The sequence below is a fragment of the Paenibacillus terrigena DSM 21567 genome, assembly GCF_000374845.1.
In the GTDB taxonomy this organism is placed as follows: domain Bacteria; phylum Bacillota; class Bacilli; order Paenibacillales; family Paenibacillaceae; genus Paenibacillus_K; species Paenibacillus_K terrigena.
Genome location: NZ_KB895413.1, coordinates 1 through 230,686 on the forward strand (window position 1 = coordinate 1; position 230,686 = coordinate 230,686).

The 230,686-nt window shown below is 46.2% G+C and carries 208 protein-coding genes and 5 pseudogenes; 173 read left to right on the top strand and 40 right to left on the bottom strand.

The window, feature by feature from the left end:
• Positions 1-433 precede the first annotated feature (433 nt).
• Complete coding sequence (locus C558_RS0104000) at positions 434-949, top strand: DUF4188 domain-containing protein (protein ID WP_018754941.1); 516 nt, start codon at positions 434-436, stop codon at positions 947-949.
• Positions 950-2,030: 1,081 nt separating this feature from the next.
• On the opposite strand, the gene C558_RS0104005 is transcribed toward C558_RS0104000, so the two are convergent.
• Complete coding sequence (locus C558_RS0104005) at positions 2,031-2,990, bottom strand: tetratricopeptide repeat protein (protein WP_018754942.1); 960 nt, start codon at positions 2,988-2,990, stop codon at positions 2,031-2,033.
• A gap of 176 nt (positions 2,991-3,166) precedes the next feature.
• Here C558_RS0104005 and C558_RS32360 point away from each other — a divergent pair, with 176 nt between their 5' ends.
• Both C558_RS32360 and C558_RS0104015 read left to right on the top strand, forming a co-directional pair.
• Entirely contained in the window at positions 3,167-3,745 is a 579-nt protein-coding gene (locus C558_RS32360) for a TetR/AcrR family transcriptional regulator (protein WP_018754943.1), read from the top strand.
• 195 nt (positions 3,746-3,940) lie between these two features.
• Entirely contained in the window at positions 3,941-4,165 is a 225-nt protein-coding gene (locus tag C558_RS0104015) for a hypothetical protein (protein ID WP_018754944.1), read from the top strand.
• 351 nt (positions 4,166-4,516) lie between these two features.
• Here the strand turns inward: C558_RS0104015 and C558_RS0104020 are convergent, their stop codons facing one another.
• From C558_RS0104020 to C558_RS0104035, 4 genes and pseudogenes are all read right to left on the bottom strand, one after another.
• Positions 4,517-5,449 carry an aldo/keto reductase gene (locus C558_RS0104020; RefSeq protein WP_018754945.1) on the bottom strand — a complete coding sequence of 311 codons (933 nt, stop codon included), beginning with the start codon at positions 5,447-5,449 and terminating at the stop codon, positions 4,517-4,519.
• Between the two features lie 119 nt (positions 5,450-5,568).
• A pseudogene (locus C558_RS33595) lies at positions 5,569-5,694 on the bottom strand (polyketide cyclase); the annotation flags it as partial.
• A gap of 78 nt (positions 5,695-5,772) precedes the next feature.
• Positions 5,773-6,003: pseudogene (locus C558_RS0104030) on the bottom strand (MerR family transcriptional regulator); the annotation flags it as partial.
• 1,048 nt (positions 6,004-7,051) lie between these two features.
• Entirely contained in the window at positions 7,052-7,558 is a 507-nt protein-coding gene (locus C558_RS0104035; protein ID WP_018754948.1) for an RrF2 family transcriptional regulator, read from the bottom strand.
• Between the two features lie 226 nt (positions 7,559-7,784).
• On the opposite strand from C558_RS0104035, the gene C558_RS0104040 reads away from it, so the two are divergent.
• Complete coding sequence (locus C558_RS0104040; RefSeq protein ID WP_018754949.1) at positions 7,785-8,426, top strand: FMN-dependent NADH-azoreductase; 642 nt, start codon at positions 7,785-7,787, stop codon at positions 8,424-8,426.
• 151 nt (positions 8,427-8,577) lie between these two features.
• Complete coding sequence (locus C558_RS0104045; RefSeq protein ID WP_018754950.1) at positions 8,578-9,108, top strand: GNAT family N-acetyltransferase; 531 nt, start codon at positions 8,578-8,580, stop codon at positions 9,106-9,108.
• 272 nt (positions 9,109-9,380) lie between these two features.
• Here C558_RS0104045 and C558_RS0104050 read toward each other — a convergent pair whose 3' ends face one another.
• Complete coding sequence (locus C558_RS0104050; RefSeq protein ID WP_018754951.1) at positions 9,381-10,097, bottom strand: glycosyltransferase family 2 protein; 717 nt, start codon at positions 10,095-10,097, stop codon at positions 9,381-9,383.
• A gap of 286 nt (positions 10,098-10,383) precedes the next feature.
• On the opposite strand from C558_RS0104050, the gene C558_RS0104055 reads away from it, so the two are divergent.
• From C558_RS0104055 to C558_RS0104085, 6 genes are all read left to right on the top strand, one after another.
• On the top strand, positions 10,384-13,005 hold the full coding sequence (locus C558_RS0104055; RefSeq protein WP_018754952.1) for a glycoside hydrolase family 3 protein: 2,622 nt from the start codon (positions 10,384-10,386) through the stop codon (positions 13,003-13,005).
• A 230-nt stretch (positions 13,006-13,235) separates the two neighbouring features.
• Positions 13,236-13,790, top strand: a complete 555-nt coding sequence (locus C558_RS0104060) for a cupin domain-containing protein (RefSeq protein ID WP_018754953.1) — start codon at positions 13,236-13,238, stop codon at positions 13,788-13,790.
• A 282-nt stretch (positions 13,791-14,072) separates the two neighbouring features.
• On the top strand, positions 14,073-14,447 hold the full coding sequence (locus C558_RS0104065; protein ID WP_018754954.1) for a RidA family protein: 375 nt from the start codon (positions 14,073-14,075) through the stop codon (positions 14,445-14,447).
• Positions 14,448-14,501: 54 nt separating this feature from the next.
• Positions 14,502-15,854: a D-serine ammonia-lyase gene (locus C558_RS0104070; protein ID WP_018754955.1), complete on the top strand. Its 1,353-nt coding sequence runs from the start codon at positions 14,502-14,504 to the stop codon at positions 15,852-15,854.
• Positions 15,855-15,886: 32 nt separating this feature from the next.
• The gene (locus C558_RS0104075; protein WP_018754956.1) at positions 15,887-17,224 is read left to right on the top strand and encodes a GntT/GntP/DsdX family permease; all 1,338 of its coding nucleotides are present in this window, start codon (positions 15,887-15,889) and stop codon (positions 17,222-17,224) included.
• 319 nt (positions 17,225-17,543) lie between these two features.
• Complete coding sequence (locus C558_RS0104085) at positions 17,544-17,690, top strand: hypothetical protein (RefSeq protein ID WP_245583725.1); 147 nt, start codon at positions 17,544-17,546, stop codon at positions 17,688-17,690.
• Between the two features lie 210 nt (positions 17,691-17,900).
• Here C558_RS0104085 and C558_RS34175 read toward each other — a convergent pair whose 3' ends face one another.
• Positions 17,901-18,122: a hypothetical protein gene (locus tag C558_RS34175; protein WP_169445296.1), complete on the bottom strand. Its 222-nt coding sequence runs from the start codon at positions 18,120-18,122 to the stop codon at positions 17,901-17,903.
• 232 nt (positions 18,123-18,354) lie between these two features.
• Between C558_RS34175 and adh the strand changes: the two genes are divergently transcribed.
• The 13 genes and pseudogenes from adh (at position 18,355) to C558_RS0104150 (ending at position 35,024) form a co-directional block, all read left to right on the top strand.
• A complete protein-coding gene (adh, locus tag C558_RS0104090) occupies positions 18,355-19,875 on the top strand; it encodes an aldehyde dehydrogenase (RefSeq protein WP_018754959.1) in 1,521 nt (506 codons plus the stop codon).
• A 15-nt stretch (positions 19,876-19,890) separates the two neighbouring features.
• Positions 19,891-20,262: a DUF779 domain-containing protein gene (locus tag C558_RS0104095; RefSeq protein WP_018754960.1), complete on the top strand. Its 372-nt coding sequence runs from the start codon at positions 19,891-19,893 to the stop codon at positions 20,260-20,262.
• A 481-nt stretch (positions 20,263-20,743) separates the two neighbouring features.
• A complete protein-coding gene (locus tag C558_RS32365) occupies positions 20,744-24,931 on the top strand; it encodes a discoidin domain-containing protein (protein ID WP_169445298.1) in 4,188 nt (1,395 codons plus the stop codon).
• A 241-nt stretch (positions 24,932-25,172) separates the two neighbouring features.
• The gene (locus C558_RS0104110) at positions 25,173-25,880 is read left to right on the top strand and encodes a response regulator transcription factor (protein WP_018754963.1); all 708 of its coding nucleotides are present in this window, start codon (positions 25,173-25,175) and stop codon (positions 25,878-25,880) included.
• A gap of 22 nt (positions 25,881-25,902) precedes the next feature.
• Positions 25,903-27,279 (top strand): sensor histidine kinase, encoded by a 1,377-nt coding sequence (locus C558_RS0104115; RefSeq protein ID WP_245583749.1) that lies wholly within the window; start codon positions 25,903-25,905, stop codon positions 27,277-27,279.
• A gap of 64 nt (positions 27,280-27,343) precedes the next feature.
• Positions 27,344-27,877 (top strand): hypothetical protein, encoded by a 534-nt coding sequence (locus tag C558_RS0104120; protein ID WP_018754965.1) that lies wholly within the window; start codon positions 27,344-27,346, stop codon positions 27,875-27,877.
• A 45-nt stretch (positions 27,878-27,922) separates the two neighbouring features.
• Positions 27,923-29,056 carry a putative lipid II flippase FtsW gene (ftsW, locus tag C558_RS0104125; RefSeq protein ID WP_425413913.1) on the top strand — a complete coding sequence of 378 codons (1,134 nt, stop codon included), beginning with the start codon at positions 27,923-27,925 and terminating at the stop codon, positions 29,054-29,056.
• A 14-nt stretch (positions 29,057-29,070) separates the two neighbouring features.
• Positions 29,071-30,195 carry an FtsW/RodA/SpoVE family cell cycle protein gene (locus tag C558_RS0104130; protein ID WP_018754967.1) on the top strand — a complete coding sequence of 375 codons (1,125 nt, stop codon included), beginning with the start codon at positions 29,071-29,073 and terminating at the stop codon, positions 30,193-30,195.
• Positions 30,191-30,349, top strand: a pseudogene (locus C558_RS34590) (DUF779 domain-containing protein); the annotation flags it as partial. The gene C558_RS0104130 and the pseudogene C558_RS34590, both read left to right, overlap by 5 nt.
• Positions 30,350-30,677: 328 nt before the next feature.
• Positions 30,678-32,006, top strand: a complete 1,329-nt coding sequence (locus C558_RS0104135; protein ID WP_018754968.1) for an ABC transporter substrate-binding protein — start codon at positions 30,678-30,680, stop codon at positions 32,004-32,006.
• A 71-nt stretch (positions 32,007-32,077) separates the two neighbouring features.
• Positions 32,078-32,989 carry a carbohydrate ABC transporter permease gene (locus tag C558_RS0104140; protein ID WP_018754969.1) on the top strand — a complete coding sequence of 304 codons (912 nt, stop codon included), beginning with the start codon at positions 32,078-32,080 and terminating at the stop codon, positions 32,987-32,989.
• Complete coding sequence (locus tag C558_RS0104145; protein ID WP_018754970.1) at positions 32,989-33,825, top strand: carbohydrate ABC transporter permease; 837 nt, start codon at positions 32,989-32,991, stop codon at positions 33,823-33,825. Before C558_RS0104140 ends, C558_RS0104145 begins: the two co-directional genes overlap by 1 nt.
• A 41-nt stretch (positions 33,826-33,866) precedes the next feature.
• Positions 33,867-35,024 carry a trans-sulfuration enzyme family protein gene (locus tag C558_RS0104150; RefSeq protein ID WP_018754971.1) on the top strand — a complete coding sequence of 386 codons (1,158 nt, stop codon included), beginning with the start codon at positions 33,867-33,869 and terminating at the stop codon, positions 35,022-35,024.
• Positions 35,025-35,082: 58 nt separating this feature from the next.
• Here C558_RS0104150 and C558_RS0104155 read toward each other — a convergent pair whose 3' ends face one another.
• Positions 35,083-35,775 carry a FadR/GntR family transcriptional regulator gene (locus tag C558_RS0104155; protein WP_018754972.1) on the bottom strand — a complete coding sequence of 231 codons (693 nt, stop codon included), beginning with the start codon at positions 35,773-35,775 and terminating at the stop codon, positions 35,083-35,085.
• 184 nt (positions 35,776-35,959) lie between these two features.
• Here C558_RS0104155 and C558_RS0104160 point away from each other — a divergent pair, with 184 nt between their 5' ends.
• The 20 genes from C558_RS0104160 (at position 35,960) to C558_RS0104255 (ending at position 67,652) form a co-directional block, all read left to right on the top strand.
• Positions 35,960-36,892, top strand: coding sequence for an aldo/keto reductase (locus C558_RS0104160; RefSeq protein ID WP_018754973.1), 933 nt, complete (start codon positions 35,960-35,962; stop codon positions 36,890-36,892).
• A 291-nt stretch (positions 36,893-37,183) separates the two neighbouring features.
• Entirely contained in the window at positions 37,184-38,272 is a 1,089-nt protein-coding gene (locus C558_RS0104165; protein WP_211220738.1) for a LacI family DNA-binding transcriptional regulator, read from the top strand.
• 203 nt (positions 38,273-38,475) lie between these two features.
• A complete protein-coding gene (locus tag C558_RS0104170; RefSeq protein ID WP_051106839.1) occupies positions 38,476-39,408 on the top strand; it encodes an ABC transporter permease in 933 nt (310 codons plus the stop codon).
• Between the two features lie 16 nt (positions 39,409-39,424).
• A complete protein-coding gene (locus C558_RS0104175; protein WP_018754976.1) occupies positions 39,425-40,309 on the top strand; it encodes a carbohydrate ABC transporter permease in 885 nt (294 codons plus the stop codon).
• Positions 40,310-40,352: 43 nt separating this feature from the next.
• Positions 40,353-42,005, top strand: coding sequence for a type 2 periplasmic-binding domain-containing protein (locus C558_RS0104180; RefSeq protein WP_018754977.1), 1,653 nt, complete (start codon positions 40,353-40,355; stop codon positions 42,003-42,005).
• Positions 42,006-42,042: 37 nt separating this feature from the next.
• Entirely contained in the window at positions 42,043-44,376 is a 2,334-nt protein-coding gene (locus C558_RS30325) for a M60 family metallopeptidase (RefSeq protein WP_018754978.1), read from the top strand.
• A 583-nt stretch (positions 44,377-44,959) separates the two neighbouring features.
• Positions 44,960-45,145, top strand: a complete 186-nt coding sequence (locus tag C558_RS0104190) for a CAT RNA binding domain-containing protein (RefSeq protein WP_018754979.1) — start codon at positions 44,960-44,962, stop codon at positions 45,143-45,145.
• 185 nt (positions 45,146-45,330) lie between these two features.
• Positions 45,331-47,949 carry a transglutaminase domain-containing protein gene (locus C558_RS0104195; RefSeq protein ID WP_018754980.1) on the top strand — a complete coding sequence of 873 codons (2,619 nt, stop codon included), beginning with the start codon at positions 45,331-45,333 and terminating at the stop codon, positions 47,947-47,949.
• A 161-nt stretch (positions 47,950-48,110) separates the two neighbouring features.
• A complete protein-coding gene (locus C558_RS0104200; RefSeq protein ID WP_018754981.1) occupies positions 48,111-49,265 on the top strand; it encodes a GntR family transcriptional regulator in 1,155 nt (384 codons plus the stop codon).
• A 304-nt stretch (positions 49,266-49,569) separates the two neighbouring features.
• Positions 49,570-50,970: an ABC transporter substrate-binding protein gene (locus tag C558_RS0104205; RefSeq protein ID WP_018754982.1), complete on the top strand. Its 1,401-nt coding sequence runs from the start codon at positions 49,570-49,572 to the stop codon at positions 50,968-50,970.
• A 122-nt stretch (positions 50,971-51,092) separates the two neighbouring features.
• The gene (locus tag C558_RS0104210) at positions 51,093-54,041 is read left to right on the top strand and encodes an extracellular solute-binding protein (RefSeq protein ID WP_018754983.1); all 2,949 of its coding nucleotides are present in this window, start codon (positions 51,093-51,095) and stop codon (positions 54,039-54,041) included.
• Positions 54,042-54,066: 25 nt separating this feature from the next.
• On the top strand, positions 54,067-55,038 hold the full coding sequence (locus C558_RS0104215) for a carbohydrate ABC transporter permease (RefSeq protein ID WP_018754984.1): 972 nt from the start codon (positions 54,067-54,069) through the stop codon (positions 55,036-55,038).
• 4 nt (positions 55,039-55,042) lie between these two features.
• Positions 55,043-55,915, top strand: coding sequence for a carbohydrate ABC transporter permease (locus tag C558_RS0104220; RefSeq protein ID WP_018754985.1), 873 nt, complete (start codon positions 55,043-55,045; stop codon positions 55,913-55,915).
• A 15-nt stretch (positions 55,916-55,930) separates the two neighbouring features.
• Positions 55,931-57,994: a YIP1 family protein gene (locus C558_RS30330; protein ID WP_018754986.1), complete on the top strand. Its 2,064-nt coding sequence runs from the start codon at positions 55,931-55,933 to the stop codon at positions 57,992-57,994.
• A gap of 36 nt (positions 57,995-58,030) precedes the next feature.
• Positions 58,031-60,637, top strand: a complete 2,607-nt coding sequence (locus tag C558_RS0104230) for a DUF5696 domain-containing protein (protein ID WP_018754987.1) — start codon at positions 58,031-58,033, stop codon at positions 60,635-60,637.
• Position 60,638: 1 nt separating this feature from the next.
• The gene (locus tag C558_RS0104235) at positions 60,639-61,532 is read left to right on the top strand and encodes a carbohydrate ABC transporter permease (protein ID WP_018754988.1); all 894 of its coding nucleotides are present in this window, start codon (positions 60,639-60,641) and stop codon (positions 61,530-61,532) included.
• Positions 61,533-61,547: 15 nt separating this feature from the next.
• Positions 61,548-62,501 (top strand): carbohydrate ABC transporter permease, encoded by a 954-nt coding sequence (locus tag C558_RS0104240; protein WP_018754989.1) that lies wholly within the window; start codon positions 61,548-61,550, stop codon positions 62,499-62,501.
• A 70-nt stretch (positions 62,502-62,571) separates the two neighbouring features.
• Entirely contained in the window at positions 62,572-65,352 is a 2,781-nt protein-coding gene (locus C558_RS0104245; protein WP_018754990.1) for an alpha-mannosidase, read from the top strand.
• Between the two features lie 507 nt (positions 65,353-65,859).
• Positions 65,860-66,618, top strand: a complete 759-nt coding sequence (locus tag C558_RS0104250) for a DUF4184 family protein (RefSeq protein ID WP_018754991.1) — start codon at positions 65,860-65,862, stop codon at positions 66,616-66,618.
• A gap of 20 nt (positions 66,619-66,638) precedes the next feature.
• A complete protein-coding gene (locus tag C558_RS0104255) occupies positions 66,639-67,652 on the top strand; it encodes an aminoglycoside phosphotransferase family protein (RefSeq protein ID WP_018754992.1) in 1,014 nt (337 codons plus the stop codon).
• 157 nt (positions 67,653-67,809) lie between these two features.
• Here the strand turns inward: C558_RS0104255 and C558_RS0104260 are convergent, their stop codons facing one another.
• Positions 67,810-68,523 (bottom strand): Crp/Fnr family transcriptional regulator, encoded by a 714-nt coding sequence (locus C558_RS0104260; protein ID WP_018754993.1) that lies wholly within the window; start codon positions 68,521-68,523, stop codon positions 67,810-67,812.
• Positions 68,524-68,749: 226 nt separating this feature from the next.
• Between C558_RS0104260 and C558_RS0104265 the strand changes: the two genes are divergently transcribed.
• The 10 genes from C558_RS0104265 (at position 68,750) to C558_RS0104310 (ending at position 81,710) form a co-directional block, all read left to right on the top strand.
• Entirely contained in the window at positions 68,750-70,612 is a 1,863-nt protein-coding gene (locus C558_RS0104265; protein WP_026263714.1) for a bifunctional metallophosphatase/5'-nucleotidase, read from the top strand.
• Positions 70,613-70,737: 125 nt separating this feature from the next.
• Entirely contained in the window at positions 70,738-71,496 is a 759-nt protein-coding gene (locus C558_RS0104270; RefSeq protein WP_018754995.1) for a TrmB family transcriptional regulator, read from the top strand.
• A gap of 156 nt (positions 71,497-71,652) precedes the next feature.
• A complete protein-coding gene (locus C558_RS0104275) occupies positions 71,653-72,834 on the top strand; it encodes an MFS transporter (protein WP_018754996.1) in 1,182 nt (393 codons plus the stop codon).
• Positions 72,835-72,995: 161 nt separating this feature from the next.
• The gene (locus C558_RS0104280) at positions 72,996-74,000 is read left to right on the top strand and encodes a DNA-binding transcriptional repressor DeoR (RefSeq protein ID WP_018754997.1); all 1,005 of its coding nucleotides are present in this window, start codon (positions 72,996-72,998) and stop codon (positions 73,998-74,000) included.
• Between the two features lie 40 nt (positions 74,001-74,040).
• A complete protein-coding gene (gene deoD, locus C558_RS0104285; RefSeq protein ID WP_018754998.1) occupies positions 74,041-74,751 on the top strand; it encodes a purine-nucleoside phosphorylase in 711 nt (236 codons plus the stop codon).
• Positions 74,752-75,015: 264 nt separating this feature from the next.
• Complete coding sequence (locus C558_RS30335; protein WP_018754999.1) at positions 75,016-77,253, top strand: bifunctional 2',3'-cyclic-nucleotide 2'-phosphodiesterase/3'-nucleotidase; 2,238 nt, start codon at positions 75,016-75,018, stop codon at positions 77,251-77,253.
• Between the two features lie 188 nt (positions 77,254-77,441).
• Positions 77,442-78,998: an ABC-F family ATP-binding cassette domain-containing protein gene (locus C558_RS0104295; protein WP_018755000.1), complete on the top strand. Its 1,557-nt coding sequence runs from the start codon at positions 77,442-77,444 to the stop codon at positions 78,996-78,998.
• Positions 78,999-79,157: 159 nt separating this feature from the next.
• Positions 79,158-79,964 carry an AraC family transcriptional regulator gene (locus tag C558_RS30340; RefSeq protein WP_018755001.1) on the top strand — a complete coding sequence of 269 codons (807 nt, stop codon included), beginning with the start codon at positions 79,158-79,160 and terminating at the stop codon, positions 79,962-79,964.
• A 102-nt stretch (positions 79,965-80,066) separates the two neighbouring features.
• Positions 80,067-80,891, top strand: a complete 825-nt coding sequence (locus C558_RS0104305; protein WP_018755002.1) for a phytanoyl-CoA dioxygenase family protein — start codon at positions 80,067-80,069, stop codon at positions 80,889-80,891.
• Between the two features lie 21 nt (positions 80,892-80,912).
• A complete protein-coding gene (locus tag C558_RS0104310; RefSeq protein WP_018755003.1) occupies positions 80,913-81,710 on the top strand; it encodes a sugar phosphate isomerase/epimerase family protein in 798 nt (265 codons plus the stop codon).
• Between the two features lie 78 nt (positions 81,711-81,788).
• On the opposite strand, the gene C558_RS0104315 is transcribed toward C558_RS0104310, so the two are convergent.
• Positions 81,789-82,562, bottom strand: a complete 774-nt coding sequence (locus C558_RS0104315) for a phytanoyl-CoA dioxygenase family protein (protein WP_018755004.1) — start codon at positions 82,560-82,562, stop codon at positions 81,789-81,791.
• A gap of 139 nt (positions 82,563-82,701) precedes the next feature.
• Here C558_RS0104315 and C558_RS0104320 point away from each other — a divergent pair, with 139 nt between their 5' ends.
• The 6 genes from C558_RS0104320 to C558_RS0104340 all read left to right on the top strand — a co-directional run bounded on the left by C558_RS0104320 (position 82,702) and on the right by C558_RS0104340 (position 88,135).
• The gene (locus tag C558_RS0104320) at positions 82,702-83,598 is read left to right on the top strand and encodes an AraC family transcriptional regulator (protein ID WP_018755005.1); all 897 of its coding nucleotides are present in this window, start codon (positions 82,702-82,704) and stop codon (positions 83,596-83,598) included.
• Positions 83,599-83,606: 8 nt separating this feature from the next.
• Positions 83,607-84,122 carry a helix-turn-helix domain-containing protein gene (locus tag C558_RS30345; RefSeq protein WP_040674399.1) on the top strand — a complete coding sequence of 172 codons (516 nt, stop codon included), beginning with the start codon at positions 83,607-83,609 and terminating at the stop codon, positions 84,120-84,122.
• A gap of 353 nt (positions 84,123-84,475) precedes the next feature.
• Entirely contained in the window at positions 84,476-85,039 is a 564-nt protein-coding gene (locus C558_RS30350; protein WP_211220739.1) for a PTS sugar transporter subunit IIB, read from the top strand.
• Positions 85,040-85,161: 122 nt separating this feature from the next.
• Complete coding sequence (gene deoD, locus C558_RS0104330; protein WP_018755006.1) at positions 85,162-85,872, top strand: purine-nucleoside phosphorylase; 711 nt, start codon at positions 85,162-85,164, stop codon at positions 85,870-85,872.
• Between the two features lie 63 nt (positions 85,873-85,935).
• Positions 85,936-87,117: a NupC/NupG family nucleoside CNT transporter gene (locus C558_RS0104335; RefSeq protein WP_018755007.1), complete on the top strand. Its 1,182-nt coding sequence runs from the start codon at positions 85,936-85,938 to the stop codon at positions 87,115-87,117.
• 172 nt (positions 87,118-87,289) lie between these two features.
• Positions 87,290-88,135, top strand: coding sequence for a sugar phosphate isomerase/epimerase family protein (locus C558_RS0104340; RefSeq protein WP_018755008.1), 846 nt, complete (start codon positions 87,290-87,292; stop codon positions 88,133-88,135).
• Positions 88,136-88,179: 44 nt separating this feature from the next.
• On the opposite strand, the gene C558_RS0104345 is transcribed toward C558_RS0104340, so the two are convergent.
• Entirely contained in the window at positions 88,180-89,373 is a 1,194-nt protein-coding gene (locus C558_RS0104345) for an ROK family protein (protein ID WP_018755009.1), read from the bottom strand.
• A 267-nt stretch (positions 89,374-89,640) separates the two neighbouring features.
• Here C558_RS0104345 and C558_RS0104350 point away from each other — a divergent pair, with 267 nt between their 5' ends.
• The 13 genes from C558_RS0104350 (at position 89,641) to C558_RS0104410 (ending at position 101,252) form a co-directional block, all read left to right on the top strand.
• Positions 89,641-90,279 carry a chromate transporter gene (locus C558_RS0104350; protein WP_026263715.1) on the top strand — a complete coding sequence of 213 codons (639 nt, stop codon included), beginning with the start codon at positions 89,641-89,643 and terminating at the stop codon, positions 90,277-90,279.
• A gap of 14 nt (positions 90,280-90,293) precedes the next feature.
• Entirely contained in the window at positions 90,294-90,827 is a 534-nt protein-coding gene (locus C558_RS0104355; protein WP_018755011.1) for a chromate transporter, read from the top strand.
• Between the two features lie 135 nt (positions 90,828-90,962).
• Entirely contained in the window at positions 90,963-91,505 is a 543-nt protein-coding gene (locus tag C558_RS0104360; protein ID WP_018755012.1) for a DUF1697 domain-containing protein, read from the top strand.
• Positions 91,506-91,534: 29 nt separating this feature from the next.
• On the top strand, positions 91,535-92,119 hold the full coding sequence (locus C558_RS0104365; RefSeq protein WP_018755013.1) for a YdeI/OmpD-associated family protein: 585 nt from the start codon (positions 91,535-91,537) through the stop codon (positions 92,117-92,119).
• Between the two features lie 148 nt (positions 92,120-92,267).
• Complete coding sequence (locus C558_RS0104370) at positions 92,268-93,479, top strand: GTP-binding protein (RefSeq protein WP_018755014.1); 1,212 nt, start codon at positions 92,268-92,270, stop codon at positions 93,477-93,479.
• Positions 93,480-93,665: 186 nt separating this feature from the next.
• Complete coding sequence (locus tag C558_RS30355; protein WP_018755015.1) at positions 93,666-94,181, top strand: AAA family ATPase; 516 nt, start codon at positions 93,666-93,668, stop codon at positions 94,179-94,181.
• 93 nt (positions 94,182-94,274) lie between these two features.
• The gene (locus C558_RS0104380) at positions 94,275-94,583 is read left to right on the top strand and encodes a DUF2500 domain-containing protein (RefSeq protein WP_018755016.1); all 309 of its coding nucleotides are present in this window, start codon (positions 94,275-94,277) and stop codon (positions 94,581-94,583) included.
• A 535-nt stretch (positions 94,584-95,118) separates the two neighbouring features.
• Positions 95,119-97,050: a heavy metal translocating P-type ATPase gene (locus tag C558_RS0104385; RefSeq protein ID WP_018755017.1), complete on the top strand. Its 1,932-nt coding sequence runs from the start codon at positions 95,119-95,121 to the stop codon at positions 97,048-97,050.
• 142 nt (positions 97,051-97,192) lie between these two features.
• Positions 97,193-98,251 carry an ATP synthase beta subunit C-terminal domain-containing protein gene (locus tag C558_RS0104390; RefSeq protein ID WP_018755018.1) on the top strand — a complete coding sequence of 353 codons (1,059 nt, stop codon included), beginning with the start codon at positions 97,193-97,195 and terminating at the stop codon, positions 98,249-98,251.
• 176 nt (positions 98,252-98,427) lie between these two features.
• Positions 98,428-99,333, top strand: coding sequence for an SDR family oxidoreductase (locus C558_RS0104395; protein WP_018755019.1), 906 nt, complete (start codon positions 98,428-98,430; stop codon positions 99,331-99,333).
• Positions 99,334-99,369: 36 nt separating this feature from the next.
• Positions 99,370-99,969 carry a TetR/AcrR family transcriptional regulator gene (locus C558_RS0104400; protein WP_018755020.1) on the top strand — a complete coding sequence of 200 codons (600 nt, stop codon included), beginning with the start codon at positions 99,370-99,372 and terminating at the stop codon, positions 99,967-99,969.
• A gap of 41 nt (positions 99,970-100,010) precedes the next feature.
• Positions 100,011-100,823 carry a helix-turn-helix domain-containing protein gene (locus C558_RS0104405; protein ID WP_018755021.1) on the top strand — a complete coding sequence of 271 codons (813 nt, stop codon included), beginning with the start codon at positions 100,011-100,013 and terminating at the stop codon, positions 100,821-100,823.
• Between the two features lie 45 nt (positions 100,824-100,868).
• Positions 100,869-101,252: a VOC family protein gene (locus C558_RS0104410; protein WP_026263716.1), complete on the top strand. Its 384-nt coding sequence runs from the start codon at positions 100,869-100,871 to the stop codon at positions 101,250-101,252.
• Between the two features lie 106 nt (positions 101,253-101,358).
• Here the strand turns inward: C558_RS0104410 and C558_RS0104415 are convergent, their stop codons facing one another.
• From C558_RS0104415 to C558_RS0104445, 7 genes are all read right to left on the bottom strand, one after another.
• Positions 101,359-103,434, bottom strand: a complete 2,076-nt coding sequence (locus tag C558_RS0104415; protein WP_018755023.1) for a DUF5054 domain-containing protein — start codon at positions 103,432-103,434, stop codon at positions 101,359-101,361.
• 24 nt (positions 103,435-103,458) lie between these two features.
• On the bottom strand, positions 103,459-104,352 hold the full coding sequence (locus C558_RS0104420; protein WP_018755024.1) for a carbohydrate ABC transporter permease: 894 nt from the start codon (positions 104,350-104,352) through the stop codon (positions 103,459-103,461).
• Between the two features lie 19 nt (positions 104,353-104,371).
• Entirely contained in the window at positions 104,372-105,262 is an 891-nt protein-coding gene (locus C558_RS0104425; protein ID WP_018755025.1) for an ABC transporter permease, read from the bottom strand.
• A gap of 85 nt (positions 105,263-105,347) precedes the next feature.
• Positions 105,348-107,012, bottom strand: a complete 1,665-nt coding sequence (locus C558_RS0104430) for an extracellular solute-binding protein (protein ID WP_018755026.1) — start codon at positions 107,010-107,012, stop codon at positions 105,348-105,350.
• Positions 107,013-107,183: 171 nt separating this feature from the next.
• Complete coding sequence (locus C558_RS0104435) at positions 107,184-108,842, bottom strand: cache domain-containing sensor histidine kinase (protein WP_169445300.1); 1,659 nt, start codon at positions 108,840-108,842, stop codon at positions 107,184-107,186.
• 41 nt (positions 108,843-108,883) lie between these two features.
• Positions 108,884-110,257: a response regulator transcription factor gene (locus C558_RS0104440; protein ID WP_018755028.1), complete on the bottom strand. Its 1,374-nt coding sequence runs from the start codon at positions 110,255-110,257 to the stop codon at positions 108,884-108,886.
• A 272-nt stretch (positions 110,258-110,529) separates the two neighbouring features.
• Positions 110,530-111,708, bottom strand: coding sequence for a winged helix-turn-helix domain-containing protein (locus C558_RS0104445; protein ID WP_245583727.1), 1,179 nt, complete (start codon positions 111,706-111,708; stop codon positions 110,530-110,532).
• A 253-nt stretch (positions 111,709-111,961) separates the two neighbouring features.
• Here C558_RS0104445 and C558_RS0104450 point away from each other — a divergent pair, with 253 nt between their 5' ends.
• Together C558_RS0104450 and C558_RS0104455 are read left to right on the top strand one after the other, a co-directional pair.
• Positions 111,962-117,088 (top strand): AAA family ATPase, encoded by a 5,127-nt coding sequence (locus C558_RS0104450; protein WP_245583728.1) that lies wholly within the window; start codon positions 111,962-111,964, stop codon positions 117,086-117,088.
• Positions 117,079-117,732 (top strand): response regulator transcription factor, encoded by a 654-nt coding sequence (locus C558_RS0104455; protein WP_018755032.1) that lies wholly within the window; start codon positions 117,079-117,081, stop codon positions 117,730-117,732. The genes C558_RS0104450 and C558_RS0104455 overlap by 10 nt, the downstream gene beginning before the upstream one ends.
• Positions 117,733-117,804: 72 nt before the next feature.
• Here the strand turns inward: C558_RS0104455 and phnE (C558_RS0104460) are convergent, their stop codons facing one another.
• From phnE (C558_RS0104460) to C558_RS0104475, 4 genes are all read right to left on the bottom strand, one after another.
• Positions 117,805-118,608 carry a phosphonate ABC transporter, permease protein PhnE gene (gene phnE / locus C558_RS0104460; protein ID WP_018755033.1) on the bottom strand — a complete coding sequence of 268 codons (804 nt, stop codon included), beginning with the start codon at positions 118,606-118,608 and terminating at the stop codon, positions 117,805-117,807.
• Positions 118,605-119,417, bottom strand: coding sequence for a phosphonate ABC transporter, permease protein PhnE (gene phnE, locus C558_RS0104465; protein ID WP_018755034.1), 813 nt, complete (start codon positions 119,415-119,417; stop codon positions 118,605-118,607). The genes phnE (C558_RS0104460) and phnE (C558_RS0104465) overlap by 4 nt, the downstream gene beginning before the upstream one ends.
• Positions 119,414-120,190, bottom strand: a complete 777-nt coding sequence (gene phnC, locus C558_RS0104470) for a phosphonate ABC transporter ATP-binding protein (protein ID WP_018755035.1) — start codon at positions 120,188-120,190, stop codon at positions 119,414-119,416. Before phnC ends, phnE (C558_RS0104465) begins: the two co-directional genes overlap by 4 nt.
• 87 nt (positions 120,191-120,277) lie before the next feature.
• Positions 120,278-121,243, bottom strand: a complete 966-nt coding sequence (locus tag C558_RS0104475; protein WP_018755036.1) for a phosphate/phosphite/phosphonate ABC transporter substrate-binding protein — start codon at positions 121,241-121,243, stop codon at positions 120,278-120,280.
• Positions 121,244-121,507: 264 nt separating this feature from the next.
• On the opposite strand from C558_RS0104475, the gene C558_RS0104480 reads away from it, so the two are divergent.
• Complete coding sequence (locus C558_RS0104480) at positions 121,508-123,436, top strand: bifunctional 2',3'-cyclic-nucleotide 2'-phosphodiesterase/3'-nucleotidase (RefSeq protein WP_018755037.1); 1,929 nt, start codon at positions 121,508-121,510, stop codon at positions 123,434-123,436.
• Positions 123,437-123,481: 45 nt separating this feature from the next.
• Here the strand turns inward: C558_RS0104480 and C558_RS0104485 are convergent, their stop codons facing one another.
• On the bottom strand, positions 123,482-123,691 hold the full coding sequence (locus tag C558_RS0104485) for a DUF6199 family natural product biosynthesis protein (RefSeq protein ID WP_018755038.1): 210 nt from the start codon (positions 123,689-123,691) through the stop codon (positions 123,482-123,484).
• A gap of 160 nt (positions 123,692-123,851) precedes the next feature.
• Between C558_RS0104485 and C558_RS0104490 the strand changes: the two genes are divergently transcribed.
• The 13 genes from C558_RS0104490 (at position 123,852) to C558_RS0104550 (ending at position 132,335) form a co-directional block, all read left to right on the top strand.
• Positions 123,852-124,319 carry a GNAT family N-acetyltransferase gene (locus tag C558_RS0104490; protein ID WP_018755039.1) on the top strand — a complete coding sequence of 156 codons (468 nt, stop codon included), beginning with the start codon at positions 123,852-123,854 and terminating at the stop codon, positions 124,317-124,319.
• A gap of 83 nt (positions 124,320-124,402) precedes the next feature.
• A complete protein-coding gene (locus C558_RS0104495) occupies positions 124,403-124,753 on the top strand; it encodes a zinc ribbon domain-containing protein (RefSeq protein WP_018755040.1) in 351 nt (116 codons plus the stop codon).
• Between the two features lie 52 nt (positions 124,754-124,805).
• A complete protein-coding gene (locus C558_RS33605; protein ID WP_156825992.1) occupies positions 124,806-125,360 on the top strand; it encodes a hypothetical protein in 555 nt (184 codons plus the stop codon).
• Between the two features lie 25 nt (positions 125,361-125,385).
• Positions 125,386-125,766, top strand: a complete 381-nt coding sequence (locus C558_RS30365) for a hypothetical protein (RefSeq protein WP_018755042.1) — start codon at positions 125,386-125,388, stop codon at positions 125,764-125,766.
• A gap of 41 nt (positions 125,767-125,807) precedes the next feature.
• Positions 125,808-125,969, top strand: a complete 162-nt coding sequence (locus C558_RS33610) for a hypothetical protein (protein ID WP_018755043.1) — start codon at positions 125,808-125,810, stop codon at positions 125,967-125,969.
• Positions 125,970-126,018: 49 nt separating this feature from the next.
• Complete coding sequence (locus tag C558_RS0104515; protein ID WP_018755044.1) at positions 126,019-126,600, top strand: DJ-1/PfpI family protein; 582 nt, start codon at positions 126,019-126,021, stop codon at positions 126,598-126,600.
• Between the two features lie 5 nt (positions 126,601-126,605).
• Positions 126,606-127,286 carry a GNAT family N-acetyltransferase gene (locus C558_RS0104520; protein WP_245583750.1) on the top strand — a complete coding sequence of 227 codons (681 nt, stop codon included), beginning with the start codon at positions 126,606-126,608 and terminating at the stop codon, positions 127,284-127,286.
• A 107-nt stretch (positions 127,287-127,393) separates the two neighbouring features.
• The gene (locus C558_RS0104525) at positions 127,394-128,272 is read left to right on the top strand and encodes a radical SAM/SPASM domain-containing protein (protein ID WP_018755046.1); all 879 of its coding nucleotides are present in this window, start codon (positions 127,394-127,396) and stop codon (positions 128,270-128,272) included.
• Positions 128,273-128,308: 36 nt separating this feature from the next.
• Entirely contained in the window at positions 128,309-129,028 is a 720-nt protein-coding gene (locus tag C558_RS0104530; protein ID WP_018755047.1) for a DNA alkylation repair protein, read from the top strand.
• Positions 129,029-129,453: 425 nt separating this feature from the next.
• Positions 129,454-130,053, top strand: a complete 600-nt coding sequence (locus C558_RS0104535; RefSeq protein WP_018755048.1) for a class I SAM-dependent methyltransferase — start codon at positions 129,454-129,456, stop codon at positions 130,051-130,053.
• Positions 130,043-130,537, top strand: a complete 495-nt coding sequence (locus tag C558_RS30370; RefSeq protein ID WP_018755049.1) for a DedA family protein — start codon at positions 130,043-130,045, stop codon at positions 130,535-130,537. Before C558_RS0104535 ends, C558_RS30370 begins: the two co-directional genes overlap by 11 nt.
• Before the next feature lie 15 nt (positions 130,538-130,552).
• Positions 130,553-131,239, top strand: a complete 687-nt coding sequence (locus C558_RS0104545) for a response regulator transcription factor (RefSeq protein WP_018755050.1) — start codon at positions 130,553-130,555, stop codon at positions 131,237-131,239.
• Positions 131,229-132,335 carry a HAMP domain-containing sensor histidine kinase gene (locus C558_RS0104550; RefSeq protein ID WP_018755051.1) on the top strand — a complete coding sequence of 369 codons (1,107 nt, stop codon included), beginning with the start codon at positions 131,229-131,231 and terminating at the stop codon, positions 132,333-132,335. The genes C558_RS0104545 and C558_RS0104550 overlap by 11 nt, the downstream gene beginning before the upstream one ends.
• Here C558_RS0104550 and C558_RS0104555 read toward each other — a convergent pair.
• Positions 132,280-133,143 (bottom strand): helix-turn-helix transcriptional regulator, encoded by an 864-nt coding sequence (locus tag C558_RS0104555; protein WP_018755052.1) that lies wholly within the window; start codon positions 133,141-133,143, stop codon positions 132,280-132,282. The genes C558_RS0104550 and C558_RS0104555 overlap by 56 nt on opposite strands.
• Positions 133,144-133,281: 138 nt before the next feature.
• On the opposite strand from C558_RS0104555, the gene fabF reads away from it, so the two are divergent.
• A complete protein-coding gene (gene fabF / locus C558_RS0104560) occupies positions 133,282-134,529 on the top strand; it encodes a beta-ketoacyl-ACP synthase II (protein WP_018755053.1) in 1,248 nt (415 codons plus the stop codon).
• Between the two features lie 84 nt (positions 134,530-134,613).
• The gene (locus C558_RS0104565; RefSeq protein WP_018755054.1) at positions 134,614-135,576 is read left to right on the top strand and encodes an acetylxylan esterase; all 963 of its coding nucleotides are present in this window, start codon (positions 134,614-134,616) and stop codon (positions 135,574-135,576) included.
• A gap of 61 nt (positions 135,577-135,637) precedes the next feature.
• Here C558_RS0104565 and C558_RS0104570 read toward each other — a convergent pair whose 3' ends face one another.
• The 3 genes from C558_RS0104570 to C558_RS0104580 all read right to left on the bottom strand — a co-directional run bounded on the left by C558_RS0104570 (position 135,638) and on the right by C558_RS0104580 (position 138,459).
• Positions 135,638-136,432 (bottom strand): ABC transporter ATP-binding protein, encoded by a 795-nt coding sequence (locus C558_RS0104570; protein ID WP_018755055.1) that lies wholly within the window; start codon positions 136,430-136,432, stop codon positions 135,638-135,640.
• Positions 136,416-137,342 carry an ABC transporter permease gene (locus C558_RS0104575; RefSeq protein ID WP_018755056.1) on the bottom strand — a complete coding sequence of 309 codons (927 nt, stop codon included), beginning with the start codon at positions 137,340-137,342 and terminating at the stop codon, positions 136,416-136,418. The genes C558_RS0104570 and C558_RS0104575 overlap by 17 nt, the downstream gene beginning before the upstream one ends.
• Before the next feature lie 70 nt (positions 137,343-137,412).
• Positions 137,413-138,459 carry an ABC transporter substrate-binding protein gene (locus C558_RS0104580; RefSeq protein ID WP_018755057.1) on the bottom strand — a complete coding sequence of 349 codons (1,047 nt, stop codon included), beginning with the start codon at positions 138,457-138,459 and terminating at the stop codon, positions 137,413-137,415.
• A gap of 280 nt (positions 138,460-138,739) precedes the next feature.
• Here C558_RS0104580 and C558_RS0104585 point away from each other — a divergent pair, with 280 nt between their 5' ends.
• From C558_RS0104585 to aspA, 5 genes are all read left to right on the top strand, one after another.
• Positions 138,740-140,434 carry a M3 family oligoendopeptidase gene (locus C558_RS0104585; protein ID WP_018755058.1) on the top strand — a complete coding sequence of 565 codons (1,695 nt, stop codon included), beginning with the start codon at positions 138,740-138,742 and terminating at the stop codon, positions 140,432-140,434.
• A gap of 289 nt (positions 140,435-140,723) precedes the next feature.
• Positions 140,724-141,557 carry a bifunctional hydroxymethylpyrimidine kinase/phosphomethylpyrimidine kinase gene (thiD, locus tag C558_RS0104590; protein ID WP_018755059.1) on the top strand — a complete coding sequence of 278 codons (834 nt, stop codon included), beginning with the start codon at positions 140,724-140,726 and terminating at the stop codon, positions 141,555-141,557.
• Positions 141,554-142,243: a thiamine phosphate synthase gene (gene thiE / locus C558_RS0104595; protein WP_018755060.1), complete on the top strand. Its 690-nt coding sequence runs from the start codon at positions 141,554-141,556 to the stop codon at positions 142,241-142,243. Before thiD ends, thiE begins: the two co-directional genes overlap by 4 nt.
• 34 nt (positions 142,244-142,277) lie before the next feature.
• On the top strand, positions 142,278-143,501 hold the full coding sequence (locus tag C558_RS0104600; RefSeq protein WP_281167095.1) for an MFS transporter: 1,224 nt from the start codon (positions 142,278-142,280) through the stop codon (positions 143,499-143,501).
• A 169-nt stretch (positions 143,502-143,670) separates the two neighbouring features.
• Positions 143,671-145,095, top strand: a complete 1,425-nt coding sequence (gene aspA, locus C558_RS0104605) for an aspartate ammonia-lyase (protein ID WP_018755062.1) — start codon at positions 143,671-143,673, stop codon at positions 145,093-145,095.
• 212 nt (positions 145,096-145,307) lie between these two features.
• Here aspA and C558_RS34930 read toward each other — a convergent pair whose 3' ends face one another.
• Positions 145,308-145,442 carry a hypothetical protein gene (locus C558_RS34930; protein WP_281167096.1) on the bottom strand — a complete coding sequence of 45 codons (135 nt, stop codon included), beginning with the start codon at positions 145,440-145,442 and terminating at the stop codon, positions 145,308-145,310.
• Between the two features lie 106 nt (positions 145,443-145,548).
• Complete coding sequence (locus C558_RS0104610; protein WP_018755063.1) at positions 145,549-146,409, bottom strand: AraC family transcriptional regulator; 861 nt, start codon at positions 146,407-146,409, stop codon at positions 145,549-145,551.
• 135 nt (positions 146,410-146,544) lie between these two features.
• On the opposite strand from C558_RS0104610, the gene C558_RS0104615 reads away from it, so the two are divergent.
• The 3 genes from C558_RS0104615 to melA all read left to right on the top strand — a co-directional run bounded on the left by C558_RS0104615 (position 146,545) and on the right by melA (position 150,756).
• A complete protein-coding gene (locus C558_RS0104615; RefSeq protein WP_018755064.1) occupies positions 146,545-149,040 on the top strand; it encodes a CoA-disulfide reductase in 2,496 nt (831 codons plus the stop codon).
• 19 nt (positions 149,041-149,059) lie between these two features.
• The gene (locus C558_RS0104620; protein WP_018755065.1) at positions 149,060-149,320 is read left to right on the top strand and encodes a metal-sensitive transcriptional regulator; all 261 of its coding nucleotides are present in this window, start codon (positions 149,060-149,062) and stop codon (positions 149,318-149,320) included.
• Between the two features lie 137 nt (positions 149,321-149,457).
• Positions 149,458-150,756, top strand: a complete 1,299-nt coding sequence (gene melA / locus C558_RS0104625) for an alpha-glucosidase/alpha-galactosidase (RefSeq protein WP_018755066.1) — start codon at positions 149,458-149,460, stop codon at positions 150,754-150,756.
• Here the strand turns inward: melA and C558_RS0104630 are convergent.
• The gene (locus C558_RS0104630; RefSeq protein WP_018755067.1) at positions 150,749-151,699 is read right to left on the bottom strand and encodes an L-lactate dehydrogenase; all 951 of its coding nucleotides are present in this window, start codon (positions 151,697-151,699) and stop codon (positions 150,749-150,751) included. The genes melA and C558_RS0104630 overlap by 8 nt on opposite strands.
• 193 nt (positions 151,700-151,892) lie before the next feature.
• Here C558_RS0104630 and C558_RS0104635 point away from each other — a divergent pair, with 193 nt between their 5' ends.
• Positions 151,893-152,177, top strand: a complete 285-nt coding sequence (locus C558_RS0104635) for a HesB/YadR/YfhF family protein (protein WP_018755068.1) — start codon at positions 151,893-151,895, stop codon at positions 152,175-152,177.
• 77 nt (positions 152,178-152,254) lie between these two features.
• Here C558_RS0104635 and msrB read toward each other — a convergent pair whose 3' ends face one another.
• On the bottom strand, positions 152,255-153,220 hold the full coding sequence (gene msrB / locus C558_RS0104640) for a peptide-methionine (R)-S-oxide reductase MsrB (RefSeq protein ID WP_018755069.1): 966 nt from the start codon (positions 153,218-153,220) through the stop codon (positions 152,255-152,257).
• Positions 153,221-153,429: 209 nt separating this feature from the next.
• Here msrB and C558_RS0104645 point away from each other — a divergent pair, with 209 nt between their 5' ends.
• The 16 genes and pseudogenes from C558_RS0104645 to C558_RS0104720 all read left to right on the top strand — a co-directional run bounded on the left by C558_RS0104645 (position 153,430) and on the right by C558_RS0104720 (position 166,899).
• On the top strand, positions 153,430-154,620 hold the full coding sequence (locus tag C558_RS0104645) for a peptidylprolyl isomerase (RefSeq protein ID WP_018755070.1): 1,191 nt from the start codon (positions 153,430-153,432) through the stop codon (positions 154,618-154,620).
• A gap of 94 nt (positions 154,621-154,714) precedes the next feature.
• A pseudogene (locus tag C558_RS30375) lies at positions 154,715-154,870 on the top strand (antibiotic biosynthesis monooxygenase family protein); the annotation flags it as partial.
• A 186-nt stretch (positions 154,871-155,056) separates the two neighbouring features.
• Positions 155,057-155,848 carry a lipid II flippase Amj family protein gene (locus C558_RS0104655; RefSeq protein WP_018755072.1) on the top strand — a complete coding sequence of 264 codons (792 nt, stop codon included), beginning with the start codon at positions 155,057-155,059 and terminating at the stop codon, positions 155,846-155,848.
• A 33-nt stretch (positions 155,849-155,881) separates the two neighbouring features.
• Positions 155,882-156,349 (top strand): GNAT family N-acetyltransferase, encoded by a 468-nt coding sequence (locus tag C558_RS0104660; RefSeq protein WP_018755073.1) that lies wholly within the window; start codon positions 155,882-155,884, stop codon positions 156,347-156,349.
• Between the two features lie 133 nt (positions 156,350-156,482).
• Entirely contained in the window at positions 156,483-156,908 is a 426-nt protein-coding gene (locus tag C558_RS0104665) for a GNAT family N-acetyltransferase (protein ID WP_018755074.1), read from the top strand.
• Between the two features lie 37 nt (positions 156,909-156,945).
• Positions 156,946-157,073: pseudogene (locus C558_RS35165) on the top strand (metal-dependent hydrolase); the annotation flags it as partial.
• 448 nt (positions 157,074-157,521) lie between these two features.
• Positions 157,522-158,604 carry a nucleotidyltransferase family protein gene (locus C558_RS34180; RefSeq protein ID WP_018755076.1) on the top strand — a complete coding sequence of 361 codons (1,083 nt, stop codon included), beginning with the start codon at positions 157,522-157,524 and terminating at the stop codon, positions 158,602-158,604.
• Positions 158,605-158,636: 32 nt separating this feature from the next.
• Positions 158,637-159,362, top strand: coding sequence for an HAD family hydrolase (locus C558_RS30385; protein ID WP_018755077.1), 726 nt, complete (start codon positions 158,637-158,639; stop codon positions 159,360-159,362).
• Entirely contained in the window at positions 159,337-159,918 is a 582-nt protein-coding gene (locus C558_RS0104685; RefSeq protein WP_018755078.1) for a GNAT family N-acetyltransferase, read from the top strand. Before C558_RS30385 ends, C558_RS0104685 begins: the two co-directional genes overlap by 26 nt.
• Before the next feature lie 68 nt (positions 159,919-159,986).
• Complete coding sequence (locus tag C558_RS0104690; protein ID WP_018755079.1) at positions 159,987-160,550, top strand: FAD-dependent oxidoreductase; 564 nt, start codon at positions 159,987-159,989, stop codon at positions 160,548-160,550.
• Between the two features lie 115 nt (positions 160,551-160,665).
• Positions 160,666-161,508 carry a DegV family protein gene (locus C558_RS0104695; RefSeq protein ID WP_018755080.1) on the top strand — a complete coding sequence of 281 codons (843 nt, stop codon included), beginning with the start codon at positions 160,666-160,668 and terminating at the stop codon, positions 161,506-161,508.
• A 160-nt stretch (positions 161,509-161,668) separates the two neighbouring features.
• Positions 161,669-163,771 carry a copper-translocating P-type ATPase gene (locus C558_RS0104700; RefSeq protein WP_156825994.1) on the top strand — a complete coding sequence of 701 codons (2,103 nt, stop codon included), beginning with the start codon at positions 161,669-161,671 and terminating at the stop codon, positions 163,769-163,771.
• Between the two features lie 123 nt (positions 163,772-163,894).
• The gene (locus C558_RS0104705) at positions 163,895-164,320 is read left to right on the top strand and encodes a hypothetical protein (protein ID WP_018755082.1); all 426 of its coding nucleotides are present in this window, start codon (positions 163,895-163,897) and stop codon (positions 164,318-164,320) included.
• Positions 164,321-164,421: 101 nt separating this feature from the next.
• The gene (locus C558_RS30390; protein WP_018755083.1) at positions 164,422-164,793 is read left to right on the top strand and encodes a hypothetical protein; all 372 of its coding nucleotides are present in this window, start codon (positions 164,422-164,424) and stop codon (positions 164,791-164,793) included.
• Positions 164,794-164,887: 94 nt separating this feature from the next.
• Complete coding sequence (locus C558_RS0104715; RefSeq protein ID WP_018755084.1) at positions 164,888-165,589, top strand: response regulator transcription factor; 702 nt, start codon at positions 164,888-164,890, stop codon at positions 165,587-165,589.
• Positions 165,589-166,899: a HAMP domain-containing sensor histidine kinase gene (locus C558_RS0104720; RefSeq protein WP_018755085.1), complete on the top strand. Its 1,311-nt coding sequence runs from the start codon at positions 165,589-165,591 to the stop codon at positions 166,897-166,899. The genes C558_RS0104715 and C558_RS0104720 overlap by 1 nt, the downstream gene beginning before the upstream one ends.
• A gap of 37 nt (positions 166,900-166,936) precedes the next feature.
• Here the strand turns inward: C558_RS0104720 and C558_RS0104725 are convergent, their stop codons facing one another.
• The gene (locus tag C558_RS0104725; RefSeq protein WP_018755086.1) at positions 166,937-167,656 is read right to left on the bottom strand and encodes a Crp/Fnr family transcriptional regulator; all 720 of its coding nucleotides are present in this window, start codon (positions 167,654-167,656) and stop codon (positions 166,937-166,939) included.
• Positions 167,657-167,977: 321 nt separating this feature from the next.
• On the opposite strand from C558_RS0104725, the gene adhE reads away from it, so the two are divergent.
• The 20 genes from adhE to C558_RS0104825 all read left to right on the top strand — a co-directional run bounded on the left by adhE (position 167,978) and on the right by C558_RS0104825 (position 194,813).
• Positions 167,978-170,590, top strand: a complete 2,613-nt coding sequence (adhE, locus tag C558_RS0104730; RefSeq protein WP_018755087.1) for a bifunctional acetaldehyde-CoA/alcohol dehydrogenase — start codon at positions 167,978-167,980, stop codon at positions 170,588-170,590.
• Between the two features lie 173 nt (positions 170,591-170,763).
• Complete coding sequence (gene pflB, locus C558_RS0104735) at positions 170,764-173,028, top strand: formate C-acetyltransferase (protein ID WP_018755088.1); 2,265 nt, start codon at positions 170,764-170,766, stop codon at positions 173,026-173,028.
• 58 nt (positions 173,029-173,086) lie between these two features.
• The gene (gene pflA / locus C558_RS0104740; RefSeq protein WP_018755089.1) at positions 173,087-173,833 is read left to right on the top strand and encodes a pyruvate formate-lyase-activating protein; all 747 of its coding nucleotides are present in this window, start codon (positions 173,087-173,089) and stop codon (positions 173,831-173,833) included.
• A gap of 194 nt (positions 173,834-174,027) precedes the next feature.
• Positions 174,028-175,413, top strand: coding sequence for an extracellular solute-binding protein (locus C558_RS0104745; RefSeq protein ID WP_018755090.1), 1,386 nt, complete (start codon positions 174,028-174,030; stop codon positions 175,411-175,413).
• Between the two features lie 113 nt (positions 175,414-175,526).
• Positions 175,527-176,411: a carbohydrate ABC transporter permease gene (locus tag C558_RS0104750; RefSeq protein ID WP_018755091.1), complete on the top strand. Its 885-nt coding sequence runs from the start codon at positions 175,527-175,529 to the stop codon at positions 176,409-176,411.
• Positions 176,412-176,413: 2 nt separating this feature from the next.
• On the top strand, positions 176,414-177,241 hold the full coding sequence (locus tag C558_RS0104755; protein WP_040674470.1) for a carbohydrate ABC transporter permease: 828 nt from the start codon (positions 176,414-176,416) through the stop codon (positions 177,239-177,241).
• Between the two features lie 21 nt (positions 177,242-177,262).
• Positions 177,263-179,101, top strand: coding sequence for a histidine kinase (locus tag C558_RS0104760; RefSeq protein WP_018755093.1), 1,839 nt, complete (start codon positions 177,263-177,265; stop codon positions 179,099-179,101).
• Complete coding sequence (locus C558_RS0104765) at positions 179,076-180,671, top strand: response regulator transcription factor (RefSeq protein WP_018755094.1); 1,596 nt, start codon at positions 179,076-179,078, stop codon at positions 180,669-180,671. The genes C558_RS0104760 and C558_RS0104765 overlap by 26 nt, the downstream gene beginning before the upstream one ends.
• Positions 180,671-182,296 carry a glycoside hydrolase family 3 protein gene (locus tag C558_RS0104770; protein WP_018755095.1) on the top strand — a complete coding sequence of 542 codons (1,626 nt, stop codon included), beginning with the start codon at positions 180,671-180,673 and terminating at the stop codon, positions 182,294-182,296. Before C558_RS0104765 ends, C558_RS0104770 begins: the two co-directional genes overlap by 1 nt.
• Positions 182,297-182,460: 164 nt before the next feature.
• Complete coding sequence (locus C558_RS0104775) at positions 182,461-184,662, top strand: stalk domain-containing protein (RefSeq protein WP_018755096.1); 2,202 nt, start codon at positions 182,461-182,463, stop codon at positions 184,660-184,662.
• A gap of 164 nt (positions 184,663-184,826) precedes the next feature.
• Positions 184,827-185,294, top strand: coding sequence for a Fur family transcriptional regulator (locus C558_RS0104780; protein ID WP_018755097.1), 468 nt, complete (start codon positions 184,827-184,829; stop codon positions 185,292-185,294).
• A 5-nt stretch (positions 185,295-185,299) separates the two neighbouring features.
• Positions 185,300-185,551, top strand: coding sequence for a membrane protein insertion efficiency factor YidD (yidD, locus tag C558_RS0104785; protein ID WP_018755098.1), 252 nt, complete (start codon positions 185,300-185,302; stop codon positions 185,549-185,551).
• Positions 185,552-185,921: 370 nt separating this feature from the next.
• On the top strand, positions 185,922-187,904 hold the full coding sequence (gene metG, locus C558_RS0104790; RefSeq protein ID WP_018755099.1) for a methionine--tRNA ligase: 1,983 nt from the start codon (positions 185,922-185,924) through the stop codon (positions 187,902-187,904).
• A 242-nt stretch (positions 187,905-188,146) separates the two neighbouring features.
• Positions 188,147-189,136 (top strand): metal ABC transporter solute-binding protein, Zn/Mn family, encoded by a 990-nt coding sequence (locus tag C558_RS0104795; RefSeq protein WP_018755100.1) that lies wholly within the window; start codon positions 188,147-188,149, stop codon positions 189,134-189,136.
• A 29-nt stretch (positions 189,137-189,165) separates the two neighbouring features.
• Positions 189,166-189,945, top strand: a complete 780-nt coding sequence (locus C558_RS0104800; protein ID WP_018755101.1) for a metal ABC transporter ATP-binding protein — start codon at positions 189,166-189,168, stop codon at positions 189,943-189,945.
• A gap of 21 nt (positions 189,946-189,966) precedes the next feature.
• A complete protein-coding gene (locus tag C558_RS0104805) occupies positions 189,967-190,776 on the top strand; it encodes a metal ABC transporter permease (RefSeq protein ID WP_425413916.1) in 810 nt (269 codons plus the stop codon).
• A 14-nt stretch (positions 190,777-190,790) separates the two neighbouring features.
• Entirely contained in the window at positions 190,791-191,495 is a 705-nt protein-coding gene (locus C558_RS0104810; protein WP_018755103.1) for a cytochrome c biogenesis CcdA family protein, read from the top strand.
• Between the two features lie 92 nt (positions 191,496-191,587).
• Positions 191,588-192,013 (top strand): transcriptional regulator MntR, encoded by a 426-nt coding sequence (mntR, locus tag C558_RS0104815; RefSeq protein WP_018755104.1) that lies wholly within the window; start codon positions 191,588-191,590, stop codon positions 192,011-192,013.
• Between the two features lie 183 nt (positions 192,014-192,196).
• Positions 192,197-193,765 carry a family 10 glycosylhydrolase gene (locus C558_RS0104820; RefSeq protein ID WP_018755105.1) on the top strand — a complete coding sequence of 523 codons (1,569 nt, stop codon included), beginning with the start codon at positions 192,197-192,199 and terminating at the stop codon, positions 193,763-193,765.
• 73 nt (positions 193,766-193,838) lie between these two features.
• On the top strand, positions 193,839-194,813 hold the full coding sequence (locus C558_RS0104825) for a patatin-like phospholipase family protein (RefSeq protein ID WP_018755106.1): 975 nt from the start codon (positions 193,839-193,841) through the stop codon (positions 194,811-194,813).
• 51 nt (positions 194,814-194,864) lie between these two features.
• Here the strand turns inward: C558_RS0104825 and C558_RS0104830 are convergent, their stop codons facing one another.
• Positions 194,865-195,170: a hypothetical protein gene (locus tag C558_RS0104830; RefSeq protein ID WP_018755107.1), complete on the bottom strand. Its 306-nt coding sequence runs from the start codon at positions 195,168-195,170 to the stop codon at positions 194,865-194,867.
• Positions 195,171-195,194: 24 nt separating this feature from the next.
• Positions 195,195-196,142, bottom strand: coding sequence for a DUF1385 domain-containing protein (locus C558_RS0104835; protein WP_018755108.1), 948 nt, complete (start codon positions 196,140-196,142; stop codon positions 195,195-195,197).
• Between the two features lie 173 nt (positions 196,143-196,315).
• Between C558_RS0104835 and C558_RS0104840 the strand changes: the two genes are divergently transcribed.
• The 4 genes from C558_RS0104840 (at position 196,316) to efp (ending at position 199,299) form a co-directional block, all read left to right on the top strand.
• Positions 196,316-196,870 carry a YqhR family membrane protein gene (locus C558_RS0104840; protein ID WP_156826022.1) on the top strand — a complete coding sequence of 185 codons (555 nt, stop codon included), beginning with the start codon at positions 196,316-196,318 and terminating at the stop codon, positions 196,868-196,870.
• A gap of 88 nt (positions 196,871-196,958) precedes the next feature.
• Complete coding sequence (aroQ, locus tag C558_RS0104845; protein ID WP_018755110.1) at positions 196,959-197,396, top strand: type II 3-dehydroquinate dehydratase; 438 nt, start codon at positions 196,959-196,961, stop codon at positions 197,394-197,396.
• 230 nt (positions 197,397-197,626) lie between these two features.
• Positions 197,627-198,700: a M24 family metallopeptidase gene (locus C558_RS0104850; protein WP_026263727.1), complete on the top strand. Its 1,074-nt coding sequence runs from the start codon at positions 197,627-197,629 to the stop codon at positions 198,698-198,700.
• Positions 198,701-198,741: 41 nt separating this feature from the next.
• Positions 198,742-199,299 carry an elongation factor P gene (gene efp / locus C558_RS0104855; RefSeq protein WP_018755112.1) on the top strand — a complete coding sequence of 186 codons (558 nt, stop codon included), beginning with the start codon at positions 198,742-198,744 and terminating at the stop codon, positions 199,297-199,299.
• A 116-nt stretch (positions 199,300-199,415) separates the two neighbouring features.
• Here the strand turns inward: efp and C558_RS0104860 are convergent, their stop codons facing one another.
• Positions 199,416-199,646, bottom strand: coding sequence for a hypothetical protein (locus C558_RS0104860; protein ID WP_018755113.1), 231 nt, complete (start codon positions 199,644-199,646; stop codon positions 199,416-199,418).
• A 205-nt stretch (positions 199,647-199,851) separates the two neighbouring features.
• On the opposite strand from C558_RS0104860, the gene C558_RS0104865 reads away from it, so the two are divergent.
• Positions 199,852-201,105, top strand: coding sequence for an aspartate kinase (locus tag C558_RS0104865; RefSeq protein WP_018755114.1), 1,254 nt, complete (start codon positions 199,852-199,854; stop codon positions 201,103-201,105).
• A gap of 179 nt (positions 201,106-201,284) precedes the next feature.
• Here C558_RS0104865 and C558_RS0104870 read toward each other — a convergent pair whose 3' ends face one another.
• The 3 genes from C558_RS0104870 to comA form a co-directional block, all read right to left on the bottom strand.
• Complete coding sequence (locus C558_RS0104870; RefSeq protein ID WP_018755115.1) at positions 201,285-201,749, bottom strand: DUF441 domain-containing protein; 465 nt, start codon at positions 201,747-201,749, stop codon at positions 201,285-201,287.
• Between the two features lie 84 nt (positions 201,750-201,833).
• Positions 201,834-202,583, bottom strand: coding sequence for a 2-phosphosulfolactate phosphatase (locus tag C558_RS0104875; protein ID WP_018755116.1), 750 nt, complete (start codon positions 202,581-202,583; stop codon positions 201,834-201,836).
• Between the two features lie 21 nt (positions 202,584-202,604).
• Positions 202,605-203,423 (bottom strand): phosphosulfolactate synthase, encoded by an 819-nt coding sequence (gene comA / locus C558_RS0104880; protein WP_018755117.1) that lies wholly within the window; start codon positions 203,421-203,423, stop codon positions 202,605-202,607.
• A 164-nt stretch (positions 203,424-203,587) separates the two neighbouring features.
• Between comA and C558_RS0104885 the strand changes: the two genes are divergently transcribed.
• The 28 genes from C558_RS0104885 to C558_RS0105020 all read left to right on the top strand — a co-directional run bounded on the left by C558_RS0104885 (position 203,588) and on the right by C558_RS0105020 (position 227,507).
• A complete protein-coding gene (locus C558_RS0104885) occupies positions 203,588-203,854 on the top strand; it encodes a YqhV family protein (RefSeq protein WP_018755118.1) in 267 nt (88 codons plus the stop codon).
• Positions 203,855-203,930: 76 nt separating this feature from the next.
• A complete protein-coding gene (gene spoIIIAA, locus C558_RS0104890; protein WP_018755119.1) occupies positions 203,931-204,932 on the top strand; it encodes a stage III sporulation protein AA in 1,002 nt (333 codons plus the stop codon).
• On the top strand, positions 204,925-205,446 hold the full coding sequence (gene spoIIIAB / locus C558_RS0104895) for a stage III sporulation protein SpoIIIAB (RefSeq protein WP_018755120.1): 522 nt from the start codon (positions 204,925-204,927) through the stop codon (positions 205,444-205,446). The genes spoIIIAA and spoIIIAB overlap by 8 nt, the downstream gene beginning before the upstream one ends.
• Before the next feature lie 54 nt (positions 205,447-205,500).
• Positions 205,501-205,704, top strand: coding sequence for a stage III sporulation protein AC (gene spoIIIAC, locus C558_RS0104900; protein WP_018755121.1), 204 nt, complete (start codon positions 205,501-205,503; stop codon positions 205,702-205,704).
• Between the two features lie 8 nt (positions 205,705-205,712).
• On the top strand, positions 205,713-206,102 hold the full coding sequence (gene spoIIIAD, locus C558_RS0104905) for a stage III sporulation protein AD (RefSeq protein WP_026263728.1): 390 nt from the start codon (positions 205,713-205,715) through the stop codon (positions 206,100-206,102).
• A 19-nt stretch (positions 206,103-206,121) separates the two neighbouring features.
• Positions 206,122-207,315, top strand: a complete 1,194-nt coding sequence (gene spoIIIAE, locus C558_RS0104910) for a stage III sporulation protein AE (RefSeq protein WP_018755123.1) — start codon at positions 206,122-206,124, stop codon at positions 207,313-207,315.
• Positions 207,316-207,349: 34 nt separating this feature from the next.
• The gene (gene spoIIIAF, locus C558_RS32370) at positions 207,350-208,120 is read left to right on the top strand and encodes a stage III sporulation protein AF (RefSeq protein WP_018755124.1); all 771 of its coding nucleotides are present in this window, start codon (positions 207,350-207,352) and stop codon (positions 208,118-208,120) included.
• A 37-nt stretch (positions 208,121-208,157) separates the two neighbouring features.
• Positions 208,158-208,799: a stage III sporulation protein AG gene (gene spoIIIAG, locus C558_RS0104920; protein WP_018755125.1), complete on the top strand. Its 642-nt coding sequence runs from the start codon at positions 208,158-208,160 to the stop codon at positions 208,797-208,799.
• 30 nt (positions 208,800-208,829) lie between these two features.
• Complete coding sequence (locus tag C558_RS0104925; RefSeq protein ID WP_018755126.1) at positions 208,830-209,603, top strand: SpoIIIAH-like family protein; 774 nt, start codon at positions 208,830-208,832, stop codon at positions 209,601-209,603.
• Positions 209,604-209,745: 142 nt separating this feature from the next.
• On the top strand, positions 209,746-210,234 hold the full coding sequence (gene accB / locus C558_RS0104930; protein WP_018755127.1) for an acetyl-CoA carboxylase biotin carboxyl carrier protein: 489 nt from the start codon (positions 209,746-209,748) through the stop codon (positions 210,232-210,234).
• 18 nt (positions 210,235-210,252) lie between these two features.
• Positions 210,253-211,596, top strand: coding sequence for an acetyl-CoA carboxylase biotin carboxylase subunit (accC, locus tag C558_RS0104935; RefSeq protein WP_018755128.1), 1,344 nt, complete (start codon positions 210,253-210,255; stop codon positions 211,594-211,596).
• 140 nt (positions 211,597-211,736) lie between these two features.
• Complete coding sequence (locus C558_RS0104940; protein ID WP_018755129.1) at positions 211,737-212,144, top strand: Asp23/Gls24 family envelope stress response protein; 408 nt, start codon at positions 211,737-211,739, stop codon at positions 212,142-212,144.
• Positions 212,145-212,254: 110 nt separating this feature from the next.
• A complete protein-coding gene (gene amaP, locus C558_RS0104945) occupies positions 212,255-212,794 on the top strand; it encodes an alkaline shock response membrane anchor protein AmaP (protein ID WP_018755130.1) in 540 nt (179 codons plus the stop codon).
• A gap of 13 nt (positions 212,795-212,807) precedes the next feature.
• The gene (locus C558_RS0104950) at positions 212,808-213,038 is read left to right on the top strand and encodes a DUF2273 domain-containing protein (protein ID WP_018755131.1); all 231 of its coding nucleotides are present in this window, start codon (positions 212,808-212,810) and stop codon (positions 213,036-213,038) included.
• A 152-nt stretch (positions 213,039-213,190) separates the two neighbouring features.
• Complete coding sequence (gene nusB, locus C558_RS0104955) at positions 213,191-213,637, top strand: transcription antitermination factor NusB (protein WP_018755132.1); 447 nt, start codon at positions 213,191-213,193, stop codon at positions 213,635-213,637.
• Between the two features lie 111 nt (positions 213,638-213,748).
• Positions 213,749-214,606 carry a bifunctional methylenetetrahydrofolate dehydrogenase/methenyltetrahydrofolate cyclohydrolase FolD gene (gene folD / locus C558_RS0104960; RefSeq protein WP_018755133.1) on the top strand — a complete coding sequence of 286 codons (858 nt, stop codon included), beginning with the start codon at positions 213,749-213,751 and terminating at the stop codon, positions 214,604-214,606.
• A gap of 11 nt (positions 214,607-214,617) precedes the next feature.
• Entirely contained in the window at positions 214,618-215,976 is a 1,359-nt protein-coding gene (gene xseA, locus C558_RS0104965) for an exodeoxyribonuclease VII large subunit (protein WP_018755134.1), read from the top strand.
• On the top strand, positions 215,969-216,238 hold the full coding sequence (xseB, locus tag C558_RS0104970; protein ID WP_018755135.1) for an exodeoxyribonuclease VII small subunit: 270 nt from the start codon (positions 215,969-215,971) through the stop codon (positions 216,236-216,238). The genes xseA and xseB overlap by 8 nt, the downstream gene beginning before the upstream one ends.
• Positions 216,216-217,151, top strand: a complete 936-nt coding sequence (locus C558_RS0104975) for a polyprenyl synthetase family protein (protein ID WP_083927092.1) — start codon at positions 216,216-216,218, stop codon at positions 217,149-217,151. Before xseB ends, C558_RS0104975 begins: the two co-directional genes overlap by 23 nt.
• 716 nt (positions 217,152-217,867) lie before the next feature.
• Positions 217,868-218,473: a hypothetical protein gene (locus C558_RS0104980; protein ID WP_018755137.1), complete on the top strand. Its 606-nt coding sequence runs from the start codon at positions 217,868-217,870 to the stop codon at positions 218,471-218,473.
• A gap of 1 nt (position 218,474) precedes the next feature.
• On the top strand, positions 218,475-220,364 hold the full coding sequence (gene dxs, locus C558_RS0104985) for a 1-deoxy-D-xylulose-5-phosphate synthase (RefSeq protein WP_040674477.1): 1,890 nt from the start codon (positions 218,475-218,477) through the stop codon (positions 220,362-220,364).
• 14 nt (positions 220,365-220,378) lie between these two features.
• Positions 220,379-221,233 carry a TlyA family RNA methyltransferase gene (locus tag C558_RS0104990; RefSeq protein ID WP_018755139.1) on the top strand — a complete coding sequence of 285 codons (855 nt, stop codon included), beginning with the start codon at positions 220,379-220,381 and terminating at the stop codon, positions 221,231-221,233.
• An 86-nt stretch (positions 221,234-221,319) separates the two neighbouring features.
• Positions 221,320-221,778 carry a hypothetical protein gene (locus C558_RS0104995; protein ID WP_018755140.1) on the top strand — a complete coding sequence of 153 codons (459 nt, stop codon included), beginning with the start codon at positions 221,320-221,322 and terminating at the stop codon, positions 221,776-221,778.
• Between the two features lie 8 nt (positions 221,779-221,786).
• Positions 221,787-222,236 (top strand): transcriptional regulator AhrC/ArgR, encoded by a 450-nt coding sequence (gene ahrC, locus C558_RS0105000; protein WP_018755141.1) that lies wholly within the window; start codon positions 221,787-221,789, stop codon positions 222,234-222,236.
• A gap of 24 nt (positions 222,237-222,260) precedes the next feature.
• On the top strand, positions 222,261-223,982 hold the full coding sequence (gene recN, locus C558_RS0105005) for a DNA repair protein RecN (protein WP_018755142.1): 1,722 nt from the start codon (positions 222,261-222,263) through the stop codon (positions 223,980-223,982).
• A gap of 107 nt (positions 223,983-224,089) precedes the next feature.
• Positions 224,090-225,418: a SpoIVB peptidase gene (spoIVB, locus tag C558_RS0105010; protein ID WP_018755143.1), complete on the top strand. Its 1,329-nt coding sequence runs from the start codon at positions 224,090-224,092 to the stop codon at positions 225,416-225,418.
• Between the two features lie 194 nt (positions 225,419-225,612).
• Positions 225,613-226,434 carry a sporulation transcription factor Spo0A gene (gene spo0A / locus C558_RS0105015; RefSeq protein WP_018755144.1) on the top strand — a complete coding sequence of 274 codons (822 nt, stop codon included), beginning with the start codon at positions 225,613-225,615 and terminating at the stop codon, positions 226,432-226,434.
• 659 nt (positions 226,435-227,093) lie between these two features.
• Positions 227,094-227,507 carry a helix-turn-helix domain-containing protein gene (locus tag C558_RS0105020; protein WP_018755145.1) on the top strand — a complete coding sequence of 138 codons (414 nt, stop codon included), beginning with the start codon at positions 227,094-227,096 and terminating at the stop codon, positions 227,505-227,507.
• 273 nt (positions 227,508-227,780) lie between these two features.
• Here C558_RS0105020 and C558_RS0105025 read toward each other — a convergent pair whose 3' ends face one another.
• Entirely contained in the window at positions 227,781-228,203 is a 423-nt protein-coding gene (locus C558_RS0105025; protein ID WP_018755146.1) for an ImmA/IrrE family metallo-endopeptidase, read from the bottom strand.
• Positions 228,204-228,216: 13 nt separating this feature from the next.
• Positions 228,217-228,663: a helix-turn-helix domain-containing protein gene (locus tag C558_RS0105030; protein ID WP_018755147.1), complete on the bottom strand. Its 447-nt coding sequence runs from the start codon at positions 228,661-228,663 to the stop codon at positions 228,217-228,219.
• 215 nt (positions 228,664-228,878) lie between these two features.
• Between C558_RS0105030 and C558_RS32375 the strand changes: the two genes are divergently transcribed.
• From C558_RS32375 to C558_RS0105050, 4 genes are all read left to right on the top strand, one after another.
• Positions 228,879-229,256, top strand: coding sequence for a hypothetical protein (locus C558_RS32375; protein WP_018755148.1), 378 nt, complete (start codon positions 228,879-228,881; stop codon positions 229,254-229,256).
• Between the two features lie 92 nt (positions 229,257-229,348).
• Complete coding sequence (locus tag C558_RS0105040; protein ID WP_018755149.1) at positions 229,349-229,537, top strand: hypothetical protein; 189 nt, start codon at positions 229,349-229,351, stop codon at positions 229,535-229,537.
• Positions 229,538-229,848: 311 nt separating this feature from the next.
• Complete coding sequence (locus tag C558_RS0105045) at positions 229,849-230,190, top strand: hypothetical protein (RefSeq protein ID WP_018755150.1); 342 nt, start codon at positions 229,849-229,851, stop codon at positions 230,188-230,190.
• Positions 230,190-230,594: a hypothetical protein gene (locus C558_RS0105050; protein ID WP_018755151.1), complete on the top strand. Its 405-nt coding sequence runs from the start codon at positions 230,190-230,192 to the stop codon at positions 230,592-230,594. Before C558_RS0105045 ends, C558_RS0105050 begins: the two co-directional genes overlap by 1 nt.
• Positions 230,595-230,686 lie beyond the last annotated feature (92 nt).

Here is a 230,686-nt window from a genome sequence, read left to right on the forward strand (position 1 = left end):
CATGGGAGAGGGAGGTCCGGATGAAGAGTCATCTTATCAGGATCGGAGGAGATAGCATGAGCTTTCTGGAGATCCTTGCATTGCTCACGCTCCTAATAAAGATCATTGAGTTGACTCAAAAAAAGGACTAATTATTTTGTTCAGTAAATGGAGGGGCTTTTAAATGCTTCCTCCATTTTAATTTGTAATGGCTTTAGACGTAAAGGATCAAAATCTGCGGTATACGGAAAAATGATTAAGCTAATGGGAAACGATAGTTCAACAATAATTAACAATGACAAGGCTGCCAGCTCAAATGGCAGCCTTGTTGCGCTACCGGGCAGTATAATATGGTATTATAAGGAAATAAATGCCGTTTGAAGGTTGCGAAATATAAAAAAGAATTAATCCTTTTTATTAATTAATAACGAAATGTTGAGGGAGATGAATCACAATGGCGAAAGTAATACCGGGAAGATACACAGCTCGTAAGGAGGGGGATTTCGTCGTTTTCCTAATCGGCATGCGCGTCAATCGGCTCTGGGCTGTACATAAATGGCTCCCGGTATTTCTTGCAATGGGACCCATGCTGCGGGAACTTTACACCAATCGCAAGCTCGGCTTCCGTGGCACGGAGTTCATGCTGGGCTGGCGCAGCGTCCATCTGCTCCAATATTGGGATTCGTATGAGCAACTGGAGGCGTATGCCCGCGGAGGGCAGCATCTTACCGCTTGGCGAAATTTCAATCGCAAGGTCGGAACGGATGGAACAGTCGGAATCTACCATGAAACCTATAAGATACGAGCAGACGAGTATGAGTGCGTATACGGCAATATGCCGATGTTTGGGCTTGCGAAGGTGTCGGATCACATTCCGGCTGTTGGCAAAATGGAGACGTCGCGCCGCCGTATGGGAGGGGAAAATGAGCCCGCCGTGCCGACTCCGGAAAATCCTCAAAAATCGTCGTAGATCATTGCGCTAACGGGCAGGATTACGTAACTATTACATATTTTTTACGTCTTTATTATTGGAACGATTTGTATATAAAGAGGATAAAGCCTGAAGTCTTTAAAGAAACAGTTTATCACATGAATAAAGGACAATTATTCAGTTTCAAAAGATATTAAAAGTATACTATTGAATAACAATGCTCAACGGTTCATGAAGGGGGAATTCACAATAGTCACAAAAGTTTGGATTGGCAGGAAGTTGATATCCAGTATACTCATGGCAGCAATTCTTTCGATTATTCTCGTTAGAATTCATGGTTATGCCCCGTTTTCCATCTATTTTTTGTACACTGCGATCGGTTTCTCAATAATTGGCTTACCTTGCTCTGTTATTTCAGACATTATTGTCTTGAAAGTGAAAGGGAAAATACTCGGAATGTTAGTCGGGTTAAGTTTACATCTTTTGTGAGCGGAAATTATTGTATTTTTGTATTCTCTTAGCGAACCCGAATTTAAGTATGCCAGTGTTCTGGGTTACTCGGTTTTTATTGCCTCAGCAGGCTTATGGGTGGTTGATACTATTTTCAAACAAATTCAGTTTCCAGCTAAAACAAAACAATGATGTGCCCTACATATTGTTAAGCTAACGGGACACGATAGTTCAGTACCAAAAGGGCTGCCGAGTGGCAGCCCTTTATTCCGCTAACGGGCAGTCATGTTCAATGGAATGGATTGTGCTAAAATGGAATATAAAGTTAATTTATACTTTGGTAAATTGGACAAAGGAGTGGTTGTATATGAAAAGAGCGTCATTTCTTATCTCTCTGTTAGTTGGAGTTACCTTCATTGTTTATTCTGCTATTCCATCTGTATATGCCTATCCGTATAGCGATGGCCCTAATTCAGGCCCGACAAATATGTAGGAATTAGTATTAGTAATTACTTACGACGCATGGTTATTGTTCTTATTCCTTGGTCTTGTCATATCAATTTTTTCGATTTTAAAACTCCGAAAAAACTAAGGCTAATTATCTTGTTCAACGATTTAATTTCTAACGGGAAGGATAGTTGGATGGATCAGGGAGCCTATGCTTCTTCCTCTATGATTCTCCCAATCCGAGACGCTCCATGGCTCTTGTAACGAGCAGAGGGATTTGAAGATCTTGCGCCAAACGAAGCGCTTCTTCATAAGCACTAACCGCTTCTACCGTTTCTTGTCGAGATGCCATGATATCCCCGAGAGTCAGCAGGGAAGAGGAGACATATCTTTGATATCCCATTTTATTAGCAAGCGCAAGCGCCTTATCTGCATGAAGTTGGGCATTTTCTAAGTCTACCCTCTTAAGATAAATATCGCTTAACAATAAATGGTCAAGTGGCTGATAGGGCATGAACCCAGACTGTTGGCGTAACTCCAGTGCTAGCTGGGCCTGGTACAAAGCTTGGTCCAAGTCGCCTTTGATCAAGGCATTGTAGGCAAAGTGTCGGACGGGTTCCGATTTCTCGAATATATGACCGGAAAGGTCGGCAATTTCGAAAGCTTGGGTATAGAAATGCAATGCTTTTTCAATCTCTTGCCACCGCTCGAACACCGTTCCAATATGAAAAAGGGATTCACTGATCCCCCTCGAATCCCCTAATTCATCCCGAATCTGTAACGCCTGTTGCTGATAGTCCAGTGCTTCCTTATACTTCTCCTGTGTACCTACTACGGACGCACTCGCGTTCAAATCGGCAAAATAATGAGCGATTCCAAGCAAACTTAAGGAATCCGCAGCCCGCTTGCGGTCTTGGACCTCCTCGGTAAGCTGCCTGGTCTTTCGCAAAGTAGCAAACATAAGCTCAGGGTTGTGGTTTGTAGATAAATATTCGAAAACACGAATCTTACCCTCCATAAGCAGTAACTTGAGCAGATGAGTATCGCTTAGCTCGGGCAACTGGATCGAAGCGTGCAGTACTTTTAATGCGAGTGATGAATTTCCGGCATAATGATAACTTCGTGCGATATCGCTAAGTGAATCCACAGCGACGTCAAATGGCTTTTCCATTGGCTGCTTCATTACACATTCTCCTTTTAAATAACATTGAATCGAACTACTATTCATAGTAAGAACAGTGGACCCGTCGGGCAATAATCAAACGATCTTGCGTGTCTTTTAGTGAACAAAAACGAGAAATTGTTGAAAAAAGGACTCAGTAGAAAAGTGTGAACCGGAATGGAAAAAAGGAGGCCTCCATGGTGGATGTAACAAGGAAAGAGGATCGGCGAATACAGCGTACGCGCGAGTTGCTAAGGAGGGGCTTCATTGAAGTAATAAGGGAAAAGGGCTTCGATTCCATGAACATTCAGGACATAGCTGATCGGGCAAACGTGAATCGCGGCACCTTCTATCTTCATTACAATGATAAATACATGCTGCTGGATGAAATCGTCCGTGATACTTTCAAAAAAATGCTGCGAGATGCGGTTCCGCACCAGCCGCGGTGGGAGAGGGGAACTTTACGGCTCATTGTCTTGACGGTGTTGAACTGCTTTGAAGAGAAGTACCGCCATCGGCAACCCTCGTCACGGATTCCGTCAGCGCTACTTGAAAATGCCATTCGTGATGAGTTAACCTTCTATCTTGCCTGTTTGATAGGATCGGAAAGCTCAGATTCCTCCAAGGAGTCGCACGCGAAGGCACATATAGTCGGCTGGGCAATTTTTGGAGCTGCTACCCAGTGGAGTCGTGAAATCATTACCATGTCAGCGGAGCAGATGGCGGATGTCATATGTTCTGTTATAGTAACTGCAGGTTATAATAATGAATTGTAAGGTGTAAGGAATGGAATATACTCAACCAATAGGACGAAATATCCGTCACTTGCTTGATAACGGTGCAACGTTACTGAAAAAAGATTGATTTACAGTAATTTATTCGTCGAAGCTGGAAAAGCAATATACCATGTATAAAATTGGTTTTATAGGGAATTGTAATTCAATCCGTATACGAAGGAGCTGAAGTAAAATATGACCCATCCCAAAGACGACTATGGGGTATTAGGTAATAAAGTCGAAGTTGATTCGGATGTGAACGAGGATCGTAATCGAGAGGAGCAGTTGGATGACTCCTTTGAGGCCTGGTATGGGAATATCAATGACCAGGTGAAGCAAAAGCTAGATCTAACGAGCGTTCCGCAGGATAGTGTATTTGATACAGCCGTCGGCATGGATGAGGATCCATCCCAGGATTAAGAGCTCAACAACCATAACATTGTGGCTGCCGCTGAATGAAGTTCCCCTGCTTAAGATTCTGACTTTTCACGGATATTTATTACTCAACGGAAACGATAGTTCAATTTCCAACAGGCTGCCATAATAATGGCAGCCTATTAAGCTAACGGGCAGTCTCAGGATTTAATTACGGGGTGTCTATAGTCTAATCATTTAAGGAATTGATTGGTATTGGACAGTGTAAAGCTCTGATTTAATATTGTTCGTTGAAAGAGAGGAAATGATTTTGGTGAGAGCTTGGATGTCCAAGCCAAATTGCTACGGAAACCCAAGCAATTTGGGGATCGGCATGAATGTGTTCGCCACAGGAACCTATTTAAAAATACGATCAATTTCGTTGATTTCTTCTTCTGTCAGGTGGACGTCTAATGTTTTTAAATTATCCAGCACTTGCTCTGCTCTTTTTGCTCCGGGAATGACAACACCAATTGAATCATGCCTTAAATACCAAGCAAGGACTACATGAGCAACTTCGGCATTTTTTTCATTTGCAATTTTACGGAGCTGCTCTACCTTTTCTAGATTTTTTTTAAATACATCGCCCTGGAATAGAGGCATATCTTTGCGTAGATCATTGAATGTCATATCTTTATTGTATTTACCAGCCAGTATGCCTGATGCTAGCGGAAAGTATGGAATAAACGAGATATTATTCTCTGTCGTATATGGAAAGAATTCTTGTTCCGCTTCACGCTGCAGCAAATTGTAGTTTCCCTGTAATACATCGACATAACCATCTTTATTTGCTTCTTTCAATTGTTCAAGTGAGAAGTTGGAAACGCCAATTGCTCTAATTTTACCTTCGTCCTTCAGCTGTTTTAAGACTCCAACCGCCTCATCTTTTGGTGTATCCTGATCTGGAACATGAATATAAAATAAATCTATGTAATCTGTTTGCAGCCTTTTCAAACTACCTTCAACGGCTTGTTTCAAAAAAGCAGGCGAATTATCCATGGCAATATCATTGCCGGCAAGTGTAAGGCCGCCTTTTGTTGCAAGGATGAATTCATGACGTTTCCCTGATTCTTTTATCGCTTCACCTACTAGCTCCTCTGAACGTCCTGTTCCATAAAAAAACGCTGTATCAAAAAAATTCACTCCATGGTTGATCGCAGCCCATAGACAATCTTTTCCTACTTCTTCATTTAAATTAGGAAAAATATTGTGCCCACCTACAGCGCTTGTTCCAAGTCCGATTGGATTGACAACTAAATCTGTTTTGCCAATTCGTGTTTGTTTCGTCATTCGCTTCAACTCCCTCTCATTTTTAAGCTTAGCGTACGTTTAGCGCCACTGGCTGCCGCAACGGCGTGCATCCCGCTGGTAAAGGCTTCACGTGTGCCGGTGATCATGCAAGACTTTCTTCATTCGTTCTGCAGCTCCAAGCCCAACTTATCTAACATAAATTTTGTGCCGTGCTCTCGCTGTCCTGGTGTATCGTGACCATCGAAAAAGGCTCCTTGTTCGGTATAGATGAGTTGAGTGCCGTCGCCTGACTGCAAGGTAGAGTACTTTACAGATCGTTCTTTCATGGTTTATTTTGTCCTCCACTGGGATGGTCTGAACAGAGTGAAATGATTGCCGTCAATAACGGATTTGACCTGATCCAACGACAAGCCGAGCTCCTTCAATGACAGAACTTGCTGCAGCTGCGCAATATCGGATCCTGTATAGATCCTGTGTCCGGAGTCAGTATGACCGGATGGAAAGAACAAACCGATCTGGTCGTAGTATCGCAATGTTCGAACCGTTAATCTTGCTAATTTTGCAAGTTCTCCAACTTTCCACTCCCGTTTCATGATCATCCCCTTTCTTTCGCGCGAGGTTTTTACCGGTATCCATAGCGTAAACCATTACGTTACGATAGTTTCAAGTAGAAAATAGAAAATTTTAAACTTTTGCATGATAATAGGGTGAGGTAAGAGAATTCTTTATTCCGATGCAGAATGCTCGTCCTCATGCATGTATGGTGGATGAACTGTCCGCAAATAATAAAGTTTTGTGATAATAATGTTGTGGACTGAAATATAAAGTCTTAGACTGAACAGCCTCGTTCCGAAGCATTTATAACAATGTATACGGTAGATTCCGGTCTGAGGAGGAGCTAAAGGCACCTTAGCTTCTTAAAGCTGAAATATCCCGCATTGCTGTACCAGAGCGAGATGCCAAGGAATTTACGATATTCAGACAGGTTATAACCCTCATTGATCGGCTGCTTTTTTAAACTAACGGGCAGGATAGTGGAACAAATCGAACTTATTTTCGATTAAGAAATGGTAGAAGATAACTAGATATGTCTAGAGGTTCGATCAGTGACTGTGGACATATTCAATGCCTCATTGCATCATTGCATCACTAAATTTCCAGAGTGTCAGGCTGCGAGTCGGTATTGACAATAGGATTAAACCATCATGTGCATAAAACGAAGAAACCCTCATAATAGAGGATTTCTTCGTTTTATGCGATTCGATGCCGTATTTTGAATCAGTTATTCAAATTGGATGGGAAACGTTGAGAGGGATATCAATATATTAAGATCTACAACAAGAAAATATCGGTTCCTGTAGATATCAGAAAATAAAACTATGCTCGTATCACCCGGAAGATAGACACTTTTGAAAAGGAGGTCGGCGCTTTCAAGATTTTACTAATGCTTTGTAATCTACTGATTGTGGATGCTTCTCCAGCCACCCTTTTCAATCATAAAATTATTCATGTTTCCTATCCGATAATCCGAAAATTTCGGATGTCGAGGTTGGTAACTGATAATAAATATATAAAGCCCTGAAAATTTGCAGAAGATTTTCAGGGCTTTGTTTATATTAATAATTACGTTTTTAAAATGAGTTAGTTTGAGTTTTTACTTATAAAGTATTCTCGGCTATCTGTCCGCAATTTTTCAGGTAAAACGTGATTAAGTTCATCATTTAACCATGCAAGGGTCTTATTACGAAGAAACTCACGCATATATTCTTCTGCCTCAAGCATAGTTAAGTTAATCGTACAAGAAGAATTGGCGGAAGCACAGGAAGAGTATTCTTTATCTAAATGCATAAGATTATTTTTCAAAACATTTTTACATTGAAAAATAGGTTTTACTCCTTCAACTGCTTCTATTACATCCCAAAAAGAAATTTCATCGGGGGACTTAGCTAATTTATAACCACCTTTTACACCAGGTGTCGAACTCACGATACCAGCCTTTGATAATTTACCAAAAACTTTTGAGAGATATGTTTCTGAAAGCCCTTGAAATTCTGAAAGGTCTTTTATTCCAATACTATCCTCTTCGGGTACGTCTATTAAATAAACAAGGCTATGCAACGCATATTCAACCATAACACTATACTGCATATAGACTCACCTGCTTTCATTGTAAAAGGCTATCAAAACAATTATTATAAGCCCTAAATGTTTTTGTGTAAATTAGCAAAAACTAACTTTAGAATCTATAGAGTTTGACAAAAGGCTATGAAACCTTTATATTGTCTATTGTATTAATCGTCGATTTAATTTATCGACGATTAATAGTATCGATAATTAAGATTAAGTAAATTAAATTTAAAGGAGAAAACATCCAATGAGCAAACTGCTTGTCATTAATGCACATCCAGAAGTCGATTCCACCTCTTCATTTAGTCTAAATGTATTTAATTACTTTATGAAAATTTATAAGGAGAAGCATTCTAATGATGAAGTTATTGAACAAATTAACTTGTACAAGGACGTAGTACCAATGATAGATCAAACTGTTTTAAGTGCATGGGGAAAATTAAAAACAGGTCAAGAACTAACAAGTCGAGAACAAGAAGTAACAGAGCGTATGAATGATGTATTAAAACAATTTAAAAGTGCAAACAAGTATGTAATTGTTTATCCAGTGCATAACTTTAATGTGCCATCAAAGTTAAAGGATTATATGGATAATATTATGATCGCAAGGGAGACCTTCAAATATACAGAAACGGGATCAGTTGGTCTTCTTAAAGATGGAAGAAGTATGTTTGTGATACAAGGAAGTGGGGCAATCTATACCAATAATGACTGGTATACAGAAGTTGAATATTCGCATAAATACTTGAAGTCGATGTTCAATTTTTTTGGTATTGAAGATTATCAAATTCTTCGAGTGCAAGGTACTGATAAACTGGATAGAGATGAAGTATTAAAAAAAGCTTATAAAGAAGCTGAAGAAGCCGCTTCAAAATTAGCAGTGAATTAAGGCTAATGGAAAAGTTTAACAACAAAAGCCGATCGTAGATAAATCCTATAAGCTCTCGTATAATGAAACTAACTTCAAAAATGAAGGGACTGAACTATGCGCAGATGTCAATATCCTAACCTGACATTAAAAGATAATGGAGGTAAAAGTATTGATTACAGAGTTACACACAGAACGTTTACATTTGAGAAAAATGAAGGTATCGGATTCGTCTAGTTTGTTTAAAATTTGGTCTGATCCAGATGTTACTAAATTTATGAATGTTAGTCGTTTCACTGATGAAAATCAAGCAAAAGAGATGATTAATCTTCTTGATGATCTTTCTCGAGACAGTAAGGCTATTCGTTTCTCCATAATAAAAAAAGAGTCCAATGAAATTATAGGTTCTTGTGGTTATAATTCCTTTGATTTTGAAAATGAAAAAGCAGAAATTGGATATGACATTGCTAAATCATTTTGGGGAAGAGGATACGCTTCAGAAGCTATCTGTGCTTTGTTAGATCACGCATTCTCATCTTTAAAGCTGAATCGAATCGAAGCAAAGGTTGACCCCGAAAACGTGAATTCTATAAAGCTTTTACAAAAACTCAACTTTACGTTTGAAGGAACACTTAGACAATATGAAAGAGTAGAAGAAAAGTTTAATGATCTCAATATCTATTCCAAATTAATATCAGATTGATTTGATTTTCTGCCTATTTTGATTGTAAGTAGCATAGCTTGGAACGTTTATACTTTACCATAGCGGCAGTTTTGGGTTATTACAAAAGATAATTTCATTGAACTAACGGGACACTATAGCTTAATAAAAGACTAAAATGCGGCTGCCGGCATGATCGGCAGCCGCGTTGTGCGAACGGGCAGAATAACATAGCTCATTTATAAAATAGCGTGCGCCGCCGCCGCGCTTGAACCTGTCCATCGAACAGCGGTTATCGACTTGCTACTCACTTTTTAATCCCGTCGTGTAGCAATTTTCCTGAATTGATCTGTTTTCGCAATAATGTGCCCCCCCTTTTGTAAATAGTTATCACTCCCTTTCCATGTATGAGATTCTTTATTTTTTCTTCGAATTTGCACATAATTATACGGATTAGGCGCATATATTCTATACCCTTTAGCCCGACATCTACTTAAAAATGAGACGTCTTCTCCTAATGACACATGGGGATATCGTACGTGGTCAAAAACACTTCTTCTAAATAAGATGGTCCCTCCCGCAACGAAACGAACGAACTTATTCTGTTGCTTGGGAAAGCGAAGGATGAGCACCTTTCTTGCTTCAAGATACGCTAAATATGCCCGTTTTCCCACAACATCAGCGTTTGATTGGTGTAAAGCCTTCATTTGTCCGGTTAAATAAAAAGGTGAATAGAAATCGTCATCATCAAATTTTGAGATAAACGGGTATTTCGTTTTACTTACAGCATAATTAAGGCAACGACCTAAAGATTCTTTTTCGGCAATCTTATAGACGGAGACATTTTTATATTGCTGAGTCATTTTTCGGTATTCCGCTAATTTCATGCTATCTTTATTCAAGATAATAATCAGTTCTTTTACCGGGTAAAGCTGAGCCTTGTAATTTTTAAGAATATTACTGAAGAAATGTGGGCGATTAGTGCTTGTTATAATAGATACCCCTTGTAACCCGTTAGAAGCCTGGTGCATCTCCCTCACCTCCAAGTCCATCCATAACGGTATATGACCAACCACATAAAGATGCCTGTTTGTTTGTTCCTGTATATAAAAAGTATTCTAACGAACGCGACGGCACATTTTTCTACTTCATAAAATGAGACAAATGTCCGGCGCCCGACTATTGAGTTTGAGTAGAAAAAATAAATTCTATTAACTTTGTTCATTCGATAGACAAAGTGGTTCTCATGAAAGTATAATGTTACCGAAATCATGAAAATAAAGTGTCAAGCACTTAGAAAGATAAAAGGAGATAACGATGAGCACAAGAAAAGACTTACAACACTACCCTTATATGAATGCAAGCTTGCCTATTGAAGAGAGAGTTGCGGACCTTATATCGAGAATGTCACTTGAAGAGAAGGTAAGACAGCTTGATATTTATTCGGGAAATGAAATTTCCGATTCCGTAGAAGGCTTAAATGCAGATGCGCTTAACTACGAAAAAATGGAAAAGGTATCTGCCGGCATTGGAATCGGATGCATCCAAAACCGAAATTCCAAAGCAGAGACAGCCAATAAAATTCAGGAGTATATCATCCAAAATACAAGATGGGGGATTCCGGTACTCTTCAGCGAAGAGGGACTTCACGGTTTTGGATGGAGAGGCTGTACTGTGCTCCCTCAACAGGTTGCACTTGCATCAACATTTGAGCCTGAACTCGGCTATAAACAAGCGAGAGTCATCGCTTCCGAGGCGCGCAGCTTTGGTATCCATGAGGTTTGGGCACCGGTTCTCGACCTTGCCAGGGAAATCCGATGGGGACGAGTGGAAGAAGGATACGGAGAGGATCCCTATCTAGGGTCTCTGTTCGCGGAGAACATGGTAAGAGGGCTTCAAACAGATGACCTCACAAGACCCGATGCCGTGGTTTCGGAACCAAAACACTTTACAGGATACGGTGCACCTAGGGGAGGACACAATTGTGCTCCGGCCATGATGGGGCATCATGATAATGCAGCTTTCTGTCTGCCTGTATTTGAGGCTGCTTTCCAAGCGGGTGCCATGAATACGATGTGTTCCTATAACTCCATTGACGGCACGCCTGTGGCTAGCGACCATTCGCTGCTTACCGGTGTACTCCGCGACCAGTGGGGCATGAAGGGCTTCGTAAGAGCGGACATGACGGCTGTCTCCATGCTGCATACTTGTCACTATGTTGCCGAGAGCAAACGGGAAGCGATCAAAATGGGCCTTGAAGCCGGCGTTGATATGCAGCTTTACGACTTTCCGCATGATATATACCAGGACAGCATCATTGACCTTGTAAAATCAGGTGAGGTGGACGAGAAGGTTGTAGACACAGCCGCAGGACGGGTCCTTACCGTTAAATTTGCAGTAGGGCTCTTTGAAAATTCATATACGGATATCGAACTTTCTTCGAAAGTTGTCCACTGTGAGGAGCACGTGCAGACGGCACTCGAAGTTGCAAGAAAGTCGATCAGCCTGTTGAAAAACAGCAAAAATACGCTCCCCCTCAAAAAAGACATCGGCAAGATTGCAGTGATCGGACCAAGCGCCGATGTTCCCCGTTACGGAGATTACAGCAGTCCTGTGGTGCCTGAGCATGCTGTTACACTTTTGCAGGGTATCAAAAACATCGTTTCGGACAAGTCCGAAGTGATCTATGCCAAAGGATGCGAGATTCTGGAGTCCGACCTTATGCCGTTACCTGACAAATGGCTCAAGGACCATGCCGGCAACGATGGGCTGTTGGGTGAATACTACAACTCTCTTTCGTTCGAGGGAGAACCTGCTTGCGTGCGGAATGACCGGCTGATCAACTTCAACTGGATTTACACCAAACCTGCTGACGGCGTCAACGCGGACAACTTTACCGTTCGCTGGACAGGCAAAATTAAACCGGACGCTACCGTGGATGGTTACATTGGACTCAGCAGCATGGACAGCATGCGTCTGTGGGTAGATGGCAAGTTGATTGTTGACGGTTGGGGAGAGCATGACGCCAATCAAATGGTGGCGTTCCAATTCGTCCAAGGCGAGGAGTACGACGTTAAGGTTGAGTATCTCAACGATTCACGTGGCGTAAGGGTCATCCTCGGTTACAGCCTTGGCAACAACGATATGGACGCAGCGGTGAGAGCGGCGCAAGAGGCGGATGTTGCCATCGTTGCGGTGGGTGACAATGAGCAGACTAGTGGAGAAAACCTAGACCGAGCGGACCTGAATCTTCCGGGAAGACAACTTGAACTCGTCAAGAAAATTTATGAGACAGGAACGCCTGTTGTTCTCGTCCTCCAAAATGGACGTCCGATGTCGATCACATGGGAGGCAGAGCATCTGCACGCGATTGTAGAGGCATGGTTTGTTGGGGAGCAGGGCGGAAATGCCATGGCAGAGGTAATTTTCGGAGATGTCAATCCTGCTGGCCGCATTCCGATGTCTTTCCCGAGATCAGTAGGCCAGCTGCCTGTATTCTATAATCGGAGACCGTTCTACGGACATAAATATGTTGAAATGGACTGGCTACCGTTGTACCCATTCGGGTATGGCCTGAGTTACACGACATTTGCGTATTCAGATATTGATATTTCCGCACAGGAGATTGCTCCGGATGGGGAAGTAAACGTATCGTTTAGCGTAACCAATACGGGAACCGTCGCAGGGGAGGAAGTTGCCCAGCTCTATATCCGGGATGAATTCAGCAGCACGGTCAGACCGTGCAAGGAGCTCGCGGGCTTTAAGCGAATTCATCTTGAACCAGGCGAAACCAAGCGCATCACGCTGACGCTGGGTTATCGACAACTCCGGACACTGACCAGAAACTATGAATGGGTTGTGGAACCGGGTAAATTTGAGGTGATGGTCGGACCTAACTCGGACGACGCTCCACTGACAGGAGAGTTTTTCGTTCGGTAATAAATTTGTAAGAGTTATTACTGCCGGTCTGATCCGAAATTAGGGAGGGAGTTCATTTGCCGCATATGCTTTTCATGCGTTGGCAGGGAACGATCTCCCCATAAGCTGACATAAGAGTAGCCAAACTTTAATATTTCTAAGATTTATGATATCTTTATATTTATAGGCTATTTAGCTCAGGAACGGCATATAAATTAAATTTGAGGTATTTTTAAGAGGTATGATGAATTATGGATAATCTAGAATTAGGTATAACAATCGCAAAAATTCGCAAAAGCAAGAATTATACGATTAAACAGGTATCAGAATTAACGAATGTAACGTCATCCATGTTAAGCCAAATTGAAAGAGGACTTTCTAGTCCGTCACTGAACACGCTGCGTGTAATTGCCGATGCGTTAGAAATTCCTTTATTTAGTTTGTTTACCGAATTTGTGCCAACCAAAAATTTAATTACTCGAGCAAATTCCCGAAAAAAAGTCATTATTCCATCATCGAACAATTGGGAATATTCATTATTGTCTCCGGATTTAAGCGGCTCAATCGAGATGGTTCTCATGAAATTACCGCCTGAATCCCAGTCTGCCGAAAAACCTATGAGACATATTGGTGAAGAAGTTGCCTATGTATTGGCGGGTGAGGTCGTATTATTTATTGGGGACGATGTGGAGACTTTATATCATGGGGACAGTGTAAAAATACCACCTGGAATGCAACATAAGTGGGAAAATAAATCGGATCAAGAAGCAACCGTTATTTTTGCTATTACGCCTCCGACATTTTAGATTACAAACATAAACCGTTTCTGTATTTACAAGTGTATTTCACACTGGTAAATACGGAAGCGGTTTTTTTTACCAAAAAAATCGATAAATATTACGCTTGAATAAATAAACGTGAAGTGCTAATATTCAACTATAGTTAATTTATTAAATCTGATTTAACTTTTAGACTTCCGATGAAAATATCATTAACAATGGAGGTGCCCATATATTAATACACTGCAATTAGAACTGCAATTAGATATTAATGGGAATGTTGCCTCAAAACAAGGAGATGGAATTTTTATGAAACAAACAATTATGACTGATAAAGCACCCGCTGCAATTGGACCTTATTCGCAAGCAATTGTAAGCGCTTCACGTTTGTATGCATCTGGTCAACTTGGAATTGATCCCCAGACAGGTGAAATGAATAATGATTTTGCAATACAGGCAAAACAAGTGATGGAGAACATCGCTGCAATTTTGAACGAAGCAGGATACGATTTCGAGGACATTGTAAAAACGACTATTTTTGTGACCGATCTTGCCAACTTTACTTGTCTGAATGAAATTTACGGCTCTTATTTCAAGTCTAGCAAACCCGCACGTTCTTGCTTCCAGGTTGCAGGTCTTCCTAAGGGAGCCAAAGTTGAAATCGAATTCATCGCAGAAAAATAAAATTAAAATAACCTATTGGATTTAAAATATATCCAGTTTAGTACGGAGGTAACCATGACTAACTTAATTGCTGGAAAAACGATCGAAGAATGGAAAAATGAATTACCGGAACTGCAGAAAATCATTGATACTGAGGAAGTTTTCTGGGGAAACCCGCAGCTTGAGAGCTGCAACAACCGAATTATTAACACGGAAATAGGCATCGCTGATATCGAAGATGCGGAAGAACGACTGCTTCGCTTCGCTCCTTATTTAGCAACAGTATTCCCGGAGACCAAAGAAAAAAACGGAATCATCGAATCTGAATTAGTCAACATCCCTAAAATGCAGCAGCAGTTATCAGAAATGTTCAATCAGGAAATAGCGGGAAATGTATATCTTAAATGTGACAGTCACCTGCCTATCTCCGGTTCTGTAAAGGCTCGCGGAGGAATTTACGAAATATTAAAAGTGGCCGAAGAGATCGCCTTTAAACACGGCATGCTGTCAATAAATGATGACTACTCCGTTCTGGCAGATGAAAAATTCCGGACGCTATTCTCGAATTATTCGATTGTAGTCGGATCAACCGGTAATCTAGGTCTTAGTATTGGTATTATGAGTGCCCAATTAGGCTTCAAAGTTGTTGTGCATATGTCTACTGACGCGAAAGAATGGAAAAAAGATTTATTACGGCAAAAAGGCGCAATCGTCGTCGAACACAATAGCGACTATGGGAAAGCAGTAGAAGCAGGCAGAGAACAATCACAGGAAGATCCCAATAGCCACTTCGTTGATGATGAAAATTCTAAAACGTTATTCCTTGGTTATGCCGTAGCAGCTAAACGGCTTCAAAAGCAACTCAACGACATGTTGATTCCAGTCGATCAGGATCATCCTCTATTCGTATATCTACCTTGCGGTGTAGGCGGCGCTCCTGGCGGAATTACTTTCGGATTGCGGACCGTATTTGGAGACAATGTTCATTGCTTCTATGCAGAGCCAACCCATTCACCGGCCATGTTGCTAGGTTTAATGACACGTAAGCATAGCGAGGTATCCGCTCAGGAATTTGGCGTTGATAATATTACTGCTGCAGATGGGCTTGCCGTAGGGAGACCGTCAGGTTTTGTGGGCAAAGCACTAGAGAAAGATATTAGCGGTGTCTTTACGGTTCAAGACGATTGCCTCTATCGGATCCTTAGAAAGCTGGCCGATTCAGAAGGAATATTCTTAGAACCATCGGCAGTTGCAGGATTTATCGGACCCGTTCAACTGAACGCTTCTTCCATGGGACAAGATTATTTGAACAATAATCACCTTGAACAGAAGATGCAAAATGCCACGCACATTCTTTGGGCTACTGGCGGCGGCATGGTTCCGAAAGATGTTATGGATGATTTCTACCGTAAAGGCGCAATCAGCTAATTTACTCTATCGTATAGGGAGAGGTTAAGACAATGGACACTGCAACAATGATGATGCTAGTATTAGCCGCATCTATAGCAATTCTCATCTTTCTCATTCTTAAAGTTAAAATACATCCCTTTCTATCCTTAATTATAGTGTGTATATTTGTGGGAATTGCTACAGGTATGCCTCTTCCTAAGATTGCTACTTCCATTGAAAACGGTATGGCTGGAACGTTAGGTTTTCTGGCCACCGTTATCGGTTTTGGTACAATTTTAGGTAAAATGTTGGAAGTATCCGGCGGCGCGGAGCGCCTTGCACGAACCTTACTAGAAACAATGGGAGAAAAAAGAGCTCCTTGGGCGATGACAATTGTCGGGTTAATTTGCGGCATCCCCGTATTTTTTGAAGTAGGATTTGTTTTACTGTTTCCCTTGGTTTTCATCGTTGCCAAACAAGCTAAGATGTCGTTACTCCGTGTAGGAATTCCTTTGGCCGTATCGCTGATGGTCGTTCACTCGATGGTGCCTCCACATCCGGCAGCGTTTGCAATTACTACAACTTTGGGGGCTGATGTAGGGAAGGTCATTCTGTATGCCCTTCTTGTAGGAACGCCTACGGCCATTTTAGCGGGTCCAATCTGGGCCAAGTTTATTAGTAAGAAGTGCAAGACTGGGGTAATAAAAGAATCAGAGCCGAGTGCTGCAACACCATCTGAGAATCTTCCAGGCTTCGGTATTACCCTATTTACGATCCTATTGCCTCTAATCATTATGGTAGGAAAAACGGTTGGTACAATGTTTCTCGCAAAAGATTCTGCGTTATTGCCTATTGTTAATTTCTTAGGCAATCCAATTATCGCACTTCTCATTTCGGTATTTGTAGCTTATTATACGTTAGGTCTTTCTCGTGGTTTAAAAATGAAAAACCTGTTAACGCTTACAGAACAATGTTTTGGACCGATTGCCGGCATCTTGCTGATTATTGGTGGCGGTGGAGCATTTAATCAGATATTAGTCGATAGTGGGTTAGGTAATGAATTGTCTAAGGTTTTGATGTCGCTAAATATGAACATCGTTATTCTTGCTTGGCTCATAGCTTGGCTCATGCACCTTGCGATCGGTTCCGCTACGGTGGCCATGATTAGTACTGCAGGTATGGTGGCACCTATGCTGGCTGCTTATCCTGGTGTGAGTCCGGAAATTATCGTTCTCGCCATTGGTTCCGGAGCGATTGGCTGGTGCCATGTCAACGATTCGAGCTTCTGGTTCGTCAAAGAATATTTAGGATTATCGTTACCGGATATGTTTAAGAGCTTCACTGCAGCCTGCCTAATTGCATCATTTGTTTCTCTAGGCGGTATACTACTTTTAAATCTAGTCATTTAATAAATATCACCATCCTGGCCATTCGTCACGGTGAGATACAGAAGTAAAAAGGTACTTAGATTACATGTTTCCAACGGCATGTAATTAAAGTACCTTTTTCATGCCTAGTTACTTGCGATCCACAAATAAACATAATGGGACATCTGTTGTTCATACGCTTTCTTAGGGTATTTAACCGTGTGGAGGTCCTGACGCATATGCCAGTAAAAATAAAACTGCAAAAATTCGTTGATAAACTACCGATTCCTAAAACAATTTCCCCGAGGCTACGGATATTACCGATGAGATGAAGCTTGCAGCTGCAGAAGCCATTTCTTCCGTGATTGATCCAGCAGATTTGAATGAAAATTATATTATTCCGGATGCGTTTGATACACGTGTGGTAGAAAGAATCCGTAAGGCCGTTGCTAAGGCTGCGCTAAATAGCGGAGTAGCACGTAAAATCTTGGTACCTAGCATTAGCTAGGCGGTTAGTGGTGATAGAGAAGACACCTAAAAAAGTGGTCAAGACCCCATTTAGTGGGCATCATAAAAACACCTAGTCTATAAGCTGATTCCTGTACTCGACAGGAGTCAGCTTGTTTAATTTTGTGCTTCACCAATTTATCGAATTCATAGGGAGCTTGGACTTTCAAAAGAAGCTCTAAAATCATAAAAAAAGCCTTGCCAGCAAGCGCTAACAAGGCTCTTCAGATATTTTGGAAAATGATGGATATAGGCGTGTCGGAGTGTGATAGTTACTACATTTTATTGATTGTAAATTTTTAGAAACAACGACGTTTTCTGTTGTGTTTTCTAATAAATTCAACTCTAACAGTAATTCTTTTGACAACGCGGTGTTTTCTGTGGTGGCGGCGTCTTTTGTGGTGGTGTTCACACTCTTCGTGATGTCTTTCATGTTTGCAATGACAGAATCTATGCATTATTGTTTCCTCCCTTCTGTGATGATATATACTATTCAGATCTGTTCTTCGCAGTCAGGTACAACGAACCACGTTTCAAAATTGGACGATTCACACCTCAGCTCAAGGGTTGAGAAGAGTATTGCTTAGCAATAAATTCGTACTACATTCGGGTCTTGTCCTATATACATCAGTAATGTGAAAAGGATATTGAGGAGGCTGAATAGGATGATTTATGCACAACCAGGACAACAAGGAGCAAAGATAACTTTTGCGAAGAGGTATGAGAATTTTATTGGAGGCCAGTGGGTGGCGCCTGTGAAGGGTGAATACTTCGAGAATGTATCGCCGGTCAATCATCGCGTATTCTGCGAGATTCCACGTTCTACCTCTGAGGATATCGAGTTGGCTCTGGATGCTGCGCATGCTGCGAAGGATGCATGGGGCCGTACGTCCGTTCAGGAGCGATCCGTGATCCTGAATAAAATTGCCGATCGGATCGAAGCCAATTTAGAAATGTTAGCGGTTGCAGAGACGTGGGACAACGGCAAACCGATTCGAGAGACGCTCAATGCCGATCTGCCGCTCGCGATTGATCATTTTCGTTATTTTGCAGGATGTATTCGCGCGCAAGAGGGTTCACTTAGTCAATTGGATGACAATACGGTGGCCTATCATTTCAATGAGCCGCTAGGGGTTGTCGGGCAGATTATTCCTTGGAACTTCCCACTGCTCATGGCGACTTGGAAGCTTGCCCCTGCACTTGCTGCGGGCAATACGGTCGTCTTGAAGCCAGCAGAGCAGACGCCTGCATCGATCTTGGTGCTGATGGAACTGATTGAGGATTTACTGCCCCCAGGTGTCGTCAATATCGTCAACGGCTTTGGACTTGAAGCAGGCAAGCCGCTCGCGTCGAGCAGTCGAATTTCGAAAATTGCCTTTACCGGTGAGACGACAACAGGGCGCCTAATTATGCAGTATGCATCGCAAAATATCATTCCGGTGACCTTGGAGCTGGGTGGGAAGTCTCCGAACATTTTCTTCGAGGATGTGTTCGCGCGGGACGATGCATTCTTCAATAAAGCACTCGAAGGGTTTACGATGTTCGCCTTGAATCAAGGTGAGGTGTGTACATGCCCGTCTCGAGCATTAATTCAGGAATCGTTCTATGATCAATTTATGGAGAGAGCGCTCCAGCGGGTCGCTGCCATCAAGCAGGGGAATCCACTCGATACGGATACGATGATTGGGGCCCAGGCCTCAACTGAGCAGCTCGAGAAGATTCTTAGCTATATCGATATCGGGCGGCAGGAAGGTGCTACGTGTCTTATCGGCGGTAACCGGGCTGCGCTGGATGGGGAACTGTCTGACGGTTATTATGTCGAGCCTACGGTACTTCAAGGTCATAATAAGATGCGAATCTTCCAAGAGGAAATCTTCGGACCGGTTGTCTCCGTTACGACGTTCAAGGATCAGGAAGAGGCACTGGCCATCGCGAATGATACGCTCTACGGACTTGGCGCAGGCGTATGGACGCGCGACATGAACACAGCATACCGCTTCGGCCGCAGCATTCAAGCTGGCCGGGTCTGGACGAATTGCTATCATGCGTACCCTGCTCATGCAGCATTCGGAGGCTACAAACACTCGGGGATCGGGCGCGAGAATCACAAAATGATGCTCTCCCATTACCAGCAGACCAAGAACCTGCTCGTAAGCTATAGTCCTGACGCACTCGGATTCTTCTAAGAGCGGCGGTTCTCGATGATAGAAGTGAACAAGGTTATTGCTACCAATGCTGCATTAGAACTGATCGAGACGGTGAAAGCCAAGTATGGTCCCGTCATGTTCCACCAGTCTGGCGGCTGCTGTGACGGCAGTTCTCCCATGTGCTATGCACAAGGGGAGTTTCTCATCGGGGATAGCGATGTATGTCTGGGGGACATTGGCGGAGCGCCTTTCTATATGAGTAGAGCACAATATGACTATTGGAAAAATACGCAGCTGATCATCGACGTTGTGCCTGGCAGAGGGGGGATGTTCTCCCTTGAAGGACCGGAAGGCAAGCGATTTCTGACGCGGTCAAGGTTATTCACGGAGGAAGAACGGCGAATGTTGGGTTTGATTGATTCTTAGTGAACATGTGCTGAAACAAACGATATCCAAATCGTAAATGAACGCCACCGCTCAGATCCCAATAGGAATGAGCGGCTTTTTTATGTGAAGAAGACGTATTTTTAGAGAAAATGTATTTTTTTCATGTATGTTTTCTATCATATTTATAGTTTTTATTAATTTTCGAGTTTTGCATTGCATGGTTCAATAACTATGATCAGAATACCGGAACCTCATCAACGACATATGAAACATCTGAATTTTCATAGAACTGATGAGGATCTTATATTATCTCTATAAATTGAGATCGATATAATATAGGGAAGGTTGGAGTATGAGAGGGGGATAGGAGGAATCGCCAAATTATTAATGCATGATCTGGAGAAAACGCTTTCAACGTTTAAACGAAATAAAGATGATGTGAAAGGTGGTATTATTATTGTTGAAATGGTTGCTTTGTAGTTGTAGAGTTTCCGCTTTCAAGCTTTCCTCCTTAACAATCTTGATTGCTGCATTTGCGTTCACGTTCCAGTCACATCCGGCGCACGCCGCAACAAATTATACTCAGAGCATGGAGACGATCAATGGTATGAATTATACAGTCATTACGGTTCAATATAGAGGAGACGACGCCGGCCCTGTAGTCGCAGAAGCAATCGCTGCCGCCAAAAACGCTCCGAAGCCGGTTATCTTGGATTTTCCAACAGGCACATATCACTTCAAAGATGCATCTGCGATCACAGCGGATTACTATGTGTCCAATACGGCAAGTCAGAGCAGTAATCCGGATGGTGCTTCTAAGAAGGTCGCCATCTTGTTTAAAGACATCCAGGACATGACGATTCGGGGAAACCACTCCACGTTCATGTTCCATGGCGTCGTTACGCCGATCGTATTTGATCATGTCACGAATGTAAATATGCAAAATATAAGCTTTGATTTTAAGCGGCCGGTTGTGTCCGAATTGACGGTACACGCTGTGTCTGGCACTTCGATCGAAGCAGATATTCATGAGGATTCGTTGTATAGTATATCGAACAACCAATTAAAATGGACCGGTGAAGTAGATCACAGCGGCAATCCGCTGGATAACTGGACCGCACGCGGATATTCAAACATTACACAAGTTCAGGAGTATGATCCGGTTACGAAGGAGACTTGGAGAAGATCGAATCCTTTATCGGGCGTGACGAGCGCTCAGGATTTGGGGAACAGGCGAGTGCGGTTCAATTATAATAGCGCTCCAAGCCTAACCGTCGGGCACACCTTTCAGTTCCGCAACGACATTCGCAAGGAGCAAGGCGCCTTCATCTATCGAAGCAAGGATATCACATGGACTGGGGTCAATTTCTATACTGCTCCCGGGCTGGGTATCGTCGCGCAATATAGTGAAAATCTATCCTTCGAGCAATTTAACTTTGCGCCGAGATTGGGAAGCGGACGTACCAACGCATCCATGGCGGATTTCATGCAGTTCTCCGGGTGTAAGGGCGAAATTAAGGTTAACGATTCGAACTTTTTCGGAGCGCATGATGATCCGATTAATGTGCACGGCACGCATCTTCAGATCGTCGACAAACCGGCTCCCAATCAGATTAAAGTACAATTTAAGCATGATCAAAGCTGGGGCTTCGACGCCTTTGCCGTGAACGACGCTATTGAGTACATTAATGCTTCAAGTCTGCTTGCAGTTGATCATGCGGTAGTTACCGCAGTTACACGCGTTGATAATTATAATATCCTTCTGACATTAGATCGAAATGTCCCCAGCTCGGTCACCGTCAATCAATATATGGTCGAGAACGCAACCTGGACCCCGAATGTGACGATCACAGGCTCTACGTTCGAATCCGTTCCGACGCGAGGCATTCTCGTGACAACGCGGGGGAAAGTGCTTATCGATCATAATTCCTTCCATCGAACCAAAATGAGCGCCATTTTAATCGCTGACGATGCGAGCAGCTGGTATGAGTCGGGGATGGTAAGAGACGTAACCATCAGCAATAATACGTTTAATTATACGGGAAATGCAGTTATCGACATTGATCCAAGCACGTCTTCCACGGACCCAGCTAAAACCGTACATAGTAATATTCGAGTTGATGGGAATATCTTCAAAATGAACGGTACGGCAAATATACAAGGCAAGGGCGTTCATGGATTCAGCTTTACGAATAATGTGGTGCAGGAAGGCGGGCTCAGCCTTGATTTTAGAGGCTCGAAATCCGTCGCTGTTGCCGGCAACACCTTCTCGCAGAGCGGCGTAACCAAGAAGATAAATTTCTACAACATGTATCCAAATTACGATGCTGTTGATCCTGAACAAGGATTTGTCGTGACGAGAAGCAACAATCAAGCACTGGTTTCGAACGATATTCCTTGGTATCAAATCTCCGCAACCGCAACCAGTCAACAAGACGGTCATGTGGCGAATCAAGCCGTCGACGGGGAAGGCGCATCCTTCTGGCAGTCGGCATCGTCGCCATCAGCCAACCTGCCTCAATCGATCACGCTAGAATTTGGTGGAAGCTATACGATTTCGAAACTAAGATATTTACCAAGATTAGACGGACAAAGCAATGGAATGATTACCTCGTACAGCATAGAAACAAGTAAGGACGGAGGTCATTTCACAGAAGTCGCAAGAGGAAATTGGGCCGATGATATAACGGAGAAAACGGCGGCTTTTACGCCGGTCTCAGCCAAGTATGTAAGACTTACGGCGATTACAGCTTCGGGGAATCTAGCTGCTGCCGCAGCGATCCATGTAGAGCGCTATGATCTCAGCATGGAGGGGGAGAGCGGCACGATCAGCGGAAATGCGAAGATCGGGAATCTTTCGGCAGCTTCCGGCGGCCAATATGTTGGAAATATTGGCAATGATTCGAATAGCTTTGTGACATTAAAAGCCGATGTGCCTGCAGCAGGCACGTACAAGATGACGATCTATAGCATTTTGTCGGGCACGAGATCTTTCTTTGTTAGCGTGAATGGCGGAGCCGCTCAGGAAGTTAAAGTGACGGGAAGCTCCTGGAGCCAAACTGCGTCCCCTGTATCGCTCACGATTCAACTCAATAGCGGTAATAACGCGATTAAATTCTATAATGATGCTGCATACACGCCGGATCTCGATCGAATCGTTCTCTCTGAAGTGGTTCCCGTGGATAATAAACTAAAAAGCATCCAAACACCTGCAGTGATAATGGGCTTGGCGATCGGAACAGCAAAGACAGCGGCAGCTCTTGGCTTGCCCGATAAAGTATCACTTCTAACTTATGGGGGAGTGGTGGATGCTAATGTATCATGGGATATGAACGGCACAAACTACGATCCAACGGCAATAACGGGGCAGACTTTTACTGTAACAGGAATTGTAACTCTGCCTTCTGAAATAGTAAACCCGGATAACGTTCCATTGACCACAAGCGTTCGTGTCACGGTCAATAAAATTCCACAGTCACAAATGAAGGTAGCGGCAACAAGCGAGGAAACGAGCAGCGGAAATGATCGGGCTTCCAATGCCATTGATGGAAACCCGCAGACGATGTGGCATACGAAGTGGGATAAATCCGATGTTCTCCCGCAATCCATTACATTAAACCTTGGCGGAACATATCAAATCAATCAAGTCGCGTATATGCCAAGACAATCCGGCTCGAATGGTATCATTACGGGCTACAATGTCTATGTAAGCACAGATGGGGTGACCTTTACGAAGGCGGCGAGCGGGAGTTGGGCGGATGACAGCACACTGAAATACGCGGTATTTGCGCCTATTGATGCAGCCTACGTGAAGCTGGAAGCAACGGCGGGCGTCAATGGATGGGCTTCAGCTGCGGAAATCAATGTACTACTAGATACAACGGGCGGGCCGCAGACGGTGATAACCGGGACTGATAAGGTTAGCCCTGGCCAAACGTTCCATCTGACGATGGGACTGAGCGGCGTGACACAAAGCGTATATCAGCGCATGTATGCGCAAGATCTGACGTTTCATTATGACCCGGCGTACATGCAGTTCGAATCAGTCACATCGCTGAAAGACGGATTTCAGGTCATCGATCAGAAGGAGGCCGTGCCAGGACACATCCGGATTGTAGCTGCCAGCGTGGGTGCGAACCAAGGCGTGCAAGTACAAGGCGATTTACTAACCTTTAAATTTACCGTAAGAGCTGCACAAGGAACCGAAACGACTGTTGCAGTAGACCAAGTTGCTATTGCGAGTGGTGAGGGGAACGAGCTGGAGGTTAACGGAACCTCCCATAAACTGCATATGAATATCTCTGTAGATAAGTCACAATTGAATGCTGCTATCACTGGCGCTCAGGCTAAGCACGATGCTGCCGTGGAAGGAAACGGGCACGGTCTGTATGCGGTTGGATCCAAAGCGCAATTGCAGTCGGCGATCAATGCTGCGCGTGCGACAGAGAGCGATCCGAATGTTACGCAACAGCAGGTGGATGGCGCGAAAACCGCATTGGAAGCGGCCGTTCAAGTGTTCGAAAGCAAGAAAATCTCCGCCGATGTCAATGGAAAAGGCGGGATCACGGTCGGAGACTTGGCGATCGTGGCAGCGGCTTACGGCAAGCAAGAGGGGCAGCCGGGCTGGAATGCGAAAGCCGATGTCAATCATGATGGTAAAGTGGATATTGAAGACCTTGCCATCGTTGCCAAAGCGATCTTGCAATAGAAGAACACCGTGCAGTCTTGAATCTAATTAGCTTAAAAAGGGCCATTGATTCCATATTAAATGGGATCAATGGCGATTTAAGAGCTTTTGACTTTCTGAACCATTTGAAGTAATATCCATGTGGGATGAATTCCATTACGAAGTCATGGAACGAATCTAGGATCTACGACTACGGCTCTCTCTTTACGGGGAGAGCATTTTTGTTTTTTTTGGCTAATAATAGCGTATTGGGAGGTAACTTATGGATACATCGAACTTTAATCAAGTGCTTGTCGTTGAAGATGATGCGAACATCAGACGATTTGTCACGATAAACTTGATAAATAACGGATTTGTTGTGCATGAGGCCGCATCGGGTGATGTGGCGGTACAGAACTTCATAGCCAATAGACCGAATATCGTCGTTCTGGACATAATGCTGCCAGATATTGACGGTTTTGAAGTCTGCAGAAGACTTCGGGAGATCGATCCAGCGATCGTGGTTGTTTTCCTGACGGCCCGAGGCCAAGATTTGGATAAGATCAAAGGGTTGGAAATGGGTGCGGATGATTACATTGTCAAACCGTTCAACCCATTGGAATTGGTCGCGCGAATCCATGCGATACTGCGCCGGATGCAATTAGCCTCGCAGCCCCAGAGGCAGGTGCTTCAATCTGGGCCGATTCGGATCGATCTCAGTGCGAATAAGCTGTACAAGCATGACATCTCCATTGAATTGACGCCGAAGGAATTCCAGATGATCAGAGCCTTCCTCGAACATCCCGATACAGCATTATCGCGCGATGAATTGTTGAACCTCGTTTGGGGAGATGACTACGTTGGTGATCCCAAGACGGTTGATGTACATGTCCGCAAGTTAAGGGAAAAGATTGAAGATGATTGCTCCAAGCCGTATTGGATTGAGACCGTGTGGGGACTCGGATATCGCTTTAGAAAGGAAGGTCCGTGAATTGGGTATTCAGCGAAGATTGGTGGGTAGTTACCTTCTGGTTACATGTATTACGGTACTCATTCTGGAAATTTTCCTATTGGTCTCGGTGAAATATTACTATGATCACAATGTCGAGCGGTTTCTCATGAATCAAGGGGAATTATCCGCTTCTTTTTTTCAGCAATATTTCGCCGATGAGGACGTAGAGAAGCAATCAGAGCGTTTATTAAAAGGGTTCGCACACAATTCGGATGCACAAGTACAGATCCTAACTGCATCGGGGAACCTTCTTCAAGACTCCACAGGACTTCAAAGCACGAAACTCCTGATTCAATTTCAAGATGTACTAACTGCTTCTCAAGGTGTCGTCGGCCGCTGGAAGGGGACAGAGCCTGTCACCCAGGAGCCTATTCTAGCCGTGTCGTTCCCCCTTATTGCTAAAGACAAAACCGTAGGTATCGTTCGATTTGTGACCTCCTTGACCGAGACGAATCGTACCGTGAACCAAATTTCAATGATCCTCATTGTTGCTGGCATGATCGTGATTGTGATGGTAACGTCGCTTAGTGTGTTCTTGTCTCGAACGATTACGAAGTCGATCAAAGATCTCAAACGGGCTGCTGACCGAATGAACGAAGGAGACTTCTCTGTAAGGGCTCATATTCGATATCGAGATGAACTCGGATCTCTTGCAGAGACATTGAATATGATGGCATCCAAAGTTGTCCAAAATGAAAAGCTTAAAAATGAATTCATATCCTCCGTTTCTCATGAACTCCGCACGCCTCTTACATCGATCAAAGGTTGGGTCATTACCTTGAAATCGAATGGAGGGGAGAACAAGCCTCTTCTTCTTGAAGGTCTTGATATTATGGAGTCAGAGAGCGAACGGTTAACGGACATGGTCGATGAATTGTTGGATTTCTCGAAATTAGATAACGGAAGAATCACATTACAACTTGGCCCGATCCATGTATCCGAATTCTTGCATCAAATCGGCAAACAGCTTGCTCCACGAGCTGCACGGCAGGGGGTTAAGTTCGAAATCGAAGCTGAAGAAACATTGCCAGTCATTCAAGCTGATTCGAATCGGTTGAAGCAGGTCATGCTGAATCTGATCGATAATGCCTTGAAATTTACAGATCCTTATGAGCGTATTCTTATACAGGCAAGTTCTGTACAAGGAGGAGTTGTCATTTCCGTTCAAGATACTGGTTCAGGCATCGGGGAAGAGGATCTGGAAAATGTAAGGAATAAGTTCTATAAAGTGGATAAGCATGCGCCCGGCAGCGGCCTGGGTCTCTCTATTTCGGAACAGATCGTTAAGTTGCATCATGGTGAATTGAGAATTACGAGTCAGATCGGCGTGGGAACGACGGTGCAAATCTTTCTGCCGTCAAATTTAACTATTTCATAACCTCTTTATTCGCTTTCGTAGATAGAATAGGAGATAACAGTAACAAGAGGAGTAGGATATCATCATGCTCAATAGATTCATACGGCAAGGTATCATGTTCACTGGATTATTGATGATTGGAGGATGCGGGGTTCCTTCGATGCCTGCGGATTTGATTAAACCCCCATTAACGGGAGAAAGCATGCAGCACGACAAAACCACGCAAGAATTGTTCAGTCTATTACCGGTTGAAGCACAAGTGCAATCCCCGATCCAAGGGAAACAAGGGAATGATATCTCTTATGGAGATATGGATGGAGACGGCGTTAATGAAGCAGTAGTGGTGTATGAGGAGCCGGGAACCAAAGGAAAAATGCTAAAAGCCGCGGTGTTCAAGCAGCATAATGAAGAGTGGCGCATTATTTCGGAAATGAAAGGGTTTGGCTATGGCTTGGAATATGCCGGGTTTCCAGACCTCAATCATGATGGTCGATCCGAGCTCGTATTAAGCTGGTCTCTAGGAGCTGCTGGCAATGGCATGGATATATATGAATGGAGCGACAATGCACTGAAGCTGCTGTCTAAGCAGGAGTATCATGGCAAACTGGAATTCGAATAATCGTCGTCACGTCGGACAGAGCATGGCGTAAGAGTAAGGGGTGTTGTGATATTGAGCGGTAAATCCAGAGGCCGCCCAGATTTTCTGCTTCTATTCGTAACGATTGCGCTTGTAGGATTCGGTTTACTGATGATTTTTAGCGCGAGCACGCCGATAGCAATGATCAAACACGATAGTCCGTGGCACTATGTTATGAAACAAGGCATATTTGCGCTCATCGGATTATTTGTGATGCTCTTTTTTATGAATATTCCTTATCGATGGTGGAAAAAAACAGCGCCTTTCTTGCTGCTGTTCGCCTTAATCGCGCTTATTCTGGTATTAATTTTCGGTGTAAATATAAATGGTGCGAGACGCTGGTTCGTGCTCGGCGGGTTCAATCTGCAGCCGGCAGAGTTCACAAAGCTATCCATGATTGTCTACTTGTCAGCGATTATTAGCAGAAAAGGTGAGCATATACGGAAGTTCCGAAAAGGCCTGCTCCCGATTTTCATCATGATTGGTATCCTGTTGCTGCTTGTCATGAAGCAACCCGATTTTGGTACCGTGTTAATTCTACTCTGTATAGCCGCGACGATTATCGTAATTGGCGGCGTTGATCTTCGTCACATCTTTCTGTTAAGTCTTGGACTAATCCCGGTCTTTATCTATCTTGCTGTAAGTAAGAGCTACCGTCTTCAGCGAATCACCTCTTTTCTAAATCCAATTGATAACCCGCAAGGATCGGGATATCAACTTATTCAGTCTCTTTATGCGCTGGGTCATGGAAGTATGACGGGGACGGGACTCGGGAAGAGTGTGCAAAAGTTATTTTATTTGCCTGAAGCACATACCGACTTTATTTTTGCAGTGGTTGGGGAGGAATTCGGTTTCGTAGGCTCATTCGCATTCATCATGGTCTTCTTCCTATTTATCTGGCGAGGGATCAATGCGGCCCTGAAGAGCGACGATCCCTTTGGGATTATGCTGGGAATGGGTATCGTTATGATGATATGTATTCAATTTCTGTTAAATATCGGTGCTGTTACAGGGAGTCTGCCGATTACGGGAGTGCCGCTACCCTTCATCAGTTATGGCGGTTCTTCATTGATATTGTGCCTGGCGAGTACGGGAATCCTACTAAGTATATCTAGGGACAATCATCGGAGACGTCAAGCGAGTGAATTCAATACGAGATAAATAGAGGTTATCAGATGAGTGTTATGCAAAAAATTAGAAATCTAGATTCAATCACAATCATCGTTATGGTGTGTCTTGTTACTATTGGGACGATAGCCATTTATGGAGCAACGACACAGACGAATTTAGAAGGGTTGGAAATGAGTAATGTAGTGCTGTTCGCGGCTTTCTGCGTTCCGATGCTAGCAATGGCGTTGCTAGATTACAAGCTATTGGTCGGCAAACTATCCTATATTTTCTATGGATTTGGCATCGGAATGCTCGTTCTTGTGAAATTTACCGGAGAGAATATTAACGGTGCGGTGCGATGGTTAAGTATCGGTCATTTCCAGCTTCAACCCTCGGAACCTGCTAAAATATTTACGATTTTGTTGATTGCGCATTTATTGAGCAAGAGGGAAGGCGAGAAGCTTCGATTGATTCAAGATTTATTGCCCATCGGCATAGTTTTCGCCATCCCAACGATTCTCATTATGCAGCAGCCTGATCTAGGGACATCGCTTGTTTTTGTTGGCGTTCTCCTCAGTATGCTGTGGATGGGGAACATTCGAGCAACCTATATGATACTGTTCTTGAGTCTTGTGGCTATTGTAGTCGGTACGATTTTATGGCTTTATTATGCGAATTTCGAATTATTGTCCAAGATTGTTGAGCCGCATCAAATGTCGAGAATACAGACTTTTCTAGACCCCACTTCGGATCCAGATAAATCTTGGCATGTGAAGAATGCGATGAATGCGATCGGTTCAGGCGGATTGAGCGGCAGTGACGGAGCATATTTACGGAAAGGGTTCATTCCTTATGCCTATTCCGATTCGATCTATGTTGTAATCGGCGAAGTGTATGGGTTCGTAGGTTCGGCTGTGCTGCTGCTGTTATACTTTTTATTGATATATCGTTTAGTGCATATTGTGATGGAGAGTAGAGATTTAGCAGGCTCCTACCTCGTCATTGGGCTGATCGGCATGTTTGTATTTCAGATTTTCGTTAACATTGGCATGCATATCGGTCTGGTGCCCTTAACGGGGATATCGTTGCCATTTATAAGTTACGGAGGCAGCTCCCTCCTCAGTAACATGATTGCTATCGGGCTCGCGCTCAGTGTCAAAGTCCATCGCAATGTGATCGATCTCGCGTAATACGCAGCTGATCATCGACGTCGTGCCTGGCAGAGGGGGGATGTTCTCCCTTGAAGGGCAGAAGGTCGTACTGAAAATTGAAAGTTGTCGAGATCCCTGTGGGTGCCTTTTATGGCCCGACAGGGATTTTTTGTATTTTTATTCGAATTTTTGATAGTAAAATATACAATATTTTAGTAAAAATAAATTGACAACAAACATATTAAGAGTATATTTTTAAGTAATATTATTCCAAAAAACATATTAAATTGAATTTATAGAGTCTGAATTGATCGTTTTCAATCGATGAAAACCAAAACAATCGAAATATTCAGTAAAAATTTATTAAAAACATAAAATTTGAAGAGATATTGACAGCGTATATTTATTATACTATATTTACCTGTAATACAGGTATACAGTTATATAGTTTGATTGCATTCGTCATAGATCGTATAACTTCAACTGTACTAATTCTAAAAAAATTGGGGAGGTTTTCTAGAATGGTTCGTACAAAGAGAATGGCTTTATTCGTTTTAACATGTGTTATGCTGACCTCGATGGTGATGTCAGGTTGTGGTTCATCTTCTAAGGACAGCAATGACAGCGCTTCCAAAGGCGGAGGTACCGTCACGCTCAAGATGATTGAAAGCTTGACTAGTCCGGAAAGGACGGAAGTACTAAAGAAAATGCTGGGTGAGTTCGAACAGCAGAATCCTGGTATTAAAGTCGAACTGATCTCCCCACCGCTGCAAAACGCAGATACGAAGATTGCAACGATGCTCGCCGCAAAAGAAGATCTAGATGTGCTTGAGGTACGCGATATTACGGCAAAGCAGTTTGTAACCAATAAATTCATTGAAGATTTGAAAGCGTATACAAGCAAATGGGAAAACTATAAGACGTTGAATGACAGTGCGAAGATGTCGGCGAATTACATCGACAATACACCATATTACATCCCATATGGTCTGTATCAGAAGATCTTATTCTACCGTAAAGATTTTTTCGATGCGAAAGGGTTGACCCCGCCGGCAACATGGCAGGAAGTGTATGAGAAAGGGAAGGCCCTAACAGATCCTGCTCAAAACCGTTATGGCTATGCTTATCGTGGCGGTGCAGGTGGCGATAACTTTACGCTGATGATAACTCAAGCGTTCAACGCAGATCAGATCAATCCGGATGATTCGATGTTCCTCAAAGACGGGAAAACGATATTCTCAACGCCAGAATCCAAGCAAGCCATGGATTTATTCACAAAAATTTATCAAGAGGCTTCTCCGAAGGATTCAACGAACTGGGCATTCTCGGAAACTGTGGAGAGCTTTGTTTCGGGTGTAACAGCGATGTTGATCAATGATCCGGACGTCATCGCCGTAACCAAAGAGAAGATGAAAGAAGGCACATGGGCTACGGCACCTATCCCGCTCGGTCCAACAGGGAAAGCACCAAGGTTTGTAGGCGCGGCGGGCTGGGGAATGACTTCCTACAGCAAACATAAAGAAGAGGCTTGGAAGCTGATTGAATTCTTGTCGAATCCAGATCAGAATTTGGTCTTCGCGAAAGCCGTCGGATTGATTCCAATCCATACGACAGCTGCCGAAGATGAGTTCTTCAAGAAAGGCGCGTATCAACCATTCATTGATATGAATAGCAAATCGGATCAGTATTTTATGATGCGTGATGCAACAGATTATAAGGGCTATGGCGAGTCTAAGAAAATCGCAGTGGAAGATAATCAAGCATTGATTCTGAATCAACGTTCGGTCGACGATGTCTTGAAAAACTGGGATAAATATTGGACGGATCAAAAAGCAAATCAGAAGAAATAAATGGAGCATTAAATAGGGGAGATTGGAGCATTGTCTCCAATCTCCGTCTTGGCATCGAGAGGAGGAAAGAAATGAAGAACACCGTAAAAGCGAGAAAACCTGTATCTAGTCAAAGTAAATTCATCTTCTTCTGTTTGCTTCCGGCTATTCTCATGGTTGGGATGTTTACGTTTTATCCGTTTTTTCGGGGCATTGGGATGGCTTTTCAGAACTATACCTTATTCGACTTAACGGACATCCACTTCATTGGGCTGGACAATTTCAAGACGATTTTCGAACAGCCGCAATTTCTGCAAGCATTATCCAATAGCTTCTATTGGGTGTTCGTATCTTTGATCTTTCAATTTGTCATTGGGTTTATTCTAGCGCTCCTGCTGAAAAAGCCGTTTAAGGGCAGAGGCGTATACCAAGGCTTTATATTCTACTCTTGGGCCATGTCTGGATTCCTGATCGGCATCATCTGGAGATGGATGTTGAATGGACAAATTGGTGTTATTAACGATTTGCTGTTAAAAGTGGGTCTAATCGAGGAACGCATCGGATTCTTGTCCGATCCGAAATGGTCGCTTGCTTCCGTCATCGTAGCGAATGTATGGTACGGTATTGCATTCTTTGCGATCATGCTGCTCGCAGCACTTCAATCGATTCCAGACGATCTGTATGAATCTGCAGGAATCGATGGGGCGAATTGGTTCCACAAGCTGTTCTACGTAACCATTCCGTACATTATGCCGACGATTATTGCGTCGACATTGCTGCGGGTGATATGGATATTCAACTTCCCGGATATCATCTATGCGATGACGAATGGGGGACCGGCAGGATCGACACATATTCTGGCGACATACATGATGGACAAAATCATGTTCGGCGGGGATTACGGTCAAGCCGGAGCGGCAGGTGTCATCATGATTATTCTCTTAGCAATGTATACCATATTCTACCTGACGGCGACGAAGTCTGGGAAAGGGGCTGACTTCTAATGAAACATCGGCTTCAGTCTCTAGGAATCTCTTTGAAGGTTCTTTTCTTGAGTTTGTTTTTGATCGTCATGGTCTTTCCACTCTACTGGATTACGATAACTTCGTTAAAGCCATCAGACGAGATTTTCTCTATCCCGCTGCAATATTGGCCGGCGCATATTACCTTTGACAATTTTATTAATATTTTCAATATATCTAATTTTCACATTTACATTATGAACAGCTTGATTGTCTCGCTGACGGCTTCACTGGTTGTGCTGATGATCGCGGTACTCAGTGCTTATGTACTGGCCCGATACCATTTTAAAGGAAATAAACAGATTATGTATGCCTTTTTCTTGACGCAAATGATCCCTGCATTTATCGGTTTCGCTCCACTGTATATCATGATGTCTCATTTCGGGCTGCTCAATAAGCTATATTCCTTGATGATCGTCTATACAGCGGGGTTAATTCCGTTCTGTACCATTATGCTGCGAGGTTTCTTCCAGCGGATTCCGTCAAGTCTGGAAGAAGCTGCGATGATCGATGGCTGCTCTCGCTTGTCGGCTCTACTTCGCGTGATCCTACCGGTGATGCTTCCGGGTATTGCAGCTACGTTTATTTTTGCCTTCGTTCAGAATTGGAATGAATTGTTCCTGTCCATTATGTTTATCGATCAGGAAAGCTCGAAGACGATTCCGGTGGCGATTAACGGGTTCATTACGAAGTTTAATATTGATTGGGGTCCGATGTCTGCAGGCGCTGTCTTATCCGTTATTCCGACGATCATTATTTTTGCGTTCTGTCAGAAAATGATCGTGGGTGGATTAACGCAAGGCGCAGAGAAGGGATAGTTCGGTTACAAGTGATATGTACTAGGGAAGGATGGAAGAACATGCGGGAACCCGTAAACCTGAACAAAGAGACGATCGTCGTGCATGATCCGCATGACGAAAGGCATTATGGAGCTGTATCGTTTCCAGTGTATCAGAATAGCCTATTTACCTTTAAAACACATGAAGAGTTAGAGACGGCACTCGCTCTTGAAGTCAGTTCAATGATTTATACGAGAGGGAACAATCCGACTGTGGCAATGCTAGAAGATAAGCTTGCGAAGCTGGAAGGCGGGGAACTGGCTCGTTGTTTCGCCTCGGGTATGGCCGCTATTTCCACAGCTATTCTATCCGTTATACGATCGGGCGATCACATTGTCTGCGTGGATGGTGCCTACGGGCCAGCGAAGAAATTTATGGAGCAGTATCTAAGCAAATTTAACATTGAGACGAGCTTTGTCGATGGGAAAGATATCGCGCAGATCGAAGCGGCCGTTCAAGAAAATACCCGTCTCATTTATTTAGAAAGTCCGACCAGTTTAACGTTTGAATTGCAGGATTTACGTGAGTGCGCTGTGCTTGCTGCAAGGATCGGGGCAACAACGATTATCGATAATACCTGGGCCACACCTATGTTTCAGAATCCGCTTCAATACGGGATCGATCTGGTCGTTCATTCGATGACGAAATACATCTCCGGTCATAGCGATCTGGTCGGTGGTGTTATTATTGGGTCGCAGAAGCATATGGATGAATTGTTCGCTAGCGAATTTCAGCTCTTGGGAGGGATTCTTCATCCGCAGAGTGCTGCTATTTTTATGCGAGGATTACGGACGCTGCCGCTGCGGATGCAGAAGCATGAGCAGAATGGGCTGCTAATTGCGGGTTACCTGAATACAAGGCCGCATATTATCCGTGTCAATCATCCCGGGCTTCCCGATCATCCGCAGCATGATTTATTCAAGACACAGATGCTCGGAAGCAACAGTCTGTTGTCTTTTGAAACAGATATCTCCATGGATAACATGAGACAATGGGCGAATTCCCTGCAGTTATTCCGTAAAGGGATCAGCTGGGGCGGTTACGAAAGTCTGATCTATATGAAGGAACTATCCGACGGTAAGTTTATCGTTCGCTTGTATATCGGCTTGGAGGAGCCTGATGATCTTATTCGCGATATGGAACAAGCGTTTGACAGCATCGGTTGTGGAATAAAGTAAAGAAGCATCAAAAAAAGTCCGGATGACAGCACGAGTTGCGTTGTCATCAGGACTTTTCTCATTTGTTCTCCGTGGGTACTTTTTGAATATTGCCCTCGATCGCATCCATTAGTAAGTTGAATTGTACAACAGCTTGTTTCTTATCACGGTTAGCTATGGCTTCAGCGATACATGGATGGAATGGGAATGTATCTGTGAACAATCTATTTTGACCGAGTGGAGCGGTCTCCCAGAATGTGTCGAACAACGTGGACATTGAAGTGATGATGCTTTGTAGAACTTTATTTCTGGATGCTTCATATATCGTTTGGTGAAAATTTTTGTCAGCCAGACGTGTAATCGGACCATCTGGATTGCTCCTAATCTCGTTCAAATAATGCAACATTCGTTCGATTTGTTCTTCTGTAGCATGTTCTGTTGCGAGTTCAACGGCGAGTCCTTCAAGAGCCCTGCGAACTTGGCAAGCTTGCAACAGTAGCGTTTTCTCATTGCTGACATCGATTTTGGTCGAGAAGCGGTAGGAAGAAGTATCATCGACGAAGACGCCCTTTCCGTTGACCATCTTGACAAACTCCATTGCTTCGAGAGATCGGAGGGCTTCGCGAATTGAAGTGCGACTAACATCGAGCAATTTGCTCATCTCTTCGAGTGAGGGAAGTTTGTCCCCTTTCTGCAGGCCATTCTCTTGAATGTAATGCACAATTTCTTGTGCTGCGATCTCATGCAGCTGCATCTTTTTAATTTTTTGCAACGTAAGGGTCCTCCTTATTTCTATACCTATCATACTGTATTATAGCTTAGTGTTAAAGATTAAGAAAGATCGAGTCTATTATATCTCCACTATGATTCAAGTTTTATTGCCCTACGATATGAATAAAAAAGGTGCGTCTAGGATAAAATTTCGTTCATATGAATCGCCAAAGGGAGATGACAGAATGAAGCATATTTCTTTCGAAGGACTTCGAAAGAACGTATCCATGCTGATTATGGGTTCCGACTTCTTCGAACCGGAGAACTTCGAAGAAGTTTGCAGGGTGCTCGACAGTTATGTTGCCATTGGCGGCAATACGATTGACACGGCCTATCATTATGGAGCTGGCAAGAGTGAGCGAGCGATCGGCATGTGGCTTGAAGCGAGAAAGAATAGGGGAGAGATCAATCTTCTATTGAAAGGCGCACATCCGAACAAAGACGGTCCCCGTGTATATAAAGCGGCCATTCGCGAGGAACTGCTGATTAGCTTAGATCGTGTTCAGACGGAACGTACTGAACTTTATGCTCTGCATCGTGATGATCCGAATCAACCGGTCGGTGCGATTCTAGAAACGTTGAATGAGCACCTCGAAGAGGGGCGGATTGGTGTGATCGGTGCGTCGAACTGGAGTGCAGCGCGCCTTGCCGAAGCGAATCAATATGCGGCAGACCATGGGTTGAAGGGCTTCTCATTTAGTAGTCCGAATCTATGCCTTGCGAAGGCGATGGAGCCATTCTGGCCGGGATGTGTGAGTGTCAATGAGGATATGCTAGCATGGCACGAACGCAGTCAATTGCCTATTTTGTCTTGGTCTGCATTAGGGCGGGGGTTCTTCTCGGGACGGTACACCCCGGAAGATCGCTCGAATGCTGATCTCGTGCGGATTTTCTACAATGATGCGAACTGGGAACGGTACCGTCGTGCGAAGGAACTAGGTGTGAAGAGAGGCGTATCAACGACGCAGATTGCATTGGCGTATGTGCTTAATCAGTCCTTCCCAACAGGCGCTATCATTGGCCCTCGCAACGATGCGGAATTGAAGTCATGTCTTATCGCGACGGAATTGGAGCTCACCAGGGAGGAGATCCGATGGCTGGATCTGCGTACAGAATAGGTGGTTTAGTTACGACACGGATTTGAGAGCACACTCTGAAATTCGTGTTTTTTGCTGATTATTCCCAAATATTTTGAACAAAAGTGATTGACGTGTAAGCGTATTCATAATAGAATGATCCTTGTAAACATTTGGGTGAAAAATCAATGACATTTTATACATTTTTGCCCGAATTTTTGGGCAAATGTTGGGGCGGTGATTGCGGATAATCAGGTGTTTGTGCCAGAACATTTGGGTATGATTTGATATTGCGCTTCCAGTACAATGGAAGGGTGCAGTTTGAAATCATTAATGAATGGCAAAAAAGGAGCATTGCAAGTGACAACTTTAAAAGATATAGCAGAAGCTGTCGGCGTGTCGATATCCACCGTATCCCGCGTCATCAACAGCGATGTGACCAAACATGTCAGTGAGGAGACAAGAAGCAAAATATGGCGTGCCGTTCAAGAGCTTGGCTATGCGCCGAATGAATCTGCGCGCAAGCTGGTTATGAAGAAAAATTCGGCTACGAAGCAGCCATCGATGCAAATCGGGTTCATCTCCTCTTGGACGCTATATTCAGCAGAGCAGGATCCGTTCTTCAACACGATTTTTGCCGGCATGCGAAAAATGCTCGAGGACTACGGATATACGTTCGCTTACGTGCTCACGTTCAAGGAACTTCGTAATGAAGTGACGCTACATAAGATGCTCAATGAGCATCGGGTCGACGGGGTGATCTTGTTTGGGGATGTCAACGAGGAGGATGACATTGTCCGCTTGATCCAGAAGCATATTCCGGCTGTCGTTGGTGTCATGTCGGATAGCCCAGACATTCAGAATATTAATTTCGACCATATCGCCGCTGCGGAAACGGCTGTTAACCATTTGATCGGGCAAGGCCATCGGGAGATTGGCTATATCGGCGGGCATGGCTGCGACGGGGATCTCGAGAGCGATGAGCGTTATATTGGATATAAGCTATCGATGCAGAAAGCCGGTCTGGAGATCCGTAAAGAGTGGCTCGTCAATACGAAGTGGGTCGTTGATCGGAGCTACAGCTGGATGCTGGAAATGTTGGAGCGAAGCCAAGGAAGGCAGCTGCCTACAGCCATATTCGGGGCCAGCGATCGATTGGCGCTTCCAGCCATGAGAGCGGCCATTGAACGGGGATTCCGCGTCCCGCAAGATATTGCGTTTATCGGCATCGATAATATTGAACTGTCGCAATATACTTCGCCGCCATTATCGACGATTCATGTGCCGAAATTCGAGCTTGGCATGACGGCGGTCAAAACGCTGATCGACTATATGCAGAGCGATTTCAAGCCATCCTTTCAGTTATTAATGCCGTATGAGCTTATTGTACGCCAGTCTTCAGACTATAAGAGGAATGAGTAAAGGCAGTCACGGGTCATAAGATCAGTCAACCAAGATGCCCGTCATTTCCTGTGACTATAGGGCAAACGTTATCATATTTTGTGCCCAAATATATGCGCCGCCACCGAATCGTTCAGGCGGTCGTGTCGTAGAGGTCGCACCAATACCCTATTTTATGAAAGAGGGTCGATGAATTCTTGGAACAAGTTACGCCTGATGTCCCAATCCACAAAGACCGAACCCGCACAGCATCCTCTCCGCTATTAAAAACGGTCAAACGAAATTGGGATTTATACTTAATGATTATTCCTGTAATCGCTTTCTTTGTGATATTTGCTTACCTTCCGTTATATGGCATACAAATCGCTTTCAAAGATTTTTCCGCATTCAAAGGCATCTGGGACAGTCCATGGGTAGGCTTCAAACATTTCGAACGCTTTTTTGACAGCTATTATTTTTGGCGGTTAATTCGCAATTCCTTCCTACTAGGTGTCTACTCCCTAGCGATCGGCTTTCCAATTCCAATTATCCTTGCACTTATGCTGAACGAGGTCAAATCGAACCGGTTCAAGAAATTCGTTCAGACGATTACTTATGCACCCTATTTTCTCTCCACTGTTGTGATCGTTGGGATGCTCTTCATCTTCCTCTCACCTAGAACCGGCCTAATTAATCATATCATTCAAGCTTTTGGTGGTGACCCGATCGCATTCATGACAAGTGCGGGATGGTTCAAGACCTTATATGTATTCTCAGATGTGTGGCAGACAGCGGGGTGGAGCTCCATCATTTATCTGGCTTCCTTGGCAGGCATCGATACGCAGCTGCATGAGGCAGCCAAAGTCGACGGCGCGACGAAGCTGCAGCGTATCTGGCACATCAATATTCCAGGCATTATGCCGACTATCGTCATTTTGTTGATCTTGAATCTCGGCTCGGTCTTAAGCATCGGCTTCGAGAAAGTGCTCCTTATGCAGAACAACTTGAACATGTCAGGCTCGGATATTATATCAACGTATGTCTATCGCAGCGGGATATTGGATGCGCAATACAGCTTTTCGACTGCTGTGGATCTATTCAACTCAATCATTAATTTCGTCTTGCTCGTCACGGTCAATTATGTGGCTCGTCGAGTGAATGATACCAGCTTGTGGTAAGGAGTGAAATAATGCTATGGGATTGCAAAGCCGTGGAGACCGTCTGGTCGAGATTATCATTTATATCCTGCTCGCGCTGATCGCCGCCGTTGTCATTTATCCGTTGGTGTTTGTACTAAGCGCCTCTTTTTCCAAACCGGATTTTGTACTGCGCGGCGAAATGTGGCTGTTGCCGAAAGGCATTAACTTGGATGCGTACTCGAAAATTTTTCAGAACAAAGATTTGTGGATTGGCTACAGAAATACGATTGTATATACGCTCGTCGGAACATCGATCAATCTGTTGATGACCATCCTTGCTGCTTATCCGATGTCTCGCAAAGATTTTGCAGGCCGGAATTTCGTAATGGCGATGATGGTGGTCACACTGTTCTTCAGTGGCGGTCTCATTCCGACGTATCTGCTGATCAAAAAACTGCATATGCTCGACACGTTCTGGGTGATGGTGATTCCGAATGCTGTATCGGTCTGGAACATTATCATCATGCGTACGTTCTTCCAATCCAGCATTCCGCATGAAATCCAGGAGTCGGCGATGATCGACGGCTGCGCCAACTGGCAGATTTTGATTCGGATCGTGCTCCCGTTATCAATGCCTGTCATTGCGGTTATGATTCTGTTCTATGCTGTCGGCCACTGGAACGCGTTCTTTAATGCCTTGATCTATTTGAATGACAAGGATAAGTTCCCGCTGCAGCTTATATTGAGGGAAATGCTCATTCAGAACTCGATGAAGGATATGGTGAAGCTGACGCAGGAAGCGGTCGCGAAGCAGGCGATGAGTGTGGAAGGGATCAAATATGCCATTATCGTAGTGGCCAATTTGCCGGTATTGCTGCTGTACCCGTTCTTGCAGAAGTATTTCGTGAAAGGCGTAATGATCGGGGCGTTGAAGGGTTAGTCATCGTAAGACCATATGAAAATATTGATGGAGGGGTATCGACATGAAAGGAAGAAAGTTCAGTCTACTACTGCTCGTACTTACACTAATGGTTTCGTTATTTGCAGGCTGCAGCGGAGGAGACAATACGGCCGCGGAGAAGGGCAAAGATACAGCAAAAGGGACGACCGATACGGCATCGGATAATGCGACAAAGGAAGGTTTCCCGATCGTCAAAGATAAAATTACGATCAAAGGGTTTGGTTCCAAGCTGTATGACTTTGCTGACTGGAATACGCTAAAGCTGTGGCAGGAATACGAGAAGATGACGAATATCCATATTGACTGGACTGTTGCATCGCAATCGAACTTGAAGGAGAAACGCAATATCGTGCTGGGCGGTGGTGATTTGCCTGATATGTTCTTCGCCGCAGCGATTCCACGAGCGGACTTGATTAAATATGGTCAAGAAGGCGCGTTCCTGAAGCTGAACGATTACATTGACCAGTATGCGCCGAACTTTAAGGCCATTATGGAGAAATATCCGCTTGTGCGAAAAGCAATTACGATGCCGGATGGCAGCATCTATGGGATGCCGACGATTTACGATCCGGAATTTAAGTCACTGTTCTACGGCACGCCGTGGATGAAGAAGGAATGGCTTGACAATCTCGGCTTACAGGAGCCGACAACGCTTGACGATTTCTATAATGTATTGAAAGCGATCAAGGAGAAAGATCCGAACAAGAACGGCAAAGCTGATGAAATCGGTTGGGGCAGCGGATATGGCGCAGACGGACTCATCAGTTTCCTAAAGGGCTCGTTCGGCCTTGGGACCCACGGTTCTACACATCCTTATGTGGATACGGATCCAAGCAGCGGCAGCTTGCGCTTTATTCCGACGGATACGCGTTACAAGGAATTGCTCGAATATGCGCACAAGCTCTATAAAGACGGATTGCTCGACAGCGAGTTGTTCACGTTGAACGGTAAAGATACGGAATTTACGTCCAAAGCTTCGACCGGCGTGTACGCGTTCCTTGATAGTGTAGATCCATCGGCGGTATTTAACCAAGAGGGGTACATTGGATCACCGGTGCTCGAAGGTCCGCATGGCGACCGGATCAATACGATGCTTGGTTCTCCAGTAGGTGGGCTTGGTATGTTCGTATTGACGGCTAACAACAAGTATCCAGCTGAAATGGTCAGATGGATGGACCATTTCTACAGCGATGAAGGGGCCAAGATGTTCTTCCTCGGTTGGAAAGACTTGACGTACAAAGAAATGCCGAACGGCGAGTTCGAATATACGGATGAAATTACGAAAAATCCGAAAGGCCTGACCCTTGATCAAGCAATCAGCCAATACTTGATGTGGCCGGGCGGTTATTATCCGGGCATCGTGAAGCAGAAATTTTTCAAAGGTGCGGAAGGGCGTCCAACCTCAGTCGACAATGCGAAGAAAGCTGAGCCGTTCACGATCAAGATCGACGACGTGTGGCCATCGTTCAACTATACGGCTGAAGAGACCGAAGAGCTGACGACGATTGCCAACGACATTACGACGTATGTAGGCGAAATGAGAGACAAGTTCATAATCGGCGACGAATCATTAGACAAGTGGGATGAATACGTTTCGACGATCAAAAAAATGAATCTGGATCGCTACATGGAAATTTATAAGCAAGCGTACGACCGTTATATGAGCGATAAATAATGAATAAGGACGGAAGCCGACGCGGGAGGGTGTTGAAATGGGTATCGAAGTGGCACAAAAAAACGCAGCAAGATTGAAAGATGATTTAAATCTGATCTACCGGGATATCGAATCGCTTCCTGTGTTTGTAAAAAGCGGCGGGGTCGCCGCGATCGGCAGCGAGGCGTTCTCCGTGCTCGTCGCACCGGAGTCGAATCCAATCATCGCAGCAGCGCGATATGGTCAAGGCCGTGTCGTTGCGCTCGGCAACGAGTCCTATTTCGATCTTGCCAGCTCCGATGCTGTATGTGGTACGCTTGCTCGAAATCTATTGCTATGGCTTACGGAGGATACAGGCGTATATCGCCATGCATTGGAAGGCAGAGGAAGCTTGATGCTCGCAACAGCATTGGACACACTCGCGGTAGACATGGCACTTCCGATCGGGCCGATTCAGCTCGACAATGGAGCATTGGCCGATCTTGATCCGATTCGGTATCCTGTCGCGTATGTGGATGCTTCCATCAATGACGCAGATGTGCCTGTGCTTGCTACCTATGTACGCAATGGTGGAGCACTCATCGTTGCTCAAAAAGGTTGGAAGCTCTGTGCATCTCCTGCAGAAGCGTTCAGTTCACGCGCTGTTGGACGGCCTAAGAAGCTGGGCGATTATCCGCTGCAAAAGCTGTTGTATGAATTTGGCTTAGTTCTACTCGACAGCGTCGCACAGTGGTACGTGCGGCCCACTGATAAGCTGCCGAGGCTAAGCGGTGATCAAGCGATCCATACGCATGTGATGCAGCTGTGGGAGCAGATGGCGGCGATCGAAAGCGGCGTATTGTCGTTCGAGCAGCTCGGGATCGGCAAGCCGGATGCAAGCGTCGAAGACAAAGTGCGGGTCATGACAGCGATTGTCGATGGCGTCGTTCGCGCACTACCCGGCGATGCGCCGCTGCTGCGGACCATTCGCGAGGAAGCGGCCGTCATCGAGCCGGTCGCACTGCCGCTGGATCGAGCGAAGCTGCCCTATACCGCGACGATTTTGTCCTATGCGTTCCAAGACGTTACGCTGGATCCGGACAACGTCAAATCGCCGTATGCCGACGTCTTTCCACGGGCTATCCGCGAAGATGCAGAAATCGTAAACGATCAAGTCGTAGAGATTAATTTCGATTACTTGGATTTAAGCTATATGCGCATGCTGAGCGCGCCGGAGAATTGGCACAGCACCGGCCTATACGCACCGGCTGGCAGCATAATAAGCATCGTCGTTCCAGAAGATGCGGGCCACCTGCAACTTGACGCGCAAATCGGCATCCATACCGACAATCTGTGTGATAACCCCAAATGGGACCGCGCTCCGATCGTTGCGTTGAAGGAAAGACTTCATCCGGGCGTCAATCGCTTGAATAGCCCGTACGGAGGGCTCATTTACCTCATCCCGAGGAAGTCCGAGGAGGGCGTTAGGTTAAGCGTTACGATCCATGGTGCAGTGCGCGCCCTGTATTTCGTACTGGGTCAGACGACCGATCAGGAATGGAATGATGCAATCAAGCATTATCCTGCTCCTTGGGCCGAGTTGCAAGGGAAACGGATCATCGTAACCGTTCCGGCTGCTGATGCACTGACGCTTACGCATCCGGAGCAATTGATGGCCAAGTGGGATGAAATCGCCGAACGTTACGATCAGTTGGTTGGTGTTGCGCAAGACCGGGACATTCCGCACCGAAGCCCGGATAATCCGCAGCGGCTCGTGGCGGACATTCAGATTAGCGCAGGTTGGATGCATTCCGGTTATCCCATTATGTTCTTCGAGGGTGTTACATCCAAGGAAGCGGTAGACGTGGATGTTATCCAGACAAATGCATGGGGTTTCTGGCATGAGCTCGGCCATAACTACCAGCAAATTCCGTGGTTCTGGGAGCCAATCGTCGAAGTGTCCGTTAACTTGCATTCACTTCATATTCAGCTCGCTTATGGCAACCGATCCAGGTTGTTCGAGACGGATAAGAGCGGGAAAACGTACTACGACAAAGCGATCGAGTTCGTGAACAGCGATTATACCGGTAAAAACTTCGAGCATACCGGCTTTTTCGAGCGACTCGTCATGATCAAGCAGCTGCAAATGGCCTTTGGCTGGCAGTTCTACACGAACCTACATGTTGCTTATCGCGAGCTGTCGAGGGAGCAGGTATCGATGGACGAAGATGAGGATGAGCAGCAGAAGATCGATCTGTTTGTGCTAATGGCTTCCAAAGTAAGCGGCTGCGATCTTGTAGCGTTCTTCGATCGTTGGGGATTCCCGATGACAGAGGAGGCGAGACAGAGGGTCGCCACGCTCCACTTGAATCCGCCTGCTTCTCCGCTTTGGACGCTGACCGAGCAAGCATAGGATTGGAATCCTGGGTGGGAGATCGGTATTGCAAGCCTTGGACTGCATCGGCTGATGTGAACGTATACGTGGATAGCGTTTTGTAACCTAGCGTGTAAAAGTGGTCCCGCCAAGACTTGAGCTTGGCGGGATTATTGATATGAGGGGCGTCAGAGGGAGGAGTAACCGATGCATGCTGCGAATCCTCGAACAGCTTTGGCGCGTCATTTCTAACGAATCGTAGCAGCCTTATTTGTGAGAAAAAGCGCTTAAATTCGGGCTAACGAACTCTAGTGACGCTATTGAACTCTTTTTGAAGGAAAAAGGGTGTTTTGACATCAAATAGAGCTTATGAGATTCGTTAGAATAAAAAACTATATGCTTTTGATGGAATAGGCATTCTTGAGTTCGTTAGCCGCTTCCGCACGCAGCTCAATTTACATTGGACGCCGCCGTACCCTAAAAAAGTAATTTTTTCAATCAAAATAAAGAAATTTTCAATCATTTATAAGTTCAAAATGAAAGCGAATTCAATTACAATTAGATGGAGATGATGTTAGAGGCTCGTAGGAGTAACTTTTTATAGGAATGGAGAGATGACAGGATGCATCGTGAGATCGTTCAAATTATTTCCCATAATGCTGTTATTGTGAAAGGCTCGAGCAACACGCAATTCATCGCATTCGGTAAAGGGATCGGATTTAAGAAAAAAGAAGGCATGATGATCCAGCAAGCGGATATTATCCAAGAGTATATGATGCAGCCGATTTCCGGTACAAAATCGATGTAAGCATTCGTAAAGAGACTGAAGCCAGCTACCTTGGGTTTAGTCTCTTTTTTGTTGGATTTTGGAAAAAGAGACGATTCAAGGGGCTTGAATTAGGTATATCAAATTGATTAGAATAGAATAAAAGGTATATTCTTTTAATATAATTTGATATTCATATTTAATCATGGGTGAGGGAGTGGATTGAAATGAAGAATCCGTTTTCATTAGACGAGAGTCAAATTCAGAACATCGAACAAAAGTTTGAAATCAAAAAGAAATTGGCGCAAGCGAAAGAAAAGGAACTTTTTGATGTTTTAGAGCAGCCAATGAGTGAGGAAGAACGGTTCGCGCTTAAGTTTTTATATGCTTATATGCCATTAAATGATTTGGCGGATTATGACGCAGAGCTCTTCTTGAGCCATGTACGAACTTCCATTGAAATTCGGAATAAGGTACCTTGGGGGCATCAAATTTCGGATCACCTGTTCCTTCACTTTGTCCTGCCGTATCGAGTCAACAATGAGAATATTGAAGATTGCCGCGGTTGGTTCTTCGATCAAATCTTTGATCGCGTGAAAAATCTATCGATGGAGCAAGCGATTCTGGAGATTAATCATTGGTGTCATGAAAAGGCGACGTATATCGGAAATGACCCAAGAACCGTATCGCCACTTACCTTGATTCGCACGACACTCGGTAGATGTGGGGAACAGTCCACGCTAGCAGTGGCAGCGCTTCGCAGCTTAGGTATTCCGGCACGTCAATGTTATACACCGCGCTGGGCGCATTGTGATTCCAACCATGCATGGGTCGAAGCTTATGCGGATGGAACATGGTATTTCCTAGGGGCTTGCGAGCCTGAAGCAAGACTGAATGAAGGGTGGTTCCGTGCGCCTGCACTGCGTGCGATGTTAGTGAACACACGTGTTCCAGCGAACTACCCAGGTCCAGAGGAAGCGACTTTATCCGAGATGTGGTACACCGAAATCAATGTTCTTCCGACATATGCGGAGAGCAAGAAAGTTACGATTACGGTGAAGGATGAGCAAGGGGCAGCCGTTCAAGGCGCGAAGGTTCAATTCCAGCTCTATAACACGGCAGAATTCTTCCCCATCGCGACAATTACGACTGATGAGCAGGGACAGGCGTCACTTACAACAGGTTATGGGGATTTGTGGATTCATGCAGTGAACGGCAATCGATGGGGAACGAAGAAGCTTCGTGTCGCGGATGCGAGTGAGATGGAAATCTGTATCGTGGAGCAGTCTCCTGAGAGCGGTTTCTTGGAGTTCGATATGGTGCCTCCGATGGAACAACCGGACTCAGCCAATACGGGGATTACCGAAGAAGAGAAGCAAGAGAATACGCGTCGGGTGCAAGAGGGTGCCGCCATTCGTGCTTCCTATGAGCATACCTTTGTGAACCAAGAGCAGGCAGAAGCACTCGCAGCAGAGCTAGATTTACCGTCGGCAAGGGTCTGGGACATGCTGAGCAGAGCGCGCGGGAATAGCCATGAAATTGCAGCATATTTGAAGGAGTTTACACCACAATTCGGCGAATGGTCCCTTAAGCTGCTCGAGAGTCTGAATGTCAAAGATTTAACGGATACGTTCCGCAATGCTCTGGAAGATCACTTGGTGAATGCATCCGCATTCGCTTCTACGCATGAGGATGAGACGTTTATGCGGTACATTCTGTGTCCGCGAATCAACACGGAGATGATTGTACCATTCAGAGCATTCTTCCTATCGCAATTTACAGCGGAGGAGCAGGAGCAATTCCGTCAGAAGCCGGTTGCACTTGCACAGTGGATTGCAGATCATGTGGAAGTACTTGAGAACTATAACTACTACCAAGGATCTGCGACACCGCGCGGCAGCTTTGAACTGCGTAAGGCTGATCGTCTGTCTGTCTATCTATTATTCGTTGCGATGGCGCGCAGCTTCGGTATTCCTGCGAGACTTGATCCAAGTGAGCGGTTGCCTCAATTTATGGAAGCGGGTGTATGGAAAGAAGTGACTTCGATTCTCGTAGGTGACATGGATCCGGTCGAAGTGCTCAGTGAGAACGACGGAGGATACATTAAGCTACACCAAGCTGAAGGCACAACAATGGAGTATTTCCGCAACTTCTCGATTGCTAGATTTGATAACGCTGTCTATAAGACGCTGCAATATCCTTACGGCAAATCGGATTGGAACGGCGAAACGCTAGAGGTGAAATCCGGGTCTTACCGCCTGACAACGGGTACACGGTTAAGCAGTGGTACTGTGCTCATTCGGATGCATATGTTTACGGTTGAGCCAGGCCAGACGATCGAGATTACGCCTGTCTTCCGTGAAGAAACCATCGAGCTTCCTGTACTCGGTGAAATAGATCCGCAATTGTCACTTAGCTTCCTCTCAGGAGCTGCAAGTGCAGCGAAATCGCTGGCTAAAGATGGTGGCATGCTGCTCGCATGGATCGAGCCGGATCGGGAACCATCGAAGCATCTTATTCGTGAATTGCGTGAGCTTACCGCAGAATTCGAAGCATGGGGCGGCCCGATTAGTCTTGTCATTAGCGAGAATAACCGGACAGCAGCGTTTGATCCAAGCGCGTATGCAGATCTTCCAACCAAGACACAATTCGCAATCGATGCGGAGGATGCTGGTTTGATTCAGGTAACGGGGGATGCCGAAGCCGCACAGTCGCAAAGTCTGCCGCTTGTATTCGTCATTGACCAAGAGGGACAGATTCGTTACAAATCTGCCGGATATAAATTAGGTATTGGTAGAGAGGCGCTGCAAGTGATTAAGGGGATTAGCGCGAGCGTTGTGCATTAATAGATGGTGACATAAGACGACTTTTTGACCACATAGGAAAAGATAATACCTTTCCTATTGGCGATAAAACCACCCTCTAATCGCGGTCGTTCTGCACTGAAATGACTTCGATAGAGGTTTTATCACTTCCTCTAAGTGTGATAAAATGGTTATATTTGTAGATGGACGAACGACTGGACGTGATGATTTTGGAATCGGAAAATAAACCACTCTATATGCGAATTTTGGGCGATTTGCAAGAGAAGATTCGTACGGGGCAATATGTGCCGGAGCAGCAGCTTCCAACCGAGGTGGACCTTGCGGAACAATACGGCGTGAGCCGGATTACGTCCAAACGTGCCTTGATCGAATTAGAGCGGGAAGGTCTGATCTACCGCAAACGCGGCAGCGGAAGCTATGTGAAGCATCCGGAAGACGCGAACCTAGCTGGGGAGACGGGAAGTCCGGTAGCGCATCGGATTATTTCGATGGTCCTACCCTACATGGCGACGAGTGAACTCGATTACATCAAGGGAGCGCATGATTATCTGGATTCCAAAGGATATTTTCTTACGATTCACAATAGCAATTGGAAGAAAGATAAGGAACGTGAAATTATAACGAAAATCCCGAAGAGCGGCCCAAGCGGGATCATTCTCTATCCGATCAGCACGATTAGTAATATCGACGTGGTGCATGCGATCTATTCGAACGATTTTCCGATCGTGACGATTGACCAATATTTCGATAGTCTACCGATCAGCAGTGTTGTATCGGACAACTTCGAGGGAGGATACCAGACAGCGAAACGGTTAATTGAGCTGGGACACGAACGTATTGCGTTCGTCTCAAGCGTCAGTGTCGAATACCGAAGTTCGGTAAGGGATCGATACTTGGGTTATTGCAGAGCGCTGAAAGACCATCGTATTGTCATTGATACTGAGCTGTTGGTCACGGATTTCCATACGGAGATGTATTCGCCGCATGCGAGTACATTCTATAACACGCTGATCGATCGACTGCTGGATTTGGATGTGACCGCGATTCAGACGGAGCATGACCATCTTGCTGTGGATCTGGTTCGGTGTTGTCTAGAGAAGGGTATTCAAGTGCCGGAGCAGCTCGCCATTGCTGGATTCGATGATCATGATGTATCCCGGCAAGCCGAAGTACCTGTGAGCTCCGTTGCCCAGAATTACTATGCGATCGGATACGAGGCTGCTCGGACGATTGTTCAGCGTATTGAACAGCCGGAGCTAGAACCTCAACAGGTGAAAGTGCCTATTCGCTTGATTGAGCGTGAATCGACAGGGCAGCCTTCGAATTTATCGGTGTAATGGTATGATATAGGGTGTTAACGACCAAGGGTAAGCCTTCTCCAAGGTGCGATATGCATCAAGGAGAAGGCTTATTTTATGCGTAATTAACGAAATTAAATATACTTAATATTTATTTTTTTAAAAAAGGTATATCTAATGTATTTACAAAATTTGTACTCCTCCGTATAATACAGATTATGGAACACAGTTGATATAACCCGTTGTTCCAATTTCTTTAACTGGATATGTAAGCGTTTTTATTAAGGACGCTAATTATCGGTTAGGGAGGAAGTCCAAATTTATCAGATCGTGGGGGATTCAGATGAAAGCGCTTAAATTTACTTCGTATTTCTTAACGCTCATGTTGATCGTGAGTGTGATCGGCTGCTCTAAGGGCACCGACACGAAACCGGCTGCAGAGCCAGCAGCACAGCAGGAAGACACAACGAAGACTGAGCCTGCGCAAGAAGAACCAGCTGCAACAGAGAAGAAATTCGATTTGAATGGTCAGACCGTGAAGATTGGTGTGTGGTGGGACGATGCTGATCCTCGCACGATGAAAGAAAAAGGCCCTGCAGAAGAAGCACAGATCAAACTGATCGAAGAAGCAGAGAAGAAGTATAACGCGAAGATCGAATTTGTGAAATTCGGCGACTATGGTAAATACGTGGAGAACTTCACGGTGACTTCCCTATCTGGTGAACCGTTCGCGGATATCGTGAGATTGGAATTGTTCTGGGCATTCCCTCAGCTAGTAAACAAAGAATTCATTCAACCGCTTGATGAGTGGATCGATGTGAAGGATGCGAAGTATATCGATTGGATGAGAGTGGGCGGCAGCTACAAAGGCAAGCAATACGGCATCGTCGATTCCGCGCCATCCCCATACGGTATTTTCTACAATAAGACACTTGTTCAGAAGCTTGGTCTAGAAGATCCATATGAGCTTCAACAAAAAGGTGAATGGACTTGGGATAAGTTCCGTGAGTTCGCGAAGAAAGCAACACAAGATACGAACGGCGACGGCAAAACAGATGTATGGGGTCTATCCGGTGCTTACGGCAAGCTCAAAGCTTTCACAGAGCAAGTGGTATATACCAATAAAGGTTCTGTAGACAAGGATGAGAACGGCGAAATCAAGTTCTCGTTGAATGGTCCTAACGCAGTTGAAGCATTGCAATACGTATCGGATCTATTCAATGTCGACAAATCGATTCAACAACCGATTCCAGACGATGCAAGCAAAGAGTTCATTGCAGGTAAAGGCGTTATGTATTCCGGCTTCAGCTGGGAGCTTGGCGGATTCGTTGAGAACATGAAAGGTCAAGATTTAGGCTACGTGTTCTTCCCGAAAGGTCCGAAAGCAGATAAATATGTATCTTACACACCGTTCGGCAACATGTGGATGGTATCGAAATATTCCAAGAATGCAGAAGCAGCACTTCATATCATTGACGAAATTAGCTTGAACGAAGCGGGAAGAAAGCTGTCTGAAGAATCCTGGCAGACTTCTTATCCGAACAAAGAGTCAATGGATACGCGTAAGCAAATGGCAGGTAACATTGACTACATTTCCTACTATGCGATTCCAGACGGTGAGAAATTGTTCGAAGGCGTTGTGAAGGAGATTACGGAAGGTAAAGTATCTCCAGCAACAGCAATTGATAAAGCGAAACCACAATTCGAAGCGAACATCAAGAAATTGTTGGATTCAAGCAAATAACATCAAATTTGAACGACCTCTAAATTAAATTCCGCTCTTGATATGATCCCCTAATCCTGTCCCAGCTCGCTGGTTCTACGGTGATTAGGGGAATTGCTTAAGAGGAGGGGGAAAATAAACGTATGCGTCGATCTAGCAAGAAAACAGTATTCATCCTTGTAACTTGTATAGCTATAGCATGCACACCTCTTTGGTGGGTAGGCGGGGAGGCGCAGCAAGTCGCATCTGCGGAAGGCAGCGGTGGCCTGGATAAGGCGCTTTTATCAACCTTAACCGGAACGAGCAAGAAAGGCAGCTATCGAGAATATGCAGCATCGTACAAACAGGCGAATCGCCCAAGTGAAGATATTGTCATTGAAGCGGATTCCTTTCGTCGGACGCAAAATATGAATGTGACCGTATTTGATCGCTATGAAGGAACGACGGGGAAGTCTGTGCTTACCTCGGATTCGGGTTCCATCGAATGGAAGTTCTCCGTCCCACAAGACGGCTTATACAACATTGGGTTGAACTACTTCACGGTTAAAGGCAAAGATTCAGATATTGAGCGGGAGCTGCGAATTGACGGAAAAATTCCTTTTACCGAAGCGAATAGTATCACGTTCCAGCGGATCTGGAAGGATGAGAGCGCGACGTTTGAGCGCGACGAGCGCGATAATGATCTGCTGCCGTCACAAATCGAAGTTCCGATGTGGCAAGACATGCTGTTGAAAGATGCGACAGGCTATGTGGAGGAACCGTATCTGTTCTATTTCACGAAAGGGGAACACGCCCTGTCCTTGACTTCGGTGAAGGAACCGCTTGTCATTCGATCGATTAAGCTGACAAATCCGCAAATAACGCCGTCTTATGAGACGATCGCGAGAACATATAAAGAGCGTGGTTACAAGCCAGCACAGCAAGAGATGAAAATTCAAGCTGAGCATGCATCTTATAAATCTTCGCCGACACTCCTCGCGTACAATGATCATTCAAGTCCGGCGGTCGAGCCGTTCCATGTGTCCAAGCTTCGTAATAATGCGATGGGCGGTTGGGGTTGGCGGCTGCCAGGTCAATGGATCGAGTGGGAGATCGATGTTCCCGAGGATGGATTATATCAAATTGCGCTGAAAAATCATCAGAACTACCTGCGCGGCATGGCTGCACTGCGAACCTTGTACATTGATGGACAAGTGCCGTTCGAAGAAGTACGCCATGTCCCATTCCCTTACAACACGGATTGGCAGATGACGGTGCTCGGCAAGGATGCCGAGAATCCGTATGAATTCTACCTGACCAAAGGGAAGCATAGCATTCGGTTTGAAGTTACTTTAGGCGATTTGGCGCCGATCTTGACGGCGGTCGAGTCCAGCATTCTGGAACTGAACGCGATGTACCGCAAGATTATCAGCTTCACGGGTACGGTACCGGATACGTTCCGGGATTACCAGTTGGAGCAGCGGATTCCCGATATGGCCGAAGGCTTCAAGAAACAGAGTGAGCTTTTGAATCGCGTTGCGAAGGCGCTAACCGGACCGGATGGCAAGAACGATGACCGGACGGCGATGCTCAATACGCTGGCTTATCAGCTGCAAGATATGGCAGATCGCCCTGAGACGGTTCCGAGCCGTGTCGATCAGTTCAAGACAAATGTCGGTTCATTGGGCGCATGGCTCTTATCTGTCAATGAACAGCCGTTAGCGATTGATTATCTGATGGTCAGTGCACCGAAGGCGAAACTGCCGAACCCTACAGCATCGACATGGTTGTCGCTGAAGTCAAGTACGATGGCGTTTGTCGCTTCATTCTTCGAGAACTATGACGACTTTTCGGAAGACAAGAGTGATAAGTCGGTTACCGTGTGGATTACCTCGGCGCGAGATCAAGCGCAGACGGTGAAGAAGCTCATCGATGATACGTTTACACCGAAGACTGGAATTCCGATCAATATCAAGCTCGTCTCATCCGATATTCTACTGCCGTCCACAGTGGCAGGCGAAGGCCCTGATGTGGCGCTTCAAGTCGGCAATGAGCTGCCTGTGAACTATGCGACGCGGAATGCGATGCAGGATCTATCCGTCTTCCCGGATTTCGAACAAGTCAAATCCAGGTTCAATCCGAGCGCGATGGTCCCCGTATCGTATAACGGAGGGTATTATGCGCTGCCTGAGACTCAGACCTTCCCGGTTCTATTCTATCGGAAAGATATCTTGGAAGATGAGCTGCACCTGAAAGTACCGCAGTCATGGGATGATGTCTATGAAATGCTGCCTGTGCTCCAGAAGCATAATTTGGAATTCGGACTGCCCCAGAGAGGGCTGAACACGTTCGGAAATGATGCAGGAACGACAGACATTATTACGATCGGACCGAATCCGGCGCTCACCATGTTCCTCTACCAGCATGATGGTGAACTCTATCGAGATAACGGGATGCACAGTGGACTCGATTCCGAGACGGCGGTTCAGCAATTCAAGAAATGGACCGATTTCTACGTGAATTACAAGATTCCAATTCAAGCGGACTTCGCGAACCGATTCCGTACCGGGGAAATGCCGATTGGGGTCATCGACTATACGATGTATAACAAATTATCCGTTTTTGCCCCAGAGATCAAAGGGCTGTGGGCATTCGCACCCGTCCCGGGCACCAAGACAGCGGATGGCAACCTTCGCCGTGAAACGGGCAGTGGCGGTTCCGCGACCGTGATGTTCAAGAAGACGAAGAACAAAGATGCCGCTTGGGAATTCATGAAATGGTGGACGAGTAAAGAAACGCAAATCGCCTTCGGACGCCAAATGGAAATTCGTATGGGTGCTTCCGCACGATACCCAACAGCGAACCAAGAAGCGCTGTCTGCACTACCTTGGCCAACCAAAGATTTCAGTATCCTCAAAGAGCAAATGAGCTGGGTTCGAGGTGTACCCGAGGTTCCAGGCGGTTACTTGACAGGTCGTAACATTGAGAATGCGTTCCGCCGTGTTGTTGTGCAAGGGGACGATGCGCGCGAGTCACTCGAATACTACGTTCGATACATTAATGAAGAAATTATGCTCAAGCGTCAAGAATTCAATCTTCCTACTGAGAAATGAGGGGGTCAACCTGAAGCAGACCGTCATGAATCCGAATCCGATCGGGCCTCCTGAGACAGGAAGTCCTAGCAGAGTGGTAGCACTTCGAGCGTTACCCGCTAGAATTGGTCGATTATTTCGCGAAATGAAAAAGAATAAGCACGCTTACGCACTCATTGCGCCTTACTTTTTAATTTTCGGCACTTTTACCGTATTTCCGGTATTGATGTCGCTCGCACTTAGTTTTACGAGCTTCAATATGTTGGAGCCCCCGAAGTGGGTTGGATGGCATAACTATGCGAGATTGTTCGTCCAAGATGATATTTTTCTCATCGCGCTCAAGAATACATTGCTATTCGCCCTAATTACGGGACCGATCAGCTACATGGCTTGTTTCTTGTTCGCTTGGCTGATTAACGAATTGCCGCCGAAGCCGCGAGCACTACTAACGCTGATCTTATACGCTCCGTCGATCTCGGGGAATACGTACTTGATCTGGCAGACGTTGTTCGCGAGTGACTCGTACGGATACGCGAACTCCTTCTTAATGAAGTGGGGCGTCATTATGGAGCCGATTCAATGGCTGCAGGATCCGCGATTTATGCTCGGTATTCTTATTCTCGTTCAGCTCTGGCTAAGTCTTGGTACGTCCTTCCTAGCGTTCATCGCAGGATTACAGAATGTTGACCGCACGCTATATGAAGCGGGAGCGATTGACGGTATTCGTAATCGGTGGCAGGAACTTTGGTTCATCACGCTGCCAGCGATGCGTCCACAGTTGTTATTCGGTGCGGTTATCCAGATTACACTCGCTTTCTCCGTCGCGGAGATTTCTATCTACATGATTGGATTCCCGAGTGTCGACTATGCTGCGCATACGATTGTTACGCATTTGGTTGACTATGGTTCGATTCGGTTCGAAATGGGTTATGCATCCGCAATCGCAACAGTCTTGTTCACCATGATGCTCTGTACGAATCTCCTGACACGGAAGCTGCTGGGAAAAGTGGGTGAATAATCAGATGAATATGAAATTGAAAATGACAAAGCGACTGAATCGTTCGTGGGCTGTCGATATTATGCTCTTCCTGCTGCTCGGCGGCGTGGCATTCTTCATGGCGATTCCGCTCATTTTTACCATTAGTAATGCGTTCAAACCGATCGATGAGATTTTCGTGTTCCCGCCCAAAATGCTCGTGCGTCATCCGACGCTCAAGAACTTTACGGATTTGGTCAATATTTTCTCAGACTCATGGGTGCCGTTCTCACGTTACGTCTTTAATACGTTCTTTATTGCGATCACGGGTACAGTTGGTCACGTTATTATTGCTTCCGCTGCAGCATATCCGCTCGCGAAGATCCGCTTTCCTGGGCGTAACTTCTTGTTCAGTCTCGTCGTGATGTCCCTGATGTTCACGGCTTATGTGACGCAGGTGCCGAACTATATGACGATCTCTTGGCTCCACTTGATCAATACGTATTGGGCGATTCTACTGCCATCCTTCGGGATGACACTTGGGCTGTATCTGATGAAGCAATTCATGGAACAAATTCCAGATGCCTTGCTCGAAGCGGCGAAGATCGATGGTGCGAGTGAATATCGGGTATTCTGGACCATTGTGATGCCGATCGTCAAGCCTGCTTGGTTGACATTAATTATTTTCTCCTTGCAGAGCTTATGGACGAACGGCTCGGTGACCAGCCACAAGTACATTTATAGCGAGCAGTTGAAGACCGTTGACTATGTGTTCGGACAAATTGCAAGCGGAGGTCTGGTACGCACAGGGCCGGTAGCCGCCGTTACCTTGCTGATGATGTCCGTACCGATCATCGTGTTTATCGTGACACAGAGTAACATTATGCAGACGATGTCCACATCCGGTCTGAAAGAGTAGATAGGGGGGAGCCACTTGAAAAGAATACTTGCCTTGTTGTTCGCCATGACGCTCTTCGCCGGATATGCTATTCCAGCAGCACAAGCTGCACCTGATGAAACTTACAATTATAACTATTGGGGGCAGACTGTTCCGGCGCCCAGCCCTTATGAAGAGCAGCAAGTGATGTATGGAAGAGACTGGGGCGTCAAGGATTTATCTTCTCCACAGGATGTCTATGTGGGGAGCAATCGTCACATTTATATTGCTGACACAGGCAATGACCGTATTATTGTCCTGAATGATAAATTCGAAGCTGCGCGTATCATCTCAGAATTCGAGCATGATGGAAAGAAAGATACATTCAACAAGCCTGAGGGCGTGTTCTATAACCGCTATGACGATCATTTGTTCATCGCAGATACGCAGAACAAGCGGATCGTTGAATTGAATGAGAAGGGTGAATTCATTCGCCAGATCGGTGATCCGAAATCGACCTTGATTCGGCAAGGGTTCCAATACTCTCCGATCAAAGTCATAGTCGATAAGGCGCAGCGGATCTATGTGATCAGCCGCGGTTCCTATGAAGGGATCATGGAATTTGATACGGATGGCGGGTTCAATGGCTTCATTGGTACGAACCGTGTCAAGTTCAGTCCTGTTGATTTGTTCTGGAAAAGGATTTCAACAAAATCGCAGCGGGAGCAGATGCAGCTCTTCATTCCGCTCGAATTCAACAACATGGATATTGATGCGGATGGCTTTATCTATACGACAACGTCGGAGGAAAAGTCCGATCAACCCATTAAGCGGTTGAATGCGTCAGGTGTTGATATTTTGCGGGATAAAGGCTATTTCCCACCCAAAGGGGATATCCATACGCTCGATATCGGCAGCGCGCCGGGAAGTTCGATTTTCGTCGATGTTGTATCGGATGAAGGCGGCATCTATAATGCGCTCGACTCCAAACGCGGACGTATTTTCACCTATGATAAGGATGGGAATTTACTCTATGTATTCGGCGGATTAGGAAGCAAGCAAGGGAAATTCCGTACGCCATCCGCGATTGCGATGCTGGACGACAAGCTGCTCGTACTTGACAAGGATTACAATCGTCTATCCTTATTTCAGCCGACACATTACGGCAGCCTTATTCGAGAAGCCGTGATCTCGCTCTATAACGGGCAGGCCGAGAAGTCGACAGCCGCATGGCAGAAAGTGCTCCAGTTGAACGGGAACCTCGAAGTTGCTTATATCGGTATTGGTAAGTCGCTGCTTAAGAACGGCGACAACCATGGCGCGATGAAATATTTCGAGCTGGGTAACAACCGGGAGAACTACTCCGAAGCGTTCAAGCGCTATCGGAAAGAAATCGTCTTCGAATATTTTGGGATGATTGTCCTGACCATTGCGCTTGTCATTGGCGGCAGTATCGCGGCGATGAAGCTAGCAGGCCGTCGTAAAGCTCAGCAGCATTATGTCGATGTCGGATCGGTGAAAAGTCCGTTCTACACGATGGTGCATCCGTTCAACGGATTCTGGGAAATGAAGTACGAGAAGAAAGGTAAACTCAAAATCGTCTTGATTATGGTGGCCTTGCTCGTCCTATTTACGATTATCAAACGGCAATATAGCGGATTCGTCGTCAATTTCAACAATCCGAATGAGCTGAACAGTATTAATGAATTGAAATTTATTATTTTGCCTTTCATCTTGTGGTGCGTGGCCAACTGGTCCTTAACGACATTGATGGACGGCGAAGGTAAATTCAAAGATATTGTGATGGCAACAGGGTATGCCTTGATGCCGTTCATTATTATTTATTTGCCACAGACGCTCTATAGCAATCTGATTACCGGCAGTGAGAGTTCGTTCTATTATATCCTCGATGCGATTGCGCTCATTTGGTTTATATGGCTCTTATTCGTCGGTACGATGACGGTACATCAATATTCGGCTTCGAAGACGGTTGTTACGATGCTGTTAACCTTAGTCGTGATTGGCATTATGGTCTTCCTCGGCGTTCTGTTCTTCAGCATGCTGCAGCAAATGGCCAACTTTATAATCTCAATTTACCGCGAGCTGTCGTTCAGATTCTAGCTGCGCGCGATTGCAACTTAACAAGGAGGGATGAACATGTCCGGTAAGTTGAAAATATCCCTTGGCATCCTGAGCGCCGGAATGGTGATCTGTGGCCTGATCGCGCTAGGCATGCCTGAATCCGATTCGATGGATCACACAGCGCATCAAGCGGTTCAAGAAATCGGAAGCAACACCATCAAGATGAAATCTACCCAGAATGTGAAGACAGCTTCGGCATCGAGTACGGTTGGATCTGGTTCGGAGACGGTTACGGCGAACACGGCTGAAGAGCAAGCCGCGCTTCAGAAGATGAAGCTGGTGACTCAGAATGCATCATTAATGCTCTACGTGAATGAAGAAACGGCAGAGATTGCGGTCAAGGATAAGCGAGACGGATATATCTGGTTCTCCAATCCCGCAGATCGGGATCAAGATCCGATTGCTTCACCACTGTACAAATCCGAGATGTCGGCTCAGCTGCTCGTCGCTTATTACAATAGCAAAGGGCAAATCAATACCTTCAATAGCTTCGATGACAGTGTCAATAAGAAGCAATTTAAGATCACGAACGTAGATAATGGCGTCAAAATTGTCTATCAGCTGGGGAAAATCTCGAAGTCCTTCCCGAACATCCCGCAGAAGATCAGCAAGCAGCGGTTCGATGAGATGATTCTAAGCAAGCTGCCGGATCAAGATGCTCGCGATTCGATGACGTTTAAGTTCAAGCTCGATGAGCAGACCCAAATCTATGAAGTACGTAAATTGAAAGATTTCGTCGCGGAAGAGATCTCTGCGAAGCTTACCGAAATTGGCTATACGAATGAAGAGGCTGCAAAAGACAATGCAGAGAATAGGGTCACGGAAGCAGCTGCTGATGATGGTCCTCAGTTCACGATACCACTCGAGTATGTGTTGGACGGCGATGAGCTCGTCGCTCGCGTACCAAGTAAGGAAATTCAATATGCCAAGACGTATCCGATTGCAACCTTGCAAGTGCTCAAATACTTCGGCGCTGCAGACAAGAACAAGCAAGGCTACATGTTCGTGCCGGATGGTTCGGGTGCACTGATTCATTTGAACAACAACAAGAAGAATACGGAAGCGTACGACATGCCTGTCTATGGGCCAGACGGTACATTCGATGTAAAAGAGCGGATTCAGACTAATGAAGTCACGCGCATGCCCGTCTTTGGGATGAAGCAGAATGATCATGCGATGATCGGTATCATTGAAGCAGGCGATGCCTTGTCTAGTATTACTGCAGATATTGGCGGACGAAATGATTCCTATAATACGGTCGCAAGCAAATTCAGCTTGGTATCAATGGATTTCTACACGTTGACATCGGGTACGAAGACGAGTTCTGTGCCGATGTTCCAGACGAAGCCATATGCAGGCGACTATACGGTCCGTTACGGATTCTTGTCGGGCAGCCAATCCGATTATTCCGGGATGGCGGGAGCGTACCGTGATTATTTGGTGAAGAAGTATGATCTTAAGAAATTAGATGCGAAGCCGGAAGCACCGATGGTACTGGAAGTGGAAGGTGCATTCCAGAAGCAGAAGTCATTCCTTGGCGTGCCATATCAATCAACGGAGTCTTTAACGACATTCGATGAGGCGCGTACGCTGCTAAGCACTTTGAAGGAAAAAGGCATACAACAGGTGGATTTGCGTTATGTTGGCTGGTTCAATGGGGGCATCCGCCATACCTCACCGACTTCGGTCGGGGCTGTAGGAGCGCTAGGCGGCAATGGCGATTTCCGTAAGCTGGTCGATTATGCGAAGCAAGAGAACATCGGGCTGTATCCAGATGTTGCTTTTCAAGAGAAATATAAGGGATCTTCGGATGCGGCGACCTTCTTAGATGGTCAGAATGCCCGGATTTACGAATACGATCCCGTGATGTACGTCAAGGATACACTCAAATTTTCGCATTATTTGTTATCGCCAGCGGTACTAGGGCAGACCGTGGATCGATTTGCTTCTAAATATGCATCGTATGATGTACCTGGCATATCTTTACGCGATTTGGGCAATGAATTGCATTCGGATTTCGCGAAGGATCAGTCTGTGAATCGGCAGGAAGCGCAGCAGATCGTGGTAGAACAAGTAGGCAAACTGAAGCAGCAGACGAAAAATGTCATGGTGGATGGCGGGAACGTCTATACGCTTCCGAGTGTCAGCATGATCGTCAATGCGCCGATTCGCAGCAGTCAGCTGAACATTACCGATGAAGATATTCCTTTCTATCAGATGGCGCTTCATGGGTATGTGGATCTCGCAGGGGAGCCGATGAACGTACAGAATACGATAGATCCAAGAATTCCATTGCTTCGGGCATTGGAGACAGGCTCGAATCTATTCTATCAGTGGTACGCGGCAGATGCCTCGGTCGTCAAAGACTCGGACTACAATGGGTTGTACGGTCTTCACGATCAGGATTGGCTCGATCAAGCGGTTACGAATTACCAAGAAGTCAAGTCGCATTTAGGCGCTGTCCGTCATCAGACCATTACGGCTCATCACAAGCTGGCGGATGGTGTGGTAGAGACTTCATACGAGAATGGAACCAAAGTAATCATTAACTATAACAACACGCCGATACAAGCCGAAGGTCATTCGATCGACGGGCTCGGCTATTGGGTAGGCGGTGAGTAACATGAAGAGAAAAAGTTTGACATTAGAACAGAAAAAAGCTTGGTACGGCGTCTTATTCGCCTCGCCGCTCATTATCGGGATGATTATGCTCTTCTTGCTGCCGCTCATCCAGTCGTTTCGATTTAGCTTAAGCTCGATTCATATCGTAGAGAGTGGATTTGCGACGGAATATAAAGGATTCACGAACTACATCAGTTTGTTTACTTCGAATCCGGATTATCCGCGCAGCCTGACAGAGTCGGTTGCCCATATGCTCGTGAACGTGCCGATCATCATCATATTTAGCTTGTTCGCAGCAGTGCTGCTCAATCAGAAGTTCAGAGGGCGTTCTATTGCCCGGGCAATTTTCTTCCTACCGGTTATTCTCGCTTCCAGTGCCATCGCGAATCTGGATATTAGCAGCTTCGTCGGCGGTACTGCGATGAGTGGAGGCGGGGACGGCGGGGCTAATCTGCTGCAGAGCTTCGAACTCAAGAAGATGCTGCTCGAATCCGGCATGGGACCTGCGATTGTGGACTACATTACAGGTGCAGTCGATCGGATCTACGAGATTATTAGCTCCTCGGGTGTGCAGATCCTGATCTTCCTTGCAGGTCTGCAGTCGATTTCGCCATCGCTCTATGAGGCATCGAAAATCGAGGGTGCGACAGGGTATGAGATTTTCTGGAAAGTGACTTTTCCGATGATGACGCCATTAATTCTAACGAACCTGGTCTACTCTATCATTGATTCGTTCAGCAGCAACAAGATCAATACACTGATTTCGCAGACCGCGTTTAAGACGTTTGATTTCGGGTTAAGTGCGGCGATGTCGTGGGTTTATTTTATCATCGTGGCGATCATCTTGTTCGTATCCACGGCATTGATCTCGAGAAAAGTGTTCTATTACGACTGATAAGGAGGGGCGAATATGAGAGTACAGGCGGCTCGAATGGGTGAATGGCTAAGTAGAAAAAGTCCGCAGGAAAAGGCGAAGCTTTGGACCTGGATTGCTGTTCGTACCTTATTGATCTTAGGTTTTTGTTATATTATTCTATTCCCGCTCTTCCTTCGGATTTCGGTAGCATTCCGGAGTAAGGTCGATATTTATGATCCGACCGTGTTATGGATTCCAAGGCACTTCACACTGGAAAATTTGCAACTCGCGATTTCAGCAACCAAATATGGTTCAGCGCTGCTTAATACGTTCCTGATCTCGTCCACGACGACGATTATTCAACTCGCGACTTGCGCGTTAGCGGGTTATGCTTTTGCGCGGTTGAAATTTAAGGGCAGCGGAATCTTGTTCGCACTCGTTATTTTCACGATTGTGGTTCCGCCGCAGACGATTATGATTCCGCTCTACTTGACGTATCGTTATTTCGACTTGTTCGGGATATTGAAATGGTTCACGGAGAAGGGGCATGTCAACCTGATTGATACGTTCTGGCCATTTCTGATCTCCTCAGGAACAGCTATGGGGCTGAAGAACGGACTATACATTTTTATCTTCCGTCAATTTTTCCGTGGGGTGCCGAAGGAGTTAGAAGAGGCATCGCTGGTGGATGGTGCAGGTATTTTCAAGACGTTCTACCGGATTATTCTGCCGAATGCTCTTCCGGCGATTGTTACAGTGCTGCTCTTCTCCTTCGTATGGCAGTGGAATGATAGCTATTATGTGTCCTTGTTCCTAAGCAAGGTAAAGGTGCTCGCAACCCAATTGACAGATATGGGGCCGGCACTTGGTAAGGAACCGGATCCGGTCTATCAATCGATGCTGCTCAATACAGGCGTGCTGCTCATGATGGCGCCACTGATTGTATTATATTTGTTCGTTCAACGCTATTTCGTAGAAAGTGTGGAGCGTACGGGACTGGTAGGTTAGATAGAGAAGATGACGGGGGGGTTGACGATAAGTTAACCCTCTTAATAACGAATAGAAACGAGGACGATCGATGTCACAGTCCAAAACGGTACATATTATTTCCCATACACATTGGGATAGGGAATGGTATTTGCCCTATGAGAAGCATCATGTCCTGTTGATCAAGCTGATGGATACGTTGATGGAGACGTTAGAACGCGATGAGGATTATCGCAGTTTTCATCTGGATGGTCAGACGATCATCTTAGAGGATTATTTGCAGGTTCGACCGGAAATGAGAGAGAAGCTAGAACATTATATTCGAGAGGGCCGCATTCATATTGGTCCTTGGTATATTCTGCAGGATGAGTTCCTGACGAGCAGTGAAGCCAACGTTCGGAATTTGTTAATCGGGCATCGAGACGCCGCCGCTTATGGAACGATCTCGAAGCTTGGTTATTTTCCGGATTCCTTCGGTAATATGGGGCAGGCGCCTCAGATGCTGAAGCAAGCAGGTATTCACCATGCCGTGTTCGGACGCGGGGTGAAGCCAACCGGATTTAATAATGAGGTCTCGGATGTTAGCGCATATGAATCGCCATATTCTGAGATGTGGTGGGAGTCACCGGACGGCTCTAAGGTGCTCGGTATTTTATTCGCCAATTGGTACAGCAACGGGAATGAAGTGCCAGTGGATCCTGAAGCCGCGAAGACCTATTGGGATAAGAAAATTACGGATGCGGAGAAATATGCTTCGACGCCGCATTTGCTGTTCATGAACGGCTGTGATCATCAGCCTGTGCAAACGGACCTATCGGATGCAATGAAGACAGCAGAACAGCTGTATCCAGGCACAACCTTCGTGCATTCCAATTTCGATGGCTATTTGCAAGAAGTGGAGCGAGCGCTCCCGGAAGATCTTTCAGTTATTCGCGGTGAGCTTCGCAGCCAGCATACAGACGGCTGGTCCACACTCGTGAACACCGCGTCATCGCGTATTTATATGAAGCAGAAGAACCAGCAAGGTCAGACAGCTTTGGAAAAGGTTGCAGAACCGCTTGCTGCGATGGCGTATATGCTTGGACAGAGCTATCCGCACCATTTGTTCAATTATGCTTGGAAGACATTGATGCAGAATCATCCGCATGATAGCATCTGCGGGTGCAGTGTGGATGAAGTGCATGCTGAGATGATGACGCGCTTCGAGAAGAGCAGACATGTGGCGGAAGCGATTGCGGATGAGAGCCTTACAGCGATTTCCAGCCGTGTAGATACTTTGACTTTTGCGGCATATGGATCGGACGCGGTTCCTTTCTTAGTATTGAACACGACAGGTTGGGAACGCAGCGGCAGCTTAACGGTGGAGTTAGAAGTGAAGCGGATCTATTTCCGCAGCGGCATGGATTTTGACAAGATGCGCCAAGAGGTAAAGCAGTATAGCTTGGATGGATTCGTCTTGGTGGATTCGGAAGGTACTCAGATCCCATGTACGATCGAGGATCTAGGTATCCAATTCGGCTATGATCTGCCGGAAGATCAGTTCAGACAGCCTTATTTCGCAAGGTCCGTACGCCTCACGTTCGAAGCGGTGGCGGTGCTGGCGCTTGGTTATCGAACGTATGGATTCGTACGCCAAGAAGGCGCAACGCTAGGTGCGGCTGCTGAATCGCTCATCACAGGATCGAATCAGATGGAAAATGACAAGCTGGTTGTTTCAGTTGAAGCTGACGGCACCTTGACGGTAACGGACAAATCTAGCGGAACAGTCTATTCCGGACTTGGTATGTTGGAAGATACTGGCGATATCGGTAACGAATATATGTATCGGGAAGCGAATGGCGCGGTTCCGATTACAACCCGAGGATTACCTGCGGACATTCGTGTTGCAGTAGATACGCCGTATCGTGCAACAATTGAAATTGTACATGAGCTTGAAATCCCAGTATCTGCGGATGATCTGCTCGAGATGGAACAGCGAGAAATCGTCTGGTTCACGGGCCGTCGCTCTGGCCGTTCGAGCCGTGTGACGACGATGCGTGTCGTTACGTATGTATCACTGGATCGCCATGGCGAAGGCGTCGAGGTCACTTGCTCGTTCAACAATCAGGCGAAGGATCATCGTCTGCGGATGTTGTTCCCAACAGGACTTCAAGTTGGCAGTCATTATGCGGACTCCATCTTCGAAGTGCCGGAACGCAGCAATGCACCTGCCGAGGAATGGAAGAATCCGAGCAATTGCCATCATCAGCAAGCATTCGTTACGGTTGCAGGTGAGGAAGCAGGGCTCACGATTGCGAACCAAGGATTGAATGAATATGAAGTCATTCCAGGTGAAGCGGGAGATGACACGATAGCTGTGACATTGCTTCGCGCGGTAGGCGAGCTTGGCGATTGGGGGTATTTCCCGACACCGGAAGCCCAGTGTCTTGGCGAACATACGGTGAAGCTAAGCATTATCCCATTTGCTGGCTCCGTGACGAGTCGTACGGATGCGGATCCACGTCATGATGCATTTGCGTCGATTGTCCAGGCGCATCAATTCCAAGTGCCATGGTCCACGCAGCAGACAGAAGTGCATGAAGGCAGCTTGCCTGCGGTGCATAGCTTTGCGGTGTGGGAAGGACAGTCACTTGCATTCTCGACGATGAAAGTGGCGGAAGCGAGCGGCGATGTCATAATGCGCTGGTATAATGTATCGACGGATGTTCAAGCGTTGAATGTGACGCTTCGTACGGACGACGAAATCGTGGTCCATCGCAGTGATATTCTAGAACGTCAGCTGGAGCGATTGGTGCAAGCTGAGGATGGAGCGCTTACGGCGCCGGTTCGACCGGCTGAGATTGTGACGCTCAGCTTTGCCAAGCTGGATTAGTAGAGAGTAGTTACAACTTAGAAGGTGAGAGGATAACTTAAAGTCTCTCATCTTCTTTTTTGTTTGGGTATGGATTATTAGCTCGTCGCCCGCACGAATCGTCCGAATAACTGCTAAAAAGCAGTTAATAAGCTCGTCACACGCTCAAATCGCCCAAATAACTGCAAAAAAGCAGTTAAATCGCTCGTTACCCGCACGAATCGCGCAAATAACTGCCAAAAAGCAGTTAATTAACTCGCCACCAGCACGAAACGTTTAAATAACTGTCAAAAAGCAGCAGTTATGTAACTGTTCATACTGTGAGTAAAATTAGCTTTCACACATTAGTCCAATGAACAGCGATCGCACAGATGTCCATTTCACCATACGAGAAGAGTCGATCTGTATCGATTCTATTGGCGATAAGTCAGGATGGAAGCTTCGAGAGGTAGCAAGTTTCGTTCGGGCAGAATTCTATGATACGATAAAAGGAAATTTACCCGAAGAATGATAGAGGAAGGTGCCCTTATGCCCTTTACATTCGCTCACCCTTACTATGCCTATCCCTTAAAATATATCAAACCGAAATACTTCAGCCTAACAGGCCTTGTCCTCGGAAGCATGGCGCCCGATTTCGAATATTTCCTGATGCTGGAACCTTACAGCTGGATCGGTCATTCGATGGTCGGGCTATTCTTCGAAGCCCTCCCGTTATGTACATTACTCGCCCTGATCTTTCATTATATCGTGAAAGATGCCCTCGTGATCCATCTGCCGGCGATATGGCAGTTAGATCAGCGAGCCTACCATATCCGAGGAGCTTGGAGCTTGCGAGGATCGCTAGCGTGGCTGATCTTCCTTGGATCGGTGGTGGTCGGTTTCATAACGCATGTCTTGATCGATGCGTTTACCCATGTTGGCGGTTATTTTGTCGTACGATATGCGATGTTGCGGGAATCGGTCGTATGGAATATATCCGTCTATAAAATTCTTCAGCACAGCCTCTCGTTGCTAGGGCTAATTGTTATCGGCTATGTCATCTTGAGTAACCTATATCGGAGCAATCCGAACAATTCACGTGTAACACCTTATGTGACGAAGAAGAAGAAGCTTCAATACTGGATCATCGTCATTGCGATCGCTCTAGCCGTTACATGTATCAAGTTGTTGTTTACGTCAAGCCAGAACCGACTAGGGATCCTCGTCGTTGCACCGATTTCAGGCTTTTGTGTAGGGCTAATTGTAGCATCGATAAGATCGAAGTTTATCAGACCGATCTGCCAATAATATGAGAGGGGTGCCATAATATGTCCAATGCCAACAATAATATTTCCAGCCTTTACGCACCGATAACAGACGAAGCAATCATCGCAATTGCGAAGGATACCTTCGGATCGGATTGTTGTGTACAGCATATTTCTCTACTCAAGGGAGGGCTATTTAATACGACGTATTTTTTTGAAACCGAAGCACCAGTGGGAAAGTGGGTTTTGCGACTCGCGCCGCAAGACCTTGAGCATTTGTACTCTTTTGAGAAACAGATGATGGCTGTCGAGCCTTATATCTACAACCTGCTTCAGGCAGAGAACATTCCAAGCTCTCACGTGATTCGTTATGATGATTCTGGTCGCTTGATCGCAAGACCCTATTTATTAATCGAGTTTATTGATAGTATCCAGTTGAACGACCCGTCGATTACACCGGAGGAATATACTCGGCTGAAGGAAGAGCTAGGCCGATATACACGTCAAATACATGGGATTACATCAGATCGTTTTGGATGGCCACAGCGGGATGGAACGGTTCGCGGATATACGTCTTGGAGTAGGATGTTGATGGAGCTTAGTGCTGAAGTAGCTGAGAGATGCAGGGCATATCAGGTTTTTGAAGAAAAAGTCTTGAATGAATTTACATCCATCTTCAGCGCGAATTGTGAGCTTTTTGATGAGATTAAAGTGCCGTCCCTTGTACATAATGATCTGTGGGATCCGAATGTTCTAGTTCGTCGGGATGAAGATGGTGAGCTGCATATTGCTGCCCTGATTGATGCGGATCGGGCTGTTTATGCTGACCGTGAGTATGAATTCATCCTTTATGAAAATCACGCAAGCTTTATGAAAGGCTACGGGTATGAACTTTCAATGGACCTTCGTCCTCGTGCACGGCGCACCGCCTATCAAATGATGTTATCTTTTTTATGCACTTTTGTATATGAAGTTCAGCTTGTATTACCTGAGAGCGTCGTATGGTGCAAGCAAGATGCACTGCATCAATTAAAAGCTTTTCAAGAGATCTGGAGCGAAGCAGCGATGGAGGAATGAACTAATCCTATCGAATTCCGTTGTTGCTGAAGAGAGAGTCCATCTGTTTGTGCGAAGGGCTTTTTTTGGGGATACACTAGGAGAACATGTTCCAAGTACAGGAAAAGAAGCTTGAGCGATCAGGCTTCTTTTTTCTGTCGCCGTTCCGTTCCGTCAACTATCCATGATTCCAGATCCGGAGTTCGGGAACTTCCTCGGTCTCGTAGCACATCCGCTCTAATCGTTTCATATCAAGAAGATAGATATATTTCTCGCGAATATCGATCAGCCCTTCGTTCTGGAAGTCACTGAGCGTCTTGGAGATGGATTCACGTGTATTGCCGACCATACTCGCGAGCAGGGCATGATTGAATTTCATATCAATCTTGTAAGCGCCATCGACCTGCTTCCCGAAATTATAATAGAGATCCAGAATTAAGTTGGCGATCTTCGTACGGACATCGAGAAAGGTCAAGTAACGAATCATACGGTTCAGAACGCGGACGCGAGCGAACATAATTTGATAGGCTCTGAGCAGAACAGAAGGATAACGATGAACGATATCTAAGAAATCCTGCTTTGTGATATGCCATGCAACAACAGGCTCTAGCGCTTCGACGGAAGAGACGCGGTATGTGTCACCGGTTAATGCTTCGGCTTCGCCAATGATATCGCCAGGGAGATGAATCCCAATGACGATTTCCCTGCCGTCATGAATCCGGTAGACTTTCACTTTGCCGGTTCGCAGAATGAAGATGCCCTCGTTCTGGTCGTTCTCGAACATGAATACATGATTCTTCTTATATTTACGTTCTCGCAGCAGGGGAGCAATATGGTGTAGTTCGTCGGCGGGGACTTCGGAGAAAATGGGAACCTCTGTCATTTCAATCATTGCAGCAGATCCTTTCCGTAGGAATGTACTAGTAATACTAGAGTCGAATCGGGTTCGCTATTCATTATTATAGCAGATTTTATCTTCGATTGAATGTGCAGTTCCTTCTTGACCACTTTCAGTCTGCATGTGTATACTTTGAAATGACAAATGTTCTCGGAAATATTACATTTGTTCACATTTCATCGATATTCAAAAGGGGAGAGTGATTTTTTTGAAATTGAAAATGAAAGCGAAAACAATTCTATTAACGGGGGCATTATCTACGGTATTTGCCGCATCGGCCTTCGCGGCTCCGTTGCATCCTGTCGTACATAATGATTGGATGCAGCAGAAGAAGATTATCAACGGTTTTGATCAAGGAGGACTATTGCTTGAGCGTAGTGTATCTCTTGGGGAAGCGGTTGCTCTTATTGCTAGAGGTACAGGAGCTGAGGTTGCACAGCCGCAAGGCTATTGGGCAACGAATTATTTGACTTGGGCTTATAGCAAAGGGGCTATTACGAAAGACGAGAAAGCAAATGATAGAAGCTTCCCTGCTGCAGATAGATTAACGGCAATCGCCAAAAAACTTGGTCTTGAACTGCAATTGCCAGCTGGCGAGCAAGTGACTCGCGGCGATTTCGTGCAAGCACTTGGTGATGCGTTAACAGAACATGTCACGATTGCGCATACGAATGATGTGCATGGACATATTCAAGAGAATAGCAAAGATAAAGAGTTCGGTTATGCCAAAATTGCTACGCTTGTAAAAGAGTGGCGTGAAGAGAATAAGAACTTTCTCTTAATGGATGCGGGTGATACGTTCCAAGGAACGATTTATACGAACCAATTCAAAGGGGAATCTATTCTTCCGATTCTTAATTCGCTAGGTTATGGCGCGATGGCAGCGGGGAACCATGAGTTTGATTTTGGTTATGAGCAATTGCTCAAGCTCCGTGATCAGCTCAAGTACCCAATGATCAATGCAAATGTATACAAAGCGGATGGTACAAATCTTCTTGTCCCTACATATACAACAGAGGTCGGCGGACAGAAAATCGCATTTATCGGATTTGTAACGGAAGAGACGCCAATTGTTACACACCCGAATAATGTTATTGGCTTGACGTTCAAAGATCCTGTGGATATTGCGAAAAAGCTCGTGCCTGAGATGAAAGAAAAAGCGGACCGTGTCTTCATCCTCTCCCATATCGGTGTTGAGAAAGACCGCGAGATCGCGAAAAATGTATCGGGGATCGACTTAATTATTGGTGGTCACTCCCATACGCCGCTTCGCACACCTGAAGTTGTTAATGGTACGTATATCGTACAAGACTGGGAGTACGGAAAGTCGCTAGGACGCGTGGATCTATATTACTATAACAAAGATTTGGTAGGATTCAGCGGTGGATTAGTAGAGTATGATGAGTCCGTCAAAGCTGATCCAGAAATCGATAAATTAGTTCAAGAAGTCGTGAAGAAAGTAGATACAGCGATGGGTGCCGTCATTGGGAAGACTGAAGTCGATCTGCATGGTGAGCGAGGCGAAGTTCGCGCAGTAGAGACGAACCTAGGCAACTTCATTGCGGATGCCATTATTGCGAAGACGAAGACGATCAAAGGCCACGAAGCCGATGTAGCGCTTGTGAATGGCGGCGGGATCCGTGCGAGTAAGAAAGCCGGAGATCTGACGAAGAAGGATCTCTACTCGATTCTACCGTTCCCGAATACATTAACCATTGTCAAAGCAACAGGTGCGGATATCAAGGCCGCTCTTGAAGTATCGGTCAAAGGCGTGGAGAAGAAAGATGACTTACCAGGTTCGTTCTTGCAAATCGGCGGCATGTCCTATGTCTATGACGTGACGAAGCCGGTTGGCGAGCGCGTACTAGAAGTGAAAGTCGGAGGTCAACCGATTGACCCAGCGAAGACGTACACGGTAGCGACGAATGACTTCATAACATCGGGCGGCGACGGCTATTCGATGCTGAAGAAGGATGAAGTCTTGAACACAGGCTACACCTTCTACGATGTCGTAGAAGAGTATTTGCAGAATGTGAAAGTCATTAACCCTAAAGTCGAGAATCGTATTGTTGAGAAAAAATAAATGATAGAAAAGGAACTGGCCTCGTGCCAGTTTCTTTTTTGTGCTCAGGTATTGCATGAAATAGCAATGCTAGGGGATCTATGGTACATTAATAAAAAATGTGCGATAAATCGAGTGGGGGACGTATGTTACATAAATTTGGCTTCTCACAATACGAGAGTAAGGTCTATGAAGCGCTGGTATCCAGCTTGCAGCCGATGGATGCCACAATGATCGTGAAGGTATCCGGCGTACCCAAAGCAAAAATATATGAAGTCATATCCAGATTGATTGAGAAAGGGATGGTGCTGGAATCCATCTCGGAGAAGAAAAAGCTGTATTTCGCATTAGCATTGCCGCTCGTCATCGAGAAGTTGACCGCGGAATTCCAATCGGATCTGGAGGAGTTAGAGGCACGAGCAACACCCAAAGCGTTCATCGACGACCAAGTGTGGAGTCTTAAGGCGAATTCCTCTATCGAGCCTCAGCTGGGCCAGGTGCTGCAGGAGGCAACGAAGTCCATTCGATTCTCGGCTTGGAAAGACGATATTGCGAAATACATGCCTTTACTTGAAGCGAAGGAACGGGAAGGCGTGACGGTCGAGGTGCATGTCGTTGGTGAGGTGGAGTCTAATTTGACCAATTTAGCCTACTTTGTGCCGAGCAAAGAACATGTAACGTTGGAGCGCTTCCGGTTGTTGATTGTGGATGATCGCGAGATGATCTTCGCTGGCGTTGAGCAGCGGGAATGGCATGCGATCAAGACGAAGTCTCAGCCGCTCGTACGTGTGTTTACAGAATTTTTCAACCATGATGTGCTTCTTACAGTCATTACCTCCAAGTATATTAATGTGTTCATGGAGGACGAGGATATTATGAACCGGTTGATGCAGTTGAAATATTAACCATTTCCTATGTGAGTACAGGAAGACGGATAGAGCGAATCTATCCGTCTTTTTTTGATTCAAATTTGGGGTTGATTTGAAAAGTTGATTAGGTTACTATTACCGTAGTAACTTTTCATAGTGGTTCGTGACATAAGAAAGGAGCTCTTATTACAGATGAATTTTAAAATCTATCTTTTAGCCATCGCTTGTTTTGTGACAGGAACGGTGGAGCTTATTGTGGGAGGGATCCTGGATCTAATCTCGCAGGATTTGAACATTTCGCTTAGCGCATCGGGTCAACTGATTACGATATATTCTATCGCGTTCGCCCTTGCGGGTCCGATTTTGCTCACTGCGACCGCAGCTGTGGAACGTAAGAAGCTGTATATGTACACGTTGCTCGTTTTTATTATAGGGAATCTGCTCTCTACGTTTAGTCCGAGTTTTGGTATATTGCTCGCGGCTCGCGTATTGTCTGCGGCGAGCAGCTCGCTCATCGTCGTCCTATCGATTACGATGGCTTCCCAGCTCGTTGAGCCCAAGTATCGTGCGAGAGCGATCGGGACAATCTATATGGGGGTAAGCGGTTCGCTCGTGCTTGGCGTACCGATTGGCATGATGCTCGGAAATGCATACGGTTGGCGTGCGCCATTCATGATGATTACGGTTCTCTCATTGCTCGCGATGATTGCCGTTGGAAGATTTATGACGAAGGCTCAGCCTACGCCATCTGTTCCGCTCAAGCAGCAATTGGCATCGCTGAAGGATGGTAAGATTGTATTTGCGCATTTGCTATCGATCTTAATGTTGACAGGTCATTTGACTTTATATGCTTATCTAACACCGTTTTTGCAGGAGACGCTGCATCTTAGCGCATCTACGCTCAGTTTGTTCTATTTTATTTTCGGGATAGCGGCTGTAGCGGGTGGAGGTATTGGCGGCTGGGTCAGTGATAAATTCGGTCCAGAGAAGAGTATCCTGTTCATCGTTGTTGCCTTTGCAGTCATGATGTTCTTGATGCCACTATCGACATTCTCGATTTATGCTTGCCTTATTGTTATGATGATCTGGAGCATGCTCAGCTGGTCGGTATCGCCTGCACTGCAGAGCTATCTCATTAAGTCAGCACCCGAATCTGCAGATATTCAGCAGAGCTTGAACAGCTCAGCGCTGCACGTCGGGATCGCACTCGGATCAGCCGTAGGTGGCGTTGTGATTGAGCAAGCGTCGGTGTATTACAATGCATGGGTTGGTGTGGTATTCGTACTCTTCGCGTTGGTCTGCGGAGTGGTCTCCATTCGATGGCGGCAGACAAGATCAAGTGTTGCAGTACCGATGAGTGAGTCCGTTTCGTAAATGTGGTCAGACCCTTGGGGAATCCAAGGGTCTTTATTGTTTTACAGCGTCAAAAACATCGATAGGCATATGGTCTTGTAAATGATAAGATACTGGGATAATGGTATAATATTGAATAATATGTTAGTAGCGATAAGATCATGGATAGATGGGTGGCTCAAATGGATCAAGATAAAATTAGGAAAATGATTGAGGCCGCGAAAATGTATTATTTTATGGACTACAGTCAGCAGGATATCGCCGATAAGCTAGGTGTGTCCAGGCCTACGGTATCGCGGTTCTTGCAGCAAGCCAAGGAAGAGGGATTCGTACAGATTCGAATTATGGACCCGTCGGAAGATACAGCGAAGCTGGCCTATCAATTGAAGCAGAAGTATAACCTCAAAAAAGTGATTGTCGTACCCGTTCCACATTATGAAGACGACGTAATCAAAGAATATTTGGCTGAAGATACGGCACAATATTTAGACGAGGTTGTGAAGGATGGCGATACACTTGCTGTCACGTGGGGCTCTACAATCTATCAGATTGCGAGAAAATTGAGGCATAAACATGTCAATCAGGTGAATGTCGTTCAATTAAAAGGCGGCGTCAGTCATCTAGAGACCAATACATATAACTCTGAAATTTTGCACTTATTTGGCAAAGCGTATAATACGTATCCGCATTTTCTGCCTCTTCCTGCTATCGTAGATCATTTGCTTGTGAAGCAAGCCATGGAGTCGGATCGGCATATTCGCAAAATTCTCGACATGGGCGAGCAGGCTAATATCGCATTGTTCACGGTAGGTGTTGCGGAATCGGATTCGTTATTTTTGCAAATGGGGTATTTCTCAGAGGAAGAATTGACTGTCATTTATAGTAAGGCGGTTGGTGATATTTGCTCGCGGTTCTTCGATACCAGCGGACAGATTTGCGTGCCGGATTTGAATGCACGGACAATTGGAATTGAATTGGAAGCGCTAAAACGCAAGGAGCGGTCGATTCTTGTGGCAGGAGGAGCTCGGAAGGTTGAAGCCATTTATGGCGCGCTAAGAGGCAGATATGCGAATGTGCTCATCACCGATCAATTTACCGCCAAATCATTACTGGATAAGGATCATGATGCTTCGAGCAGAATAAATCCTTCCACAGCGTTCCCACTCTCAGGCATTCCACTGTACTAATAGGCATATTACGTGATGAAAATGGGAGGGGATTAATCATATGAGCGTACATATAGGAGCTTCACCGAGTGATATCGCCGAATCCATTCTGCTGCCGGGGGACCCGATTCGAGCGAAATTCATTGCAGAGACCTTCTTGGAAGAGGCATATTGTTATAACGGTGTTCGCGGCATGCTGGGCTTTACGGGGATTTACAAGGGGAAACGAGTCTCCGTGCAGGGCACAGGGATGGGGGTCCCATCCATGTCCATCTATGCGCATGAATTAATACAAGAATACGGCGTGAAAAATATGATTCGTGTCGGCACCTGCGGGGCGATTCAGCATGATGTGAAGCTAAGAGATATCGTGATCGCGATGAGTGCTTCGACGTCTTCCGCGATTAATCAACGGAGGTTCAATGGGATTGATTTTGCGCCGACCGCCAACTTTCACTTTCTGAGGAAAGCTTATGATCTATCTCAAGCGAAGAAGCTGTCGGTGAAAGTCGGCAATGTGATGACTACCGATACCTTCTATATTAACAATTGGGATGAAATTCGATTATGGGCAGAGTATCAGATGCTTGCGCTAGAGATGGAAACGGCAGAATTGTATACGCTTGCGACGAGGCATCGTGTTAATGCGTTGTCCATTCTTACGGTGAGCAATCTTGTGCTGACAGGGGAGATGACAACGGTCGAAGAACGTGAGAGCACCTTTACCGAAATGATCGAGCTTGCGCTCGATGTTGCTGTCACTCCAAATTAGACGACGTGGTCGTCTTTTTTTTGGCTTCTAGCAGACGATTGCAAAGATACAGAAACATTTTACAATAAGTCATTGCGTAAAGACTGAACAAAAGATAAAATCAAAGTACGTTATGTTCACGAAAATCTGGATATAGCGATAAATACTGGAGGTGAATCGCTTTTTAAGCATAAAAGTGATAAGGATTGAATGTGAAATTGAAAAAAAGTAATTTGATAATTATCATTTGATTTAATCATGTTGTTGATCGGGAGGGAACTACAAATGAATCAGAAGAAAATGTTGAAAAGTTTGTTGGCTGCGGCAGTATTAAGCAGTGCTTTCTCAATGTCTGCCTTTGCGGACGCGAGCGACCAAGGAGCAACGTTGAAGCTTCGATTGATGGAAACGACTGATATTCATACGAACATTCTTAACCACGACTATTATCAAGACCAGTCGACTGAAGAATTTGGTCTTGCGTTAACGGCCTCATTGATCATTAAAGCGCGTCAAGAAGTAACGAACAGCATGTTGTTCGATAACGGCGACCTCATTCAGGGGAATCCATTAGGGGATTATGTGGCGAAGATCAAGCCGCTTCAAGATGGACAAGTCCATCCAGCATTTAAAGCGATGAATCTTCTGGAATACGATGCAGCAGGGATCGGCAATCACGAGTTTAACTTTGGTCTCGATTTCTTGGAGCGCAGCTTGAAAGGCTCTAAATTTCCGCATGTAAATGCAAACGTTTACATAGATGACCATGATAACAACCCAGACAATGATAAGAACTATTTCACACCGTATGAGATTCTGACGAGAACGTTCAAGGATGAGAAGGGGACGCCGGTAACGCTGAAGATCGGTGTCATTGGTTTCGTTCCGCCGCAGGTTATGGAATGGGACAAAGCCAATTTGGAGGGTAAAGTCATAGCGAAGGACATTATTGAAACGGCTAACAAATTCGTGCCGAAGATGAAGCAAGAAGGTGCGGATCTTGTTATCGCGGTTCCGCATTCCGGGTTTGACAGCAGTCCGTACAAAGAGAATATGAGTGATGCAACCGTTCATTTGGCGAAAGTACCTGGCATTGACGCGATTTTGTTCGGTCATGACCATAAGGTGTTCCCGAGTGCGGAGTTCGATAAATTGGAAGGCATAGATATTAAGAAGGGTACGATTCATGGTGTGCCTGCCGTCATGCCGGGCTTCTGGGGAGATCATCTCGGTGTCGTTGATCTCTCGCTACAGAAGATGGACGGAAAATGGAAAGTGGAAGACAGCCAAGCGGAGGCTCGCCCGATCTATGATAAAGCGAACAAGAAATCGCTGGCTAAGGTGGATGAGCGAATCGTTGATGCGGTGAAGGAAGAGCATGAAGCGACCGTCAAATATGTGCGTGGGCCGATCGGTGAGACGACAGCGCCAATCAATAGCTTCTTCGCTGTTGTTCATGATGATCCATCGGTTCAGATCGTATCAAATGCACAGAAATGGTACACGGAGAAGTACATTCAAGGCACATCCTATGAAGGAATCCCGGTATTGTCAGCAGCAGCACCATTCAAAGCTGGCGGACGTTGGGGCCCGAACTACTTCACGGATATTCCTACAGGAACGCTGGCCGTGAAGAGCGCAGCCGATTTATATGTCTATCCGAATACTGTAAATGTTGTGCAATTGAATGGGGATCAAGTAAGAGAGTGGCTTGAGCACGCCGCAGGTCAGTTCAACCAGATTGATCCGAATAAGCAAGAGGAGCAGCCGCTCATCAATGAGGATTTCCCTACGTATTTGTACGACGTGATTGATGGCGTAACGTATCAAATTGATGTGACGAAGCCTGCGCGTTATGAGCGCAAAGGGAAGCTTGTGAACCCGGATTCGCACCGGATTGTCAATTTACAGTTCAACGGCAAACCTGTCACCAAGGATCAGCAATTCCTCGTGGTTACGAATAATTATCGCGCAAGTGGCGGTGGGAATTTCCCGAATCTGGACGGGTCTAATATTGTGATCTCGTCTCCAGACGAAACACGTCAGGTTCTGATTGATTATATCGCGCAGAATAAGAAGATTAATCCTACAGCCGATAATAACTGGTCATTCGTTCCGGTTACAGGCGATGCGAATATAACTTTTAGAACTTCGCCGAAGGCGAAAGATGCAGCGGCGAAGCTTGGCGGTATGAAGTATGTTGGTGAAGAAAAAGATGGCTTTGCGAAATTTACATTGGATCTTTCGAAAGTCCAAGCGCAACAACCAGCAGGTACAACGGAACCAAACCCTGTATCTTCCGAATTGGTTCCGGTTCGTGAGACGGCTGGCGCACAAGGCATTGCAGTAACTTATGATGGGAAGACCAAGACGGTGACATTGACCCAAGGGGCTGCCCAAGCCTCATACGTCTTGAACACGGACAGTGCGCTCGTTAAGGGAATCAAAGTGTCGGTCAAGGCTGAGCTCAAGAACAATCAGCTGTGGCTTCCGGCATCGATTTTCCAAGCAATGATGAATTAGCGACTGGGATTTCCTCAGGATTCTTGCGAAAAATGATAACGCCCTCTATGTTGCCGACTTGGCAAGTGGAGGGCGTTCTTGTTTTTCTTCTATAAAGTCGCCGTTTTTTACGTTTGTTGATTGAGTTATACCCACAATACCACGTATAATAGGACGAGGAAAAAAGTCTAGAAGAAAAGGTGTCATGCATGAGCATATTAAACGTAGAACGATTAAGTCACGGCTTTGGGGATCGGGCGATCTTCACTGACGTATCTTTTCGCTTATTGAAAGGCGAGCACATTGGACTGATTGGCGCGAATGGCGAAGGAAAGTCCACTTTTATGAACATTATTACAGGCAAGCTTCAACCGGATGAAGGAAAGGTCGAATGGTCCAAGCGTATGCGCGTCGGATATTTGGATCAACATGCGGTACTTAACAAAGGGATGACGATTCGTGATGTCTTACGAGGCGCATTCCAATACTTGTTCGATATGGAACAAGAAATGAATGATATGTACGGTAGAATGGGCGACGTATCGGCGGAAGAGCTTGAACAGCTGCTTGAGGATGTAGGAACGATTCAAGATACACTGACGAATCAGGATTTCTATATGATCGATGCGAAAATCGAGGAAACCGCACGCGGTCTCGGTATTACGGATATCGGTCTGGACAAAGATGTTCATGATCTGAGCGGGGGCCAGCGGACGAAGATCTTGCTTGCGAAGCTGTTGCTCGAGAAACCGGACATTTTACTCTTGGACGAGCCGACGAACTATCTGGATGAGCAGCATATCGAATGGCTCAAGCGTTATCTGCAAGAATATGAGAATGCATTCATTCTAATCTCACATGATATTCCGTTCCTGAATAGTGTCATTAACTTGATCTATCATATGGAGAATCAAGAATTAGCCCGTTATGTGGGTGACTACGATTACTTCCTGCAAGTTCACGATATGAAGAAGCAGCAGCTTGAATCGGCGTTCAAGCGCCAACAGCAAGAAATTGCGGACTTGAAGGATTTCGTTGCCCGGAACAAAGCGAGTGTTGCAACGCGTAACATGGCGATGTCCAGACAGAAGAAACTCGATAAGATGGAAGTCATTGAGCTGGCGAAGGAAAAGCCGAAGCCACAGTTCAATTTCAAAGATTCGAGAGCTTCCGGCAAGATGGTCTTCGAGACGAAGGACCTGGTCATCGGTTATGACAGTCCATTGTCGAGACCTCTGGATCTTCGAATGGAACGCGGTCAGAAAATTGCACTTGTCGGCGCGAACGGTATTGGTAAAACAACATTGCTTCGCAGTATTCTAGGTGAGATTCCAGCCATTTCAGGTAACGTCCAACGTGGTGAGAACCTGGATATCGGCTATTTCGAGCAGGAAATGAAGGATGCCAACTATAATACGTGTATCGAAGAGATCTGGAAAGAGTTCCCTGCATTCACGCAATTTGAAGTTCGTGCAGCGCTAGCGAAGTGCGGTCTAACGACGAAGCATATCGAGAGTAAAATTGCGGTATTAAGCGGTGGTGAGAAAGCGAAAGTCCGTCTCTGCAAGCTCATCAACCGCGAGACCAATCTGCTTGTGCTCGATGAGCCGACGAACCATTTGGATGTCGATGCGAAGGACGAGCTGAAGCGTGCGCTGAAGGCTTTCAAAGGCAGCATTCTTCTCATTTCGCACGAACCTGAATTTTATCGCGACGTCGTGACAGAAACATGGAATTGTGAATCTTGGACGACGAAAGTATTTTAATCCATAGCTTACCTATCTCTGGCTTCATCGTTAGAGGTTGGTAAGCTTTTTTCATATGGCTGCCTGCACGATGCAAAAATCCTACTTTACGTATTGCTTTTCCATGGTAAACTTTGTATATCTGAGGATGAAATGAACTTCGCCAGCGGGAGGTAGACGATGAACATACATGTGAGTACAGCGATCGCATCGCATGCCAATCAGTGGAGTATGGAGACGCATCATCATCCTGATTATGAAGTATCCATCGTGCTTGAAGGTTCTGCTGTGATGGAATGCCTGCGTAGCGAATATGTGATGGAGAAAGGAGCCGTTGTCCTAATCCCGCCGAATGTACCACACCGATTCTGGACCGAGGATTCCGTACGATTCGGGGTCTTACAAGTATCCTCGATCCCTCAAGAGCTCGTGCAACGATTCTATCAGTTAGCGGAGCCTGAACGTCCAAGATTGATTTACTTATCGCCGATGAATCGAGAAATCTATGAATCTCTATTTCGCAATTGGCTGAAGATCATCTCTGGGCCATTGGAGGAGCGCGATGTTGTTATCTCCACGTGGATAGATTTGTTCCTGTTAACATTGATGCAGCATACTCGAAATGAGCCACAGCGCATGTCGATCTCGAGTGCAGCCGATTATATTCGGAACCAATTCCATCAAGAAGTCCGCGTAACGGAATTAGCTCGTATGTCAGGATTATCGGTGTCGGCTTTTCGCAAGGAGTTTACGAGAGTCTATCATGTATCACCGAAGCAATATCAACAGCTTCATAGATTATCTGAAGCCAAATGGCTCCTCCGTACTTCGGACGAACCTATTCTGCGCATCGCGGAACAGCTAGGTTTCTCGGGGATTCACCTGTTCAGTGCTTGGTTTCAACAGATGGAGGGGACTTCTCCCTCTAAATGGAGAAAAGAGCAGCAAGGGGAGAAGGGGATGGGCGAACCTTCGGAGCGATTTTAGTAAATTTCGAATTCATTTCCCTAAATACAACCTGGCCATTCCCGTTTATATTGAAGGTGATCAATCGATCGAATTTAAAATAAATCATGGGTGGTAATGACAATGATGGTTAAAGTCGGGAGTCGTGAATTAGAACTGAATGGACCGCATTTAACAGAGTTGCGAAGCTCGAATGATATTTTAGATGATGTACAAGCGCTTCGTGAACGAATGGAAGAAGACGGATATTTACTCATTCGTGGATTTCATGATCGGGAGCAGGTGCTAACAGCGCGAAGAGCGATTTTAGAGAAAATGAATAAGATGGGCAAGCTGGAGCGAGACACACTCCTCGAAGAAGGCGTCATTGCCGATGGCAGCAAAAGTATCTTCATGGGTGGCACGAATGAAGACTTGCCAGAATTGCTGAACGTATTGAATGGAGATCATGTGATGCGCTTCTTCGATGAATTACTTGGCGAGCAATCGCTGACGTATCATTACAAATGGCTGCGAGCTGTAGGCTCAGGCGATTTCACTGGAGCGCATTATGATATCGTCTATATGGGACGCGGTACGCATAACGTATATACAGTGTGGTCACCGATCGGCGATATCTCTTACGAGATGGGCGGTCTTGCGATGTGTCTAGGCTCGCATCGATTCGACAGTCTCAAGAACTCCTACGGTACAAAGGATTCGGATCGAGATGGCATTGGACATTATACCGACGATCCGCTCGTGATTACCGAGAAATTCGGCGGACAATGGGCGACAACGACGTTCGAAGCGGGAGATGTGCTGATCTTCGGCATGTTCTTGATGCATTGTTCCTTGGAGAATACGACCAATCAATATCGCATTAGCGTGGACGCGCGGTATCAATCGGCTACAGAACTCGTCGATGAACGTTGGAGCGGGAAGAAACCAAGGGGGCACCATAAATAAGCGAGTAAAGGGGAGTTTAAGTTGGAATTGAAGATGTATCACGCGTTCTGGGGCATGGAAGGGACATTGCGAGAAAAGATGGAACGGGCGGCGCAGCATGGATATGACGGGGTGGAAGTGGGGCTTCCTTCACAGGATGATGAGAATGAGTTCAATGAGCTTCGCGAGGAGCTGGGGCTTGGTTACATTCCGCAGATTTATACGCATGGCAATCATGAAGAATCCTTCTTGGCTCAAGTGGAGCGTGCTGTGAAGTTTCGTCCGCAATTGATCAATTCGCATAGCGGCAAAGATTATTGGGGTGAGGAAGAACAAGATCGGTTCTTCGCTAATGCTGTGCAAGTCGAGAAACAATTCGGGGTGCCGATCGGCCATGAGACGCATCGCGGTCGGACCATGTTCACGCCGAGGTCGACGGCAAGACTACTTCGCACATTTCCAGAACTCCGGATTACCGCAGATTACAGCCATTTTACGTGCGTCTGCGAATCCCTCCTCCATGATCAAGAAGAGGATATGTCTATCATTATGGAACGGACGATTCACCTGCATGCAAGGATCGGGTTCGAACAAGGGCCACAGGTCCCGCATCCAGCCGCGCCTGAATATGCCTATGCATTGGAGCGTTTCGAAGGTTGGTGGGAGACGATTCTACATCGCAGAAAAATGGAAGGGCATCATGTCACGACGATGACCCCTGAATTCGGTCCTCCCGGTTATATGCCGAGAATTCCTTATACAGGGCAACCTGTAGCCGATCTGTTCGAAGTTAACCAATGGATGGCAGGTAGAGTGCGCGAGCGTTTTCAGAACGGATAAAGATTCACATCCAATATAGAGGGGCTGTTCCACTGTAGAGAGAACCTACAGATTGGAACAGCCCCTTTTATGCGATGATTACGTAATGGTATAGTTCGGCTTCGCTTTCAAGAAATGCGGGTTCTCCCCAGCAACCATGAGTCCCATGCCCCAGTCGAAATGGACATTTTCCGTCGGAAAGTCGCTCGCATCTTTGTATTGGAACAAGACGTTTCTCCGCGTTCGAGAGCTGCGGTTCGGGTCCGATCCGTGGATGGTCAAATAATTAAAGAACAATACGTCCCCTGCTTCGGCAATGCAAGGCGTTCCGTCTTTCGTCGGATATTCCTTGTGATTCAGATAATGGGAGCCGACATGGGGAAGGGATCCAGCCTTGTGTGAGCCTGGGATGACGCGCAGACAACCGTTTTCTTCATCGGCATAATCTAGATGGACACTCGCCGCTAACATCGAATGATTCGCATGCGGGAAGTAGGGGTAATCTTGATGCATTGGGAATGCGGCGCCATTCTCAGGCGGTTTGACCAGCATTTTGGAATGATGCAATTGGACATTGGGACCGATGATTTGTGTGAGAACCGCCCGCATATTCGGGTGCACAACCGCACGCGTAAATGAAGCATCATGATAATGCACATCATGAAATCCTTTCAGTACGAGCTTCTTCAATTGCTCTGGCGGGAGATACTCACCTTGCCAAGCTGCGTTCCAATCAGCCTTCGACTGTGCAGCGCGTTGAATAATTCGCTCAACCGCCCCGCGCATCTCCTCGACTTCTTCAAGATTGAATACCCCCTTCACGAGTAAGTATCCATTCTCTTTATAAAATTGCACATCTACGGGTTGAATCATCTACACGCCTCCTTGGATTAGATACGAGCAATTTTGGTTGATTACACGTATAATGATAAAGATTATAATGATCTGTTGTCTTTTTTAAAAAAGGACATTTTTTTGTAAAATAAGGTCATATCAGTTAGGCGGGAATATCATGTACCTGTATAAAGAAACCAATTCCATGCTCAATGAAATCGCAACCGTATTGCAGACGAACGATGCTTGTTTTAAGGTGCACTACTGGGGCGTGAATCCACAGTTATTTGATAATCCGGTTCACAAACATTCGTTCTTCGAAGTCTGCTATGTCCTCACAGGCGAAGGAACGTATACTGATGATGGGGTGGACTATCCAATTCAGAGCGGTACACATTTTTGTTCAAGGCCAGGGGTTACTCATCAAATTCGTACACAGGAAGGGTTGTTTCTTCTCTATGTGGCCTTTGAATTGGATGAATCGTTAACTCACGGCACCATTCGCGAGGCCTTTGAAGCGCTGAGTGAATATGCTGCGGTATGTGTGCATCAGGACGATCTTCATCCAACGGCGTTATTGTGGAAGTCTTTGATGCTGAAGGATGGCATGACAGGGAATCTCCCTGCCGCGGCGATTGGCACGGTAGCCTATTCCTTGATCCTATCGTTTCTTACGTTATTTGGCGTACAGACACAAAAGGGGATGGCCAATATGCAGCGGAAGAATACGAATATGCTGCTCCAGCAAGCCAAACTGTATATACGAGATAATTTGGCTGGCACAATCGGCCTCACGGATGTCGCTCGTTATTTAAATGTCTCAGAACGGCATTTATCGCGTCTATTCTCAGCTGGAATTGGCGAGACTTTTACAGATTTCATCCGGCATGAGCGTGTACGTCAAGCGACTCGACTCTTGCTCGGTACCGATCTGCCGATTAAGCAAATTGCTGAACTTACTGGATTTTCTTCGGTTCATTATTTCACACGGGTGTTCATGGAGGACAAGAAGCTGCCGCCAGGCCGATTCCGTGAGACGAAGAAGAACATAACATCATTGATACAGAAGGATTAGGTGCTGATATGGATAAGGATTTTATTCTGGCCAGAGGATTACTGACCTTGTTGGATACGGAGCAGCGTTGGTTTACTTTTGCAGAAATGGAGAAGGAGCTCATGGTATCCGATAAGACGATTCGCAAGCTCGTCGAGGAGTTGAGTCAGCAATTGCTGTCTGCGATGGCCATTGAAGTGTCGCGTGGAAGGGGCATGATTCTGCACCGTGACCGCCGAAGCACGACGATCCAGGAAGTCATTGCCCAGTTGTTCAAGCAGACTTCTTATTATCGGTTGATGCATCTGTTATTCACACAAGGGGGACGCATTCGTGCGGAGGAAATTGCGGAATCGATGTTCATGAGCACCTCATCCTTTAAGAAATTCATTGTACAGTTGAATAACCAAGAGCTGAAACCTTTTCATCTGCGGATCACATATGCGACCCCTGCGTTCAAAGGCCACGAAATTCATATAAGAAAATCTCATCTTTTGGCAGGGAAATCTGGTATGTATGTTCTAACTTCTTGGCTAGCTCGATGAGCGGTCGATGAAATAGGCTCTCTGTCCATTCATATTGCTCCTCCTCAATGTGCACCGTATGTCTTTGTCGAACCCGTTCGATTACAATCGCAATCAGGAAAGCTAAATTACGCTTGGAATTCAGGAAATACACAATCCGGTTCTCAGCTTCGATCTCGGTAATGAAATGGTTCAATGTATCAAAATCGGTATTTGCAAATGGCCATCCTGTATAGGCATATGCTTCGCAGAATATTTTCCACAAGAAGTATCGAATCCTAACCTCGTTATTCAGCTTGAGTCAATATAACAATCAGGGCTCAGTTAACTCTGCAGCACGTACGCATTCTCGGCAGGAGGAGCTCATGATATCGATGCGTAATCAGCTTTTTCCGCTATTGATGCAATCTTTTCCTACACTGCATATGGACGAGCGGTTTATCCAGGAGATGGGTGAATTCTTCGAAAAATTGATCATCGATAATGCGATTCCGGAACTGATGGATGTCTCCCAGAATCATCTTACAACATATGTGCAGCAGTCTTGTCAGCATGTCTATGATGAGGTGCAGCGCTGTATGGCGCAGTGGAATCACTATTTTTCGCTGATCCATCTGAATGAATTCCATCTGACCAAGCTCACCTTACTCGTCAGCTCCAGTCTGCGATATAAGAGCAAGAACGCTTTTCTTATTATCGGAGAGGAGTTCTCCGTCCGCCATTACGTCGCGAATCTCATCAAAAAAGAAATTGGTGATCAACTCACCATTCATACGACCATTATGGAAGGGTTAACCGATGACATTGTGAAGCAGCGGCAGATTGATTTTATTATCAGCACGTTCCCGCTATCGATCAAGAGCGTTCCTACCGTGATTATCGCGACGATTCCGACACGTCGAGATCTGGATAATATCCGCCAAGAGCTGCTGATGTGAAGGTGTTGGTCCTTTTTCTTCCGTAGCTTACGCCAACTTTTGGTCTAGTTTGTTCCTCGGATTCTTCTTATGATGTTCATGTAAGCGATTTCGATAGCAAGATGATGAGGGGGAATAACAACATGAGTATTCATATGGAAGCACAAGTCGGTCAGGTCGCGGAGCGCGTCTTACTACCAGGCGATCCACTGCGTGCCAAATTCGTCGCGGAACATTTCTTGGACGATGTCTATTGTTATAACGAAGTGAGAGGGATGCTCGGTTATACCGGAATCTATAAAGGCGTACCTGTCTCAGTGCAAGGAACAGGGATGGGCAATGCCTCGATGAGCATTTATGCGACTGAGTTGATTAAGGACTATGGGGCAAAGAAGCTGATTCGGATCGGGACATGCGGAGCGATGCAGAAGGAGCTCCAGATTCGTGACATTGTGTTAGCGCAGTCCGTATCCTCCGATAGCAACATGACGGAAAAAATATTCCATGGCTGCAATTATGCGCCGACTGCAGATTTTCACATGTTAATGAAAGCGTATCAATTAGCTGAGTCACAGCAAGCGAAGGTACATGTCGGCAACATTTATAATTCCGATGAATTCTACCGCGAGACGTTAGATCGTCTGCATAAATTCATGGAATTCGGCGTCCTGGCGGTGGAGATGGAGAGCACAGCGTTGTATACGTTAGCAGCAAAATATGGGGTTCGAGCATTGACCATACTGACGGTCGGCAGCCAGCTCTTGACGAATGAACGTTCATCGCATAAGACGAGTGAGCAATCGTTTAACGGCATGGCAGAAATTGCGCTGAATACGATCATTGCAGATGTGTGATGCGTTTCAATCACAGTTATTGTGAATGGATTCACACAATATGGAAATGGGGGAACTACTATCATGAAATATGGTATCGCGCTAATCGGGCTTGTTGTTGTTCTACTCCTGGCATGGCTCGCAAGCAGTGACAAGAAAAAGATTAAATATCGTCCCATCCTGATCATGATCGTGCTTCAGATCGTCTTTGGTCTGCTGCTGCTTAAGACAAGCATTGGGGAATATCTGGTTCGGGGGTTCGCGAATGGGTTCGCCAAACTATTAGGATATGCGAATCAAGGAACGGATTTCGTATTCGGCGGCTTAGTGAATGAAGGGATTCATTCGTTCTTCTTCCACGTGTTAATGCCGATTGTGTTCATGTCGGTGATTATCGGGATTTTACAGCATTACAAAATCTTACCGTTCATTATCAAGTACATTGGTCTTGCGCTTAGTAAAGTGAATGGTCTTGGCAAGTTAGAATCATACAATGCGGTAGCTTCCGCCATCTTGGGACAGAACGAGGTCTTCATCTCGTTCAAGAAGCAAATTGGGTTGCTGCCTAAGAATCGATTGTATACCTTATGCGCGTCTGCAATGTCCACGGTGTCCATGTCGATCGTTGGTTCTTATATGACGATGTTGAAGCCGGAATATGTTGTGACGGCGCTCGTACTCAATTTGTTCGGCGGATTCATTATTGCATCGATCATTAACCCTTATAAGGTGGAACCGGAGGAGGATTTGCTAGAAGTCCAGCAAGAAGAGAAGCAGACCTTCTTCGAAATGCTCGGGGAATACATTCTCGATGGATTTAAGGTGGTTGTGATCGTTGGCGTCATGCTTGTCGGATTCATTGCGCTCATTGCGATGATTAACGGAATTTTCAGCGGAATCTTCGGCATCTCGTTCCAAGGAATTCTCGGTTATGTACTTGCTCCGGTTGCCTTCCTAATGGGTGTCCCTTGGAGCGAAGCGGTTCAAGCTGGAAGCATTATGGCGACGAAAATTGTAGCGAACGAGTTCGTAGCCATGCTTGATTTTGTCAAAATCCAAGGTGATTTCAGTGAGCGTACAAATGCCATCGTCTCCGTATTCCTCATTTCCTTCGCTAACTTTGGTTCGATTGGTACCATTGTTGGTGCGGTGAAAGGGCTTCATGAGAAACAAGGCAACGTGGTCGCAGGCTTCGGTCTTAAATTATTATATGGTGCAGCACTCGTTAGCTTCTTATCAGCCATTATTGTTAGTATTGTATTCTAAACGAGCAATTAGCCCCAGAAAATCATGAAACTCGGCGCACCGATGCGATGAAGGGATAGAAAGGGCGATTCCATCACCTATTAGGTCCTCCTCAGCGATGAGGGGGATTTGTCATTCGTGTACGGCTTGGATATGATGATAGAGATATTCTTATCTAGGGGAGGCGATGTCATTGTTGAAAGGGCTTACGCGTGCGGGAATCGGTGGATCCTTAAGTGACGAGCATTTGATTCAATTGGCTGCACAATATCAATTTGAGGCTGTAGATCTGGAAGCACTTGGTTTCATTGAACGCAACGGCATGGAACAAGCGAAGGCATTATTAGCAGGGAATCGGATGCGGATCGGTTCAATTAGTCTGTCTGTACAGTGGAGAACAAGCGAGGATGCATTTCAAGAAGGCCTGAAGCGTCTGGCACAAGAAGCTGCGGCCGCGGCTGCGCTAGGATGCACAAGCTGTTGTACCTATATTCTACCATCGACAGATTTGAAATCAGCGCATTTCATGGCGCTCGCGATCAGAAGACTACGGGTGTGTGCACAAATTCTAGGTGCGTATGGCGTTCGGTTAGGTCTTGAATTCGTTGGACCGCATCACTTGCGTACAGCATGGGCGAATCCGTTCATCTGGACGCTCGAAGAGACATTGGATCTGATCGATGCGATTGGAGAGCCGAATGTGGGTCTCCTGTTCGATGCTTATCATTATTATACGAATGAGCTGACCGTCGAAGACATTCTGAAGCTGCGTGCGGACCAGATTGTCCATGTACATATCAATGATGCGCCGCCTGTCCCGGTGGAGCAGGTGTTGGACAATGACCGGTTGTACCCAGGGGAAGGTGCGATTGACCTGGTCGGGTTCTTACAGGGATTACATAAGATTGGTTATAAGGGTGTTGTTTCCCAGGAAATCCTAACGCCAACGGCGCCAACGGATTCGCCAGAGGTATTATTAGAGCGGTCCAGACAAGGATTCGAGAAAGTGTTTGGTGCAGCAGGGTTGATCAACCGTTAAATACAGAGAAAGGCCTCGTAGCGTATTCGCTGCGAGGCCTTCTATCATTCACAGTCCCAGTCTCTTCTTACCATGACGGCTGCGCCAGACGCTACCGCGTCTTCTCCCAGCTCACCTGGGGAGAAGTTGGGTTGATAGGCAGGAGAGTAATAAATATTTTTCTTCGCCACATGCATGATCGTGTCGTAGATGACAGGATCTGCATGAATAAGTGGTCCTCCCAGAATCACTTGCTCAGGGTGGAGAACATTGATGAGGTTCGCGACACCGATACCTAAGTAGGTTGCGGCTTGAATGAAATGCTCCTTCACGAGACGGTCTCCTTCAGCAAGTGCGTGGGTGAGCAAGTCGAAGTGGATTGCTTCCGGTTCATAGATGTGCAAGAGGGTATCCCGCCCCATTTTCACTTGTGTTCGCACTTGCTTCTCGAGGGCTTGAATGGATGCGTAAGCCTCCAGCGCGCCGTAGTTGCCGTCTTCTTGCAGACGTGGACCATCCGTCTGGATGATCATTTGTCCGAAGGAGCCTTCCAAGTCAAATGCACCACGAACAATCTGGCCATCAGACATCATGGCTGAACGGAGTCCAACTCCCGCGTGAACATAGAGCATATGCTTCATCTGCTCGGCACGCAGCGCATAATGCTCGCCGATGAGCGCTGTGTTCGCACCATTATCCAGTTGGGCAGGAATACCGAGTCGTCTCGTCATCCATTCACAGATCGGGACATGCTGCCAACCTTCCGCAGGGAAGTGAAGCGGTGTCAAGATCATTCCGTTCGTCTGATCGAGCGGGCCTACAGCGCCGATGCCAATGCCGATGACAAGGCTTGGATGGATGCCGTGCTGATGCAGCATTTCTTCGATTTGATCGGCGGCGCGCTCGAGCAATACTGTAGGGGTCATTTGCGCATCCATTTTCCAGCGGGTATAGGATAACCGGTTCATCTGAAGATCATAGAGCGCGACGGACGAACTTATCCGAGAGATTTCAAATCCAATCATGTATCGAAAAGTTGCATGAATTCGATAGAGGATCGGTTTCCTACCGCCGGTTGAACTACCGAATCCCGAAGCTTCAATAATGCCTTCAACAATCATCTCTTCCAATAGTCGTGTTAAGCTGCTGCTCGTGACGGCGAAGGCCTGAAGGAGATCCGCTTTGGATACGGTATCCCGTGCTGCGATATAGTCGAATATGAGTTTCTTCGTCGTTGGTATTGCTAAGTTCAAATGCATCACCGCCCATCTATTAACCAAGTAATCAGGTAGGATATGTATATTATAATTATACCGCTAGATTGCAGAGATTTCCAGCCTATGATTTTTCACTATGAACTTAATTCCATTTCATTATAAACAACTCGGAATTAATGGTATAAGAAGTTCGTATCGAGGGTATAAACTTTCTTTAATGGTTGTTTATCACAAACTTAATGTCAGAATGGAATAAAGATAGTATACTATAAAAAGAGGAACTTGACTGCATGACTTGGAGGTGGGGATGTGCGAACAACCGCATCGAAACAATTAAAAATATATACACAAATATTTTGGACTTTCTGCCGCATCGGCCCCTCAACGTTTGGTGGCGGTTATGCCATGATCCCAGGAATTGAACGAGAAGTCGTAGAGAAACACGGATGGATGCGAGAGGAAGAGATGAGTGATCTCGTCTCGATCGCAGGATCTGCGCCTGGCGGCGTGGGGGTGAACCTGGCAGCGTTCATTGGATACCGTCTCGCTGGTGTGATGGGAGCCATTCTCGCTGTTGCGGGTATTGCATTGCCTACGTTTTTTATCGTGTTCGCGCTTAGCTGGGGTTACTCGATGTTTCAGGATCATCCGAAAATCGAAGCGGCGCTTAAAGGGATCCAAGGCGGCGTGATTGCTCTAATTATTATTGCTGCCTACAAAATGGCCAAGACAGCCCTGTTCGATAAGACAACAGCAGCCGTTGGCATTAGTACGGTTGTTATGTTAATGATGACGCCTATTCATCCGATCTATTTGATTGCCATCGGACTTGTGATTGGTCTCGTTGCTGTGCAGGTGAAGAAGCATCTAGGCATGCAAGTGTATACAGAGCAGCGTGAATCCAAGCAACAGGAACCTGAGCCGATCTATCCGGAGTATTACATCTAACAGGAGTGAATGGCATGTTATGGCAATTATTTCTCGTCTTTATGAAAGTAGGGCTGATCTCCTTTGGTGGCGGATACGCCGTTATTACAATTATTGAGCATGAAGTCAATCTCAGGCATTGGATGAGTGCATCTGATTTTCAAGAAATTGTTGCGTTGGCGGGTATGGCACCAGGGCCGATCGCAACGAATAGTGCGACCTTAATCGGCTATCGAACGGCAGGGATTGGGGGTGCGATTAGCTCGACACTCGGCATGATCTTGCCATCATTAATTATTATCATTATTCTTGCAGCATGTTTTGGGCGGCTGCATCATAATCGATTTGTCAAATCTTCCTTTTATGGCCTCAGACCCATTGTGACAGGCCTTATCGCGTATGCAGCAATTCATTTTGGCCTATTATCGAGCTCGGAGCCGGGATTAACTTGGTCGACGCTTGCTACATTGCTTATTTGCGCAGGATGTCTATACGGTATTATTCGGTTCAAAATGCATCCACTCATGGTTATTCTGGCCTCGGCCGCAGCAGGAGTCATTCTTTTCTAGTACAGTGTGCAGCTGTCTTGGGGAGGGTGGCTTTTTGTTTTTCGTAAAAGGATTTGTTTATTCATAGGACTTGGTGTCGAGCAAAAATTGGTATATGATGGTAGATGTGAACGTTTTGTGAAGGGAAGATGATGTATGACGACTTACGTAGCGCTGCTGAGAGGGATTAATGTCAGTGGTCAAAAAATAATAAAGATGGAGCATTTACGGCAAATATTCGAAGCTCTGCCGGTGCATAACGTACGGACGTATATTCAGAGCGGCAATGTGCTCTTTGAGGCAGAAGAACAACCGACAGATATTTTATCGGCACAGATTGAACAGACACTTCGCGATTCGCTGGGCTATGACGTACGAACTGTCGTCCGATCATCGGAGGAGCTTGCGGAGGTAATCGGAAGAAATCCGTATGCAGGCGAAGAGCAAGGTGAGAAGGAGAAAATATATGTGACTTTTCTGTCTGCACTGCCATCGGAATCGAATATTGCACAGCTCATGACGTTCAAGAGTGAAGTCGATGATTTTCAGGTTTCTGGGCATGAGGTCTATATTCGATGTCGCGAGAGCTATGGCAAATCAATCTATTCGAATAATTTCATGGAGAAGAAGCTAGGGGTGGCCGCAACGACACGCAACTGGGCGACCGTTAATAAATTGCTAGCACTTGCAAAGGCCTAGTAAAAAATAACGTGAAAGGAACGATGACGATGGCGAACAAAGGAAACGAGTACACGTTATTGTATGTGGCCGATCCAGAGGCATGGACGACATGGCTGGAAGATCATCATGCGACCTCGACTGGCGTGCGACTGCAGATTGCGAAGAAAGGTGCGACCCGAACGACGCCAACGTATAGCGAAGCATTGGATTGCGCGCTCTGTTACGGGTGGATCGACAGTCAGAAGGAGAGTTATGACGAAGAATTCTATATTCAGCGATTCGGCCCTCGATCATCTCGGAGTATCTGGTCCCAGGTCAACAAAGATAAGGTGACACGTCTGATCGCGGAAGGTCGAATGAAGCCTGCAGGCATGCAAGCCATTGAACAGGCGAAGGCCAATGGACGATGGGATGCGGCATACGCCCCGCAGAGCGAGAATCAGGTGCCTGAGGATCTGGAGGCTGCTCTGAATCAGAACAGTAAGGCTAAGGCATTCTTCGAGACGCTAAACCGTACGAACCGATTTGCGATCACGTTCCGGTTGCAGAATGCCAAGAAGCCGGAGACGCGGAAGAAGCGGTTGGACCAGTTCATTGCCATGCTGGAAGCTGGGGAGAAGATATATCCATAGGGATTGAATAAGGTCGGCCAGGATTCTGGCGGGCTTTTTTTGTGTTCAATAATTTAATTCTTTTTTCTTGACTTTTGGGTAGGTGATAGATATATAATGAATTCATTAATCGTAAACATTACCATTAAGAAATGATAAGGAGTGTACTATGACAGAAAATAGAATTCCGGTTACCGTATTAAGCGGGTATTTAGGTTCCGGTAAAACGACGGTGCTCAATCATGTGCTCAATAATCGACAAGGCTTGAAGGTTGCTGTCATCGTCAATGATATGAGTGAGGTCAATATCGATGCCGAACTCGTGAAGTCAGGCACCAATCTATCGAGGACAGATGAGAAACTAGTCGAGATATCGAATGGCTGTATCTGCTGCACATTGCGGGATGATCTCTTGGTCGAAGTTGAACGGCTTGCAAAGGATGGGAGATTCGACTATATTCTCATTGAATCGAGCGGAATTAGTGAACCGGTGCCTGTCGCACAGACGTTCAGTTACGAAGACCCGGAGTCGGGCATTAATCTTCCTGAGCTCGCGAAGTTGGACTGTCTCGTGACCGTTGTGGATGCTAATCGCTTCTGGCATGATTTCTCCTCGGGTGAGACGCTGTTAGATCGTGAACAGGCTGTCGGTGAAGGGGACCATCGGGACGTCGTGGATCTGCTCATTGATCAGATTGAGACCTGTGATATCTTAATCTTGAACAAATGCGATCTTGTCGATGAAGCAGGATTAAAGACGTTAGTGGGCGTGCTGCGTAAGCTACAGCCGGATGCTAAAATCATTCAGACGGTGAACGGTCAGGTGGATCCGAGCGAGATTTTGAATACAGGACGATTCGATTTCGAACAAGCCAGTATGTCCGCAGGCTGGATTCAAGAACTCCAAAAGGAGCATCATACACCAGAGACGGATGAGTACGGCATTAGCAGCTTCGTCTATCGTCGGAGAAGACCTTTTCATCCTGAGCGGTTCGCTGATTTTATGTCGGATTGGCCAGAAGAGGTTGTCCGGGCGAAAGGCATCGTATGGCTCGCGGCCAAAGACGATGTCGCTGCCAACCTAAGCCAAGCCAGCTCATCGATTCAATTTGGGCCAGCAGGATATTGGGTTGCGTCGCTGCCGAAGCTGGATCAAGAATATATTCTAAGCACGGAACCCGATGTATTGAAGAAATGGGATCCCACTTGGGGGGACCGGATGAATGAGGTTGTGTTCATTGGTATAGCGATGGATCAAGCGGAAATTGAAGACCAGCTCGATCATTGTCTCGTCGATGAAGCAGAGCTATTGCAAGACTGGTCGCAATTTGAGAATCCGCTACCTTGGCCGGTAGACGCGTTGCTGCAAGAGCAAGGATAGTGTTTATTCACCTTCTTAAATCGTAATTATTACGATTTTTGTGCACGTGCGATATTAACGAACTAGATCAATATTGGATCAGCCAATATGTGGGCTCTATGAGCAGCGTATTGGCTTTTTTCATGTTCACGCCAGGTAATAAGTGGTATTATTAGGGATTGATGGGTGATATAAGGAGGGAATAGTGTGATTGTTTGGATTAATGGCGCATTTGGCGCAGGAAAGACGGAGACGGCGAATGCACTTCATCAGAGGGTTCCGAATTCATTCGTCTATGATCCGGAGAATGCGGGGTATTACATTAGAGCAAGCTTGCCAGAGGAGCTTCAGCTGGATGATTTCCAGCATCATCCCGAGTGGCGCGAAATCAATTATACGATGTTATCCAAAATGGAACGATCGTATTCTGGATTGACCATTGTTCCTATGACTTTGGTGAATCCCGAATATTATGAAGAGATTATCGGGAGATTGCGAGCTGACGGTGTGATCGTACAGCACTTTACACTCCGTGTGTCGAGAGAAGTATTGCTTCAGCGTCTAGCACAGCGAGGTGATGGGCCAGAATCATGGCCTGCGAAGCAAATTGAACGTTGCATGGAAGGACTCTCGTCCTCGATATTCGAACAATATATGGATACAGATGAAATAACGACAGACCAAGTCGTGAACCGAATTGTAGATTTGGCGGGTCTTGGCTAGATATAAAAGGAGGGAGTCTGAAGGGACCCTTTTGGTGGACTGGGGTTTGGTGGACCGTCTATTTTTGTTCAAGTCGTAAAAACAATTGTCATATTGGGATTCATAGGTGCATTTATTTATTTCATCGTTAATGCGGTTGGTGCAGCAGGGAAGTGGTCATCGAATAATGCTTCAGATTTGGTTACAAGACCATGCAAGGTCGTCGCGAAGCGTTCCAAGGTCTGGGGCGGATCCGGTGATTTCAGCGCCAATACAGATTACTTCATTACCTTTGAGTTCGAGGATCGTTCCAGGCTCGAGCTTCAAATTCGAAATGAGCAATATGGGCTAATTGTTGAAGGTGATGTTGGAGAAGTACGTTATCAAGGGACCCGATTCAAACATTTTGAACGGAAGCTGTAAAAGTCTAAGCGATGGTGGTATTCTCACTGAGAATGAATTTCAGTTTTTATGAAAAAAGGGTTGCAATCGACTACAAATCCGTTATAATGATGATAATGATTATCATTCTAAAGTAATGCGAGGTGTGGTTGACGTGGAATATTTGCTTCCGATAACATCATCATGTTTGCTGCTTCTAGGCGCTGTATGTATGTTCATTTCGATGAAGAATGATCAGCGGATGAGACAGAGCTTCAAGAAGAGCCGTAGCGTGGTTTCCTAGTCACCGCATCGATGCAGTGAGAATACATATCCCCAACAGATGGCATGAACGATTTATCGTCATGTCGATTTGTTGGGGATTTTTTTTGTTTACATCTGCTGATTCCTAGATTATAATAATTATAAATAAGTTTCACGAAGTAAACTTTGTTGCGTAGTGTAAAAATGAATATCATTCTCAATCATGCTGCTTTCCTACCCAGGGAAGCAGCATGCGTCTTATTTAGGGTATTAACAACGAATCTCATTCTCAATGACAAAGGGGATAATCATGATGAATCAATCCGTAGAAATGTCTCATCTCGCGGACCAAGTGGTAGACAATAAAGCAGTGAACTCGCACTGGGAGGAATGGAAAGCGAAATATGGTGAGGGTGCAGCCGCATTGCTGAGTGGTGCGATGGCGCTTGGTGCCTGGTTCGTGACTGATCTTTGGCCTATTTTCTCAATCATCTTATATTCAGCGGCATTTATCGTTGGCGGTTACGTGAAAGCGAAGGAAGGTCTCGAGACGCTTGTGAAAGAGAAGGATCTCGATGTGAACCTGCTTATGATCGTTGCTGCATTAGGTGCTGCATCTATCGGATATTGGGCGGAGGGCGCGATGCTGATCTTCATCTTTGCCTTGAGTGGTGCCCTTGAGACCTACACGATGAACAAGAGCTCAAGAGATATTTCGGCACTGATGGACCTCAAACCTGAGAATGCCCGCGTTATTCGTGAAGGACAGGAAATGCTCGTGTCCATTGAAGCATTGCAAATCGATGATGTGCTGCTCGTCAAACCAGGTGAGCGAGTTCCAGCTGATGGTATGGTTACCGAAGGAAGTTCTTCCATTAACCAAGCTTCTATTACAGGTGAGAGTATTCCTGTAGATAAAATGGTTGGCGATGAAGTATTCGCAGGGACATTGAACGGCGAAGGTGTTATTTTCATCCAAGTGACGAAGACCAGTGAATCCAGCCTATTCTCCAAAATCATTCGCATGGTTCAAGAAGCACAGCAAGAAATGCCAAAGTCGCAAGTCTTCGTAGAGAAATTCGAACGGATGTATGCACGGATTATCATTCTCGCGACGTCGTTGTTGATTGTCGTTCCGCCGCTTGTTTTCCAAGATACATGGAGTGCTGCGTTATATCGCGCGATGGTCTTTATTGTCGTCGCTTCTCCTTGTGCATTAGCCGCTTCGATCATGCCTGCAATGCTCTCCGCGATATCGAATAGTGCACGTAAAGGTCTTCTGTTCAAAGGTGGAGCGCATATTGAGAATTTGTCCCGTGTCAAAGCGATTGCATTCGATAAAACGGGTACACTAACGATCGGACATCCGGTGGTTGCGGAAGTGGTCTCATATCAAGGTCTGACTTCACAGGAAGTGCTGGAAATTGCGGCATCACTCGAGAGTTACTCGAATCACCCGATTGCGAAAGCCATTGTTGACCATGCGGGAAGTGATGCGTTGCAAGGACATTCCATTTCAGATTTTCAGTCGATCACAGGCTTTGGTCTTCAAGCCAATCGGAACGGAATCGCATGGAAAGTCGGTAAACCGGCTTTTATGGAATCCGATTATTTATTTGAAAATATCATGTTGGATATCGAACGGATGGAGAATGAAGGGAAGACGCTCGTCGTGCTACAGAACCCATCGGGAATCGCAGGTATTATCGCACTACAAGATCAGATTCGCCCAGATACGTCGCGTGTGATTCGAGATCTTAAGGCCATTGGCATCCATACCATCATGTTAACAGGGGATCAGCAGAAGACCGCAGAAGCGATTGGCAGACAGGCTGGAATCCAGCAGGTGTACGCCGATTTGCTGCCTGAGGATAAGCTGTCGATTATTAAGCAATTGAAGCAGTCGCACCACTATGTAGCCATGGTCGGTGATGGTGTGAACGATGCACCCGCACTCGCGACCGCTTCAGTCGGCATCGCAATGGGTGCAGGGGGAAGTGATGTCGCACTCGAAACTGCTGATCTCGTATTGATGAATGATGACCTGAGCAAGCTGCGCGATGCGATTATTCTAGGCAGACGATCACGTAGGATTGTGAAGCAGAATCTCGTATTCTCAATTACGGTTATCGTAGCTTTAATCGCAACGAACTTTATCTCAGGCATTCCACTTCCGCTGGGTGTCGTAGGGCATGAAGGTAGTACAATTCTGGTTATTCTGAATGGACTTCGGTTGCTACGGTAGGACATATGCGACGAAGATGAGAAAAGGCTCATTCCAGCTGGAATGAGCCTTTTGCGTCATTATTATTTATTTAAAATTTCAAAATACATATTGCGTTACGGAGTAATTATTATTACTATATAGAGTAAGGAGGTGTTAAAAAATGGATGAAGATTTACAGCTTAACGTTCCGCTATTACGAAGACGTGTTCCGAACCTAACAACTGCGGCACGGACAGCTGGTCTAAGAGCTGCGACCGTCTCCAATTTATGTACAGGCAAAATTCCAATCGGTCGGGCTGAAGTGAAAACGTTAGTAGCCCTTGCGACACTTGCAGGGTGTAGTCTGGATGAACTCATTATTCGAGGGAGTGGGATAAGGATGATTGAGACGGGGATTAAGGCTTTGGATTTACTTGCACCGGTTGTTCGCGGAGGTACGGTTGGTTTTGTGGCGCATCCGAATATGGGGCAGCTCGTATTATTGGCTGAATTTATGCTTCGATTGAGAAAACGCGGCTTCGCAACGGTATTCTGGAACCCAGGTTCAGATGCTCCAGGAATGAATCATATTCTTGCGCAGACAGAGTTCCAGCATAGTACGCGAGAAGAGATCTATGAGCGGATCGTAAGTCTTCGAGATGAGAAGGATGTCGTGTTAGGTGTGGATCGAAGTACCGTGTTATCGGGCGAATTGTTCTCTCTCCGTGAAAGTCTTAAGGAAGTTGGAGCTAGACCGATCACGATTGCACTCGTCGATATGAATTGTGAGGTTGTGGATGAGCAAGATGCCTATGGACCTCTGGATACGTTATGGCGGTTCGATGCGGACCTTATTTCTCGTTCTATTTATCCGGCCATTGATCCAATTGCCTCCACCTCCACGGTATTAGAAGGTGCGCATTTGGACGCGATTCATCTCACAACACAGCAGCGTGCACGGAAATTGCTGCGCCGCTACCGCGAATTAAGATCACTCGTTGCTGCACATGGATTGGATAAAATATCAGAGGCTGATACACAATTGTATAAGCGTGGCGAGCGACTAGAATCTTTCCTTGCACAGCCATTTTTTGTCGCCGAACCTTATACGCAGAAATCTGGCGAGTGGTTATCGCTCTATGACACGCTAGAAGATGTGCGGCGGATTTTGGATGGTGAGATGGATACTGTCGATCCTTCAGAGCTGTTTTTCAGAGGCCGGTTAGAGGTTAGAGCTTAAAAATATAGGAATTGAAGATATGTAGAACCACAGCCGAGGCTGTGGTTTTTTTGGTATGCGGCGCAAAAACAAAATAGTAATTGACAATGATTAACAATTTGAATATGATATACACAAGAAATGAATGAATGGTTCATTCATAAAAAGTCGAATCTATTCAAAGGAGATCGATAAACGTGATAAAATCCAATGAGAACAAAAAGTGGACAGTAGCAGGCAAGTATGTTGTCATTACGGGGGCAACAAGCGGCATCGGCTTGGCAGCTGCGAAAGAGCTTGCAGCTCGCGGCGCTAACCTTGGGATCGTGGCACGGAGTGAGGCGAAGGCGAAGGATCTGGTAGATGAAATCCATGCCATAACAAAAGGCCGTGCAACCGTGGATATTTTTATCGCGGATATGGCTTCTCTGCAATCGGTTCGTGAAGCGGCCAGCGAAATCCTAGAGAAATGTCCGAGAATTGACGTACTGGTCAATAACGCAGGCGCTTTATTTGATAAGCATCAAATGACGGTCGACGGTTTCGAGATGACTTGGGCGGTCAATTATCTGGCCCCATTCCTGCTCACGACATTGCTCATTGATCGGCTGAAAGAAAGTGGGCCTGCCCGTATCGTGACGACCGCATCCCATGGCCATAAGATGGCGAAGAAAGGCATCATTTTCGACGATTTGAACGCTATACGCCTCTACAGCTTTCCGCAAAGATTTATGGGAGGTTCTACCTTTCGCTACGCTGAGACGAAGCTGGCGAACATCATGTTCACAGCGGAATTGGCTAGACGGCTTGAAGGTACAGGCGTAACGGCACATTGTTTTGATCCAGGGCTCGTTGCTACGAATTTCAACCAGAACAATGGCATGATGGCTCGGATGACCATGGCGATGATGAATAGATTTTCCCGCACCCCGGAAAAAGGGGCCGAGACGCTGGTATGGCTCGCAGATACGGATGAGATCAACGGTCACAACGGTTGCTATTATACTGATATGGCAGTTACCGTGCCGGCTCAGCCTGCACAGAATCAAGAAGCCGCTAAGCGATTGTGGGAAGTAAGCAGGGAACAGCTGGATCTCTCGTAGAATTTATAGTCTAAATAAGAAAGGTGATTATCATATATGGCAACGAAACGAAGCGATGAAAATCAACCCGAATCGCCTCTGGATGAGCGGAGGGAACAGATTAAGAAGGCGGCGCTCAAAGTTTTTGCGCAGCGGGGAATTGCCGGCACGAAAATGAGTATGATCGCATCCGAAGCCGGCATTAGCCAAGGTTTATCCTATCGCTATTTCAGCTCAAAGGAAGAGCTCTTTGTCGTGCTCGTGCAAGATGCGCTTGAGGAGGCGCAAACGGCGATCAAACAGATTCATCAGCTTCCGGGTTCGCCGCTTGCACAGATCAAAGCATTGACCATCCAGATGCTCGACGAAAATCATAAGCAGTATTTCCTACTGCTCCGTCAAGCGCAAACCTCCAAGGATGTGCCGTTGCAAGCGAAGCAGCTTCTTGAGCAATACTCTTCGGAAGACACGATTCGTCTGCTCGTCCCGATCTTCATGAATGGTCAGCAGGCTGGAGAGTTCCGTGAGGGCAGTGCGGAGCGGCTGTTGTTCCTTTACTTCTCTGTCGTGACCGGTCTCATGCTGCAGGATGTGAACTTACCTGAAGGGTATTGGGTGCAAGAGGTAGATTATTTAATGCGGATATTGACCAAATAAGTCCATAGCCACTTACCAGCTGAAGAGAGGAGACGTTATTCATGTATGTACCCATTCAATTCATCGATGAAACGCTCGTCCATCCTCAGTTGAACTATTCCGAGATGCTGCCGAGCGATGCATTAAAACCGTATGTGGCATGCTATTGGCGGCTAACATCCCAATCCCGTCTAGAAGAGGTAATCCTTCATCGTGTTATACCCGACGGATGCGTGGATATATTATTTGATCTTACTTCAGGCGAGACACACTTCGCAGGCATTATGAACCAGGTCGACATGATTCCATTGATCGGAGACGTTCATTTGCTGGGGATCCGATTTTTGCCCGTGAGTATTCCATTTCTATTAAAAGGCGACGCAGCATTTCTTGTGAATCACATGCTAGATGTGGTGGACATCTTCGGAAACAAATCATTGTTCAATGATTATATAATCACGCCGGAACAATCATGGAACCAGCAGGTAAAAAGGATTGAAGAAGAATTAATGATCATTTTCAAGCATCATGTTCTGGATCCAAGGTTCAACGGGATGTTGAGTGTGATATTGGAGCGGGGCGGCATTGTGACAAGAGCAGAGCTCGCGGAATATTTCACAACATCAGAGCGGCAAATCGCTAGAATATTTAAGTCCTTCATAGGTGTCTCCACCAAAGAGTATGCTAGTATCATTCAATTTCAAAGTGTATTGAGGCTCCTGAAACAGAGCCAATCCCCTGTGAATTGGTCTGATCTGTCATTACAAGGCGGCTACTACGATCAGTCACATTTCATCCATGCTTTCAAAAAACATTATGGTATCACGCCGGGACACCTGATAACGAAACCATGTCCTATTTTTCCAATACAATAATCCGGACCTGCTGATATGATAAGGACAAACACGAAGGAGGTTCGAATGATGCAGCATATCACCGTAAATCTAAAAGTAGACAATGTAAAAGATACATTGACGTTCTACAAGGATGTTCTTGGTTTTGAGGTATTGATGACAGTGCCGGATGAGGATCAGCCAATCCTGAATTGGGCAATGGTGAAAAACGGCGGCGCACAGCTCATGTTCCAAGAAAAAGAAAACCTTGAAGAAGAATATCCTATGCTGAAACAAGAGAGCGGAACCGGCTGTTTAACTTTGTTCGTCAAAGTCGATGACCTGGAAAATCTATTCGCGAAAATTACCGGCAAATCCGAAGTCATTAAACCGATCCATACGACATTTTATGGTGCAAAAGAATTTGCGATCGTGGACAATAATGGCTATGTATTAACGTTCGCTGAATAAGTGGAATGATTGCATCGATATGGCACGACAAAGAAGACAAAGAAGCTCGAACGGCAATCGCCAGAGCTTCTTTTTTTTCAGTCTCATTCTGAACCAAAGCTTCCTTCTACTTGCCGAACGACTGCAACAGCAATTGGAAACGAAACTTCATATCGTCTTCGAACCACATTCTGAAATTCGTCCCCCACACGTTATTGTGCAGGTTGAAATGAAACCCGCTGTCCAAAGGAGCAAATGTATTATCGAACTGAAGCAGTCTTCTTTCGCCAGGACATACGATCGGCGCATCTAGCGTTCGGATCGTGCAGCTTCCGTCCGCACCCTCGTAATAGAGCCCGGAGTTTACGGCATGCATATTGCGATTCCCGTCTTTTACAACGGTTAATGGAGAGAGGAGCTGCCCCAGCTTATCCATTGTCCACATATTCGGGTTATCTACGAGCGGCACGAATGAGAACCAGCTTGCTTCTGGCAGTCGGCAGGCAGTTTTCCCGATCCAGTGAAGTTCAACATCGATTTGCGGCTCTTGCTTATGGAATGCATAGACCAGGATCAACTTGCGGGGTGCGCCGTACTGTTCGCAGACGATCGCATCCATAGCTAGTTCGATCCGTACAACATCGCGATCCGCTTGCTTCTCCAATCGAATCGTCCTTAGCGCCCCCTGATAACTTGTATGTTCCGGCCGCGGTTCCGCATATTCCATGCCCGGTTTGCCAAAATCGGGTTCTGCCCAGCTGTAGTGCAGTCTCATATCTCTAGAATATTCTTTATAAAATCGGTTGTAATTTTCTTGGTCGAACGTCTCGTATCGATAGGCTCCTAACCGGTGAGCATCGTTTGCCCATACTTTTCCGTTACGATCCACTAATTGATGAATCGATCCATCTGGAGCAAAGGCTGCGCGAAAGCGACCCAATTCATAACAAGTATTCCATTCAAGCTGCTCCGCGTTGGAATCCGAAACGATCCTGTCTTCCGGAGCAAGCCCTTCGAATGCAGCCAGCGCTTCACTAATCAGCTCCTGAGGCAATGCGGATAAAGCCTGGTCGATATATTCGCGTTGTTCTTGCCACGAGCTTTCGAACAAGCTGAACGATCGGTCCGACTTTGCCATGTGCTGCAGATAAGAAAATTTATATGTAGTGCTGTCTTTCACGGCATCGCTCACTCTGGCAGCGGCGAAATCGGCGGCAGCATAGGCGCTGTAATCGCCTAAATACACCTTTTCATCCATACCCCACGTATGCTCTGGGACGAGCATTAATCGGTTGCAAAATAAGGAGTATGATTCACTTTTCGGGTCTAAAGCGCCGGAAGCGACCCATTTGTCTCTTAACCGAAGCAGTTCCCGGTACCGAGCGATCTTCCAAGGGTCGGAAGCGGCGCCGTGAATCCATGAATCGCCAATTTCCTCGTGGATGACCGGTAGGCGATCTTTCAATGCGAGCAGCTTCTCTGCAAAAGCATCTAAGGTGGATGCTATAATTTCCGCTCCTGGATATTCATGCTGCAAGTGAACAAACAATTCGCGTACAGCTTCGATACTGGAAGGACCATGGTTGTCGCCAGTGTGGGCAAAATACAAAGCATCTTCCAGTCCATCGATCTCTAACGGCTTGCCATAATCGGCAGCATAATTGACGATGACTTCCGAGCCGTCGGCGGCGCGCCATACGAAAACATCGGGTACATGCGGCTTTTTGGAAGCCGGATTGACGCCCAAATGCAAATATTGAATACCGTGTCTTGCCAGGATCGGCACGATGCCAATGGTATGCCCTGGAACGTCTGTCATTTTCGCCGCAATCGTTGTTTTTCCGAACTGCTGATCAAGATTCTTGGAAAGAGACAAGCCGTATTCGAACAGCTTCGCATCCATTAATTCGGAATGCGGCGTAAACGGCAATCCATGCCAAGCGATTCGGCCCTGACGTATCGCTTCCTCCATACGGCTGCGAGCATCCGGCGTCGCCGTTCGCAAATATTCGTGTATTAGCCACGAACCGGTCGTCCAGACGAAATTCGCATTTCCTTCTTCCTCAGTTAAACGCTCGGATAAATCCAATGCCTGTGGAATGTACTGATTCATGTACCGCTCGACAACATGCTTTGCTAAATCGGTAAAGCCAATGTCCAGATGGGTTTTGAAAATAACATGAACTCTTTTGTAGGCTGCCACGATTTCCCTCTCCTTAATGTTCGATTATTCTTTAACAGACCCCAATACGATGCCGTGAACAAAATATCGCTGTAAGAACGGATAAATGAGTAGAATCGGGATCATGGCGACCATCAGTTTGGCTGCGTTCAAGGTCTTGTTCGATGCCTTCATCAATTCGATCAGTTGCTCTGTCGTCATCTCTTTCATCAGATCCGGCGTAATATTCACGACCAATTGTTGAATGTATGTCTGCAGTGGATAATTTTGGGGCTTGCTCATATAGATTAACCCATCGAAGAAAGAATTCCAATGACCTACGATGCTGAACAGTGTAACGGTTGCCATCGCGGGAACGGAAAGTGGAATATAGATGCGCAAGAGCGAATACCATGGCCCTGCACCATCCACAACGGCCGCTTCGTCCAATTCTTTCGGTAAGCTGCGGAAAAAATTCATAATTAGAATTACATTGAAGATCGGTACGGCTCCCGGAAGAACGAGCGACCAGATCGTATTTTGCATCCCAAGCGTTGTTATGGTGATATATAAGGGGATCAAGCCTCCGGAAAACAACATGCAGAATACGAGAAGCCACATGTAAATGTTTCGGCCGGGGAACTGTTTGGCACTTCGCGACAAAGGATACGCCATAATGACGGTTAATAGGAAATTAAGGGCCCCTCCAATAAGAACCCGTTTGATAGAAACCCCGAATGCCCGAAAAAACTTCTCATCATCAAGAATAATTCGATAGGACGTCAAGTTGAATCCACTTGGCCATATTGTCACTTGGCCTGCATTCGCAGCGGCCTGATCGCTGAAAGAGAGAGCAATTGTATACCACAGCGGATAAAGGGAAGTCAGTGCAATGATGACCAATACTAACAAGATGATGCCGTCAGCGAGCTGGCTGGATAATGTTCGAGATCTGACCATAGCCACCCTCCTTTCATGCTTAAAAAATCCGATAGTTGGCGAATTTGTAAGCCAATCGGTACGATATTGCAATCAGTAGGATCGCTACGACCGATTTGAGCAAACCAACGGCAGTAGCCAAACCGTATTGCATCTGGACAAGACCGAGCCGATAGACATACGTATCGATGATGTCTCCAGACGAGTAGACAAGCGGGTTGTACAAATTGAAGATTTGATCAAAGCCTGCGTTGAGTACATTGCCGAGACTTAATGTTGTCAACAATATGATGGTTGGCATAATACCAGGAAGTGTAATGTATTGGAGTTTCTTCAGCCGGCTTGCTCCATCGATTTCCGCCGCTTCATACAAGGATGGATTGATCCCGGTCAATGCGGCCAGATAGACGATTGTGCCAAAGCCGAATTCCTTCCATACGTCACTCCAGACTACAATATGGCGAAACCATGTGTTGCTGGCCAGAAACATAACCGGCTCCATGCCGAACAAACCAGCAATCTGATTGACGATGCCGTCGAGGGATAAAATATTAACCATGATGCCAGCTAAAATAACCCATGACATAAAGTGGGGCAAATATACGATCGTCTGCACGGTGCGCTTGAACCAGCGAACCTGAACTTCATGCAGCAGCAGCGCGAAGACAACCGGTATGATAATGCCGGCGGCAATTTTCATCGAGGCGATCAGAACCGTATTAAGTACCACTTGCTTGATGTCTGGAATTTGCAGCATAAATGCAAAGTTGTCCCATCCGATCCATTCCTGTTTCCAAATTTTTTTCCCCGGAATGACATTCTGAAATGCCATAACGATGCCGAGCATCGGAATGATGCTGAATACGAACAACAATAGGATGCCGGGAGACAACATCAGATGATAATGAAACAACGTTTTTTTGTCCTTCATAGGCACGCACCCCCGCAAGAAGTAGTGAAGGCGCAAGGTATTTACACCTCGGCGCCTTCCTTAAGCTCAATAGATCAACTTGCCGTTATTTCTTGGACGCTTCTTCCACTTCTTTGGTAATTTGGTCGCCTCCAAGCTTCTTCCATTCCTGGACAAAAGAATCGAATTTATCGACAGGCTCTTCACCGAGAATGATCTTCAGGAACGTTTCGTTCTCCATTTTTTCGAGAATGGCCCACTTGAGTTCCATTGTTTTGGTTTGCCCGAAGAAAACGTTGCGGATGACAGTAAGCTTGCTTGGATCGATTTCAGCTGAACCGTCCATGCGCGACATGGAATCAGACCAGACTGCGAGATCTTTTTTCGGATTTTCGGCATTTTTCTTCACGTTTTCGTACCACATTTTGAGCTCATCATTGAGTTTGGATGGGTCTTTTGCATCCCATGCCGCTTTTAATTCCAGATGGACTCGATAGGCATCGTCCTCGAAACCAATCTGTATCGCGAATGGCCAGATAACCCAACTTACATTCAAATCTTTATAGATATCTTTCGCTGCCGGATCCAACTTGCGAATACCTTCGTATTCCATATTAAGTACTTTGGCGACCGCTTCCGGATGCGCGTACTCTTTTTTGACGACTAAGAACGATCCTGTCGGGTTCTGATCATACGTATTGAATTTCCCGTCAGAATCAAGCGGGGCGGTGTAAGGTTTCCATTCGGCCTTCGGATCGTTCTTGACCGAATCTGGAAGTGGCCAATACGGAATCCACCACGGGCCGAACACAATGCCGACCTTATTCGCAGCAATCAATTCGGTTGAATCTTTGCGAACCGGGAATTCTTTGTCGATGATGCCCGCAGCATACAATTCATGAAGCTTCGCCAGAGCGGTTTTCATTTCCGGCAGGGTGGAGCTGTAAACAGTGCTGCCTGCTTGATCTTTTAGCCATTGACCTTTATAGGCATGCAGTGCCCCGAAGATCGGATCAAATCCGTTGACTGTGTTCCAGCCTGCCAAGGTTGGGAGGCCCGTAAATCCGTAAGTGTCATTCTTACCGTTGCCGTCCGGGTCTTTTTCGGTAAACGCTTTCGCAATTGCGAGCAGTTCATCGAGTGTTTTGGGTGGCTGCAGTCCTAATTTGTCGAGCCAGTCCTGCCGAATCCAGGTCATATTATGCTGACCGCCGATTTCAGTACCAGGGAAAGCCATCAGTTTGCCGTCGAAAGTCGCTCTTTTCAACACGCGATCTCCGTAGGATTCATAGTAGCTTTTGATTAGCGGACTTGAATATTTGTTGTACACGTCTGTCAGATCGGCAATCAGGTCAGCTTCGACCAGCTGCTTTAACTGCTTCTCATTCACGATGAACGCATCGGGTAGATCTTGGCTTGCGATCGATACGGACAGCTTTTGCTGGTAAGCCTCTTGCGTCTCGGTCTGCCATGCATGCGTCACTTTGACATTCAGTTTCTTCTCGATATATCGGTAGTATTCGTTGTTGTCGACGGTATCCCCATTAGGCAGATTGGTGTTTTTCGTGCTGATCGATTTTCCCAAGGTGAGCGTAATTGGCTCATCATATTTGCCGAATGGATCTTCCTTGCCGCTGTCCGGCGATTTTTCTGTATCCTTTGTTCCTTCGGTCTGGTTTGTATCTGGGTTTGGTTCGGTGCCGCTGCTGCCGCACGCCGTAGTGAGAAGCATGAGCACCACGAGACATCCTACGATCCATTTCAACTTCATTCCGTTTCCCCCTTTTTTGCCAATAGAGTTAATTCGTCTTGCCTCTCGATTGTAATATGCGGCTTGTTCCAGCAGGGAGGGAATCCTGTCATTGACAGGGTGAAAACGATCCGAAGATTGCATCGACATGCATGATCAGCGACTGTTTTCTTACCTGTGTCGACCGAATTCCTACGTTTGCCCTTCCCCACGCGAGGTCATCGGAATCTGAAGGATCATCGCCGTGCCTTGTCCGATTTGACTTTCGATGTGAAAACGGCCTGATTCACCGTAATGGACATCGATCATTCTCACCACATAATTCAGCCCGATGCCAAGTCCGGCTTTTCTGGTGTCGCTTCGATGCAAGAGCAGCCGCGATACTTCCTCCTCGGTCATTCCCGCTCCGTTGTCTTTCACCTGAATATTCATATAACCGTCCTGTGTGACAACGGTTACTTCAATGACTCCGGCTTCATCTCCAAGCCCATGGTACAAGGCGTTCTCGACAATCGGCTGCAGAATAAACCGCGGGATCGTCTGTACAAGCAGCGCCTCGTCAATCTCGAACCGGACGTCGAATTGGTAATCGTATCGAATGCGCTGTAAAGCGACATAATCCTTCAATGCTCCGAGTTCTTCATTCAGTGTGACGATTGCGCCTTCCTTGCCGAGATTGTAATGAAGGACACGAGTAAAAATCGAGACGAGCCGATCGATCTCATCCTGCCCGTTCATACGTGCAATCCATTGAATTGTATTTAACGTATTGTGAATAAAATGGGGATTAATCTGATAAAGCAGCTTCTCCACTTCCAAATGTGCTTTCGTCCGTTCCTTTTGCTCAATTTCGGCGAACAGCTCCTTGATATTCGTTCGCATCCGGTCGAACTCATACAATACCGTGTCGAATTCACGGATATTTGTCAGCTTAAGCTGAGAATTAAATTTGCTGCCGGACATCAGGCGGATTTCTTTCAAAATTTTACGGATGGGCCGATACACCGTTCGCCACACCAACAGCGCAAGTGCGATGCTCATCACAACGCTAGCCAGACTGATGCCTCCGTATTTCAAAAGCCAGGATCGAAACTCCTTTTCGAAATCACGCCTCTGAATCGCAACCACGATGCTCCAACCTTGCTCACTGCTTTCTTGGAAGAAGTAATCGCTGGCGGTACTCTGCAATGAAAAATCAGAGTTAGGAGGGAACTGGCTCGGGTCGTCGCTGTACGCGACTTTTCCGTTTTGATCCAAGAGAATATGCGAGGCGCTCATACCGTATTGTTTTTTATGAATGATTTTTTCGAATAGGAGCAGATTGGTTTCGAGATACACGTAAACCGACTGCGGCTTCATCCCGGGTACATCGATAGGTCTGGTCATGGAAAAAACGCTATTGCGGCTGTATTTGTAGGCTGTTGTGTGGGGACCGTAAAACGACGCACCCTTTACTCGGGATAACAAGGGGAGCGCTTCGATCGCAAAATCTGTGCGGATATCTCTGTTTTCAAACCGGATCTCCTTCGGATCAGAAAAATAATAGAGCATCACACCCAAATATGGATTCGTAAAATTGACCAGGTTCATGTTCCGCTGAATCTCTGTCGTCAACTGCATCTGCTCGAATACCCTTTGAGACGTAAGCAGTTTGGACAACGATTGTCCAACACTTCCTTCCTGTGATAGCTGCAGGGATGCGTATTCCATATTGCTGAGCGTATTTTCGAGGTTGATACGTGTTTGCGCCAGCGAGTTCTGAATACCGTTTTCGATTTTTTGCTGGAACACATTTTGTAAGGCCAAATAAGAAATGGCCCCCAGCAGAAGGAGCGGTATCAATGTACTCATCAAGAGGGTGGCTACCAGCCGAGATTTTAAGGAGGTGAAAATCATAGATTCGATCCGCTCCTCTCACATGCCTTCCGGTATTCCATCGGACCCGTGCCAACGCGTTCGCGAAAGATTTTGCTGAAATATTTATCATCCTTATAGCCCGACAACTCGGCAATCCGGTAAATCGGATAAGCAGTTGTCTCGAGCAAAGTTTTCGCTTTGTTGATTTGCAAACCTTTCATATATTCGCCAAATGTTTTCCCAGTGATCTCTTTGAAGCATTCACTGAAATAACCGCTGCTCATATTGATTTTGGCCGCGATCATGTCGCGATTGACATGTAAATCCTCCAGCTTCCTCATAATGTGAAGCGCTTTCATGACGGAGATGATAATCTCGTCAAAATAATCAAGCTGCTTCATTCTACTCCGAATCCGGTTGCGTATTTCGTTAATCCATGCCTTGAATTCCCGCCAGGTTCCTATAGAAATCGGGTCTGTCCTGTTCACGTCCAATTCACCGATGGGGGACAACTCGCACCAAAGACGCAGCAATTCTCGCAGCATGTCCTGCAGCTGGGGGGCGCCTGGTTTGGTCCGTTCGATGAAAGCGCATAGGTTGTTCCAAGCTGTCTCCTCATGAAGCCAATGAAAGGAGAACCACATTTCGTCGAGTATGATCTGGTCCTTATCGGTTTTCTTGTCCTCCGGCGGCGCAGGCAGCAGTACGTCGTATACTTTCCGATGCGGCTCGTATTCGTAAAACAGGTATCGCCGTAGAGCCGATACAGAAGGCTGCTTATGACCGTACACCTGCAGGAGAACGAACTCATTCGTCTCTGCAATGAACTGCCGAATCACCGATTCCTGCACAGTAGAGGTTAGCGACCATACATTTTCGCCCATGGCTGTGATGGAATGAATACCTGCACGCTGCAAATCGGTATACAGGTGATCCATCGCGAGTGGATTTCGTGCGACAATCAACATTTGGGTTCTTTCATCTGCATTGGGATGGGAAAGCGGTCTGCTGGATAGTTGATTCGCTTGCTCAAATTTGATTCTTTGAACAATGCGACATAGAATATCGTCCATATTTTCCTTGTCCAGCTGCGTTTTGACGACATAATCAATCGCTCCAGCTCGCATCGCCTCTTGGATATAATGAAAATCCTGATGGCAAGTAAGGACGACAAGACTTGTCCTCGGATGTTGGATACGCACGGCCTTCATCAGTTCAAAACCGCTCATTGTGGGCATAGTCAAATCAACGAACAATAAGTCGATCGGATGCTGTTCCATGAATTCGAGCGCGGCTCGGCCATTCCCCACATCCCCGATAATAAGAATCTCGTATTTTTCCCATGGCATCGTGGAAATGAGTCCTTTGCGAACAAGCCTTTCGTCATCTACGATCAGTGCTTTCAACATATGGTTCACCGCCTCGATTTCTTTTCGATACAGAAGTGTGAAATCATTATATACATAATTTGGGGAGGTTTAAAGAAGAATCCCCGCTTTGAAGGAATAGAAAAGCAGGACAAAGAAGCTCAGACGGCAATCGTCTGAGCTTTTTCTTACCACAATAGAAAGTTTAAGTTTTCGGCATCCGAAAACAGGTTTCTTATTGGCGATAAAACCTACCTTTGACCGCGGTCGCACATCTTCGAAATAAGCCTCGATAGAGGTTTTCTCACGCTGCGTTACAACGGCAAGCTTTGTCGATCAAATTCCGTCCCGAGGAAAGCGGCAAACCGCTCAAAGCATGCTAGGATACTCTTCTTCATGGCTGAATCAACGACAGCATGATCCTCCCACCACCAATGTTGGACGGTTAATGGGGACTTTCCCCGTTGCTTGGCCGGCTCGAATCGAGCGACGATGTCATCACCATACACGACAGGAAGCACATAGTAACCATATTTGCGCTCCGCCACTGGCTTGTACACTTCCCAGCGATATTCAAAATCGAATAACTGATGAATAAGTGTCCGATCCCACAGCAAGTTATCGAGTGGTGCTAGAATACAAGCGCGTTTCACAGGTGGGTCGTAGGATAGGGCTTTATCCAAGCAATCAAGATCTGTAGTACGAAGATATAATGGATATTGCAGGCCTTCCACTTGCACCTCCGTAATCCATTTCTTATCGAGCAAGCTTGCAAAAGCCTCATTCCGCTGAGAGCTCTTCATCCCGCCAATCCCAAGCCAGGCATCGCTCGGCCGATTCCACAGCAATCCAACACTGCCAATCCGACGCAGCACATACCATGCGTAGAAATCTTCGACCGTCTTAAAAGGGTCTGGCGAACCATAGAGCTCCGCTGGAATCCACCGTTCGGATAAATCGTAAAACTTGCGCGTCTTTGCTTTATGATGAATGACCAAATGACCCGCGTGATACATTCCTTCCAATGCAGCCCGTGATAGTCTAGCTGGCCCCCATGCCCATTCGACCTTCTCTTCTTCATTAATATCGCTCGAACATAGAACGCCCCGATGTTCAACTTCGGCATGTACGCGATGGACAGCTTCTTGATTCTGATCACACCAAACTTGATAACGTTTCCGGTGCTTTACGAAAAAAGGCCAATCTTCCATTGGAAAGATCGACATGCACTTATCCCAATAATCGATCAGCTTGCGATCTTGATAGAGCAGTTCCCCGAGCATGCTGCGGTCAAATTGAAAAATTCGCGATTGCAGGACAAGTTCGTGATTCATGCCGACGACGTTCAGCGGATCGAATTGGATACAACCCACTTGGCGAATGTAGGCGAGGATGCCTTCCTTGCCGATATAAGCAGCATCACGGCTTAAACCATGATAGTACAATAAAAACTTTCTGGCCTGTTGCTTCGTAAGAGTGATCGCAGACATCATTTCACCTCAGATAAGGATTCTTAGTCTCATTATAATCTGAAAACCTGACAACAGGGTGTCATGGATTACAAATTCATTGAAATCCGATTCATAGTCATATGACAAAGTGATGACAGCAGTCACTACTGGCCAATGCCATTTATCTCTAGAATGTACTATCGAGAATAATGAAGAGATGGTAAGCATTCTGCTAATATCATCCATACTTCTAATGGGAATGGTATAATAAGGAGAATATTGGGTTGATCGGCATATGAACAATAGAATCATAACAGACAATGGGGGCGGTGCAATGCTGCAATTCGCAGGATATCAGTTTGTTGAATGGATCGGAAGCAACGAGGAGATTATTCTATGCCGAATGATTATGATAGAAGACAACATATGTGTGATTGCCAAAACAACCCGGGATACTTATCCAGGCTCGTCGATGATTGCCGCTTTTCAAGAGGAATATGATCTTCTCTGTCATTTCGAAGGGAATGGATGCGTTGAACCGTATGCATTCATTATGGATGGCGAGCGTCCCGTCCTCATGATGCGGGATCATGGCGGGTTCACGATGGCTCATCTGCTGCATTCTTCGGGTTGTGATCTGAAACTAAGGGACCGGATCGTCATTGCACTTGGTGCTGTTGATTGCTTGCTACAGCTACATCAAGAGAGAATCACGCATCAGGAATTGACTCCATTGCATTTCATCGTGAATCCTGATACGCATGAAGTCGCGATTGCCGATATCCGCATGAGCACAAGCCGTGAAGGCGGAACACCCTTGCGATTCGATGCGAGACTAGATTCCCTGCTCCCATACATCTCTCCTGAGCTGACAGGCAGGACGGGACTGATGCCTGATCATCGATCTGATTTCTATTCGCTTGGGATCGTGCTCTATGAGTGGTTTACAGGCACGCTGCCCTTTTCGCCGCGCGATGCAGCGGATACCGTCTACCATCATTTGGCCAGTAAGCCAGAACCGATGAAAACAAAAGATTTAACCATTCCGTATATGTTATCGGCGATTGTCGACAAATGTATGGCCAAAATGCCGGAGGAAAGGTATACCAGTGCATACGGATTAAAATATGATTTGGAACAATGCTACAGAAGTTATTGCGAATCCGGTCAGATCGAGCCCTTCGTCCTTGGAAGTAAGGATCTGCCGGATCGGAGACTTGCTGGAGATGGCTTCTATGGGAGGAAAATGGAGCAAGCTCGGCTGCTTAAGGCGTTAAAGCGAGCCGCAGCGGGATCAACGGAGATTGTCTGGGTAAGCGGGAGCGGCGGGATTGGTAAAACGTCGTTCGTGAATGAAACTTTCCGTGCTTCTGGGGTATGTTATGTCGGTTCTTGCAAATATGATCCGCACCATACCGCCTTACCCTACGAAGGATGGATTCAAATGATCAATCATCTCGTAGATCAAGTGCTCATCGAAGATGATCTGCTTGTCGATGTATGGAAGCTGCGTATAGCCCATGCTGTAGCAGGTTATGGTCAATTGTTGATCGAGCTTGTTCCTCGACTGGAATTATTGATCGGGAAGCAGCCAACTGTCGCACCGCTCCCAGCCGTTGAGGCGAAGCAGCGGTTCCATGTGGTCTTGGTTCGGTTTATTCAGCTATTTCTGCATCAGGAGCATCCACTCGTGTTGTTTCTGGATGACTTGCAGTGGAGCGACGATGAGACGCTGCAATGTCTAAGGTCTCTGTTAGAGGATCGAGAGACAAGACAATTGCTCGTGATTGGGACGTATCGCGACGATGTTGTTCAAGACACCTCTCCATCTCCTCTACAATCATTGCAAGAGCATGTGCAATCCCGTGCGAGACAAGCGGAACATATTCGACTGACCTCGCTAAGTATAACTGATTTGCAGCAACTGCTCGGTGACGCGATGCAAGTTGAACAGGAGGATACGAAGGAATTGGTTAAGATCCTGCGCCACAAGACGATGGGTAATCCGTTTTTTGTGAGGCAATTTTTGCAGGATTTAGTGGATGCTCAATATATCTATCTACACGAGCCCAGCCGGAAGTGGCAATGGGATCTGGAGAGAATTACCGAGATGAATATCGCGGATAATGTGGCTGCTTACATATCGGATAAGTTATTACATTTACCTACGGAGACTGTATTCGTGATTGGAAGAGCTGCGATCCTTGGTCGTAAATTCAATCTGGACATGCTCGCCGCCCTAACGAATCGGACGCCATCGCAATGCTCTGAAGCGCTGCAAATTGCTGTGCACGAGCAGCTGCTTCAAGTGATTGGTGAGGAACGACTGACTTATATGTTCCAACATGACCGGATTCAACAGTCCGCCTACTTACTCGTGTCTGATGCCGAACGATCATCTGTTCATTTGCAAATCGGACGGTTGCTAGCTGATCGAATGAAGGAAGGTCATGAGGAAGTTCTTTTTGAAGCGGCAAATCACTTTCATTTGGTATCGGAACAGATCATCATGGATTCAGAGCATCGCCTTCTCGGCGCAGAACTGAGCTTGCAAGCAGGATTGAAGGCCAAACAATCGACTGCGTACGAGACGGCCCTTGGTTATTTGCGAAATGCAACGGATCTACTGGGGGAAGAAGGATGGGAATCTCATTATGCATTGACCCTTCAAGCTTTTCAAGAACGGGCGGAAGTAGAATTTCTATGTGCGCATTTCGCTGAGGCAAACGATCTGTTTCATCTGCTGATACGCAAAGCGGTATCCGATCTGGAGAAGGCGCGTGTCTATAAAATGAAGATTCAAATTGAGGCGAATCGTGACAACTATGATGAAGTGATTGCGTTAGGTCGCACAGCGCTGAAATTGCTGGGAATGAATCATCATTTTAACCCAAGTACGATCGAATTGCTGGCTCATTGGCTAAAGGTGAAGCGTAAATTAAGCAGGCAAACATTGGATTCACTCCAGCGATTACAGACGATGACAGATGAGAAGCTTCAACTGGCGATGTCTATTCTAGTACATATCACGAATGCCTTGTTCCTAACCAATAAGAAGGGTTGGCTCGCATGCACTTTAATCTTGATTCAAATGACGCTTGATGAGGGGATGTCACCCGAAGCATCGATTGGATTTGTTGGATATGCTCTTTTCACGTATTATATGTTCCATCAGAAAGAAGAGGCTGCCAAGTGGGGAATGCTTGCTTGCGAATTAGCGAAGCCTCACTCCGTATTGTATGTGAAGGTATTAACTTCATTTTCGCTTTGTTTTGATAGTTGGCGCCAATATGCACCTTCGTTGCTGGAGACATTTTCGAGGCAGGCAGGTTATGTCGGTCTAGAATCCGGGGATCTATGGCATAGCAATCAGAGTGTATTAATTCATTGCAGCATATTATTGCATTACGGTCATCCGCTGGGAGATATTTATGCGCGATTGATTGCACATGGCCGGAGCATTCGGCGCAATAATAACAGCCTGCACTGGAAGCAAGCTGCAGTATTTGCGGCCCTGCTTGTTCGATTAACTGGTTACCGCTCACCGGATGATCCTTACGCAGAGACGGACGTCTTGATTGCAGACTTTGCAGAATCATTGCATGGGGATCCGACGCACTTGGTTCAAGAGCTTGTATGCACGCTTCAATATTTGCCAGGATATGTGTTCGGTCAATACGAGGAAGCGAAGGCAGCATTGGCAAAGGCGGCTGCGATTATTGCATCGCGATCTCCTTTTGAGAGCGATAATATGGTTCATTATTTATACGAATCTCTTGTGTGGGCGCAATTCTATGAGGGGGCTAGCCTTAAGGAGCAGCGTGAATATATGGCGAAGCTGCGTAAACGAATGGTTATGTATCGGCGATATGCGAAGCGAAGTCCAGCAAATTATGCGCATAAATACTTATGGATTCAAGCTGAGATCGCGCGTCTGAAACGGCAGAACAAACAGGCAGAGCTTCTATACGAGCAAGCAATCGAACAGGCGAAATCGAATGGGTTAATCCATGATCTTGCGATGATTGCAGAGGGTTATGGGCGATATGGTCTTCGTCATGGGAGACAGCAGCTGGCCAAAATGTATATGACGGAAGCATATGAAGCGTATTCGCAATGGGGAGCACATGCCAAAGTGGCTGATTTAGAGGAGAAGTATCCACACCTCTTGCAAGTGAAGCGTGAATCGGAGCTTGCGCGAATCGATTATCTCTCCGTCGTTAAATCTGCACAGGCATTGTCCGGTGAGATGGAAATGAATCGGCTGCTGCATACGTTAATGAACATCATGCTGCATAATGCAGGGGCGGAATCAGGTGCGATTATTTTCGCTCAAGAAGGAAGATGGGTCGTTGAAGCTTATGGGTCGGTAGAAGAAATGAACATCGCGTCCATTTCGTTACAAGATGCATCCGATATCCTTCCGGTTGCGATGATCGGATATGTCGCTAGAACAAGAGAGGAATTGGTTCTGCATGACGCTTCGAATGAAGGGATGTTCATGCAAAATGCATACATCAGCAGCAATAAGTTGAAATCCGTGCTTTGTCTGCCGATATTGCATCAGAATAAACTGATTTGCCTGCTCTATATGGAGAATAAGCTTGCTCCTGGTGTCTTCACTTCGGATCGATTGGATGTGCTTAAGCTCTTAGGTTCTCAGTGTGCCATTTCAATTAAGAATGCGCAGCTCTATTCGGGGATTCAATATTTGAAAGATCATCTTGAACAGCAAGTGGAGGAGCGAACTCGAAGTCTGGAGCGATCCATGCGCGAGACGGCGGCGGCGCTCTCTGAGATGTCCGTCTATGCGGAACGGAATCGCATTGCACATGATATTCACGATATTGTCGGGCACACATTGACCTCGACGATTCTCCAGATTGAAGCAGGTAAGCGATTGCTGAACAAAGATCGGGAAGAAGCTTCGAAACGGTTGAAGGAAGCGCAAGATCTTGTACGTCACGGTCTCCATGAAATTCGAAGTTCGGTGCATATGTTGAAAGAGGACAAATATTATGACCTTGTTCAAGCGCTGCATCAGCTGATCGAAGAGACGCAGCGGAACATGGGGGCTGTTATACACGCCTCTATCGGTATGCTTCCTGAGCTAACATTATCGTATAAGAAAACCATATATCATGCTGTGCAAGAAGGGCTGACGAATGGTATTCGACACGGTGAGAGCAAGGAATTCTATTTCACCCTGGAGTACGTAAAATCGGTGATTAAAATGAAACTTAAGGATTGCGGTATTGGTGCAAATGAGATCCATTTAGGATTTGGACTCACGGCAATGCGTGAGCGGGTGGAGCAGCTCGGCGGCCAATTTGTCGTCGATTCTGAACCTGACCAAGGTTGTCTATTGCGAATAGAATTACCTTATTCGATGCGAGATACAGGGGGGGGTGGATGCCTATGATTCGAATATTGATCGCAGATGATCAACTGCTGACGAGGGAGGGTCTTCGGACGATCCTTGATTTGGAGGAGGATTTCGAGGTCATTGGTGTCGCAAAGAATGGACAAGAAGCCTGTGAAATGGCGGAAGCGCTCAGGCCGGATATCGTGCTGCTTGATATCCGGATGCCAGTGATGGATGGAATCACGGCACTCAAGCATATCAAGGGATCTTGTCCGGAGACAGCCGCGCTCATTCTCACGACGTTCCTTGAGGATGAATATATCATTGAAGGGATGGCGAATGGCGCCAGCGGTTATATGCTTAAAGATATGGATGGCGATAAGATGATTGCGTCAATCCGGGATACCGTGACCGGACAATTCATCCTTCCAGCTGCCGTCGCGGCCAAATTAGCAGCGAGAATGTCGCGATTTGCACAGGATATGGCGTATCGTGAGCGTTCAGAGCTTGGGCGAATCAGTCTGACGGAACGCGAGAAGGAGCTTGCCCAGCACATGATGAGAGGGTTGAATAACCGGGAAATTGCGGAAGCATTATTCATCGCCGAAGGTACGGTTCGTAATTATATTAGTAATCTATATGGTAAATTAGATGTGGTGGATCGTGCGCAAGCGATTGTTCGGCTCCAGAGTCTCTTGTAGAATGTGCAGAAGTTTGTTAATTGGAAGAGGGAGGTCTCTTAGAGACCTCCCTCTTCTGCTATGGCGAGTCGATTATATGATGCGTTTGCGCAGCCAACCGGATACGAGGTCAGTCAGGATAATCAGTAGGATAATGCCGAGCAGAATGATACCGACGCGGTTCCAGTTCCGTACTTGAAGCGCGAAAATCAACGGTGTGCCGATCCCACCAGCGCCTACGAGACCAAGTGTCGTCGCAGACCGGATATTGATCTCGAAGCGATAAATCGAATAGGACAAAAACTGCGGGATAACTTGCGGCAGAACGGCGTACCGCAAAACTTGAAGGCGATTTGCACCACAGGCGAGCAGGGCTTCCTCGGGACCAGGATCAATGTTCTCAATCGTCTCGGCATAGAGCTTGGCCAACATGCCAATTGAATGGATTCCGAGCGCGAGAACACCCGCAAATGAGCCGGGACCGACGGCCTTGATGAACAAGATCGCTACGATAATTTCGGGAAATACGCGAATGATGCTAAGTACGACTTTACCACTGCCCGAGACGGCCCACTGACGGCTCATATTGGAGGAGGCCCAGAATGCGAAGGGAATGCAGGTTACAGCCGCAACAACGGTTCCTAGTATTGAGATGACAAGGGTATCGAGCAAGCCTCGCAGCAAATCTTCACCTTCAGGAATATAGACGAAGGACCAATCCGGATGCAGGAAGCCAGTAAGGATGGATTTCGAGACCGATCCGGCTGTCTTCTGTAATCCTTCGAATTGCATACCTTGAATGGCCCAATAATAGATGGCAATCATTAATGCTGCAATCACCCAGAAGCGAATGCGTGAACTGATGGGTCTCTGCAATGTATCTGTATCTAGTTTCATAGCAATTTCCTCCGTATCACAGCACTGCCGTAATCGATCATGAGAACGATGGCTAGCGTCAATAGAATAATGATAGATGCCCGGTCATAACGGAATAGACCAAGTGCACGATCGAGCAGCAGTCCGATCCCGCCGGCACCGACAAGTCCAAGCACAGAAGCTGCTCTGACGTTGACCTCGAAGGTATACAGGAAGTAGGAGACGAAGTAGGGCAATGCCTGCGGCATGACGCCGAAGATGATCAATTGGATCCGGTTGGCCCCGACAGCGGTCATCGCTTCAAGTGGTCCTGGATCGATGGCTTCGATGGCTTCAAAGGTCAGCTTCGCGATAATACCGAACGAGAAGAATACAAGCGCCAGCATCCCGGCAAAAGGACCAATCCCGAATATCGCCACGAATACGGCGGCGAACAGCAGATCAGGGATTGTCCGTACAAGATTTAGGATCATGCGCATCGGGATCGATATCCATCGATTGGGCGTGAGGTTGTAAGCGCACAATAGCGCAACAGGAATCGCAAGCAAACCGCCAATCGTCGTTCCCATGATCGCGATTTGGATGGTTTCCAGCATGGGTCCCCAAATGGTCGGCAGGTAGCTCCAATCCGGCGGGAACATTTCTTGCAAGAGTGAGCCCATCTGTGGTAAGCCGACAACTAACTGATAGGGTGTGACCTCAGTACGAATGGAGCATGCGATCAGTACGAAAATGAATAGCAGCCATGTGGCGAGTCGTTTGTAACGATCGATTAACGGTGCATTGGACGATGGTTGATGTGCTGAAGTCTGTGATAAAGAAGACCTCATGATACACCTCCAACTCCAAGTAGTTCATCCTGAAGGATTGGCCGACCATAAATTTCGGCGAAGACCTGATCCGTTGCTTCTGCCGGCGTACCGTCAAATACCACTTCCCCGGCCCGTAGTCCGATGATCCGAGTCGCATATTCGCGTGCCAAGTCAATAAAATGAAGGTTAATGATGGTTGTAATGTTCATTTCTTGGTTTATACGCTTCAAGTCGTCCATCACTTGGCGTGTGGTCAGAGGATCGAGTGATGCAACAGGTTCATCTGCAAGAATGATCCGAGCTTCCTGTGCCAAGGCGCGAGCAATGGATACGCGCTGCTGCTGCCCACCGGATAATTGATCTGAACGTATATAAGCCTTCTCGCGAATGTTGACCCGTTCGAGGGCATGAAGTGATAGCTCGACATCTTCCTTGGGAAAAAGACCGAACATCGTCTTGAATGTAGAGTGGTAACCGACGCGCCCGGACAACACGTTACGGAGGACAGTGGATCTTTTGACAAGGTTGAAGCTCTGAAAGATCATTCCGATATCTCGACGTATCCGGCGAAGCTCACTGCTTGTGGCACGCGTGACGGATTTGCCATTTACCTTGATCTCGCCAGCTGAGATGTCGTTCAATCGGTTAATGGAACGCAGCAGCGTTGATTTGCCTGCGCCGGACGATCCGACAATGACCACCAGTTCGCCTTCATGTATCGTCAAGTTCACATTTCGAAGTCCTGCTGTTCCATTAGGATACGTTTTGGATACGTTCTCGAAAGTAATCATTTTCGTAACACTCGCTCTCTATCAATATAGTGTAAATAGAAACAACACCGTCATGAAGGTTCATGAACGGTGCTGCTCCGTGTTCGCTTACTTAATTTCTTGGCCCACGGCTTTTGCGTACTCGCGCACAGGCTCAAAGTTCTTGTCGTCACCTTTGACATAACCTACATGCGTGTAAATATCTTTGATGATTTGAGCACCTTCAGTATCATTCGTGATATCGATAAACGCTTGGCTGATCTTGTCTCTCCAGCTTTGGTCCATATCGTTACGAACACTTACGGTATCGTTAGGGATCTTCGCCGTGAAGTGAAGCACACGAGTCTTCTCGAATACGTCCGGAACGTCTTTCGCTACCGTATTCCGTGCGTCTTGGAAGTTAGCGACAGCATCGACTTGACCGTTCAGAAGCGCCATCAGCGCTGCATCATGACCTTTAATCGTTACCCCTTGAACATCCTTGTCTGGGTCGATTCCAGCTTGTTTCAATTCAGCGGCTGGGAAAACATATCCGGCGGACGAAGTTACGTTCTGCCAACCTATTTTTTTACCTTTCAAGTCAGCGAGTGTCTTGATTGGAGAATCTTTCATCACAACGATCATTGCTTTATAGAAATCAACTTTCTCCGTCGTCGGTTGACCTGTTGCATCATCTACGCCGAAACGCTGTGCTTGGAGTAGAAGATCTACCGCCTTCTTATTATCGTGTGCCAGAACATAGGCGTTTGGAGGCAGGAAGCCGACATCGACTTGCTTCGAAGCCATGGCCTCGACGATTGTATTGTAGTCAGGTGAGACAGAGACATGAACCGGAATGCCAAGGCGGTCGCCGAGCAATTTCTCCAGCGGCTTCGTCTTCGCTTCAAGCGTATCGGCATTTTGTGATGGGACGAACTGTACGTTAAGTTCTTTTGGAACGTAGGCCGTGCTTGCTGCTGAACTTGAGGAATCGGCATTCACAGTCGTTTCGCTGCTTGCATTTTTGGATCCACATGCGGCAAGGCCTGTCGCCAGGATAATCGTCATGCAGATGGTCATTGCTTTTTTGAACATGTTCAAGTTCCCCTCCAGGATTCATATATATTCTATTAGCATCTATCAGATGGATTCATCTGACATATAGGAGCGTAACATAGTGCAAAGATGCAAGGGTTAACTGGGATGGGCATTTGTGTAAAATGAATATGAAAAATGGGGAAGATTGTTATCGGACTGTAAGATGTGAATTCCATGTAAATTACAAGCGATGAAAAACAAGTTATAGTAGGTATAAAACGATGCAATGACGGAGTGCCAGAGAGGGGAATGACGAAGCGTATGGACAATATAATACGTAAGGAGCCGTTGATTACGCTGCGAATTTTGGAGACAACAGACGTGCATGCGAATCTGATGGATTATGACTATTACAGAGATGTCCCAGCCCCTGAGCTTGGTCTTGTGCGGACGGCTTCGCTGGTGCATGAGGCTCGGGCTGAAGTTTCTAATACATTGCTTGTAGATAATGGGGATTTGATTCAAGGTACGCCGCTTGGCACTTATTTTGCGAAAATCAATCATGAAATTGAACAGCGTTCGATACATCCTGTCTATTCCATCATGAATGCGATGGGATATGATGCGGCGACATATGGCAACCATGAGTTTAATTATGGACTGGATTATTTGGAGCAAGTGGTTGGTGACGCTGATTTTCCTTATGTCAATGCCAACGTATACGTTGCCGAAGGGACAGAACGTATCAACAAATTCCAGCCCTACGTCTTGCTGAAAAAACCTTGTATCGATCAACATGGTACGGTCCATGAACTTATGATCGGAGTGATCGGTCTTGTTACGCCGCAAATTATGGAATGGGACAAGGCGAATTTGGAAGGGAAAGTAACGGTAGACGATATCGTCAAGACGGCGGCGGATTTCGTGCCGAGGATGCGATCGGAGGGGGCTGATGTTGTCGTCGTTTTGGCACATACAGGCTTTGATGGAGCGGATACGGGGGGACAGGGTGCGGAGAATACGGTGTTGTCGCTTAGTCAAGTCTCTGGAATCGATGCCATCACGTTCTCACATACACATAAGGTGTTCCCGACGAGAGATTTACAGTCCTTAGACATTTCGTTCAAAGATGCGCAGGGAAATCCGTTGCCTGATATAGATTATAAGAAAGGGACCATTCATGGCGTAGCGGCAGTTCAGGCCGGTTATGGCGGGGCTGAATTAGGTGTCATTGATTTGACTCTTGCTTGGCGCGAGGGCAGGTGGACGGTCGTTGATTCGCAATCTCATAACAAATCGATTTATGACAGGAAAACAGGAGAGCCGCTCGTATTCCCTGATTCGCGATTGGTAGAATGCATTGCGTCAGCGCATCAAGCAACGGTAGACTATGCGAACGCGCCGATCGGGATGACAAGTGAACCGATCTATAGTTATTTTGCGTTTGTACAAGATGATCCGTCGATTCAAATGGTGACGAACGCGCAGACGTGGTATGCCAAACGTTATATCGAGACACATCGGCCGCAGGACAGGTACTTACCGATTCTATCGGTTGGCTCGCCTTTTAAGGCTGGGAGGAACGGGCCTTCCGAATACACCGATATCGACGCAGGTCCGATTGCGATTAAGAGTGCTAGTGATTTGTACTTGTATGACAACCTGCTAAAGGCCGTCAAAGTCAAAGGAGCAGTAGTTCGGGAATGGTTGGAAATGTCAGCAGGTGCTTATAACCAAATTGATCCTTCGAATCCAGAGGAGCAACCGCTGCTTAACCCATTGTACTCCGTCTATAACTTCGATATTATCGACGGCGTAACCTATGAGATTGACGTGACCCAACCAGCCAAATACAATCCAGACGGTACAATCAACGACGCGAATGCCTGTAGAATTGTCAATTTGAAGGTGAACGGCGTACCGATTGAACGGAATGATGATTTCATTGTGGTCTCGAATAACTATCGGGTTTATGGCGGCGGCAATTTCCCAGGCATTCTAGGCGCAGAGGTGGTCATCGATTCCGCAGATGAGAATAAGCAAGTGCTGATGGACTATTTGCTTCAAGAGAGACATCTCGATCCTACTGCAGATCACAATTGGCGAATTGCCTCCATTGAAGCTCCAGTGAAAGTTACGTTTAGAAGCGCACCGGCCGCGGTGAAGTACTTGGATGACATGCCTCGTATTCAATATACGGGAAGGCTCGATGACCAAGGGTTTGGTATTTATACGCTTGATTTGCGCTGATCAACATAGAAGACCTTAGACATTGTCTAAGGTCTTTGTTGCTGTTCATCCTATCGTGAGGATTCCGATTAGGATGAAGATCGATCCAGCAAGTATCATAATAAATCCTAAGTACCTCGCTATAGACAGATACGTATCGCTTGGTTCGGAATCGCTATTCACCATCCAGCGTTCTTTCGGCCGCCATGTGATGGATGGATATGTATATCGGAGTATGCCAATCGCAAGAAAGATGATGCCGATAAAAATGATCATTACGCAACTCTCCTCCATTTTTGTCCATTATTTGCATAAAAAAATCAACTCATCTATGGTAAACTAGGAATAGATTTCCTTCCAAATACTAGAATATCATCCGGTTTTGGTATGTGAAAGTGGCAGGAATATTTTGATTGAAGTGGAGGGAGTGTGGAACTTGGAGCTTACGTATAAAACTTATGAATCAGCTGATCCAATCCCATACGATTTATTATTACTTGCAGATCCATCGAAAGAAATGGTGGATGATTATTTTCGACGCGGACATTGTGTGCTAGCTTATTGTGGAGATCGCCTTGTTGGCGAGTTCGTCCTCATTCCAACGCGGCCGGCTACGGTAGAAATTGTGAATATTGCAGTCGATGATGGCGCCCAAGGCCAAGGGTTCGGGAAAAGATTAGTGAAGCAAGCCATCCAAGAAGCCAAGCGGCTTGGTGCGAAGACCATCGAGATTGGAACGGGGAACTCAAGCGTGATGCAGTTGTATTTGTACCAGAAATGCGGCTTTCGGATTGTGGGTGTTGATGTGGATTTCTTCGTACGACATTATGAGGAAGCGATTGAGGAGAATGGCATTCCGTGTCGTGATATGATCCGGCTTGCTTTGGATATCCATCATGAATAGGCAAGTCGATCTAGGAAGAAGGTGGGGATGCAGATGATCGAGTGTCCGTGGTGTCATGAAGAAGTTACGATCAAGCACGGGAGATGCCAGCGTGCAAGAAGAAGCTGCATGAGATTTCAGACGAAGATTTTGAAGAAACTCAGGATCCGTTGATGCTAGATGAGGACGAGGAAGAGGTATTCGAAGAATGCAGTGTCGTGGATATGATCGAAGATCGCTTCAAATGCGCAAAGTGCAAGGGTACCGCTTGTAGTACGAAGGAAGTCGCCATGACAAGAACAGGACTTAGTAAATTGTTCGATATTGAACACCATCACTTTCTATTTGTCTCCTGTCTGGTATGTGGATTCGTTGAGATCTATGATCCAGACGTGCTTGAAGGCCATAAGACAGGACAGCTCAGCACCGTCATGGATATTCTATTCGGCGGGTAGTAGTTGAAAGCTCTAGAAGGGAATAAATCATAGGACGAAGAGAGGTTAGAAAGTGAACTTTCAGTATAAGCTCTTTTCTATCATTATTGGGATATCTTTTCTCATCTATCTAGCAGGGTATGCTTTGATGCTGTCCGTCATTCGGGTTCTGGACATTACAATTTCTTGGGGATCTCTAGGTATCGTCATTTTGCCTGGGATCGTCTGGTTCATTCTCTTACGGTATTGTTGGGATAGGGTTGATACTAGACGCTGGGGGAGGAGAATGATTAGCGGAAGTGCTGTTCTAGCTATGCTGGTTACGTTTGTACAGCTTGCATCCAATGAATATTATTCCCATTTCAACGCTGCGCGGTGGCTGAGTGATCCAGAAAGTCGGGTTCGTATGGTGTCTGATTTATTAAGCACACGCGATCTTAAGGGGCTGAAGCGACACGAGGTCGAGGAAGTGCTCGGGGCACCGACGGTTTTAACGTATCGTGACCAATCCACTCAACTAACGTATCGCCTCGGATTAGAACGAAGTGTTTTCAGTTTGGATCGTTCTTGGTTACTGCTCGATATGGAGCAAGATTGTGTCATCGATGTTCGAATAACAACAGGTTAAGTATGCAGAAAAAGGGGGGTGTTCCTTGCAGAATAGGCCGCAAGTGATCTTCGATGTCGCAGGTGTACTCATTTCGAACTTCTCCCCGCAGTTCTGGGATGAGATTGTGACTTATGCCGAGGAGCGTTCAGCGACGGATTTGCGCAGACATTTCAAGTCAGAGCTCCGACAGGATTTGTGGAGCGGGGCTGTTCCGGATACGGCGTTCTTCACGTGGATCTCGGCCCAAATCCCCGCTGTACACGCCCAAGAAGTGGAGCGTATCCTTCTCATCTCGTACCGTTGCCCGCCATGGAACGTCTATCACGATGGAGCCAGTCGGCAGATCTTCATCTCCTCACGAATCATCGCACAGAGTGGATTACTCCTCTACTACACCCCGTTCAACGTTACATCACCAGTATGACCGTTTCAAGTGAGACGGGGTACTGCAAGCCAGATCAACGGATGTTTCAAAGTGTTCAAGAGAAGCTTCTTAGGAACGGATCTATTCTTTATGTGGATGACCAGCAGAAGAACTTCGCACCTGCTATAGCCTTAGGTTGGCGTACCTTATTATCCGATGAGACAGGCGATTGGATGACACGTGTGGAAGAACTTTTATTATAGATAACCATTTACAAGAGCTGCCATTGTACTTGAAAAGGAGAGATGCAAGTTGAGAATTGCATTTGTTTTGTTTGACGGTGTGACATTTTTAGATTTTGTTGGATTCTATGATGTGATTTATAATTTGAATCAATTCGAATCATCCAAGGGCGTCACCTGGGATATCTGTGGATTGACAGACGAAATTACAGACGAGCTCGGAATGAAGGTGAAAGTCCAGAAAATTCGGCCGCATCTGGCAGACTATGATATGGTGTTCGTGCCCGGTGGCCTAGGGACGCGGAAGCTTCGATTCGATGAGACATTCGTGAGTTGGCTGCGCGAAGCGCAAGATGTGAAATATAAAGTATCAGTCTGTACGGGATCGTTACTTTGGGGAGCAGCAGGCGTCCTGCAAGGCAAAAAAGCAACAACGCATCCAAGAGCATACGATCTGCTAACGGAATATTGTGATGTCATTCAGGAGCGGATTGTCCGAGATGGCAACGTCATCACAGGTGGCGGAGTAGCGACCTCGATTGATCTAGGCTTATACATCATAGAATGGTTAGCAGGGGTAGACGCGATGCTTGAAGTAAAGCAGCAATTGGATTATCCGTATGTGCCACCGAAGGTGGTCGAGTTCATTTGAAGCCAATGATTTCCGATGCAGAGCTCATGAAGATTCAAGCGAGAACCCTCTATCGATGGAATGCAGAGGAGAGGATAACGGGAATAAATGAGGGTGACTTTTCCGGGGCGCCGCTGTTGTTCATAGGAAAGACGCAGGATCGTATCCAGTGTTACTACCATCAGCAGATGTCTGATTCGTTAGTAACCGAGTTGGAGGAAGCGATCTGCGATCCTATCTCCATCAACCAGCTCTGCCGTATCATTGAACAGTATCATCCCATTCAGAACATCTGGATGGGTCCTGCCTATGTTTACACGGGGCATTCTACCCCTCGGATGGAAGATCAACGTATCGTACAGATTACGCAGAACAATAGCCTATTACTAGAAACGTATTTCGCAGAGCTGCAGGATGTGATTGAAGCCAAAAGCCCAGTCTTCGGATACGTGGTAGAAGGCCAAGCCGTCTCTGTCTGCTGTAGTGCGAGAACTTCGGAGGTGGCGTCAGAGGCAAGTCTTTATACAGCCGAGCCGTTTCGTGGAAAAGGATATGCGTCACGCGTCGTCTCTCGGTGGTGTGAGCATCTTCATGCGCAAGGGCGAATTGCGCTCTATAGTACATCATGGGATAATATCGGTTCACAGCGTATTGCGCAGAAGTGTAAACTCGTTCCCTACGGGGCTGATTTTAGTATTTATATGTAATGGCTATCTACTGCCGATATTTTCACTATTGATCTTATGAATTCATTTATGTCATGATTGATAGGATGGATATAGATAAGTCAACATTGGAAACGGAGAATCGGTACGTGAAGAAGTTTAAGAAATTTTATATAGAGATTACGAGTATATGCAATTTGGCATGCACTTTCTGCCCACAGACTGGCCGCAAGGCGAATTTTATCAAGGTGGACGCGTTCACGAATATACTTGATCAGATTAAACCTCATGCAGAGTATATTTATTTCCATGTCAAAGGCGAGCCCCTCCTTCATCCGAAAGTCGATGAGCTGCTCGATATTAGCGCGGAGAAAGGGTTTAAAGTCAATATTACATCCAATGGGACGCTGCTTCATAAGAACAGGGAGAAGCTGCTTGGCAAGCCTGCGCTGCGTCAGATGAATTTCTCGCTGCACAGCTTCGATGGACATGAAGGCTCAATAGATAAAGAAGGCTATGTCAAAATGGTGCTTGACTTCGTCAAAGAGGCACTGGAGAAGACGGAAATTATATTCTCGCTGCGGCTCTGGAATCTGGATGAAGATAACCAGACGAATCTGGAGCGCAGCCGGAATCGTGAGATTTTGTCCTTGATTGAACAAGAATTCAATTTGGATTATCGCATTGAAGAGCAGTTCAAACGCGGCAGCGGGTTGAAAATTGCCGATCGTGTCTATATTAATATGGATCATGAATTCCAATGGCCAAGCCTTCAAGCACCTGAAATTGAGGGTCCGGGTTTCTGTCATGGGCTGCGCAATCAAGCCGGGATTCTCGTCGATGGCACGGTGATACCTTGTTGTCTAGATGGGGAGGGTGTCATTAATCTGGGGAATGTGAACCAGACGAACTTCTCCGAGATTATCGAGAGTGATCGAGCGAATCGCATGGTTGATGGATTCTCACGTCGCGAAGTCGTCGAGGAATTATGTCGGAAATGTGGGTATCGACAACGGTTTGGCACATAGGAAGAGCAGTGGAATAATGAATCGTTAGGAGTTGTGATGCGGGTGACCTTAACTTTAGAAGAAGTGATGGACAAGCTTGAAGCCATGGGCACAGAACAGACGAAGAAAACCTTCCTTCGCCATGGTGCGCAGGAACCGCTCTTTGGGGTTCGGATTGGCGATATGAAGAAGCTCGTTAAGGACGTGAAGAAGGATCAAGCATTAGCCAAAGCCCTTTATGATACGGGTAATGCAGACGCGATGTATTTGGCAGGGCTGACCGTAAACCCTAAGACGGTGACAAAGGACATGCTGCAGCAATGGGTGAAGCAAGCGTATTGGTATACGCCCGCGGAATATACAGTTGCGAATATTGCGGCGGAGAGTCCGTATGCGCTTGAGCTGGCACGAGAGTGGATGAAGTCTCCGTCCGAGATGATCGCGACCTGCGGCTGGAGCACCTATGCGAATCATGTAATGATTACGCCAGATGAGCAGCTCGACATGGCAGAGATTCGCGAGCTGCTGCAGCAGATTGCGAAATCGATCCATACAGAGCGGAATCGGGTCCGTTACACGATGAACAGCTTCGTCATTTCCATTGGTGCATCGGTGAAAGAGCTTCATGAAGACGCGATGCGCGTTGCAGAACAAATCGGCCCCGTTCGTGTCGATATGGGCCAGACGGCATGTAAAGTTCCGCTTGCTACGGAGTATATGAACAAGATCGCCGCAAGAGGAAGTCTTGGTATGAAGAAAAAAACATGTATATGTTAGAACCTTAATAGAGGTTGTTCAAAAAGTCATCATTTGCCCACATCAGAAAGTGGCTTTCTTTCTGATTGGCGTCTAAACCTACATTACAATCGCGGTCGCTCATCGAGGGAGTTACTTCGATAAAGGTTTATACATCACGAAGTCATTCAAGAAGCATAATCGACATCGAATCTTACGTTCACCTTCGAAGAGCATATGCTTACGATGTACGTTTTCTTCGAAAACGCTCAGGTGCTGAAATGCCGACTTTTTGAACACGCACTAATAGAATAGGCAAGTCTTCAAGAAGTCGCTGCTCGGGATGTCGTACGGGAGCGGCTTTTTGTGCTAGGAAGAAGTCTTCAACATTTCTTTAGATTTTGCTCTCTCAGAACTTCAGATTTGGTCGATACACTTAGTCTTACTTAGAGAGGGAGTGTATAGCGATGAATTGGGCCGAGGATAAGTGGTTATTCCTGCAGAAGTTTATGGTGAACCCGAGAGAGATTGGAAGCATTACGCCGAGCTCCAGATTTCTAGCGTGCAGCATGTTGAATGAGGTGGATTGGGAATCTACGCATTGTATTGGTGAGCTAGGTTCGGGAACTGGCGCGATTACGGCGCATTTGGCTGAGATCGTGGCTCAGAAGAAGAGCGTGCCAGAAGACATGAAGGTATTTTTGTTCGAGAAAGACAGGGTCATGCGAAATCGTCTGGCTGCAGCGTATCCGCAATTTCAAGTTGCTGAGGATGCATTAGATTTGAGAGTAGAAGCAAGGCAACATCATCTTCAATCCTATGATTGCATCCTGAGCGGACTGCCATTCTTCAACTTCAGCCCATTGCTGCGCAACCAGCTCATGGACGAAATATATCGGTCGTTAAGACCGGGGGGACAGTTCATCGCCTTTCAATATTCCTTGCAAATGAAGCAGGAGCTGAGTCGATATTTTGAAATTGAGAAGATCAAGTTCGTGGCTTTGAATATCCCGCCTGCTTGTATATATGTCTGTCGTAAAAAAAGGACTATGGACAATGAATGTTGATCAATTGCTGCATTGGATCGAGCAGTTCGGTTATGCCGCATTATTCTTTGCCTTATGGCTCGGGATTGTCGGGCTTCCGATCCCCGATGAAGTAATTGTCATGACTGGTGGAGCCGTTAGTCAGTCGGGCTTGCTGCATGCGTTCCCTGCGTTTATGTTGACATACATCGGTGTGATTACCGGTCTATCGATCGGATATGTGCTTGGGCGATATTGCGGACCCTTGATCTTGGAAAGGCTGCGTAACCAGAAACGGCTGAGACGATCAGTCGAGCACGCAGAGCGGCTGGTCAGTAGCTATGGCGGGTATGCACTGCTGATTAGTTATTTTATTCCCGGGGTTCGTCATATCTTACCTTATCTGGTAGGAATGCATCAGATGTCTTATCGCAAGTACGCAGCATTCTCTGCGACTGCGGGACTGCTCTGGACTGGCGTTTATTTTATCGTAGGGCTTAAGGCCAGCTATTATATTCAATCGTAAAGGAGGTGGGCTGTCATGCCGACCGTGTTGGTAGTGGATGATGATCCGGATATCCGTGATGTCATTCATGTCTATCTTCGGAATGAAGGTTATCAGGTGATCGAAGCGGCAGATGGGGTGGCAGCACTCGATATACTACGTAGTGAACGGATCCACCTGATGATTCTCGATGTGATGATGCCCCGAATGGATGGTATTCTTACATGTATGAAGATAAGGGAAGCCTCAGGGATTCCGATTATTATGTTATCGGCTAAAGATGCGGATATCGATAAAATCACTGGTCTCACCTCGGGTGCTGATGATTATATGATCAAGCCATTCAACCCATTGGAGCTTCTCGCTCGAGTCAAAGCGCAATTTCGCCGGTTGTCTCTCTCGCATTCGGCGTTAAATAGCGACGAAGTTATTCAAGTGCAGGATCTTACCATAGATCGTGTGCAGCACCAAGTCATCGTTAGAGGGCAGGTCGTAAGTCTGACGCCGATTGAATTCTCGATTCTGGAATTACTTGCAAGTCATCGCGGTCAGGTATTTAATGTGGATCGGATCTATACACTCGTCTGGAAGGAAGTAACAGGGTTCTCGGATAACACCGTGATGGTGCATATCCGCAATCTTCGCGAGAAAATTGAAGTAAACCCCCGAAGCCCCGTATATATCAAGACCGTATGGGGGGTTGGTTATAAAATTGATCAATAAACTCTGGGATCGTGTCAGCGGCAAGAAGAGCATCCGTGTCGCAATACTGTGGCGTTTTGTGATTAGTATCATCATCTTGTTTATGTTTTTTTCTTTGTATGAGTTTTTCACGCAAATACTACCCTTGAAAGGAAAAGGATTCCTAGTGGTATTGGATCCAATCATTTTTTTCGGCGGGCTAATGATCATTTTCTTCACGATGACACGGCCCATTGTTCGTTATGTGCTTCAGATGGCCGAGGGTTTGAAGACGATATCTCAAGGGGACTTGAACTATCGCGTGCCCGTTCTCCGTGAAGATGAGTTAGGGACCGTTGCGCAGCGTATTAATGAGATGGCTGAGGCGCTGCTCCAGCAGCAGAACAAAGAGCGTGAGCTGGAGAAATCAAAAATGGATCTCATTACCGGGATTTCCCACGATCTACGTACGCCTTTAACAAGCATCATCGGGTATTTAGGATTGATTCGAAACAAATCGTACCAGAATGAAGAAGAGCATGAACGATTCGTTCAGAATACGTATAAAAAAGCGACGCAGCTTCAGAGCTTGGTTGAGGATTTATTCGAATACACGCGATTAACCTCGCATGATGTCACGGTGAACAAAATACCGATGGATGTCAGGGAAATGTTGGAGCAGTTGCTAACGGAATTTGAACCGATTGCGGAAGAATATCAGGTCGAAATACGATGGTCCTTGGGCAGCCACCCAGAATACATTGTTGCAGATCCAGAGAAAATCATTCGTGCGTTGGATAATCTGCTGATCAATGCGCTGAAGTTCTCGCGAAGACCCGGAGTCATACAGACGACGCTCCATGTGGAGCCTTCAAACGTATTAATTACGATTGAGAACGATGGGCCGCCGCTGACAATCGAGCAAGAGCAGCACATCTTCGATCGATTCTATAAAGCGGATTATGCGAGAAGTATGAACGCTATTCAATCCGGTTCGGGACTTGGGCTATCGATCGCGAGAAACATTGCCTTGCTGCATAGCGGCGACATTACATTACGGCACAACGAGGGACATTTTGCATTTACAATTCAGCTTCCGCGAGCCCAGATTTCGGATGCATCAGTTTTCGTAGTTTAATTTCGGTATTGGACTCTGGTGCGGGCGTGTAAATGCTGCACTTCAAATCTTGTGTGCCTTGAACTTGCAAAGAGGTGAGATGGAACAGCATCTTGCCTGCTTTGGCATGTCTAAATTCAATGACGACATCGGGTGCAGAACTGACTTGGCTCTGATTCCAGAGCTGTTCGAATTCAGGGTACGCGGTTTGCATGTCACGTAGAAACTGTTCATACCAAGGATCATCCACATATTGACCATAATACGTCCGGAAAATCGATAAGAATCCGTTCACGAACTCGGACCAATTCCCAGCAAGGCTCTTGAATTCTTTACGTGCGAATAACAATTGAATCAGATTGCGCTCCTCGCGTGGAATCTGTTGGAAGTCTATGAATACATGCGCGGCCGCGATATTCCAGCCAACGATTTGGAAACGGCGATCCGAGATGATCGTCGGGCAATAGGTTAATTCTTGCAAAATGTGCTGCAAGGAAGGGCTGATCTCCGGTTGTTCTGCGGTCATAGGTATCTGCGGGTTGCCTGAATCGAGTGCGAGAGAAAATAGATATTTGCGTTCATCGCTTGTTAATTGAAGGGCATTCGCGACACAATCCAAGACTGAAGCAGACACTTTAATGTCTCGGCCTTGTTCCAGCCAGGTGTACCATGTGGTGCTGACGCCAGCCAGTTGAGCGACTTCCTCTCTTCGGAGTCCGGGTGTTCTGCGGCGTGTGCCGAGCGGTAATCCGAGCGCATCCGGTTGAACTTTCGCTCGTTGTTTGGTCAAAAATTCGGATAGGGCCTGCAGTCGTGTACGATGGTTCATTGATCGTTCCGCCTTTCAAATGGTTTCCTTTAACATAGTACCTGGTACTTATTATACTAGGATAAACAACAACTTGTAATATGATAATCCCTGTGCAAAAATAACGTCAATACGAACGAATCAAAGGAGGCTCTCAGTATGGAAAGAGTCGTAATTACAGGGATGGGCGCAATCTCGCCGCTAGGGAATGATATCGACACCTTATGGGATGCGATGGTTCAAGGGAAGTCTGGTATTTCGCATATTCAATCATTTGATACAGCAAGACATAAAGCGAAAATCGCTGGTGAAGTTAGAGGTTTTGATGCGGAGGCGCAATTTGGGCGCAAAGAAGCGAGACGTATGGATCGATTCTGCCAATTCGCCGTTGCTGCAGCAGATCAAGCGGTCGAACAATCTGGGCTACAAATGGACCAAATCGATCATGAACGGTTTGGCGTCTACGTCGGCTCAGGGATCGGTGGGATTCAGACTTTATTACAACAAGACGGCGTATTGCAAGAGCGCGGACCTGAACGAGTAAGTCCAACGCTTGTGCCGATGATGATCTCGAATATGGCCGCGGCGCTCATCAGTATGAAATATCAAGCGTTAGGGTCGACAATGTCACCTGTGACAGCTTGTTCCATAGGCAATACAGCGATCGGGGAAGCCTTTCGTTCGATTCGATCGGGTGAATCGGATGTGATCCTAGCAGGCGGTGCAGAGGCAGCAATAACGGAAATATCGTTAGCTGGCTTCGGGAATGCGACAGCCTTATCTACACGGAATGATACGCCCGAACAAGCAAGCCGGCCGTTCGATCAAGGTCGGGATGGATTCGTGATGGGAGAGGGCGCAGGAATCTTAGTGCTCGAATCACTTACGCATGCACAGAGCCGTAATGCGACGATCTACGGTGAGGTAATCGGTTATGGTGCAACCTCAGATGCGTATCATATGGTTGCGACACATCCCGAAGGGTTAGGAGCGTCGCGGGCGATGTCGAAGGCGCTAAGCGACGCAGGAATTACGCCAGATCAGGTCGATGTGATTAGTGCACATGCGACGAGCACCGAACTCGGTGATATCTCCGAGACCGCTGCAATTAAGCGTGTATTCGGCGAGGCTGCATACCGCATCCCTGTGACGGCGAACAAATCGATGCTCGGTCATTTGCTTGGCGCGTCAGGCGGGGTCGAAGCCATTGCTCTCGTGAAGACACTCATGGAGGGGGTCATTCCTCCAACGATTAACTTGGATCAACCGGACCCCGCCTGTGACTTGGATTACGTCCCGAACGTCGCGCGTCAAGCGGATGTACAGATCGGCATGTCGAACTCCTTCGGATTTGGCGGACATAACGCTGTGATTCTCTTGCAAAAATACGAACCGTTATTGAAATGACGTTGATCCATATATTGACAGGCATATGAAGACAACGTAACATCGGGAATAAGCAATGATTACATTGTCGGAAGGATGATCGATATGCCTTTAATAGACTTACCATTAGAGCAATTGTACGAATATAAAGGAACCAATCCACGTCCCGATGATTTTGACGCGTATTGGGAACGTGCCTTGAAGGAACTGCGTGCGACCGATCCGGAAACTGAGCTTGTGCAGAGCCAATTCCAGACACCGGGAGCCGAATGTTTTGACTTGTATTTCAATGGCGTGCGAGGTGCCCGCATCCATGCGAAGTATCTGCGCCCTAGGCAAGTTACGGATAAGCATCCCGTTGTTCTCCAATTTCATGGATATACCGGGAATGCCGGGGAGTGGGCCGATAAGCTTGCGCTCGTATCACTCGGATACTCCGTGCTTGCCATGGATGTGCGCGGTCAAGGGGGATTATCCGAAGATGTCGGCGGTGTAAAAGGGAATACGCACAATGGGCATATTATTCGCGGTTTAGACGATCATCCAGACAATTTATTGTTCCGGCATATTTACCTGGACACCGCACAGCTCGCACGTATTGCCTTGAATTTGCCGGAATGCGATCCGGAGCAATTGTTCGCTTGTGGCGGGTCACAAGGCGGAGCATTAACCATCGCATGCGCGGCACTGGAACCGCGAGTGAAGAAATTGGCGCCGATGTATCCATTCTTATGTGATTATCGAAGGGTCTGGGAGATGGATTTGGCGAAGGATGCCTATGAGGAGCTTCGGAGATATTTCCGAATGTTTGATCCTCAGCATGAGCGGGAGTCGGAGATATTTAAGAAGCTGGGGTACATTGATATTCAGTATCTGGCCGATCGGATCCAAGGGGAAGTCATGATGGCTGTAGGTCTGGCTGATACGATCTGTCCGCCTTCCACACAGTTTGCTGCCTATAACAAAATAAAGTCGAAGAAGCGGGTAGAGATATTCCCGGATTTCGGGCATGAATATTTGCCGGGATTCTGGGACAAGACCATCCAGTTTTTTCTTGGACGAAACTGATCTACGCTATCTAGGCATAAAGAAGCCCCTATCGCATACGAGGCGATAGGGGCTTCTTATATTATCCTAGGACAACACGATCATCTGAGAGTGCCTGTCCGCTGATTGATTCGAATTCGCCGAGCAATTGCGGGACGGTGAGCGTCTTCTTGCGTTCTTCGCTTACATCCATAATGATGCGTCCTTTATCCATCATAATTAATCGATTGCCAAGACGGATCGCTTGATCCATATTGTGCGTCACCATGAGCGTCGTGAGCTGCATGTCGCGTACGATGTTCTTCGTTAACGTCGTAATCAGCTCGGCACGAGACGGATCAAGTGCTGCTGTATGCTCGTCGAGCAGTAGGATCTGCGGCTTCGTGAACGTCGCCATTAATAGGCTTAACGCTTGACGCTCACCGCCGGACAATAACCCGACTTTGGCGCGTAAGCGATTCTCCAGACCGATCCCAAGACGCTGGAGCTGCTCATAAAAGAATTCACGCTTCTTCTTATTTACTCCGAATGACAATCCGCGAGATTTACCGCGTGTATACGCGATTGCAAGATTTTCTTCAATCGTCATGCGCGGGGCTGTTCCGGCCATCGGATCTTGGAATACACGGCCGATCCAGCGACTGCGGCGGAATTCTGGAAGATGAGCAACCGCTGTACCGTCGATTCGTACGTCACCGTAGTCCGGGGTCATCACGCCGGAGATAATATTCATGAGCGTGGATTTGCCTGCACCATTACTGCCAATGACGGTAACGAAGTCACCTGGGTTCAACTGCAGCTGGATATTCGTTAGTGCAATTTTCTCATCCGGTGTTCCGGGATTAAACATCTTGGAGACGTTAGAAATTTGAAGCATTGCGTGTAACCCCTTCCTGCTTGGCTGCGATGGATGATAATTCAGCTGCGCGTCTCTTGGCGATATTCTTCTGCCGCACAGAGCGTTGGAAGGATGGCAAGAAGAGAGCGACAATAACAATAACCGCTGTAATTAGCTTCAAGTCCGAAGCATCGAGCCATTCCACACGGAGGGCGAAGGCGACGACAATCCGGTAGACAATAGAGCCCAGGATCGCGGCGAGTGTCGCCCAGAATACCGTTCTTGCACCGAAGATCGCTTCCCCGATAATCACCGATGCAAGGCCGATGACGATCATTCCCACGCCCATTGAAATATCCGCGAAGCCGGATTGCTGCGCAATCAAGGCGCCGGATAATGCGACTAATCCATTGGAAATGCTGAGGCCCAGAATCGTCGTATTGTCGGTGTGAGCACCGAAACTGCGGATCATGCGTGCGTTATCGCCTGTTGCTCGTAGAGCAAGGCCGAGATCTGTATGCAGGAAGTAGTCCAGTAACAGCTTCACAACAATGACAACGATGGGCATCAAGATCAATGGATGGATTCCAGTGAAGAGCGTGTCCGATCCAAGCAAGGAAATGTTCGGTCGGCCCATAATGCGCATATTGATGGAGTAGAGGGCAATCATCATGAGAATACCGGACAACAATCCGTTAATTTTCCCTTTCGTATGAAGCAGCCCAGTACATGCACCAGCGAGCATCCCGCCAATCAGTGCTACGATGGTTGCCAAGATCGGCGAATATCCATGTGAGACCATGACCGCTGCAATCGCGCCTCCCGTTGCGAAGCTACCGTCTACGGTTAGATCGGGGAAATCGAGAATACGGAACGTGATGTACACGCCAACAGCCATTAAAGCATATAGAAGACCAAGTTCTATCGCTCCGATTAACGAATCTACCATACATACAACCTCCTAAGTTAGTTAGAAAAAAGAGTGAACTCGCTTGAAGTTCACTCCACTGGAAAGTTCATTATTGAATAATATTTTTTTCAGGGTCTTGTACGGCCTTTTTCATGTCATCCGTTACGGTAATACCTTGTGCAGCTGCGGATTTCAAGTTCAGGATCAGATCGAGCTTCTCTTGCATGGATACCTTCATCTCGCCTGGTTTTTTGCCGTTCTTCAGAATGTCGACCGCCATTTGACCTGCTTGGTAACCATGGTCGAAATATTTGAAGCCTACTGTAGCGAATGCGCCTTTCTCAACCGTATCGCGATCGCTGGAGAAGAAAGGAAGCTTCTTGTCATTTGCTACTTGAATAATACCATCTACTCCGCTTACAACCATATTATCGAGCGTAATATAGAACGCATCGACGCGGCCGATTAACGATTCAGCAGCTTGTTTCACTTCCGATGTATTGGTCACAGCCGCTTTGACGAGGCCGATATTGTGCTTCTTGAATTCTTCTTCTGCCTTCTTCGCCATGACGACGGCATTCGGCTCACCTTCATTGATGACGAGCCCGATGTTCTTGACATTCGGGAAATTGCTTGCAATGAAATCTGCGAGCTTCGTCGTTGCTTCCGGATTCGTATCCGAAGCCCCTGTAATATTGCCTCCCGGTTGATCCAGATTGCTTACGATTTTCGCGCTAAGCGGATCTGTCACTGCAGCGAATACAACGGGGACGTCTTTCACTTGTTGCGCAACAGCGAGTGCTGATGGTGTAGCAATCGCGAAGACGAGGTCGTTCTTGCCACTGGCAATTTTCTGTGCAATCGATAAGTTATTCGTATTGTCGCCTTGTGCGTTATTGTAATCAATTTTCAAATTTGTGCCTTCTACGATTCCTGCATCTTTGAGCGCAGCGATAAATCCTTCACGTGTAGCATCCAGCGATGGATGTTCAACAATTTGCGAGATCGCAATCGTGTAAGTCTTCGATTCACTTGCTGCCCCTTCAGAAGTCGTACCGCCATTACCTGGAGTATCACTCGCAGTCTTCTGGCCGCAAGCGGCAAGAGCGATAAGGAGAGTGGTCATCATGAGTATCAAGCTTAGCTTTTTTTTCATTCCAATTACCCCTTTTCTATTTTTGTCTCATTAACGCTTTTACCCTTTTACTCCATAAAGTAATAGAGCAAAAAAAATCAAAAATCTGACATTGGTAAATAATATTATTCATAGTTTAATAGGCGTTAACAAATCCGTCAAACATTTATTTTTGCATAGATATTCGGGACGCTGTATAAGAATCTATCATACAAAATTACTATTAGAAGGAAGCACATATTTATCGTATAATAGAAGATATTTCCTAATTTATTCAATTTAAGTGAAAGGTTGTGTCCATGTGAAGTTTAGTGAGTATCGTTATGAACGACCTGATGTTGCCCAAATTGAAGAGCAATTCAAAGCTTTAATCCAAGAATTTAATGAGGCAACATCCCTGGAAGCCCAAGATGCGTTAATCGGCAAAATCAACAAGCTTCGCAGTGATGTGAGTACCCAATTCGAGCTCGTGATGATTCGCCATTCGATCGATACGAATGATGAATTCTATAAGGCAGAGCAAGATTTCATCGATGAGACGGGTCCCGTCATTCAAGAATACATAACCGATTATTACCGTGTACTTGTGAATTCGAAGTTTCGTGAAGGCTTGGAAGCGAAATGGGGCCGCCAGTTATTCCAGCTAGCAGAATTGTCGCTGAAGACCTTCCATCCAGATATTATTGAAGATCTGCAAGCAGAGAACAAGTTAGGTACGGAATATTCGAAGTTGATTGCTGCCGCTCGCATTCCTTTTGAAGGGGAAGAGCGTACGCTGTCGCAATTGGCGCCTTTCGGACTCTCGACGGATCGCGACATGCGCCGCAGAGCCTCTGAAGCGAAGTATGAATACTTTGCCGAACATGAAGCAGAATTTGATCGTATATATGATGAGATGGTGAAGCTCAGAACCAAAATGGCGCATAAGCTGGGTTTCAACAACTATGTAGAAATGGCTTACGCGAACTTGAGCCGTACGGATTATAATGCCGAAATGGTCGCTAACTTCCGCAAGCAAGTGCAAGAGAAGATCGTACCCGTTGCAATGAAATTGAAAGAACGTCAACGCAACCGGATCGGCGTGGATAGCTTACACTATTATGATGATAAATTCAGCTTCAAATCTGGCAATGCGACGCCGAAGGGCGATCCTGAATGGATTATTCAGAATGGTGCGAAGATGTATGCAGAATTGTCGCCAGAGACGGATGAGTTCTTCCAATTCATGATGGATAAAGATTTGATGGATCTTGTTGCGAAGAAGGGAAAACAAAGCGGAGGGTATTGCACATATATTAGCGGTTACCGTTCACCGTATATTTTCTCCAACTTCAACGGGACCTCGCATGATATCGATGTGTTAACACACGAGGTAGGTCATGCGTTCCAAGTATTCGAAAGCCGTGATTATGAGACGCCGGAATACGCGTTCCCAACCTATGAGGCCTGTGAAATTCATTCGATGAGTATGGAGTTCTTCTGCTGGCCTTGTATGGAATATTTCTTCAAGGAAGATACGGATAAATACCGGTTCAATCACTTGGCAGAAGCCTTGCTCTTCATACCGTATGGGGTATCGGTGGACGAATTCCAGCATTTCGTCTATGAGAATCCAAATGCGACACCAGCGGAGCGTAAACAGGCTTGGCGCGACATTGAACGCAAATATTTGCCGCATCGCCAGTATGAAGATCAAGCGTACCTAGAGCGCGGTGGATTCTGGCACCAGCAAGGACATATCTTCCGTTCACCGTTCTACTATATCGACTATACCTTAGCGCAAATCTGTGCATTCCAATTCTGGAAGAAGATGCACGAGAACCGTGAGCAAGCATGGTCGGATTACTTGCACCTCTGTAAGCAAGGGGGCAGCAAATCGTTCCTTGAGCTTGTGAAGGAAGCGAAGCTCATCTCTCCATTCGAGGATGGATGCGTTGCATCGGTCATCGACGTGATCGAGAATTGGTTGAACGCGGTGGACGATACGGCACTGTAAGTGCTGCGTGCTTAATCAAAAAAATAGCATATGCAGATCGGGAGCCTGTGGAAGCAAGCTGAGAGTATGACTAATCCGTCGTAGACCGTTTGAACCTGTTGGGTAATGCCAGCGTAGGAAGAGAACGTGTGTACTTAAGAACACTATGCCTCCCGCATAGTGTTTTTTAAGATCGTGTCCGGCGCTCACGTCTCTTCGATTGAGGAGAGAGGGGAGCTCTAGCCTCGAATCTTACTGCGTTATTGCCCTCGTCTCCTGATCTGATAGGCATGAAAGGTTGGGGCGATACATGAATGATCCATATTCTACAACGCATTCCATAGCAAAAGCATTAACGATCGCGGGCTCGGACAGTGGCGGGGGTGCTGGCATACAGGCAGACCTCAAGACCTTCCAAGAGCTGCAGGTGTATGGTATGACAGCCATAACGGCCATAACGGCACAGAATACGCTGGGGGTTCAAGCGGTATATCCGATGTCTCCCGAAGCAGTGCACCAGCAAATTGAGTCCGTCGCCACCGACATGGGTGTGGATGCAGTCAAGACCGGCATGTTGTTTAGCTCAGAGATCATTCGAGGGGTTGCGGAGCAGGTCCGGAGATTTGGTTGGAAGCGCGTCGTCGTGGACCCAGTGATGATTGCAAAAGGTGGCTCTGCGCTCCTAATGACCGAAGCAATCCGTTCGCTTCGAGAGGAGCTGATTCCACTATCCTATGTCGTTACACCCAATATCCCAGAAGCTGAAGTATTAACAGGTCTATCTATTCGCAATATGGAGCAGCGAAAAGAAGCTTGTAAAGCTTTGATCCATATGGGCACGCGTCATGTCATTCTAAAAGGCGGTCATGATGAAATGAGCGGCGAACAGGTCGTGGACCTCTTCTACGATGGCACGCAGTTCATAGAGATCGCAAGTCACCGTGTGAATACACGCCACACCCATGGAACAGGATGTACCTTTGCAGCGGCTCTAACCGCTGAACTCGCCAAAGGGACAGACATTTTGCATGCCGTATCCATCGCTAAATTTTTTATTCAAGCCGCGATTGTTCACTCCCTTAGTATTGGCAATGGCCATGGACCTACGAATCATTTCGCGTTCAGAGAGTTGGTGAGGGCATGAGAGCAGATGTGCAGCGTATTCGGAATTGGATGAAGTTGTATCTGGTTATGGGCAGCTCGAATTGTAAGTTGAACCCGTTAGACGTCGTGGATCTAGCAATTGCAGGGGGTATTACATTGTTTCAGTTGCGGGAAAAAGGCCCGAATGCGTTAGCAGGCGAGGCTAGAGATGGTTTTGCACGACAAGTTCAGAGCAGATGTCAGGGGCACGGGATCCCATTCATCATCAATGATGATATCGAATGGGCCGCGGCCTTACAGGCCGATGGCGTCCATATTGGTCAAGAGGATGCCCCGCTGCATGAAGTTCGTGAGCGGCTCAGCGACCGAATTATTGGCGTATCCGTGCATAACCTCGAAGAAGCAGAGCGAGCAATCGATGAGGGGGCGGATTATCTTGGGATCGGTCCGATCTATGCAACATCAACGAAGCTGGATGCCCAGGCCGTACAAGGAACGAGGTTGATTCGCGAGCTGCGTGCCCGAGGCATCACCATTCCGATCGTTGGTATCGGTGGGATCACGGCGGATCGGGCAGATGCCGTCCTGCTAGCCGGAGCCGATGGGGTTGCTGTGGTATCAACCATCACGATGGCGGAAGATGTTCGCGTGGAGACGTCGAGATTAAGACAGACTGTGCTGCGGAACAATCTTACCTACAAATCTTCTCTTGACCACCTCCCGTAAGTGATATAATGGATAAATATGTTTTTTTGGGGAGGTGAACCGTATTTTATTACGAAATCGAACATTTATGATTCTGATGTTGGGTGAGGTTATTGCAGGCACAGGCATCTGGGTTAGCGTAATCGCGAATCTGCAATTTATGCAGCACTTGGTGCCCTCGGATTTTGGGAAGAGCTTAATTCTGATGGTCGGCCTATTTTTAGGGGTTCTGATCTCTCCTCAAGCCGGCGTATGGGTCGACAAGTACGACAAACGTAAAATTTTGTTATTTACAAGCATATTTCGATGTTTTGCACCGATCTCCATGTTTGCAGCGCTGCATTTCCAATCCATTGCATTCATGTTGATCTCGGTCGTCATCATGCAACTTGCAGCTACGGTGTATATGCCGGCGGTTCAAGCCTCATTGCCTGCGATTGTACCGAAGAATGAACTGCTCAAAGCGAACAGTCTTTACTTCAATATTACGACCATCGCGCGTATTGGAGGTACCGCACTTGCTGGTGTTATGGTGCTCGTGTTTGATTTGTTTACGCTCTATCTGATGTCGCTCATTTTCTATGTGGTGCTCGTCATATTGAATCCTTTGCTTCACATCCCGCGGCTTGAAGGATCAGCAGCTCGCAAACGCGAGAAGATGAAGTTTAAGGAAATTTTTCCGATGATTCGCCAGGAACCTGCTATCCTGATCACGCTGATGAATGCTGGAGTACTGACATTATTCCTAGGTGGATTTAATCTCCTCGTATTGAAATTCAGCACGATTCAGCATTCACCCGATTTGATGGGCTGGATCTATACCGTGGAAGGCATGAGTATTCTACTGATTAGTTTGTTAGCCAAAAGACTGATGGGTACGCGGAATTTGATGTTCTATTCGAATCTCTTTATGTTCCTATTCGCTCTAGCATTTATTGGATTGTCTTTTAGCGAGAGTCGATTCGCCGTATTGGGCTCATTTGCACTCTTCGGATGCGCTGTCGCCTTTTTCTTCCCGATGATCTCGACGATTTTCCAGATCAAAATCCCTCAAGAAGCGCAAGGACGATTTTTTTCTTTTCGCGGAATGTTAGACCGGATCATGTTCCAAGTCGCGCTGCTCGCAACGGGCGCATGTCTGGACTGGTTCGGCATTTCAACGTATATGATTAGCCTCGCGATTCTTACGGTGTTGAGCGGGATATGTGCACTTGTCATGAGTAGTCAACGTTCGATTGATATCCGTCATGATTCGGAGCCGAGCACGATAAAGGCTTAACGCTATGGCATAAGATTCGTATGGACTCCAAAGATCATAGGATGTTTGGGGTCCTTACTAGATTTAAAATTTTCATATGATATAATGGTCCTGTAAACGCTTACGAACGATTCGTCACCGCTTCAGGAACCGTTCCATAACTGCTCTGACCTATTAGGGGGAATGAATGATGGTACAAGCACAAGTACGTCTTGAGAAGGATTTTCTAGGAACGAAGGAAGTGCCAGCGAATGTCTATTATGGTATTCAGACAGCACGCGCAATCGATAATTTTCCGATTACGGGTTATCGTATGGATGAGGAATTAATTAAAGCGATCGTGATGGTCAAGAAGGCCGCGGCGCTTACGAATATGGAGATTAGACGGTTACCTGCACATATCGGCGAATTTGTCGTACAAGCGGCAGATGAGATCATCGTAGGACAGTGGCACGAACAATTCGTGGTCGATCCGATTCAAGGCGGAGCGGGGACATCGATTAACATGAATGCGAATGAAGTCATCGCCAATCGCGCCTTGGAGCTGATGGGTAAGGAAAAAGGAGATTATCTCGCGATTAGCCCGAATACGCACGTAAATATGGCGCAATCGACGAATGATGCGTTCCCAACAGCCATTCATATTGCAACACTAGCATGTATCGAAAAGCTGCTCGTGACGATGGAACAACTTCGGGAAGCCTTTTTGAAGAAATCAGCCGAATTCGATCATGTCATCAAAATGGGTAGAACGCATCTACAAGATGGCGTTCCGATTCGCCTTGGGCAAGAGTTCGCAGCATATGCGAGAGTATTGCAGCGCGACATTCATCGGATTGGGCAGACAAGACAACATCTATATGAAGTGAACATGGGTGCAACGGCTGTAGGGACAGGGCTGAATGCTGACCCACGATATATTACACGCGTCGTCGAGACCTTGGCTTCGATCAGCGGATTCCCACTGGAAAATGCGGAAGATCTGATTGATGCAACGCAGAATACGGATGCCTATACCGAAGTATCTGCCGCGCTCAAAGTCTGTATGATCAACATGTCCAAAGTCGCCAATGATCTTCGGCTCATGGCATCAGGTCCACGCGCAGGACTTGGCGAAATTCGTCTTCCGGCCCGCCAACCGGGTTCTTCCATCATGCCAGGCAAGGTGAATCCTGTCATGTGTGAGGTCGTCAATCAGGTAGCGTTCCAAGTGATCGGTAATGACCACACGATTTGTCTTGCATCGGAAGCGGGACAACTCGAATTGAACGTGATGGAGCCTGTCCTTGTGTTCAACCTGCTGCAATCCCTTCGGATCATGAACCAAGTCTTCCAAGTCTTCCGCAAAGATTGTGTGGAAGGCATTGAAGCGAATGTGGAGCAATGCAAAGACTATGTGGATCGCAGCGTTGGGATCATTACTGCGCTTAATCCGCATCTAGGCTATGAAGCGGCTGCACGGATCGCACGACTTGCGATTGAGACCGGAAGAGCTGTGCGGGATCTGATTCTAGAGCATAACCTTCTTAGTGAAGAGGAGTTAAATATCATCTTGGATCCATTTGAAATGACGCATCCAGGCATTGCTGGCGCAGCGCTGTTAGATCGGGAATAAGATCGGATACAAGCATTCATATCGCTTTTGTGAGGAATATTACTGCCAATCATCTGTAGTTATCGTAAAATATTTCCAATCCCATTCGATGGAAAGATAGGCGGTGAGTATGGATGAATGGAAACTGCATAGGCTGTACTGATTCACGAATGATAACAGATGAGGCAATTGAGCGCATGATCAAGAGGATTGAGTGTTCGGATTCATTTAATCTAGTCGATGATGACACCTATCATCATCGACTCGCATCCTGCATGCGTTGTCAGGAATATGAGGGTAGAGAATGCAGAGTTTGCGGGTGTATTATGGTCATCATGGCGAAGTTGTTCAATACCCGTTGTCTTCACCAGCATGGCTCCAAATGGGATGAACCCGTTAAGAAATGGAATTAATAGCAGGAGCGGTCTGAAGTTGCATAAACTTCGGGCCGCTTCTTTTTGTAACAGGTTGGAGTCAATTGGAAGTTCTGCTGTGCATAAGTGCACGGTGTTCGGAAGGCGCAATGCCATGAAATTTCTTATACTGCTTGGAGAAATATAGTGGGTCTTTGAAGCCAACAGATGAAGCAATCTGATCAATCGTAAGCTTCGTGCCAAGGATGGATTGTGCACGTTCCATGCGGATTTTCGTTAGAAACTGCATGGGTGACATCCCAATGATTTGTTTGAACATTTTGGACAGATAGATGCGGTTATAACCTAATGCGTGTGACATTTGTTCAATGGACACTTGTTCTGCGTATTGATAGGTCAGCCAACGAACAGCTTGCTCTACTTGGCGTTCAATATCCGATTTGGCGTCGAGCGGTGGGATATGGCTGTAGGCTGTTTGAGACCGTCCGTAAGTTGCGAATATCAGCTTCATATAGCCTGTACTCTCCAACTCGCATAAGGGATCGCCTTGTTGCAAGGTGTTGTATAACCTACGATATAAGGGATGCATTCGTCGATGATCTACGGTATGCACGATCGGATTCTGGGGCGTGATCTGCAATTGCTGCAAGAGCGGGTCAACGCCCGTACCGAGGAAGGCCATCCAACAGTAATGCCAAGGATCTTCTTCATCCGCTTGATATTTGTACATTTCCTTTGGGAAGATGAAGAAACTATCACCTGTGCCTAATTCGTACGTTCGACCACGCAATTGAAATGTTCCACGTCCCGAAATGACGTAATGTACAAGGTAATAGTCTATAAATGTTGGCCCCATATGATGCAGAGGCTCGGTTTGCGATTCTCCGCTAAATAATGGTTCGAGCTCGCCAGGAGCCGGATATGGATTGACGACCATTCGGACGAAGGGCTCTCGATACATGGATGTCACCTCACAAAGTCTCTTACGGACAGCCTACCACAGGTCGCTGGACTTGGGAATGGTTATGCTCTATAATATACCCCGTGGGGTATTTATTATTATTATTTCGAGGTTAAGCAGAGAGGAGCTAACATGATGGGGAAGAAGATTGTTATTGTCGGTGGCGTAGCTGGAGGTGCGAGTGCAGCAGCGCGCTTGCGGAGATTAAGTGAGCAGGACGAAATCGTCATGTTCGAACGTGGGGAGCATATCTCGTTCGCCAATTGCGGACTGCCTTATTATATTGGAGATGTAATCAAGGATCGTAAGAAGTTGTTGGTTCAGACCGTTGAAGGGATGTCCGGTAAATTTAATCTGGATGTTCGTAACTATAGTGAAGTCACCGCGATTCATCGGGATCGTAAAGTTGTGGAAGTGCGTCATGTCGTAACGGGTGAGACATATGAAGAGGCATATGACCTCCTTATCTTATCGCCTGGAGCGAAGCCGATCCGTCCGCAGATCCCAGGGATTGAGGAAGCAGAAGTTTCCTTATTCACGCTTCGTAACATTCCCGATACGGATCGCATCAAATCCTATGTTGATCAAGCGCAGCCGAAGCATGCGGTTGTTATTGGCGGCGGGTTCATCGGGGTGGAGATGGCGGAGAATCTGCGGGAACGCGGTCTTGAAGTGGCATTGGTTGAAATGCAGAATCAGGTCATGGCACCGCTGGATGTGGAGATGGCCGCAATTGTTCAGCAGCATATGACGGCGAAAGGGATCGAGCTTATTCTGGAAGACGGTGTTGCTGCATTTGAAGCACATGGGAAGACGATTCAATTAACGAGCGGCAGAAGAATAAACACCGATATGATCATCCTTGCGATTGGCGTTCAGCCGGAGAATCAGCTTGCCAAAGACGCAGGACTTGATTTAGGGGTTCAAGGGGCTATTCAAGTGAATCCATCCATGCAGACGAGTGATCCGACTGTTTATGCAATCGGGGATGCGGTCGAGGTGAACGATTACATTCATGGCTTCAAGACGATGGTGCCGCTCGCCTGGGGTGCGAATCGTCAAGGCCGATTAGTCGCTGACCATATTAACGGCAAGAAGGTTGCCTACGCCGGGGCATTAGGTACAGCGATCGTGAAAGTATTCGATCTCACGGCTGCCGTGACAGGCAGCAATGAAAAGACGCTGAGCAAGTTAGGTATCGATTATGAAGTGATTCATGTCCATCCGAGCTCTCATGCCGGTTATTACCCAGGCGCTTCACCGATTTCCTTGAAACTGGTGTTCAATAAGGAGACAGGGCAGATCTATGGCGCTCAAGCTGTAGGAGCCGATGGGGTAGACAAACGAATCGATGTCATTGCCACGGCGATCAAGGGTGGCTTGACGGTTCTCGATTTGCCAGATCTGGAACTGAGCTATGCACCACCGTTCTCATCGGCGAAGGATCCTGTTAATATGGCAGGTTACGTCGCTTCTAACATCGTTGATGGACTCGTAGAAACCGTACAGTGGCATGAGATCGATGAGATTATCGCGCAAGGCGGGCTCGTTATTGACGTTCGAGAACCAATCGAGCGGGAAGCGGGCTTCATTCCGGGATCAATCAACATTCCACTTGGTGAGCTGCGCAATCGAATGCAGGACATTCCTGCGGATCAGACCGTGTACGTCTCATGTCAGGTTGGACTGCGAGGTTATCTCGGAGCACGGATTCTGAGTGAACATGGGCGCCAAGTGAAGAATGTGGATGGTGGGTACAAAACCTATGGCGTGATTCGGAGGGAACAAGCGGATATGGAGAAGCGAAAACAGAAGCGTGAGGTAGACGCAGAGGTGGTATCGACTGTGGCTGCAGCTGAGGAGACGGTGCAATCGGTTGTGACGCAGCCCCGCACCATTCAGGTAACGGTAGATGCTTGCGGCTTGCAGTGTCCGGGTCCGATTCTACAGGTATATCAGACAATCAGTCATATGAAGGATGGCGAGATTGCTGAAGTTACTGCGACCGATCCAGGGTTCTCGAGCGATATCGCATCATGGTGTGAGAAGACAGGCAATACGTTGCTGGAATCATCCTTCGAGAATAAAGTCTGTCGTGTGTTGATTCAGAAAGGCAGTGTGAACAACGCAGTGGAATCACAATCTAGTACTGTCAAAAATGGTGCGACACTGGTCGTATTCAGCGGAGATTTGGACAAGACGATCGCATCGTTCATCATCGCGACGGGCGCGGCTGCCATGGGGAAACCGGTGACGATGTTCTTCACATTCTGGGGACTGAATGTGCTGCGGAAGTCTGGGCCAAGCGATACGACGGTAGATAAGGACCTGATGGAGAAAATGTTCGGAATGATGATGCCTAAAGGACCGAAGGCGCTGCCGTTATCGAAGATGAACATGGGCGGCATGGGTGCTAAAATGATTCAATATGCGATGGACCGCAAAAATGTCGACTCGCTGGAAACGCTAATGAAGAATGCTGTAGATGTTGGCGTTAAGCTCGTAGCGTGCACGATGAGTATGGACATTATGGGGATCAAGGCAGAAGAATTAATCGATGGTGTAGAATACGGCGGCGTTGCAACCTACCTTGGCGATGCGGAAGATGCAGGCTTGAATTTATTTATTTAGACAAGAGGGGTGTCGGAAAATGGAATATACGGATCAGATGCGCAATCGATTGCGAAGAATTGAGGGACAGGTGCAAGGTGTGCTTCGCATGATGGAGAATGAAAAAGATTGCCGTGATGTCATTACGCAGCTCTCGGCCATTCGTACCGCGGTGGACCGCACGATAGGTCTTGTCGTCGGAACGAATCTAGCGGAGTGTGTGAAGGAAGAGCTGGGCAAAGGGAATAACCCGGATGAGGTTATACAGGAAGCGGTTCAGCTGCTTGTTAAGAGTAGATAATCTATAAAATATTGCATTTCTCCATATTCATGTTGTTTCCTTCCATAGTGCCAAGAACTTGGGCTGAGTATAGTTAATACAAGAGGCCCAAGTGGTTGAGGGGACCTGACTGATGAACCTGATGGAGGCGGAAACAGATGTCTAAGATTACATTTCTCGGTGCGGGAAGTACAGTATTTGCCAAAAATGTCCTAGGCGATAGCATGATGACCCCAGCGCTTCAAGGATTCGAAATTGCCTTGTTCGATATTGATTTGGAGCGTCTAAGAGATTCGGAGAAAATGCTGAATAATCTCAAAAATACGCTCGGAAGCACGTGCCGAATTGTGGCTTATACCGATCGCAAAGAAGCGCTGCGCGGTGCAAAGTATGTTGCAAATGCAATTCAAGTGGGTGGATATGACCCTTGTACGATTACGGATTTCGAAATTCCGAAAAAATACGGTTTGCGCCAGACGATTGCCGATACAGTTGGGATTGGCGGGATCTTCCGGAACTTGCGTACCATTCCGGTTATGCTCGATTTTGCAAGAGATATGCAAGAGGTATGTCCTGATGCGTTGTTCATGAACTATACGAACCCAATGGCTGTACTTACGAATGTTATGAATACGTACGGGGGTATTAAGACGGTAGGTCTATGCCACAGCGTTCAAGCATGCGTACCAGGCTTGTTCCATGATTTAGGCCTGGAACCGCAGGGTGTTAAGTACCAAATCGCGGGCATTAACCATATGGCATGGCTGCTGAACGTAACGAAGGATGGAGAGGATTTGTACCCAGAGATCAAGCGCCTTGCAGCACTTAAGCAGCAAGAGAGCCATCATGATAAGGTTCGTTACGAAATGATGCTGAAATTCGGTTACTATATCACGGAATCTTCGGAGCATAATGCGGAGTACCATCCGTACTTCATTAAACGCAATTACCCAGAGCTGATTGAGCGCTTCAACATTCCATTAGATGAATATCCGCGCCGTTGTATTGAGCAAATTGAAGGCTGGAAGAGAATGCGCGAATCGCTGGTGAATAACAACGATCTAACGCATAAGCGTACGCATGAATATGCGTCACACATCATGGAAGCAATTGAGACAGATAAGCCGTTCCGGATCGGTGGTAACGTGATGAATACGGGATTGATTACGAACTTGCCGCGTGAAGCTTGTGTCGAAGTGCCGTGTCTTGTGGATCGTAACGGGGTAACGCCAACGTATGTCGGGAATCTTCCACCGCAATGTGCGGCATTGAACCGTACGAATATCAATACGCAGCTCCTGACGATCGAAGCTGCAATGACGGGCCGCAAAGAGCACATCTACCACGCCGCAATGCTAGATCCGCATACAGCTGCAGAGCTGTCGATGGATGATATCATCGCGATGTGTGATGAACTGATTGAGGCCCATGGAGATTACCTACCTAAATTTATTTAATGGATTGAAGTGCCTGTTTAAGAATATTGGCCGAGTGGTGCAGCTTCTGAAGCTCATCCTCGGCTAATTTTAGTTCGACCACTTCTCTTACGCCTGAACGGTTAACAACAGCAGGCACACCGAGGTATACGTCATTTAGCCCATATTGTCCTGTTAGCAGCGTCGACACGGAGAGCACCGCATTCTCGTTCCACAGAATAGCCTTGGTTAATCGGGCGAGCCCCATGGCGATACCGTAGTAAGTTGCGCCCTTGCGCTCAATAATTTGGTATGCAGCATCGCGAACATTAATGAAGATTTCATCCAGCTTCTCCTGCGATGGATACCCTTGCTTCTGCTGATAATCACGCAGTGATCGGCCCCCGATATTCGTGTTGCTCCAAATCGGTAATTCAGTATCCCCATGCTCACCCATGACATAAGCATGCACGCTTCGCGGGTCAATATCGAATTCTTGTCCGAGCAAGAAGCGAAGACGCGCCGTATCGAGGATTGTACCTGAACCGAATACACGGCCCGCAGGCAATCCAGAGTACTTCTGCGTGACATAGGTTAAGACATCGACAGGATTCGTTGCGACGAGGAAGATCCCTTGGAATCCGCTCTTCATGACTCCATCGACAATGCCTTTGAAGATCGAAGCATTCTTATTGATCAAATCTAGCCGCGTTTCGCCAGGTGCTTGGTTCGCTCCTGCCGTAATGACCACGAGATCGGCTGTTGCGCAATCCTCATAATCGCCCGCCCATATTTTCATATAAGGTGCAAATGGAATGCCGTGGTTCAGGTCCATTGCATCCCCTTCCGCTTTAAATTCATTCTTATCAATAATGACAAGTTCAGTCGTAATGCCTTGGTTTAATAGTGCGAAAGCATAGCTTGCACCGACGAATCCGGAGCCAATTAAGGCGACGCGTGTAACACGTTGTTGATGTTCATTCATGAAAAACACTCCCATTTTCAAAAAAATTGTAGCTTATTACTCGGTATGTAAGATGATATAGGTCCTCATACAGTGTACCCTCTAAACAAAGATATGTATGCAATAACGATGGCCATTTTATGAAAATATTGGGTTTAACCGCTTACATCTTGAATATATAACGATAAGGCCATTGAATGGAGGAGGGTAACCGATGAAGCTGCATGTGACAACATCTGCTGTGGAATGTTTTCAGAAGGAATGGGGCTTTGCTCGTGGGGATGTCGTTCGTATTTTTGTCCGTTGTTGCGGAATGAGTGAGGATGGGCCTTATTGGCTGGGGATCCAGCATGATCGTCCAATGTTCATCGGGTTGATGGCTATCGAAAATCATATTACGTTCTACATGGAAGAGCAGGATGTATGGTTCCTCGAAGGCCATAACCTAACGATTGATTGCGAAGGGGAGGAGATCAAGTTCTTCATGCCGTCAGCATAGTGCAAACGCCGAAATCCTCCCTCATCAGTGGGTCGGATTTCGGCGTTTCTTGTTGGGTCAGCAACGGCTAATCAGCATTAGGCTTGGAATAAACTCTTGTAGATGCCGTAGCCTTCTTCCTCCAGGCGATCGACAGGAACAAACCTAAGGGCAGCGGAGTTGATGCAATATCGTAGACCATTCTCCCCAGGTCCGTCGTTGAACACATGGCCAAGATGCGAATCGGCCTCTTTGCTTCGGACCTCCGTACGGATCATGAGATGGCTCATATCGACTTTCTCGACGACTTGATGGGCTCGTAGCGGCTTCGTGAAGCTCGGCCATCCGCATCCAGAATCGAATTTGTCTAGCGAACTGAATAGCGGCTCGCCGGAGACGATGTCGACATAGATCCCTTCGCCATGATGATCCCAGAATTCATTGCGGAACGGTGGTTCTGTTCCGTTGTTTTGTGTTACTTCATATTGGATTGGCGTAAGCTTGGTATGAAGTTCATCCTTGTTTATCGCCTTCCCCCAATGCGCTGCGATGAAGGCGTCGCGTCCAGATCCTGTACGGTAACGCTTATAATGAGATGGATTCGTTCGATAGTAGCCTTGATGATAATCTTCTGCTGCATAGAATGGAGCTGCAGGTAGAATCTCGGTGGCAATGGGCTTATCGAAACGTCCGCTCGCTGCGAGAGCTTGCTTCGATGCTTCGGCTTGCTCACGCTGCTCCTCCGAATGGAAGAAGATGGCGGTCCGGTAAGAAGATCCGCGGTCATAGAACTGTCCGCCAGCATCGGTTGGGTCGATCTGCTGCCAGAAGAGTTCGAGCAGCCTCGTGTATGGGAAGATTGCAGGGTCGAACGTAATTTGGACGGCTTCGTAATGACCAGTCGTCTCGGAACAGACTTCCTTATACGTTGGGTTCTCGGTAAGTCCGCCTGTGTATCCAGATACGACTTGATGGATTCCTGGCATTTCATCAAAGGGGGATACCATACACCAGAAGCATCCACCGGCAAAGGTCGCTAACGCTTGATTCGTTGCAGATGACATGGTTGTTTTCACTCCGTTTCTAAGTGGGTTACTGTGATCTTTATCATAATTGATGTGGCGGTCCGTTACAAATCGGACAGCGTAAACCTTAAAGCTGCCTTAAGGAAAGCAAGTGGTTTTTTATCTGAGTTTAAGGTTCGGAGAAAGGTGTTCTGGTATAGTTTGTGGAAAGTATACTCATACCATGAAAGTTGAAAGGGAGTTATGACGTGGATAATAAAGAAAAGAAGAATCTTACGGAAGTGGAGGTAGCTGCATCAGCAGCTTCAGAGGGGGCAGAGAACACGCCATCGAGCGATGAAGCTGAGGTTATTGCTGGACAAGCCCATTCCGAGGCTGAGCATACAACAGAACAAGAACACGAATTGGAGTCGGTACAACAAGTGACAGCGCAAGAAGAGGAGCCTGCATTGGAGCAAGTCGCTGCAGCGGTAGCCCCGGCAGATCAGAATGCCATAGCAACGGTACCAGCGGCATCAAGAAGGAATATGACGCCGGTCTGGATGGTGATCTCGGCTGTTCTACTGATCGGTCTTGTATTCGTGACCTTGAAGCCGCCTTTAGACAAAGGGAAAGAAGTCGTTGCCTCCGTTAATGGCACGGACATTACAAGAGATAAGCTCTATGACGCCATGCTTGAAGCGGGTGGCACGAATACAATTAATAGTTTGATCATGTACGAGGTGGTCGACCAAGAGGCGAAGAAAACGAATATTACAGTCTCCGAAGCAGATCTTGACAAAGAAGTAGACAATATTAAGAAATCCGCTGGCAGTGATGAAGGCTTCAATCAAATGCTGGCGCAGTATAACTTAACAGTCGAAGCGCTGCGCAAAGAAATGATACCGCAAGTGCAATTAACGAAGCTTCTTACACCGAAGGTCAATGTAACGGATCAGGAGATCAAAGATTTCTACGAAGCGAATAAAGCTTCGATGTCCACGCCAGAGCAAGTTCGTGCTTCCCATATTCTTGTGAAGACGAAGGAAGAGGCGGATGCCATTGAGAAGGAATTGAAGGGCGGGGCAGATTTTGCAGCTCTTGCAAAAGAGAAATCAACAGATACCGGTTCGAAGGTAAATGGTGGCGATCTGAACTTCTTCGGCAAAGGCCAAATGGTGCCTGAATTTGAAGAGGCAGCTTTCAAGATGAAAGTGGGCGAGGTCAGCGAACCTATCAAGTCGCAATTTGGCTACCATATTATTAAACTAACGGATAAAAAAGAAGCGGTTAACCCTACGCTGGACGATAAAAAAGTAGAGATTAAAGAACAATTGACAAAGCAGAAAATTTCGGAAATGTCGAATGAATACATTCAAGGCTTGCGCGATAAAGCGAAAATCACGAATACACTCGACAAAACGGCTCCAAAAGAGACAGGTACAACACCAGCTAAATAAGGAAATTACGATTAGAGCATCCCGTGCTGCCTTAGGGTAGGGGGATGCTCTCTTCGTATATAACAAAGTGCAGAAATGTCTGAAGGAGGAGAATAAATATGTACTGCTCGTGCGATGGGAGACACTTGAGGATCATACGATAGGATTCCGGGGATCAGAAGAATATTTGGCATGGAAAGCCTTATTGCATCATTACTATGACCCCTTCCCTGTCGTTGAACATTTTGTCTCTGTGGTTTCTGGTACATAAAATTGTGCAAAAAACAATACATTTTGTCAGAACATATGATCTTATCACTGGTGGTAAAAAGTGGTACAATGAGGGCGTATAGACTCTTGGTGGCTACGATGTTTACGACTAGATCATCTTCGACTCACAGTCCACCACGAGAATGCTTCGATGGTGGGTTGTGTTGTGTACATTGGAGGGGAAATGATGCTGCAACAACTATTGATCGTCTCGCTGCTCACGATGATAATTCATACCTCGGAAACGTTATCTTATGCTGTACGATTTGCGGGTGTTCGAACAGGAAAGCTAGCAGTATCGCTAACCCTATCGGGTATGATTGTGCTCGTCGCCCGAACCTCCAACATGCTGCAAGGCGTTATGGTCGGGAAGATGATAGACTATGCCAAGCTCAACGCAGGATTCCCTCTTGAGAAATATTTCCGTCTGATTATCGGTTCGGCGTCGATTGGCACGGTGCTCGCCATGCTGTTATTTCCTTCTGTCGTATTTCTTGCAGGTCGTATGATATCACACTTAGAGGTGTCAGGTTCGATTCCGAAGCTGCTCACGAGTGTATCGCTGGATAAGCTGAAGCATGCCCGGACCCATCTTCGCAGACCCACATTGAAAATGCTGAGAGCCTTGCGAATCTATAATGTTCCCAAAAGGCTGCTCCTATTGAACAGTGTCGTTACGTCGATCTATACCGTTGGGGTGTTAGCTGCGTTATATGCCTCTTTCGTGGCAGTATCTGGTATCGCTGCATCGCAGTCCTCGGGACTGATTAATGGGATTGCGACGATCATTATGACCGTGCTAATTGATCCGCAGATTGCGCTCATGACCGATCGAGCACTTCGTAATGAAGCAGATCAGGATCGGCTTGGCAAGGTGTATGGACTCATGATGATGTCTCGTTTTGTGGGTACATTGCTGGGGCAAGTGATCTTCATGCCTGCTGTCGTATGGATCGAATGGATGACGGCACGGATCTGACTATTTTAAGAGGAAGAAAGTGAGGCAGAGGAAATGGAGAATTCCGTATGGATCAAGCAAGCAGGGGTAGAGGATGTCCCTTATTTAGCTCTATTATTTAATCAATACCGGATGTTCTACGGTCAGTCGTCAGATTTGGATGGCGCAGCAACCTTTCTAGAGGAGCGGATTACGCACAAGGAATCTACGGCATTCATCGCGTATTCATCACCAGAAGATCGCCGTGGTCTTGGCTTCGTTCAGTTATATCCTTCGTTCTCTTCCGTTTCCATGCAGCGATTGTGGATCTTGAACGATCTCTTCGTAACGTCTGAAGCAAGGAAGCAGCGTGTTGGACGTCAACTCATGGATATGGCCTATCGCTTTGCACTTGAATCAAGCGCGAAAGGACTGACCTTGTCCACTGCGCATGACAATAAGATAGCCCAGCGCCTCTATGAATCACTTGGATATGAACGAGATGAACATTACTATACATATGAGCTTTATTTCAAGGGCTAGCGCGCTATTAGGGAGAAGTTGTTCCATGGCGCCATGTTAAGGTCTTATGATTCATATTTTATCAGCTCGTGTAATCGTATATAATGGGGGTTCGAAGAAGTTTCGTAATCTACCTATACTGGAGTGAATGATCATGTTAGAACACATCAAACATCGACTTAATGAGGAAGAAATTCGTGAACTGATTGGTTACTCCGTTTTCCCTGATCCCGACCGGATAGAGCAAGCGGTTGCACGCTATCAGCAAGAGGATCAGTTGCAGTTGTACGGCGCGGTTGAAGAAGATGAAGTAATAGGGATTGTCGGTTTTTCGATGGATGAAGATCAAAATCTCATCTTGCAGCATATTGCGGTTCGACCTGAGAATCGGGAACAGGGTTACGGACGCAGCATCATGCTGGAGTTGATTGGTCTTACGAATCCGAAGTCGATTGTTTCTGAGACGGATGAAAGTGCAGCAGATTTCTATCGTAATATTGGTTTTACTGTATTTAGTCTGGGAGAGAAGTATCCTGGAGTAGAGCGGTTCCGCTGTGAGTATATAACGGAAGAAGATTAGTACAGGGGTAATGAACATGGAAGCAGCTTGGGCATAGAAATCCTTTCTCCATCCAGATTCGGGCGAAGTGAAACTTGCGACGAACTTAGGAATATATGTGCATGGCACGGCAAGCATCACACCGCCCACATTACGACTTTGCGAGAGCGTATGGGCTGGTCTTAGTGTTACGATTTACGAGTGACCAGATGATGGTCTTGGGCGAGCGAAGATTGGGTACCGAGCAGACAGATGGACACCAACACAACAAGAGATACGCGAAGCTTGGAAGCGAAAATTCTCATTGTTCTAACCTCCTGTAACAGGTTTGGATGAACCATGCATGCTTGGGAATCGTTCTGCGACTCAATTAGGACCGGCATTAAGACATGTGCAGGAATATCGTGTGCTTTGGGGTAAATATCCCCGTATCATGACTGTATCAGATAAGGCTTTTCTTATACAACAGGCAGAGGCAAGAAATTAGGAATTTCATCCTACAAGTGAGCAATAAGGGCAGTTTTCTGGCGTTTGACGCATCCAAGAAAACTGTCTTTTTTTCCAAATAAATACACATTTGATTTTTGTTTTGGATTATAATAAATGCACTTAACAGGCATAGGTGGTGGCTTGAATGAATTGGGAACAGCAGCTGACGCAATGGATTTCGCAGGACCAGGATATGATCGATGCCCTTCGCCTTGTCCGGGCGCTCAAAATGAATGAAGGTGCGATCGCAGCTGGGTTCATTCGCAATTACGTCTGGGATCGGCTTCATGGATTTGGTGCGCGTACACCGCTCAATGACGTGGATGTCATTTATTATGATGCAAGTTCGAAGTCAGAGGAGCGGGATCGAAGATTCGAGAAGGACCTCATGAAGCAGATGTCGCAATATCAATGGTCTGTGAAGAACCAGGCGCGCATGCATCTACGCAATCATCACGCGCCATATCACTCGATCGCAGACGCGATGCTGCGGTGGCCTGAGACGGCTACGGCTGTCGCGGTTCGTATCAATGACCAAGATCGGATTGAGATTGTTGCTCCTCACGGACTGGATGATTTATTTCAATTATTGGTACGGCGTGGACCCTATTTTGAAGATGTGGAGTATTTCCTACAGCGTGTTGAGTCGAAAAATTGGCGTTACTTATGGCCGAAGTTAGAAGTGATAACGCATGTAAGAGATGAGGATACGACATCGAAGACGATCCATATTCGACAACTTCAAAAGACAGACGTCGAAGCCTTTACAGATCTACGTCTCGAAGGATTACGCCTCTATCCGGAATACTTCGGCGAAAGTCTGGAAGAGGCGATGAAAAACCCAATGGAAAAAATCCGATCGAAAATCGTGAGTACTTCAGATCGATTCGTGCTTGGTGCGTGGACGGAAGAGCAAGAATTGGTAGGAGTGATCGGATTTTACCGGGAATCCGGTGTGAAGTTCCGTCACAAAGGCGTAATCTGGGGCATGTATGTGACACCTTCCGAGCAAGGTCATGGCATTGGAAGAACATTACTGCAGCAGGCCATTGTACATGCACGTAACATTGTCGGACTGGAGCAATTGAACTTATCGATTGTTACAACCAATCAGACGGCAAGACGTCTCTATGAGCAAGCAGGGTTTCAGGTGTACGGTCAAGAGGCGCGTGCGATGCGATGGAACGACCTGTATTGGAATGAAGACTATATGTGTTTGCAATTATAAGAATTTAGAGATTGTGGATGGAGGGGAAGTCATTGATTAGAGCAGTGGTGTTTGATTTTGATGGATTAACTTTGGATACGGAAACCCCGTGGTACGAATCGCTTCAGCAGGTGAATGCGAAGTATGGTATTTCATTTCCAGAAGAATTGTTCAACAATGCGATCGGAGCTAGTCATGAGGCTTTCAATCCTTACCGTTACTTGGCTGATCAACTGCAAGGACAACCGGATGAAAGGGAGCTGCGAACAGAAGTACACGAATTATTCTTATCCAAAATGGAGAAGCAGAAGCTTCGCGAAGGTGTCCTGGATTACCTGATCGTGGCTAAGCGTGCGGGTCTCAAGATCGGTCTTGCATCGAGTTCACCACGGGCATGGGTAGAGAGTTACTTGAAGAAATATGAGATTTACGACTACTATGAATGCATCTGTACCGCTGACGACGTCGAACAAGTGAAGCCAGATCCTGCATTATATCGCCTTGCCTTGAAGCAGCTAGGGGTTGAGGGACATGAAGCGATCGCCTTCGAAGATTCAGTCAATGGGTTAACGGCTGCCAAAGCCGCGGGATTATACGGCGTAGCTGTTCCCAATGCACTAACCCATCGTTTGTCGTTTACAATCCAGGACGTGATGCTCATGTCGATGGCGGATCTACCGCTTGAGGTACTGATTCAGCGAATTGAGGAACTCGATCGCGACAGACAGCAAGTCATAAGTGGAGGTGCTGCTGATGCTGAGCATGGAAGAATTATTTAGGAACTTGCCACGGTTGGAGACAGAACGGTTGATCCTTCGCAAAATGCGGAGAAGCGATGCGCGGGATTTATTCGCTTATGCCTCCAATGCAGAAATGACACGTTATACGATGTGGAATACCCACCGAACGCTGCGTGATTCGGAGCTTTTTCTTGATGCGATTGAACAACGCTACCGGGAGGGGCAGGTGACGAACTGGGGGATCGAATATAAACCCAATGGCAAATTCATTGGGACGTGTGGATTCGTCAACTGGGCGCCGGAACATCAACGAGCAGAGATTGGTTATGCATTATCGGAAGAATACTGGAATCAAGGGATTATGAGTGAGGCTGCGCGTGCGGTCCTTCAATTCGGATTTCAGAAAATGGATTTGAACCGTCTAGAAGCACGCTGTAATCTGGAGAATATGGGTTCGGAGCGGGTGATGCAGAAGATTGGAATGATCTACGAAGGTGTGATTCGTGAGCAGCTCTTCATCCAAGGTCGGTTCGAGAGCGTCAAGCTGTACTCGATTCTGCGTAACGAGGTCCCTGTCGTAATTGGAAGTAACTAGAAACCCACTCCGAAAGATCGTATAATTAAGTTGTATAAGGAACATATTTCGATAAGGGAGAGATGGAAATGTATGATGTAATTATTATTGGCGGCGGTACGGCAGGCGGAAGTGCAGCGATTTTCGCAGCAAAAGCAGGGAAATCTACGTTGATTATTGATAGCAATCAGAGTATGACGAAGCGTGCATGGATGCTGAACCATTACGGCATTAAGGAAATATCAGGACCAGATCTCATTGCCCAAGGCCTTGAGCAGGCTGCAAGCTTTGGCGCGGAATATGTGGAAGCGAAAGTAACGAATGTGACAACGACAGAAGAAGGGATTCAAGTACATACCGATGGCGATGACTATACGGGTAAGCATGTTCTGCTTGCAACAGGCGCGTTGACAGACCTCGCGAATCATATCGGTCTTGAATTAAAAGAAGGCCGTGAGCCGCGTATTAAGACAGTTATAGCGGTAGATGCTGACGGACGGACGAGCCAAGCGAACATTTGGGCAGCGGGTACGGTAGCAGGTACAAGTGTCCATACGATTATTACATCGGGTGACGGCGCTAAGGTTGCGATTAACATTATTAGTGAATTGAACGACGAACGTTATGTGGATCACGATGTCTTGAAATCTTAAATCCTATGAATCGATTGCGAGATTAGGAAAATTCCTAGTATTGAACTCGTGTCATGATGTCAGTATAATGAGACGGATACGTAGTACATCATGATGACGGGAGAATCACGAATCTATGACGATCAAAATCATTACAGATGGCAGCTCAGATCTTACACAGGAGCTCTCAGAACAGTACAACATTTCATTAGTACCGCTGTGCGTCCAATTTGGACATGAACAGTTCAAATCCAATATGGACTCAGAATTGTTCTATGCCAAGATGCAAGCGTCCGAAGAGCTTCCGAAGACATCGAGTCCTTCGCCGATGGCGTTTCTAACCCAATTTAAGGCGGCGGATCCGAAACAGCCCATTCTTGTATTGACGTTATCTTCCGTCTTAAGTAGTACTTATCAGCATGCATTAATGGCGAAAGAAATGTATCGTGATGAAGGCTTCACAGGTGAATTGGAAGTGATCGATGTGAAGACGACATCCATGGGTCTCGGATTAATTGCGATTCGCGCGTCCGAATGGGCACATACGATGGCATTTGAGGCGCTGCTTACACGAATTCAAGCACTTATTACATCCTCGCATACTTTATTTACTTTAGATACATTGGAAAATGTCATTCGCGGGGGGCGTATGAGCCGCCTGGCAGGGAAGGTTGCTTCGGTTCTGAATATAAAACTGCTGATGCAGGCGAGTGAAGAGGGAGCGGTCGAGGTCGTAGAGAAACTTCGCGGGACGCAAAAAACAATGAAGCATTTGATGGAAAAGGTTGGGGAAACTTGGCATCATGCCGATAAATCCTGGATTGCATGCGCCCATTCGAATTGTGAAGAGCGGGCCAAAGCCTTCATGAAGGATTTGGTGAGCAAATATCCATTCGATAAAGTGATTATTACGAATATGGGCCCAATCATCGGAACGTATGCGGGTGAAGGCGGTATTCTCGTAAGTTATTCTTCATAGTGCATTGATCTAACATGCGGAGATCTATCCGCATGTTTTTTATTTCATTCGGAACTAAGCTTTCTCCATTTCCCACTGTGAAACATGTTGCACGGGGCATGGGGGGTTGTTATGATAAAGGAATAAGGTATGAATCGGTTGAAAAATCGAAATAAATAGAATGAGCAATGCAAGATGGAATGAGGTTGTGTCGATGGATAAGAAGGAATTGCAAGTTCGTAATATAGATGCATTCGAGAAGTCGAGTGCCACCTTGGACAATCGAATAATGAAGAATACTCTAGCGGAACAGCAGAAGAATCTGATTCTATCCGTGATTTTATCTTTGCCTCTCTTATGGGTGATGATCTCACGTTTTGCTTGGATGACGAACATGTATGTTCCTTCGTTCTTACTTAATCCGTGGGTACAATTTCTTCTTGCGACCCCGGTACAGTTCTGGATTGGCCGTTCCTTCTATGTGGGCGCTTGTCAAGCACTGCGACGTGGGATTGCGAATCTAGATGTACTCGTCGTGTTAAGTACGACATCCGCATACGTTTACAGCCTAGTTGCCATGGTCAAATGGACGAACCAATATTCCCATATGCCAGGCGTCTATTTTGAGACAAGTGCTCTATTGATTACGTTGGTACTCATTGGTAAGCTGCTCGAGTCTCTAGCGAAAGGGCAGACTTCTGCGGCAGTGAAGGCCTTGATGCGTTTAAGACCTCATTCAGCGACGATTATGCGGGACGGTCAGCCCGTCAATGTTACGATTGAAGATGTCCAAGTGAATGATATTCTGCTCGTTCAACCGAAAGAACAGATTCCTGTAGATGGTACGATTGTGGAAGGCGCATCGTTCATCGATGAATCAATGTTAACTGGAGAAAAGAGCCTTGTCTCCAAAAAAAGTGGTGATCGTGTCTTTGGTGCAACGATTAATGATAAATCGAGCTTCTATCTGAGAGCAGATCGAATCGGTGGACAGACCGTACTGTCCCGCATGATTAAAGTGGTGGAGGAGGCGCAGCAATCGAAAGCGCCGATTCAGCGGGTTGCGGATTCTGTTGCGAGTGTATTCGTGCCTATTGTGGTTATGATTGCTATCATCACGTTTGGTTTATGGTATATGGTCTTCCAGGCCGGAAATCTTGCTGCTGCGCTTGAAGCGGGAATATCGGTATTGGTTATTGCTTGTCCTTGTGCACTTGGTCTGGCTACCCCTGCATCCATTATGGTTGGCTCTGGTCGTGCAGCGGAAGTTGGTGTTCTATTCAAGGGCGGCGAGTTCCTCGAATCCACGCATGAAGTAGACACGATCGTGTTAGATAAGCGGGGGACGATTACGAAGGGACTTCCTACGCTGACAGAGGTAGCGCTCGAGCCTAATCTTGATCAAATTCAAAGCGGACTGAATGCGGAAATGCTGCTGCGTTGGATTGGGCTTGCTGAACGCAGTTCTGCTCATCCGATTGCTGCTGCTATCGTTCGAGGGATCGAAGAACGAGGTATAAGCCTCGCAGATGATACGATTACGATAGAATATCTCGAGTCTTATGCAGGTTATGGGATACGTGCTGTTGTCGATGGGCATGACCTTGTGATCGGTACCAGAAGATTGCTCAGTCAATATCATATTGGCTTCAGTGTCGCAGAGCCTAAGCTGGCTGCACTAGAATCAACGGGCAGAACAGCAATACTCGCAGCGGTTGACGGAACTTATGTAGGTACACTTATGGTATCGGATGAGGTGAAAGAAACGACGGCGTCTGCCATTGCACGATTGAAGCAAATGGGGATTGAAGTGGTCCTCATGACAGGAGATCACCGTCGGACGGCGAACGCCATTGCGCATGAGGTTGGGATTGTTCATGTCCTTGCGGAAGTGCATCCCGATGAGAAAGCAGAAGCCATTCGAACGTTACAGACGGAAGGACATCAGGTCGCTATGGTAGGTGACGTATCGAATAATGGAGCTGCACTAGCCGCTTCAGATATTGGTATTTCGATTGGACCGAGCTTGGATGTGGCGATGGATGCAGGGGATGTCACCATTATGCGAGAAGATTTGAACTCGATTGCAGATGCCATACAGATTAGCAATAAGACGATGAACAATATGAAATTGAATCTGTTCTTAGCGCTCGTGTATAATACGATTGCGATTCCTATTGCGGCTTTCGGCTTGCTAGAGCCTTGGATTGTTGGAGCAGCTATGGCGCTAAGTTCTATATCGGTTGTGTTGAATGCTTTACGATTACAGAAGGCGAAATGGTAGTAATTCCTTGATTTGGGACTTTTGAACGAGTGATATCATTTTGTAATCGCTTTGATACCCTTTTTCGTACAAACTGTATCATAATAGAATCGTTAGATTATGTGCGGAAAGAGAGTGTCGACGATGAATTCAAAGAAACTAATCCTCGGAATTTACGCATTGATGTTAAGTTTATTCATCATATCGTGTTCTACAACAGATCATCTCGATTCTGAAGCCCAGGTACTAAAGAGTACGCAGGTGAACACGGTTCCCACGATTGCTATTGGTATTAATGGTGGGAATATCGTTCCGAATCTTACGAAATCCATTTTAAGTAAGTATAAAGAAGGGATCACATTGCGGCAGCTTCTTGAGGGCAGTGGTGTCATCAAATTAACTGCAGATGGTAAAGATATCGTATCTGTGAACGAAGTCGCCTTGGATTCGCGGCTCCATTGGGGAATTCTACTCAATGGTAACCCGCTGACAAGCGGAAAACGGATGGATATGGTCATCAAAGAAGACGATATTCTAGAGATCGTAGTGAAAGAAACGAAAACGAAATAAATCACGTTGATTTTCATACACTTTTCACATCATTTTTCGATAATCCTCACATGATTGGGCGCTAATATTAGGTTATACCCAATCGAGAGGAGAGTTACAAAATGATTAATTTGAAAAAAACCGTTGTAACATTTTTGACAGCTGCACTGATGGTGGTTAGCGCTAGTACAGCAGCCTTTGCTGCAGATGCACCAACGACAGCGAAGAAAGTAGATACGAAGGCAGCAGCAAAGGTAGAGACAAAAACGGCAGCAACGAAAGCTGTGAAGGTTACTAAACCAGCACCTGCTCCTAAAAAAGCTAAAACGGTGAAAGTCGTTAAAAAAGCCGTTAAATCGAAACATAAAGCTGCGAAGCTTAAAAAACATGTATCAAAACATAAAAAACATCATCACAAAGCCATTAAAAAAGCAAAAAAAACAACGGCAAAAACAACGACAAACGCAAAAACAACGACGAGTAGCAAGAAGTAAGCAATTGATCCATAAAGGCGGGAGGACGGAGTCTTCCTGTCTTTCTTGCTTTCTGCTAGAGTGAAGGGAAAGTAGACGAAGGGGGGAGCATGTGGTGTCACATATATTTGTTGTTGATGACGATCCGAATATTTTACAACTCATTTCAGAGTATCTGCGTAAGGATGGGTTTCAAGTGACATCCTTCCCTGATGGTCACGAACTTGTGGACCGAATTCGTTCAGAGGCGCCGGACTGTCTGATTCTAGATATTATGATGCCAGGCGTGAATGGATTGTCACTTCTTACAACGATTCGTACATTCACAGAGATGCCGATTATTATGATTTCAGCACGCGGGGAGGAAGAGGACCGGATCATTGGTCTGGAGCTGGGGTGTAATGATTTCCTTCGTAAGCCGTTTCATCCCCGTGAACTTGTTGGGCGTGTGAAAGGTATGCTGCGTCTCGTTCAAATGCATAAATCTGTGGACGCATCGACGTCAGAACATGGAACGTATTTAACGGTTGGGAATATGAAAGTCAGTGAGGAGCTTCGCCGTGTCGAGGTGGAGGGGATGGAGATATCCTTCACTTCTCGTGAGTATGATTTGCTCGTATTCCTAGCGACTCATATGGAGCGTCCATTCAGTCGAGAACAGCTGATTCAGCAGGTCTGGAAATATGATTTCTTGGGCGAAGTTCGCGTTGTTGACGATCTTGTTAAGCGGCTTCGTAAGAAGTTGGGCGACGCAGGAGCAATTTTTCATATTGATACGTTGTGGGGTTTCGGCTATAAGGCGACGGTGAAAAGCTGATGCGTACGATTCGAGGTCGAATTTTTATTGCGCTCATTATTGTTATGATTTTCTCCGTATTCACGTCCGTCTATATGGTAGATCGGCTCGTCGATGGTATGTTAATGGACCAAGCAAGGAACCAGTTACGTATTCAGATGGAGAAAGGGATTCAAATTATTGAAGGGGGCGACCCCGAAGATTTAAGCACAGATGATTTGGAATTGCGCTTTCGGGATCGGATGTACTATGCTGATTTTTTTATCCTTAACAAAGAAGATAAGATCATAGCCGCAGGCGATGATGAAATGATTGGTCGAACTGCGCATATTTCGATGGCGCGACAGGATCATTTCTTCGAGCTGAACCAAGAGAAAATGATGTATACGCATCAAAATCTAAAAAATGGGCTGCGCATCATTGTCTATACACCAATGGATATTTTGAATCAAGTTTCAGATCGAATTCTCCATATCTCGATAAGATCGGTCATTATCAGCTTCGTCGTCATCTTCATCGTCGGCTTATGGCTAGTCTGGAATACGACGAGACCGCTTATGAAGCTTAAAGAGGCGGTGAGCCGATTTGAACCATCGTATCGAGGCGCACGGATGCCGAAGGGAGACGACACGGAAATTGGACAGTTAATGAATACATTTCACACCATGTCCGAACGTATTAGGCTGCATCATCAGCAGCAGACAGAATTCCTGCAGAACATATCTCATGAACTTCGTACGCCTTTAATGTCTATTCAGGGATATGCGGAGGCGATTAAAGATCAGGTGGTGTCCGTAGAAAAAGGGGTAGAGGTCGTATCGACGGAATCCAAACGGCTGATTCAATTAGTCGATAAGCTGCTGCAGCTTACAAGACTTGAGACCTTAGACGAAGTATGGAAAATGACGCATGTGGATTTGAAAGAGTTGATTGAGCAGGCTGTGCAGTTGTTGGGACCTGCTGCTAGTGAGCGTCAGGTTAAGATCGAAACGCATGCTGCTGCGATGGAGTTGGCCATACCCGCGGAGCAAATTTTTCAGCTGACCATTAATTTTCTGCAAAATGCGGTTCGTTATGCCGCGACGGAAGTGGTAGTAACACTGGAACAGACGCCAAGTGGGTTTTGTATCATCGTTGATGATGATGGTCCCGGGGTGCCCATCGCAGAGCGGCAATCTGTCTTCGAACGGAATTATATCGGTGAAGCGGGAGTAACGGGAATTGGGCTCGCGATTTGCAAGCATATTGCAGATAAGCTGCAGACGAAGGTCGAATGTCTGGAATCACCGAATGGTGGTGCGAGGTTTACATTTGAATATAAAATAAAATAAAGACCACCTATGCTTTCTGACTAGGCGGTCTTTATTATTAAATGCGGCATATCGATAATGGGCATTTCTCACAATGACAAATTTCCTGTAGCTGCGCAACATCTTTAATGACGATGAGTCCGCCTTCGTATTCGATGGCATCTTTCTTACGCAAGTCGCTAAGCATCCGGTTTACACTTTCACGTGTCGCACCGATCATATTGGATAAGTCCGTATGTGTTACTTTCTTGTTGATAATCGTGTGTTCTCCGTGCGGTTCACCATAAGAATTACTTAGTCGAATAAGCGTAGAGCATAAGGCGCCAGGCTTGCCATAGAGCATGAGGTCGCGGAATTTCGTCTGCGTGAGCCGATGATGCTGTCCCATCCATTTCATGAACTCAATGGAGAAGTCGCAATGTTGGCAGAGGAGAAGCTCAAGATCTTTCTGCTCCACGATACCAATTTCCGTCTCTTCCATCACTTCAGCTGTGAAGCTGTGTTTGCCTTGGTTGAAGGGATCGACATTTCCGACTAAGTCCCCAGCTTGGTACATATACATAATGAGCTCTTTGCCCTCATCTGTCGATTTTGTGATTTTGACTCGGCCTTTGCTAATATAGAACAGTTTGTCGGTTGGATCGCCCTCCCAGAATAGATGGGATCCCTCCGGAAAAATACGTTCTTTCATTACGACAGATAACCGATTGAAGTTCGTGTCCGAGAATACGCTTGTATTACCTGTTCTTTCTACATCGGTTGGAGATAGAAGTGTCATAATATCATTTCCCTCCTCTGATATGCACTTTTTTAGTTGTTAAAATCTATGATGTGCATTTCTTCACAAACTTATTTTATCACGTTTTTGATCACATCATAACGTTAATTTTTAAGTAAATTTGAATATTCAGTAAACATTGTGGTAAAAATCACTGACGAACAGTGAGCGCACATTGAAAACAGTGATATTGTGATTTGTTTCACAATATGTTCACACTTTGTGAATAATTTCACGTAGATAATCGGGAAACAATATGTTATGATCAATTTGTAAGCGGAATTGTAAAATATATGAAGTTTAAATGGAGGATGGAGAACCATGGCAGTTAAAGAGACAAAAGCAGAAAAAACTGTACCTACTGTGCAAGAGCACATCAATTCCCTCGTAATGAACGCGAAAGCAGCGCTTGACGAGTTCATGGGATTTAACCAGGAGCAGATCGATTCCATCGTTCAGGCGATGGCGCTCGCAGGACTGGATCAGCATATGCCACTTGCTAAAATGGCCGTGGAAGAAACAGGACGTGGCGTATACGAAGACAAAATTACGAAGAACATCTTTGCTACAGAGTACATTTACCACAGTATTAAATATGATAAAACGGTTGGCGTGATCGAAGACAACTCATTCGATAATTTCCAGAAGATTGCTGAACCTGTCGGGATTGTGATGGGGATTACGCCAGTAACTAACCCGACATCAACAACCATGTTCAAGGCTCTGATCTCGATTAAAACACGTAACCCGATCATTTTTGGATTCCATCCATCCGCTCAGAAATGCAGCGTTGAAGCCGCTCGTATTCTACGTGATGCAGCAATCGCGCATGGCGCACCGAAAAATTGTATTCAATGGATCGAGTTCCCTTCCATGGAAGCAACAGATTCGTTGATGCATCACCCAGATGTTGCGCTTATCTTAGCAACTGGCGGATCAGGCATGGTGAAGGCGGCATACAGCTGCGGCAAACCAGCACTTGGTGTTGGACCGGGTAACGTGCCAGCATTTATCGAGAAAACAGCGAATATTGAACAAGCAGTTACCGACCTTATTCTCTCCAAAACATTCGATAACGGTATGATCTGTGCTTCGGAGCAAGCCGTGATCATTGAAGAGCCGATTTATAATAAAGTGAAGAAAATAATGACAGATAATGGATGTTACTTCTTATCCAAAGAAGAAACAGCGAAATTAACAGGCAGTGCGATGAAAGGTGACAAATGTGCGGTAAATCCCGTCATTGTTGGACAGCCGGCAACGAAAATTGCAGAGATGGCTGGTATCAAGGTTCCTGAGGGGACTAAAATTTTGATCGCTGAGCTTGAAGGTGTAGGCACGCAATATCCATTATCAGCTGAGAAATTAAGTCCAGTTCTTGCTTGCTACAAGGTTAAAGATGCTCAAGCAGGTATCGATCGCGCAGCAGAAGTTGTCGCATTCGGCGGTATGGGCCACTCGTCAGCGATCCATTCGAACGACCAAGATGTGATTGCACGATTCGCAGATCGTCTGCAGACAGGTCGGATTATTGTTAACTCTCCATCGACACACGGGGCAATCGGGGATATCTATAATACGAACATGCCATCGCTCACGCTTGGTTGTGGATCTTACGGACGTAACTCGACATCCTCGAACGTTACAGCAGTCAATCTCATTAACGTGAAAAGGGTGGCGCATCGTACCGTGAATATGCAATGGTTCAAAGTACCGGATAAAATTTATTTTGAAAAAGGAAGTACACAATACCTTGAGAAAATGCCGGATATTAGCCGCGTCTTGATCGTAACGGATCCAATGATGGTGAAGCTTGGTTATGTTGATAAAGTAGAACATTATTTGCGTAAACGCCAAACACCAGTTGCCATTGAGATCTTCTCGGATGTTGAGCCAGATCCATCGACAGAAACGGTTGAACGCGGAACAGCGCTCATGAACAGCTTCCAACCAGACTGCATTATTGCACTTGGTGGTGGATCGCCGATGGATGCTGCGAAAGGCATGTGGTTGTTCTATGAATACCCTGATACCGACTTCAACGATTTGAAACAGAAGTTCATGGATATCCGCAAACGGATCTACAAATACCCACGTCTCGGACAAAAAGCGAAATTCGTTGCGATTCCGACGACTTCAGGTACAGGTTCGGAAGTAACATCGTTCGCGGTTATTACGGATAAAGAAAAAGGCAATACGAAGTATCCTTTGGCAGACTACGAGTTAACGCCAGACGTAGCGATTGTCGATCCAGAGTTCGTATACTCTTTGCCTAGAGTAGCTGTTGCTGATACAGGTATGGACGTATTAACGCACGCGATTGAAGCTTATGTATCCGTGATGGCGAGCGATTTTACCGATGGTCTTGCGATCAAAGCGATCCAGCTGGTATTCCAATACTTGGAGAAATCTGCCAACGAAGCTTGCCCAACTGCGCGTGAGAAAATGCATAATGCTTCGACGATTGCAGGGATGGCCTTCGCGAATGCATTCTTAGGCATTAACCACAGCTTGGCGCATAAATGGGGCGGTCAATACCATACAGCACATGGACGTACAAATGCGATCTTGATGCCGCATGTCATCCGTTATAATGCGAAGAAACCGACGAAGTTCTCCTCGTTCCCGAAATATAACCATTTCGTAGCGGATGAGCGCTACGCAGAAATCGCGCGTATTCTAGGATTGCCAGCGAAGACGACGGAAGAAGGCGTCAATAGCTTGATCAATGCAATCCGTGATCTGAACAGAAAATTAGATATTCCTGAATCGTTCCAAGCGATTGGTTTCGATGCGAAGGATTTTGAATCGCGGGTTGATTATTTGGCAGATCGTGCATTTGAAGATCAATGTACAACAGCCAATCCGAAATTGCCGCTTGTAACCGAGCTTGCAGATGTCTATCGCAATGCCTTCTACGGTAAATTTGAATAAAGTTTTACGATTTCTCTGATGTAGGAATTGGATGCGTAGAGGTGTGATGAATGTCACACCTCTATTGTAATAAATGCGCTAGAATAAGGATGTAACGAGATAGTGAAAAAAGTTACAAAGTATTGCCAGCTGCTCCGATGAGCGGCGAAAATAGAAATAACGGAGGGATTTCGATGTCGGTGATCGAAAAAGAAGTTATGGACAAACAACAAAACGGATGGCGTGGATTTAAAGACGGTAAATGGAGCAGAGAGGTAAATGTAAATAACTTTATCGGTCTGAACATTACGCCTTACCTTGGTGACGAAGCTTTCTTGGCAGGCCCTACAGAGAATACAACGGCCCTTTGGAAGATCGTATCCGAACTTACGAAAAAAGAAATCGCGAATGGCGGCGTGCTGGATGTAGATGTGAATCATCCTTCAACGATCGTATCCCATGGCCCTGGTTATTTAGATAAAGATAAAGAGCAAATCGTCGGACTTCAAACGGATGAGCCTTTTAAACGTTCGATCCAACCATTTGGCGGCATTAAAATGATGATTGATGCATGTAAAGCATACGGCTTCGAATTGCCGCAAGAGATCATCCACATGTTCACAGAAATTCGCAAAACACATAACCAAGGTGTATTCGATGCCTATACATCGGAGATGAGAGCAGCGCGTAAAGCGGGTATTATTACAGGCTTGCCTGATGCTTACGGCCGTGGACGGATTATCGGTGACTATCGCCGTATTGCCTTATATGGTGTGGATTTCTTGATCAAGCAAAAACAACAAGACCTAAAGAACTTGGAACTTGATTCCATGACGTCGGATGTTATCCGTGACCGTGAAGAAATTTCCGAACAAATTCGCGCATTGGGCGAGCTGAAGAAAATGGGTGAAATGCACGGATTAGATATCTCGAAGCCAGCTATGAATGCGAAAGAAGCGTTCCAATGGTTGTATTTCGGATACCTTGCAGCGATTAAAGAACAAAATGGTGCAGCGATGTCCTTAGGGCGTTGTTCATCTTTCCTAGATATTTATGTCGAGCGCGACCTTCAAGAAGGTACGTTGACCGAAGAACAAGCACAAGAATTGGTTGACCATTTCGTTATGAAATTGCGTATCGTTAAATTCTTGCGTACACCAGATTATAACGAATTGTTCAGTGGTGACCCAACGTGGGTAACAGAATCCATCGGTGGTATGGGTGTGAATGGCGAGACACGTGTTACTCGTAACAGCTTCCGCTTCTTGCACACATTGTACAACCTAGGTCCTGCTCCAGAGCCAAACTTAACGGTATTATGGTCGACGAAATTGCCAGAGGGCTTCAAAAAATATTGTGCAAAAGCTTCGATCGAAACGAGCTCCATCCAGTACGAGAATGATGATTTGATGCGTCCATACTTCGGTGACGACTACGGTATCGCATGTTGCGTATCTGCAATGCGTATTGGTAAACAAATGCAATTCTTCGGCGCACGTGCCAATCTTGCCAAAGCATTACTATATGCGATCAATGGCGGTGTAGACGAGAAATCTGGTGCTCAAGTTTCCCCAGAATTCCCGCGTATCACATCTGAAGTATTAGACTACAAGGAAGTCATGAAACGTTATCACAATGTGATGGAATGGCTTGCGAAGTTGTATGTCAACACTCTCAACATCATTCACTTCATGCATGACAAATACTCTTACGAGCGTATTGAGATGGCGCTTCATGATAAAGACATTCTTCGCACCATGGCTTGCGGTATCGCAGGATTGTCGGTTGTTGCCGATTCCCTAAGTGCGATTAAATATGCGAAAGTTCGCCCAATTCGTAACGAGAACGGGATTGCCGTTGACTTCGAAGTGGAAGGCGAATTCCCGAACTATGGTAACAATGATGATCGCGTTGACTCCATTGCGATCGAGCTTGTTGAGACATTCATGGGTATGATTCGTAAGCACAAAACATACCGTGATTCCTTGCCAACACAATCCGTTCTGACGATCACTTCGAACGTTGTATACGGTAAGAAAACAGGTACTACACCAGATGGTCGTAAAGCGGGCGAGCCATTTGCACCGGGTGCGAACCCAATGCATGGACGCGATAAGAAAGGTGCTCTTGCTTCCTTGAGTTCTGTAGCGAAATTACCGTATGAGCACAGCCTTGATGGGATTTCCAATACGTTCTCGATCGTGCCAAAAGCACTTGGTAAGGACGAAGAGTCACGCAAAACCAACCTGACATCCATGATGGATGGCTACTTCGGCAGTGGAGCGCATCACTTGAACGTGAACGTATTCGCACGTGAGCAATTGCTTGATGCGATGGAACATCCAGAGAACTATCCGCAGCTTACGATTCGTGTATCTGGATACGCGGTTAACTTCATTAAGTTGACGAAAGAACAACAAATGGACGTTATTAACCGTACGTTCCATGGATCCATGTAATATCAATAGCAAACTGTTATAGCTATACAGTGCATTGCAGAGAGGATGCGTGAAGCGAGTGGAGGGACGTATTCATTCACTAGAAACTTTTGGCACCGTTGATGGACCAGGTATTCGTTTCGTGTTATTCATGCAGGGCTGTGCGATGAAATGTCAGTATTGCCATAATCCCGATACATGGGATACATCCGAAGGCAAGCATGTTACGATTGAAGATATCATCAAAGAAATTGAGCCATATATCCCGTACTACAAAAACTCTGGGGGCGGACTAACCGTCTCCGGAGGAGAACCAACATTGCAAGCGGACTTCGTTGCGGCCTTGTTCCGAGAAGTGAAGAAGCGGTGGGATCTGCATACGACACTGGACTCGAATGGATTCAATGATCCCGAATCGGAACGTATGGAGCATTTGATGGAAGTAACCGATCTCGTGTTACTCGACATCAAGCACATTGACCCCGAGAAGCATATGAAGCTGACTTCGCAATCCGTTGAGCATACGCTTAAGACGGCACGTTGGTTATCTGATCATGGGAAGAAAGTCTGGATCCGACATGTGTTCGTACCAGGCATCCATGATGATGAGAATGACTTGTTGAACCTGGGTCGATTCATCGGCACGCTTAAGAATGTCGAGAAATTCGAGATTCTGCCATATCATCAGATGGGGATTTATAAGTGGGAACAGCTTGGACGGGAATACCCGCTACAAGGTGTACCTTCTCCGACAGAAGATGAAGTCCAGCAGGCGTACCGGTTGATCGAGCAAGGAAAACAAGAAGGTAAAACGGTCCAAATATAAAGTTTTGAATAAAGAACTGTTGATTTCTAATCCTAGAAATTGACAGTTCTTTTTGTTGTCATTTTATCTAATGGATTTTGGACTGTAGATGATTTTATCCCTCGATCATCGAAATGACGTCCTTACATAATAAGCAGTAAGACCTATAATAAAGGTGTAGCAAACAAATAAAAGTTTTTGGGAGGGTCTTCTAAATGAAGAAAAGTCTATTGATGTTACTGACATTCGTGTTCGTTGCTTCGATCGCGCTAGCAGGCTGTGGATCCAAAACAGCAGAAGAAAAACCTGCGACAACGGATAATAACACAACAACGACCGAACCAGCTAAAGAGCCAGAACAAGCGAAGCCGTTCGAAATGACAATCCGTCATACACAAGTCGGGGAGCAAAAGAAAACTCGCTTTAAAATGCTTCAAGAAGTTGTAGAGAAGACACAAGGTGAAGTCCCAGGCCTTACTTTCAAATTAGATGGCGTTGACTCCGACGTTAACCGTAAAGAAAAACTTAGAGGCGAAATGGCATCCGGCAGCGTACCTGATATCTTCGATGCATTCGGTAGCCCAGATGCAAAAACATATGCTAAAGCAGGAAAAATGCTTGATATCACGCCAATCCTTGAAGAGCTTGGTATTAAAGATAAATTTACGAACTTAGGCCCTTGGACAGTTGATGGCAAAGTATACGGTTTGCCAATCGGTGCATCCGCTGAGGCAGTATTCTATAACAAAGAATACTTCGAGCAAAAAGGCTTGAAAATACCTGGAACATTCGATGAATTCCAAACCTTGCTTGAGACAATCAAAAAGGATGGAAAAATTCCATTAGCAGCTGGGTCCAAAGCATCTTGGGTACCGCTAATGATCACGAACAACCTATGGTCACGTACAGCTGGTTCGGATGTAACAGAGAAATTCAACACAGGCGATGCAAAATGGACAGATGCTGACGTTGTTGCAGCGTTCAAAACACATAAAGATTGGGTAGACAAAGGCTACTTCAAAAAAGGCGAGCTCGGACTTGAGTACGCTGATATGCGCACACAATTCTTCAATGGTGATGCTGTCATGATGTTCGACGGGACTTGGGCGTCTGTCTTGTTCAAAGAAGGTCAAGACGGTGGGAAGTTGGTCGGTAAAGTTGGATTCTTCAATCTTCCTGCTTTCACGAACGGTAAAGGGGACCAAACTTCCTTGATGCAAGACGTGAACAACGGTTATGGCTTCTCCGCTGAAGTTGCGAAAGACCCGCAAAAATTAGCAGCTGTTAAAGCGTTCATCAAAAACTTGTACAACGAAGATATGCAAATCCGCGGCTTGGTTGAAGACGGCGTATTGCCTTCGATGAAAGTAGATCAAACAAAAGTTGATGCATCGGTTAAAGATCCATTAATGAAAGAAATCGCTGGTGTATTGACACATGTAAATATTTCTTACGCAGCATTTGATTCGATCGTACCAGCAGACGTGAATACTGAAATTGGCGTTCAGATCCAGAAACTGATCGGAAACCAAACAACACCTGAGAAAGCAGCAGAAGCCATTCAAAAAGTTCAAGAAGAAGCCAACGCTTCGGCTGAATAATTCTAGAATGTGTTGATAAGAAGGGCGCCACCCGCTACTTGACTGGTGGCGCCCCTTTTCACTTTTTGACACGACGATTTACAATTTTTTTGGAGGATGGAGCGGATACTGTTATGAACAAAGCGATGAGAAACCCTTATATATACGCGCTCTTTGTTATTCCGGCCCTAGTGTTATTTGTAATGTTTTTTATCTACCCGCTAATTAATGCTGTATATTACAGTCTGACGAATTGGAACGGTGTTTCAGATCATTTGAAATTCTGGGGAATCAAGAACTATACGAAAGCATTAACCGATGAGACGTTCTGGAACGCAGTGAAGAATAACGGATATTTTATTCTTTTCTCTTGCTTCATTCAGGTTCCCATTATCGTCATTAGTTCCTTGATGATTGCGAACGTGAAGCGATTTAAATCTTTGTACAAAACGGCTGTATTTATGCCAACGGTAATGTCGACGGCGGTCATCGGTATTCTATGGGGCTTTATCTACAACTATGATGTTGGTTTATTTAACAAGATTCTAGGGTTCTTCGGTGCTGAAGCGATTGACTGGTTAGGTGATCCGAAGTTTGCCATGCTATCGATCTTGATCACGAATGGATGGCAGTGGACTGGATTCTACATTATTATGGTGCTCGCTGCCATTCTCTCGATTCCTAAAGATCTAGATGAAGCGGCAGAAATTGATGGAGCGACAGGGTACCAACGAGCGATGAAAATAACAATGCCGCTGATTATGCCGGTTGTATCGGTTGTTATTATGCTCTCGATCGCAGGTGCAATGAAAGCAGCGGATATTATTATCGTTATGACAAAAGGCGGTCCAGCAGGATCGACGGACGTTATGGCGACATATATGATCAAATATGCAATCACGAACTTCAAATATGGATACGGTAATGCGATTTCGGTCATCATTTTCGTATTTACAATGATTCTGACGGTCTTGTATCAAGTCTTGATTGCGAGACGGAGCGAAAGGATTGAATACTAATGATGAGAGCATTGAAGAAAAGTATTAACCACATCGTCCTAATGGGCTATTTGCTCATCATTTTGTTCCCGTTTCTTTTCGTTGTCTTCTCATCCTTCAAACTCAATAACTCCGAGATTGCGTTAAGTCCATTCGGTCTGCCAGAGCATTTCGTATGGGACAACTACGTAACGGCATGGGTCAATGCGAAGATCAACGTGTATTTCCTTAACAGCTTGTACATTGCAGTTCTATCTTCCTGTATTACGATACTTATTGGAGCGATGATGTCCTTTGCAGTGACACGGATGCGCTTCGGTAAAATTAGCTTGCTACTATTCCAGTTGATCCTACTTGGTATGCTAATTCCGAATACATCGTTGATGCTGCCGATCTACTTATTGATGCAGAAAATGAACGTTCTGAATACGCATTTGGCACTCATTATTCCTTATGTTGCAAATGCGATTCCATTCACGGTCATCATTATGGCGCAGTTCATGAAGTCCATCCCTTCCGAGATTGAAGAAGCGGCTGTCGTGGACGGGTTGAGCGTTGGCGGTATCTTTGCTAAAATGGTGTTGCCACTCACGATTCCCGCGATTGTAACGGTATTTATCGTGAACTTCCTAGGGAACTGGAACGAGTTCTTACTATCGAACTATTTCATCTCGAATGATGAGCTTAGAACGCTTCCGACCGGTATGGTTCAATTCCGAGATGCGTATCAATCGAACTATGCGCAGATGTCGGCGGGTATCGTCTATAGTGTCGTGCCGGTTATGGTCATCTATGCTGTACTACAAAAGAAGATTATCGAAGGGGTTACGGCTGGTAGTGTGAAGGGGTAACCGGAGGAGAGTGGGATTAGGATGATGAATTTAAGACTTAAATTATTTACAGCATTTATAACGCTCATCATTATCCCGCTCGTTCTCGTAGGGGTTATCACTTATTTCGTCACTTTCGATTTGATAGAGAAGAAGTATAGTCAACAAGCAGAATTCTCACTCAAGGCGATTAGCCAGAACATTCAGTTCGTCTTCAGTGAAATGGACAAGGTCACGGAGAATGGGATCGCAGGGAATGTGGTTCAGACCGCCATCGGTGCGGTCAATTCCCGTGAACTTGATCTATCGGATGCCAAGCAGCTGAAGCTGAATGAGAATCAACGAAACTTCCGCGTCAATCTCTTCAGCCATCCGACGATTAGCTTTGCCTTTGCTTATAATCTCAAGGATGCGACGATCGCTTCGATCTTTACGAAAGAGAACTTTACAGCGTTGCCTTTTGCTAGATTCAAGCGCGAACCGTTATATCAAGAGGTTGTCGAACTGAACGGAGCGCCCAAATGGGTCGGTCCGTATGAATACAAAGAGATTACAGGTGCGGATCCTGTGTTCACGCAAATTCGGATGGTCAAAGAATTAACGACGATGAAAAATATCGGTGTGCTGATTACTCAGATTAAGAACTGGGAGATTGAGCGCATTTTTAATGACTTCCGCTATAGTAAAAATTTAGAAGACACCCGCTTTTTTCTCGTGAATGAAGACGGGTTAATTCTCTATGACACACAAGAACAATACAACGGCAAAAATATTAACCCGTTTCTCGGTAAGCCGATGAAATTCAATTCCAGCTACCAAAGCTATCGTGATGATTTTAATCACCATGAGAGCGTTGTCTCTGTGAATAAGTTGAAGGATAAGCAGTGGTACCTCGTATCCACGACATCTTGGAACTCGCTCTCGCAAGATATGGGGATCTTCCTGAAATGGGTTGTTGGGATTCTTTTCATTAGTTTACTTGCCGCATTCCTCTTCTTCTGGTTATTCATGAATCGGATTACGAAATCGATCATTCGTATTGTGCGGTTCATGCGCCGGGTGGAGAATGGAGATTTGTCTGCTCGTGTAGATGAAGAGGGTAATGATGAATTGTTTTTACTTTCGAAAGGATTCAACAGCCTCATCAGCCAGGTGAATAACCTGTTCGAAGAGGTGAAGACAGAGCAGAAGCATAAAGCACAAGCGGAGCTCCGAGTGCTGCAAGCGCAGATCAAGCCACACTTCTTATTCAATACCCTCGAATCGATTAACGTGCTGGCGATACAGAATGAAGGACGCAAGGTTAGCCAGATGGTCTATCGTCTTGGCAATATTTTGCGGATTAGCATTCAGGATAAAGAAGAGATTTTGATTTCCCAGGAAATCGAGCATCTGCGCAGTTATCTAGAGATTCAGAAGTTCCGATTCGATGAATTGTTCAATTTCGATATTCAGATGCCTAATGAAGTCTTGAACTCGATGATTCTTAAGTTAACGCTGCAGCCGCTCGTCGAAAATTCCATTCAACATGGATTTGAAGGGATCACACATCAAGGATTCCTACAGGTGACAGGGTACGTCGAGGGAGACGATATTGTGATCACAATTCAAGATAACGGGATTGGGATATCGAATCGGCAATTACGTAAATTTCAGTACATGAAAAATGATGATACGCTCACGTCTGAAGGCCAAGATATCGTGATGAATGAACGCCGCGGCCTGGGGCTGCGGAGTGTGGCAGATCGTATTCGAATTCAATACGGATATCGATATGGTGTCTATATCTGTTCAGAAGAAAATCAAGGAACGACCATTCAAGTCAGAATTCCGAAGTATGGGCCAGGTGAAGTGTATGAAGCTAAAAGCGATGCTCGTTGATGATGAAATCCACATTTTGAACAACTTGAAGATGGTACTTCCATGGGATGAGATGGATATCGAGATCGTGGCTTTGGCACGCAACGGTGTTGAAGCGCTTGAGGTTGTGAAGCAAGAGCAGCCAGATCTGATCCTGTGCGATATTCGGATGCCTGTTATGGATGGACTGAACTTCTTGCGCGAGCTACGGAAGATTGATACGGAATGTGAAGTCTTGATGCTCACGGGGTATGAGGAGTTTGAATATGCTCGTGTTGCCTTGCAGCACGGGGTGCGCGATTATATCTCGAAGCCAATCAATTATGAGAATTTGGAAGATGTGGTGAGACGGATTGCCGGCATGATCCGAACAGCTCGCATGGAGAAGCAGATGGCGGAGCGCCGCTGGGGCAAAATGATCGACTTGGCCTATGAGAAAATGATGTTCGACGTGCTCATGGGGTACTCGAACGGAGACGCGAATTATTTCATTTCCCATGAAGATCAGCGGATTGAGGATTTAGAGTATGTTGTGATGATCGTCGATTTGGATCAATATTCGGTGAAATCGGTGACTTGGAATGATAATGAACGGAAATTGTGGAACTTCGCTGTGAGTAATGTGCTTCAGGATGCGCTCAAAGAATTCCACTTGAAATATGCGGCATTACAGACCCGGGAAGGGGAATGGTGTCTCATCATTCAGTTCTACCATGATTCATTCCATGTGAGTAAGGAAGAGATTCAGAAGTGGGTAACCTGTCTGCAGAAGGCTGTAAAAGAAAACGTCAAAATGACCGTGAGTGTCGGTTATGATAGAGGTCCTATCTTAATTCGTGAGCTTGCTCTATCCTATAAGAATATTCAGCGATATCTGCTCACCAATCCAGATCAAGAACAGATTATCTCTGTGGGTGATAGTGTTCCGAGTCAGACAGAGCCTACGGGTTCTCAGTGGGAATTGATTGAAGAGATCGTCTCTGGCTTACGGCATGGTGATCGAGGTAAAATTGAGAAGTCCTTGCACGAACTGAAGACCAGTCTGATCGTATCGGCAGATAATTCGCTTGCGCAGGCAGAGAAGTTCTTCTACTACATCGTCATTCATTTATTGCGGGAGATGCGAGAGATGGACGTCTTATCTGCTGCAGAAGAGGAAGAAGTATGGGCGAAGTTCAGGTATAAAGTAAGCCTGAAGGAGCTGCTCGTCGTCATTACAGAGCTCGTAAACCGTGCGCTTGATGTAACGTCAAGTAAGAAGTCGAGTGAACTGTTGATGATCTCGGCCAAGGACTATATTCAACGCAATCTAGGTTCCGATATCGGAATTGATGAGATTGCAGATCATCTGGGCATTAGCTGTAGTTATTTTAGTCTATTATTCAAAAATTACTTCGGAGAGACCTTCGTCGAATATTTAACGAAGCAGCGGATGGAGCTCGCTAAATCGTTATTAGTCATCAGCGATAAGAGCATCACGCAGATTGGATCGCTTGTTGGTTACATGGAACGCCGATATTTCACGAAAGTATTCCAGAAGTACACAGGTATGACCCCTTCAGATTATCGGGAGAGAAAGGCGGAAGAATAATGAGCAAAATAGTGAATTTATCATTAGCAGAAAAAATCGGTCAAATGGTGATATGCGGATTCAATGCTTACACATCGGATGCGCATATCGAACAGTTAATTGAGAAACATCATATTGGTGGCGTCATCTATTTCCGCCGCAATTATGCGAACGTTCAGCAAATGGCAGACCTCTCTTATGCGTTGCAGCAGTTCAACAAGAAGAATTCTGATATCCCGCTCTTTATTAGTATCGACCAAGAAGGCGGCATGGTAGCGCGGATTGATACCGATGAAGTCACCCTTGTTCCAGGCAATATGTCGATCGGCGCTGCGCGCGATGCGCAGCTCGCATTTGAAGCGGCTGTGATTTGCGCAAAAGAACTTCGCCTTATGGGGATCAATGTGAATTTTGCTCCAAGTCTCGATATTAACAATAATCCGAAGAATCCCGTCATTGGCGTTCGCTCTTATGGAGAAAGCGCTGAACTTGTCAGCGAGTTAGGCATTGCGACCATTGAAAGCTATCAATCTTCGGATGTTGTGGCAACAGCCAAACATTTCCCGGGACATGGTGATACCGCTGTCGATTCACATTATGGATTGGCTTCCGTACCTCATGATCGTGAGCGTCTCATGCAGCTTGAGCTTGCGCCGTTCATTCGTGCGATTCAAGCTGGTGTGGATATGATTATGACGGCACATGTTATGTTCCCAGCATTCGAGCCTGGAGAGATTCCTGCCACGTTATCTCGCAAAGTGCTTCATGACTTACTTCGAATTGAGCTCAAATATGATGGTGTTATCGTTACGGATTGTCTCGAAATGCATGCGATTTCCAAAGAATTCGGTGTTGCGGAAGGCGCAGTGATGGCGATTGAAGGCGGTGCAGATATTGTCCTTGTCAGCCATACGCTGGAGGAGCAAGTTGCTGCAATTGAAGCCTTGATGCAAGCGGTGCAATCGGGCCGTCTATCCGAAGAGCAAATTAATGCTTCTGTTGAACGTATTCTATCCCTCAAAGAAAAACGTCGTATGTCAGATATTCATCCATTAACGGGTGGGGTTGCTGCGCAGTTCGGAACGCCTGAGAGCAAGAAAGTGATCCGTCAACTTACGGAGAAGAGTATTACGATTGTGAAGGATGAAGATCAACCAACATTTGATCTTTCTGCACCTACGCTTGTGATCTGGCCGGAAGTGAGACATCATACCGAAGTGGACGAACCGATTGAGCAAGCATACACCTTAGGGCCTGCATTGGCTGAGCTGGGGGTGGATGTGAAGGAATTTCGTGTGAGTACACATCCAACGTCAGAGGAGATTGCTTCGGCGCTTGCACTAGCTGCAGATTATGAACAAATCGTCGTTGTTACATATAACGCGGTATCTGAACTGCATGAAGGGCAAGTCTCCATCGTTCGACAAATAGCTGCAAGACCGAATGTGAACTTGACCGTCGCATCGACTAGAAACCCATACGATTTGAATCAGTTCCCTGAAGTGAAGCGCTATGTATGCTGTTATGAGAATCGACCCATGACGATGGCAGCATTAGCCAAAGTGTTGACGGGTAACATCGCTGCACAAGGCAAACTTCCTGTGACGCTTTCACCTGATTACTCGTTTGGAATGGCAGTTAACTAGGCAATAATAGAGGCTAAAGACCGATATCCATGGGACAACGGATGTCGGTCTTTTCATAATATTTTAATAATCAAGAAACTTTCTTGAATTTTCAACGTCTATATACTTGGAAAGAAGCCGACGGCGCTTCACAAAAATGTAGACACGTGTAGAAGGAGTTCTTTATGAAAGTATTTAAAACAGCACTCATATCGACATTTATTATCGCTCAATTATGCATTGCTTTGCCGGCATTTGCCGATGGAAGCACGACGCCAGGTACGACACAAGGCGATAATACGCAGCAGAAATCGCAGAACCCAACGCAAAATTCGACAAATGATGGATCGGCTGTAACGCCGGAAACGGAAACAGAAAACAATCAGCAGCCGGGTGGTACTGTAGATCCTACAAATCCAACAAATCCAACAAATCCAACAAATCCAACCAGTCCTACCAACCCAACGGGCGAAGTAACGCCTGATCCAGATGTTCAATCGGTGAAGACGAACGATCAGCTTGTACTGATGATGAACAGCAACAAAATGTATCGTAATGGTCAAGAGGTGTTGGCACTTCAACCTTTAACGGTGACGAAAGGGATTTCTTATATTGCGCTTCGATCGATCGCAGAGCAAGCTGGGTTTATCGTTAAGTATGACGCGGTAACGAAAGAGACAATCCTTAAGAGCGGCCAGCAAGAAGTTCGCTTCAAGACGAATAGTGCGGCATACACAATTAATGGCAAATCGTACAAAGCAAGCGGTAATGCCTACCAACAAAAAGATGTATTCATGGTTCCACTGACTTCGATTACAAAGGCATTAAATATCCCTTATAGCGTAGATAATGTAGCGAAGAAAATTACGTTGAACCTCTACTCCGCGCCAACAGCGAATTTCACAGTCTCACCTGCTGAAATATTCGCAGAGCAGACGTCTGTGACATACAAGGATCAATCTTCAGACCCGCGTGGCCTAGAGATTGTACAGCATCGCTGGGAAGGCAATGAGAACATCTTCATGGAGCCAGGGACGCACACGATTACCCATTGGGTAATGAATGCAAATGGCGTATGGAGTGAGCCTTATTCCGTAACCATCGAAGTCAAGCCGAAGAACTTGCCGCCAGTGGCGATGTTCACAACGGACAAAGATTCGTACAAAATGGGTGAATTGATTACGTTTACCGATGAGAGTACAGATGATGAAGGACAGATTACGAAAACCGAATGGTTGAACAAATCTATCGGTTTCTTCGAACCAGGCGAGAAGACAATTACATTACGCGTAACGGACCGTCTGGGTCAAGTTGGTGAATACCAGAAGACCATTACCATCACCAATGAAACGATGTATTTGCATGATGACTTCTTCAAGTTATATACACCAGTAGGTGAGAAGTTCACATTACAGAAAAATAATATTTTGGATCTTGCCAAAGCGCCATTCTCTTCGACGGATTCTCAGCAGACATTACTTCGCAGTAACAGTCCAGAGAGTCTGTCTACGGAAGGGATTGTCTTCCGCGATACGATTCAAGGTGAAGCGAGATTCCTCGTTCATCATAAGAATATTTCAAATCAGAATTTGAAAGTATATGTCGTTGTTACGAACCCAGGCACGATGCCAACGAATGTGACTGTGAAAGATGTTGGATTTGCAGGTCCGAATGAATACGAATCCCTTACAGGTAAATCCTCTGTAGAGCGTTATTTCAAATCCCTAAATAGTGGATCACTTGGTCAGACAACAACGTTGCAGCCAGGTGAGACGAAGGTAATCTTCTCTGAGCTTAGCGCGCAAGCGATGAAGCCAGGTCATGTCGTCAGCTTAATGGGGGATGTGAGCTCGGATTCGGAAGTGACTTATCAAGTTGCAGCCGTAGCAAGCAACAAAGACATTTTGAAGACTTTGCCAAGCTTAACGTTGCTAAATCGCGATAATATTCATATCCGTGGTACTTATGAGAATGCGAATCGTCTGATCGAGCTCAATCAAGTCGTTGGTGATAAGCCTTCCCGTATTTCACTAGCAGATAACAATGATGATTTGTATCTGAACGGTATTGATAATACGAACGGCATGCCGAGCATCAATATGGGGAACTACGGTGTGATGTACACGATCCGACTCAACCATGTTGCACCGAACACGTTGATCGCATTCAACCCACGTGGCGGCATCTACAAAGGAATTTTCGTCGTTAATGGGCAAATGACAGAAGCACCTAGCAATGGAACGCTCGTGAACAGCAATGATGCGAGTGTGGTCTATCGTACAGGAAGCGCAGAGGAGACGGTAACGATTCTCTTCACACCTGTATCCGGTAGTAACTTGCCTGTAAGCATGCTGTTCTTACCATTGGCACAGCAACCACAATCCTAAGTTTACCCACGACCGTGAGGTCCTTCGTTTGAAGGGCTTCACGGTTTTTTTTTGTACGGAATTCAGAGCCCAATGGGGTTCGATTGACGGGTGTTCGATAATGTTGCATTATTAGAGGATGGATGTATAAATGGACACGTAGTGAACAGATGGGGGGATGGAGGTTGCTTAAGACAGAAGAAATTGTGCAGATCATGTCCAAACAAGGTCTGCGAATCACCGATCAGCGCCGAACGTTGGCGAAATTGTTCGCAGAGTCCGAGGGCTACTTAACACCTAAAGACGTGTATGAATATATGTGTAAGCATTACTCGGGTTTAAGCTTCGATACCGTATATCGAAATTTACGCGTGATGCAGGAGCTTGGCGCATTAGAGCAGATTGTGTTCGAAGAAGGTGTGAAATTCAAAGCGCGCTGCGCAGAGAATCATCACCATCATCACTTGATCTGTCTTACATGTGAGAAGACGTATCCGATCACGTTCTGCCCGATGCAATTGACGGACGTACCCGATCAGTTTCAGGTTGTGAAGCATAAGTTCGAAGTCTTCGGTTATTGCAAAGATTGTCTTGCGGTTGAAGCTGGAGATTCAGGTAGTCAATCCAGCCTGTCTGCTGCACGTACGGAGTAGGGGCTATGAAATGGGTGCTGAAGGCTCCAATTCATTTCTATCGGAAAGTGATTTCACCGCTGAAGCCGCCAACTTGTCGTTTCTATCCGACATGTTCTGCTTATGCGCTAGAGGCCATAGATGTACATGGTCCTGCCAAAGGGTCCTGGCTCGCGATCAGACGGATTGGCAAATGCCATCCCTTTCACCCAGGCGGTTATGATCCGGTTCCTCCACCGAAGTCGAAGTCAGAGTCGACTGGAAACCCACTGTCTTGACATTGGAAGCCGGACTCGTTATATTCATGTTATATATGTTATCCGAGGAAGGGATAAGTACATGTAAGTAGCCTAGATCAGAGAGCCGGGGAAGCTGAGAACCGGTATAGGTGAGGATATGGAAGATGGTCCTGGAGGATTTGCTCTCGAGCAAAGTTTATGCGCAAGCATTCGAATGATGATGATGCGGTAGAACTTTGTAAGGTTGCAGCGTGCCCAGCGTTAATGGACAGTCCGACATGGACTGGTTGAGCCTTTCTATTGCGAAATAGAGAGGAAAATTGGGTGGTACCACGTGAGCATACTCTCGTCCCATTGCGGGCGAGAGTTTTTTTGTATTTTCATCATATTAAAGGAGATGTCTTTCTCAATGAGTAAACCAGCGAACACATTCTATATTACAACCCCAATTTATTACCCAAGCGACAAGCTGCACATCGGTCATGCGTACACTACAGTTGCAGGGGATGCAATGGCTCGTTACAAGCGTCTACGTGGATTTGATGTACGCTATTTGACAGGGACGGACGAGCATGGTCAGAAAATCGAACGTAAAGCACAAGAAGCAGGGAAGACGCCTCAGCAGTTCGTAGATGATATCGTATCGGGCATTCAAGAGTTATGGAAGAAGCTAGACATTTCGAATGACGACTTTATTCGTACGACAGAAGACCGTCATAAACGAATTGTAGAGGTTATTTTCGATCGATTGCTGCAGCAAGGCGATATTTACAAAGGCGAATATGAAGGCTGGTACTGTACACCGTGTGAGTCGTTCTTCCTTGAACGTCAGCTCGTGAATGGCAACTGCCCGGATTGCGGACGCCCTGTAGAGCTAGTCAAAGAAGAGAGCTACTTCTTCCGGATGAGCAAATATGCGGATCGTCTTCTCGCGTATTATGAAGCGAACCCAGACTTCATTCAACCGGAATCGCGCAAAAATGAGATGATCAACAACTTCATCAAGCCCGGTCTTGAAGATCTTGCTGTGTCCCGTACAACCTTCGACTGGGGCGTGAAAGTGAAAGGCGATCCGAAGCATGTCGTCTATGTATGGATCGATGCGTTGTCGAACTATATTACGGCGCTTGGCTACGGTTCCGACAATGACGAGCTATTCAACCGCTACTGGCCGGCGGATGTACACCTTGTTGGTAAAGAAATTGTACGCTTCCATACGATTTATTGGCCAATCATGCTAATGGCATTGGATCTTCCGCTGCCGAAGAAAGTATTCGCGCATGGCTGGTTGCTCATGAAAGACGGCAAAATGTCCAAATCCAAAGGGAATGTTGTCGATCCAGTAACGTTAATCGACCGTTATGGCCTCGATTCACTTCGTTACTACTTATTGCGTGAAGTTCCATTTGGTTCGGATGGCTCGTTTACACCGGAAGGCTTCGTTGAACGTGTAAACTCGGATCTTGCAAATGACCTTGGGAACCTGTTGAACCGCACAGTTGCGATGGTTGACAAGTATTTTGGCGGCGAAGTTCCGGCATATGCTGGTGATGTTACAGCCTTCGATGCGACGTTACGCGAAACAGCACTTCAAACGGTGCAAAAGGCCGAAGAAGCACTAGATACGATGGAATTCTCCGTGGCCCTAACAGCAATTGGCGGATTCATCAGCCGTACGAACAAGTATATTGATGAGACGCAGCCGTGGGCACTTGCGAAAGATGAAGCGAAGAATGCGGAGCTTGCATCCGTCATGGTGCATCTGGTTGAAGCACTGCGGATCAGTTCCGTGTTATTACAGCCATTCTTAACGCAGACGCCAGTGAAGATCTGGGCACAGCTCGGCTTGGAAGCAGGCGAATTAACTGTATGGGATAGCACCCATACGTTCGGTTTGATTCCTGCTGGAACGAAGCTCGTGAAAGGCGATCCAATCTTCCCGCGCTTGGATGCAGAGATTGAAGTGGCTTACATCGCGCAATCGATGACAGGCGGCGTGACACCAGTGGTGGAAGCGGCATCAGAGCAAGCAACGGAAGCTGCAGTCATTGAAGCTCCGGTTGATGTCGAAGAGATTGCGATTGACGATTTCATGAAAGTTGATCTGCGTGTAGCTCAAGTATTAGCGGCGGAGCCTGTGAAGAAAGCGGATAAATTACTCAAGCTCCAATTGGATCTTGGTTATGAGCAGCGTCAAGTCGTATCGGGTATCGCGAAGTTCTATACACCTGAACAATTGATCGGACGTAAGGTTATTTGCGTCACGAATCTGAAGCCTGTGAAGCTGCGTGGTGAGTTATCGCAGGGGATGATCCTTGCGGCATCTGCTGGAGATCAATTAACACTTGCGACGGTACCAGATTCCATGCCGAATGGTGCCATTGTGAAATAAGTAAGATCATATCAGGAAAGGCCGATAGGAGCCATGGAAGTGGCATCTTATCGGTCTTTTTTGCACGGAAGGCAGAGGTATGAAGGGGATTCATAGTGGTGAGATTAAAAGTACCTGAATCGCTTCGGGGCCAATGCACTACTTTGTGGTGTTATTTAGGTGTTGACAGGTTTCATGAAACTCCTTATAATCCTAACAGTAATGTTTACGATTAAGAGTAAAGCCTTGGGAGGGGATTGACGATGAAATCGATGCGTAAATATATGATTGGGGCAGTCATAATGATCTTTGCGATCATGCTTACTGCATGCGAACAGAATAATGCCATAAAGCTGGAAGAGGGGAAAATAAATGTCGTTACGACGATTTTCCCGATTTATGATTTTGCCAAGCAAATTGGGGGCGATCATGCCAATGTGATGAATCTGATTCCGACAGGCGTCGAACCGCATGATTGGACACCGAAAAGTCAAGAAATCTCGGTAACATCCAAAGCGCAGCTGCTGCTCTATAATGGTGCAGGTCTTGAAGGCTGGATTCCGAATTTCCTGCAAGGGCTGGGAAAAGACACACCGTTAAAAACGGTTGAAGTAAGTCATGGGATTGACATGATTCATGCTGAGGGCGATGACGGGCATCACCATGGCGAGGAAGCGGGCAATAAAGACGAGCACGATCATGGCAGCGATGGAGCACACGGTGATGATATGTATCTGGACCCGCACACGTGGGTAAGTCCAAAATCAGCACTCATCATGGCGAAGAATATCAAGGATAGCTTCATTGCAGTGGATGCTGCGAATCAAGCGGACTATGAAGCGAATTATGCGAAGTTAGAGAAGAAGCTGCAAGATCTGGACTCGAAGTTCGAGATAGAACTTGCGAAGACGAGCAAGAAAGAGATTGTCGTATCGCACCAAGCGTTCGGATACTTGGCTCGCGACTACGGTCTCACGCAAAAAGCCGTGATGGGATTGTCACCGGAAGCAGAACCGCGCAGTCAAGACATTATTGAATTAACGAAATATGTGAAAGAACATAACGTGAAATATATTTTCTTCGAAGAATTGGTATCGGATCAGATTGCGAAGATGCTAGCGAGTGAAGCGAAGGTTGAGACATTGGTATTGAATCCAATCGAAGGCCTAACACCGGAGCAGGACAAATCTGGTGAAAATTATGTTACATTGATGGAACGCAATTTGCAAAATTTAGTTAAGGCTTTACAATAGAGTGAGAACAAGTAAAGGGGAATGCGATAATGACGATTGAATCATCTACGAATGCACGGTGCCATCAAGATGTGATTCGGCTCGAGCATGTCTCATTTGACTATCAAGATCAATCGGTCATTCGTGATTTGAATTTTGCTGTACAGCAGCGGGATTTCGTCGGGCTCATCGGTTCTAATGGTGCAGGGAAGTCAACGTTAATGCGAATGATTGTAGGTCTCTTGAAGCCAAAGAGCGGCCGCATCGAGTTATTCGGAGAACCTATAGAGCAATTTAACGGCTGGCAGCGAATCGGTTATGTACCACAGAAAAATTCATTTAACCCTCTATTTCCAGCAACCGTTCGTGAGGTTGTCCAATCTGGGGTGTATGGGAAGCGGAATGTTGCGAGACGGATTCAGAAGGAAGATATTCAGAAATGTACGGATGCCATGGATGTGATGCGGATTGCAGATCTCGCGTCCAAACGGATCGGGCAACTCTCAGGCGGACAACAACAGCGGGTTTTCTTGGCTCGCGCCCTTATTAATAATCCGGAACTGCTTATCTTGGATGAACCGACTGTAGGGATTGATATTGAGACACAGCATGATTTCTTCCAGCTCGTACAGCACATGCATCAGCATCATCGCATGACGTTCCTGATGGTATCTCATGACATGGATATGATTGAATCCTACTTGGGACAAGAACCTGCACAGCAGAGTGGCAAATTAAAGTTCTTTGTGAAGCACTCCCATGAGATTGAGAACTGCGAGGCTGTGAATCTATCGCATACACTCACGGTTCGAGAGACAGAATCACTTTAAAGGGGACGAACGGAATTGAATATGATTATAGAGTTAATGACAAGCGGTTTCTTCTTGAAGGCGTTCGTCGGAGGCGTTCTCATCGCGGTGGTTGCACCGCTGATGGGAACTTTTCTCGTGTTAAGACGGCTATCCATGATCGGGGATACGCTTGCGCATGTGACGATTGCCGGTGTTGCACTGGGGTTCCTGCTGCAGGTCTATCCGTTAGCCGTCGGATTGATCTTCGCATTGCTCGCTTCGTTTGCGATTGAGCGGCTGCGTAAAGCTTATAAGACCTATGCTGAGCTGTCCATCGCGATTATTATGTCGGGTGGGGTTGCGCTGGCATCGCTCTTCTTCACGCTAGGTAAGAACTTTAACTTGAACGTGACAAGTTACTTGTTCGGTAGCATCTATACATTAACTGATCTTGATATTTATGTGGTCGCAATCGTTGCGGTTATCGTCCTCATCGTCGTTGCGGTGTTCTGGAAGGAGCTGTTCCTGCTCACGTTCGATGAAGATGCAGCAGCAGTATCGGGCCTGCCTGTCCGTGCATTGAACATCATGATTACAGTCCTTACGGCACTGATTATTAGTGTGTCCATCAAAATTGTCGGTGCGCTGCTTATCTCCGCATTGCTTACGATTCCAGTGGCGTGCAGCTTGTTGATTGCACGCGGGTTCCGTCAATCGATTATTTTCTCTGTGATCATAGCTGAAATTGCGGCGATAGCCGGTCTCTTGGTCGCCGGGGTATGGAGTCTCGCACCGGGGGCGACGATTGTATTGATCTTAATTACGATTCTCATCGTGACCATGACGGTAAAGCGTGGTCTTAAAATTTAGGAGGACGATTCTACATGAGCGTATGGATTGCATTCTGGGCGGGGCTGGCTTCCTTTATCTCGCCCTGCTGTTTACCGCTATATCCTTCTTACATATCATTCATAACAGGTGTGTCCGTCAATCGTCTGAAGACAGAACAGAACACACGTGAAGTACGGATGCGCGTCATGTCGCATACGTTCTTTTTCGTATTAGGGTTTTCGGTTGTTTTTTATGCGCTAAGTTATGGTGCGAGTTTAGTAGGGGACTTATTTGTAGATTATAAAGATTTAATTCGTCAGATTTCCGCGATATTAATTCTAGTGATGGGGTTATTCCTCGTCGGATTATTCCAGCCGCAATTCCTGATGAAAGAACGGAAATTTCAGTTCAAATTTAAGCCGGCTGGTTATATTGGTTCCTTCGTATTCGGTATCGGATTCTCTGCGGGTTGGTCCCCGTGTGTAGGGCCGATTCTGACGGCGATCATTGGACTTGCTGCTACGGAACCAAATGCATGGCTGCGCCTGATTACAGCGTACACCATCGGTTTTGCCGTACCATTCTTTATATTTGCATTCTTCATCGGCTCGACGCGTTGGATTCTGAAGTATTCGAACCGTCTGATGAAGATCGGCGGCGTGATCATGATTTTGATGGCAATCCTCTTATTTACGGATCAGATGAGTCGAATTACGATCTGGCTGCAGTCCATTACGCCAAGTTGGTTGAAGTTCTAAAGTCGTGAATGTTCGGACAGACTTGCATTTGGTCCTGTAAAACATGTATCATATTGAAGTACAATTTATAATGTTGGAAAAGAGGGGAACCAATGCCTACACCGAGCATGGAGGACTATTTGGAGCGAATTTACAAACTGATTGACGAAAAGGGCTATGCACGGGTATCTGACATCGCAGAAGGTCTTGAAGTTCATCCCTCCTCAGTGACGAAAATGATTCAAAAGCTCGATAAAGATAATTACCTCATATATGAGAAATACCGTGGCTTGATCCTTACGAACAAAGGGAAGAAGATGGGAAAACGTCTCGTTGAACGTCATCATTTGTTGGAGGATTTCTTAACGATCATTGGTGTTCAGCATGAGAATATCTATACGGATGTCGAAGGGATTGAACATCACTTGAGCTGGGATTCGATTACTTGCATCGAGACATTGGTCGAATACTTCAAGCGTGATCCCGAGCGGTTACGTCATTTGCAAGAAATACATCACGAGTTGAATAACGAATCCTAATCGTAATGATATTGATTCGCACGCGTTAGAAGAAGCGTCCATTCCTTTCTGGAATGGGCGTTTTTTAGCTTTATTGATGATGAATTTAGTCATTTTCCCGCTTATCGCAACTTTGTGGGTTTTTTTGCTGTCTATTACATGGACGATTATAATAGAAAGATGACTAGAAACAGGAGGTAGAGAATGAAGTTTAGTAGAATGATTCTTGTTGCACTGATTATGTTACTTATGATCCCATCATGGACAGCTTTCGCTGCGGGTCAGACGAAAGAAATAGCCCTGTTCCTAAATGACCGACGCATCGCAACGGATGTGCCGCCTTACTTGACGCCGCGTACGAATGTGACGATGGTGCCTTTGCGTGTCATTAGCGAATCGCTTGGCGCGACGGTAGATTGGAAGGATAGAACGGCGACAATCTATCAGAACAATAATACGTTGATTTTACGAGAGAAGAATCGAGTTGCGAATGTAAATGGCAATGAGGTGAAGCTGGATGAAGCGGTAGCGATTCGAGATTCCCGCGTTCTCGTTCCACTGCGATTTGTAGCTGAGAATTTAGGCGTAACGGTCGTATGGGATGGCGTCACCCGTACCATTACGATGACTTCTTCAAATGATAATAATGATAATAATGATACATACCCGAATCAGGACTTACGTGGCGCTTGGGTGTCCACCGTTTATAATTTGGATTGGCCTTCGAAGGCAGGTCTTCAAGTTGAGCAGCAGAAGGCTGAGTTTACGAAATTGCTAGATGATCTGAAAGGGATGGGCATGAATGCAGTATTCGTACAGGTGCGTGCTGCATCAGACGCATTCTATCCATCGAAGCTTGTACCATGGTCCAAATATTTAACGGGGGTACAAGGGAAAGACCCTGGGTATGATCCACTTGCTTTTATGATCGAGGAGACACATGCGAGAGGAATGGAATTCCATGCATGGTTTAACCCGTTCCGGGTCAGTGTGGACAGCAAAATAGAGAGTCTCTCGGCTGACAATCCAGCGGTTCAGCATCCGGATTGGGTCGTGCGCCATCAAGGCAAGCTGATGTTCGATCCTGGTATCCCGGCAGCCCGTGAGCACATTCTTCAAGCGATCATGGAAGTTGTGAACAATTACGATATTGATGGCGTTCACTTGGATGATTATTTCTATCCTTACGGTCAGGATAAAGAGCCTTTCGCAGATGATGCAAGTTATGCAGCATATAATAATGGGCAATTCAACAATAAGGGTGATTGGCGCCGGGATAATGTGAATCAGTTCGTGCGAACCCTCGGTGAACAAATTCATCAAGCCAAACGTCATGTCAAATATGGAATCAGCCCATTTGGTGTGTGGCGTAACAGCAAGCTCGATCCAACAGGCTCAGCGACGAATGCAGGTGTGAATAGCTATGATGATCTATATGCCGACACAAGAGCATGGATTCAGAACGGTTGGATTGATTATATTGCCCCTCAAATCTATTGGAACAATGGGACGAAGGCTGCGCCATACGATAAGTTAGTGGATTGGTGGGTCAACGAGACGAAGGGTACCGGTGTCAAGCTCTATGTTGGCCACGCTGCCTATAAGTTAGGGACGACGGAAGCGGGATGGTCTAGCAGTAATACGATCATCGAACAGCTGGATTATAACCGTCAAAACGGCGGCGTTGAAGGAAGTCTATTCTTCCGAGCGAAGACCCTTCAATCGAATGTGCTTGGCATTGCAGATCGGTTACAAGCCTACTATTCTCGTTAACATAGTGACAACCACCTCCGGCATATACATAGAGTAGAAGACCTATGTCAGTTGCCACGGAGGGGGTGGGCGGATGCTAGTGAATGCGGTGTTTGAAGGCGGCGGAGTCAGAGGGATTTCGCTGGCAGGGGCGGTGCGTGCAGCCGAGGATCATGGGGTGACCTTTCATCGAGTAGCAGGTTCATCGTCAGGTTCGATCGTAGCCTCATTAATCGCAGCGGGGTATACAGCAGAGGAGATGCGTGAGATCATCATGAGCACACCCTTCACCTCCTTTTTGAAGCGCGCCCCTATCTTTAATATCAAAGTTATTGGACCGATTACACGTGTTTTGTTGAAAAAAGGGTTATATTCGGGTGAAGCCCTGGAGACCTGGATTCGGAAACTGCTGCTGAAGAAAAATATTAGAACCTTCGGAGACATTGCCCCAGAAAAGCTTCGTATTATTGCTTCAGATATCTCTAATGGCAGGCTGCTGGTGCTCCCGGACGATATTGAGCTCTATGGTATTGATCCGAACAAGTTCGAAATCGCCAAGGCGGTTCGGATGAGCACCAGCATTCCTTATTTTTTCGACCCAGTCATGATCCGGAGTTGGAACGTACAAGGCGGTTCTAAGCCATTCTCCAAGCAGTTTTCTTACATCGTGGATGGCGGGTTGCTCAGTAATTTCCCACTCTGGTTATTCGAGAAAGATCGTAATCCAAGAACCAAGCAGTTGATTCCGACCATTGGATTTCAGATGGTGGGGAAGCAAGATCAACAGCCGCATTCGATTAGAGGGCCATTTACGATGTTCGAAGCAATGTTCGAGACGATGATGTCTGCGCATGATGAACGGTATATCGAACAGCATAATCGATATCGGACCATTAAGATTCCTACGCTCGGTATCCGAAATACGCAATTTGAGATTTCGACGGAGCAAAGTACTAGTTTATATGATTCAGGCTTACTTGCGGGAACGCAATTTTTTGAACGATGGACCTATGAAGGGTATGAGGTTCAATTTAAGAAGTTCCAAGCGGAAATGTCGTGGAAGAAATGAAAAAAAGAAGCTCCTTGTCTGCTGCATGCAGATGAGGAGCTTTCTTTGAGTTTAGTGGAACCGAGGAATGTTATCATCACCGTCATCTTTACCTTTGGATCCTTCAATCACGCGGAAAGGAACGGTCTTACGTTTTGGTTTATGCGACTTCGCATACTTCGCTTCTGTCCGCTGAGATACCTTAATCTTCGGTGCTTTCCGATAGCGTCCTGGCGGGAATTTCAGGAGCAGGAACACAATTCCGAATACGATTACGGGTATGAGCAGCCTGTATTCGCCTTTGGCAATAGAATACACTACGCCGAGCGCCGCTAAAGCCATGATGACAATAAAGGAAATTCGATGCCGATTCACCATACTACATCATCCTCTCGAAATGAATTACCCTTTAGAGATTTGCTGATCAAGCTCTCTCATTCGATTGAAGGAAGCGATTGATACTTCGACTTGGTCATCTGTCGGTTCTTTTGTCGTTAACAGCTGCAGCCATAGGCCCGGATAACCGAGGTATCTGAGCACTGGCGTGTCACGAAGCATGTTCGTGAAGCGGAGCGCTTCATACGATACACCAAGTACGACTGGCAGGAGCAGGAGACGTTGAATGATTCGTTCGGTTAAATTATCCCAGTTGAAGAAGGAATAGATTATAACACCAATAATGACCGATAAAATAATGAAACTGCTTCCGCAACGGTAGTGCAGCGTGTTGAAACGTTGGACGTTGGCAACCGTCAGTTCTAGACCTGCTTCATGGGCGCTGATCACTTTGTGTTCTGCACCATGGTACTGGAACAGCCGCTTCACTGGCGGCGTAAGGGAGATCGCCCACAAATAAATTAAGAGTAAAATGATTTTGATAATGCCTTCAATAAGGTTGTGTAATATTTTATTATCGAATGCTTTTCCAAAGAGCAGATTTTCAATAAAAACTGGAACTAAAGTTAGAACAACTTTTCCAAAGATGAATGCAATGATACCTGCGACTGCAACCCCGACGATCATCGCCAAGTTAAACCCGGAATTCTCCTTTTCCTTGAGCTTGGCCTTCTCTTCCGGATCATCCACTTCGTCTTCGGCATACATCTCGGCAGAGAAGTTCAAATGCTGCGAGCCCTTTGCACTGGAATCAACGATCCCCACGATACCACGGATAAAGGGGACTCTCTTAAGGGCGCTGACCCAAGGTTTATCATTTTTCGGTACTTCATAAAATGTTATTTCGTTATTCTTGCGCCGAACCGCTGTCACATTGACATTTTTACCGCCAAACATGACGCCTTCGAGCACAGCTTGTCCACCGTATACAGCGGCTTTCTGGTTATTCGACAACGAGTTCACCTTCCTTAGTATATTCAAATCGTACAAGTCGTGATCATCATCACACTACAATAACGGATTCCTTCCTATTGTAACGAATTTAACGTTGAAATTCCACTTGTTTACGATTCCAGCAATTGCACATACTAGCGAACATATAAATGATGAAGGGAAGTTGAATGCAGATGTTGCAACATGAAGAGCAGACGAGATCAACATTGACGAATCCGTTGCGGTTTGCCATCCAAATCGGTTTTTTTGCTGGATTGATCTGGGGCGGCATTAGGTGGGTGTTTTACATATTTCAATTCACGACCATTACCCCAGGTTATTTGGCCGAGCCGTTCTATAAGCATTCGTATTTGATGACCATGCGTGGTCAAATGGTGGGATGGGTCTATTTCATCCTATTGTCGATCCTAGCAACCATGATTTATACTTTCTGCTTGCGCAAATTGAAAGGCCCATGGCCTGGAATTGGCTATGGGATTGTCTGGTGGGTGATTCTTTATGGTTTTATTGGTCCTATGATGCATATGATGCCCATGCTTACAAAATTAAGCAGGACGACGATTTTAACGGAGTTTTGTCTGTTTTTGATATGGGGGCTATTTATTGGATATACGGTAGCCGTGGAATACACGGATGAACGAGGAAGAGAACCGGGTCATGCGAAGAAAGGTCAGGATCACCAAAACGTAGGTCATAACCCTCAACCTGAAGGAGCAACGAATTCGTAAGAGACTGCTTCTCAAATTACCCCGACCTATGGTAAAATATCGTGTGGTACACGTTCCACATTGTACATAAGACGGGTGATGAAATCGGATGCAAAAAATACTTGTACTCAATGGTCCTAATCTGAATATGCTCGGAATTCGAGAACCAGGCGTGTACGGTTCGGTAACATTGAAGGATATTGAATCCATGCTGCGCTCGCAAGCGGAATCGCTTGGACTAGCTGTGGATTTCTTTCAATCGAATCATGAAGGTGCGCTGATTGACCGTATCCAAGAAGCTTATCAACAGGTTGATGGGATTCTGATTAATCCCGGGGCGCTTACGCATTACAGTTATGCGCTTCGTGATGCCATTAGCGGTGTAGCCATTCCAACGGTTGAGGTTCATATGTCGAATATCCATAAGCGGGAAGAGTTTCGGCACGTGTCTGTTACTGCACCCGTCGTCATTGGACAGATTGCCGGATTCGGTGCTGTAAGTTACGAATTAGGCCTACTCGCACTCTATCGTCATTTATCTGCATAAGAGGTAGTTCAAAACGTCATCATTTGATCACGAAGTCATTCAAGAAGCATAATCAACATCGAATCTTGCGATCACCTTCGAAGTTCGGTACTCATTTAGGTTTCGCCTAAACTCCGTTCCTCCTTCTTCAGGTTCTCGCAACCTTCTCGGTGCTGAAATGCCGACTTTTGAACACACATTAAAGACAGATCATTGGCATTTCAATTTGGGATGAAAAGAGGATGGAACAATTGGACAATAAACGCGTAGTTCAGCTTCGACAAGCGATGCAAGCTGCTCAATTAGAAGCAATTCTAATTACGAACGAATATAATCGCCGTTATTTAACGGGGTTTACAGGAAGTTCCGGGTATGTCTTGATCACACGGGATAAAGCCTACTTCTTAACGGATTTCAGATATGTAGAGCAAGCGAACAACCAAGTGCAGGGCTATGATATTGTTCAGCACAAGGCGGTCGTCATGGATAGCGTTCGCGAATTGTTAGGCGGACAAGTGAAACGTCTTGGATTCGAACAAGCTCATGTGTCCTATGGGACGTATACGAAGTATGCGGAGCAACTCGCAGGGATTGAACTAATCCCGACATCAGACCTTGTTGAGGATATCCGTAATTTCAAAGATGAGGAAGAACTCGCGATTATGCAAGAGGCTTGCGATTTGGCCGACCTTACGTTCGCGCATATTCTTCCGATGATCAAACCGGGTGTTACTGAAGAGTCACTTGCGCTAGAGATGGAAATGTTCATGCGTAAGAACGGTGCGACATCTTCTTCCTTTGACACGATCGTAGCTTCTGGGGAACGCTCTGCGCTTCCGCATGGCGTAGCGAGTCCGCGTGTGATTCAAGGGAATGAATTGATTACGTTCGATTTCGGCGCGCTGTACAAAGGGTATTGCTCGGATCTTACGCGTACAGTCGCTCTAGGAACACCGTCTGCGAAGCATCGCGAAATTTATGATATCGTTCTTGAGGCACAGCTCCATGCGGTCGAGAACATCCGACCTGGGATGACTGGCAGTGAGGCAGATGCCTTGACGAGAGATATCATTACACGGTATGGTTATGGTGAATATTTTGGCCATAGTACCGGACACGGCCTTGGAATGGAGGTTCATGAATCGATCCGCGTTGCCAAGGGCAGTGATATGGTTTTAAAACCCGGGATGGTCGTTACTGTAGAGCCAGGCATTTATTTGCCAGGTATCGGCGGTGTACGCATCGAGGATGACATTGTCATCACGGAGACTGGGATTAAAATATTAACTCATTCGAAGAAAGACTATCTACAATTAGATATGTAAGAATGGGCTAGGCAGGATACGAATTTTAGGAGGAATTTTTAGTGATTTCAGTAAATGATTTTAAGACAGGACTTACCGTAGAAGTAGAAGGCGATATTTTCACAGTCATTGACTTCCAACACGTTAAACCAGGTAAAGGTGCGGCTTTCGTTCGCTCGAAATTGAAAAACCTTCGCAACGGCAATACGGTTGAGCGCACATTCCGTGCAGGCGAGACGATTGGTCGCGCACAAATCGATAACCGTGAAGTTCAATACTTATACAACAGTGGTACAGAATATACATTCATGGATAATGAGACTTATGATCAATTCAGCTTGACTGCAGATCAGTTGGAATGGGAATTGAACTTCTTGCTTGAGAACATGAATGTAAAAATCGTTAGCTACAAAGGTGAAATCCTCGGGATTAACATGCCGACAACGGTTGAGCTTAAAGTCGCTGAGACAGAGCCAGGCGTTAAAGGGAACACCGCACAAGGAGCAACGAAGAATGCGAAGCTGGAGACAGGTCATAACGTTCAAGTGCCTCTATTTATCAATGAAGGCGATGTCCTTATCATCGATACACGTGAAGGTAAATACAGCTCCCGCGCATAAGGAATATATACAACAAACCCCTTTCAGCACCGATGGTGTCGAAAGGGGTTTGTTGTATAACTACCTCTATATGTAGGGGATATAGAGACCTGAATGAAGTTTAGCACTCGGGGTCCTTAGAACAAGGAAAGTGCTAGTGTATCCGATTCGCGCTTCGAATGAAGAATGGCTTCACAACCGATAATTTCAATACTAATTAACGTATCCAAGCATTTTTTAATCGCTTTTTTTCCGGTTTTCATTTTGGAATCAAGGGCAGTTAATAATGCAGTTAGTGTTTTTTTATTCATCGATGTGTAGAATACAGGAATTGTTTTATTCTGAAAGTTGATAAGTTGTTTTGTCATAGGAGACACCTCCGAAATGATAAAGTTATTGAACTTATGACCCTATTGTACAGGGCGAACATTAAAACTATCTTAAAATTCTGTTAAAAGTATGTGAGAAATTACGAAAATATCGCGTTTTTCTTGTTTTTTTCCACAACACGGAAGGAATATGTTATAATATTCAAAATTATTATACAGTTGTTCAATAGGGAGTGAGACAACATTGGCTTTATTCGTCATGAAATTTGGGGGTAGCTCTGTTGGAGACACGGAGCGAATGAAGCGCGTTGCTAGACGAATTGTAGAGAAAAAAGAAGCTGGAAACCGCTGTGTCATTGTTGTATCTGCCATGGGAGACACCACGGATGATCTGATCGATCAATCCAAATTGCTTAATCCGAATCCACCTGCGCGTGAGATGGATATGTTGCTCACGACCGGAGAACAGATCTCAGTCGCGCTATTGTCAATGGCGATCCATCAGTTAGGTCATGAAGCCATTTCTTTTACTGGATGGCAAGCTGGCTTCCGGACAGAGGCTGTACACGGAAAAGCACGGATTACAGATATTCAACCCGAACGTATCGATGCAGCATTAAATGAAGGAAAGATTGTAGTCGTGGCAGGGTTCCAAGGCATGTCCGATGAGGGTGAGATTACGACCTTTGGACGCGGCGGATCAGATACGACGGCCGTTGCGCTGGCAGCAGCGATCAAGGCTGATGTATGTGAGATTTATACGGATGTGAACGGAATTTACTCGACAGATCCACGAGTTGTCAATTGCGCTCGTAAATTGGATGAGATTTCGTATGATGAAATGCTCGAATTAGCGAATCTTGGCGCAGCGGTACTTCACCCGCGTGCTGTTGAATATGCGAAGCATAATAATGTATGTCTAGTGGTTAGATCAAGCTTTACTGATAATGAGGGTACGGTCGTTAAGGAGGAGACAGTCATGGAACAGGGCGTAGTGGTAAGCGGAATCGCATTTGATAAGAACGTGGCAAGAATTAGTATTCTTGGCGTACCGGATTTGCCGGGGGTATTGGCACAAGTATTTACAGCACTTGCGAATGCAGGCGTTAACGTAGATATTATTGTACAGAGTGGTGTTCAGAACGGAACGGCAGATTTCTCCTTTACGGTAAACTTGACGGATTGCGAACAAGCGATCGAAGTCATCCGTGGTATTCGTGAGGAAGTTCCTTATGATCATGTCACATCGGAGACGAATCTGGTGAAGGTATCGATCGTTGGTGCAGGAATGGTCAGCAACCCAGGGGTAGCAGCGAAAATGTTCGAAGTGATCTCCCAGCAAGGGGTAAGCATCAAGATGGTAAGTACATCCGAGATCAAGACGTCTTGCGTGATCGATAGCGAGAAATTGCATGAGATCGTACGCGCGTTGCACACAGCTTATGGTCTTGACACAGCAGAACAGGCCGTTGTTGGCGGCCCGCAAGTTCGTCGCTAATATTATAAATTTATAAAAAGCCGCTAGCGGCTTATCAGCACCGAGAAGGTTGCGAGAAGCCGAAGAAGGAGAAGCGGAGTTTAGGCAAAACCTAAATGAGCACCGGACTTCGAACTTGAACGCAAGATTCGACGTCGAGTCAGCATCCCTGAAATACATCGTGATCATAAGCCGCCGCTCTAGAGGATGCGGTTGAGGATGATCTGGATGAGCTTCATAATGACCGCAGTAAGTCCCGCAGCCATTAAGGGACCTACAGGTATTCCTTTGAAGAACGTAATACCGATAATTGAACCAAGTACTAGACCCACAATGATTTGTGGGTCTATTTTTAATGTTTCAAGCCCTTTGGCGTTCATAATGGTCGCAATTGCACCGCCCGCGATGGCGACGAGGCCTGGCCAAGATGTGATTGTAGCCCAGACATCTTTAGTTGCAATGCGCCCAGATACGAAAGGGACAAGTACGCCCATCGTGAGAAATAGCAGCCCAAGCTCCAGACCCCGACGTTCAATTGTCGGCAAATAGCGGTCCAGATGGACCAGCTTCACGATCAAGAGCAGGCAGGCTGCTGTTGTTATAATAGATGAGCGGCTAATTAAGCCGATGATAATAAGCACAACCATAATGATTTCGCCGTTCATCGTAACGCCCCTGTCCCACTTGGATTTCATAGAGTAAGTGTATGAACAGCAGCTTGTTTTAGAACTATTACCCGTAGGAAGAGACTACCTGAATAATAGTGGCGAATTCTGCGCGAATGGCTTCATCGCTGCTGGTTGACCCGAGATGTAAGGAACAAGCGGAACGGAGTTCACCCCAGCACAGTACTCGACATCCTCAGCGAACCCAATCTTCGTCAATCTTCGCCCGCCTGCGCAATGCATCAGGGCTTGCAGAATGCGATCTTCATGTTGGATATATGCACTATGCATGGCTAATCCGAAATCGTTCACTTGAATCACGGCATCCAAATCACTCTGTTTCATAAGTTCGTCAATGATCAATCCTGCACAGAGACCGTCTTCCAGAGCGAATACATCTTGTGCGCCTGCACAGAGAAGGACAATATCTTTACGCAGCTGCAAAGCAACATTTGCGCAGGCGGAAGCATTGATGAGCGCACCCGCTAGAATATGCGACGCTTTGTGTGATTTCTGGATGCCTCGGGTACCATTGGTTGTGGTGAGAATGACTCTCTTATCTAGAATTTCTTCCGTCATGTATTCATAAGGTGAATTCCCCGCATGAAATCCAGCGATTCTTCGACAGAATCGCTCACCTCCGAGAATGTCGCCCGTTTGTTGACAAGATCTTGCTTGCTGAACCGTCTCTACAGGCAGAACCTCGCTCGCGCCATGTGCTAATGCGGTAATAATCGTACTCGTCGCGCGTAGAACGTCAATGACGATCGCTGTTTTATGAATAAAATCATCCGATCTCGCCTCGTTAACACTGGCGATCACATCTACCTGCATGATTTTTCACTCCTAAATAAGTTAAATACTATAATCGTAGGATTGATGTAGAAGCTCGAACGTGTCGGATCGCAGTCCCCGTCTCAGCGCTTCAAGCGACATAACCTCTTGCGGAGGGATGTTGCCGAGGTTGACTTTTGGACCCAATTGCTGAATGAGATAGAGCTGTTGGCTCTTCAGCGGTGCTTCCCACAATACCCAGTCCATATTGGGTATATGCAGCAGCGTCCGTTCGAATTCCTCTTCTTTACAATCACCCTGCTCATTATAAATACCTACACCCATCCCGGACTCCCGTCCCTCAATGGTAATTAACTCCGAGCCGTGATCATGATCTTCATAGATTGTATTTAACAGCTCGGTATAATCAATGCTCTGGCCTGTTAATTTCTTCCCATATTCTGAGAACACATGAAGTCCTTGATCGATTCCACGCTCAATCAGTTCCGTTCGGAGCTGACGTGAGATATCGATTGTACCGTCGGAGACTTCTACCCCTGTAAATCCCAAATCCACGATCGTATCAAAGAAAGAAGATACGACACCCTGCTGTACGGCAACTTCAAGAAAAGTTCCACCCGGAATAAGACAAATGCCGTACTTTTTGGCTAACTCGGCTTTTTGTCGAATAATCTCAACAGGATACAACGGCGATGTTCCGAAACCAAGCTTGAGGATATCGATATAACCACCGACGGTGTGCATCAAATCTTCGAATGCTCGCGGCCCAAGCCCCTTATCAATCACCATTGTTTTGCCTGTTGTTCTAGGTTTTTGCATACGTACATTGGAGGGATCCGCTAGACGGGGATGCCAACACGGACTAGTTATGACTTCCATATTCAACGCTCCTTCATGTTGCCTGAATGAATTCATGCAAGCAATATATGCGACTTCTCCTAGTCAGGTGCCTATTCCAATCTTAATTTCGACATGAACGAGTTGACCTATTTGAAGACAAGCGTGCATACATTAAATGAAATCGAAGGAAGGGGGTGTATGGAATGCTGAATAAGATTGTACTCAGTATGGCAACGCTTCGCATGATTTCAGGATCTCTCGAGATTATCGCAGCATTGCTGATGCTTCGATTTAATCAAGTGGAGAAAGCATTGATCGTGAATAGTTCGCTTGCATTAGTCGGACCGCTCGTCTTAATTACAACCACCACGATTGGATTTGTTGGGGTCGCGGAGAAGCTCTCGTGGGATAAGATCGGTTGGGTACTGCTCGGCATTAGCTTCATTCTTTTTGGAATCTTCAAAAAATAGGACGAGATTAGGCATAAAAGCTTCGAACAAGCATACATATGTGGTAAACGCTAGGACAACTATGGGGGTTCTTTCGATGAAAAGTACAACGTGGGTATCCATATTTCCAAGTAGTATTCAGGAGTTGTTGAGCAAATTGCCTGAGCCCATCCTTGATCGCATTGAAGAAGTTCGCGTGCGACAGGAACGCCCCTTGGAACTGAATTATGCAGGGCAATTCCATTACGTAAGCCGGCGCGGGGTGTTAACGGATGTACCACATGAGGGATACAGACCAACAAGAGAGGATGGCAATCGGCTGCTCGATTTCATCACGAACCATTCTTTGTACACGATGGAAGAGGAACTTCGTAAGGGATACATCACAATTCAAGGCGGCCATCGGATTGGACTTGCCGGACGAGCCGTACTCACGAAGGGACATGTCGATCACTTACGCGATATTACAAGCTTCAATATTCGGATAGCCCGTGAAATGCAGGGTGTTGGAGATTCTATTATTCCCTACTTACTCGATTTTCGGCACCAGACGGTCAATCACACGTTGATCGTATCGCCGCCTCAACATGGAAAGACGACCCTGATTCGTGATTTGGCTCGGCTCATGAGTACTGGCCAGTGGAGACATCCAGAAGCGAAATGGAAGGGATTGAAGGTAGGCGTTGTCGATGAACGTTCCGAGATTGCAGGTTGTATGAAAGGTGTACCAAGCTTTGATGTCGGCCCGAGAACAGATGTGCTGGATGGTTGCCCGAAAGCCGAAGGGATGATGATGATGATTCGCTCGATGTCACCAGATGTCATGCTCGTCGATGAGATTGGCCGCCCTGAAGATGCAGAGGCCATTCGTGAAGCACTCCATGCAGGGATTCGAGTCATTGCAACCGCACACGGCGGAGAACTCGAGGATGTGCTCCGCAGACCGGTTCTGAACAAGCTGATGTCGGACGAACTCTTCCAGTCTTACGTTGTACTCAGACGTTCTGGTCGAGGGATGAGCAGACGCTTCTATGATGCTAGACGAAGACTTCTGCACCCCGATGGACTAGCTATGAAGGGCGGCGGGATGGATGGTTAAATTAATCGGTGCTGTTTTGGTGATCGTATCAGGAACTTTATTCGGCTTCTATCAAGCGGCACAATTCGCGAACCGACCGAAACAAATTCGAGCCTTCATCTTGGCACTTCAGCGATTGGAGACGGAAATCCTGTACGGCTTCACACCGCTAGCGGATGCACTGGGTAAAATAGGGCAGCAGCTCACAGATCCGTTGAAGTCGATTTTTACAGAAGCCGCGAGGCGGTTAACGGATCATCGGTCGAGCGTCACTGCCCAAGAGAGTTGGCAGTTCGCCGTTGAAGAACAGTGGAAACACACTGCGATGAAACAGAGTGAGAAGAATATCATCTATCAGTTCGGCTTCACCCTTGGAACAAGTGATAGGAACGACCAAATTAAGCATATACGCCTTGCCATCAATCAATTGCAGCATGAAGAAGCAGCGGCACAGAATGAACAAGGTCGTTATGAGAAAATGTGCAGAAGCCTCGGACTTCTCGCCGGTGCATTAATCGTTATTTTGATCTACTAACAATCTACTTCCACCTGCATAAGAGAGAAGTAGATTTGGAGAGGTGCCAAAGGGATGAACATAGATGTAGGCGCAATTTTTCAAATTGCAGGAATCGGCATCATCATTGCAATGATTCATACAGTGTTGAAGCAAATGGGCAAAGAGGATATGGCACATTGGGTGACGGTCATCGGCTTCGTCGTCGTATTGTTCATGGTCGTTCGGCTCCTCAATGATTTATTTCAAGAGATTAAGACGATCTTTCTCTTTCAGTAGGTGATGAGATGGAAATGATTCAAATGGTCGGCCTTGGACTGATCGCTACGGTACTCGTTCTTATCGTAAGAGAGCAGAAACCGATGTTCGCTTTTCTAATCACCACCTTCACAGGTATCGCGATTTTCTTGTTCCTAATCGGGAAGATTGAAGCGGTCATTCAAGTGCTGGAAGACTTGGCCCTACGCTCGGGAATCCAACTTGTGTACTTGAAGACGATTCTTAAGATTATCGGAATCGCTTATATCGCTGAATTCGGAGCGCAGATCGTGAAAGATGCGGGGCAAGAGAGTATTGCGAGTAAGATCGAGCTTGCTGGAAAAGTGCTGATCATGGTGCTCGCGATTCCCATTATTAGCATCATCATCGAGACGGTCATTCAATTGCTGCCGGCCTAAATGAAATGGAGATGGAACCATGATCCGAAGAATTGAAGATCATACAAAGCTACGCATGGTGTTAATCTTCATGTTCTGCTTCTTCATTAGTTGGACCACGCACTTGGTTGCAGCTGCGCCGATGGATGGGTTGGTTCAGAGCCAAGCCAAAGATTTGCCGACGGGTGAAATCGAGCAATATTGGGACAAATTGATGAATCAGTATGGTGGGTTTTTTCCAGATCAGCAGTCGCCTAGCTTCATGGACATGCTTCTACCTGAAGGGAAAGGATTTAGTCTGAAATATGCGTTCCAAGGCCTGTTGAAATTCCTGCTCCATGAAGTCATCTACAATGGCAAGCTGCTTGTTACCATCGTGGTCCTTACCGTATTCAGTATGATTCTCGAGACGCTGCAGACCGCATTTGAACGAAATGCAGTGAGTAAGGTCGCTTATTCCATTTCGTACATGATCATTGTCATCATCGCGATTAATAGCTTTAATGTCGCGATTGGATATGCGAAAGAAGCAATCGAGAGCATGATTCACTTCATGATGGCCATGATTCCATTACTATTCACACTGCTCGCCTCCATGGGGAATGTTGTAACGGTATCTGTCATGCATCCACTGATTATATTCATGATTAACACGGTTGGAACCATGATCTATGCGGTGGTCTTCCCGTTATTATTCTTCTCAGCTGTCTTGCACATCGTTAGTACATTGTCTGATAAGTACAAAGTCACCCATCTAGCGAATTTGCTTCGCAACGTTAGTGTAGGCTTACTCGGGATTCTGCTTACCGTATTTCTTGGAGTCATCTCCGTACAAGGCTTTACAGGCGCAGCGGCTGATGGCGTTACGATCCGAACAGCCAAATATATTACAGGCAACTTCGTACCCGTCGTCGGCAAAATGTTCTCGGATGCCGCTGATACCGTAATCTCTGCTTCCCTGCTGGTGAAGAATGCGATTGGCCTGGTGGGTGTGATTATCATCTTGTTCCTCTGCGCATTCCCAGCGCTCAAAATATTAACGCTTGCGCTGATCTACAACATATCAGGTGCCGTGATGCAGCCGCTAGGAGATAGTCCGATCGTAACCTGCTTGCAGACGATTGGGAAAAGCATGATCTACGTCTTCGCGGCGCTGGCAGCGGTCGGTCTCATGTTCTTCCTAGCGATCACCATCATGCTGACGGCAGCGAATGTGACGGTGATGATGCGATGAAGCGAGAGCGATTGCCTCAAGGGAGCGATGATCCATGATGGAATGGCTAGGTGGCTGGCTGAAGCAGATTATCTTCATTATCCTGCTCGCGACGTTCATTGATCTGATCCTGCCGAATCGTTCCATGCAACGATATGTCAAGTTGGTCATCAGCTTGCTGATACTAGTAACGATCATGACGCCGATCTTATCGATATTCCGCAGCAGCTTCGCTGATCAACTCGCAGAGAATTACACCGAGATGAGTGAGCGGACGAGTCAGGGGAGGAAGTTCGTCGGCGTGGATCAAATTATGCGCGAAGGGGATCGACTCAAACGTAAGCAAGAGGAGAAAGTGATTCAATCTGTAGAGACCCAGTTGGCAGCGCAGATCAAGACACAACTGGAAGAAGAGACGGGATCGAATGTCACGCAGGTTCATGTGAAAATCGGCAACTTAACGCAGGACACGAAGCCGTCAGCCACGATGACCGAGCAGATTAATGTAGAAATGGAGAAACCGAATATTCAATCCGTCGAAGTCTATTTTGATCCAAGTCGTGAGCAAGAATTGAAGCAACAAGAAACAGGTGATCCAATCGCTGCGATGAAGCCGATTGAAGGGGTGAAGGTGGACATTCAATTAGATCCAATCGGATCAAATGAAGATGCTGCGACGCCAGTACAAGCAGATCCCGTGGAAGAGCAGACGACACCTGAAGAACGAGTTCTTAGCGATCGTGCGGTGGCCATCCTTAAGACGAATTGGGGCGTCTCCGTGAATCGAATCAATATTTTTATGGGGCGAGATACGAAGCTCCATTGAGAGATCTTACGACTAACCAAACTGGAGGTGAAAATGTATGGCGAAATGGCTGCAATCAATCGAGAAATGGGTCGGCGGTGGACCTGGAGGAACGAAACGGGTTCAGACCTTCCGCTGGCTGCTGATTCTAGGACTCATCGGCGTTGGTCTGCTCCTCTTCGCAGCCTTCAATCATATGAATGTGAAGCAAGTGGATTCCGTGAATGAAGGAAGGGAACCGCCGCGAGATCAGCCGACATCTGCCGTGTCCACGCCGGAAGATACATCGCAGTACACATCCATTGAACAGGCGATGGAAAGTCGGATGAAGAGCATTCTTGAGAATATCGTCGGTGTTGGCGATGTTGAAGCGGTCGTTACGATTGATTCGACAGAAGAAATTGTGTATCAGAAGCAAATGAAAGACAGTCAGCAGGTCACCGAAGAGTCTGACCCGAATGGCGCTAAACGGCATGTCACGCAATATTCACGCGATGGTGAGATCGTAACGCTCGAAGTATCAGGCAATCAGACACCTGCCATCGTGAAACGAGTCAAACCGAAAATACGAGGGGTTGTCATTGTAGCAAAGGGTGCGGAGAACCGCATTGTAAAAAATCTGATTATTGATGCAATCGAGAAAGGCTTCAGTGTTCCCTATTCCAAAATTTCAGTTGCCCCGCGCAAACAAGCGCAATAACGATAATAATTATTTAGGAGGAATATGAAAATGAATACAAAAAGACAAACGATTTGGCTCGTAAGTATGCTCAGCATTATGGTGGTATTATCTGCGTACTATCTGTTCACAGAACCAGCAAGCACGAACTCAAATACGAATAAGGTTGCGCAGAATAGTCAAGTCGAACAGACGAAGAAAAATGCAACAGAAGCAAGTACGAAAGGTACGCCAGACAGTTTAACCGAAGTGAAGGTGGATGAAGTGACAGATCCGAACCTGAATGCAACGAAAGATGCGAATAAAGCGAAAGATGGCGGGGCGGACAAAGGCAAAAAAACAGAATCTGATGCAAAGAAGGGGACTGATAAGGCTACGGATTCCAAAGCAGGAACATCGGCAGACTCCAAAGTATTGGCATCCGATAAAACAGATGAGGCGATTCTAGATGAGCTGAGTAAAGAGGGAACCAATACGGTGGATACGCTCGCGGCGGTACAACAAGAGCGGAATCAAAATTACAGCGCACAAATGGATAAGCTTCAAGCTATCGTGAATGATATGAACAAATCCCCTGATGAATACACCAAAGCAGAGCAAGAAATGACGGTAATCGAAAGTCAAGAACAAAAGATTACAACCATTGAAGAAGAGCTTCGCAAAGAATTTGGGAAAGCCGCGATCAAACAGGAGAAAGATAAATTCAAAGTTGTTGTTGCAAGCGATCAACTGGAAATTGCCGAAGCCGTACACATCGTAGACATGCTGGTCAAAGAATTAAATGTAACGCAAGACAAGGTCAGCGTACAACGCGTAGCTCCATAAATTAGCAGGAAAATGCGGAGAGTCCAGAAAAACTGGGCTCTTTCCATTTTAAAGGTTTATGATATAATACTAACGGTATAAGTGTCAGGGCTGTACCGTTTATTTCCAATGGGTTAACAAAGCTGAAGGAGTGAATATATACATGTTTAAATTGAGCGAGATCAAAGAATTGATCAAGTTAGTTGATCAGACATCCGTTCAGGAGCTAGAAATTGAAAACGAAGGTACACGACTTTTCATTCGCAAACCAGGTAAAACCGAAGTTGTCAATGTTCATGCTGCACCGATTCAGCCAACGTATCAACAACAGGTTGTTCCTGCTGCGACTACTGCACCAGTGGTTCAAGTTCAAGCAGATGCTGCACCTGTAGCTCAAGAGACGAATAGCAATCTACATAAAATTGTGTCACCGATGGTAGGGACGTTCTATAGTGCTTCTAGTCCGGAAGCGGGCGCTTTTGTAAGCGTTGGCGATAAGGTGAAGGAGAAGTCGGTTGTATGTATCATTGAAGCGATGAAATTAATGAATGAATTGGAAGCAGAAGTAAAAGGCGAGATCGTTGAAGTGCTCGTGGAGAACGGTCAATTGGTTGAGTTCGGACAACCTCTTTTCTTAGTGAAAGCCGAATAAAAGGGAGGGCCCTCGAACATGAAGTTTCAGAAAATATTAATTGCTAACCGCGGTGAAATCGCGGTTCGTATTATTCGTGCAGCGCGTGAAATGGGAATTTCAACCGTTGCTGTATATTCCGAAGCGGATCGTGATTCGCTGCATGTAAGATTAGCTGATGAAGCTTATTGCATTGGACCTACGTTGTCCAAAGATAGTTATTTGAATTTGGCGAACATTATGAGCGTTGCTACGTTAACAGAATGCGATGCCATCCATCCGGGATACGGGTTCTTGGCAGAGAATGCAGACTTCGCAGAAATCTGTGATTCTTGTAATGTGACGTTCATCGGTCCATCGCCGGATGCGATTAGTCGCATGGGTGACAAGGCTGTTGCGAAGCAGACCATGAAGGATGCGAACGTACCTGTTATTCCAGGTTCGGACGGATTAATTGAGGATATGGATGAAGCGATGATGATCGCTCGCGATATCGGCTATCCTGTTATTATCAAAGCAACGGCAGGCGGTGGTGGTAAAGGAATCCGTCTTGCAGAGAACGAGGAAGCTTTAATTCAGCAAATTACGATGGCACAACAGGAAGCGCAGAAAGCTTTCGGGAATGCCGGCGTTTATCTAGAGAAGTTCTTAACGGGCATGAAGCACGTTGAGATTCAAATTATGGCTGATAAGCATGGCAATGCGGTGCATCTCGGCGAGCGGGATTGCTCTGTGCAGCGTCGTAGACAGAAGCTCATTGAAGAGGCGCCGTGTTCAGTGCTGTCGCCTGAGGTTCGGTCTAAGATGGGGGAAGCAGCGGTTCGTGCAGCACTTGCCGTGAACTATTCTGGCGCAGGTACGCTTGAATTCTTGCTTGCTCCAGACGGTGAATTCTATTTCATGGAAATGAATACTCGGATTCAAGTAGAGCACCCGGTAACAGAGATGATTACGGGCGTGGATCTAATCAAGGAGATGATCTCGGTTGCGGAAGGCAATCCGTTATCATTTAGCCAAGAGGATATAGAGATCCAAGGATGGTCGATTGAATGCCGTATTAATGCAGAAGATCCAGATCGTAATTTCATGCCATCACCAGGGAATATTTCATTTTATCTTGCACCGGGCGGCTTAGGCGTTCGCGTAGATAGCGCAGCTTATCCGGGTTATACGATTTCACCGCATTACGATTCCATGATTGCGAAGCTTATCGTATGGGGAGCGACACGTGAAGAAGCTATTGCCAAAATGAAGCGTGCACTCGGCGAATTTGCTATCGAAGGAATTCATACGACGATTCCATTCCATCAACGTCTACTCGAGCATCCGAAGTTTATTGATGGCGATTTCGATATTAAATTCCTTGAAGATTACGAGGTTTAATCGCGAGTTATACAGGCTTTGAGCGCAGGAAGTGGGATAGGCCTAGGTTTGTCATAATTCCTGCTAAATGATATAGTATGTATAATAAGATGCGAAAAGATCGGAACTGCATCGCGAACTTATTGGAGGTGCTTACATTCATGAATATGATCCCTATGGATTATGAAAAGACAGATTTAGGCTCAATACAGATTGCTCCTGAAGTTATTGAAGTGATCGCTGGCTTAGCAACGGTTGAGGTTAACGGCGTAGCTGGAATGAGCGGAGACTTTGCAGGTGGAATTGTTGAATTATTAGGGCGTAAGAACTTATCCAAAGGTGTTAAAGTAGAGGTAGGTCAACGTGAAGCTGCGGTTGACGTGTCCATCATCGTGGAATACGGTCATCGCATTCCGGAAGTATCTGCTGAAATTCAACGCAGCGTAAAGCATTCCATTGAGATGATGGCAGGTCTTAATGTTGTAGAAGTGAACGTACATATCCATGGCGTGCATTTTAAGACAACTGAGAAACCTGAAGAAGAAGAATTACAACAAAGGGTAAGGTAATTCAGCCATCCATGGCTTTATGCTGGACTGAGTCACCTTTTACAAATGGAGAACCCCGGGCCGATGATGCGTCAGGGGTTTGCTCTAATTTTAAGGAGGCATGCATTTGCATGATTAAAATTTTGGACAGGCTCCTGTTATTCTTCTATAGTATCGTCATTGGAGCTGTTGCTGTCTGCGCTGTGCTCTACGCTACAAATGTATTGGATCGATCACTGTTAATGGATACGGAGTTATGGCTTGATAATATTGTCATCGCTGTCGCGGCTGTCATTATTCTAATTAGTTTACGGTTCTTCTATATATCTGTTCGAAGAGATCGTACAAATCACCAATCGATTGATCTGCGTAATGAACATGGAGATATTCATATTTCGATGGAGACGATTGAGAACTTGGCGCTCAAAGCAGCAGCTAAAGTCCGCGGTGTGAAAGATTTGAAAGTGAAAATCCGTGTCTCTGAAGCGGGTCTTGAACTCATCATCCGCACGTTCGTTGATGGCGATACATCTATTCCAGAAATGACTGAAGAAGTTCAACGTCAGGTTCGCGAGCAAGTAACGGAGGTCACAGGAATTCCGGTGGCGACGGTTTCGGTGTTCATTGCGAATATTGTTCAGACACAATCTTTTAAGTCAAGAGTAGAATAGAGGTGATTTTCCAATGTTGAAGCAGATTTGGGAAAGTCACGGGGGACGCATACTCGGAGTAACAGCAGGGATCTTTCTGGGCTTAATTTATTTTATCGTCGGTTTTTGGGACATGCTGTTCTTCGCATTGATTATTTTTATTGGGTATACCCTGGGCAAACAACGAGATTTGAAGCTGGGCAGCTTATTTCCATGGGCTCGGATATGGGAATGGCTGACGGGCAGATGGAGCATGTTTAAATGAACCCTGTGAGCGACTCCTAATTTTGTGACTCCGCCTTCCATGGAATCGGATTAGGAGCTGTTCATAGGTTTTTTTATATCACAACCGACCCATACTAGGATAGAGCGTATGGATGGATTCGTGATGACGATTATAACTTTTGGAGGAACAATATGAAGCGGCGCTTAGCTAGAGAAATTACAGTACAGAGCTTATACCAGATGGAAATGAACGGTGTGGCAGCCGAAGAAGCAGTAGCCATGGTGCTTACCGAAGTGAAAGAGGAGAACGAGACTGAGATTGAGATTCGCAATTTCAGCGAAATGAACACCTATGTTTTAAGTCTAGTTCATGGCACCTGGACGAACAAAGAACGGATCGATCAGCTGTTGTCCGAATACTTGAAGAACTGGCAGATGGACCGTCTATCACGTGTTGATCGTCAAATTTTGCGCCTCGCATGCTTTGAGATGGTATTCAGCGAAGACGTACCGCCGAAGGTTGTCGTGAATGAAGCGATTGATTTGGCCAAGCATTTTGGTACTGATGAATCCGGTAAGTTCGTGAACGGTGTTCTAGGGAAGATGATTCGTGAGCTAGAGCAGATTAAAGCCAATTAATTGGCTTTTTCATTGTGTAAACAAAGTGTGAGTAGTACAAGTGTTTCAAAGCTTTGTTGACAGATCAAAAAACCAATTGATTCGCGATTGACATGAAGGGGAGAGAAAACCATGACAGCTGTAAAAATTGATGGTAAAGCCGTATCCGAGTCCATTCGAGGACAAATTCAAGAAGAAGTTGTTGGTCTGAAGAAGCAAGGTATCGAGCCAGGGCTTGCGGTCATACTCGTTGGAGAAGACCCAGGATCGAAAGTATATGTAGGTAGTAAAGAAAAAGCATGCATCGAGTTAGGATACTATTCCGAAGTTCATCGTCTACCTGATACGACAACGGAAGAGGCATTACTCGCCTTGATCGATCAGTTGAATAACCAAGCGGACATTCATGGCATTCTCGTACAATTGCCATTGCCGAAGCACATTCATGAGAAATCGGTTATTGATGCAATTGCCGTTGAGAAAGATGTAGATGGGTTCCACCCGATTAATGTGGGGAACTTGATGATTGGTGATGACAGTCTACTGCCATGTACACCTGCAGGTGTGATTGAGTTAATTAAACGTACAGGTACAGATATGGCGGGCAAACATGCTGTTGTGATTGGTCGCAGCAATATTGTCGGCAAGCCCGTATCGATGCTGCTCCAACGTGAGAATGCAACAGTGACCATGTGTCACTCCAGAACATCGAACATGCGCGAGATTACGAAGCAAGCAGATATCCTTGTTGTTGCTATCGGCCGTGCGAATTTCGTTGACCATACGTACGTGAAGCCGGGCGCGATTGTCATTGATGTAGGTATGAACCGTCTGGATAACGGCAAATTAGCGGGTGACGTTGATTATGAAGATGTGCTCGAAGTAGCTGGAGCGGTAACACCGGTACCAGGTGGTGTTGGTCCGATGACCATCACGATGCTGATGCAAAATACGCTGATCGCGGCTCGTAGAGCACACGGCCTGAAATAAGGGTGAAGTCGATGGCGGAAGAGCGCATATTATCCATTAAAGATCTGAATCGATATATTCGGATGAAGCTCGAATCAGATGATTTGATGCAGGACGTCTGGATTCGAGGGGAAATATCGAATTTTACCCACCATTCCAGCGGACATATGTACTTCACATTGAAGGATGCAGACAGTCGGATCAAATCGATCATGTTCGCATCACACAACCAGAGGCTGGCTTTCCGTCCGAAGGAAGGGACGAAGGTTATTGCCCGGGGCAATGTATCGGTGTATGAACGAGACGGTCAGTATCAATTTTATGCGACACATATGCAGCCGGACGGGATCGGAAGTTTATATCTTGCTTACGAACAATTGAAGAAGAAGTTAGATGAAGAAGGACTGTTTGCGGCACATCGGAAACGACCGCTGCCGAAGTTCCCGAGAGCGATCGGAGTCATTACCTCGCCGACAGGTGCTGCCGTTCGAGATATTATTATTACACTCCAACGACGTTATCCTACAGTACCGATTCTCCTTTATCCCGTTCTCGTTCAAGGGACACAAGCGGCACCTTCCATTGTGAAGGCGATTGAGGGGATGAATCGGCATCAAGAGGCCGATGTATTGATCGTAGGCCGTGGTGGAGGTTCTTTAGAGGAGTTATGGGCATTTAATGAAGAGATTGTGGCGCGAGCGATTTATGCATCCGGCATTCCGGTGATTTCTGCAGTCGGGCATGAGACTGATTTTACGATTGCTGATTTTGTGGCCGATCTGCGAGCGGCAACGCCTACAGCGGCTGCGGAGCTTGCAGTGCCGCATCATTTGGAGCTGAAGCAGCATTTTCGCCGGCTTGAGCAACGCATGGCGCATGCGTTAGCCATGCGGATGCAGCAGGAGCGTGACCGTCTTGAACGATTGAGACGTTCTCCTTACTTTGTGCATCCCCGTAAATACTTGCTACAGCATGCGGAGCGGCTTGATCGGCTGACGGAACAGCTTCATTACCGTACGCAAGGGTTGATGCGCAAGTCCGATGAACGTTGGTCGAAGTTGCAGCATCGTCTTGTAAGACGTAATCCGCAGGAACAAGTTATTTTTGCCCGGAAAAGGGTTCAGTCAGAAACGCACCAGCTGTTGCAATCGATGCAAGCGATGCTGAAGGAGCAGAAATTGAAGCTCATGACTGGGATGAAGCAGCTTGATGCGCTCAGTCCGCTCAAGGTCATGCAGCGTGGATATAGTCTTGTCTATGACGAACAGGAGAAGCGCTTGATTAAGTCACTTGCTGATGTGCAGCCAGGTGACATGGTCCATGTGAAAGTAAATGACGGACAATTGGAATGTCAGGTGTGGTCAATGAAAGGAGAGGACATGCATGGCTAAGAAGGTCGAGAAAGAAGCTCCAGTAAGCTTCGAGGAAGCAATTCAGAAGCTTGAGTTGATCGTCGAAGAACTCGAGAGCGGGGACGTGCCACTCGAGAAAGCGATCGAGTTATTCCAAGAGGGCATGATGATGTCGCAGCTCTGCGGCCAGAAGCTCGAACAAGTTGAACGTAAAATCGAAGCACTGGTTGAAGAGAATGGGGAGTTCCGCAAGAAACCTTTCACGGGAATAACCGACGATGTGGGGGATACTGTTGGCTAAGTTAAATGAGACAGAAGAATTTACAGAATATATGACAAGATCCAGAGCAGCAGTGGAAGAAGCTCTATCCGGCAGCATTCCCCTTGATTGGGAGATGCCTGCCTCTTTGCGTGAGTCGATGCGTTACTCCCTGCTTGCTGGTGGAAAACGAATTCGTCCTATCCTTGTTCTAGCAGCAGCCGAAGCTGTGGGTGGAGCAGAGCTTGTTCCATCGGCTATGCCAGTTGCCTGTGCGATTGAGATGATTCATACATACTCGTTAATTCATGATGATCTGCCGGCGATGGATAACGATGATTACAGACGTGGGAAACTCACGAATCACAAAGTGCATGGGGAAGCAATGGCCATACTCGGCGGGGATGCGCTATTGACACATGCATTTCATCAAGTGGTTCAAGCATCAAGGAAGCATCAGGTTCCAACGGATCAAGTGCTTGCAATCATTGAGGAACTGTCGGTTCTTGCTGGCGCGAGGGGAATGGTCGGTGGACAAGCAGCGGATATGATCGGCGAGCAGGGGATTACATCGCTTGAACAGCTGCAATACATCCATCTCCATAAGACAGGAGATTTGATCGTATTCTCACTACGTGCTGGTGGCCGAGTTGCAGGCGCGTCGGAAGAACAACTCACTGCACTAGAGACTTTCGGACGACAAATCGGGCTGGCTTTCCAGATTCAAGATGATGTATTGGACCTCATTGGAGATGAACAGAAGCTTGGCAAAAAGACGCAAAGTGATGTGGCGCAGAGTAAGGTGACATATCCATACTTTATCGGTGTTGAGGCATCTCAGGTGGAAATTGAACGCCTTACACGGGAAGCGAAGGAAGCAATTGAAGGCGTGAACCTAGCGAGTCCACAGCGTCTAATCGAGCTAGCTGATTATTTAATGAAACGCGACCATTAATTGCTGCGTATAAAATACAGTATTATGATATAATAAGTCGTACGTAGAGTGGTGCAGTATTCTAGTCAGTCTACCGTTTCTGAAGGCGGGGCTAAAAATTCGCTAAAGGGCACATCGATGAAGTTCCTGGTGTTGGCTTCTGACGCCCAGTCGGGGGTTGATGCTGGGAGTTAAGGTCGTGGGGCGATCCACAATGGCATGTGGGCGTTGACCCCGCTTCCGCGGAGGCCCAAGTATGTGGCAAGACATCCTCGTATGAATTGCTACGGCTTGGGGTATGAACCTGCATTGCGAGTCGGGATTGACTCATCTATGGATTAGTAGAAGCAATATCTAAGGATGACTTGTTTGCAGCGTAGCCTGCCTTGAGCGGATTCACAGGGATTGCAGATGTGTACGAGGCTAGCGCTTCGGCCAAAGTGTTAACCTTCGGATGCTGCATGAAAGTTCGTCTGCAAAAGAGGATATGAAACGGTTCAGGATTGCTGAGGAAAACTCCTAGACTGTTTGCGTACGTGAGACTTCTTGAGGATTATAGTGTGGACTAAGTGGTAATCTAGTCTGATGCTCGGCAACGACGTCAAGATGGGCATAAAGGGAAACCGCCTAATCGGCAACGTGAAGGAGACCTGTCTGGGAAAACCTACTGGACCTAAGCCACAGCGTTTACTCTCGAAGTTACCACTCATCTCTTTCTTATAGAGGGAGAGATTGAAATGAAATTTTCATTGAAGCACTCCATGAAATGGAGTATTTTTATTTCTATTGTTACGTTCCTATTGGCCTGTATCTTCTCGGTCATCTCTACAACGGTTTTATCGGGTGTCGGATTTGGCGTAGGCGTCATCATCGTCTTGCTGCTGATCTTGATTGGCATTGTGTTCGATATGATGGGCCTAGCAGCGGCGGCTGCGAGCGAGAAACCTTTTCACGCGATGGCTGCAGAGCGAGTTAGGGGCTCAAGACAAGGGATTTATATTATCCGAAATGCGGATCGATTTTCGAATATTTGTAATGACGTCATCGGCGATATGACGGGGGTCATCAGTGGTGCTGCAAGCGCGCTCGTCGTCGGTAATTTGCTTCTCTCCATGAATCAAGGCAATGAAATGTTTCGAATGGTCACGAGCGTTGTGTTTGCGGGATTAGTATCTGCGCTCACGGTTGGAGGTAAGGCGGTTGGCAAAAGTTTTGCGATTCACTACTCCACGGCTATCGTGCTCTCGATCGGGAAGTTCTTCGATCTACTGGAACGAAGACTCCACATTCGAATTTTCACGAAGAAAAAAAGCAAACCGAACAATGGAAAGCGAGGAAAATAACGTGTTACTCGAACAGATTAATCAACCAAACGATTTAAAGAAGTGTTCGGTTGAGGAGCTCGCTCAATTGTCGGGAGAGATTCGTCAATTTTTGATCGAGAAACTATCGGTCACAGGGGGACATCTTGCGCCGAATTTGGGTGTAGTCGAGCTCACGGTTATTTTGCACTACTTGTTTGATAGTCCGAAAGATAAAATTATTTTTGATGTTGGGCATCAAGCTTATGTGCACAAAATACTAACAGGTCGTAGAGAACAATTCGATACGCTTCGCAAGTATAAAGGATTATGTGGCTTCGTCAAGCGTTCAGAGAGTGAACATGACGTATGGGAAGCAGGGCATAGCAGTACTTCTTTGTCAGCAGCAATGGGTATGGCGACTGCGCGTGATCTTAAAGGGGAAAATAACCGTGTCATTGCTGTGATTGGTGATGGTGCGTTAACCGGCGGGATGGCGTTTGAAGCGCTCAATCACATTGGGCATGAGAAGAAGAATTTGATTGTTGTGTTGAATGACAATGAAATGTCGATCGCCCCGAATGTTGGCGCGATGCATCATTACTTAGGTAAAATTCGTTCGGACAAAACATATAAGCGCGCCAAAGAAGAACTTGAAAGTTTCTTGAAAAAAATTCCTGCAATTGGCGGGGCGCTAGCGAAGACGGCAGAACGTCTGAAAGACAGCCTGAAATATCTCGTTGTATCCGGTGTGCTGTTCGAGGAACTCGGGTTTACATATCTGGGTCCTGTGGATGGGCATGATCTCGAATCGTTGCAAGATACGTTCAAGCAGGCAAGTCAGGTAAATGGACCTGTTCTTGTCCATGTCCTTACGACCAAAGGAAAAGGCTATTCTCCTGCAGAAGCAGATTCGCATAAATGGCATGGCATTACGCCATACAAAATCGAGTCCGGTCAAGTCGTGAAGGCTGTAGGCAATCCGATGTATACGGAAGTATTCAGTGAGGCGATCATTGAACTTGCGGAACAAGATTCACGGATCGTTGCTGTGACCCCTGCGATGCCAAGCGGATCAGGACTTCTGAAATTTGCAGCACGCTTCCCTGATCGAATGATTGATGTCGGCATTGCCGAGCAGCATGCTGCGACTATGTGTGCCGCGATCGCAATGGAAGGACTGAAACCGATTTATGCGGTTTACTCGACGTTCATGCAACGTGCATATGACCAAATCGTGCATGATATTTGCCGTCAGGATGCGAATGTCATCTTCGCGATTGACCGTGCAGGGTTCGTTGGTGCAGATGGCGAGACGCACCAAGGGGTCTACGATATCTCATTCATGCGCCATATCCCGAATATGGTCATGATGATGCCGAAAGACGAGAACGAGCTTCGGCATATGCTGAAGACGGCAGTCGATTATAATGACGGGCCAATCGCTGTTCGTTATCCACGTGTGAATGGTGTTGGCGTAGCCTATGATCCTGTGATGACTTCGATTCCGATCGGTGAGTGGGAAGTTGTGCGTGATGGCGAATCCTTTGCGATTGCTGCAATTGGTCCTATGGTTCAAGTTGCACTTGAAGCCGCAGAGCAATTGAAACGCGAAGGGCTGAATGTTCGCGTAATCAATGCAAGATTCATTAAACCATTAGATGGCGCGATGCTGCAGCAGCTCGCCAAGGATCGGTTAGATCTGATCGTAATGGAAGAAAGCGCCCAAATGGGTGGACTCGGCAGCGCGATTCTGGAATACTACGCAGAACATGACATCTACGATATGCGTGTCAAACTCATGGGGATTCCAGATTACTTCGTAGAGCACGGTAGTGTGAAGGAGCAGCGTCAAGAGGTTGGTCTTACGGTTGAACACGTGATGGCTGAGATAAAGAATATGAAACCGCGCATTCGGTCGCGTGCGAAGTAGAAGAGGGTAAATGAATGTCTGAACAGAAAGAACGGATTGACGTTCTGCTCGTTGAGCAAGGTTTTTTTGAAAGTCGTGAGAAGGCGAAAGCCGCAATTATGGCGGGTATCGTATTTAACAAAGATGGGGAACGGCAAGAGAAAGCCGGGTCGAAGATTCCTAGGTCCACTGAACTTCGTGTGAAGGGCCAGTTGCATCCCTATGTGGGGCGTGGCGGACTGAAGCTAGAGAAGGCGCTGCGCTATTTTGAGATCGATATGAACGGACGTGTCATGCTGGATATCGGTGCTTCGACGGGTGGATTTACTGATTGTGCATTGCAGCATGGCGCAAGCTATGTCTATGCGATTGATGTAGGCTACAATCAGCTTGACTGGTCGCTGCGGAATCATGAACGTGTTGATGTCATGGAGCGCACCAATTTCCGGTATACGACACCGGCAGATCTGAAGGGGCCGCGGCCGAATATGGCATCCATTGATGTATCTTTCATCTCCCTGAAGATTATCCTTCCGCCACTCATTGAATTGCTTGAGGAGCCAGCACAAGTTGTGGCACTGATTAAGCCGCAATTCGAAGCGGGGCGTGAGAAAGTCGGGAAGTCAGGCGTCGTGCGTGAACCGAAAGTTCATGAAGAAGTGCTGACTTCGATTTTGACGTACGCGGCCGGATTAGGATTTAGGCTGCAAGGCTTAACCTTCTCCCCCATTACGGGTGGTGAAGGGAATATTGAATTCCTGGCATGTTGGGAATGGAAGAGACCATCCGATGTGCAGGGCGAGGCTGAACCGTTGGATGCAGCGAGAATTGCGGCTGTCGTCCAAGAAGCAGCGAACACGTTTACAGGAAACTCATCCACCAAAGGGTGAGTTTCTTTTGTTTGAAAGGCCCAATCCTCCTCGAAAAAAAAGGAAATCGATCCGTAGCCTCGAATATATTCTCGAGGTGATTCGTAATGGGACACAGTGATGAAATTGTCATGGTCGGTATCGTGGTAATCGCTGTATTATGGGCTTATTTTGGACTTAGAAGATGGCTGCATTCCCCACTTCGTACGAACTACTCAAGCGTGCCAATCCATACCGAAATGAATGAGAACACCGTCGCATTCCAATTGATGGAACAGGATGGTTATGAGATCATCGGTGGTAAGGTTCGAATCCCATTTTATTTTCTTGTGAATGATATACAATTAGATAGCCGGTTATTCGTGGATTACGTAGCGAGGCGAGATGGACAGACCTACATTGTAAAGGTTGCTCGCGATCGTAAACCCATCGAGTGGACAGCCAGCAGCGTGAGAGATCGGCTGTTGCCTTATTTTCTGCTGTACAGTGATATTGATGGGATCCTATATGTAGATGAGAAGGAACAGCAATTACAACAAATTCATTTTCAACTTGAAGAAGAGTGAGGGATTTTATGAAGGGAAATCGTCATATCAAAATTCGTGAAATTATAACGAACCGAGAAATTGAGACGCAGGACGATCTGGTCGAGGCATTACGGTCTTCGGGATTTCATGTGACACAAGCGACGGTATCTAGAGATATGAAAGAATTGCATTTGATTAAAGTACCGATGGATGATGGGCGGTATAAATATTCATTGCCAACAGATCAACGCTTCAATCCGGTACAGAAACTAAAGCGGGCGCTCGTCGACAACTTTGTACATATTGATTCGACGAATAACCTGATCGTTATGAAGTGTTTGCCAGGAACGGCGAACTCGATTGCCGTCCTTATGGACAATCTTGAATGGACTGAGATTATGGGGACGATTTGTGGGGATGACACGATGTTGATCATTTGTCGCACGAAAGAAGATAGTGATAAGATCGTCGGGCAAATCATGTCCTTTATTTCATAATTTTCTTAAGTTGGGGGTGGCCGGATGTTAGCGGCTGTATCAATACGAAATCTTGCGGTGGTCGAGGCGGTGACCGTCTCTTTTCATAACGGGTTTCATGTACTGACAGGGGAGACCGGTGCAGGTAAATCGATCATCATTGATGCGTTAAGTTTAGTCATCGGCGGACGTGGTTCAGCAGATTTGGTGCGGTATGGGTGTGATAAGGCCGAAGTTGAGGCGCTGTTCGAACTGCCTCCCGATCATCCGGTATGGTCCGTGATGGCGAATCTAGGCATCATGGCGTCAGCTGAGGAGCATTTGGTGATTCGTCGTGAGCTCAGCTCGCAAGGAAAGAGCATGAGCCGCATTAATGGACAGCTGGTGAATTTATCGATGCTGCGAGAGATCGGTGAGCATTTGGTGAATATTCATGGTCAGCATGAACATCAATCGCTCCTGAAGGTCGATAAGCATTTATCTTTGCTGGATACGTTCGGTGAAGCGACCATCGGACCTGTGAAGGATGCGTATCAGCAGGTCTATGCTCGTCATTCTAAGTTACGTAGAGAGCTGCAGGAGCTCGAGGATTCCAGCCAGAAGGCCTATCAGATGCTTGATCTATATCGGTTCCAGATCGAAGAAATATCGAATGCTGGACTCAAGATCGGTGAAGATGAATTGTTAGCGGAGGAAAAACGCAAGCTTGCGAATGCGGAACGGATGATGGATTCCGTAAACGACGCCTATGGACAAGTCTATGGTAATAAAGGTTTGGATGCACTCGGTAAGGCTGTCTCCAAATTAGAGGATATTATGGCCTTCGATTCACAGCGGCTTGGACCGATTGTGGAGCAGCTCCAGTCCGCCTTTTATCAAATTGAGGATGTCGCCTTTCAACTGCGGGATTATCGTGAAGAGATCGAAATCAACCCGATACGGCTTGAAGAAGTAGAGCAGCGTCTTGATCTGATCTCATCTTTCCGTCGGAAATATGGGGACAATGTGGAAGAGATCTTGAACTATCTGGAACGAATCCGTAAAGAAACGGACATGATTGAGAATAAAGATGAAATGATCCAGAAACTGCAGCAGCAAGTGGATCAAGAATTTGTACAGCTTGTTAAGCTTGCAGGACAGCTTAGCGGGCTTCGTAAGCAATGTGCTGAACAATTAGCCTCTGAGATGGAAGCGGAGCTCAAGAGCCTCCAGATGGAGCGTACGCGGCTTGAGGTTAAATTGGAACGAATGGAAGCCCCTGACGGTCTTGATGTCGATGGGGTACCTGTAAGATTTACGAAACATGGATATGATTCGGCGGAGTTCCTGATTTCTCCGAACCCTGGAGAACCTTTACGTTCATTACATAAAATTGCGTCAGGTGGGGAATTGTCCCGGATGATGCTTGCGTTGAAATCGATTTTTGCCACGATTGATCGTGTTCCTGTCTTGGTATTCGACGAAGTGGATACAGGAGTTAGTGGTCGCGCTGCACAATCGATCGCTGAGAAAATGTCATCCTTATCCCGTCAGTGTCAGGTATTCTCGATTACACATTTGCCACAGGTGGCATGTATGGCAGATCATCATTATTTAATTCAGAAGATTGTCGTTGAAGGGCGCACGATGACACAGGTTGAAGAACTTGTGGAAGAGGGTCGGATCAAGGAGTTGGCACGGATGCTCGGCGGCGTGGAAATCACCGAAAAAACGCTGCATCACGCACAAGAAATGTTAATTTTAGCGGATACAAGGAAAGCGGTCTAGGAATCATTTGCAGTAATAAAACGCTCTAGCCAAGGTTATCTTAAAGGTACGCAATTGGCGACAACCTTTCTCGTCAAGCGATAGAAGGAAAGGGAGCGTGTGACACCTTGAACTCCAAGCAGAGCAAAAGATTTCTTGGTCTTTTACTTGTCTTCTTCGTTTGTATGCTTAGTACAACGGCACCTTTTCAGTATTTCTCGACGTTTCCGAGTGAAATTAGGTTATTCTCGGGACAGCAAAAGGAACTTCGGCTGAATATGCCGGTAATGGCCCAGGCGGTGATTGATCACCCCGATATCATTTCGGTCAATGGAACAGCACAGCCGTCTTTGAACGTCTCCCTGAGGGAGCCAATTCGTCTCAAGACACAGCAAAGCGGTCAAGCGGAATTAAAGCTTCGCTTATTTGGCAAGATTCCACTGAAGACCGTTAAAGTGAATGTTGTGCCTGATTTGAAGGTCATTCCTGGCGGGCAGACGATTGGTGTCAAAGTAAAATCAGCCGGTATTCTGGTTGTCGGGCATCATCTGGTTGCTGTGAATGGTCAGCGTAAAGTGTCTCCTGGTGAGGATGCAAACATTCAAATGGGTGATTTGATTACTCGAATGAATGGGAAATTCCTGAATGATGTCACCAAAGTAGCACCTGTTGTTACTGCTGCTGGGGAATCCAAACAACCGATTGAACTGACGATTAAGCGGAATCAGTCCGAGTTTACAACCCAATTAACACCCGCTTATGATGTAGAAGAGAAGACATGGCGTCTTGGACTCTATATCCGGGACTCTGCAGCTGGTGTAGGAACGCTGACGTTTTATGCTCCTGATCAAGGTGTATTCGGTGCATTAGGGCATGTCATCACTGACATGGATACGCAGACACCGATTGTTGTTGGGGACGGAGAAATTGTTCAGTCGAACGTCACCTCCATTTCTAAGAGCCAGAATGGGGAACCCGGTGAGAAAAAAGCTTATTTCCTCAAAGAGAGTAAAGTTCTTGGGAATGTCGAGCGAAATACGCATTTCGGTATTTTTGGCAAAATGAAAGAAAATCCTGATCACAGCTTATTTAAGGAAGGTATTCCGGTTGCTTTTGCAGAGGATGTGAAAATCGGTCCTGCCCAGATCCTTACCGTTATTGACGGTCAGCAGGTAGAACGCTTTGATATCGAAATTGCGCATGTCACACATCAGTCGAGTCCTGCGACCAAAGGGATGGTTATCCGGATTACTGACCCACGTTTAATTGATAAGACAGGCGGGATCGTACAAGGCATGAGCGGTAGTCCGATTATTCAAAATGGGAAGCTGATCGGTGCCGTAACACATGTATTTGTAAATGATCCGAAATCCGGCTATGGATGCTTTATTGAATGGATGCTGCAGGACGCAGGTGTGATGCTGCGATCCTCGAACACAAATCTTAAGGCGAGCTAGCAGCCTTAAGATTTTTTGTCGAATTGAAACGAACGTTGTTGTGAAATGTAGCAAAATAATTATTATAAAATATTTTGTGAAAAAAATAAAGAAAATAATTATTCGACAGAAGGAATTTAATGGTGTATGTCGAATTTCTATTCTCGGACAGGTAAAAAAGAAAAATTTTACTAGGAATTAAGGGAGGATATCGTGTGCAAAAGATTGAGGTATTGTTAGCAGACGACAACCGGGAGTTTACAAACTTATTGGCAGAGTATTTTTCGGAGCAAGGAGATATGAGCGTAGCAGGTATAGCTTATAATGGGGAGGAAGTATTACGTATCATTGAAGAATCCCGTCAAGTGCCAGATGTGATTATCCTCGATATCATTATGCCGCATTTGGATGGACTTGGTGTTCTAGAACGGTTACGTGAGATGAATTTGAGCCCGCAGCCGAAAGTAATTATGCTGACCGCATTTGGTCAAGAAAATATTACACAGCGCGCTGTTCAGCTTGGAGCTTCCTATTACATACTAAAACCATTTGATCTGGAAATTCTTGCGAATCGTGTTCGTCAATTGGTGGGTACACAAAGCCTTAGTTCGTCTTCCGGCAGTATGTCAATCTCGAATACCGTGAAGTCGTCGAGCAATGTAGTACCAATCGCCAAAGGCGGTAAGAACTTAGACGCGAATATCACATCCATTATTCATGAAATTGGTGTACCTGCCCACATCAAAGGATATCAATACTTGCGTGAAGCGATTACTATGGTCTACAATAACATCGAAATTCTCGGTGCTATTACGAAGACGTTGTATCCGGCGATCGCTGAGAAATTCAAAACGACACCATCACGTGTCGAGCGTGCGATCCGTCATGCGATTGAAGTGGCATGGACGCGTGGCAACATCGACAGCATCTCGTACTTGTTCGGCTACACAATCAATATCTCGAAGTCGAAGCCTACCAATTCAGAATTCATTGCGATGGTGGCGGATAAGCTGCGGATTGAGCATAAGGTGTCGTAGTTGGCGTAGTGGCGCGGTTTCCGAGCGTTGGATCAAACGTTTGTTCCCGAAAACTTATCGGCACCTGTCGTAATCGTTCCGATAAACAATTTCGTATCATTGCGATAAACCTGACGATTCACCTCCGGCTTATAAATTCACTATACAGACGGCAACCTAGCGTCAGTTTAGCGTAAAGCGTTATATAGCGCAAGATGTACCGGATGGGGTCGAACATTTATTATACAGAATATACAACTAAATACGTATAAGAATACACGCTCACTATTCCGATAAACTTCGGGAAGTGGGCGTTGGTTATTTTTAAAATGCGAACGATATCTTGAATTTTACAATCATTGTTCGGTTTATTGGAGAATATATTGGATGATATGAATGTGGATGAGTTATGCCGCGATTGAGCATTCTAATAATAGAACTTCCCTAATATATGACGCATTACTGGGCTTCGAAAAAGTTGAGATCACGATTGTATTGTCTGGTAAGGCGTCAGGTCTCTTAAGCAATGAGTCGATCGACGCAACAAACTACATATTAAAAAATAGACGTCACTTCTTCGGAGGTGGCGTTATTTTTTTTTTTGCGCAGATTGTGCGAAACGTCCCCGACCGGCAACGTATGGAGTGTAAGCGAAAATTTACGGAAGGAGGAGGTGTAAGTTGTCCACTAACAATCTCGTTTCAATCGAAACTCAAACGGAATACTCCGTAACGTCCGGTACTACCGAAACGCGCATTTTCGTTAAGATGTACGTCGATGCCGCCAAGTGCGGTCTAATCGCCGATATGGGGCCGCAAAATTGGACAACGCTTTGTATCATCGCTTCGTTTATGGATGCGCAAGGAAACTGTTATCCAACGCAGGAACAAATCGCGGGGTTGCTCGGAGTCAATCGTCAGACGGCGAATCGTTACGTTAAGAGGCTGCTGACGTATCGGTGGAACGGACAGGCCGTTTTGAGAGCAACGCAAGGCCGTAGTAAAGGGGGGACATGGGAAAATACGAGGTATACAGTGCTTCCGATCAGTCAGCTTACGATATTCGATTCAGAGCCTACACCTATTACAACGTAGCCGTGTCCGTGAATACCGACATGGTGAACGCCGATACGGTGAACGAAGACACTAACAAGAACCATTCTTTTAACAAGAACCATCTTTAACAAGATAAATAATACGGAATGCGTTTCGTCGCTACGCTCCTCTCGCCGTTGTCGGAAAGAAAAGCACTTTCCAACAAACGAAAGAACTAATCCAGGAAGGGATATTGTCTAAAGATCTCAACGTAGTAGATGTATAAGTATAGAGACGTTGGTATTAAAAGACAAAAGAAAAGGCGCCCCCGTCTTAGTTCAAGGCACCCTTATAGTATATCAACATCTCCTCGGGGATCTCGATCCGATGGAAATACGCGGAAATCGTCTCGTCGGCCTCTATCGGATTAGGCGAAGTTAGCAGCGCAACAGCGAACGTATTCGCCTGCCGTTCGTATTTTCCCGAAATAAGGAACGTATGGTCATCGATGAAGAAACGGTTCATACCGGCGTGAAGGACGTCGTGACCCAGTTCATGGGCGCAGACAAAGCGCTGCCATACGTCGGAAAGACGATTGTTGATGATTATGTATTTTTGACGGAACTTCGTAAAGTACATGCCTTTCGTTGAGGCACCGAGGTCTTCGAATACGACGATGTTATTTCGTTTTTCAGCTAGCATAAATGGACATGTAGTGCGGTGTTTGCGTACGAGTATATCCACTTTGGTTTGCAACAAATACCAACTCCTAGTCCAAGTCGCTGTTATCTTTTTTATATCGATTGTTGGTGTACTTTTCTTTACTGCGGTGCTTAGCGTCCCAGAATAGTCCGGTGAGGATGTCCATAATGCGTTGGCGATCCTCATCTTCAATGGGCACTCCATCAAACATGAGACCGGAATCCTCTTCCAACATCTTTTTAAAGTCGCGTTTATCTTTCGAGTTTGCCCAGTTAGGTACTTCGTTTTCAATTGAAGTATCAATATAACCAGCGACGTTCATCATCTCTTCGCTAGAAATATCGAGTGCTGTAGATAGTTTTTTTATAGTTTCCGGTTTTGGCACGCCCCTAGTACCAGTCTCAATTCTTGAAATTTGCGGAGCGCTAACGCCCGATTTAAGAGCAAGTTGATTAATACTTAATTCTTTTTGTTCTCTTAGCTCTTTAAGGAATTTTCCAAAATCTTTTGACATGGTATAATCACCCTTCTCTTTTACCTGTTGGTAACGATTTTATCACGATATTTCCAAAAGGTAAAGAATATCGGCGAAAGTGCAGAAAAACAAACGTATTTATACGAATTCGGTCGAAAATGAGGACACAATGAGTTTTTCCTTTTGGCAATATTGGTGTATATTCATTTCCATAAGGTAATATTGAGTGAAACAAACATAAAGGAGGACTTACTATGAACGTTCAGTTAACCGAAAAATATCGCATTAAATCGGACGGTATGCAATTTATCGTTGAGGAGCGCCGTATCGTTGATCCAACGAAAGCACCGAACTGGTCACGCATCATCGCGGACAATCCGAACGCAGACGCAACACCGCGCGAAGTTTGGCGCGACATCGCCTATTACGGAATCAGCGTAAACTCGCTGATCCTGGCGATCGAATACGTCATTCTGAAAACGGGGATCACTGGTCGTCCGAAATCATTAGCGGACCTAATCGGAACACTACGGTCAGTTTCCGAAAGTATTCATACCGCCATGACAACGGCAATTTCACGTGATATTACCGTCGATTTAGGCGTCCAAATTAAGGCGGAGGGTATTCGGTAGGTGCGAAATGATAAGCGCTAATTTCACGGTAATTTTACAATAGCGTGTGATTCGGCGGCACGATTGTATAACTATAATAGGGAGGCGTCGAAATGATTCGAATGGGGAAACCAATGGCACACAATACATTTGTTATTTACGTAGGAACGAGGATCGTTGAAGTCGTGTATGCAAATTCGTTTCAACAGGCGTTGGCGTGGGCGAGGTCTGAGTATGGTTACGAAGTTTATATCATGGAGAACATTCAAGTTCGTGATATCACATGGGAGGTGAGTGTATGAACGGAAAACTGCGTACGGTAGACGATATTCTCGAATATTACGGTAAGAAAACTAAAAACTAAGAATAACGGAGAAATGAAGAGAAAAACAGAGATAACACGAATAATTCAACTAATACGTTATATTAATAAATTGACGATAATACGCAAATCTTTTCCGATAAAGCGAAATTAATTTCTGATAATACGCAAAAATATTGATAATATACGAGTTTCACTAAAAATTCTCGAAAATAGGTTAATCGCCGAATTTGGCCTTCGACCGAAATCGCGCGCCTGGTTTAGAATCATATTAACGAAGGAGGACGTAGAATGAGCCGAAAAGTAACGATACCAAACGAAGTGGCGGATGCTATCGAGAGACTCCGTGATAGGGGCGTAAGTAATGCAGCGATTTCGCTCTTTGCGCTTAAAGGCGGGGATATGCCGGAAAGTCAGGCGTTGGCGTCATGGGTGTGCGTTGAAATTGAACTACGATTCAACACGTTAATGTCCGCGTTAATTAACGGATATGAACGTGAATTGACGCAAGAACAACGCATTCATGCTGAGATACGCCGAGCATACGAACGGTGGCGTGGGTACGACTTTTCTAACGGAATAATGTTCTCGTTGGATAAGCTCGGAATCCAAATCGAAGGGGTGAACGTGTAATGGCGAAGAAACCACGAGTCACCGCAGAGCAACGTAAGGACTGGCGCAACCTACCGCTCGACCAATGGAATGTCGCCTCGATCCACGTATATTTCGCTGACATGAACCGTGATCAGTTCGGTATAGAAACCTACATACCAATGCGTAACTGGCGCTTCGAGCAAGGCGTCGTAAAGCGAGCATTAGAAACGTACGGTGCGGACCTCCTTAAGCAAGCATTCGACGAGTGTTTCCGTACGTATAGACCTTCGCGAGAGTTTCCGTTGTTGACCGCCGGATTCTGCGTCGCATATCGGATTAATTCGATTATGCCGAAGTTACTGGCGGAGGATGAGGTGCGCAACCAGGCGCAAGGGCTTGCAAATAGTGACCTGACGACTGAGGAGATTACGGCGTGGCTATGAATTTCGAAGGCAGGGTTGTTTTTCATAGTAAGTACAACACTTTAATATCAAAAAAGATAGAAATGTTCTAAATCTTCACATTTATTTTTTGG

What these genes read in the sequence shown, in the direction of transcription:
- C558_RS0104000 (WP_018754941.1), top strand. Translation starts at nt 434, where the DNA reads ATGGCGAAAGTAATACCGGGAAGATACACAGCTCGTAAGGAGGGGGAT.
- C558_RS0104005 (WP_018754942.1), bottom strand. Translation starts at nt 2,990, where the DNA reads ATGAAGCAGCCAATGGAAAAGCCATTTGACGTCGCTGTGGATTCACTT.
- C558_RS32360 (WP_018754943.1), top strand. Translation starts at nt 3,167, where the DNA reads ATGGTGGATGTAACAAGGAAAGAGGATCGGCGAATACAGCGTACGCGC.
- C558_RS0104015 (WP_018754944.1), top strand. Translation starts at nt 3,941, where the DNA reads ATGACCCATCCCAAAGACGACTATGGGGTATTAGGTAATAAAGTCGAA.
- C558_RS0104020 (WP_018754945.1), bottom strand. Translation starts at nt 5,449, where the DNA reads ATGACGAAACAAACACGAATTGGCAAAACAGATTTAGTTGTCAATCCA.
- C558_RS0104035 (WP_018754948.1), bottom strand. Translation starts at nt 7,558, where the DNA reads ATGCAGTATAGTGTTATGGTTGAATATGCGTTGCATAGCCTTGTTTAT.
- C558_RS0104040 (WP_018754949.1), top strand. Translation starts at nt 7,785, where the DNA reads ATGAGCAAACTGCTTGTCATTAATGCACATCCAGAAGTCGATTCCACC.
- C558_RS0104050 (WP_018754951.1), bottom strand. Translation starts at nt 10,097, where the DNA reads ATGCACCAGGCTTCTAACGGGTTACAAGGGGTATCTATTATAACAAGC.
- C558_RS0104055 (WP_018754952.1), top strand. Translation starts at nt 10,384, where the DNA reads ATGAGCACAAGAAAAGACTTACAACACTACCCTTATATGAATGCAAGC.
- C558_RS0104060 (WP_018754953.1), top strand. Translation starts at nt 13,236, where the DNA reads ATGGATAATCTAGAATTAGGTATAACAATCGCAAAAATTCGCAAAAGC.
- C558_RS0104065 (WP_018754954.1), top strand. Translation starts at nt 14,073, where the DNA reads ATGAAACAAACAATTATGACTGATAAAGCACCCGCTGCAATTGGACCT.
- C558_RS0104070 (WP_018754955.1), top strand. Translation starts at nt 14,502, where the DNA reads ATGACTAACTTAATTGCTGGAAAAACGATCGAAGAATGGAAAAATGAA.
- C558_RS0104075 (WP_018754956.1), top strand. Translation starts at nt 15,887, where the DNA reads ATGGACACTGCAACAATGATGATGCTAGTATTAGCCGCATCTATAGCA.
- C558_RS34175 (WP_169445296.1), bottom strand. Translation starts at nt 18,122, where the DNA reads ATGAAAGACATCACGAAGAGTGTGAACACCACCACAAAAGACGCCGCC.
- adh (WP_018754959.1), top strand. Translation starts at nt 18,355, where the DNA reads ATGATTTATGCACAACCAGGACAACAAGGAGCAAAGATAACTTTTGCG.
- C558_RS0104095 (WP_018754960.1), top strand. Translation starts at nt 19,891, where the DNA reads ATGATAGAAGTGAACAAGGTTATTGCTACCAATGCTGCATTAGAACTG.
- C558_RS0104110 (WP_018754963.1), top strand. Translation starts at nt 25,173, where the DNA reads ATGGATACATCGAACTTTAATCAAGTGCTTGTCGTTGAAGATGATGCG.
- C558_RS0104120 (WP_018754965.1), top strand. Translation starts at nt 27,344, where the DNA reads ATGCTCAATAGATTCATACGGCAAGGTATCATGTTCACTGGATTATTG.
- C558_RS0104130 (WP_018754967.1), top strand. Translation starts at nt 29,071, where the DNA reads ATGAGTGTTATGCAAAAAATTAGAAATCTAGATTCAATCACAATCATC.
- C558_RS0104135 (WP_018754968.1), top strand. Translation starts at nt 30,678, where the DNA reads ATGGTTCGTACAAAGAGAATGGCTTTATTCGTTTTAACATGTGTTATG.
- C558_RS0104140 (WP_018754969.1), top strand. Translation starts at nt 32,078, where the DNA reads ATGAAGAACACCGTAAAAGCGAGAAAACCTGTATCTAGTCAAAGTAAA.
- C558_RS0104145 (WP_018754970.1), top strand. Translation starts at nt 32,989, where the DNA reads ATGAAACATCGGCTTCAGTCTCTAGGAATCTCTTTGAAGGTTCTTTTC.
- C558_RS0104150 (WP_018754971.1), top strand. Translation starts at nt 33,867, where the DNA reads ATGCGGGAACCCGTAAACCTGAACAAAGAGACGATCGTCGTGCATGAT.
- C558_RS0104160 (WP_018754973.1), top strand. Translation starts at nt 35,960, where the DNA reads ATGAAGCATATTTCTTTCGAAGGACTTCGAAAGAACGTATCCATGCTG.
- C558_RS0104165 (WP_211220738.1), top strand. Translation starts at nt 37,184, where the DNA reads ATGAATGGCAAAAAAGGAGCATTGCAAGTGACAACTTTAAAAGATATA.
- C558_RS0104175 (WP_018754976.1), top strand. Translation starts at nt 39,425, where the DNA reads ATGGGATTGCAAAGCCGTGGAGACCGTCTGGTCGAGATTATCATTTAT.
- C558_RS0104180 (WP_018754977.1), top strand. Translation starts at nt 40,353, where the DNA reads ATGAAAGGAAGAAAGTTCAGTCTACTACTGCTCGTACTTACACTAATG.
- C558_RS30325 (WP_018754978.1), top strand. Translation starts at nt 42,043, where the DNA reads ATGGGTATCGAAGTGGCACAAAAAAACGCAGCAAGATTGAAAGATGAT.
- C558_RS0104190 (WP_018754979.1), top strand. Translation starts at nt 44,960, where the DNA reads ATGCATCGTGAGATCGTTCAAATTATTTCCCATAATGCTGTTATTGTG.
- C558_RS0104195 (WP_018754980.1), top strand. Translation starts at nt 45,331, where the DNA reads ATGAAGAATCCGTTTTCATTAGACGAGAGTCAAATTCAGAACATCGAA.
- C558_RS0104200 (WP_018754981.1), top strand. Translation starts at nt 48,111, where the DNA reads ATGGACGAACGACTGGACGTGATGATTTTGGAATCGGAAAATAAACCA.
- C558_RS0104205 (WP_018754982.1), top strand. Translation starts at nt 49,570, where the DNA reads ATGAAAGCGCTTAAATTTACTTCGTATTTCTTAACGCTCATGTTGATC.
- C558_RS0104210 (WP_018754983.1), top strand. Translation starts at nt 51,093, where the DNA reads ATGCGTCGATCTAGCAAGAAAACAGTATTCATCCTTGTAACTTGTATA.
- C558_RS0104215 (WP_018754984.1), top strand. Translation starts at nt 54,067, where the DNA reads ATGAATCCGAATCCGATCGGGCCTCCTGAGACAGGAAGTCCTAGCAGA.
- C558_RS0104220 (WP_018754985.1), top strand. Translation starts at nt 55,043, where the DNA reads ATGAATATGAAATTGAAAATGACAAAGCGACTGAATCGTTCGTGGGCT.
- C558_RS0104230 (WP_018754987.1), top strand. Translation starts at nt 58,031, where the DNA reads ATGTCCGGTAAGTTGAAAATATCCCTTGGCATCCTGAGCGCCGGAATG.
- C558_RS0104235 (WP_018754988.1), top strand. Translation starts at nt 60,639, where the DNA reads ATGAAGAGAAAAAGTTTGACATTAGAACAGAAAAAAGCTTGGTACGGC.
- C558_RS0104240 (WP_018754989.1), top strand. Translation starts at nt 61,548, where the DNA reads ATGAGAGTACAGGCGGCTCGAATGGGTGAATGGCTAAGTAGAAAAAGT.
- C558_RS0104245 (WP_018754990.1), top strand. Translation starts at nt 62,572, where the DNA reads ATGTCACAGTCCAAAACGGTACATATTATTTCCCATACACATTGGGAT.
- C558_RS0104250 (WP_018754991.1), top strand. Translation starts at nt 65,860, where the DNA reads ATGCCCTTTACATTCGCTCACCCTTACTATGCCTATCCCTTAAAATAT.
- C558_RS0104255 (WP_018754992.1), top strand. Translation starts at nt 66,639, where the DNA reads ATGTCCAATGCCAACAATAATATTTCCAGCCTTTACGCACCGATAACA.
- C558_RS0104260 (WP_018754993.1), bottom strand. Translation starts at nt 68,523, where the DNA reads ATGATTGAAATGACAGAGGTTCCCATTTTCTCCGAAGTCCCCGCCGAC.
- C558_RS0104265 (WP_026263714.1), top strand. Translation starts at nt 68,750, where the DNA reads ATGAAAGCGAAAACAATTCTATTAACGGGGGCATTATCTACGGTATTT.
- C558_RS0104270 (WP_018754995.1), top strand. Translation starts at nt 70,738, where the DNA reads ATGTTACATAAATTTGGCTTCTCACAATACGAGAGTAAGGTCTATGAA.
- C558_RS0104275 (WP_018754996.1), top strand. Translation starts at nt 71,653, where the DNA reads ATGAATTTTAAAATCTATCTTTTAGCCATCGCTTGTTTTGTGACAGGA.
- C558_RS0104280 (WP_018754997.1), top strand. Translation starts at nt 72,996, where the DNA reads ATGGATCAAGATAAAATTAGGAAAATGATTGAGGCCGCGAAAATGTAT.
- deoD (WP_018754998.1), top strand. Translation starts at nt 74,041, where the DNA reads ATGAGCGTACATATAGGAGCTTCACCGAGTGATATCGCCGAATCCATT.
- C558_RS30335 (WP_018754999.1), top strand. Translation starts at nt 75,016, where the DNA reads ATGAATCAGAAGAAAATGTTGAAAAGTTTGTTGGCTGCGGCAGTATTA.
- C558_RS0104295 (WP_018755000.1), top strand. Translation starts at nt 77,442, where the DNA reads ATGAGCATATTAAACGTAGAACGATTAAGTCACGGCTTTGGGGATCGG.
- C558_RS30340 (WP_018755001.1), top strand. Translation starts at nt 79,158, where the DNA reads ATGAACATACATGTGAGTACAGCGATCGCATCGCATGCCAATCAGTGG.
- C558_RS0104305 (WP_018755002.1), top strand. Translation starts at nt 80,067, where the DNA reads ATGATGGTTAAAGTCGGGAGTCGTGAATTAGAACTGAATGGACCGCAT.
- C558_RS0104315 (WP_018755004.1), bottom strand. Translation starts at nt 82,562, where the DNA reads ATGATTCAACCCGTAGATGTGCAATTTTATAAAGAGAATGGATACTTA.
- C558_RS0104320 (WP_018755005.1), top strand. Translation starts at nt 82,702, where the DNA reads ATGTACCTGTATAAAGAAACCAATTCCATGCTCAATGAAATCGCAACC.
- C558_RS30345 (WP_040674399.1), top strand. Translation starts at nt 83,607, where the DNA reads ATGGATAAGGATTTTATTCTGGCCAGAGGATTACTGACCTTGTTGGAT.
- C558_RS30350 (WP_211220739.1), top strand. Translation starts at nt 84,476, where the DNA reads ATGCGTAATCAGCTTTTTCCGCTATTGATGCAATCTTTTCCTACACTG.
- deoD (WP_018755006.1), top strand. Translation starts at nt 85,162, where the DNA reads ATGAGTATTCATATGGAAGCACAAGTCGGTCAGGTCGCGGAGCGCGTC.
- C558_RS0104335 (WP_018755007.1), top strand. Translation starts at nt 85,936, where the DNA reads ATGAAATATGGTATCGCGCTAATCGGGCTTGTTGTTGTTCTACTCCTG.
- C558_RS0104345 (WP_018755009.1), bottom strand. Translation starts at nt 89,373, where the DNA reads ATGCATTTGAACTTAGCAATACCAACGACGAAGAAACTCATATTCGAC.
- C558_RS0104355 (WP_018755011.1), top strand. Translation starts at nt 90,294, where the DNA reads ATGTTATGGCAATTATTTCTCGTCTTTATGAAAGTAGGGCTGATCTCC.
- C558_RS0104360 (WP_018755012.1), top strand. Translation starts at nt 90,963, where the DNA reads ATGACGACTTACGTAGCGCTGCTGAGAGGGATTAATGTCAGTGGTCAA.
- C558_RS0104365 (WP_018755013.1), top strand. Translation starts at nt 91,535, where the DNA reads ATGGCGAACAAAGGAAACGAGTACACGTTATTGTATGTGGCCGATCCA.
- C558_RS0104370 (WP_018755014.1), top strand. Translation starts at nt 92,268, where the DNA reads ATGACAGAAAATAGAATTCCGGTTACCGTATTAAGCGGGTATTTAGGT.
- C558_RS0104385 (WP_018755017.1), top strand. Translation starts at nt 95,119, where the DNA reads ATGAATCAATCCGTAGAAATGTCTCATCTCGCGGACCAAGTGGTAGAC.
- C558_RS0104390 (WP_018755018.1), top strand. Translation starts at nt 97,193, where the DNA reads ATGGATGAAGATTTACAGCTTAACGTTCCGCTATTACGAAGACGTGTT.
- C558_RS0104400 (WP_018755020.1), top strand. Translation starts at nt 99,370, where the DNA reads ATGGCAACGAAACGAAGCGATGAAAATCAACCCGAATCGCCTCTGGAT.
- C558_RS0104405 (WP_018755021.1), top strand. Translation starts at nt 100,011, where the DNA reads ATGTATGTACCCATTCAATTCATCGATGAAACGCTCGTCCATCCTCAG.
- C558_RS0104410 (WP_026263716.1), top strand. Translation starts at nt 100,869, where the DNA reads ATGATGCAGCATATCACCGTAAATCTAAAAGTAGACAATGTAAAAGAT.
- C558_RS0104420 (WP_018755024.1), bottom strand. Translation starts at nt 104,352, where the DNA reads ATGGTCAGATCTCGAACATTATCCAGCCAGCTCGCTGACGGCATCATC.
- C558_RS0104425 (WP_018755025.1), bottom strand. Translation starts at nt 105,262, where the DNA reads ATGAAGGACAAAAAAACGTTGTTTCATTATCATCTGATGTTGTCTCCC.
- C558_RS0104430 (WP_018755026.1), bottom strand. Translation starts at nt 107,012, where the DNA reads ATGAAGTTGAAATGGATCGTAGGATGTCTCGTGGTGCTCATGCTTCTC.
- C558_RS0104435 (WP_169445300.1), bottom strand. Translation starts at nt 108,842, where the DNA reads ATGAGTACATTGATACCGCTCCTTCTGCTGGGGGCCATTTCTTATTTG.
- C558_RS0104440 (WP_018755028.1), bottom strand. Translation starts at nt 110,257, where the DNA reads ATGTTGAAAGCACTGATCGTAGATGACGAAAGGCTTGTTCGCAAAGGA.
- C558_RS0104445 (WP_245583727.1), bottom strand. Translation starts at nt 111,708, where the DNA reads ATGATGTCTGCGATCACTCTTACGAAGCAACAGGCCAGAAAGTTTTTA.
- C558_RS0104450 (WP_245583728.1), top strand. Translation starts at nt 111,962, where the DNA reads ATGAACAATAGAATCATAACAGACAATGGGGGCGGTGCAATGCTGCAA.
- C558_RS0104455 (WP_018755032.1), top strand. Translation starts at nt 117,079, where the DNA reads ATGCCTATGATTCGAATATTGATCGCAGATGATCAACTGCTGACGAGG.
- phnE (WP_018755033.1), bottom strand. Translation starts at nt 118,608, where the DNA reads ATGAAACTAGATACAGATACATTGCAGAGACCCATCAGTTCACGCATT.
- phnE (WP_018755034.1), bottom strand. Translation starts at nt 119,417, where the DNA reads ATGAGGTCTTCTTTATCACAGACTTCAGCACATCAACCATCGTCCAAT.
- phnC (WP_018755035.1), bottom strand. Translation starts at nt 120,190, where the DNA reads ATGATTACTTTCGAGAACGTATCCAAAACGTATCCTAATGGAACAGCA.
- C558_RS0104475 (WP_018755036.1), bottom strand. Translation starts at nt 121,243, where the DNA reads ATGTTCAAAAAAGCAATGACCATCTGCATGACGATTATCCTGGCGACA.
- C558_RS0104480 (WP_018755037.1), top strand. Translation starts at nt 121,508, where the DNA reads ATGGACAATATAATACGTAAGGAGCCGTTGATTACGCTGCGAATTTTG.
- C558_RS0104485 (WP_018755038.1), bottom strand. Translation starts at nt 123,691, where the DNA reads ATGATCATTTTTATCGGCATCATCTTTCTTGCGATTGGCATACTCCGA.
- C558_RS0104495 (WP_018755040.1), top strand. Translation starts at nt 124,403, where the DNA reads ATGCCAGCGTGCAAGAAGAAGCTGCATGAGATTTCAGACGAAGATTTT.
- C558_RS33610 (WP_018755043.1), top strand. Translation starts at nt 125,808, where the DNA reads ATGTTTCAAAGTGTTCAAGAGAAGCTTCTTAGGAACGGATCTATTCTT.
- C558_RS0104520 (WP_245583750.1), top strand. Translation starts at nt 126,606, where the DNA reads ATGATTTCCGATGCAGAGCTCATGAAGATTCAAGCGAGAACCCTCTAT.
- C558_RS0104530 (WP_018755047.1), top strand. Translation starts at nt 128,309, where the DNA reads ATGCGGGTGACCTTAACTTTAGAAGAAGTGATGGACAAGCTTGAAGCC.
- C558_RS0104535 (WP_018755048.1), top strand. Translation starts at nt 129,454, where the DNA reads ATGAATTGGGCCGAGGATAAGTGGTTATTCCTGCAGAAGTTTATGGTG.
- C558_RS30370 (WP_018755049.1), top strand. Translation starts at nt 130,043, where the DNA reads ATGAATGTTGATCAATTGCTGCATTGGATCGAGCAGTTCGGTTATGCC.
- C558_RS0104545 (WP_018755050.1), top strand. Translation starts at nt 130,553, where the DNA reads ATGCCGACCGTGTTGGTAGTGGATGATGATCCGGATATCCGTGATGTC.
- C558_RS0104555 (WP_018755052.1), bottom strand. Translation starts at nt 133,143, where the DNA reads ATGAACCATCGTACACGACTGCAGGCCCTATCCGAATTTTTGACCAAA.
- fabF (WP_018755053.1), top strand. Translation starts at nt 133,282, where the DNA reads ATGGAAAGAGTCGTAATTACAGGGATGGGCGCAATCTCGCCGCTAGGG.
- C558_RS0104565 (WP_018755054.1), top strand. Translation starts at nt 134,614, where the DNA reads ATGCCTTTAATAGACTTACCATTAGAGCAATTGTACGAATATAAAGGA.
- C558_RS0104570 (WP_018755055.1), bottom strand. Translation starts at nt 136,432, where the DNA reads ATGCTTCAAATTTCTAACGTCTCCAAGATGTTTAATCCCGGAACACCG.
- C558_RS0104575 (WP_018755056.1), bottom strand. Translation starts at nt 137,342, where the DNA reads ATGGTAGATTCGTTAATCGGAGCGATAGAACTTGGTCTTCTATATGCT.
- C558_RS0104580 (WP_018755057.1), bottom strand. Translation starts at nt 138,459, where the DNA reads ATGAAAAAAAAGCTAAGCTTGATACTCATGATGACCACTCTCCTTATC.
- thiD (WP_018755059.1), top strand. Translation starts at nt 140,724, where the DNA reads ATGAATGATCCATATTCTACAACGCATTCCATAGCAAAAGCATTAACG.
- thiE (WP_018755060.1), top strand. Translation starts at nt 141,554, where the DNA reads ATGAGAGCAGATGTGCAGCGTATTCGGAATTGGATGAAGTTGTATCTG.
- aspA (WP_018755062.1), top strand. Translation starts at nt 143,671, where the DNA reads ATGGTACAAGCACAAGTACGTCTTGAGAAGGATTTTCTAGGAACGAAG.
- C558_RS0104610 (WP_018755063.1), bottom strand. Translation starts at nt 146,409, where the DNA reads ATGTATCGAGAGCCCTTCGTCCGAATGGTCGTCAATCCATATCCGGCT.
- C558_RS0104615 (WP_018755064.1), top strand. Translation starts at nt 146,545, where the DNA reads ATGGGGAAGAAGATTGTTATTGTCGGTGGCGTAGCTGGAGGTGCGAGT.
- C558_RS0104620 (WP_018755065.1), top strand. Translation starts at nt 149,060, where the DNA reads ATGGAATATACGGATCAGATGCGCAATCGATTGCGAAGAATTGAGGGA.
- melA (WP_018755066.1), top strand. Translation starts at nt 149,458, where the DNA reads ATGTCTAAGATTACATTTCTCGGTGCGGGAAGTACAGTATTTGCCAAA.
- C558_RS0104630 (WP_018755067.1), bottom strand. Translation starts at nt 151,699, where the DNA reads ATGAATGAACATCAACAACGTGTTACACGCGTCGCCTTAATTGGCTCC.
- C558_RS0104635 (WP_018755068.1), top strand. Translation starts at nt 151,893, where the DNA reads ATGAAGCTGCATGTGACAACATCTGCTGTGGAATGTTTTCAGAAGGAA.
- msrB (WP_018755069.1), bottom strand. Translation starts at nt 153,220, where the DNA reads ATGTCATCTGCAACGAATCAAGCGTTAGCGACCTTTGCCGGTGGATGC.
- C558_RS0104655 (WP_018755072.1), top strand. Translation starts at nt 155,057, where the DNA reads ATGCTGCAACAACTATTGATCGTCTCGCTGCTCACGATGATAATTCAT.
- C558_RS0104660 (WP_018755073.1), top strand. Translation starts at nt 155,882, where the DNA reads ATGGAGAATTCCGTATGGATCAAGCAAGCAGGGGTAGAGGATGTCCCT.
- C558_RS0104665 (WP_018755074.1), top strand. Translation starts at nt 156,483, where the DNA reads ATGTTAGAACACATCAAACATCGACTTAATGAGGAAGAAATTCGTGAA.
- C558_RS34180 (WP_018755076.1), top strand. Translation starts at nt 157,522, where the DNA reads ATGAATTGGGAACAGCAGCTGACGCAATGGATTTCGCAGGACCAGGAT.
- C558_RS0104685 (WP_018755078.1), top strand. Translation starts at nt 159,337, where the DNA reads ATGCTGAGCATGGAAGAATTATTTAGGAACTTGCCACGGTTGGAGACA.
- C558_RS0104690 (WP_018755079.1), top strand. Translation starts at nt 159,987, where the DNA reads ATGTATGATGTAATTATTATTGGCGGCGGTACGGCAGGCGGAAGTGCA.
- C558_RS0104695 (WP_018755080.1), top strand. Translation starts at nt 160,666, where the DNA reads ATGACGATCAAAATCATTACAGATGGCAGCTCAGATCTTACACAGGAG.
- C558_RS0104700 (WP_156825994.1), top strand. Translation starts at nt 161,669, where the DNA reads ATGAGCAATGCAAGATGGAATGAGGTTGTGTCGATGGATAAGAAGGAA.
- C558_RS0104705 (WP_018755082.1), top strand. Translation starts at nt 163,895, where the DNA reads ATGAATTCAAAGAAACTAATCCTCGGAATTTACGCATTGATGTTAAGT.
- C558_RS30390 (WP_018755083.1), top strand. Translation starts at nt 164,422, where the DNA reads ATGATTAATTTGAAAAAAACCGTTGTAACATTTTTGACAGCTGCACTG.
- C558_RS0104720 (WP_018755085.1), top strand. Translation starts at nt 165,589, where the DNA reads ATGCGTACGATTCGAGGTCGAATTTTTATTGCGCTCATTATTGTTATG.
- C558_RS0104725 (WP_018755086.1), bottom strand. Translation starts at nt 167,656, where the DNA reads ATGACACTTCTATCTCCAACCGATGTAGAAAGAACAGGTAATACAAGC.
- adhE (WP_018755087.1), top strand. Translation starts at nt 167,978, where the DNA reads ATGGCAGTTAAAGAGACAAAAGCAGAAAAAACTGTACCTACTGTGCAA.
- pflB (WP_018755088.1), top strand. Translation starts at nt 170,764, where the DNA reads ATGTCGGTGATCGAAAAAGAAGTTATGGACAAACAACAAAACGGATGG.
- C558_RS0104745 (WP_018755090.1), top strand. Translation starts at nt 174,028, where the DNA reads ATGAAGAAAAGTCTATTGATGTTACTGACATTCGTGTTCGTTGCTTCG.
- C558_RS0104750 (WP_018755091.1), top strand. Translation starts at nt 175,527, where the DNA reads ATGAACAAAGCGATGAGAAACCCTTATATATACGCGCTCTTTGTTATT.
- C558_RS0104755 (WP_040674470.1), top strand. Translation starts at nt 176,414, where the DNA reads ATGAGAGCATTGAAGAAAAGTATTAACCACATCGTCCTAATGGGCTAT.
- C558_RS0104760 (WP_018755093.1), top strand. Translation starts at nt 177,263, where the DNA reads ATGATGAATTTAAGACTTAAATTATTTACAGCATTTATAACGCTCATC.
- C558_RS0104765 (WP_018755094.1), top strand. Translation starts at nt 179,076, where the DNA reads ATGAAGCTAAAAGCGATGCTCGTTGATGATGAAATCCACATTTTGAAC.
- C558_RS0104770 (WP_018755095.1), top strand. Translation starts at nt 180,671, where the DNA reads ATGAGCAAAATAGTGAATTTATCATTAGCAGAAAAAATCGGTCAAATG.
- C558_RS0104775 (WP_018755096.1), top strand. Translation starts at nt 182,461, where the DNA reads ATGAAAGTATTTAAAACAGCACTCATATCGACATTTATTATCGCTCAA.
- yidD (WP_018755098.1), top strand. Translation starts at nt 185,300, where the DNA reads ATGAAATGGGTGCTGAAGGCTCCAATTCATTTCTATCGGAAAGTGATT.
- metG (WP_018755099.1), top strand. Translation starts at nt 185,922, where the DNA reads ATGAGTAAACCAGCGAACACATTCTATATTACAACCCCAATTTATTAC.
- C558_RS0104795 (WP_018755100.1), top strand. Translation starts at nt 188,147, where the DNA reads ATGAAATCGATGCGTAAATATATGATTGGGGCAGTCATAATGATCTTT.
- C558_RS0104800 (WP_018755101.1), top strand. Translation starts at nt 189,166, where the DNA reads ATGACGATTGAATCATCTACGAATGCACGGTGCCATCAAGATGTGATT.
- C558_RS0104805 (WP_425413916.1), top strand. Translation starts at nt 189,967, where the DNA reads ATGATTATAGAGTTAATGACAAGCGGTTTCTTCTTGAAGGCGTTCGTC.
- C558_RS0104810 (WP_018755103.1), top strand. Translation starts at nt 190,791, where the DNA reads ATGAGCGTATGGATTGCATTCTGGGCGGGGCTGGCTTCCTTTATCTCG.
- mntR (WP_018755104.1), top strand. Translation starts at nt 191,588, where the DNA reads ATGCCTACACCGAGCATGGAGGACTATTTGGAGCGAATTTACAAACTG.
- C558_RS0104820 (WP_018755105.1), top strand. Translation starts at nt 192,197, where the DNA reads ATGAAGTTTAGTAGAATGATTCTTGTTGCACTGATTATGTTACTTATG.
- C558_RS0104825 (WP_018755106.1), top strand. Translation starts at nt 193,839, where the DNA reads ATGCTAGTGAATGCGGTGTTTGAAGGCGGCGGAGTCAGAGGGATTTCG.
- C558_RS0104830 (WP_018755107.1), bottom strand. Translation starts at nt 195,170, where the DNA reads ATGGTGAATCGGCATCGAATTTCCTTTATTGTCATCATGGCTTTAGCG.
- C558_RS0104840 (WP_156826022.1), top strand. Translation starts at nt 196,316, where the DNA reads ATGTTGCAACATGAAGAGCAGACGAGATCAACATTGACGAATCCGTTG.
- aroQ (WP_018755110.1), top strand. Translation starts at nt 196,959, where the DNA reads ATGCAAAAAATACTTGTACTCAATGGTCCTAATCTGAATATGCTCGGA.
- C558_RS0104860 (WP_018755113.1), bottom strand. Translation starts at nt 199,646, where the DNA reads ATGACAAAACAACTTATCAACTTTCAGAATAAAACAATTCCTGTATTC.
- C558_RS0104870 (WP_018755115.1), bottom strand. Translation starts at nt 201,749, where the DNA reads ATGAACGGCGAAATCATTATGGTTGTGCTTATTATCATCGGCTTAATT.
- C558_RS0104875 (WP_018755116.1), bottom strand. Translation starts at nt 202,583, where the DNA reads ATGCAGGTAGATGTGATCGCCAGTGTTAACGAGGCGAGATCGGATGAT.
- comA (WP_018755117.1), bottom strand. Translation starts at nt 203,423, where the DNA reads ATGGAAGTCATAACTAGTCCGTGTTGGCATCCCCGTCTAGCGGATCCC.
- C558_RS0104885 (WP_018755118.1), top strand. Translation starts at nt 203,588, where the DNA reads ATGCTGAATAAGATTGTACTCAGTATGGCAACGCTTCGCATGATTTCA.
- spoIIIAA (WP_018755119.1), top strand. Translation starts at nt 203,931, where the DNA reads ATGAAAAGTACAACGTGGGTATCCATATTTCCAAGTAGTATTCAGGAG.
- spoIIIAB (WP_018755120.1), top strand. Translation starts at nt 204,925, where the DNA reads ATGGTTAAATTAATCGGTGCTGTTTTGGTGATCGTATCAGGAACTTTA.
- spoIIIAC (WP_018755121.1), top strand. Translation starts at nt 205,501, where the DNA reads ATGAACATAGATGTAGGCGCAATTTTTCAAATTGCAGGAATCGGCATC.
- spoIIIAD (WP_026263728.1), top strand. Translation starts at nt 205,713, where the DNA reads ATGGAAATGATTCAAATGGTCGGCCTTGGACTGATCGCTACGGTACTC.
- spoIIIAE (WP_018755123.1), top strand. Translation starts at nt 206,122, where the DNA reads ATGATCCGAAGAATTGAAGATCATACAAAGCTACGCATGGTGTTAATC.
- spoIIIAF (WP_018755124.1), top strand. Translation starts at nt 207,350, where the DNA reads ATGATGGAATGGCTAGGTGGCTGGCTGAAGCAGATTATCTTCATTATC.
- spoIIIAG (WP_018755125.1), top strand. Translation starts at nt 208,158, where the DNA reads ATGGCGAAATGGCTGCAATCAATCGAGAAATGGGTCGGCGGTGGACCT.
- C558_RS0104925 (WP_018755126.1), top strand. Translation starts at nt 208,830, where the DNA reads ATGAATACAAAAAGACAAACGATTTGGCTCGTAAGTATGCTCAGCATT.
- accB (WP_018755127.1), top strand. Translation starts at nt 209,746, where the DNA reads ATGTTTAAATTGAGCGAGATCAAAGAATTGATCAAGTTAGTTGATCAG.
- accC (WP_018755128.1), top strand. Translation starts at nt 210,253, where the DNA reads ATGAAGTTTCAGAAAATATTAATTGCTAACCGCGGTGAAATCGCGGTT.
- C558_RS0104940 (WP_018755129.1), top strand. Translation starts at nt 211,737, where the DNA reads ATGAATATGATCCCTATGGATTATGAAAAGACAGATTTAGGCTCAATA.
- amaP (WP_018755130.1), top strand. Translation starts at nt 212,255, where the DNA reads ATGATTAAAATTTTGGACAGGCTCCTGTTATTCTTCTATAGTATCGTC.
- C558_RS0104950 (WP_018755131.1), top strand. Translation starts at nt 212,808, where the DNA reads ATGTTGAAGCAGATTTGGGAAAGTCACGGGGGACGCATACTCGGAGTA.
- nusB (WP_018755132.1), top strand. Translation starts at nt 213,191, where the DNA reads ATGAAGCGGCGCTTAGCTAGAGAAATTACAGTACAGAGCTTATACCAG.
- folD (WP_018755133.1), top strand. Translation starts at nt 213,749, where the DNA reads ATGACAGCTGTAAAAATTGATGGTAAAGCCGTATCCGAGTCCATTCGA.
- xseA (WP_018755134.1), top strand. Translation starts at nt 214,618, where the DNA reads ATGGCGGAAGAGCGCATATTATCCATTAAAGATCTGAATCGATATATT.
- xseB (WP_018755135.1), top strand. Translation starts at nt 215,969, where the DNA reads ATGGCTAAGAAGGTCGAGAAAGAAGCTCCAGTAAGCTTCGAGGAAGCA.
- C558_RS0104975 (WP_083927092.1), top strand. Translation starts at nt 216,216, where the DNA reads ATGTGGGGGATACTGTTGGCTAAGTTAAATGAGACAGAAGAATTTACA.
- C558_RS0104980 (WP_018755137.1), top strand. Translation starts at nt 217,868, where the DNA reads ATGAAATTTTCATTGAAGCACTCCATGAAATGGAGTATTTTTATTTCT.
- C558_RS0104990 (WP_018755139.1), top strand. Translation starts at nt 220,379, where the DNA reads ATGTCTGAACAGAAAGAACGGATTGACGTTCTGCTCGTTGAGCAAGGT.
- C558_RS0104995 (WP_018755140.1), top strand. Translation starts at nt 221,320, where the DNA reads ATGGGACACAGTGATGAAATTGTCATGGTCGGTATCGTGGTAATCGCT.
- ahrC (WP_018755141.1), top strand. Translation starts at nt 221,787, where the DNA reads ATGAAGGGAAATCGTCATATCAAAATTCGTGAAATTATAACGAACCGA.
- recN (WP_018755142.1), top strand. Translation starts at nt 222,261, where the DNA reads ATGTTAGCGGCTGTATCAATACGAAATCTTGCGGTGGTCGAGGCGGTG.
- C558_RS0105030 (WP_018755147.1), bottom strand. Translation starts at nt 228,663, where the DNA reads ATGTCAAAAGATTTTGGAAAATTCCTTAAAGAGCTAAGAGAACAAAAA.
- C558_RS32375 (WP_018755148.1), top strand. Translation starts at nt 228,879, where the DNA reads ATGAACGTTCAGTTAACCGAAAAATATCGCATTAAATCGGACGGTATG.
- C558_RS0105040 (WP_018755149.1), top strand. Translation starts at nt 229,349, where the DNA reads ATGATTCGAATGGGGAAACCAATGGCACACAATACATTTGTTATTTAC.
- C558_RS0105045 (WP_018755150.1), top strand. Translation starts at nt 229,849, where the DNA reads ATGAGCCGAAAAGTAACGATACCAAACGAAGTGGCGGATGCTATCGAG.
- C558_RS0105050 (WP_018755151.1), top strand. Translation starts at nt 230,190, where the DNA reads ATGGCGAAGAAACCACGAGTCACCGCAGAGCAACGTAAGGACTGGCGC.